Raw genomic sequence first — 181540 nt, forward strand, 5'->3', positions numbered from 1 at the left:
CAGAAGTACTGGTAGAGATTCCAGGTAAAGGAGTCGTAGTTATCAATTAGCAGCAGCATAATGCCCTCAGGCCAGTAAAACCGCCGCTATTCTACGCATTTTAACGCGCCGGACTCACCACTTTCGCAAACTGCGCATTGAGCGGCGCGAGATCGCCGCCAACGCCGGCGACGATGGCCTGGTGCCAGCTTTCAGGCTCCAGCGTATCCCAGTTCAGCAGATAGCCCGCGTGCAGCGCCAGCTGTTCGAAAAAGATGCGCTGTGCTCGCCCGTTACCGGCACGGAACGGATGCAGGACGTAGATTTCACAGTAGTAATGCGCGATGCGTGCCACGAAGGTCTGCGGGTCGAGGTCGCACAGGCCCTCTTCCTCTTCCAGTGCGCTCATCAGCGCATTGCCCTCGTTCTCGATATACTCGCAGTGGCAATAGGGCGTGTCGTCGCGCCAGATGTCGATGGTGCGCAGTTCGCCGGCCCAGCTGTAGATATCCTGAAACAGCGTGCGGTGAATATGGCGCAGGTGTGGCAGGCCCGGCGTGGCCGGTCCGAGCGCCAGCGTGGCCAGCCGCGCCGCGCTGAATGCCAGCTCGGCTTTACGCAGCTGCGCCACGTCGTGAATTTCCAGCAGGTTTTTCAGCACGTCATCGTTGTGCCACAAATAGGGATCGCGCACCGCCAGGCTGTTATCCGCCATATTGCCTCCTCAGCGATGCCAGACGATCGTCCGCCTGGGCGCTCTCGACGGCAGGTTCATTCAGCGTATAACCGGCCAGTTTGCAGCTGGCCTGATAATTGGCCGCACGGGTTTGCTGCCACAACGTGATTTTCTGTTTTTCGGTGAGTTTGCTGCTCATAGCGCCTCCGGCAAGCAGGATGTGCCCTAAGTATAAGAGCAAATTTCAGCTTTGCCGGAGCGCGGCAGACGGCGCCACCCAGGGGTGGCGCGCAGAGGGATTACGGCAGGACTTTCGCGGAAGTGATAACAATCGGTTTTGACGGCACATTCTGGTATGGCCCGACATCTTTGGTCGGCACCTGGGCGATCTTGTCGATCACATCCATGCCTTTCACTACTTTACCAAACACCGCATAGCCGAAGTCACGCTGGCCATGGTCAAGAAAAGCGTTGTCCGCCACGTTCAGGAAGAACTGGCTGGTGGCACTGTCTTTCTCAGCGGTACGCGCCATGGAAATGGTGCCACGCAGGTTGCGCAGGCCGTTATCCGCTTCGTTTTTGATCGGCGCGTTGGTCTGCTTCTGCTGCATATCCGCCGTGAAGCCGCCGCCCTGAATCATGAAACCCGGGATCACACGATGGAAAATGGTGTTGTTGTAGAAGCCGTTATTCACGTAATCCACAAAGTTTTTTACTGAAACCGGGGCTTTCTGATTATCCAGTTCAAGTTCGATATTGCCCGCAGAGGTGGTGAGCAGCACGTGCGTATCCCCTTTCGCCGCCAGAGCCGAAGCAGATACAGAAGAGAGCGCTAACAGGGCAACCGCCGCTGTCAAAGTACGTTTAAGCATGAAAGATTCCTTACCTTGGAGAGCAAGCTCAAAAACGAGATTGATTGTAAAGAGCATGTAATACAAGAGCCAGCGTTTTACCTATATTTACGCTGATGTTGCTATCGTCATACTTTTCCCGTCGCGCAATCATTTGCGTGACGAAAATCACACTATTAATGAAATATTTCTCGCACGTTTCACTGCTTGTTTATTACGATCACAGATCCATTTACAATTCATGACACTTTTTGCCACGTCGGCGCATCACAGGTTCAGAACATGACAAACCGTAATCGCATTGGCCTTACCTGGATCAGCTTTTTCTCCTATGCGCTCACCGGCGCACTGGTGATCGTTACCGGTATGGTGCTGGATAATATTGCCCAGTATTTCCAGCTGCCCATCTCCGAGATGAGCAACACCTTCACTTTCCTTAACGCCGGTATTCTGGCGGCGGTGTTCCTGAACGCCTGGCTGATGGTGATTGTGCCACTCAAGCGCCAGCTGATCTTTGGCTTTGTGCTGATGATCCTCGCCGTGGCCGGGCTGATGACCAGCCATAACCTCACGGTGTTCTCGCTGTGCATGTTCGTGCTCGGCGTGGTCAGCGGTATCACCATGTCGATCGGCACCTTCCTGATTACCCATCTGTACGATGGTCGCCAGCGCGGTTCCCGTCTGCTGTTTACCGACTCGTTCTTTAGCATGGCAGGCACCATCTTCCCGATTATCGCGGGCATTCTGCTGGCGCGCGCGCTGCCGTGGTACTGGGTTTACGCCTGCATTGGCGTGATCTACGTGGCGATCTTTATCCTGACGCTGATGGTCGAGTTCCCGGTGCTGAAGAGCGAAGCCGCGGTGCAGGGCGGTGAAAAAGAGAAGTGGGGCATCGGCGTGCTGTTCCTGTCTATCGCGGCACTGTGCTACATCCTCGGCCAGCTCGGCTTCATCTCCTGGGTACCGGAATACGCCACCAAATCAATGGGCATGGATATCGCCGCCGCCGGTCAGCTGGTCGGTAACTTCTGGACCGCCTATATGGTCGGCATGTGGGCGTTCAGCTTCCTGCTGCGCTTCTTCGACCTGCAACGCATTCTGGTGGTGCTGGCGCTGCTGGCCACCGGCCTGATGTTCTGGTTCGTGAAAACCACCGATGCCAGCATGCTGCACTGGATCATTATGTCGCTTGGCTTCTTCTCCAGCGCCATTTATACCACCATCATCACGCTGGGCTCGCTGCAGACCAAAGCGTCATCGCCGAAGCTGGTGAACTTTATCCTCACCTGCGGCACCGTCGGCACCATGCTGACCTTCGTGGTCACCGGCCCGATCGTGGCGAAAGGCGGTGCCCACGCGGCGCTGTCCACCGCGAACGCGCTGTACGCGGTGGTGTTCGTGATGTGTGTGCTGCTCGGCTTTGTCACTAAACATCGCCAGCACGCTCACCAGACTGCCTGATCCCCGAGCGGCGCGAAGCCTCGCGCCGCTATTCCCCTTCCCGCTTCCTTAACGCCGGAACGTCACTGCTTCGCTAGCACCGAGATAAATTTCACTGCTTGCCGGCTGTGTGGCCGCCACCAGCACGCCCTTACGCAGCGAATAGCGCACCGGCACCTGACGGCGCAGCGCATCGAACCCGTTATCGGCAGGCAGAATGATCAGGCTGGCCGCGTTGCCCACCTGCACGCCATAATCCGCCAGCTGCATGGTTTTGGCACTGTTGTGCGTGATGAGTTGCAGACCGCTGTCGATCTGCTCATAGCCCATCAGCTGACAGACGTGCAGCCCCATGTGCAGCACCTGCAGCATGCTGGCGGTGCCGAGCGGATACCAGGGATCAAACACATCATCATGGCCGAAGCAGACGTTGATACCCGCCTCCAGCAGCTCTTTCACCCGCGTCACGCCGCGCCGTTTCGGGTAGCTGTCAAAGCGTCCCTGCAGATGAATATTCACCAGCGGATTGGCGACAAAGTTAATCTGCGACAGCTTCAGCAGGCGGAACAGCCGCGAGGTATACGCGTTATTGTACGAATGCATCGCCGTGGTGTGGCTGGCGGTGACGCGCGCGCCCATGCCCTCGCGGTGCGCCAGCGCCGCCACGGTCTCGACAAAGCGCGACTGCTCATCATCAATCTCGTCACAGTGCACGTCCACCAGCCGGTCATAGCGCTGCGCCAGCGCAAACGCCTTGTGCAGTGATTCGACGCCATATTCGCGGGTAAATTCATAATGTGGGATCGCGCCCACCACGTCGGCACCGAGGCGCAGCGCCTCTTCCAGCAGCGCTTCGCCGTTGGGATAAGAGAGAATGCCCTCCTGCGGAAAGGCCACGATCTGGATATCGATCCACGGCGCCATCTCCGCTTTCACCTCCAGCATCGCGGTTAATGCGGTCAGCGTGGGATCGGACACATCCACGTGGGTGCGCACGTGCTGAATGCCGTTGGCAATTTGCCACTTCAGCGTCTGCCGCGCGCGCTGTTTCACATCCTCATGGCTGAGCAGCGCCTTGCGTTCAGCCCAGCGCTCAATGCCTTCAAACAGCGTGCCGGACTGATTCCACGCCGGTTCGCCAGCGGTTTGCGTGGTGTCGAGATGAATATGCGGCTCGATAAACGGCGCGCTCGCCAGCCCACCGGCGGCATCCAGCGCATCCGGCTGGGCGGCCGCGTGCGGCGGCTGCGGAATGATGGCGCTGATGTTGCCGTGGCGAATTTCGATCTGCCATAAACCCGGTTGGCCTGCCAGGCGCAGGTTGTTTATCCACTTAAACGCTTGCTGGGTCATATCCTTCTCCGCTGAAAACGCAACATCTTAAGCTAGCACGAAAAACGGCCGCGCCGCTGGCAACTTTTCTGCCGCCATTGGGTAATTTTCAACCAAATAAAAGACTTAGATAAAAACGCGTAAAATCAGCAACATACCTCTAAATGGGTATATAAAGCCGCAGTTGATGTACGTCAATAAGCGCCAGAAACAGCGCGCTAAGGTAGGCGCAGATCCCGCAAATTTTGAGGCAAGCATGAGCAAGCACAGTGTCGTTATTATTGGCAACGGCATGGTTGGCCACCGCTTTATCGAAGAACTGATCGACAAAGCCGCCCCTGAGCAGTTCGCGATAACCGTTTTCTGTGAAGAGCCCCGCGTCGCCTATGACCGCGTCCATCTCTCCGCCTATTTTTCCCACCACACCGCCGAAGAACTCTCACTGGTGCGCGAAGGCTACTACGAAAAGCATCAGGTCAATCTGCTGCTCGGCGAGCGCGCCATTACCCTCAACCGTGAGGAAAAGCTGATTCACTCCAACACCGGTCGTGCGGTGCATTACGACACGCTGATTCTGGCCACCGGTTCTTATCCGTGGATCCCGCCGATCGCCGGCGCGGAGGGCAGCGACTGCTTTGTCTATCGCACCATCGAAGATCTCAACGCCATTGAAGCCTGCGCGCGCCGCAGCAAACGCGGTGCGGTGATTGGCGGCGGTCTGCTCGGACTGGAAGCGGCGGGCGCGCTGAAAAATCTCGGCATTGAAACGCACGTGATTGAGTTTGCGCCGGTGCTGATGGCGGAACAACTGGATACGCAGGGCGGCGAACAGCTGCGGCGTAAGATCGAACAGATGGGCGTGCAGGTCCATACCGGCAAAAATACCCGGCAGATTGTGCATCACGCTAAGGGCGGTAAAACGCTGGAGTTCGCCGATGGCAGCGCGCTCGACGTCGACTTCATCGTGTTCTCCACCGGCATTCGTCCGCAGGATAAGCTGGCGCAACAATGCGGCCTGGCGCTCGGCCAGCGCGGTGGCGTTGCCATCAACGATCGCTGCCAGACCAGCGATGCGGCGATCTACGCGATTGGGGAATGCGCCGCCTGGCAGGATCGGATTTACGGTCTGGTGGCGCCGGGCTACAAAATGGCGCAGGTCGCCAGCGATGCGCTGGTCGGGCGTGACAGCGTCTTTGCCGGTGCCGATATGAGCGCCAAACTCAAGCTGCTGGGCGTGGACGTCGGCGGCATTGGCGATGCGCACGGCCGCACGCCGGGCGCGCGCAGTTACATCTGGCTCGATGAACAGCAGCACGTGTATAAGCGCCTGATCGTCAGCGAAGACAACAAAACTCTGCTCGGCGCGGTGCTGGTGGGCGACACCAGCGACTACGGCAATCTGCTGCAGCTGGCGCTCAATCACATCGCCTTACCGGAAAACCCGGCGCTGCTGATTCTGCCGGCGGGCAGCGGCGAAAAACCGGCGCTGGGCGTCGATTCGCTGCCGGACAGCGCGCAAATCTGCTCCTGCTTTGACGTCAGCAAAGGCGATATCGTTAACGCGGTGCAGGCGGGTTGCCACACCGTGGCGGCGCTGAAAGCCGAAACCCGCGCCGGTACCGGCTGCGGCGGCTGCATCCCGTTGATTACGCAAGTGCTGAACGCTGAGCTGAGCCGTCAGGGCATCGAAGTCAATCATCACCTGTGCGAGCATTTCGCCTATTCGCGCCAGGAGCTGTATCACCTGATCCGCGTGGAGGAGATCAAGTCGTTTGACGCGCTGCTGGCGAAGTATGGCCAGGGTTACGGCTGTGAAGTGTGTAAACCGACCGTCGGATCGCTGCTGGCCTCCTGCTGGAACGAATACATCCTCAAGCCACAGCACACGCCGCTGCAGGACAGCAACGATCTCTATCTCGGCAACATCCAGAAAGATGGCACCTACTCGGTGATTCCGCGCACCGCCGGCGGTGAAATCACGCCGCAGGGGCTGATGACGCTGGGCGAAGTGGCGCGGCAGTACAACCTTTACACCAAAATCACCGGCTCACAGCGCATCGGCCTGTTTGGGGCGCAGCGCGACGATCTGCCGGCCATCTGGTCACAGCTGATTGCCGCCGGCTTTGAAACCGGACAGGCTTATGCCAAAGCGCTGCGCATGGCGAAAACCTGCGTCGGCAGCAGCTGGTGCCGCTATGGCGTTGGCGACAGCCTCGGCTTCGGCATTGAGCTGGAAAACCGCTACAAAGGCATCCGCACGCCGCACAAGATGAAGTTTGGCGTCTCTGGCTGTACCCGTGAATGCGCCGAAGCGCAGGGCAAAGATGTCGGCGTCATCGCCACCGAAAAAGGCTGGAACCTTTACGTGTGCGGCAACGGCGGCATGAAACCGCGCCACGCCGATCTGCTGGCGGCTGACCTCGACCGCGACACGCTGCTGCAGTATCTCGACCGCTTCATGATGTTTTACATCCGCACCGGCGACCGCCTGCAGCGCACTTCGCTGTGGCTGGAGAGCATGGACGGCGGCATCGACTATCTGCGCAGCGTGATTATCGATGACCGGCTCGGCCTTAACGCGCAGCTGGAGCAGGAGCTGACGCGTCTGCGCGCTGACGTCCGCTGTGAATGGACCGCCACGGTTAACGACCCGCAGCAGCAGGCGCACTTTGCCACGTTTATTAACAGCCCGCAGCGCGACCCGCTGGTGCAGCACGTCAGTGAACGCGAGCAGCATCGCCCGGCGCGTCCGGCGGAGCGCATCGCGATTACCCTGCTCGAGGAGGCTGACGCATGAGCCAGTGGTACACCGTGTGTGAACTCACACAAATCCTGCCCGCTACCGGCGTGTGCGCGCTGGTTAACGGCCAGCAGATCGCCATCTTTCGCCCGCGCGACGATGCGCAGCTGTACGCTCTGAGCAACATCGATCCGTTTGCTGAAGCCAGCGTGTTATCGCGCGGCCTGATCGCCGAACACCAGCACACGCTGTGGGTCGCCAGCCCACTGAAAAAACAGCGTTTTCGCCTGAGCGATGGCGTTTGTCTGGAAGATGACAGCCGCTCGGTGGCGAGCTATGCGGTGCGCGTCAGTAACGGCCAGGTCGAAGTCTGCGCCTGACAGAATTCCTTCACTTTATGAGACGTCACTATGTTTTCTGACACCCTGAACACCTGCGCCGCCAATGCGGCGCGCATTGTACGCACCGCGCAGCACAGCCCGCTGGCCTTCTGGATTGGATCGGCGATGGCCGGCGCTTACGTTGGCCTGGCGATCATCCTGATCTTCACCCTCGGCAACCTGGCGGACCCGGCGTATCGTCCACTGCTGATGGGCGCCACCTTCGGTATCGCTCTGACGCTGGTGATCATCGCCGGTTCCGAGCTGTTTACCGGTCATACCATGTTCCTCACCGTGGGCGTCAAAGCCGGCACCATCAGCCACGGTCAGATGTGGTGTGTGCTGCCGCAAACCTGGCTGGGCAACCTGATCGGCTCAGTGTTTGTCGCCCTGCTCTACTACTACGCCGCTGGTGCGCTGCTGCCGAACGCCGGTTCGCTGATCCACAGCGTAGCGCTGGCAAAAACCACGCAGACGGCGATGGCGCTGTTCTTTAAAGGCGCGCTGTGCAACTGGCTGGTGTGTCTGGCGATCTGGATGGCGGTGCGCAGCGAAGGGGCCGCGAAGTTCATCGCTATCTGGTGGTGCCTGCTGGCGTTTATCGCCTCCGGCTACGAGCACTCCATCGCCAACATGACGGTATTTGCGCTGTCATGGTTTGGCCAGCACAGCGCCGACCTGACGCTGAGCGGCATCGGCCACAACCTGCTGTGGGTGACGCTCGGCAATATGTTCTCTGGCATGGTGCTGATGGGCCTCGGCTACTGGTATGCCACGCCGCAGGCGCAGCGCCCGCAGACGCAAGCCCAGGCTTCGCCGCTGAAATCGGTATAATCCCTTCCACAGCCCGCACCGTGCGGGCTTTTTTTCAGGATTCGCTATGGATTACTTTCCGCTGTTTTGTCGGCTGCAAGGCAAGCGTTGTTTACTGGTTGGTGCAGGCGATGTGGCTGAACGCAAAGCGCGTTTGCTGCTGGAGGCCGGCGCAGAGCTGTACGTCGGCGCGCGGGATTTTTCCCCGGCGTTTCAGCTGTGGGCTCAACAGGGAAAAGTGACGTTACTGCACGGCGCCTTTACCGATGACTGGCTGGATGAATGCTGGCTGGCGATTGCGGCTACCAACGATGATGCCGTCAATCAGCAGGTGGCTGACGCCGCCGAACAGCGCCGCCTCTTCTGTAACCTGGTGGATGCACCGCAGCAGGCCAGCGCCATTATGCCGTCGATCGTCGACCGCTCGCCGCTGATGATCGCCGTCTCTTCCGGTGGCCGCGCGCCGGTGCTGGCGCGTCTGCTGCGCGAGAAGCTGGAGGCGATGCTGCCCCAGCATCTCGGCGAACTGGCTGCGCTGGCGGGCTCACTGCGCGAGCGTGTGAAGCAGCATTTTAGCACCATGGCGCCACGCCGCGCCTTCTGGGAGCGCTTCTTTGCCAGCGATCGGCTGGCCCAAACGCTGGCCAACGGCGATCGGGCACGCGCTGCCGCGCAGGTCGATGCCTTGTTTGCGGCGCCGCTGACGCAGCAGGGCGAAGTGGTGCTGGTCGGCGCCGGGCCGGGTGATGCCGGTCTGCTGACGCTGAAAGGGTTGCAGGCTATCCAGCAGGCTGATGTGGTGGTGTATGACCGGCTGGTGTCGGAGCCGATTCTTAATCTGGTGCGGCGCGATGCCGAGCGCCTCTTCGTGGGTAAGCAGGCGGGCCATCACTGCGTGCCGCAGGAACAAATCAACCAGCTGCTGCTGGAGCAGGCGCAGCGCGGCAAGCGTGTGGTGCGCCTCAAAGGCGGCGATCCCTTTATTTTTGGCCGCGGCGGCGAAGAGCTGGAGGTGCTGGCGCAGCATAACATCCCGTTCAGCGTGGTGCCGGGCATCACCGCCGCCTCCGGCTGTGCCGCCTACAGCGGTATTCCCCTCACCCACCGCGACCATGCCCAGAGCGTGCGCTTCGTCACCGGCCATCTGCAGCAGCACGGTGAAATCGACTGGGGCAAACTGGCGGCGGAACAGCAGACGCTGGTGTTTTACATGGGCCTCAGCCAGGCGGCCGAGATCCAGCAGCAGCTGTTACAGCACGGGATGGACGCTGCGATGCCGGTGGCTATCGTGCAGCACGGCACCACGCCGCAGCAGCGCGTGGCCTGCGCCACGCTGCAGGAGCTGGCAACACTGGCGCGGCAGTTTGCCAGTCCGGCACTGATTATTGTTGGCCGCGTGGTCAGCCTGCGCACGCAGCTGCGCTGGTTCTGATGCGGTAAAATACTGTACAGCGCTGCGCTTTGCCGCCAGACTGAGCAGCCAAATCAATCACAAGGAGTTTCCATGCGCATTATTTCTCTGGCCGCGGCGCTGCTGATGCCGCTGAGCGCGGCGGTGAGTGCCGCCCCGGTGACCTGGTCAACGGTCGTGGGCGAATGGCAGGTGGTTGCCGTGACGCCGAAAAAGGAGAACGGCCAGATTTACATCAAAAACGATCCGCAGTTCATGGGCGCGCGCGTGGCGTTCAAACCCAATGCGATCAGCTGGACGCGCGGCACTGCCGAACGCGCCATCAATCCGGCGACCGATAATTGCCAGGGTAAACCGCGCCTCAGCGCCGCCAACGGCACCGGACAGGATCGTGATTTCAGCTTTCGCTATGGCTTCAACGTGCACTGTGGCAATCAGGCGTGGGGACCGGCACCGGGCGCGGTACTGAGCGTGCTGGCCGACGGCAATGCGCGGCTATTCTGGGATGGCGCAGAGCTGACGCTGCATCGGGTGAAGTAAAGCCTGCGGGGCGCGTTGTGCTGCGCCCCGGCAAACCGGCTTATGGCTGCGCCACGAAGCCTACGGCGTCATACACTTTCTTCAGCGTTTCCTGGGCATGCGCACGGGCTTTCGCTGCGCCATCGCGCATCACCTGGTTGAGGAACGCTTCGTCATTGCGGAAACGATGATAACGCTCCTGCAGCTCAGTCAGCATCTCAGACACAGCATCGGCCACCGCACCTTTCAGGTGACCATACATTTTACCTTCGAACTCCTGCTCCAGCTGCGCAATCGGCTTACCGGTCACGCCGGACAGAATGTCCAGCAGGTTTGACACGCCCGCTTTCTCTTTGATGTCGTAACGCACTACCGGCGGCTCTTCAGAGTCAGTCACTGCGCGCTTGATCTTCTTCACCACCGATTTGGTGTCTTCCAGCAGACCAATCACGTTGTTGCGGTTGTCATCAGACTTCGACATCTTCTTCGTCGGCTCCAGCAGCGACATCACGCGTGCGCCGGACTTCGGAATAAACGGCTCAGGGATTTTGAACACGTCGCCGTACAGCGCATTGAAGCGCGCGGCGATGTCACGGCTCAGCTCAAGATGCTGCTTCTGATCTTCGCCGACCGGCACCTGGTTGGTCTGATACAGCAGAATATCGGCCGCCATCAGCACCGGATAATCGAACAGGCCGGCGTTGATGTTCTCTTCGTAACGTGCCGATTTGTCCTTGAACTGCGTCATGCGGCTCAGTTCGCCGAAGTAGGCGTAGCAGTTCAGTACCCAGCTCAGCTGGGCGTGCTCCGGTACGTGCGACTGCACGAAGATAGTGCTTTTTTCCGGATCGATACCGCAGGCAAGATACAGCGCCAGCGTATCCAGCGTGGCTTTGCGCAGCGCGGCCGGGTCCTGACGAACGGTGATGGCGTGCAGATCGACGATGCAGTAAATGCAGTGGAAATCATCCTGCATCTGCACCCACTGACGCAGCGCACCCATGTAGTTGCCAATGGTCAGTTCACCGGAAGGCTGGGCGCCGCTGAAAACGATGGGTTTGCTCATGTTATGTCCTGATAATCACAGCCCGAGAACGGGCAAAAGTTCGCTAAAAGTATCGAGAGTTAAATCGGGCTGGCTGGTGGCAATCGGCTCACCGTAGTTGTAGCCGAAGGTCATCGCAACGTTTGGCACGCCCGCCGCCTGGGCAGCGAGAATATCATTGCGCGAATCACCGACAAACAGCAATTGTCCTGGAAGCACGCCGAAACGGCCGAGAACGAGGAAAATCGCCGCCGGATGTGGTTTTTTCACCACCACATCGTCGCCGCCGATGATCAAAGAAAAGTAGTCGGCAATGCCGAGCGATTGCAGCAGCGGAGCAACAAACGGTGTGGGTTTGTTGGTGACGATGGCCAGCGGCAGACCGCTGGCATGCAGCGCAGCCAGCGTCTCCTGCACCTGTGGAAACAGCGTACTGCCGGCTTCCACCGTTGCGGCGTAATGTTTGTCGAACAGCGCACGCGCGTCGCGCTGCTCGTCGGCGTGCGGCTCACGGCCCAGCGCCCAGCTGAGCGCCCGCGCCATCATGATGTCCGCACCGTTGCCAATCCAGGTTGAGACGCGCTCAACGCCTGCGGGCGGCAGCTGCAAATCGGCCAGCGCCAGATCGATCGCCTGTGCCAGGCCTGGCGCGCTGTGCACCAGCGTGCCATCGAGATCGAACGCCAGCGCGCGGATATCAGTGAAATGAGCCATTAACTTTCTCCAGTTCGCTGCGCATCTCATCGATCACCTTCTTGTAATCCGGATGACCGAAGATCGCCGAGCCCGCAACAAACATATCAGCCCCGGCCGCCGCGATCTGACCGATGTTATCGATCTTCACGCCGCCATCCACTTCCAGACGGATTTGGTAACCGCTCTGGTCAATGCGACGACGCGCTTCGCGCAGTTTATCCAGCGTGCCCGGAATAAAGGACTGGCCGCCGAAGCCTGGGTTGACCGACATCAGCAGAATGATGTCGAGCTTATCCATCACGTAATCGAGATAGCTGAGCGGCGTTGCCGGATTGAACACCAGACCGGCTTTACAGCCGTGCTCTTTGATCAGCTGCAGCGTACGGTCAACGTGCTCGCTGGCTTCGGGATGGAAAGTAATGAAGCTGGCACCCGCTTTGGCGAATTCCGGGATCAGCGCATCGACCGGTTTGACCATCAGATGCACATCGATGGGCGCGGTGATGCCGTAATCGCGCAGCGCTTTCAGCACCATTGGCCCCATGGTCAGATTGGGAACATAGTGGTTGTCCATCACATCGAAATGCACCACGTCGCCACCGGCTTCCAGCGCTTTAGCGGTATCTTCGCCCAGGCGGGCAAAATCAGCGGCAAGGATTGATGGGGCCAGTAAAAATTGTTTCATCCGAATCTCCCAATTTTGTGCGCCAGCCGGAGCTGGCGTGATGCGTTGGTCGCGGACGAAACAGGCTAGCGGAAAAGCGCCAGCAGTTCGTCAACCTGAGTGCGACCACTTATGCTTCGGCTGATGGAACGCCGGGCTTTAACTACGTGTAAATCCGCATGCTGATACCACTCGCGCGTCAGCAGGGTATCGTGGTTTGAAATCAGTACCGGGATGCGGCTCTCCTGCGCCAGCTTACTGGCCAGTTCCGCCAGATGCTGCTGCTCGCGCAGGCTAAAGCTGTTGGTGTGGTAAGCGGTAAAATTAGCCGTCGCCGACAGCGGCGCGTACGGCGGATCGCAATAAACCACTGAGCCTGCAGGGGCGTTGCCCAGAGTAACATCGTACGATTCACAGACAAAGGTGGCTTTTTGCGCGCGCTCGGCGAACCATAACAGTTCGGCTTCCGGGAAGTACGGCTTACGATAGCGACCAAAGGGCACATTAAATTCACCGCGCAGATTGTAACGGCACAGGCCGTTGTAACCGTGGCGGTTGAGATAAAGAAACAGCACGGCGCGCTGATAGGTATCCGTGCTGGCGTTGAACGCCGTACGCTGGGCGTAATAGGTTTCCGCCGTATTGCCGCTGGCGCTGAACAGCTGGCGCGCGTCTTCAATAAACGAGGCGGTGCGCGTTTTGACGATATTGTAGAGATTGATCAGATCACCGTTGATGTCCGCCAGGTGATAACGGTCATAATCGGTGTTGAGGAATACGGAACCGGCGCCGACAAAAGGTTCGATTAAACAATCACCTTGTGGCAGATGACGACGGATATCGTCAAGCAGCGGGTATTTCCCTCCGGCCCATTTCAGGAAAGCGCGATTTTTCTTCATGCTGTCGTGGCTATTACATCTTAATTATTGGCTGTGGCGAAACCGACAGCAGATCTGCGCTTAGAACGGGGCCGCAGCAACGCGGCCCCACATCACTTACTGGCTCTCTTTCTTCACCTGGCTGAGCGGTTTAACCCACGGGTTCGCCGCACGCACTTCCGCCGGCAGTGAAGCTACTGCACGTTTGGCTTCGGCCGGTGTGGCATAAGCGCCGCTCACCAGCACGTACCACGGCTGGCCGTTACGCGTGGTTTTATACACGTGATAACCGCTCAGATTCTGTTTCTTCGCCCAGGCGTTCAGGCTCGCTTCTTTCGACGCACCGCTCAGCTGCAGCGTGTAGTTGCCGCCCGATGGCAGCGACTTGCTGGCACCGCCACTGCTGGCCGGTGCGCTGTTGTGCGCGGTGGTGGTGTGCGTTTTGTTCTCTTTCACTGCAGCCGGTTTGCTGGCAGCCGGGGTTTTGTGGCTGCTGCTGGCACCGAGGCTGCGCGGTGGCGTCTCAGCGCGTACCGCCGGCGGCGTGACCGCTTTGCCGGCGCTGCCGCTGACCGTTGCCGGTGCGGTAGGCAGCGAACTGTTGCCCTGTGCGCCCTGCGCCGTGGCATCAACGGAACCCTGCTGATTGTTCAGCGCGGTATTGAGATCGCCCGGCAGCGTTACGCGCTGCTGGTTGGCCGGTGTGTCAACCGGTGCTGCCTGAGTCGGCGTGGAGGAGACAGACGGCATGGAGATGGACTGACCGTCACTGCCGGCGGGTGCGGCGTTACCGGCGGTATTCTGCGGCGCACTGCCCTCAGCCGACGGCGTGGCATTCTGCTGGCCGCTCATAGTGGTCGAACCTGACAGGTCGATATTCTTTTCACTGCCGCCGCCAGCCGGTGCCGCGCTACCGGTGCTGGCGCTGTTGCTGGCCGGTTTCTTCTCGTCCGGGCCGGTCAGCGCGGAGCCAATGCCCAGCACCAGAATCAGCAGCACCAGAATGCCGATGCCCATCATCATATGCTGACGGGAAACCGGTACTTTCGCTTTCGGCGCAGAAGACGATTTGCGAGGCCGCGTGGGACGGCGGTCACTGGCGTCAGGTTTTAACTCGTCTTCCGGTTTGAACTCATCCATTTAGCCTCCTCCGTAAAACGGCACGCTTCCCACGTGCCGCATCACTGCTCACTGTTCCCCCGCCGGACAGCAGCCCGACGTAGTCCGGGGATAATCAAGATACTTTGCAATCATTAATCGCAGCCAGCACCATATCATGCGCCACGCCGCCACGCACTTCGGAGCGGCCAATAGCGAGAGGCAGCACCAGACGCAGCTCGCCGCCGAGCACTTTTTTATCGCGCATCATGTGCGGCAGATAAGCTTCTGCCGTCATGCTGGCCGGGCCGTTAACCGGCAGGCCAGCACGCTGCAGCAGCGCAATAATGCGGTCAGTATCGGCAGCGCTGAACTGACCCAGACGCTCAGCAGTGCGCGCCGCCATTACCATGCCCGCCGCAACCGCTTCACCGTGCAACCAGTTGCCGTAACCCATATGCGCTTCAATCGCATGGCCAAAAGTATGACCGAGATTGAGCAGCGCACGCAGGCCGGTTTCACGCTCGTCGGCCGCCACCACGTCGGCTTTCAGCTCGCAGCAGCGGCGAATGCAGTAAGCCATGGCGGTGTTATCCAGCGCCAGCAGCGCATCAAGATTCTGCTCCAGCCACTGGAAAAATTCACCGTCGAGAATGATGCCGTATTTGATCACTTCCGCCAGACCGGAGGCCAGCTCGCGCGGCGGCAGCGTGGTGAGGCAGTCGGTATCGACCACCACCGAAGCCGGCTGGTAGAAAGCACCGATCATGTTTTTACCGAGGGGATGGTTCACCGCAGTTTTGCCCCCGACCGAGGAGTCAACCTGCGACAGCAAGGTGGTCGGCACCTGAATAAAGCGTACGCCGCGCTGGTAGCTGGCGGCAGCAAAACCGGTCAGATCGCCAATCACGCCACCGCCCAGCGCAATCAGCGTAGTGTCACGGCCGTGCGGCTTCTGCAGTAGCGCGGTGAAAACCTCGTCCATCACCGCCAGCGTTTTGTACTGCTCACCGTCGGGCAGAATCACCTGATCCACTTTCACCCCGGCGTTGCTCAGCAGCGTCGCGAGTTTGTCCAGATAGATCGGTGCCAGCGTCTGATTCGTCACCAGCATGGCATTGTCGCCGGCTTTCAGCGGCCAAAAAGAAGCCGGATCGTTAAACAGTCCGGCAGCGATGGTGATGGGGTAACTGCGATCCCCCAGTGAGACAGTGATCTTCTCCATGATGACCGATACCTATTGCTGAGCCCTCAGGGTGCTGGATTAATTTTTTTCCAGCATGTTGATGATCTGATTGGCGACAACTTTTGCACTTTGATCGTCAGTGCGAATGGTGACGTCAGCGATCTCTTCATAAAGCGGATTACGTTCGCCAGCCAGCGCTTCCAGTACTTCGCGCGGCGGTTCGGCAACCTGCAGCAGCGGACGCTTTTTATCACGCTGAGTGCGGGCAAGTTGCTTTTCGATGGTGGTTTCGAGGTAGACGACCACACCGCGGGCGGAGAGACGATTACGGGTTTCACGGGATTTGACGGAGCCGCCACCGGTCGCCAGGACAATGCCCTGTTTCTCGGTCAGCTCGTTGATGATTTTCTCTTCACGATCGCGAAAACCGGCTTCGCCTTCCACATCAAATACCCAGCCTACATCCGCTCCGGTACGTCGCTCAATTTCCTGATCGGAATCGAAAAATTCCATATTGAGTTGCTGAGCTAACTGACGACCAATAGTGCTTTTGCCGGCACCCATCGGCCCAACCAGAAAGATATTGCGTTTCTCTGCCATTTTGTCGGTATTACTAAGAATTCGTTGATGATACCCCGCGTTCAGCACATTGCTGGCGGGACAGGAACTGAGACCTCATGAGCGTTAGCAAGAGTCAGACGGAAAATTATCTCAACACTCATGGCCGTTTGGCAACCGAATAAATTGCCCCCGGCGACCTTCAAACAGGACCGGTCTGTGGTTCGCGAGACGGTAACGCTCTTCCTTTTTTGCCATCCTTGTGCGCGCTACAGGTGCGCTGGCTGGGCCTGTCGCTCCCGACAGCTTACCTGCGTAAACTGTGGAATAGGTGCCGTTGCTGACGTCCTGTACCACCCAAAATTCGGGCATATTTCTTTCGATGTCAGTATCGCTTGTCACTGACACCCGCCGGAAGGTTATCCTGCCGCGTTCCGTTACACCGTTTTAAAATCGCTAAACCTTGTATGCTAATTCCTGCCCTGCGTCAACGCAGTTGGTCATATGGAGCGAATTTTCCGCTTTATCCGGCGGTAAGCGCTGCTTCCCTGACCAGTCGCGGCGTGATGAAGATCACCAGCTCACGTTTTTTGCGCTCGTCGGTCTGCTGACGAAACAGACTGCCGAACAGCGGCACCTCGCCCAGCCACGGCACGCGCTTTTCGCCCTGGGTGCGCTGCTGCTGGAAAATACCGCCCAGCGCCAGCGTTTCACCGTCGCGCAGCGTCACCTGAGTGGCGATTTCCTGCTTATCGATGCTCAGCACCTGACTTTCCCCCATCGTCAGGCTGCGACCCGGCATGTTCTGGCTCAGCCGCAGCGTGAGCTGAATACGCCCGTTGCCCAATACTACTGGCGTCACCTCCATGCCCAGCACCGCCTCTTTGAACTCAATCGCCGTCGCACCGCTGTTACCGGATTTCACCTCATAGGGGATTTCGGTGCCCTGCTTGATGGTGGCGGTCTGCTGGTGTGAGGTAAACAGTCGCGGGCTGGCGATGATTTCGATCTGGTTCTCCTGCTCCAGCGCACTCAGCTCCAGATTAAGCAGTTCGCCGTTCATCGGTCCGAGCGTGACGCCGGCGCGTATCGCCGGATTGCTCACCGCCAGCGGCACCAGCAGCTGCGGATTGCGCAGCGCCCCGGTGACGACATCGCCGGGTGCGGTGCTCCAGCTGACGCCGAGCTCGCGCAGATGCTCTTCATTGATGGTGACAATGTGCGCTGACAGCTCCACCTGCTCCAGCGGCAGATCCAGCGCCTGCAGCCAGCGCTCGGTGTCGCGCAGCGCCTGCGCGCTGTCCCGCAGCAACAGGCTGTTGGTACGGCTATCCACCGTCACGCTGCCGCGCGGCGTCATCAGCGAGCGTTCCGCCTGCAGGCTGCGGTAGACATCGCTGGCGCTGGCGTAGTGCAGCGTGACGGTGCGCTGCTCAAGCGGCGCCTGCAGCTGCTTCTCTTCACGCTCCGCCTGTGCCTGCTGTGCCTGTCGCTGCTGCCAGCTCTCCGGATAGACCAGCAGCACGCCCTCCTCCTGGATCACCGTGAGTTTCGCCAGCCGCGTGACCAGCGCCAGCGCACGCTCCCAGCCGACGTTATCGAGTCGCAGCGACAGCCGCCCCTCCACGCCCGGCGCGATCAACAGGTTGGTTTGCTGATAGTCAGCCAGCGCCTGCAGAATGCGCTCGACCGGCGCATCATCAAATACCAGGCTCAGGGGCTGATCAGCGGCGTGCAGCGGACTGCTCAGCGCCAGCCACAGCAGCAGCGTCATCCTTTTCATAAAATCCTCCTTTTATTACCCATGTGATGTGCTGCGGCGGACAGCTTTGCGTGGCGCTCAGTACCAGCGTATGTGCACTGAGCTGGGTTACCTGCCACGGTGCCACCGGAAAAGCAGCCGGTGCACTCAGCCGCTGACGTTTGCCCTGCGGTGAAACCAGCCAGGCCACAAAGTGCGGCGCGCGACCAATGATGCCCTGTAATCGCCAGCCGTGCGGCACAGCAGCAGGCGCCTGACACTGGCTGGCAGCCAGCGGCTGGAACGGATCGCGCGCCAGCGCCCAGCTGCTGCACAGCAGTAACACCAGTGCGCTACTCCGCATCGTCACTCTCCAGCCAGAACTCGCTGTGTAACACGCCCTGCTCCGCTTGCAGCTGAAAACGCTGTGGCACCGCTAACGCCGTCGCAGCCAGCCCGCTGAACAGCGGCAGAAACTGCGGCCAGCTCAGGCGCAGCGCCAGCTGCTGTGGCTGGCTGTCCGGATGCCAGGCCTCGAGCAGATTGCCGCGCGCCGCCACCAGTTGCTCTAACGATACGGACGCCGCCGTTGCGGCTGGCTGCAGCGTTGCGATCTCCGCCTGAAGCTGTTCGATGGCCGGTCGCGCGTCCAGCTGCTGCTGACGTTGCTGGTGCTGCTGCGCCAGTTGTGACAGCTGCTGTTGCAGCGTGCTGAACTGCTGCTGTTGCGGACGCAGCAGCAGTAGCCAAGCCAGCCCGAGTAGCAGCAGCGCCAGCAGTTGCAGGCTGGCTATTCGCCACGTCAGTGCCAGCTGCAGCCAGCGCTGGATGAGTTCATTCATCGGTCGCCTCCTGCAGCCGGGCGCGCAGCGCGAAGCGGTAATCCCCCTGCGCCTGACGCTGTACGCTGCCCTGCTTCACCGCCGCAAACAGCGGCTGCGTCTGCAGCTGATGGCGGAACGCACTGACATCAGCCAGGCTCTGCGCCAGACCGTCCAGCACCAGTTGCCCCTGTCGCCGCTCCACGCGACTCAGCCACAGCGTCTCCGGCATCAGCGCGGGCAGTTGCTGCCAGAACTGCTGCCAGCGTTGATGCTGCTGCAGCCGCAGTTGCTGCGCCTGCTGCCTGCGTAACAGATCATCCCGCTGCGCCATCAGCGTTTGCTGTTGCGCCAGCCGCTGCTGTATCTGCTGGAGCTGAATGGTCATATCGGTGTGCTGCCGGACTGCATGCTGGAGCCGCTGTTCAGCGCGCCACCACAGCAGCAGCGTGAGTAACAGCGTTACCAGCAGCACGACAACCAGCAACGCCACACTGTGCTGGCGGCGTAGCAGCAACTGCTGTGCCCGCCACGGGAGCAAATTGACCGCCAGCATCAGTAATCCTCCGGACGCAGCGCCAGGCCTAGCGCAATCGCCAGCGCGCCCGCCTCTGCCGGTAGTGGCGGTTGCAGATAGTGCAGCAGCGCCAGTGGTTTGCAGCGCTGCACTTCCGCCTCCGGCAACGCCTGCGGTGAGGTGCAGAACACCGTTTGTGCCTGGGGAAAGGTGTCACGCAGATGGGCGAGCGTCAGGGGTTCGGTTGCCGCGCCGCAGGCGCTATTTTCGCCGGCCAGCGTCCACAGCCAGTGGTCGCAGAGCGGATGGATCAGCAGCTGATGCGGGCGCAGCGGAACGCGCATAGCGATCTGCGTCAGCGCGAGACTGCTCAGCTCAAACACGTCGGGGCGCAGTCCGGCCTGCTCCAGCGGCGCCAGCCACTGGGCGATGACGTCGCGGCGCGCGGCGGTGACGTGCAGCTGGCTGGCGCTGCCGCCCAGCCGGTAATCCAGCGACAGCGAGGCGGCTTCGACCGGGAACAGACGCGATGCGGACGCGTTAACGTAGCGGCTGAGCGCCGGCTCGCGCAGTGAGGTTTGCGGCAACGGCAGCGTGCGCTGCAGCACCAGCTGCGGCGGCAGGCCAACGCGCAGTGAGTAGCGCCTGGGTAAATGACGCTGCCAGCGCACCAACATCTCCTGTAACACTGGCGAGGTTTGCAACACGCCGTTGCGTAACGTATCGTGCGGCAGCGGCTGCTGCCACCAGTGTCGCAGCTGCCATCCGTGACGGCGTCGTTCAATGCCAAGGGCGCAGAGTTGCCCGTTCTGGATGTCCAGTCCAATTTGCCAGCGCTGAAAAGCCATGCGCGCGATCTCCTTATCGTTACAGGAAAAAGGATGATTACCCGCATTGCATGAAGAATGACGGGTATATCAAAGCGTCAGGCTTGCCTTTATACTACCGCGCGATTGTTTATAAACTGCCCAAACGCCAACAGATGGGAATTCTCAGGTGAAGTTCGTAAAGTATTTATTGATCCTTGCAGTGTGTTGCATTTTGCTGGGAGCCGGCACGGTTTATGGTTTGTACAAATACATAGAGCCGCAGCTGCCTGATGTGAACACATTGAAAGATGTGCGCCTGCAAACCCCGATGCAGGTTTACAGCGCGGATGGCGAGCTGATCGCCCAGTACGGTGAAAAGCGCCGTATCCCGCTCACCCTGCAACAGATGCCGCCTGAGCTAATCAAAGCGTTTATCGCCACCGAAGACAGCCGCTTTTATGAGCATCACGGCGTCGATCCGGTGGGGATTTTCCGCGCCGCCAGCATCGCGCTGGTCTCCGGCCACGCCTCGCAGGGCGCCAGTACCATTACGCAGCAGCTGGCGCGTAACTTCTTCCTCAGCCCTGAACGCACGCTGATGCGTAAAATCAAGGAAGCCTTCCTGGCGATTCGCATCGAGCAGTTGCTGAGTAAGGATGAAATCCTTGAGCTGTATCTGAATAAAATCTATCTCGGCTATCGCGCTTACGGCGTCGGTGCGGCGGCGCAGGTTTACTTCGGTAAACCGGTCGATCAGCTGTCGCTGAGTGAGATGGCGATGATCGCCGGCCTGCCGAAAGCGCCGTCGACCTTTAACCCGCTCTATTCACACGCCCGTGCGCTGGCGCGCCGTAATGTGGTGCTGGCTCGCATGCTGGATCAGAACTACATCACGCAGCAGCAGTATAACGACGCGCGCAACACGCCGCTGACCGCCAGCTATCACGGCCCGGAAATTGCCTTTTCTGCACCGTATCTCACCGAGTTAGTGCGTCAGGAGATGGTGAAACGCTACGGCGACAGCGCCTATGACGATGGCTACAAGGTGTATACCACCGTGACCCGCCATCTGCAGGAAGCCGCACAGCAGGCGGTGCGCAACAACGTGATGGCCTACGATATGCGTCACGGCTACCGCGGCCCGACCAACGTGCTGTGGAAAGTGGGTGAAGCCAGCTGGGATCACACCCGCATCGTCAATACGCTGAAAAATCTGCCGGTCTACGGTCCGCTGAATGCCGCCGTGGTCACCAGCGCCAGCGCCGACGAAGCCACCGCCATGCTGAAAGATGGCAGCAGCGTTTCGCTGACTTTAGCCGGCGTGCGCTGGGCGCGTCCGTATAAATCCGACACCCTGCAGGGCCCGACGCCGCGCAGCGTCACTCAGGTGCTGCAGGCTGGCCAGCAGATTTGGGTACGTAAAGTCGGGGATGCATGGTGGCTGGGACAGGTGCCGCTGGTGAACTCGGCGCTGGTGTCGCTTAATCCGGAAGACGGTGCGGTACGCGCGCTGGTCGGTGGTTTTGACTTCAACCAGAGTATGTTCAACCGTGCCACCCAGGCGCTGCGTCAGGTCGGCTCGAACATCAAGCCGTTCCTGTATACCGCCGCCATGGACCGCGGCCTGACGCTGGCCTCCATCCTCAACGACGTGCCGATTTCACGCTGGGATGCCGGCGCCGGCGCAGACTGGCGACCCAAGAACTCGCCGCCGACTTATGCGGGTCCGATTCGTTTACGCCAGGGGCTGGGTGAGTCGAAAAACGTGGTGATGGTGCGCGCGATGCGTGCTATGGGCGTTGATTACGCCGCTGAGTATCTGCAGCGCTTTGGCTTCCCGGCGCAGAACATTATCCATACCGAGTCGCTGGCACTGGGCGCCGCATCCTTCACGCCAATGCAGGTGGCGCGCGGCTATGCGGTGATGGCTAACGGTGGCTTCCTGGTCGATCCTTACTTCATCGCCAAGATCGAGAACGAACAGGGCGGCGTGATTTTCCAGGCGCAGCCGAAGATCGCCTGCCCGCAGTGCAATCTGCCGGTGATCTATGGCGACACCAAAAAGTCGGTGGCGCTGAATGAAGAGAGCGTGGAAAACGTCGCCACCTCGAATCAGCAGCAGAATCAGACCGTGCCGCAGCCCGAGCTCGAACAGGTACCGGCGCAGCCGCAGCCGGCCGGCGATCAGCAGTACGCGCCGCACGTGATCAACACGCCGCTGGCGTTCCTGATTAAGAGCGCGCTGAACTCCAACATCTTCGGTGAACCGGGCTGGATGGGAACCGGCTGGCGTGCCGGTCGCGATCTGAAGCGTAACGATATCGGCGGCAAAACCGGTACCACCAACAGTTCCAAAGACGCCTGGTTCTCCGGTTATGGTCCGGGCGTGGTGACGTCGGTGTGGATTGGCTTCGATGATTCGCGCGCGCTGGGGCGCACCACGGTATCGGGTGCGATTCCGGATCAGATCTCCGGCTACGAAGGCGGCGCGAAGAGTGCGCAGCCGGCATGGGATGATTACATGAAAGTGGCGCTGGATGGTGTGCCGGTGCAGCCGCTGACACCGCCGGACGGCGTGGTGACGGTGACCATTGACCGCAGCACCGGCAAGCTGGCCAACGGTGGCGGCAACACCCGTCAGGAGTACTTCATCAACGGCACCCAGCCGACCGAGTATTCGGTGCATGATGTGGGCACCACCATCATGGACAACGGTGAAAGCCACGAACTGTTTTGATCAAAAAAGCCGGGGGAAATCCCCGGCTTATTGTTTTTGCCCCGTGCGACTGTCCGCGCCTTTTATTGCGCCGCCAGGTGTCCTCAATAACTCAACCGCCCCTGCTTCACCAGCCACTCACGCACCATAAAAAGCGCGCTGACGTTACGCGCCTCGCGAAAATCCGGCTCTTCCAGCAGCGCCAGCAGATTGCTGAGCGGCCAGCGGCGTACAATCAGCGGCTCCGGCTCATCCCCTTCCAGCTTCTCTTCGTACAACCCTTCAGCTACCACGATATTCATCTTGCTGGAGAAATAGGATGGCGCCATGGTGAGTTTGCCCAGCGCGTCCAGCTGGTGCGCGCCAAAGCCCACTTCTTCTTTCAGCTCACGGTTGGCGGCTTCAAAAACGCTTTCACCCGGATCGATTAAACCTTTCGGGAAGCCCAGCTCATAGGTTTCCAGTCCGACGGCGTACTCCTGGATCAGGATCACGTCATCGCCAATGATCGGCACAATCATCACCGCTTCACGATCGGAGGGCTTCATGCGCTCATAGACGCGACGCGCACCGTTGCTGAAGGCGAGATCAACCGCTTCGATGGTAAACAGGCGGGAGCGGGCCACCGCTTCCACGTTGAGGATGTCAGGTTTTTTCAGGGGAGTGGTCATATCAGCCTCAAACTTAGCACAGCCTTGTGAAACGCGATGACGTCAGCATACCGAAGCCCGCGGCATTGTGCGACACGCAGCGCGGGTCAATCATGGTGACATACATTTGTCCGCTGCCGCTAACAACTTCTTGTTATCTGCACAGTAAGATTTTCACAATAAGTCAACGGGGTAGCAGCAAATTCGGATAATACCGATGTTTAATTGAGGGGCTTGTGAGTACCATCCCGTTAAGGAATAATCTAACAAATTTATAATACAATGATTTTGCGCGGTATTTTGTTTCATTTGCCTCTTGTCAGAATGACTTCTGCTCGCCAAAATTGACTCGTATTGCAGGTTTTACCGGGAGCACATCGTAAACGTGACGGCAGTTTTTTGGCTGGATTGAGCAAAGCATGAGCACTCTTATCGTCATTCTGGCTGTCATGCTGGCCTGTTCGTTAGTGGCCGGAATCGGCTACTGGTACGCTATGCGGCATCGTCCGCCGTTGGCGAAACCACTGCCGTTTATCAGTCCGCCCTGCCGTAAACTCACCGATGAAGAACGCGCTGCCGTTGAGAAGTATATTGCGTCGCTGGGTAAAGCGCGTCAGCACAGCAGCGGGCGATCGACCCGATCGTCACGGGAACCCGAAGCGCTGGCGCTGACCGCACAGAGCAATAATGTTTATCCCGTTACCCGCTCCATCACCCGTTACGGCCTCTCCACTGACGATCCCCACAAATGGCGCTACTACCTGGATGAAGTCGAGGTGCATCTGCCGCCGCTGTGGGAGCAGTACATCGCTGAAGAAAACTACGTCGAGCTGATCCGCACCCAGACCCTGCCGCTGGTGATCTCGCTCAACGGCCACTCGCTGGTGAACTATGCGGTGGAACAACCGGCGCTGCCGCCGCTGGTGCGGCCGATGTCGACCAACGCTTCGATTCGTAAAGAGGAGAGCGAAAACGTCGAGCTGCTGCAGGTGCGCAAAGAGTCGCCGGAAGAGTATCAGCTGTCGCGCGCCGACGGCACGCGTGAAGCAAGCGCCATTTGCTGCGCCTTCCTGCTGTTTTTCCTCAGCCTGGTGCTGCCCGGCAGCCTGATGCTGTGGATTGCGCTGCCCGCCGGCGCGATCGTCGCTGTCAGCCTGTGGTTTATGTACCGATTCCCCGGTGAAAAAGGGCTGCGCGATGTGCACTGTCTGCGCGGCGCACCGAAGCGCTGGGGCCTGTTTGGTGAATCCAATCAGGAGCAGAGCAACATTTCGCTCGGCATCATCGACTTAATCTATCCGGCACACTGGCAGCCTTATGTGGCGCACGACCTGGGCCAGGTGACGGATGTGGATATCTACCTGAATCGTCAGGTGGTACGCCAGGGGCGCTTCCTGTCGCTGCAGGATGAAGTCCGCAACTTCCCGGTACAGCGCTGGCGTAAAAACCTGGTGCTGGCGTGCGGTTCGCTGCTGGTGCTGGTGATGCTGGTGAGCTGGATTCCGCTCAGCATGCCGATCAAACTCAGCCTCGCCTGGCTGAAAGGCACCGAAAGTGTGGAAGTGAACAGCGTCGATAAACTCACTGCCCTGCCGCTGCACATTGGCGATAGCCTGAAAGTGAACGGCACCGGCATGTGCTCGGTTCCGGGCAATTACCAGAGCAACCGCAGCTACGGCTACATGCCGTTCGACTGCTCGGCGATTTACTGGAACAACGCTGCGCCGCTGCCGCTGCCGCAGTCCGACATCATCGACAAAGCCGCCGCGCTGCTGGAGACCACCACGCAGCAGCTGCATCCGGAAACCAACACCGACCCGAAACTTAACCCGCAGCTGGCGTCGGCGATCCAGAAATCAGGCATGATCCTGCTGGATGATTTCTCCGATCTGGTGTTGAAAACCCAGCAGCTGTGCAGCCAGCAGCAGGACTGCGTGCGCCTGAAAAATGCGCTGGTTAACCTCGGTAACGCCAAAGACTGGGATACGCTGATTCACCGTGCGGATTCCGGCAAGCTCAACGGCATGAACGTGCTGCTGCGTCCGGTTAGCGCCGAAGCGCTGGAGAATCTGGTGAACACCGCCACCTCGACCTTCTTCTCGCGGGAGACGCGTCGCGCGGCGGAAACCCTTAACAGCCCGCCGCCGGGCGGATTCCTGATCATTAGCGATGAAGGCCGGCAGATGGTGAACCAGCCGCAGCCGTCGGTGGCGCTGTTCGATCTCGACGCTCCTTCACAGTGGCACGAACTGCAGCGCCTGTCCGGCATGCTGCTGCACACACCGTTTGCCGCCAGCGGTATCATTACCAGCATTACCACCGATGCCAACGGCACGCGCCATATCGCCCTGCACAACGAGCCCGACGCCATGGCGCAGTGGCGCTATCTCGGCACCGCGCTGCTGATGCTGGTGCTGATTGTCAGCGCCGTCAGCAACGGCCTGCTGGCGCTGCGCCGCATCCACCGCAACCGCCTGCGTATGGCGCAGATTCAGCAGTATTACGACAAGTGCTTTAACCACAACCTCAGCACTATGCAGAGCGTGCGCTCGCTGTTCTGACCCTCCGCCTTCTGTGCTACCCTGTCGCCCTGTTTTTCAGGGCGGAAAACAAAATGCCGATTACGCTTAAGGGATTGGCGATGGATCGGCAGCCCGCAACGGCACCTCGCCCTTGATTTATCACGTTGTACCCATACCTTTGGGTATCCGGCACCGGCCCGATCCATCTTTCCGGCGTCATGCGACCGTGTGCGACCGATCGCCACACGGCGCGACGCAGCGTAACAGCAGGAGCCGCAATGAAAGAGAAAACCAGTGAAGGCGTCCGCCTTGATAAATGGCTGTGGGCCGCGCGCTTCTATAAAACCCGCGCGCTGGCTCGCGACATGATTGAAGGCGGCAAAGTGCATTACAACGGCCAGCGCAGCAAACCGGGCAAAGTGGTCGAACTGCAGGCCGAGCTGACGCTGCGTCAGGGCAACGATGAGCGCACGGTAATCATTACCGCCATCGGCGACCAGCGGCGTCCGGCCAGCGAAGCGCAGCAGATGTACGCGGAGACGGCCGCCAGCATCGAAAAGCGCGAAAAGAACGCGCTGGCGCGCAAAATGAATGCCCTGACCATGCCGCATCCCGATCGCCGCCCGGATAAAAAAGAGCGCCGCGATCTGCTGAAATTTAAATTGTCGGGCGATGAATAACTCGCGCCCCCACGAGAGAAACCTTATGTCTGTTCAAGATCAACTGCATCGTTACCTTTTTGAAAACGTCGCCGTGCGCGGCGAGCTGGTCAACGCATCTCAAACCTGGCGCGACATCGTGCAGAACCACGACTACGCCGAGCCGGTCAAAACCCTGCTGGGCGAACTGCTGGTCGCCACCAGCCTGCTCACCGCTACGCTGAAATTTGACGGCGACATCACCGTGCAGCTGCAGGGCGATGGCCCGCTGAGCATGGCGGTGATCAACGGGAATAACCGCCAGGAGCTGCGCGGCGTGGCGCGGCTGAAAGAGGATGCGGAGATTGCCGCCGGCAGCAGCCTGAAGCAGATGGTGGGTAACGGCTATCTGGTGATCACCATTTCGCCTGAGAAAGGCGAGCGCTATCAGGGCGTGGTCGGCCTGGAAGCCGATACGCTGGCGGGCTGTCTGGAAGATTACTTCATGCGTTCCGAGCAGCTGCCAACCCGCCTGTTCATTCGCACCAGCGAGAAAGGCGCAGCCGGTATTCTGCTGCAGGTGCTGCCCGCGCAGGAGCCCAACCTGGATGACTTTAACCATCTGGCCACGTTAACCGAAACCGTGAAGAGCGAAGAGCTGATTGAGCTGCCCGCTACTGACGTACTGTGGCGTCTCTATCATCAGGAAGAAGCCACGGTTTACGATCCAGCGCCGGTCAGCTTTAAATGCACCTGCTCGCGCGAACGCTGCGGTGAAGTGCTGAAAACGCTGCCGCCAGAGGAAGTGGATGAGATTCTGGTCGAAGACGGCAAAATCGATATGCACTGCGACTACTGCGGCACACACTACGTGTACGACGCAGTGGATATTGCTGCTATTCGTAACGCTCCCTCCGGCAATAGCGATCAACTGCATTAATCAGCAAACGGGCGGTGACGCCGCCCGTATTTTCCGCCGGCGTAGCGCTATGATTTTTCACGGAAATTAACTAATTTACGCTAACTTTAGTTTCATAAGTGGCAGATTTCTCTACTTGTCACGTTCCAGCTCGCATTTTTAACTCTCTTCACTTTTCCACCTCGCTCAGACGTGTACACTGCGCGCGATCTGCCCTGTGCGGCTATGCGCAGCAGGACGCAGAAACCCTCATAAAAAATGCCATGAAGTACCGATTTAAGGAGCAGTCACATGCGCGTTAACGGCCTGACATCGCAAGACCTCGAAACGCTCGGAATTAGCGGCACCACCGAGGTGGTGTACAACCCTGATTACGCCACGTTATTTCAGGAAGAAACCCGCCCGGAGCTGGAAGGTTACGCGCGCGGCACCCTGACGCAGAGCGGTGCCATTGCCGTGGATACCGGCATCTTCACCGGACGTTCGCCGAAAGATAAATACATCGTGCGGGATGACACCACGCGTGACACGCTGTGGTGGAATGATGTTGGCAACGGCAAGAACGACAACCAGCCGCTGTCACAGGAAACCTGGCAGGCGCTGAAAGATCGCTGCACGCAACAGCTTTCCGGCAAGCGTCTGTTTGTGATTGACGCCTTCTGCGGCGCCAACCCGGACACCCGCCTCAGCGTGCGTTTCGTGATGGAAGTGGCGTGGCAGGCGCATTTCGTCAAAAACATGTTTATCCGTCCGACTGAAGCCGAACTGGCTGAGTTTACGCCGGATTTCGTGGTGATGAACGCGGCGCAGTGCACCAATCCGGACTGGCAGGCGCAGGGGCTGCATTCCGAGAATTTTGTCGCCTTTAACCTGACCGAACGCATGCAGCTGATCGGCGGTACCTGGTACGGCGGCGAGATGAAAAAAGGCCTGTTCGCCATCATGAACTATCTGTTGCCGCTGAAGGGTATCGCCTCGATGCACTGCTCGGCCAACGTCGGCAAAGCGGGCGACGTGGCGGTGTTCTTTGGCCTGTCCGGTACCGGTAAAACCACCCTCTCTACCGATCCGGATCGTCAGCTGATCGGCGACGATGAGCACGGCTGGGACGACGACGGCGTCTTTAACTTCGAAGGCGGCTGCTACGCCAAAACCATCAATCTGTCAGAGCAGGCCGAGCCGGAGATTTACCGCGCGATTCGCCGTGATGCGCTGCTGGAGAACGTGGTGGTGCGCGCCGACGGCACGGTCGATTACGCCGACGCCAGCAAGACGGAAAACACCCGCGTGTCATACCCGATCGAGCACATCGAAAACATCGTGCAGCCGGTATCGAAAGCCGGCCACGCGAAGAAGGTCATCTTCCTGACCGCCGACGCGTTTGGCGTACTGCCACCGGTTTCGCGTCTGACGCCGGAGCAAACCCAGTACCACTTCCTGTCCGGCTTTACCGCCAAGCTGGCTGGCACCGAGCGCGGTGTGACGCAGCCCACCCCAACCTTCTCCGCCTGTTTTGGCGCGGCGTTCCTGACGCTGCATCCAACGCAGTACTCGGATGTGCTGGTGAAACGTATGCAGGCGTCCGGCGCGCAGGCCTATCTGGTGAATACCGGCTGGAACGGCAGCGGCAAGCGCATTTCGCTGAAAGACACGCGCGCTATCATCAACGCGATTCTGGCCGGTGAGCTGGATGAAGCGGAGACCGTGACGCTGCCGGTGTTTAATCTGCAGGTGCCCACCACGCTGGCACAGGTGGACGATGCCATTCTCGATCCGCGCCGCAGCTGGCCTGACGCCGCCGCCTGGCAGCAGGCTGCCGAAGCGCTGGCGCAGCGCTTTATCACCAATTTCGAGAAGTACACCGATAACGATGCCGGTAAGGCGCTGGTGCAGGCCGGCCCGCAGCTGTGAAGTAGCCTAGCCGCCACAACGGCGGCTTAGCGATGGCACATTTCGTCGCGGCGCGATTTATCGCGTATGCCTGCAGCGGTAATATCGCTGATGGATGCGCAATAGATTGCGCCGCTACGGTTGGTGCGGAAATTTAACTAACGTTACTGCTTACTGCCGTCGTGGCGCTGTTTTCCGGGATCGGTAACCACGCGCGGATACGTAATCCGCCGCGTTCGCTGTCGCCAATCTCCAGCGATCCGTCATGCGCATCGATAATACGCTGCACAATCGCCAGGCCCAGACCGGTGCCGCTGGTGCTGCGCGCGCTGTCGCCACGCACAAACGGCTGGAACAGATGCTGTAACTGATCCGGCTTAATGCCCGGACCATCATCCTCCACCTGGAACCACGCGCGATTCAATTCCTGACCGCTGCTGACCTTGATCCAGCCGTTACCGTAACGCGCCGCGTTAACCACCAGATTCGCCACCGCGCGTTTAATCGACAGCGGGTTAATATCCAGCATCAGCTCCGCGTCCATCACCGCATTCTCAATCTCGCGCTCGTAGCCGCTCTCCGCCGCCACCACTTCGCCCAGCACGCTATTCAGATCGGCACGCTCGGTTTGCATCTCCTGTCCGGTGCGCAGGTAATCGATGAACTGCTCAATGATGGCGTTGCACTCTTCGATATCTTTGTTGATCGACTCGGCCAGGTAGCCATCTTCCTCGCCCATCATCTCGGTGGCGAGACGGATGCGCGTCAGCGGCGTGCGTAAATCATGGCTGACGCCGGCCATCAGCAGCGTACGGTCATCGGCCAGCTGCTTCACGCCCGCCGCCATCTGGTTGAAAGCGCGCGTCACCGAACGCACTTCCGAGGCACCGTATTCGCGCAGCGGTGGCGGAATAATGCCTTTCCCCACCTGCAACGCAGCGTGTTCAAGATCGACTAAGGGTCGGTTTTGTATTCGGATAAACAGCCAGGCGCCGCCAATCGCCAGCAGCATAATCGCCAGGGTATAGCGGAACAGCGGCGAGAAGTCGCCCTGATGGATTTCGGTCAGCGGTACGCGCACCCAGATATCCGGCGACAGCCAGGTTTTCAGCCAGACCACCGGCGAGTTTTTGTTAACCTCAACCCGCACGTCGGTCGGCCCGCCCAGCTGCTGCGCCATCTGTTCACTGAGGAATTCATAATGCTGCGCCCAGCGCAGCCCGCTCTCTTCCGCCGCCGCGTTGGTGTACAACGAGATGCCCAGCTCACGATAAATTTCGCGCCGGAAGGCCGGCGGCACTTCCAGCTGCGTACCATCCTCCAGCTGCAGCCGATCGGTCATCAGCATACGCACTTCGTAGGCGAGGACTTTGTTGAACTGCTGCAGGCTGGGAAGAATGGCGAAATTGAGCACCACCAGGTAGGTCGTTACCAGGCTGACGAACAGCAAGGTAACGATCAACAACAGGGTGCGGGCAAACGAACTGCGGGGTGAGAAGCGCAATCGCCTCATGCTTTACTGCCGTCCGGAACGAATACGTAGCCAAGGCCCCAGACGGTCTGGATGTAGCGCGGATGCGCCGGATCTTCTTCGACCATGCGGCGCAGACGAGAGATCTGCACGTCGATAGAACGCTCCATCGCACTGTACTCACGCCCGCGCGCCAGGTTCATCAACTTATCGCGCGACAGCGGCTCACGCGGATGGCTCACCAGCGCTTTCAGCACGGCGAACTCTCCGCTGGTCAGCGGCATCGGCTCATCTTCACGGAACATTTCACGCGTGCCGAGGTTCAGTTTGAACTTACCGAAGGCGATGACGGCTTCTTCCTGCGACGGCGCGCCCGGCAGCTCATTGGCCTGACGACGCAGCACAGCACGAATTCGCGCCAGCAGCTCACGCGGGTTGAACGGTTTTGGAATGTAGTCATCGGCGCCGATTTCCAGCCCCACGATACGATCGACCTCTTCACCTTTCGCGGTGACCATAATGATCGGCATCGGGTTACTCTGGCTACGCAGACGACGGCAAATTGACAGGCCATCTTCGCCCGGCAGCATTAAATCCAGCACCATTAAATGGAATGATTCGCGGGTCAGCAGACGATCCATCTGCTCGGCGTTGGCGACGCTGCGCACCTGAAAGCCCTGTTCGGTGAGATAACGTTCGAGCAGTGCGCGCAGACGCATATCATCATCGACGACCAGAATTTTGTAGTTCTCTTGCATGTTCAACTCCCAAAGGCGCCATTGCCTGAGCCGATATTGTGTAAAAAAGATGCCCGTCTGTGACAGTCATTAATGGTTTATATTCTAGCCGAAATTGTTACAAAGCATATTAAACAGCAGCTTATCTTTAATTTTAACCGCGAACTGCGGCTTCGCTCGCGCTTTTCTGACTGATTTTGACGCCGTTTAGCGCTTGTCTGAAAATCAGCGCCGTTTTCTGCCGGCGAGTGGTCCAGCCGGGCCGTCCCGCTTCCGCCGTCAGGCGGGGCGCGCCATTTGGCTTAAGTTTCGCCTGCAGGATAAGCCAGCGGCCGCGCTCAGCAGCATAAAATATCGCGTTTTCGCCGCTGACTGCGTATCCGCGCTCGGAACAGTGCCAGTGCGCGCGCAAAATAAGGCCAGCGTTAAATAAAGTGATTTAAATCAGTCAGTAAACTCCCCTTTCCTCTGCGCAAATGATCTCCGACACTGCATCGGTACCTGCTTACTGAGTTCATGTGGAGAAGAAAGATGAAAAAAACCGTTGTTCTGCTGAGCGCTCTGGTACTCACCAGCCTCACACAGGTTCAGGCCGCTACGCCAGCGGGCGAAGCCGCCGGCGCACAGGCGTCGACCACGGCCAAAGGTAATTCAGATGCTATCGGCATCGGTGCGGTGGGTGCCCTGCTCGGCGTCGCGCTGGCCACCATGGGCGGCGGCGATCACGGCGGCAGCAGCACCTCAACGACCACGGCGACTACGCCGGGCAAATAACGCTTATCTGGCGCGGCAAGGCTGCGGCGCTTCCCCCTCTTATACTGCCAGCCCTTTCGCCAGCGGAGAATAAGTTGCGCCCCGGCTTGTTTCACCAGGCCATTACTCTCCGCCTCTTTTTTCCTCACTTTCCGTGACGTACTCAATGCGGTTCACAAACCACACCTTCTGTCCTTCCGGCGTGTTTACTGTCACCTCATCATCCACCTCTTTTTTGATCAGCGCGCGCGCCATCGGCGAGTCGATGGAGATGTACTCTTTCACCGTATCGCCATAGATCTCGTCCGGTCCGACGATGCGAAAACGCTTCACGTCGCCCTGCTCATTCTCCACTTCCACCCAGGCACCGAAGAACACTTTGCCCTCCTGCTGCGGCGCATAATCAACAATTTTCAGCTCGGCGAGGCATTTACGCAGATAGCGCACGCGGCGATCGATCTGGCGCAGCAGGCGCTTGTTATAGGTGTAATCGGCGTTTTCAGAGCGATCGCCCAGGCTGGCGGCCCAGGAGACAATGCGGGTGATTTCCGGCCGCTTCTCATTCCACAGATGGTCGTGCTCAGCACGCAGCTTGTTATAGCCTTCGCGGGTAATCAGTTGGGTTTTCATCGCTTCACTCGTGGTTACAGCCCTGTTCACTGCACAGAGGCTATCACAAAGCCTTACCTGCCCGGACAGGCACCCAGCGTCTTTTTCATCAGGCGCACATAATCGGCGACCAGGCCGGGCGTCCAGGTCATGATTTCTGCCCGTTCGCGCAGCACGCAGGCGCCCCAGAATGCCGGCTGCAGCAGCAGCGCAAACACCTGCTGCAGCCGCTGGCCGTAATAGCCTTCAAACGCCACGTCCAGCGCATCCAGCACGGTGGTCGAACAGTTTTTTGCCGTCAGATTATACAGGCTGTCACCACGGTTGGCCTGCCAGTAGCTGGCGAGCGCCTGCCCGTTGTAGTGCTGAAAACTGAAGGTTAAATCCGGGCTGCGCCAGTCGGCAATCTCTGCCGCCAGCGAGGGGAGAAAACGGCCGGGGCGATCGTTAATCTGTCCGGCCAGCAGCAGACGCGGCAGCTCGTGCGGTTGCGGATCGATCTCCTGCTGCGGATAAAGGCTGATGTAGCCGCACTCGCCAAAGCTCAGTGCCGCGTGGCCGGTACAAAAGTGCCCTTCACCGTTAATCACGCCGATGTAACGATCAATCACATAGCGCTTCGGCTGTTGACTGGCTTCAGACTGCGCCTGCCAGACGTGGACACAGAGAGGAAATGCCGCGGCGACCGGCGGAAAGCGGGCCTGCTGCCACGGACGGAGCCGCGCGATATGACGATGGCCGCGACAAAACCACGGCAGCAGCGTAACGGACTGACCCGCCGGCAGGCGCTGCCACTGGCGCCATACGCGCCACACCGTCAGGCTGAACGACAGCAGCAACAGCACCAGCCAGCTGCCCAGCAACAGGCAGGTATGCAGGTTGTCATTGAAAAACAGCACCACGCTGAGCACCATCTCGCCGCAGCCCAGCATAAAATGTCGCACCCAGCGCTGGCGCTGAATCAGCGCCGCGCTCAGGCAGCGAAACAGGCCGTTAAACAACAGGCAGATTTCCATCACCGTCAGCAGCAGTTTCTTCAGTTGCCTTTCATCACCGTGCCACAGCGCGCCGGCCAGCAGCGTGCCGAAAAAAATCAGGGAAAACAGCAGATTAAGCCAGCGCTGCAGCGACACCTCGCCGCTCAGCAGGTTAAACAGCAGCGACAGCGACAGTAAGAGCGCCAGCACCTGTAGCGACAGATTGATATGCCCATCGACCAGCACGTCCGCCACGATCATGCCGGCCAGCAGCACGCCGCACAGCGCCAGGCCATAAATCAGCAGACGATAACGCACCAGCAGCTCGCGTCCGGCCAGCAGCAGCAGTAATTTGATCATTGCTTCACCCTCCTTCCGTGGTTTGCCACGGATTATAGGGCAGAGGCGGGGCGAGCCTGGCAGCAACCGGCACGCCATTGCGCTGGGGTTTAACACATAGGTGGCTAAGTTTCTCTGAGTTGCGCGCTGCATTCAGAAAAAGACGGATTCACCGGTCAGCGGCTGGCAATTTGCGGCCTCAGTCCGTATAACTGTCCCCTATTTCTAACCCTGTGTAAGCAAGACAGTTACTGATGATGAAAGATTCGCTGAGCCAGATTATCGCAGGTGAGCTGAAGGCACGCGCCGACCAGGTTGACGCCGCCATTCGCTTGCTGGACGAAGGGAACACCGTGCCGTTTATCGCACGTTATCGTAAGGAAGTGACCGGCGGGCTGGATGATACCCAGCTGCGTACGCTGGAGAGCCGTCTCGGCTATCTGCGTGAGCTGGAGGAACGCCGCCAGTCGATTCTGAAATCCATTGATGACCAGGGCAAACTGACGCCGGAATTAGCCACTGCCATCAACGGCACGCTGAACAAAACCGAGCTGGAAGATCTCTATCTGCCTTATAAGCAGAAGCGCCGCACGCGCGGGCAGATCGCTATCGAAGCCGGGCTGGAACCGCTGGCAGAGACGCTGTGGAACGATGCGTCTCAGGATCCCGAGCAGCTGGCAGCGCGTTATGTCGACGCGGACAAAGGCGTCGCCGATGTGCGTGCCGCGCTGGATGGCGCACGCTATATCCTGATGGAGCGCTTCGCCGAAGACGCCACGCTGCTGGCGAAAGTACGTGAATACCTGTGGAAGAACGCCCATCTGGTTGCGCGCGTGGTGGAAGGCAAAGAGGAAGAAGGCGCTAAATTCCGCGACTACTTCGATCATCACGAAGCGCTGAGCAGCGTGCCGTCGCACCGCGCGCTGGCCATGTTCCGTGGCCGTAACGAAGGCGTTTTACAGCTGTCGCTCAACGCCGATCCGCAGTTTGATGAAGCGCCGCGCGAAAGCTACGGTGAAACGCTGATCGCCGACCACCTTGGCCTGCGCCTGAACAACGCACCGGCCGACAGCTGGCGCAAAGCCGTGGTCAGCTGGACCTGGCGCATCAAGGTCCTGCTGCACCTCGAAACCGAACTGATGGGCACCATCCGCGAACGGGCGGAAGACGAAGCGATCAACGTGTTTGCCCGTAATCTGCACGATCTGCTGATGGCGGCTCCCGCCGGCATGCGCGCCACCATGGGCCTCGATCCGGGCCTGCGCACCGGGGTCAAAGTGGCGGTGGTCGATGCCACCGGCAAGCTGGTCGCGACCGATACCATCTATCCGCATACCGGCCAGGCGGCCAAAGCCGCAACCTCGGTGGCGGCACTGTGCGCGAAACATCAGGTTGAACTGGTGGCGATCGGCAACGGCACCGCTTCACGTGAAACCGAGCGTTTCTTCCTCGACGTACAGAAGCAGTTCCCGCAAATCAAAGCGCAAAAAGTGATTGTCAGTGAGGCCGGAGCATCGGTCTATTCCGCTTCCGAACTGGCGGCGCAGGAGTTCCCCGATCTCGACGTTTCGCTGCGCGGTGCGGTGTCTATCGCCCGTCGTCTGCAGGATCCGCTGGCAGAGCTGGTCAAAATTGACCCGAAATCGATTGGCGTTGGCCAGTATCAGCACGATGTCAGCCAGAGCCAGCTGGCGAAAAAACTCGATGCGGTGGTGGAAGATTGTGTGAACGCCGTGGGCGTCGATCTGAATACCGCTTCGGTGGCGCTGCTGACGCGCGTCGCCGGCCTGACGCGCATGATGGCGCAGAACATTGTCAGCTGGCGTGACGAAAACGGCCGTTTCCAGAACCGTCAGCAGCTGCTGAAGGTGAGCCGCCTTGGGCCGAAAGCCTTTGAACAGTGCGCCGGCTTCCTGCGCATCAACCACGGCGATAATCCGCTGGATGCCTCAACGGTGCATCCGGAAGCCTATCCGCTGGTGGAGCGCATTCTCGCCGCCACGGAACAGGCGCTGAATGAGCTGATGGGCAATCCGGGTAGCCTGCGCGACCTGAATGCGCGCGACTTCACCGATGAGCGTTTCGGGCTGCCGACCGTCACCGATATCATCAAAGAGCTGGAAAAACCGGGCCGCGATCCGCGTCCGGAGTTCAAAACCGCGCAGTTTGCCGAAGGCGTGGAGACGCTCAACGACCTGCTGCCGGGCATGGTGCTGGAAGGTGCAGTGACCAACGTGACCAACTTCGGCGCGTTCGTCGATATCGGCGTGCATCAGGACGGCCTGGTGCACATCTCTTCGCTGTCGGACAAATTCGTAGACGACCCGCATCAGGTGGTGAAAGCCGGCGATATCGTCAAAGTGAAGGTGATGGAAGTCGATCTGCAGCGTAAGCGTATCGCGCTGACTATGCGTCTGGATGAGCAGCCGGGTGAAAGCAACGCGCGCAGCGGCGGCAACCGTGGCGCAGGCAAAGAGGCCGCGCGGCCGGCCGCCGGTGCCAAAGGCCGCGGCAAACCTGCCAGCGCCAGCGTCGGTAACAGTGCGATGGGCGATGCGCTGGCGGCCGCGTTTGGGAAGAAACGCTAAGCGGCGCGCGAGTACAGGAGGTTGATAAATTGTCCTGGCGGACTACGCTGAAAAAACCGTGTGAAAAAATGACCTTCCGCGTAACCCGGCGATCCGATGGACATTATCAACTTCCTGCTCGATGAGATTTATGAAGGTAGCTTCCCCGTCGCGGCGCGCGAGCGCCTGCTTTCGCACATCCGCGCGGCGCGCGACACGGTAAAGCTGCCGCGTAAAGCGCACTGGGATGAAAAAGACGTGGTGCTGATCAGTTACGCCGACCAGTTCCGCGAACCCGAGCAGCCCACGCTCGCCAGCTTTACGCGCTTTTATCAGCAGCATCTGCAGTCCACCTTCAGCCTGGTGCATCTGCTGCCGTTTTTCCCCTACTCGTCCGACGATGGCTTCTCGGTTATCGATTACCACAAAGTGAACCCGATATGCGGTGACTGGCAGCACATCACGGCGCTGCACAGCGAAACCCGGCTGATGTTCGATTTCGTCTGTAACCACATGTCGGCGCACAGCGCGTGGTTTCGCCACTTTCTGGCGCAGGATGCCGGCTGGGACGACTTCTTTATCAGCATGCCGCCTGCCACCGATCTCAGCGCCGTGACGCGCCCGCGCACCTCACCGCTGCTGACGCCGTTTACCCTCGCTAACGGCGACACGCGCTTTATCTGGACCACCTTCAGCGCCGACCAAATCGATCTCAACTTCGCCAATCCGCAGGTGCTGATCCGCATGGTGGGCGTGCTGCTGGATTATCTCAACAAAGGCGCGGATTACGTGCGGCTGGACGCGGTGGGCTACATGTGGAAAACGCCGGGCACACGCTGTATCCATCTGACCAAAACCCATCAGTTGGTGAAGCTGTTTCGCGCCATCGCCAACGAAGTCGCGCCGGGTACGGTGATCGTGACCGAAACCAACGTGCCGCATCAGGATAACATCAGCTATTTCGGCAACGGCCACGACGAAGCGCAGATGGTTTACCAGTTTTCGCTGCCACCGCTGGTGCTGCACGCCATTCACTCCGGCTCGGCGCGCGCGCTGCGCCAGTGGGCCAGCACGCTTGAGCCCGGGAATGGCGGCACCACCTTCTTTAATTTTCTCGCCTCGCACGACGGCATTGGCCTCAATCCGGCACGCGGCATTTTGTCGGAAGTGGAGATTGTGGCGCTGGTGCGTGAACTGGCGCTGGAGGGCGCACTGGTGTCCTATAAAAACAACCCGGACGGCAGCACCAGCCCGTATGAAATCAACGTAACGTATCTGGATGCGCTCAATCACCAGACCGACGATGACGAGACGCGCCTGCGCCGTTTCCTGCTGGCGCACGCGATTCTGCTGGCCTTTCCCGGCGTGCCTGCCATCTATATTCAAAGTATTCTCGGCTCGCGCAATGACAACGAGGGCGTGCGCGCTGCCGGGCACAACCGCGCCATCAACCGTGAGAAGTACAGCCTGCGCGATATCGAACAGCAAATCAGCGGCGGCAACCCGCTGCGTCAGCAGGTGTTTGAGCGGCTTAGCGCGCTGATTCAGCTGCGCACCCGGCAGCCGGCGTTCCATCCGGACAATCCAATGACGCTGCTGGAGAGCGACAACGCGGTGCTGCTGCTGCGCCGTCACGCGGCGGACAGCGACGAAGGGTTACTGTGCGTGTTCAATCTCAGCAGCCGCGAGATCAGCACTACGCTGCCGCAGGCGCGCCCTTTTCAGGATGTGATCAGCGGGCAGCGCGTGGATGGCAGCCAGCCGCTGGTGCTGGCCGCCTGGCAGTTTATGTGGCTGCGTGGATGAACTGCTGCACCTGCTGGCAGAACGCCTCCGGGTGCGAAATAAATGGCGCGTGCGCGGCCTTCGCGATGACAACCGACTGCGAATGCGGCCAGCGCGCATCCAGCTGCGGCGCAATGCGGCGCGGCACCAGGCCATCCAGTGCGCCATAGATACGCAGGAACGGCAGCGTCAGCCCATCCAGTGTGCTGCGTAAATCATCGTGGCGCAGAATGTTCAATCCCCCTTCCAGTACCGCCACCGACGGCATCGGCTGCGACAGCACCACTTCTTTCAGCTGGCGCGCATCCTGACGCGCATTTTCCGTCCCCATGGTTTGCAGCGCGAGAAAACGCTCCACCGTGCGCTGGAAATCGCTGCTCAATTGCTGCTGGAACGTCGCCAGCGTCTCAGGCTGGATGCCCGGCCATTCATCCCGGGCGGTAAAGCACGGCGACGACGCCACGCTAATCAATGCCGCCACGCGATCGGGCTGGCTCAGCGCCAGCTGGCTGGCCACTAAGCCGCCCAGCGACCAGCCGAGCAGCACGGCGCGCGCTGGCAACTGCGGTAATAGCTGTTGCGCCATCTGCGCCAGGCTCAGCGGCTCAAATCCCTGGCTGCGGCCAAATCCCGGCAGGTCCACCAGGTGCAGACGAAAATGCGGGCTGAGTCGCGGAACAATGTGTTGCCACACTTCGGCGTTCAGTCCCCAGCCGTGCAGCAGCACAAGATCGCGATCGCCTGTGCCTGTGGTGTGCCAGTAAAGCGAACTCATCGGTTACACTCCCGAAAAGTGAAAAGGAGGTCGCTATGCTAGCAATCCCGGCCCTGTGTTGGCTATGCCGTCTGCCGCTGCGTATCGCCCGGCACGGCCTGTGCAGCGTATGTCTGCGTCAGCTACCGGCGCTGCCGGCGCTCTGTCCCTGCTGCGGACTGCCGGCCAGCGGCGATCAGCCGTGCGGACGCTGTCTGCGCCGGCCGCCGCCGTGGCACGCTCTCACTTGCGTGAGTGATTATGTGCCGCCGCTGAGCGAATGGGTGCAGCAGCTCAAATTCTCGCGCGCAACCGCACTCAGGGTGATGCTGGCGCGGCTGCTTTTGTTAAAATTATTAACAAAGCGCCGCCAGCAGCCGTTGCCGCGTATCGATCTGGTGCTGAGCGTGCCGCTGCATCGCCGCCGCGCGTGGCAGCGTGGTTATAATCAGGCCGCGCTGCTGGCTAAACCGCTGGCGCGCTGGCTCGGCTGTGAATACCGCGAAGGGCTGCGCCGGGTGCGTCACGGTGCGGTGCAGCATACGCTCAGCGCCCGCGCCCGGAAAAGCAATCTGCGTGGAGCGTTTCGCCTTGAAATGACGGTGCGCGGACGCCACATCCTGCTTATCGATGATGTGGTGACCACCGGCAGCACGGTGGGGGAAATCAGCCGCTTATTACTGGCGCAGGGCGCGGCCAGCGTACACATAGGATGCCTGTGCCGTACCTTGTAGAGCGTCGGCGTTGGGCGTATTATAACCAGGTATTTTAGTCAACTATTGAGCAATCGCCATGATCCGTATTACTGATACTGCGCAAGAGCACTTCGCAAAACTGCTGTCAAAACAGGAAGATGGCACCCAGATTCGCGTATTCGTTATTAACCCGGGTACGCCAACCGCCGAGTGCGGCGTCTCCTACTGCCCGCCGGACGCGGTCGAAGCCACCGATACCGAACTGAAGTTCGACAAGCTGTCTGCGTATGTCGATGAGCTGAGCGCGCCGTACCTCGAAGATGCGGAAATCGACTTCGTGACCGATAACCTCGGCTCACAGCTGACGCTAAAGGCGCCAAACGCCAAGATGCGTAAAGTGTCGGACGATGCGCCGATGGTTGAGCGCGTGGAGTATCTGCTGCAGGCGCAGATCAACCCGCAGCTGGCCAGCCACGGCGGGCGCGTCTCGCTGATGGAGATCACCGACGAGGGCTATGCCATTCTGCAGTTCGGCGGCGGCTGTAACGGTTGCTCGATGATTGACGTGACGCTGAAAGACGGCATCGAGAAAGAGCTGCTGGCCGCCTTCCCGGAACTGAAAGGCGTGCGCGATCTCACCGAGCATCAGCGCGGCGAGCACTCCTACTACTGATAGAAGATGCGGCAGCCACCCCGGCTGCCGCGTGTTTTACTGCTTCTTACGCCCTTCATTGACGATCGCCAGCAGCTGCTGCACTTTCCGGTAACTAAACAACTTCTCCAATGGTACGCGCAGTTTGCGCCGCCAGTTGGGGTATTCGGCTACCGTGCCCGGCACGTTGACCGGCGTCTCCATTCCCAGCCAGTCCTCCGGCTGCAGCCCCAGCAGGGCGCTGTCGGTGTACGCCAGAAAGCGGTGCACGCCCTGATTCAGCGCAGGCGTCAGACGCTGGCCGGCGCGGTTTTTGCTGCGCGCATCAATGGCTTGCGCCTCGCTCATCGCCTTCAGCAGCGCTTTTCTCTGCCCATCGCGTTCGGCGATGGCCGCCTTCAGCATGCTGCGTTTAGTAAACAGCCCCAGCTGCTCGCGCAACTGCAGATCGGCGGCATGCCAGAATCCGCTCAGCGTCGGCAAATCATGGGTACTGGCGCTGGCAATCGACTGGCGCGGATAGGCTGCCGGTGGCCGGAACTGCCCGTCCTCCCCGCACTCGAACATCAGCACCTTCCACGAAAAAATGCCGCGGTCGCGCAGCAGGCTGACGATCTCCTGCGGCACGGTGCCGAGATCTTCACCGATCACCATGCAGCGCTGACGCTGACTCTCCAGCGCAAGGATCGCCAGCAGGTCGTGCACCGGATAGGCGACATACGCGCCTTTATCGGCACTTTCGCCATAGGGAATCCACCACAAACGCAGTAGCGCCATAACGTGATCGATGCGCAGCGCCCCGCAATCGCGCATATTGGCGCGCAGCAGATCGATAAACGGCTGATAGCCCCGCGCGCGCAGTACATGTGGATCGAGCGGCGGCAGCGCCCAGTTCTGCCCGAGCGGGCCAAGCGGATCCGGCGGTGCGCCCACCGACGCGCCCAGCTTATACAGCTGCGGATCCTGCCAGGTTTCCGCGCTGTGCTGTGCCACGCCAACCGCCAAGTCGCGATATAACCCGACCGCCATCCCCAGCTGCTGGCTACGCTGCCAGCAGGCGGCGAACTGCTGCTGCGCCAGCCACTGCAGCCAGCTCCAGAACAAAATGTCGTCCTCATGCTGCGCGCACCACTGCTGCACCTCCGGCTGCTGCGCCTGCTGCCAGCCTGACGGCCACTTTTCCCAGCCCCACTCATCGGGATGCTGCTGGCTGCGCGCCGCTACGATGGCGTCAAACGCCGCCTGGTAGCGCAGCGCATCGCCGCCTTCAGCCAGAAACTGCTGAAACGCCGGCTGCCGGGTCAGCTGCGGCTGTGCGTGCTGCCAGGCAAAACGCAGCGCAGTCAGCTTGAGCGTCGTCACCGCGCGGTAATCAACAAACGCCGCGCTGCGCGCCTGTTTTAGCGCTTTGCGTGTTGGCGCGCTGTGCCACCAGCGCTGGGCGGCGTCACTGTGGGTGAATTCGTCGATTTGATTGATGTCGATGTACAGCACGTTGAGCCAGCGGCGCGAGCTCGGGCTGTACGGGCTGACGTGATCCGGCTGCGCCGGATAGAGCGCATGCAGCGGGTTGAGACCGATGAAATCGCCGCCGTGAGCGGCGACCTGCTCCAGCATCTGCATCAGATCGCCAAAGTCGCCGATGCCCCAGTTACGCGCTGAGCGCAGCGTGTAGAGCTGCACCAGCGCGCCCCAGCGCTTCTCCCCCTGCGCCAGCGCTGGCGGCAGATAACAGCGCGCCGGTGCGATGATAATGCGAGTCTGCCACTGCTGGCGTGAAGTGCTCAGCGTGAGCTGATGGTAGCCCTCGGGCAGTTCTGCCGGCAGCGCCAGGCTTTCTCCCGCGCTCAGGGTGCCGTCGTAGTGCTGCCCCTGCTCGCTCACCAGCTGCCAGCGGTAGTCGTCGCTGCCCTGCGGCGTCAGTTCAGGCTGCCCGGGCGGCGTGAACACCAGCACCGGCGGCAGCGGTGGCGCGTTGCCCGTCGGGGCGTCCATCAGCGCCAGCAGCGCGCGTTTGGTGTCGTCGCTGATGGTCTGTGACTCACCTTTATTGTTGATAAAACTCAGTGCGATACCGGCATCCCGTGCAGCCTGATCCAGTTTCTTCATGGCCATGTTGTCTCCTTCGTTGCCGTGCGCACATTACGCATGCAGCGTCATTTTCCGGCGGCTCAGCGCGCCGCCTGCCAGATACGCTGTTGATAATCGCGAATCGAACGATCGGCACTGAAGCGGCCGGTATGCGCCGTATTGAGAATCGCCGCTTTGGTCCACGCTTCCGGATCGCGCCACAGCGCTTCGACGCGCTGCTGCGCCGCGATGTAAGCGGCGAAATCGGCCAGTACCAGCCACGGATCGCCCTGTTTGCTCAGGCTCTCCAGCAGCGGCGCAAACGCCTGCCGGTCGCCGTCGCTGAATTTGCCCTTTTCCAGCTCCTTCAGCAAACCGTCGAGATAGCGATCGTGCTTGCGCAGTTTCTTCGGACTGTAACCGTCGGCCTTCAGTGCTTTTACCTCATCCACCGTGTTGCCGAAGATAAAGATATTTTTCTCACCGACCGCCTCGGCAATCTCCACGTTAGCCCCGTCCAGCGTGCCAATGGTCAGCGCGCCGTTGAGCGCCAGCTTCATGTTGCCGGTTCCGGAGGCTTCGTAACCGGCCGTGGAGATCTGCTCCGAGAGATCGGCTGCCGGAATCATCAGCTCGGCGGCGGTAATCCGGTAATCCGGCACAAACACGACTTTCAGGCGATCGCCCACCAGCGGGTCGTTGTTGATCACCTCCGCGACTTTATTGATGGCACAGATGATGTTTTTTGCCAGCAAATAGCCGGGCGCCGCCTTGGCGCCAAACAGAAAGACGCGCGGCACGAAGTCGGGATTGTCCGGGTTATCGCGCAGCTGGCGATAGCAGTGCAGGATGTGCAGCAGACTGAGATGCTGGCGTTTGTATTCGTGCAGGCGCTTGATCTGCACATCAAACAGCGCGTCAGGATTAATATCGATGCCGGTCACGCGTTTGATGTACACCGTCAGCCGCAGTTTGTTTTGCTGCTTGATGGTGCGGAACTGCTGGCGAAAGCTTTTCTTCTTCGCCAGCGGCACCAGCCATTCCAGCGCGTCGAGATCGTTGGCCCACTCCACCTGCAGGCTGTCGTCAATCAGCGCGGACAGCAGGGGGTTGCACTGCTTCAGCCAGCGCCGCGGCGTGATGCCGTTGGTGACGTTATGAAACTTGTGCGGCCACAGCTGGTGATATTCCGGGAACAGATCGTTAACCACCAGCTGCGAGTGCAGCGCTGCCACACCGTTGACGGCGAAACAGCTCACCACGCACAAATTGGCCATGCGCACTTCGCCGTCGCTCACCACCGCCAGCTTGTGCCAGAGGGCGCTGTCATTCGGCCAGCGCTGTTTGACCTGCTGCTTCAGCTGGCGATTGATCTGTTTGATGATCTGCAGATGGCGCGGCAGCAGTTCGCGCAGCAGGCTCGCCGGCCAGCGCTCCAGCGCCTCCGGCATCAGCGTATGGTTGGTATAGGCAAAGGTGCGGCTGGTAATGTGCCAGGCGTCGTCCCAGCTCAGGCCATGCTCATCCAGCAGCAGGCGCAGCAGCTCCGGAATAGCGATAGTGGGATGGGTATCGTTGAGCTGAATCACTTCGAAATCCGGCAGCGTATGCAGCGCACGGCCCGCCAGCCAGTGACGACGCAGTATGTCGCTCACCGCGCAGGCGCACTGGAAATACTGCTGCATCAGCCGCAGACGTTTACCTGGCGCATGGTTGTCATTGGGATAGAGCACTTTGGTCAGCTTGTCGGCTTCAATGCCCGGCTGCTCCGCCTGCAGGAATTTCCCGGCGTTAAACAGCGTCAGGTCAAACGGCTGCGCGCTGGTGGCTTGCCACAGGCGCAGCGGCAGCATGATGCCGTTGCGATAGCCGATTACCGGCAGATCCCAGGCCTGGCCGATCAGCTGCTGTGCCGGACGCCATTCGACGCTGCCGTCGTCGCGCTTTTTGACCTTACCGCCCAGCCCCACCGGCACATCCAGCGCGGCGTTGTGGCGGAACCACGGATAGCGATCGCGCTGCCAGTCATCCGGCGCTTCGTGCTGCTGTCCGGCCACAAACGACTGACGAAACAGGCCGTACTGATAGTTGAGGCCGTGCCCCATCGCCGGCTGGCCGACCGTCGCCATCGCATCCATGTAGCAGGCCGCGAGCCGTCCCAGACCGCCGTTGCCCAGCGCCGGATCGACCTCCTCCTCCAGCAGTTCATTCAGCTCTACCTGGTGCTCTGCCAGCGCGGCGGCCACCTCGTTATACCAGCCGAGATTGAGCAGGTTATTGCCGGTCAGCCGGCCGGGCAGAAACTCCATTGAGAGATAATTAACGTGGCGCTGAGCGCTTTTCGGCGGCACGGGCGGCTGTGCGGCAAGCAGTTCCATCAGCGCCCGGCTGAGCGCCTGCCACCACTGATGCGGCGTCATCTGCCGGGCGGAAGTCAGTCCGAGCTGCTGCCACTGGCGGGTCAGCGCGGCGTCAAAGCGGGTTTTATTGAATTTTAGCGGCGACATAGTGCATCCCTTTGCATCCGAAACGGTAAACACGGGCAAGCGCAAATCTGAAAGAGTAAGTTAAGCCGGGGACGCTGAAAAAAGCGACAGGGAAATGAAGATGCAGTGAAAAAAGGCGTGCCGCTGCGGCCTGGTCGCCATCAATGGCGACCCTACAATACGGCACAATGCACTAAGGGTGCGGTTTGGTAAGCATGGCCTGCTGCATCACAGGGTGCGCATTGATGCGCACCTGGGAAATCAGCACAGCTCCAGATGCACTTCGTGCTGTTCAATCACCTTCAGTACGCTTAATGGCGGGGTTTGATCGGTATACAGGTAATCAATCAGGCTCATGTTGCCAAGGTTAACCATGGCGTTACGGCCAAACTTCGAGTGATCCACCACCAGCATCACGCAGCGCGAGTTCTCGATAATGGCGCGTTTGGTGCGCACTTCGTGATAGTCGAACTCCAGCAGCGAACCGTCCATATCAATACCGCTGATGCCGAGAATGCCGTAATCGAGCCGGAACTGAGAGATAAAATCGAGCGTGGCTTCCCCCATGATACCGCCGTCGCGCGTGCGCACTTCACCGCCGGCGATGATCACACGGAAATCCGGCTTGCCCATCAGCAAAATCGCCACGTTGAGGTTGTTGGTGACAATACGCAGATTGTTGTGGTTGAGCAGCGCATGCGCCACCGCTTCCGGCGTGGTGCCGATATCAATAAACAGCGTGGCGCCGTCCGGGATCTGGCTCGCCACGCGCTCGGCGATGCGTGCCTTTTCCGCCGACCACATCATTTTGCGATCCTGCCACGCGGTGTTTTCCGAGCTGGAAGGCAGCGCTGCGCCGCCGTGATGACGCTGAATTTTGTTTTGATCGGCCAGATCGTTCAGATCGCGCCGGATAGTCTGCGGGCTGACCTCAAAGTGATCCACCAGCTCTTCCGTACTGACATACCCCTGACGCCGGACCAGATCGATAATGGCGTCATGACGTTGCGTCTGCTTCACATCTCTCTCCTCGGCTCAAGGCCGTGTTCTTTTTATCCTGCTGCTAGCGACGTGCGCGTTTGCGCGTATCAACGAACGCCATTGCCAACCCCACCAGCAAACCGGTGACGTGCGCAGCGTTCGCGATCGACAGGCCAAAGGCGCCGTACCAGCCAATCACCAGCCATACAATAGCGAAGCCAATCAGGCCGCGCTCGAGATAAATGCCACTTTCGGGATCGCGCTCGCCGCGCAGCCAGCAGTAGCCCATCAGCGCATAGACCACGCCGGACAGCCCGCCAAACAGCACGCCGCTGAACTTCGCCTGCATCCAGCCGCTCAGCAGCGCTGAAATCAGCATGATAACGAACAGCTTGCCGCTGCCGAGGCGCTTCTCTACCGCACCACCGAGATACCACCACCACATCAGGTTGAACAGAATGTGCAGCAGCGAGAAGTGCAGCAGCGCGTGGCTGAACCAGCGCCACACCTGAAAATACTGGGAGGAATCCGCCGGCCAGGCCAGCCAGCCGAGTACCACATCGTCGCCGACAATCTGCATCAGGATAAACACCGCCACGCAGGCGATCATGATGGTCATTGTGAGCGGACCTGCGCGTTCGCGAATGTTTGCCCAGATATTGCCACGCTCATAACGCAGACCGCTGTCGGTGGTACCGCTGTGCCAGCTCGCCGCCTGATAGCGTGGATGGTTGGGATCGCGCACGAACTGCGCGAGTTCGTTTTCGACCATCTCCAGCTTGCTGTCGTCATCCAGCACAATGACACAGTGACTTTCGCGCTCAATGCGCAGCGTGACGCCACGCGTCGCCATGTAATCCACAAACGCCTGCGCCATGCGCGGCTGGTTAAACTGGGTGATGCGCATCATGCGGTGCTCTCCTTCCTTTAATCGGTCAATCAGAGGCTGCCGGTGGCGACCTGCGTCGGAAACGCCGCGCGCCAGGCATCAAAACCGCCGTCGATGCTGTAGACGTCGCTAAAGCCCTGGCTTAACAGGAACTGCGCCGCGCCTTTACTGCTGTTACCGTGATAGCACATCACCAGCACCGGCTGGTCGTGCCGGGCGCCGGCAATGAACGTCGCCAGATTGTCATTGGTCAGATGTTGCGCACCGGTGGCATGGCCCATGGCGAAGCTTTGCGGATCGCGGATGTCTACCAGTTGCGCTCCCTGTGCCAGATGCTCGTTAGCCTGCAGGACATTAATACACTCGAAGGTTTCCATGGGTCTCTCATTACCTCGTCATCAATTGGCGTTAGTTTACCCTGATAAGCCGCCACTATAACCTGACAAATCCTGTGGATATGTGATTTTTTTCCTGCCGAAATGTTAGCTATATCACGCAAGAATGTTTTTATTGAGTTAAGCGCTGGCGTCAATGTTGGTTTCCGATTATTATTACGCTCGAAAACGAACATTTTAGAACTATTCCGAACATCGGAGGAGATGACGTGGAAACCAAAGACCTGATCGTGATCGGCGGCGGCATCAACGGTGCCGGCATTGCAGTGGATGCTGCAGGACGCGGCCTGTCAGTGCTGATGCTGGAGGCGCGGGATTTGGCCTGTGCAACCTCCTCTGCCAGTTCCAAGCTGATTCACGGTGGCCTGCGCTATCTGGAACATTACGAATTCCGTCTGGTGGGCGAAGCGCTGGCCGAACGTGAAGTGCTGCTGAAAATGGCGCCGCACATCGCCTTCCCGATGCGTTTCCGTCTGCCACACCGCCCGCATCTGCGTCCGGCGTGGATGATCCGCATGGGCCTGTTTATGTACGATCGCCTCGGTAAGCGCACTACGCTGCCAGGCAGTAAAGGTCTGCGTTTTGGCGCGGAATCGGCCCTGAAGCCTGAAATTACGCGCGGTTTCGAATATTCCGACTGCTGGGTAGACGATGCGCGCATGGTGGTGCTTAACGCGCAGGAAGTGGTGAAACAGGGCGGCGAAGTGCGCACCCGCACCCGCGTAACCCGCGCCTGGCGTGAAGCCGGCCTGTGGATGGTGGAAGCGGAAGACGTCGATACCGGCAAAACCTACACCTGGCGCGCCAAAGGGCTGGTTAACGCCGCCGGTCCCTGGGTGAAACAGTTCTTTGACGATGGCCTGAAGCTGAAATCGCCGTACGGTATTCGCCTTATCAAAGGCAGCCATATCGTGGTGCCGCGCGTGCACACCGAGAAGCAGGCTTACATTCTGCAGAACGAAGATAACCGCATCGTGTTTGTAATTCCGTGGATGGATGAGTTTTCAATCATCGGTACCACCGACGTCGAATACAAAGGCGATCCGAAAAATGTCAAAATCGATGACAATGAAATCAGCTACCTGCTGAAGGTGTATAACGCGCACTTTAAAAAGCAACTGACCAGCGACGATATCGTCTGGACCTACTCCGGCGTGCGTCCGCTGTGCGATGATGAATCCGATTCACCGCAGGCGATCACCCGTGATTACACGCTGGACGTGCACGACGACAACGGCCAGGCACCGCTGCTGTCCGTGTTCGGCGGCAAGCTGACCACCTATCGCAAGCTGGCGGAGCATGCGCTGGAGAAACTGGCGAAATACTACCCCGATGCCGGTCCGGCGTGGACCAAAAACGCTGTGCTGCCAGGCGGTGATTTCTCCGGTACGCGTGAAGATTACGCTGCCAGCCTGCGCCGTCGCTATCCGTTCATCAGCGAAGGCATGGCGCGTCACTTCGCCCGCACCTACGGCAGCCGTACTGAAGTGCTGCTGGAAGGCGCGAAGAGCCGTGAAGATCTGGGTGAAAACTTTGGCCACGAATTCTATGAAGCCGAACTGCGTTACCTGGTGAAGCACGAGTGGGTGCGCGAGCTGGACGACGCCATCTGGCGCCGTACCAAGCAGGGTATGTGGCTGAGCGAAGCCGAACAGGCGCGCATCCGCGACTGGCTGGCAGAAAACGGCCAGAAACCGGCGCTGTCGCTGGCTTCGTAATTGCCTTCAGCATTATCCTCAACCCCGCCACCGCGCGGGGTTTTTGTTTTTTCTCTTTTTGTGTCGGCGAGAGGTTATTCACACAAGGCACTGCACCAGATCAATTCTCACCGCTCCACTTACTGACTAAATAATCCGCGACCGGATTAACGGACTCGTCAGTGACAGGGAGTATCACGCATGGCTTTAGCCACTTTTCCGCTCAATATCTTCACCACACAGCGCATGTTTAATGACTATGGCGCTGACGATATGCGCTACGGCGATATCTGTGAACGCCGGATGAAAAACGAATTCGGTCTCACCCACATTTCCAATGTGGTCGACCCATGGAGCATGACGCGGCTGCATCCCTTCCATAATCCCCAGTCGCGCTTTGCTGGTGCTTATGCGAAACCTGGCGAAAAGCTTTCACCGCTGGAGTGCGCCAGGCTGCTGTTTGCTGAGATGCAAACCACGTCATTACCTTTCGCGCTTGTTGGCCCGCAACGTTTCCTGATAAATAAGATGCTGGAGCATTTTATGCGCTCCAGCGGCCTGCCGTTTCGGGATTTGTCGCTGGATATGGCATATCGGGACAAAATTATGAACGACAGAAGCATAAACAGTACACACAAAGCCATAATTGATACGCTCAATTTTAATATTGATTATGGTATCAAAGGCCTGCCATTGAAAAATATAGGTGATATTAATTCTGCCATTAATAACTCGATCCTGCCAAAGTTCGATTCATTAATTATGGATAAAATAAATGGTTTAGGCATTACTGTTCATGATGTTTATGCTACCAAAATTGACATATTGAGTCTTGACGTTAATGGTGCGCGCTGGAGGGCAAAAATGCGCTTCAGCGGACAGGATCATTTCGGTCTGGATACGCATGATATTCACAAGCATAAATTCAGACAATTTCAGTTTTTTAAGATATGGTTCACCTTACAACGTTATGATAAATTTGGCTTTCGTCCTTTTCTGACGAACATGGATACTGTGATAGATATTGAAGGCGGCCGTTAATGAACAGGAAGACATGGGCAGGATTAATTCTGCTTGTTGCATTAGCCAGTGGCATATACTGCTACCTGAACTTCAGGGAAGTTAACGTTATTGACGTTCACCAGGATTACTATTCTGCATCAATTATCGTCGATCACCTGCCTTACTCTGACGATAAAAAAATAAGGTGGTGGTTGATTCACCAGCCGCAAATAACGTCAAAATACAATATTAAAGCCTTTAATGATAATGGCCCCATTACCTATTATTTTTATGCACTAGGTGAGGGATATCAGTCATTGGAAAAAAAGGACCGCATTTGCTTTAAGCAAATGCAACCCCCTGCTAATTGCCTGGATAAAAATTTACTGATGAAAATTCAGCGGAAGCAGGATGGTGGCGTGATATTCTCACTGGATTCAGGAGATTACACAGTGAATAAAGACAATGAAATGAGTCGATTGCAGAAGAGCAATTGATACATAGCGCGATAAATCGCGCCGCTACAGTGTGTGCGGTCGATAATGACGAAAGTCACTGCCGGATTTACCGTAGCGGCGCAATTCATTGCGCTAATTAACACGCAAATTTACAGCCCGGCATTGTCACGAATATATTTACGGGCTTTCACTGCATATTCGAATGGGTTAGCGATGGCCGGATCCTGTTCCGCTTCGACGACCATCCAGCCTTTGTAGCCGTAATCATCAAGGATTTTGAATACCGGTTTGAAATCGATCACGCCATCGCCTGGTACGGTGAAGGTGCCTTTTTTCACCCCGTCGAGGAACGACAGCGAGTTTGCGCGCACCTCTGCCACCACGCTGTCACGCACATCCTTCAGATGCACGTGGAAAATACGTGGCAGATGCTGGGTCAGCACATCCAGCATCACCTGCTGTGATCCTTCGGAGTAGTAAATGTGGCCGGTGTCGTACAGCAGACCGACGTTATCGTTGGTCATTGCCATAAAACGGTCGATCTCGGCTGGCGTCTGAATGCCGGTGCCCATGTGATGATGCAGCGTCACGCGCATCCCTTTCTGCGCCGCGATCGCCGCCAGTTCGTTGTAACCTTCTGCCGTCAGGCGCCACTCTTCGTCAGTGAAAACCGGCTTCTGCTCCAGCACCGGCAGCGACGTGCCCTGAATGCTTTTGCTCTGTTCCGAGCAGCCAATCACGCGCGCGCCCATGGCGTGCAGGAAATTCATGTGGTTGATGAACTGATCGATGGTTTTCGCTTTGTCACCGTTGGCAAAAAAGGTACTAAACCAGGCGTTACAAATCTGCATACCGCGGATATCCAGCATCGGCTTCAGCACCGCCGGATCGCGCGGATACTTGCTGCCCACTTCGCTACCGGTGAAACCCGCCAGCGCCATCTCGCTGACCGTTTGCTGGAAAGTATTTTCGCTGCCGAGTTCCGGCATATCGTCGTTGGTCCAGCCAATCGGCGCAATCGCCAGTTTGACGTTCTCTTGGTTCATTTTCAGCTCCCTGATACAGAGAGGCAGCGGTAATCCGCTGCCGTGGATAGGTTTAGCGCACGCGCCTGATTATTTCTGGTAAAACGCCGGACGCGGCGGCATGGCAACGGGCTCAATCGCGCCGCTGGTTTGCGCCTTCAGGCAGGCATCGGCAGCCACCGACGCGGCAAAGCCATCCCAGGCGGAAGGCCCGCTCAGCTGGCCCGCTTTCACATCATTGATAAACGCCTGCAGCTCAACGTCGTAGGCGTCGATAAAGCGATCTTTCCAGTCGGTCAGCAGCGCGTTGCCAAGGCGGGCATCTTTGCGCATCTGAATGGCCGACGGCTCCGGCAGTCTGGCGATGCCCTCTTCGCCCACCACTTCACACTGAATGTCATAGCCGTACGCGCAGTTCACAAAGATCTCCACATCGATGCGGATGCCCTTCTGCGTTTCAAACAGCACAATTTGCGGATCTTTCAGCTTCGCGTGTGACTTTGAGGTCGTGCGCGGGAACACCACCTGCACGCTTTTGTAATCGTCCTCGGTCAGCCAGCGCAGGACATCCAGCTCGTGAATCAGGGTGTTGGTGATGGCCATGTCGGTGGTGTAATTCTCGCCGACGCTCTGATTACGGTGCGCGCAGTGCAGCATCAGCGGCTCGCCGATGTCACCGTCGGTGATCACCTTTTTCAGCGCGCGATAGCCGGCATCATACGGGCGCATAAAGCCCACCTGCACCAGACGTTTGCCGTGCGCGATCTCGGCGTCGACAATGCGACGGCAGCCCTCCGCGCTCAGTGCCAGCGGCTTCTCGCAGAACACCGGTTTCCCGGCGGCAATCGCGGCCAGCGTGAACTCTTCATGCGTCGGGTCCCACGAGGTCACCAGCACGGCATCCACTTCCGGCGAGTTAATCACCTGATGACCATCCTGATACACCTCGGCCTGAATATTCAGCCGCTGCAGCGCCGCGCGCGCACCTTCCACATTGATGTCTGAAACCGCCACCACTTTTGCGCCCTGCAGCACGTTGTTGCAGCGACGAATATGTTCCTGACCAATTGCGCCGGTACCGATTACACCGAGTTTGAGCGTCATAATTACACCTGTAGAGTCGGATAAGTAGGGTAAAACGGGCCGGGCAGCGCCGGCCTGAAAAGGGTTAGTACTTACGCGCCTGTTGAATATGCTGATTGAGCTTGTCGGCCACCTGCTGCGTCCGCTCTGAGGTAGAAGCCTGCGCCACGCCGACGTGCCACCAGCTGAAGTATTTGTGCACCATGGTTTTTGGCAGCACTTTGATGTCAATCAGGGTCGAAACCGTCTGCTGCTGCGCATCTTCCAGCGCCGCTTTCAGCTGCTCCAGCGTGGTGACACGGTAGGTTTTACAGCCGTAGCCGGCGGCTATCGCCGCGAAATCAACCGGCACGAAGCCGCCATCCAGCTTGCCGCCCTGCGGATTACGGAAGCGGAACTCGGTGTTGAAACTGTCCATGCCGTGTTCCATCTGCAGGTTGTTGATGCAGCCATTGGTCATGTTATCCAGCAGGATGACGTTGATTTTCGCCCCTTCCTGAATCGAAGTGACCAGTTCGGAGTGCAGCATCATGAATGAGCCGTCACCCACCATGGCGTAGACTTCGCGCTGCGGCTGAGCCAGCTTCACGCCCAGCGCGGCATTCACTTCGTAACCCATGCACGAGTAGCCGTACTCAACGTGATACGCGTTGTAGTCTTTGGTGCGCCATACGCGCTGCAGGTCACCCGGCAGACTGCCGGCGGCGGCGACAATCACCGCATCCTTTGGCAGTTGTTCGTTTAAGGTGCCCAGCACGCTGCTCTGCGTCAGCACCGACTTTGTCAAACGCTCAAACTCGGCGAACAGCGCGGTGCGATCGATGTGGTCAGCGATTTCCGGAATAAAGTCGTCGGTGTTGAAAGTGGCGGCGTACACGCGCTGCGTCTCTTTCAGCAGCTTGCTCTGCGCCTGTTCAATCTGGCCACCCCAGTGATTCTCAAAGCCGTTCAGTCCGGCTTCCAGCGCGGTTAATCCTTCGCGTGCATCCGCCAGCAGCTGCACGCCATCCAGTTTGTAGCTGTCGAAGTTGTTGACGTTAATGTTGAGGTAGCTGATTTCCGGATGCTGGAAGATCCATTTCGAGGCCGTGGTGAAATCGGTATAGCGCGTACCAATACCGATCACCAGATCGGCCTCTTTGGCCAGCAGGTTCGCCGCCAGACAGCCGGTCTCACCCACGCCACCCACGTTCAGCGGATGGTCGGAAACGATGGTGCCTTTGCCGGCCTGCGTTTCGGCAAACGGAATATTGAAACGCTCGGCAAAGCTCAGCAGCGCCTGACCGGCATCGGAGTATTTCACGCCGCCACCCACGACAATCAGCGGCTTGTGCTTACGCGCAATCAATGCCAGCGCCGCGTCCAGCTGGGCCGCCGTCGGCAGACGCCGGTCGAGCAAATGCACGCGTTTCTGGAAGAAGTATTCCGGGAAATCCCAGGCTTCGCCCTGCACATCCTGCGGCAGTGCCAGCGTTACCGCCCCGGTTTCCGCCGGATCGGTCAGCACGCGCAGCGCATTGATACAGGCGGTCATCAGCTGTTCCGGACGGCTCACGCGGTCCCAGTATTTACTCACTGCGCGGAAGGCATCGTTGGTGCTGATGCTGAGATCGTGACTCTGCTCGATCTGCTGCAGCACCGGGTCCGGCTGGCGCGTGGCGAACACATCGCCCGGCAGCAACAGCAGTGGAATCCGGTTGGCTGTTGCCGTGGCTGCCGCGGTAATCATGTTGGCGGCACCCGGTCCGACGGAAGAGGTACAGGCAATGATTTGACGGCGCAGCGACTGCCGGGCAAAACCGATGGCAGCGTGCGCCATACCCTGCTCGTTACGGCCCTGATACACCTGTAAATCGCCGCTGTCCTGCTCCAGCGCCTGGCCGAGGCCGAGCACATTGCCGTGGCCGAAAATAGCAAAGATGCCGTGCACGAATTTGGTTTCAACGCCGTCAACGTTCAGGTACTGGTTATCCAGAAATTTCACCAGCGCCTGTGCGGTAGTCAGTCTGATAGTGCCCATATGCTTCTTCCTTTACATGTGGTACCCGCTCAGGGGGTACGACGCGGTTCGGGTCGGCGGTGAAAATGCGCCCGACGCTAAGTGAAACGTGTGGCGATTATAAACAAATGTTTTTTCCATTAAACCTGATTACAGAAGAAACATTTCATTTTGCGATGAAGATCAAATTCGGCGCTGAAACGCGGGTGATGACGGGACGGGATGACAGCAACGTGAAACAGCCTGCTGTGCCTCAGCCATCATAACGAAATTTCATTTCACGTCAGCAGCTTCCTCTCATCCGTCATCATTTCCTGCGAGCTGGCTCACAAGCCAGAGCACCCGCGAAACGGGCAAGCCGTAAAGGGCGGGAAAGGTAGCGGCACCAGAGTTTTACCTGGCTCACAAAATCGCGACGGATGTTTCATTTCATATTGTGTTTGGAATTTTTATTCCTCATACTGCCCACATAGCCAGTCAGGCACCCCGAGACCCCGGAAGCATTGCGCTTGATAGTGGGCGGCAGCGCCCGCCGTGTCTGCTTATCACAGAAGGAAACCATCAGTATGAGTACACAACAGAAGCGGCTTGATGTGATTTGTATTGGACGCATCGCCGTCGATCTTTACGGCCAGCAAATTGGCTCGCGCCTGGAAGATATGACCAGCTTTAACAAATACCTCGGCGGCTCTTCCGGCAACGTAGCCTATGGCACCGCGATTCAGGGGCTGAAGTCGGCGATGCTGGCGCGCGTCGGTGACGAACACAATGGCCGCTTCCTGCGTGAAGAACTGCAGCGCGTGGGCTGCAATACTGACGGGCTGATTACCGATAAGCAGCGCCTGACCGGGCTGGTGATTCTCGGCATCAAAGACGAAGAGACCTTTCCGCTGATTTTCTATCGCGACAACTGTGCTGATATGGGGCTGGTTCCCGAGGACATTCGCGAAGAGTTCATTACCTCGTCCCGCGCCGTGGCGGTAACCGGCACCCACCTGTCGCATCCGGACACGCGGGCGGCGGTGCTGAAAGCGCTGGATATTGCCCGGCGCAACGGTCTGCGCACCGCGCTGGATATCGATTATCGCCCGGTGCTATGGGGTCTGACCTCACTGGGTGACGGTGAAACACGTTTCATTGAATCCGGCCAGGTGACGCAGCAGCTGCAGGAAGTGGTGCACTATTTCGATCTGATCGTCGGAACGGAAGAAGAGTTCCATATCGCCGGTGGCAGTACCGATACGCTGACCGCACTGAAAAATGTGCGTAAGGCCAGCAGCGCCACGCTGGTCTGCAAACGCGGGCCGCTGGGTTGCGTGGTGTTTGAGGGCGAGATTCCCGATAGCTGGGAGCAGACGCGCCTGCACAGCGGCGTGCGCGTTGAGGTGCTCAACGTGCTGGGCGCCGGCGATGCGTTTATGTCGGGCCTGCTGCGCGGCTGGCTCAACGATGAGAGCTGGGAACAGGCGTGCCGCTACGCCAATGCCTGTGGCGCGCTGGTGGTATCCCGTCACGGCTGTGCACCGGCGATGCCAACCAAAGAGGAGCTGGACGATTTCCTCAGCCGCGATAACGCGGTGAAACGTCCGGATCTGGACGCGCGCCTCAATCATCTGCATCGCGTTACCACGCGTAAGCAGCAATGGCCGGAGCTGAATGTGTTCGCCTTTGACCACCGTAAACAGCTGGCCGATATGGCGCGCGAAGCGGGCGTCAGCGAGGAGCGCATTCCGCAGCTGAAACTGCTGCTGTTGCAGGCGGCACAGGAGGCGGCTAACGAAGCCGGTCTCAATGAGAAGAGTGGTATCCTGGCGGATACCACGTATGGCCAGAAAGCGCTCAACGCCATCACCGGCAAGCACTGGTGGATTGGGCGGCCCATCGAGCTGCCGAGCTCACGCCCGCTGCGTCTTGAGCACGGCAATATTGGCTCTCAGCTGGTGGACTGGCCGGCCGAACACGTCGTCAAGTGCCTGGTGTTTTATCATCCCCATGACAGTGCTGAACTGCGTAAAGAGCAGGACGAACTGGTTCTTGACGTGTGGCGCAGCTGTAACAAAAGCGGGCACGAGTTGCTGCTGGAAGTGATTCTGCCGGAGAGCAACCCGGACCGTAACGAGTCCTACTATTACGACATGCTGAGCCACTTCTATAGCCTGGGCGTGCAGCCGGACTGGTGGAAGCTACCACCGCTGACGGCGGAGAGCTGGCAGGCGATCGGCGAGCTGATTGAGCAGCAGGATCCGCACTGTCGCGGCATTCTGTTACTCGGCCTTGATGCACCGGAAGAGAAGCTGAAAGCCGGCTTCGCCGCCGCCGCGCAGGCCACGTGGGTGAAAGGTTTTGCCGTGGGTCGCACCATTTTTGGCCAGCCGTCACGCCAGTGGCTGAACGGTGAGTTGGATGATAAAGCGCTGATTGAGACCGTGAAAGGCAATTATCTGCGCCTGATTGGCTACTGGCGCGCCGCGCGCGGCTGACGGATTTGAAGAGGATGTACTGAGAAGCGGCCTGACGGGCCGCTTTTTAGTGTGTTGCGCGCGGATGCCCTCACCCCCGCCCTCTCCCACCGGGAGAGGGAGCCGTTCAGGCAGGTCGTTAAACATTGTACCAGTCCTGTCAGACCGCTCCGGACTGTCCCCTCTCTCACTGAATGAAGAAGCAAAACCTTGCGACCCGCCTGATAAACCGCTCCGGACTGTCCCCTCTCCCGCGTGCGGGAGAGGGTTAGGGTGAGGGAAAGCCTTCAACCCCCTGAGTTTTGTGAGGCAATTCATAAACCGATGAAATAGCCTTCACGATAGCGTCAAACAAATGAAATTTTCCATCCATCTGGTACTATAGCGCTCATTATCCAGCCATATTTCCTTTTCTGACGGGCCGAAGTAATGACCAATAACCCAACGCAATTAACCTTGTTACAGGACGATATCCGTCGTCGCTACGAGACGCTGAGTAAACGCCTGAAGCAGGTGGCTCGTTATATCCTTGATAACAGCAACAGCATCGCGTTTGATACCGTCGCTTCTATCGCCCAGCAGGCGGATGTTCCGCCCTCCACGCTGATCCGCTTTGCCAACGCGTTCGGCTTTAGCGGCTTCAACGAAATGAAACAGGTCTTTCGTCAGCACCTGATGGAAGAGACCGTGAACTATACCGAACGGGCGCGCCTGTTCCGCCAGACAGCCACCGACGACAGCGCCAGCTCACCGGAGAGCCCGGTGGAGATCCTCAACGTCTTTACCATGGTCAACAGCCAGGCGCTGCAGCAGCTGGCGATGCAGGTGAATCCCGACCAGCTGAACAAAGCGGTGAAAATGCTCAACGAGGCGGAGAACATCTACATCATCGGTCTGCGCCGCTCGTTCAGCGTGGCCTCGTATCTGGTGTATGCGCTGCGCCATCTGGAGCGTCGCGCTTTTCTGATTGATGGCCTGGGCGGCATGTTCACTGAACAGCTCAGCATGGTGAATCCGAAAGACGTGGTCATCGCCATCAGCTACTCGCCGTATGCGCGTGAAGCAGTGGAACTGGTGGAGCTGGGTGCTAAACGTGGCGCGCATCAGATCGCCATCACCGACAGCCAGGTCAGCCCGCTGGCGGCGTTCAGCGATGTCTGTTTTGTGGTGCGCGAAGCGCAGGTGGATGGCTTCCGCTCGCAGGTGGCCTCGCTGTGCCTGGCGCAAACCCTGGCGGTGTCGCTGGCGCTGAATAACAGCAGCAGCGAATAAACCTCAGGTACCGAATATAAAAAGGCAGCCATCTGGCTGCCTTTTTTATCTGTGCGCATCAGTGAATGCGTGCGCCGTTTAACCTGGTGCGCATTTCCGGCGACCGCGCGGAGACCCGATTAACGGCGCGGATACTGCTCGCTGTTCACCCAGGCGTGATCCTTCTCCCAGGTAAATTTCCACAGCCGTACCGGCCCGGCCATCACGTTCAGATAATAATTATCGTAACCGGCCAGCGTCGCCACCGGATGATACCCGCGCGGCACCGTCACCACATCGCGGTTATACGGGGCCATACACTCGTCGAGCGAACGGTCGTCGGTGTAGACGCGCTGCATGGCGAAACCGGGCTCGGGGTCGAAACGGTGATAATAGGTCTCTTCCAGATAGTTTTCGTCCGGGCTGTCCTTCTCATCATGCTTGTGGCTGGGATACGAACTGGTCGCGCCCTCGTCGGTATACACCTCGACCACCAGCAGGCTGTCGGCCGGTTGATTATCCGGCAGAATGTTATGCACCAGGCGCTGGTTGCGCCCTTTGCCACGGTGCTCCACGCCAACATCCTGCGGTGCAATCAGCCGCGCCGGCAGATTGCCACTGCCCGGCGCACTGCACACCGCCAGTTCCAGATCGCTGTCGGCAGTGACTTCAACCTCATCATGATGCGGCACGTAAACCGAGTAAGGCGGCGTGCGCTCAAACGGCGACAGGCGCTTACCGATGCCAGGGAATTCTGCGTCGCGGGTTTTCACCGACGCCAGACCGGCCACCAGCACCAGGCACAGCTCTCTCTCGCCGCTGCTTAACCGCAGCGTCTGGCCCTTTTTCAGCAGATAAGCGTCAAAGCCCACATATTCCCAGCCGGCGCTCTCGGGCGTCACGTGCTGGATACGCCCGTGGCTGTCCGGCTGCTGCACTTTTGAAATCAGTGACATCCTGTTTCTCCTGTTGCGCGACATTAACCCAGCGTTGGCATACTGAATTCAGAAACGGTCTGCTGACCGCTCGGCCAGCGCACGGTCGCCGTTTTCATGCGGGTGTAGAAACGCACCCCGTCCGGACCGTGCACGTTGAGCGCACCAAACACTGAACGCTTCCAGCCGCCAAAGCTGTGGAACGCCATCGGCACGGGCACCGGCACATTGACGCCCACCATGCCCGCTTCCACGTTGTGCACAAATTCACGGGCAGTATGGCCGTTGCTGGTGAAGATGGCGCTGCCGTTACCAAATTCGTGGCTATTCACCAGCTGCAGCGCGCTGTCGAAGTCGCTGGCGCGCATGATGCTCAGCACCGGTCCGAAAATCTCTTCGCGCCAAATCACCATCTCCGGCGTGACGTTATCGAACAGCGTACCGCCAACGTAGTAGCCCTCTTCATGGCCCGCGACTTTCACGCCGCGTCCGTCAACCACCAGCGTCGCGCCTTCCTGCTCACCTTTGTCGATGTAGCCCAGCACTTTCTTCTGGTGCGCAGCGGATACCACCGGCCCCATTTCATTCTCTTCTGCACCCTGCTGCATGCCCGGCCCCACGCGCAGCGCTTTGATCAGCGGCGTCAGGCGCGAAATCAGTTTGTCGGCTGTATCGTCGCCAACCGCCACCACCACCGGCAGCGCCATGCAGCGTTCCCCGGCAGAACCGAAAGCACCACCCATGATGGCGTTCACGGTGGCATCCAGATCGGCATCCGGCATCACAATGGCGTGGTTTTTCGCGGCGCCGAAGGCCTGCACACGTTTGCCATGCGCGCTGGCGGTTTTGTAGATGTGCTCGGCCACGCCGGACGAGCCGACGAAGCTGACCGCCGCGATGCGCGGATCTTTATACAGCTGCTCGGCGTCTTCGTTTGAGGAGTGCACCACGTTGAACACGCCATCCGGCAGCCCCGCTTCTTTCAGCAGTTCAGCCATGCGTACCGAGGCAGAAGGATCGAGCGCCGGCGGCTTCAGCACAAAGGTATTACCGCACGCCAGCGCGATGGGGAACATCCACAGCGGCACCATCGCCGGGAAGTTGAACGGCGTAATGCCCGCGACCACGCCCACCGGCTGCATCAGCGAATAGCTGTCAACGCCGGAACCGACGTTCGGTGAGTTTTCCCCTTTGATCAGGTGCGGAATGCCGCAGGCAAATTCGATCACTTCGATGCCGCGCGTCAGCTCACCCAGTGCGTCGGACCAGACTTTACCGTGCTCAGAAACAATCAGTGCCGCCAGTTCATCGCGATGTTTTTCCATCAGCGCTTTGAAGTTGAACATGACGCGGGCACGACGCAGCGGCGCCGTTTTCGACCATTCCGGAAACGCCGCATGCGCGACCTCAATGGCCTGCGCCACTTCTGCCGCCGTGCTTTGCGTCAGTTCGCGGATCACTTTGCCGGTCGCCGGATCGTAGACCGGAATGGTTTCGTTGCTGGCGCTGTGCGTGATTTTGCCGCCGATAAAGTTTCCTACGATAGTCATGTCGTTGCCTCTTTGATGTGTAAGGTCCCTGCAGGCCGCGGGTCAGTCTGGGTCGCGCCCGATCAGGCAATACGGAAAGCGTGCTATGAAGCTATTACAGTGAAATAAATTTTTCAAATAGTTCTTTTTGGAAAATTAACTTTTAGCGGCCTGGATCGCATTTTTCCGTCAGCGTTAGCGGACTGGCGCAAAGTGCGGGCCTGATGACAATGCCGATGCGGCCTGCACCCGTAATCAGCAGCAGGGAGATTATCAGGACGATCCGTCAGCGAGAGGGTCAGCGCCGGTGCGTGGCTGGATGAAACGAAATATGAAATTTTTGCGAGGCAGATCCAATATCCGTTATTTCATAATTCAATTAAAACGAAATAAATGTTTTCTTTGCAGCATCTGCAGACAATGCGATGTGAAACGAACCCTTATCTGTGTCTTAGCGACACGCTTTTGTTAGTGTTGGCCTCGGTCGGAGGCCTTTTTTTCACCTGTTCCCCCATCCGATGCGTGATTGCCGCAGCGGATTGCCTGGTGCGCATCAATGCGCACCCTACGGTGCTGGCGACGTCGATTGCCCGGTGCGCATCAATGCGCGCTCTGTCATGCTTTAGGGGCGCCATTTATGGCGACCTGGACGCAGCGTCCCCGGCTGGCATCCCAGCCTGACGCTTGATCATCCGCAGGGTACAAAGCAGCGCAAATCCCACCAGCAGCGCAGTCAGCAGGTAGACCAGCTGTACGCCGGCGAAGCTCATGATAAAGCCCGCGATCGGACCGGTGATGCCGAGCGACAAATCCATAAACGCGGTGTAGGTGGCCAGCGCGCTGCCCTGGTTCTGCTGCGGCACCACTTTGACTGCGACCACGCCAATCGCCGGGAATACCAGCGAGAAACCGGCGCCGGTGAGAAAAGCGCCGAACTTCGCCATCCACGGTTCGAACGCGCCCGCCACCAGCAGCAGGCCAATCGCCTCGACGGCAAAACACAGGCTGGCGACGCGCAGTCCGCCGAGCTTATTAATGGCATTGGGAAACAGCAGGCGCATGCCGACGAACGCAGCGCTGAACAGCGTCAGCGCGAAGGCGGCACCGTCCCAGCCCTGCTCCTGATAAAACAGGGTGATAAAGGTGGCGATCACGCCAAAGCCCGCCGAGCCCATCGCCAGCAGCAGGCCAAAACCGTACACCTTACCGAGCACCGCGCGGAACGGCAGCGGTTTGGCCTTGCTGCCTTTCACCGGCGCACGGGGCAGCGCCAGCACTATCGCCAGCACGCTGATGGCGATAATCACGCTGGAGAGCAGCAGCAGGCCGCCGCTGCGAAAGATCATCACCCCAAGCGGTGCGCCAATCGCCATTGCGCCATAGGTGACAATGCCGTTCCAGGAGATCACCCGGCCAATATGCAGCGAGCCGACTTTCGCCACGCCCCACAGCGAGGTGCCGGTGCCGCAGAAACTCTGACCGACGCCCAGCAGCACGCGCCCGAGGCACAGCAGCGCGAGGCTGAGCACTTCCTGCTCCTCTATCAGCGCCGACAGCAAAATACACAGTCCGCTCACCAGGCTGCCAAACAGCCCAAGCACCACCACTTTTTTGGGTCCCCAGCTGTCGGCATAGCGACCGGCATGCGGACGGCTTAGCAGCGTGGCGACATATTGCAGGCTGATCACCACACCGGCCCAGAAGGCGCTGTAGCCCAGGCCGTCATGGACAAAGCCCGGCAGCACCGCCAGCGGCAGGCCAATGGTGAGATAGGTGGCGAAGTTGAACTTCACGATGGAGAGAATCTGTAAATTCAGACGAAAGCGGCTGTATTCGGCCGCGGCGGGCTGGTCAGGCATGAGTGATTGCGCTCGTGTTTGACGGAATTTTTATAGCTGAAGCTTCACTATACGCCTTTTCTCGCCGTGCGCACCGTCGATTAGCGGCGGGCTGATGGCGGTATCTCCGGCGGTGCTTATCGGGTTCGCTTCGCTTACTCCTAAACAAACAATTACTTACTGGCGTTCAACTACACTTTCCACAGCGAACCACCATTCAGGAGAGGGAATGAACGAAAAGCCACAGGAGAAAATTGGCCAGAACATCCTGGTCAAGCTGGCAATGTTAGTGATTATTCTGGCGGGCATTCGTGCCGCGTCGGATATTCTGGTGCCCTTCTTACTCGCCAGCTTCCTGGCGATTGTGCTTAATCCGCTGGTGACCCTGCTGATGCGCCGGGGTCTGCGGCGCGGCGTGGCGATCTCGCTGGTGATCACGGTGATCTTCATTGTGATGCTGCTGCTGGTCGGGGTGCTGGCCAGTTCGGTAAGCGAGTTCAGCGATACCTATCCGCAAATCCGCGGCCTGCTGGAACAGAAGCTGACGGTGCTGCAGCATTTCGCCGCGCAGTTTCATATCAATATCTCCACCAGCGCACTGGCGGCACGGCTCGATCCCAATGTGATTATGAACATGGCCACCACGCTGCTGGCGCAGTTCTCCGGTGCCATGACCAATGTGGTGCTATTGATTCTAACCGTGGTGTTCATGCTGTTTGAGGTGCACCATCTGCCGTACAAATTGCGCAATGCGATGATGAATCCGCAGATCCGCATCGCCGGATTACACAAGGCGCTGAAGGGCGTCACGCACTATCTGGCACTGAAAACGCTGGTCAGCCTGATTACCGGGCTGGCGGTGTGGCTGGTGCTGATGCTGCTGGACGTCAAATTTGCGCTGTTCTGGGGCGTTGTCGCCTTTATCCTCAATTTTATCCCCAATATCGGCCCGATTATCGCCGGTGTGCCGCCGTTTATTCAGGCGCTGGTGTTGAATGATGTGTATGACGCCGTGCTGGTGGCGGCGCTGTTCAGTGCCATTCACATGGTGTTTGGCAATATGCTGGAACCGCGCCTGATGGGACGCGGGCTGGGGCTGTCAACGCTGGTGGTATTTCTGTCGCTGATTTTCTGGGGCTGGCTGCTCGGTCCGGTCGGGATGCTGCTGTCGGTGCCGCTGACCAGCGTCACCAAAATCCTGATGGAAACCACGCCGGGCGGCAGCCGGCTGGCGATAATGTTGGGTAATGGCCGCCCCAAACCGCGCCTGCGCGTCAAAAATAACCGGCCCGCGCCGCGCCCGTAACGTCTTACCACGCCACGATGCCAGACGATCCGTATCTGTCGATCGCCTGGCAGCTTCCCTGCGCAGTGACGCTGCCGTATGGCGTCAGCGCGCATCGCCATGCCTGATGATTCTGGCGCAACATTCTTACTCATCTCGTGCCACAGGCTTTTTCCTGCCGGGAAATGCCAGTAACGGCAAAACATTGTCAATAAACGCAAAGCGCGAACCATAATTGACTTGTATCAGATTGGTGGAAAATCAAAACGCTAACATGCACGGCCGCGGGAAAGTGTTATGCTGCTGACGCCGTGACGCGCTCCCTGAATGCTGCTTAAACCGACCGAGGAAAGTCTGGTGCCTCTGCAAAAACGACAACGCGATTTTGGCTGGCTGTTGATTGTCTGTGCCGGGTTATTACCGCTGGTGCTGGGCATATTTTGCACAGCCATTGAGGCGCGCCATACGGTCAGCCAGCAGCAAATTGCCACCGCTAATGCCCTGCTGACGCAGGCAGAAAAGATGAGCGACAGCGCCTGGGACATGGTGACCCGCCTGCGTCAGTACCAGAATCGTCGCTGCGCCGATATTGATGAAGATTTGCAGCGCGCCGGCACCCTTAACGCCTACTTCCGCTCGATTGGTACCCTGCAGGGCAGCGAAATCACCTGCTCGTCGGCTTACGGGCTGCAGCACGACACGCTGGCCGGGATGATGATGCAGCCGCCACCGGTGACCGGCAAAGCCTGGTGGAGCCTGTCGATCCGCGGCACCTCCGGCGTACCGGATCGCCCGGCGGTGATTTTCGTGCGTCACCTGCCGGACAGCAGCGGTTTCTGGGCGGTGATTGATGGCCAGTATCTGATGGACTTCATGCGCGCCATCGGCGAGTCGAACCGTTATCAGATGAGCCTGCGCTTCAACGGCGGCAGCCCCATCGCCAGCGGTCCGGACGACCAGCCAGAGCTGCTGTACCTCAGCAGCGCCAACTATCTGGCGGAGTCCAGCCGCTATCCAATCAGCGTCAGCGTGACGGTACCCGCCGCCGAGCTGATCAAAGCCTGGCGTCAGGCGCTGCTTATTTTCCTGCCGATGGCCGCCATCTTTTCGATTTTGCTGATGGTGCTGACCGCCAACTGGCTGCGCCGCCGCCTCTCATGGGCGGATGAAATTCGCCGGGCGATACGCAACCGTGAGTTCACGGTGCACTATCAGCCGGTGTACAGCACCGGGATTCAGCGCTGCACCGGTGCGGAAGCGCTGATGCGCTGGCAGCGGCCCAACGGCGAAATGATCCGCCCGGATATCTTCATCAGCCATGCCGAAGCGGAAGGCATGATCGTGCCGCTGACCCAGCATCTGCTGGCGATGATGGCGGAAGATATCCAGAGCTGGCAGGTTGAACCGGGCTTCCACATTGGCTTTAACCTCGCAGCTGAGCATCTGCAACACCCCGATTTTGTGCAGGACATGATGCGTTTTGCCCGCAACATCCGTGACAAACAGATGCTGATCACGCTGGAGCTAACCGAGCGCAGCCTGATCGAGGACGGCGACGCGGTGTCGCGCAAGCTGCGCTATCTGCAGTCGCACGGCATGAAGGTGGCGATTGACGACTTCGGTACCGGCCACTGCGCGCTCTCCTATCTGATGACCTTCCCGCTCGATTACCTGAAGATTGACCGCGGCTTTATTAACGCCATTGAAGGACTGGAGATCGAAACCCCGGTGCTGGATGCCATCATCAATCTGTGCCACAAGCTGCAGCTCGAGGTACTGGGTGAAGGGGTAGAAACCGCGTTGCAATTTCAGTATCTGCAGCAGCGTGGCGTGGTGTTTATTCAGGGCTATTATTACGCCCGTCCGATGGACAATAACCAGCTTCGCGCCTGGCTTAATCAGCAGGGGCGCCAACCGCTTCCCGTTGAGGACCACCATGAGCCTGAACTGCATCATTCTTGATGATTATCAAAATGTTGCCCTGTCGCTGGCCGACTGGGCATCGCTGCAACCGCAGGTAAAAACTACCGCGCTGCACCGCCACTACGCCGACGAAGATGAACTGATTGCTCACATCGCGCACGCCGACATTCTGGTGGTGATGCGCGAACGCACGCCGCTCAGCGCCCGGCTGATAGGCCGCCTGCCCAATCTGAAGCTGATTGTCACCTCCGGCATGCGCAATGCCTCAATCGATCTGCACGCCTGTGCCGAACGGCTGATTGCGGTGTGCGGCACCGCCAGTAGCAGCGCGGCGCCGCTGGAACTGAGCTGGGGGCTGCTGCTCGGTCTGGCACGCCATATCCCGGCGGAGAGCCAGGCGCTGCGCAGCAACGGCTCGTGGCAGCATACGCTGGGCATGGCGCTGCACGGCAAAACCCTCGGCCTGCTTGGGCTGGGCAAGATTGGCGGTGAGATGGCTAACGTGGCGCGCGCCTTTGGCATGCGCGTGTGCGCCTGGAGCCAGAACCTGAGCGAAGCACGCGCAGCGGCGTGCGGCGCAGAGAAGATGGCTTCGCTGCCGGCGCTGCTCAGGGCGAGCGATGTGGTATCGATTCATCTGGTGCTGAGTGAGCGCACCCGTCATCTGCTGGACGGCGCGGCGCTGGCGCACATGAAGCCGGGCGCGCTACTGATTAACACCTCGCGCGCCGGGATTGTCGATCAGCAGGCAATGATCAGCGCGCTGCAGTCTGGCCAGCTGGCGGGTGCCGGGCTGGATGTCTTTGAACAGGAGCCGCTCCCTGCCGATCATCCCCTGCGTCAGCTGCCGAACGTGCTGGCGACGCCGCATCTGGGCTATGTCGCCGATACCAATTACCGCACCTACTTCAGCGAGGCGGTGGAAGATATTGCTGGCTGGCTGCACGGCGCGCCGCTGCGCTCGCTGCTTTAAGCCCCCGGCGCGTCGACAGCACCGGGGTTAGCTGTGGCAGTACAGCCGCGGCAGCCCGGCATAATTAATCATCTGGTCGCCATTGGGCAGCTGGTACATCTGGTAATAATCGTTATTGCCCTCGCGCGCTGGCGAAAACACGATCTGCGCCGCCAGCGCGGGCGGTACGGTGTCGTCTGCCAGGATACGTACGTTGCGCGTGGTGCTGAGCATGAAATCGCCCTGGCGGCGCCAGGTGGTATCGGATACGCGATGCAGGCGATAGTGGCGATCGCGTACCGTGACGGTGCCGGTCAGCGTTGAGCTGCCGCTGCCGTCCGCCTTAAAGCGCGTGCGAATAGTGGCATCAATCGCACCAGCCGGCGCGCCTTCATGATCAATACGATACGGCACTTCACACCACTCCGGTACCGGTTCTGCCGGCCGCAGCAGCAGCGCCAGCGCCCACGGCAGCACAAAGGCCAGCACCACTGCCGTGGTGATTATCGCTTTACGCATCGGGTATCTCCTGCGCTGACACCATCCATGAAATACATTCGTTGTCCTTCTGCGCGATCGGTTTGGCGCACAGGAAGGTGCTGGAAAAGAGTCGGGTGCGCACCGGGTTGATGTACACCATCGGCGGCGCTGAGCCATCCGGCAGGCGCGGCTGCCACTGCCGATAGCGCCGCAGCGCGTCCTGCACTACCCACGAATCGGCTTTCAGGTGGCTGGGGATAAACACCTGACTGTTCTGGATGCGCAGCAGCGGCCGGAAATCCAGCGCATCGTGCTGCACCGGCGCGAACATCTGGCGTGCCAGCAGCGCCAGCGCGACATTCACCAGCAGCAGCGCAACGATTACCCAGCGCAGCACAGGCCGCTTCTTCTTTACGCTGGCCGGCGCGGGCGCAGGTTGCGGACTGACCACCGCTGCCGCTGGCGCAGCCACCGGCTCATCGCTCAGCGGCGCCACATCGACCTGATCGGCCAGCACGCAGCCAATCAGCGGCACCTGATGCACCAGCGGCCCCGGCGCGTGTGCCAGCAGCGCCTGCTGATTGATGGCGGCAATGGTGGCCGTCAGGCGTTCGGCGAACGGTGTGTCGCTGGGGACGCGCTGGAACAACGCATGCAGGGTCTGGTTGCGCACCAGTTTGCCATCCGCATCAATCACGCGCCGCAGAATAGCGGTTTGCAGCGGCGTCAGTGCCACGCGGTGCGCGGGCGACTGCACCGGGAAGAGGACCTGCTGGTCAACGTCAAAACAGAGACTTTTTGCAAATAAAACAAAGCGTGCCATGCGGCGCCCGATCTCCGGCAGAGAAACTGGCGCAAGTATAGATATTTTCGCTCGCCCGCGCATCTACGCTGCGGCCTGTGTCGCGATTCAGACAATTTTTTTGCCGCGATTGTGGACCAAAACGGCCATAGTTTTAGCCAAAAAATAGCCAGTTATTGGCGGAAACATGACAAATATCACATTTAAACGGTATACTCTGTCGCGGGATGCAATAATTACCTGAGTAATAATTGCTTTGGCAGGCCAGGGAAAAAACCACTTTCACGGCTATGCTTTAATTTTCTCAACGCCGCGGACTGAACGCTCCACCGAGTCCGCAGCGTTGAGGACTTTTTGAATTCCAATACAGGGTAACCTCATGAAATTACGTAGGAAGCGTGTAAAACCTATTGGGCTGGATGACGTCACGATTATCGATGACGCTCGTTTACGTAAGGCCATTACCGCCGCGTCACTCGGTAACGCGATGGAATGGTTCGATTTCGGTGTTTATGGCTTTGTGGCCTACGCGCTGGGTAAAGTGTTCTTTCCGGACGCCTCGCCTGGCGTGCAGATGATTGCCGCGCTCGGGACCTTCTCGGTACCGTTCCTGATCCGTCCGCTGGGCGGCCTGTTCTTCGGCATGCTGGGCGATAAATACGGTCGCCAGAAAATCCTGTCGATCACCATTGTCATCATGTCGATCAGTACCTTCTGTATCGGCCTGATCCCTTCTTACGCCTCGATTGGCATCTGGGCACCGATACTGCTGCTGCTGGCGAAAATGGCTCAGGGCTTCTCGGTGGGCGGGGAATATACCGGTGCGTCGATCTTCGTCGCCGAGTATTCGCCGGACCGTAAGCGCGGCTTCATGGGAAGCTGGCTGGACTTTGGTTCGATTGCTGGCTTCGTGCTGGGCGCGGGCGTGGTGGTGCTGATCTCAACGGTGATTGGCGAGCAGAAATTCCTCGACTGGGGCTGGCGTATTCCGTTCTTCCTGGCGCTGCCGCTGGGCATTATCGGCCTGTATCTGCGTCACGCACTGGAAGAGACGCCAGCGTTCCAGCAGCATGTTGAGAAGCTGGAGCAAGGCGACCGCGAAGGTCTGCGCGACGGCCCGAAAGTGTCGTTTAAAGAGATTGCCAGCAAACACTGGAAAAGCCTGCTGGCCTGTATCGGTCTGGTGCTTGCCACCAACGTGACCTATTACATGCTGCTGACCTACATGCCGAGCTATCTGTCGCATAACCTGCACTACTCGGAAGATCACGGCGTGCTGATTATCATCGCCATCATGATGGGGATGCTGTTTGTGCAGCCGGTGATGGGCATGCTGAGCGACCGCTTCGGCCGTCGTCCGTTCGTGATCGTCGGCAGTATCGCCCTGTTCTTCTGTGCGATTCCGGCCTTTATGCTGATCAACAGTAACGTACTGGGGCTGATTTTTGCTGGTCTGCTGCTGCTGGCGGTGATCCTCAACGCCTTCACTGGCGTGATGGCCTCGTCACTGCCGGCGATGTTCCCGACGCACATTCGCTACAGTGCGCTGGCCAGCGCCTTTAATATCTCGATTCTGATTGCCGGTCTGACGCCAACCGTGACCGCCTGGGCGGTGGAAGCCAGCAACAATCTGTATATGCCGGCTTACTATCTGATGGTGGTGGCGGTGGTCGGTCTGGTGACCGGTCTGTACATGAAAGAGACCGCCAACAAACCGCTGCGCGGCGCGACACCGGCGGCATCGGACCTCGAAGAAGCGCGTGAGATTCTGCAGGAGCATCACGACAATATCGAGCAGAAGATTGAAGATATTGATGAAGAGATCGCCCGCCTTGAGGCGAAGCGGAAAAACCTGGTGCAGCAGCACCCGGACATCAACGAGTAATCTGCCCTTTCACTCCCGCCACCCGGCGGGAGTTTTGTTTCTGCGGTGGCCGGGTGCGTGAGAATGTTTGTGCTGCGGTGAGGCTTCCAGGTGCGCATGAATGCGCACCCTACGGGTAACGGCGGGTTGGGATTCGGCGGTTGCCGGGTGCGCTGTAGGGGCGGCATTCATGCCGACGAGCAACGACGCCCGGCCCGCACCGCACACAATCCTTCATGCTACCCGGCGAAAAGGGGTAAACTGTCGCCACTTTTTTCACCAGCATAAGTTAACCGAGCATGTCTGATTTCAATCTCATTCAGCGCCCAAGAAGACTGCGCAAAAGCGCGTCGATGCGCGAACTGTTCCAGGAATCCCACCTCAGCCTGAACGATCTGGCCCTGCCGATCTTCGTTGAAGAAGGCGTGGATGATTACGTGCCAATCAACGCCATGCCGGGCGTGATGCGCATTCCGGAAAAACGTCTGGCGTACGAAATCGAACGCATCGCCAAAGCCGGTATCCGTTCGGTCATGACCTTCGGTATCTCGCACCACACCGATGCCACCGGCAGCGATGCGTGGAACGAAAACGGCCTCGTGGCGCGCATGTCGCGTATCTGCAAAGACACGGTGCCGGAAATGATTGTCATGTCCGATACCTGCTTCTGTGAATACACCAGTCACGGCCATTGCGGCGTGCTGTGCGATCACGGCGTCGACAACGACCAGACGCTGATTAACCTCGGCAAACAGGCGGTGGTTGCTGCGCAGGCCGGTGCCGACTTCATCGCGCCGTCAGCAGCAATGGATGGCCAGGTGAAAGCGATTCGCCAGGCGCTGGACGCGGCCGGTTTTACCGATACCGCTATCATGTCCTACTCCACCAAATTCGCCTCGTCGTTCTACGGCCCGTTCCGTGAAGCAGCGGGCACCGCGCTGAAAGGCGACCGCAAAACCTATCAGATGAACCCGATGAACCGCCGTGAAGCGATTCGCGAGTCGCTGATTGATGAAGCGGAAGGTGCAGATTCGCTGATGGTCAAACCGGCAGGCGCTTACCTCGATATTCTGCGTGATATCCGCGAGCGCACCACGCTGCCGCTGGCGGCTTACCAGGTGAGCGGTGAGTACGCGATGATCAAATTTGCCGCTCAGGCGGGTGCCATCGATGAACGCAACGTAGTGCTGGAGAGCTTAGGTGCCATAAAACGTGCCGGTGCCGATCTCATTTTCAGCTATTTCGCCCTTGATCTTGCCGAGCAAAAAGTGCTCTGATCCTCACGTTACGCTAAACAATCGCGCATTGCCGCGGTTGTTTAGTGCTCTCTGCCCCTGCGCGGGCACGACATCCGGTTTGCTGTAACACATCCATCATTAACAAGAGTTACGCGATGAAAGCACCTGCACTGCCCGCGGACGAATCACAGCGTCTGGCCCAGTTACGTGCGCTCAACATTCTGCACACACCCACAGAAGAGCGTTTTGACCGTTTAACCCGCCTTGCCCGACGTCTGTTTGACGTTCCGGTCGCGATGGTCAGTCTGCTGGAGAATGACTATCAATGGTTTAAATCCAGCGACGGTTTTGATCGGCCAACCACCGCGCGTAACATCTCTTTTTGCGGTCATACCATTCTGCAGGATGAGGTGATGGTGGTCGAGGACGCGCTGGCCGACACGCGCTTCAGCGATAATCCGCTGGTTACCGATGCAGACAATCCGGTGCGTTTCTACGCGGGCTATCCGCTGCGCACGCCGTCCGGCGCCAAAGTCGGTACGCTGTGCATCATCGATAACCATGCGCGCCAGTTTAACGCGGAGGATCTGCACGCGCTGCGCGATCTGGCGGCCATGGCCGAAGCCGAGCTGGTAGCGTTTCAGACCGCGACGTCCGATGAGCTGACGCAAATCACCAACCGGCGCGGCTTTATGACGCTGGGTCAGATGGCGCTGAATGAGTGCCTGCTGAGACAGCTGCCCGCCAGCCTGACGTTTCTCGATCTCGACGGTTTTAAGGCCATCAATGACCGGCATGGTCACCGCGAGGGCGACCGCGCGCTGATGGACTTTGCCGATGCCATGAAGGTGAGTTTTCGCCATGCCGATATCTTTGCCCGGCTCGGCGGCGATGAGTTTGTGGTGCTGCTGAACGGCATTCGTCAGGACGAGGCGGAAGCGACGCTGGCGCGCTTCGCCCACTATCTGCATAAACAGATGCAGGATCTGGAGCGGCGTTACACGCTGCAGTTTTCATCGGGCATCGTGGAATTTGATCCGCAGCAGCCGCAATCGCTGGAGCAGCTGCTGGAAAGCAGCGACGCACGCATGTACGCCGCCAAGTATCAGAAAAGGCAGCCGCGCAGATAGCCGCTCCTTAATGCGCCAGGTCGTCAATCAGCGTCTGATTAAACTTCGCTGGCGCTTCCATCTGTGGCGCGTGCCCCATGCCGGGGAACTCAATCAGCCGCGCGCCAGGAATCAGCTGTGCCACCTGTTTGCCCAGCACGTTGTAATGGCCGAGCTGCGCTTTCACCGCTGGTGAAGCGATATCGCTGCCAATCGCGGTGGTATCGGCCGTGCCGATCATCAGCGTGGTCGGCACCTTCAGGTCTTTAAACTCGTAATAGACCGGCTGGGTGAAAATCATGTCGTAGATCAGCGCCGAGTTCCACGCCACTTTCTCATGCCCCGGTCCTTTATTCAGCCCGGCCAGCATCTGCACCCATTTGTCATATTCCGGCTTCCACTGGCCGCTGTAATAGGTGTGCTGCTCATATTTCTTAATGCCCGCCGCGTCGAGCTTCAGCTCGCGCTGATACCATTGATCCACCAAGCGCCACGGCGCGCCCTTCGCCTTCCAGTCCTCAAGGCCAATCGGATTGACCAGCACCAGCTTCTGCGTCTGCTGCGGATACATCAGTGCGTAACGCGTCGCCAGCATACCGCCGGTCGAGTGGCCAACGATCACCGCTTTCTCAACGCCGAGCTGCGCTAACAGCTGATGAGTATTTTGCGCCAGCTGCTGGAAGCTGTACTGATAGCGGGCGGGTTTGGTGGAGGTGCAGAAACCAATCTGATCCGGTGCGATCACGCGATAGCCCTGCTGGCTCAGCGCGTTGATGGTGTCTTCCCAGGTGGCAGCGCAGAAGTTTTTACCGTGCATCAGCACCACTGTCTGACCATTGGCCTGCTGCGCGGGCTTCACGTCCATATAGCCCATGCTGAGCGACTGCTGCTGGGAGGAGAAGGTAAAATGCTGCAGCGGATAAGGATAGTGAAATCCCTCCAGCTGCTCGCCATACACGGCCTCTGCGGCCTGCGCGCTGAGCGAGCCGCACAGCATCGCTGACGTCAGCGCTACGCTGAGTAACGGTTTTAATCGAAAACGAAACGTCATGTGACCTCTTCTGTACAGGGGAAAAACCTTCAGTCTGGCACGAAAACCGCCGGTGGATATTGATGCGCCGTGCCGCCGCCCGTCACACCTTTGACTGTTAAGCCGCGCAAAGCGATAACCCATTTGCGTTAATAATAACGGCTGTAATTACGGCAACTATTCAACATCATCACAACATGTCGGCGATTAATTTCACGATAAACAAGACCAGTCTTGATGACAATTAATAAAAAAGCCATTTCCTGATAAAACTTTACGTTACGACAGTGCTTAAAAAGTTTAATTTAATTACACTGTGTCGAGTTATTGGAGGACCATAATGATGCAGCAAAAATACAACCAAGGGGTGATTGATTCGGTGACCGAATGGATTATGGCCAACCTGGATCAACGTTTGAGCATTGATGATATTGCACTGAAATCTGGCTATTCCAAATGGTATTTACAGAAACTGTTTGCCCGTTACCATAACGAAACGCTGGCGCGTTATATTCGCAAAAAGAAACTGATTTGTTGCGTGAATGAGCTGAAATTCAGCCGCACACCGATTATCAGTCTGGCGGTTAAATACCATTTCGAAAGTCAGCAATCCTTTACCCGCTCGTTTAAACAGGTGATGGGCTGCACGCCGCTATTCTGCCGCAAACGCCAGCTGAGCGATGCTGCCGAAGCCCTGCTGCGCAGCAGTGACGATCCCTGCGCGCTGTGTCGCAAGGTCGGGTTTAATCGCAGCGAGCAGGAAAAACCGGTTGTTAATCCGGTCAGCGAAAATAATGGGAAGTTTCCAGCGCGTATTAGCTGCGCGGTACGTTAATTACGTCTGATATTTCGGGAAAATATTTTAACCGCGTGAGTAGAAGCGGCGCGATTTATTGTGCTGATGTTCAGGTGCACCGTGCCCATCCGGGCATTGCGCAATAAATTGCGCCGCTACAGTACGTGCGAAATATCATCTCGATGCCTGTTGACCGCACAGATTGTAGCGGCGCGATTTATCGCGCTGATGTTCCGCCGCACCGTGCCCACTCAGGCATTGCGCAATAAATTGCGCCGCTACGGTACGTGCGAAATATCATCTCGGTGCCTGTCGGCCGCACAGATTGTAGCGGCGCGATTTATCGCGCTGATGCTGAGTTGCACCGTGTCCATCCGGGCATTGCGCATAAATGGCGCCGCTACGGTACGTGCGAAATATCATCTCGGTGCCTGTCGGCCGCTACGGTACGTGCGAAATATCATTTCGGTGCCTGTTGACCGCACAGATTGTAGCGGCGCGATTTATCGCGCTGATGTTGAGTTGCACCGTGCCCATTCATGCATTGCGCAATAAATTGCGCCGCTACGGTACGTGCGAAATATCATCTCGGTGCCTGTCGGCCGCTACGGTACGTGCGAAATGTCATTTCGGTGCCTGTTGACCGCACATATTGTAGCGGCGCGATTTATCGCGCTTATGTTCCGCCGCACCGTGCCTGTCCGGCCGGTGAAACCCTGTTATTTCTCAGCGCACCGGCTGGCCCGGCAGCAGCTTATCTGACATCAACTGGCGACAAACAAACGCGTCCTGCCGTGCCTGCTGCTGCTGTTGCGGCGACAAATCCTGCCACACCGTTTGCAGATGCTCTGCCAGCCCGGACTGGAAATGAATCTTCTGCAGCGCGTAATCCGAATTACCGCCTTCAATAATCTGCTGCATCGCCTGTGCGCTGTTATCGCGCCCGTCATGGGTCAGCGTACAAAAGGTCGCGATGTAGTAAGCCTTGTCCTCATCGCTGTAATGCGGCATCAGCCACCAGACCAGCGCACTGATAACCAGCAGCAGCGGCAGCAGGAATTTGATTTTTAACATGGATTTATTGACCAGCTGAAAAAGAAAACGCCGCGATCTTAACAGATTCGCCGCGCCATGCCGCACGCCATTTTCAGGCTTTTCTCCGGCAGATTGAGACGAGGCTTAACGGGGGATACACCGATGTGCTTATAAAGTAGCCCGCTCAATTTTCCTCGTCATTCAGGGAATGAACATCATGAAAAAAAGCCAGCTGGCGCTGCTGATTAGTACCTTGTGCCTTAGCGGTTCACCCTATGCCGGGATTATGCGCCATGACATTGACGTGCAGGAATACCGCGATTTTGCCGAAAACCGGGGCAAATATGCTATCGGTGCCACCGATATTCCCCTCTATCGCAAAGACGGCACCTTTGAAGGCTATGTACTGGACGTGCCGATGCCGGACTTTAGCATGGTCAGCGACGAGGGTTTCAGCTCATTTATCGCGCCATCTTTTGTCACAGGTGCCAAACATGTTCGATATGTTCTGTCGCTGAATTTAGGCAAAAAAGCCAAATTTTCGCCAACTTACCGTGGCATTAACTACAATAATGATCCTACGCGAGACTTTCATTTACCGCGGGTTAATAAGGTGGTCGTCGAAAGCGCGCCTTCGCCTTACATCGGCGGTGAAGAATTATTAGCGAATCGCAGTCGCTATACCTTATTTGCCCGCCTGGGTGCGGGTTATCAGCAAATCGACGATCCAGAAAGCGGTAAATTGATACCTATCGATGGCGCCTACGTCTATAACACCGGTGGAACCTTTAAACCCGGCGCCATTACGAATTTTTATAAGGACTACATTAAGTGGAGAATTTTTTCACCTGATCATCCCTCATTTTCCCTGCTAAGTATTGGTACCCGTGGAGGTGATAGCGGTAGCCCGGTGTTTGCCTGGGACAGTGTTGAAAAACGCTGGGTACAGTTCGCTGTCCATTCTGGCGGCTATGGGGGTACTACCTACAATTATTCCTTTGCCAGTGAATTAATTAATGGAAAGCATGTGCAGGAGGTACTGGATTCCGTCAGGGATGCTGATGTTGAAGACAGCGGCAGCAGTACCCTCGAATGGCGCGGTGACAGCATTACGCAGGATGGCAAAAGCTGGCAATGGCACGGGCTTGATCAGGCTCAGGCCGAAACCGCACCCGCCAGCGCCAGCAATGAACAGCTCGACGCCACCAAAGATCTGCGCTTCAACGGCGACGGCGGCATCATCGAGCTGGCGCAGTCGGTCAATCTCGGTGCCGGCCGCCTGCATTTTTCCAATGACTACACCCTGCGCGGCGCAGGCGACAGCAACTTCAGCTGGGCTGGCGGCGGCGTTGAGGTCGACAAAGACAAAACTGTGCTGTGGCAGGTTAACGGCCTGCAGGACGATGCGTTGCACAAAATCGGCGCCGGCACGCTGCACGTTAACGCCAGCGGCATCAATCCCGGCGCGCTTAACGTCGGCGACGGCACGGTCATCCTTGACCAGCAGGCCGACGCGCGGGGACGTAAACAGGCGTTCTCCACCGTCACCCTGTTCAGCGGCCGCCCGACCGTGGTGCTCAACAGCGCCGATCAGTTAAGCACTGACAACATCCGCTTCGGCTATCGCGGCGGTACGCTGGACGTTAACGGTCACGATTTGACCTTCGACGATATCCTGCACAATGACAGCGGCGCGCGCATCGTTAACAGCAGTCAGACGCTGGCGCATCTCGATCTCACCGGCGATAACCGCCTGTTCCTCGGCGAGCTGGGCGAAGCGGACTCACGCGATAACCTCAACGTGACCACCCATCAGCGCTGGCAGCTGGCCGGCGGCGCGCAGCTTAATCAGCTGGCGGTGGCCGACGGTGTGCTAACGCTGAGCGGCGAACAGGTTGAGCATGCCGGGAAGGTGTTCTTTGCCAATGACTGGCAGGACAAAACGTATCACATCAACCAGCTGCAGGTGGCGCATGACGCCGCGCTAACCGTCGCTGAGCACGCTCACGTTACCAGCGACATCACGCTGGCCGACAAGGCCACGCTTAACGTGCTGGGCCGATCCACGCTGGCCGGCGACATCAACCTGAGCGGCACCGCTTCCAGCCTGATTGCTGACATCGCGCAGTACGTCAGCACGCTGGGCGAGCTGGCTTCCACCATCAGCGCCAATATCAGTGGCCAGGGCCGCGTGATTAAAAGCGGTGACGGCCGGCTGACGCTGAGCGGTGACGTCAGCAACCAGCAGGGCGTTGAGGTGCAGCAGGGCGAGCTGGAAGTGAGCGGCAAGCTGCACACGCCGATGAACATGGCCGCCGGCACGCTGCTCTCCGGCGGCGGCGTCATCAATCACGCCAGCCTCGCCGATAACGTCACGCTGGCACCGGGCTGGAACAATGCGCCGGACAGCTGGTCGGCCATGCGCCTTGGCGATCTGCGTCACGGGCGCGACACGGCGCTGGTGCTGAACTCCGCGTTCCGCAATAACGCCAGCGATCGCCTGCTGATCGATGGCGATCTACAACAGCCGGACGATGCGCCGCTGTGGCTGACGGTAAAACCGCAGGCCAGCTGGATCGATAGCGATCGCAACCACAACGGCGCAGCGGATAACACTGAAGGCGTGTCGCTGGTGCAGGTCGGCGGCCAGGCGCACGCCGACAGCGTCCAGCTGGCCGGCAGCTATGTGGCGCGCGGCGCCTGGGCTTACGGTCTGTACGCCTTCGCACCGGGCCGCGCCAGTGGCGATGAGCGTCTGGTGGCGGGCGAAGGGGATCAGTTCTGGGATTACCGTCTGCAAAACATTCTGCTGGCGGAAGGGGATAACCGTGAACCTTACCTGCCGGAGCCGGAGCCGGAGCCGGAGCCTGAACCGCAACCCGAGCCAGAACCGCAGCCGGAACCGGAACCGAAAAATCCGCAGGTGCCGCAGCCAGAGCCAAAACCGGAGCCAGGCAAGGTACGCGCGGCGGTGATTCCGCAGGTGCCGGCCTACATCTCGCTGCCCGCCGCCTTCCACAGCGTGACACACAATCTGCAAGCGCTGTTCAGCAGCAGCGCGCAGCAGGCGGGCGCAGAGGGCCGTCCGGATCTGTTTGTGTCCGGCTACACCGGTGACGACCGCTATCACAGTGCGGGCGGCTTTATGGATTACGGCTACGATTTCCACAGCCGCTATCAGGGCTGGATGATTGGCAGCCGCTTCCCGTTGCAGTCCGCGCTGGCGCTGAGTGTCGGCGTCAATAAAGGCAACCTGAGCATCACACCGGAAGCGCGTGACGGCAACAGTCACGCCCGCATTGATACGCTAGGCGCCAGTGCGCTACTGAGCTGGCAGCCCGATCAGGGCCTGCAGCTGGCCGTGCCGGCTGGCGTGATGCAGTACCGCGGCAGCGTCAACACGGATCTGCGCGGTAACGTGACGCAGCTGAAAGCGCGCGGCGCGAACCTCGGGCTCGAGAGCGGCTGGCGCTGGCAGTCCGGCGCGCATGCGCTAACGCCGGTGGCCGGTGTGGATGCGCAGTGGCTCGATATCAATGATTTCACCGACAGCGACGGCGCACAGGTGAGCTACGATAATCCGCTGCAGTGGCAGCTCTCCGGCGGCGTAAAATACGACTTCCGCCTCAACGAGAAGCTGAAGCTGGGCGCGGAAACGCGCTACGTGCAGCGCATCAGCCAGCGCGATCGGGTGGCGATTGGTGACGGCCAGCAGGCGGCGCACTTCGCCACCGGACGCGGCGGCAACAGCCTGCAGTACAGCGGTTACGCCGGCTGGCAGGTGCTGGACAATCTGGAGCTTAACACCCAGCTTCAGGGCCAGCAGCGCCTGACGCAGGAAGGCATCAGCGACTGGAATCTGCAGGCCGGTGTGAAAATCAGTTTTTAATCGCGGCTCTCATCACGCATCAGCCCGGGACATGTCTTACCGGGCTTTTTTATGCTTTTCTGAAAAAAAACCAGACAAAACTTAATTGCCACGTTAGTCGGTCGCTTTAGGTTTGCGATTCTCGCTATTTTCATCCATGGAAGAGAATATGAAACTTACCCCGCTGACGCTGGTGATCAGTACGTTCTGTTATAGCCTTCCTGCATTCGCTGATGAGCGCTACCCTGCATTTTCCACATCACAAAATAATAACGTTAACGCTGCGAATATTCCGCATCCACCGGAAGCCTTTCATGGTCCATCAACCCAGGAAATCCCTGAGCTGCCGCTGATGGCGCAGGTCAGCCGCCAGACTGGCGAAGGGATTAAACAGCTTGGGAAAATGATCGCCCGCGGCTCATGGTTTGATGAGATCAATCCGGCAACCTCGGGCCTGGTGCGATCCAGCGTGCTGGCCGGCAATAACAGCCATCATTTGTGGTATTACCGGTTACAGACCATGGTCCTGACCGGGGAAAAAGATGAAGGATTGCCGAATATTAATAATCCCGGTGTCGTGGCTCCGATACCCGACCCCGGTAAAGGCGAAGCTGTCATATTGCCGCCGCCACCGCCGCCTGAGCCGGAACCGCCACAATTAGCACCCGCGCCACAAATCCCGACCTATCTCGCCCTGCCCAACATGCTGTATGCCCTCAACGACACCATGCAAACCCGCTTCCACTTCGCTGCCCGGCAGATGAGCCTGGATGATCATCACAACCTGTTTGTGTATGGCTATAGCGGCGGCGAGCGCTATCGCAGTGCGCAGGGCGATAGCGATGCCACCAGCCGCTATCAGGGCTGGATGCTGGGCGCGCGCTGGACGCCGGAAGCGGAACAGAGCCCGCTGGCCTTCAGTGCGGGCGTGCATAAAGGCGTGATGACTATGCTGTCGGATACGCCGGCGGGGCGCAGCCAGCTGCGTATGCAAACCCAGGGCATTAATGCGCTGATTGGCATTCAGCCGTCTGAGGGCTGGCAGCTGGAGATACCGCTGGGGCTGACGCATTATCGCGGCACTTTACGCCATGAAACCCAGGGGGAAGTAGCGCGGATCAGCGCCGTTAGCGGCAATATCGGTGCAGAAGCGGGCTGGCGCTGGCAGCAGGATGCGCATAGCCTGATGCCGCTGGCCGCAGCCGGTGTGCAGTGGTTGCATATTGCGGATTTTACCGAGCAACAGGATGCGCAGGTAGACTATCAGCTGGCGCCGCAGTTCAGCCTGGCTGGCGGTGTGAAGTATGACTATCAGCCGCTGTCGTCAGTGAAGCTGGGGCTGGAGGCGCGTTATGTCTGGCACAGCGGCAGGCAGAATACGCTGGATGCCGGCGATATGCGCGGATTACCGATTGAGCGCGCCCGCCACAGCGCCCAGCTGGGCGGTTACGTCAGCTGGCAGCTGCATGAAAACGTGGAGATCGGCACGCAGTTGCAGGTGCAGCAGCGGCTGGATCGCCCCGGCGTGAGCGACTGGAATGTACTGAGCGGCGTGAAAGTGGCGTTTTAAACCAGTAGAAGGACGCAGATTGTTGTAGCGGCACGATTTATCGCGCAATTTCAATTACCGCACCGCGGCGGAATGCGCAATAAATTACGCCGCTACCATCCGTGCGGTTATCTGCGGCATCACATGGAAGGGATATCTGCACGATACGTCGCGCCATCATGATTTATTGCGGATGAGATATCTGCATTATCCCGCCGCACAAACCGTAGCGGCGCGATTCATCGCGCATTTCAATTACCGCACCGCGGCGGAATGCGCAATAAATTGCGCCGCTACCATCCGTGCGGTTATCTGCGGCATCACATGGAAGGGATATCTGCACGATACGTCGCGCCATCTGCGGATGCGATTTCTGCATTATCCAGTCGCACAAACCGTAGCGGCGCGATTCATCGCGCATTTCAATTACCGCACCGCGCCATCACGACGCCTGCAAATAATGCACTACCGACTGGTTCAGCGTATCCAGTTTCTCTTCCAGCAGGAGAAGCCCTTCGCGGATGACCTCCTGATCTTCAGCGCTTTGGCAGGCGCGCTCGATCTGCCCGCACAGATCATCGATCTCGCCGGCATAAATGATCTGCGCCGATCCGCCCAGCCGGTGCAGCGATGAAGCCAGCGCCGGCCAGTCCTGCGCATCAAAATAACGCCAGCACTGCTGCATATCGTTGCGGCTCTCCTCGCCGACCTTCTCCAGCATCTTCGCCACCATCGCATCGTCGTGATACACCATGGCGCGCAGCGATTCGAGCGACAGCAGCGAATCCAGCGCCGGCACTTCGGCGGCCGGCTCGTTGCTGCTCAGCAGCTCGGCCAGCTTGTCAATTTTCAGCGGCTTAAACAGGCAGGCGTTCATGCCCGCTTCCAGACAGCGCACGCGCACGTCCGATTGCGCATTCGCCGTCAGGCCAAAAATTTTCACCGCATTGCCGCTGCGGCGCAGGGTCTGCGTCAGTTCGATGCCGCTCATGCCCGGCATATTGCAGTCGGTAATGATCAGATCAAACGACTGGTGCACCAGCAGCGCCAGCGCCTCTTCGCCGCTGCTGGCTTCGCTGATCTGCTGACCCAGCTCGCTGAGCTGGCTTCGCAGCAGCAGGCGGTTGGCCGGATGGTCGTCGACCACCAGAATATTCAGCTGCGGCAGCGCACGGTTGCGCGCCACGCGGGTTTTCTCCAGCAGCTTGCGCGCCCGGCGTGCCGGCATCATCACGTTAAGCTGAATCAGCGTGCCGCGTCCCGGCTGGCTGTTGAGGTTCATGGTGCCCTGCATCTTCTCCAGCAGCTGGGCGCTAATCATCAGGCCAAGACCGGTGCCGGTCTGCTTGCGGCCCTCTTCGGTCTGGGCAAACGGCTGAAACAGTTTGGCTTGGTCGGCAGCGCTGATGCCCACGCCGCTGTCTTCGATCTCAATTTCCAGCTCCAGCGAACCGTCTTCCCACTCATGGCCGATCACCCGCACTTCCACGCCGCCTTCGTGGGTAAACTTGATGGCGTTATTGATGTAATTGGCGATCACCTGGCGGAAGCGCGCGGCATCGATAAACACTTCCAGCCCCGGCGGCGTGTCGCTGTGATAGTGCAGCGTCAGATTTTTGCCGCTGGCCATGCCGTCAAATAACCGCACCACCGGCAGCACCAGCTGCTCGGTGCTGACCCACTCCGGCATCAGCTCCAGCTGACCGCTCTCAATCTTGGCCATGTCGAGGATATCGCCAATCAGCCCCAGCAGCGTATTGGCCGACTCGTAGGCGATTTGAATGGCTTCGTTGTCGCGCTGTTTACGCCCTTCCAGTTCCAGCAGGCCGATGATGGCGCTGATCGGCGTGCGGATCTCATGGCTCATGGTGGCGAGGAACGAGCTCTTGGCGCGGTTGGCTTCATCCGCCACCTTTTTCTCCGCCTGCAGCGCCAGCATCAGCAGTTCGTAGGCGGTGACATCCTGCCAGCCGCAGATCAATCCGGTGATATTGCCCTGCGCATCGCGCTGCTCCTGCGCCCAGTGGTGCACCATGCGCGCTTCGCTGCCGTTCTCGATCTCAATTTCCAGATCCTGGGCAGTATCGCCCCACAGACTGTTGTGCGCCAGCGCCACCAGCTCCGGATCGTTGACCGCTTCCGGGCTCATCAGCGGATAGAGTTTGCTGATGAGCGGCGACAGCGGATGGCGCTGATCGTAAAGCGAAAAGCTCAGGCGCTGCGCGTCGACGCCGGCAAAAAAGCGCTGAAACGCACCGTTAGCACTGACCACGTTCCAGTTGCGATCCAGCACATAGACCGGCGTTGGCAGGCCATTCAGCAGAGCATCGCGAAAGCGCAGTTCAGCCTGCAGGTCAGCTTCAGCGCGACGGCGATGCTTCACCTCTTTGCCGCGATAGTAAACCCACGCCAGACAGGCGATCAGCAGCAGCGCGGTCAGCAGAGAGATGGCGTAAAACTGCGCGCGGTACAGCTGCCAGGTGGTGCGCGTGGTCTGTGGTGTGCCCTGCCAGCGGCTGGCAATCAGCGAGATTTCGCTCGGCTGAATGTCGGCCAGCGCTTTATCAATAATGCTCAGCAGCTCCGGCTGATCGCGACTGACGGCAAAGCTCAGCTCCACCGGCGGCAGCGCCAGACGCGACACGATCTTCAGCGGCTGCTGCGCGTAGCGCGCCAGTAACGTGTTCACGCTCAGCTGGTTATCGATCAGCCCGGCGACCTTGCCCTCCTGTAACAGTTGCAGCGCCAGGCTGGCGTTATCCACTTCAGACAGCTGCAGCGTGGGGAAGCGATCCAGCAGCGCCTGACGCGCCGGATTGCCTTTGACGATACTGAGCTTCATGCCGGGATAGAGCGCCTGCGGCGCATCGGGCTGGTCCGGCACCAGCAGCACCAGCGGCACCTTCAGGTAAGGTCGGGTAAAGCGCACTGCCTCCTGATGGCCGCCATCCTGCGCCACCGCTGCCAGCATCGCTACCTGATGCTGCTCCAGCTGCTGTACACCGTCACGCCACGAATACGCCGGCACCGGGCTGAAAAACAGCCCGGTGCGCAGCTGGATCAGATGCAGCAGATCAGCGCTGATCCCCTGAAATTCGCCCTGCTCATCCAGCAGCGCCAGCGGTGCAGAGAACGGATTGAACGCCACTTTCACCTGCGCATGCTGCTGCAGCCACTGCTGCTCGCGCGGCGTCAGGCTGAGCGGATCCTGCAAACGCCAGACGTCCGGCCGCTGCGTCCACTGCCGCGAAATCAGCCGATGCTGTTCGCCGGGAATAGCCGCGATGGCGGCATTCAGCGCTTGCAACAACGGCTGATTATCGGCTTTCACCACCAGACGGCTGCCGTACAGTGCGTCTTCCGGCAAAATCGCTGCCAGCGCCAGCTGATTGACATAGCTGCGTTCAATCAGAAATGCTGCCGCCAGCAGGCTGCCGAGCGCATAGTCCGCTTCGCCACTGGCCACTGCCGCCAGCGCCGCCTGGCTGGAGGGATAACGCACTATACTGGCCTGCGGAAAACGCTGTTTAATTTGTGCATCGGTCAAAAAGCCTTCGCGCATGGCGAGGCGCAGCGGCGCATCGTAGGGCACCGGCTGTGAGGCCTGCTTCTCCGCGGCGATCACCACCGGACGATTGATGAGAAAACTGTCTGTCGCTCTGAAGGCCGCCGCATCGTGCAGTTCGTGCCCCGGCGAGCTAAACAAGGCGTCCGCCGCGCCGCTTTTCACCGCTGCCTGCGCCGCCGCCTGGCTGGGATAACGCACCATCACCGCCTGCACGCCAAGATTACGCGCCAGCAGTTGCAGATAATCGGCGTAGATCCCTTCCACGCTGTTGCCGCTGCCCGCTGCCTCCTGAAAGATCAGATAAGGCGGCAGCTCCGGTGTCCACACCGCGATGCGCAGCTCATGTTTAATGCGCAGCCAGCGCCACTCGTCACCGCTCAACTCAATATGCATCGGTGCCAGCTTTTCACGGCTGAACAACTGAAATATCTCGGGCTGCGGCTGGGCGGCCAGCAGCGGGCTCAACAGCAGCAGAAGCAGGGTGACCAGGCGCAGCATCGCTACTCCATATGATTACGATTGGCGAAGGCAAAGAGATCGCGCAGGCTTTTGCAGTGCAATTTCTCCAGCAAACGGCCTTTGTAAGTTGAAACGGTTTTATTGCTGAGATTCATGCGGTTAGCAATGCGCATGTTATCCAGCCCCTTCAACAGGTAGTTAAATACCTGAAACTCCTGCGGCGAAAGCGACTCCAGTAGCCGGATATCGGGATGAGTGCTGCTCTGTTCCGGGGGTGCATTAATACCGGCTAACGGAAAGTAGCCATAACCATTTTGTGCCGCCCGAATTGCGGTGATGATTTCCGGCAAATTGTCTTTTTTACTGATAAAACCATTTGCGCCACAGCGAATACTCTGTATTGCATAGAAACTCTGATTCTTACCTGAGACGATAATAATAATACCCGGAAAACTCCTGGCGCGCAGATTTTTTACTACTTCAATACCATTTATCGAGTGAATATCAATATCCATTACGACGATTTCCGGGTAATGCTGATCAACCAGCTCGAGTGCTTCGCGACCATCATCAGTTTCGGCAATTAAGGTATGCCCTTCTTTTTCAAGTAAAAAAGTTACAGCCATACGCGCCATGGGATGATCGTCGACGACGATAAAGTTCGCCATGATTCATTTCCTGTCAGTAGCCAAATATAAACTTCCTCTATCCAACTATTAGACTAATAAATTCAACAAATAATCAATAATAATCAAATAACAAAACGTAGGCCACGTCCTACACGGCACCGATGAACAATCCCATATCTTTGTAAGAACATTAATCGTATGATCTTCATGTCGCAATTAATCACCCTGTAAACAATTTCACAAACCGTCATAAAATAAGAGCACAAAAATGGGAATGGATATTCTGTTCAACACTGGTGACGATAATAAATCAAAAAAAATCATTATTGCGCTAAGCTGCAATTTTGCACTGACGGGTTTACACGAGCTTTGCCGTTCACTCCCGGGATGTGAAGTGCAAACGATACTGGGTGCGCCAGAAGCGATATCAGATGAGCTCATGTTTAGTTATGCCGATTTAGTGATTACCGACCTGCCTCGTGATGCGGCAGGTCTGGCAGAGTTACTTCTCATTCCTGAATGGTTCAAAGGCAGCACGTTGATTTTATTGGATGAAGAAGCTAAGGCGATGCGTCGCACACTCCTGGATGCAGACTTCAGTGATGTAGTAATGAAAAAAGAAAAATTAACGACGCTGCATCAGGTAATACATAATCTGTTGCAAGCTAAACCTGAATCGGTTGAAGAACAGTTAATCGGGAAAAACGCCCTCATACGTGAAAAACGCGTCATTTGCGCTTTATTACGCGGAGTGAAACCGTCTTTGATTGCCCGAGAGATGGGACTGCACCCACGTGAAATCAGTCGTAGCAAAATTAATTGCCTGGCAAGAAGCGGTTTTTCATCGCTTAATGCCATGCTGGCGTGCGCATCAAGGACATCACAATGATGTCACTTTCAGTTAATAAAATTTTCTTGCGTTAACAGCGCTCGATTTTTAACACGGAGAGAATAATCCGATAACAACAAAATGCTAACTTTAACAGCGCGACACAATTTTGTTGAAGCAGTATCCTTCAGGCTTTAATTTCCCCTGCCATGGCGGTGTCCAAAACAAATCAGATGTTAAATACAACCTATCCATACATCGCCTGTCTGGTCGAACAGGAAGAATTTACCGGCTGCAGGGCTGATCACCAGCCTTAGCTTACACCTTTGCGGCTGCAGCTCCCCCAGCGCCAGCGTGCGCGCGTCATTGAAATCCGTCACCAGCGCCGGAAAATGCGCCATGCCGTTAATCTGCGCCCGGTACTCGCGCATCATGCCGCGTCGCAGGTGCTGCACATCGTTATTGAGCCAGCGCGGCAGGCTGTTCGCCAGCTGATGCGCGGCCACCGGCCCGCCGGTATAAGCCAGCAAACGCACGCGCGCCTGGCGCGGCGGCTGAATAAAGTGGTGAATGAACCAATCCATGTATGCGTCTTTCATCCCTGCGCTTCCCCTGTGCTGACCGGCTGGCCTCAGGCTATTTTAAGGACTGGCAGGTTTAAGGTTAATGAGACCTGGCCTACGCGCCGGTCAGTGCAGTCTGACAAATGGGGGAGATTCTTAGTCGTTTGGGTTTGGGTTTGCCCTCACCCCGGCCCTCTCCCGCAAGCGGGAGAGGGAGCGGTCCGCTGCGGGCGGGGAATGCAGTACGTAACATTTGTTAACCGGGAAGGCGCAGCGAGTGGAAATGTGAAAGGCATGCACCGGCCAGTTCCCTCTCCCGCTTGCGGGAGAGGGTTAGGGTGAGGGAAAAACCACTCGACTATTAAAAAATTAAACCGCCTGCGCGCACGCCCACGCCGAGCTCCACGCCCACTGGAAATTGTAGCCACCGAGCCAGCCCGTCACGTCCACCACTTCGCCAATGAAATAGAGCCCCGGCACATCACGTGCTTCCATGGTCTTAGACGACAGCTGCGTGGTATCCACGCCGCCTAGCGTCACTTCGGCGGTGCGATAGCCTTCGGTGCCGTTTGGCTGCACGCGCCACTGGTGCAGCGTGGTCACCAGCTCGCTCTGCTGCTTGCTGTTAAGCTGCTTCAGCGTCACGTCCGGAATCTGCTGCAGCTCCTGCAGCACTTCCACCAGCCGCTTCGGCAGGATCTTCGCCAGGCTGTTTTTCAGGCTGAGGTTGGGATGCGCCGCGCGCTGCACGTCGATAAAATCGTCCAGCGGCGTCTCAGGCGACAGGTTGACGGTGACAAACTCGCCCGGCTGCCAGTAGCTGGAGATCTGCAGCACCGCCGGACCGGACAGGCCGCGGTGGGTAAACAGCATCGCCTCTTTAAACAGCGTGCCGTCCTGAGCGGTGATGGTGGTCGGCAGCGCCACGCCGGAAAGTGTGTTCAGCTGCTCCAGCAGCGGCTTATGCAGCGTAAATGGCACCAGCGCGGCGCGCGTCGGATGGACGCGCAGGCCAAACTGTTCCGCCACTTTATAACCTAAAGGCGTTGCCCCCAGTCCCGGCATCGACAGACCACCGCTGGCGATCACCAGCTTGTCCGCACGAACCGCCGAGCCATTCAGCTGCAGCGTATAACCGTCGTCGTCGCGCGCCACGCTCAGCACTTCGCTGCGCAGTCGCAGCGTCACCTGGCCGGCTTCACACTCCTTCAGCAGCAGATCAACAATCTGCTGCGCCGAATCATCGCAGAACAGCTGGCCAAGAGTTTTCTCGTGCCAGGCGATGCCGTGACGATTAACCAGATCGATGAAATCCCACTGGGTGTAGCGCGCCAGCGCCGATTTGCAGAAGTGCGGATTATGCGACAGATACGCCGCAGGTTCGGTGTACAGATTAGTAAAGTTGCAGCGGCCGCCGCCGGACATCAGGATTTTGCGCCCCGCCTTCTTGCCGTTATCCAGCAGCAGCACGCGACGGCCCAATTGCCCGGCCTGCGCCGCGCAGAACATGCCGGCCGCGCCTGCACCAATGATGATAACGTCAAACTTTTCCACTGCCTTAACCCACCTGATTGAAAGGCGCTGATTGTAGAGATCTGCGGCTTTTCGCGCCAGCGACAAAAAATTGCCGTAAATGTGTCATATTGTAACTTGCTCATTTTGCGGTCTTTTTGCCATTAATTACCTGCCGGATGACAAATTTAAGACAAAAAAGAGCTATATTTTTCTTTCCCATAGCGCACGTTGTCGCAGATAATGCGCCGCGTTCATGTCCTCCAAAATGGCGTAACGTTTATGCTACATCTGTTTGCTGGTCTTGACCTAAGCACCGGCCTGTTATTGGTTCTTGCTCTGCTGTTTGTGTTGTTTTACGAAGCAATCAACGGCTTTCACGACACTGCCAACGCGGTCGCTACAGTCATTTACACCCGTGCGATGCGGGCGCAACTGGCGGTTGTGATGGCCGGTGTGTTCAACTTCTTAGGTGTGCTGCTTGGCGGTTTGAGCGTGGCCTATGCCATCGTGCATATGCTGCCAACCGATTTGCTGTTGAATGTCGGTTCGGCGCATGGGCTCGCCATGGTGTTCTCCATGCTGCTGGCGGCGATTATCTGGAACCTCGGTACCTGGTATCTCGGCTTACCGGCGTCCAGTTCGCACACGCTGATCGGCGCCATCATCGGTATTGGTCTCACCAATGCGCTGATGACCGGCACGTCGGTGGTGGATGCGCTGAACCTGCCGAAAGTCATCAATATTTTCCTCTCCCTGATTCTGTCACCGATTGTTGGTCTGATCATTGCGGGTGGCCTGATTTTCCTGCTGCGTCGCTACTGGAGCAGCACCAAAAAACGGGCTCGCATCCACATGACGCCTGCTGACCGCGAGAAGATCGACGGCAAGAAAAAGCCGCCTTTCTGGACGCGTATCGCGCTGATTGTCTCCGCCATTGGCGTGAGCTATTCGCACGGTGCCAACGACGGTCAGAAAGGCATCGGCCTGATCATGCTGGTGCTGATCGGTGTCGCGCCGGCGGGCTTTGTGGTGAATATGAATGCCTCCGGTTATGACATCACCCGTACGCGCGACGCGGTGAATCATCTGGAGCAGTATTACCAGCAGCACGGCCAGTCGCTGACGCACATCGTGCAGATGGCGCCACCGGCAGTGCCGACGCCGGAAGAGTCGCTCGGCGGCCCGCAGGAGTTCCATTGTGATAGCTCCCGTGCGCTCGATGCGATTAACCGTGCGCAGGGTCTGCTGGGTAACCTGCAGAGCTACAGCGATCTCACGCCTGACCAGCGCGGTCAGATGCGTCGTCTGCTGCTGTGCATCTCCGACACCGCGGACAAAGCCGCTAAGCTGCCGGAGACCAGCGCCGACGATAAGCGCTTCCTCAATAAGCTGAAAGGCGATCTGCTTGGTACCATCGAGTATGCGCCGGTATGGATTATCGTGGCGGTCGCGCTGGCGCTCGGCATTGGTACCATGATTGGCTGGCGCCGCGTGGCGACCACCATCGGCGAGAAGATTGGTAAAAAAGGCATGACGTATGCGCAGGGCATGTCGGCCCAGGTAACGGCGGCGGTGTCGATTGGTATCGCCAGCTACACCGGGATGCCGGTTTCGACCACGCACATTCTGTCATCGTCGGTTGCCGGTACCATGCTGGTGGATGGCGGCGGGCTGCAAAGCCGCACCATCAAAAATATCGCAATGGCCTGGGTATTCACCCTGCCGGTGTGTATTTTGCTGTCTGGCTCGCTGTACTGGATTGCGCTGAAGCTGATTTAACGCTTCAGCGTTGCAGGGTTCTGTCGTGGTGCGTTGCGAATACAACACAGCGCGCCGCGACAGAACCCGCTCCCCTTCTCAATGCCAAATCGCTAAGGCGATCAGACTCACCACCACCAGAAAACACAGCCCGCTGGTCAGAACAAACTGACCGCGTACCCGCTCGCAGCGACGAATAAATTCATCGTCGTGATGATCGCGATAGCGTTTCTCCCAGATATAGCGCACCAGCCGCACCTGCTTGCTCGGCTGACCGTGGGACGTAAAGAAACCGGCACCATCAACATACTGATACAGCAACGGATCGCACCCGCGCAGCACCGCCAGCAGTGAGCGCAACGATGAGAAGTAACGCGCCATATTCACCAGACAAACCACACACAGAGCCCAAAAAAGCGCGATAGTGCTGATCATGTTCCCCTCCCGGCTGGAGCCGCAATGACGTTACCTGCAGCGGGGAAAAGCTGCAGACGCCCCACGGGAAATAAGCCAGCCACAGATGAATCGAATTGCATTGTTGTTATGCGGACCTGAGCGCGCTACCCGGACGGGAGTGGCCCTCATTTTCAGTGTAGGAGATCTGTTTAAATTTTTTCCAGCGATGATTTTCGTTCAGCGCGAGCGAAAAAAGCGATAACCCATGATCTGACTCACAGCCGGGCTTCGGTTTGCAGCATTTGCTACCCACTCTGGCTATACTCGGGATATAACAATTATTCGCCTGCGTGGCTGACATTGTGGTTGGTGGCGCTTCATCGCCGTTACGCGCAAAGGATTACGCCAGCCGAACGGCAGAAATTCGGGTTGCCCCAGAATCTTGAGAAAGGAGTTTTATCATGGCTTATAAACACATCCTGATTGCAGTAGACCTTTCCCCGGAAAGCCAGTTACTGGTTGATAAAGCGGTATCACTGGCCCGTCCTTATGATGCAAAAATCTCGCTGATTCACGTTGATGTGAACTATTCAGATCTCTACACCGGGCTGATTGACGTCAACCTCGGCGACATGCAGAAGCGTATTTCGGAAGAGACGCACACCGCGCTGCGCGAGCTTTCCACCAATGCCGGTTATCCGATTAGCGAAACCCTGAGCGGCAGCGGCGATCTCGGCCAGGTGCTGGTGGACGCGATTAAAAAATACGATGTCGATTTGGTGGTGTGCGGCCATCATCAGGATTTCTGGAGCAAGCTGATGTCGTCGGCGCGCCAGCTGATCAATACCGTGCATATCGATATGCTGATTGTGCCGCTGCGCGATGAGGAAGATGAATAACCAGTAAAAAAGCCCCTCGGACCGAGGGGCAAAAGACTGCAATAACAGAACAACTACAACATGGCTTAGGGAAATTCCTGACGCTTACGGCTGTTGGTTCAGCGCCACCCGCACCACGACCCGGCGATTCGGCGCGTTACAGGCAATCTGTGCGGCGCGCGATCCTTCACAATACTCCACCACCGGTTCACTGCTGCCCGCACTGCTGGCACGGATCACCGTGGCCGGCAGGCCGCCGTCAATCAGCATCTGGCGTACCGTAGCAGCGCGCTGCTGGCCGAGCTGGCGGTTGGCGCTGGCGTTACCAATCGGGTCGGTGTGACCAATCACTTCCAGGCTCTTCAGCTCGGCGCGATCGCGCTGCAGCTCGGCAATCAGCGCACCGACCGCGCGGCGGCCGGCGGCGGAGATATCGCCAATGGACGATTTGCCAAAGTTAAACAGCACGTCACCGGCCAGCACGTAGTCTTTGTAGCTGCGCGGCGCCAGGTTGTCACACTTCACTACCGATGACGCACGCGACAGCGCGTGGATCTGCTGCTGCGCCCCGTTGAGTTCCCGCTCCGCCTGCTGGCGGCTGACTACCTGCGGCTGGCCGGTAGTGACGTTGCCGAGGCGCACAAAGTAGGTGGTGCCGCCGGCAAAGTTGTCGCGCCACGCCTGGGCGCGCTTACCGCTGTAGCGCGGCGCGTCTTTCATGTAGTTATCCAGCGAGTGGCTGCCCGGTTTGAGGCAGAAGACGCTGAAACCGCCCGGCAGCAGCGCGGTCTGGAATTCGCCGTCGACATAGACGTGCGCCGCATCGTTGCCCGACTGCGCCAGTGTGCGGTAATAAACCACCTGAGTCTGCGATGCCGGTACGCCGCTTACCGGCTGATACAGTTCGCCGAACGGTTTTGCCGCCAGCGCGCTGTGGCTGAGGGTGACTGAACCGGCCAGCAGTGCGGCCAGCAGGGTAAGGCTGAAAGTTTTCATAACTCCTCCACGGGTGCCCAAAAGGGCACCCGATTAGTATTGATGGTTAACAGATTAAAAAAGCCACGGCTGATTAATGATTATCCAGTTCGACTTTTACCCCCTGCTGCACCAGCAATTCACCTTCCACTCCACTGTGACGATAAACGTCGTACACCTGACCGCCCTGGGTAATCGTGCCCGCCACCTGCAACCAGTCGCCGAGATCGGTGCCGTCTTTGAGAAGATCAGATAGGACAATTTCCTTATTTTCGGCATCATTAATGATTAAGCGGGAATCCGTGTTTAAAGTTATGTCATCTTCAATAATTTTTATAAAATCAGAGAGATCGATGTTACCTAAGTTTTGTTGGATAATAAGTTCATTCTCATCGTTAGCGATTGGATGATCTTCTGACTCTTCCACTGCATAAGCGTCATCAACAACAGGGGCAATTTCATTATTTGAAATAGATGACGTATGAGTAGTTATATTTTTCCCCCAACTAAGGTCATCCAATCCTAAACTAGACGGATCTTTGCTTGTTAACGTAACTTCTCCAATGAACGTTCCTGCAGGAGCAACGTAATCAAAGTATACTTTCCCTCTGTAATCATACGATTGTATTCTTGTGTCTTTTATTAAATTTCCTTGAGTGTCATAAATTTTTATGATGGCGGGTGCAGAATCATAACCTGCAAAAGTTCCCCACCCCGACACAACAAAATGGACATCCGTTGTTGCGCCAAATTTTAAAGTCAATAAATCATCATTTACCTGTAAAGAATTGCTCGAAAAAGCGTTCCCCCCCCCACCTGCAGCAATGACTACTACGTCCCATTTCCTGGTAACAATCAGCCCATTGCCGAAGTCATGAGATTTTCCGTGCCTTCCAGCGGAAATGCTATTAAAGTTTTCAAAGCCTTGCGTAAGAATTACATCAGGTCCAATCTCAATCTCCCTGCTTACCGATTTTGCGGCATTACCCGCCTTATCTGCTGCCTGTACATAGAAACTGTGCGCACCATTACTTAACGCCGGTGACGGCGTAAAGGTCCACTTACCATCCGCCCCCGCCGTCACCGAGCCCAGTTTGGTACTACCATCATAAATGGTCACCACACTGTTGGCTTCCGCTTTGCCTGACAGGGTTGGCGTGGTGTCATCGGTTTTACCGCCGTTAGCCACGTTACCGGTTTTGCTGCCGGCGTTGTCATACACCGTATCGATGGTCGGGGTGCTGATGACCGTATCAACGGTAATATCCCACGCCACAGCCTCGCCGCTGCTGTTGCCGGCGCTATCGCTGGCTTTGGCGCTGATGTGGTGCAGTCCGTCCGACAAGTCACTGAGCGGGACGAAACTCCAGTTGCCGCTGCCATTGGCGCGGGTGCTGCCCACCGCTATACCATCAATATAAATCGTCACCAGGCTGTTAGCCTCGGCGGTGCCGTTGAGGGTCGGCCGCTTGTCGTCAGTGAAGCCATTTTTATCGATGTTGCCCTTAATGCTGCCGACATCATCTTCAATGGTGACAATGACCGGTGCGTTCGGTGCCACGGTGTCTACGGTAATGTTCCACGCCGCGGTCTGGCCGCTGGTGTTGCCCGCGGTATCGGTGGCGGTGGCGGTAATGCGGTGCAGGCCATCGGTCAGATCGCTGCCCGGGGTAAAGCTCCAGTTACCGCTGCCATCGGTGCGTACGGTACCGGCAGGCGTACCGTCGATGTATACGGTAACGGTGCTGTTGGCCTCGGCGGTGCCGCTGATGGTCGGCCGCTTATCATCGGTAATGCCGTTGTTCAGCACATCACCGGTGATGCTGCCGGCGTCATCGTAGACGCGTACAATCGCTGGCAGGTTCGGCGCCACGGTATCAACGGTTATCGCCCACGGCTGGGTTGGGTAGCTGGTGTTACCGGCCGCGTCGGTGGCAGTGACGGTGAACTCATAGCGTCCGTCAGCCAGATCGCTGCCCGGCGTAAAGCTCCAGTTGCCGCTGGCATCCGCTTTCACCGAGCCTACTGCAACTTCACCAATGTAAATGGTCACCAGGCTATTGGCCTCGGCGGTGCCATTCAGCGTTGGTCGCTTATCATCGGTCGTGCCGTCGCGCTGAATCGGGCCGGTCACGCTGCCAACGTTATCCATAATGCTGGTGAGCACTACCGGATTCGGTGCCTGGGTATCGACAATCACCGGCCAGACGTCAGACGGTGCCGAGCTGTTGCCCACCGGATCGGTCATCACCACGGTGAAGTTGTGCGTACCATCGTTAAGCGGCGTAGTCGGGGTAAAGCTCCAGCGCCCGTCGTTACCAACGGTGACCTCACCAATCGGCGTACCGTTATCGATGATGGTGACCTTATCATTTGGCGTACCGCGGCCAGACAGGGTTGGCGTGGTGTCATCGGTGTAGCCGCCTTTGCCAATTGGTCCCTGAACCGTGCCGACGTCGTCGCTGACGGAGTCAATCACGCCCTTGTTCGGCGCGGTGATGTCAATCAGCAGATCGAACTGGCTGGTTGGCTCACTTTCGCCGTGTGCTTCAGTGGTCGCCGTCACGGTCAGGGCGTGCGAACCTTCGCTGAGCGCTGTACCCGGCGTGAAGTTCCACTGGCCCTGCGCGTTAGCGCTTACCTGACCAATCAGCTTGCCGTTGTCATAAATTTTCACCAGCGCGTTCGGCGTCGCGGTGCCATACAGCGTTGGCGTGGTGTCATCGGTGGCCTGGCCGGAACTCAGATCGCCTTTGACACTGCCGGCGTTGTCTTCCACGCGAGTCAGCGCTACCACCACCGCAGAAGTATCGACGGTAAAGTCAATCGCCCCGCCAATTGGGCCCTGATTACCGGCGAGATCGACCGGCTGCGCGGTGAAGCTGTGCTTGCCATCTGTCAGCGGCGTGCCCGGGGTAAACGTCCAGTTACCGCTGTCATCGGCGACCGCTCTGCCCAACTCTTTGCCGTTGTCGCGCACAATTACTGTAGCGCCCGGCTCAGTTTTACCGCTAAAGGTCGGCGTGGCATCGTCGGTGGTCTCGCCGCTGCGAATCGGCCCCTGTACCTGGCCGACATCATCCGTCAGTACCGGATTGATGATGTTGCCTGGCGCCGTGGTATCCACTTCAATCGGATAGACGCCGGTTTCCGGGCTGACGTTGCCGGCAGCATTGGTGGAAGTCGCGCTGATGTTATGCACGCCGTCACGCAGATCGCTGGCTGGCGTATAGCTCCAGTTACCGTTGGCGTCTGCCGTTACCGTGCCCAGCTTAATGCCGTCTGCATAAAGCGTAACGAGGCTGTTCGGCTGTGCGGTACCGTTAATGGTTGGTCGTGCATCGTCGGTGACGCTTCCCTTCTGCACCAGGCCCTGAATGTCTCCTACGTTATCCATTACGCTGGTAATCGCCGGCGCATTCGGCACACCGCCGCTGATCAGGCCAAACTCAAACTTGTCTGACGACTCGCTGACGTTACCAGCGGCATCTACCGCTTCCGCTGTCAGCGCATGGGCACCGTTGGCCAGCGGTAACGGTGGCTCGAAGCTCCAGTTGCCTTTGCCGTCAGTGCGGGTTGAGCCTATCAGCACGCCATTGTCATAAATATTCACCAGACAGTCGGCTTCAGCGGTACCGCGTACCGTCGGTGTCGCATCATCAGTGGTGTCGCCTGCAGCGATTGGTCCACGGCGATCGCCCTGATCGTCATACACTTCAGTGATCGCTGGCTTATTCGGTGCCTGCGTATCCACATTCACTACATAAGGATCCGACGGCTTACTGCTGTTGCCCGCCGGGTCGGTGATCACGGTTTCAAATTTGTGCTCACCGTCGTTGAGCGGAGTTTCCGGCGTGAAGGTCCACTTGCCATTCTCGCCAATTACCGCGCTGCCGATGGTTTCACCGTTATCGATAATGGTTACCACGTCGCCCGGTTTACCGCCGCCAGTCAGCGTTGGCGTGGTATCGTCAGTCGCGCCGCCGTTGTCCACGGTGCCCTGCTCTGTACCCACGTCATCACGGACATCCTCAATACCCGCGTTGTTTGGCGCCGTGATATCAATAGTGATATCGAAGGCGGCTGTGGCCTCACTCTCGCCGTGTGCCGGCGTGGTGGCGGTCGCCGTCAGGCTGTGCGGCCCTTCGCTCAGCGCAACGCCAGGCGTAAAGCTCCAGCTGCCGTCTTTGGCTGCCACCGTGCTGCCAATCAGCTGGCCATTGTCGTAAATTTTCACCAGCGCGTTGCCGGTTGCGGTGCCTTTCAGGGTCGGCGTGGTGTCATCTGTCACCTGACCGGACGTGAGATTACCGGTAATGCTGCCCGCATCGTCATACACCTGAGTGATAGCAATCACCACTTTGGAGGTGTCTACGGTGAAGTCAATGGTGTCAGTTTCCGGCCCTTTGTTACCGGCCTTATCCACCGGCTGAACGGTAAAGCTGTGGTCGCCATCCGCCAGCGGCTGATCCGGCGTGAAGCTCCAGTTACCGTCTTTATCAGCTACCGCGCGACCCAGTTCATTACCGTTATCGCGCACGATTACCGTGGCGCCCGGCTCGGTTTTACCTTTAAAGGTGGGCGTCGCGTCATCGGTGATGTCGCCGCTGTTAATCGGACCCTGCACCAGGCCAACGTCGTCAATCAGCTGATTACCTTTGCTGGCTTCTGGCGCGGAGGTATCGATATCAATTGGATACGCCCCGGTTTCCGGACTGATATTACCGGCCGCGTTAGTGGCGGTAGCGGTGATGTTGCGCACACCATCCGCCAAATCGCTGTCCGGCGTGAATGACCAGTTCCCGGCGCCATCGGCCTGGGTGCTGCCCACAGCTTTGCCATCAACCAGCAGCGTAACGATGCTGCCCGGCTGGGCGGTACCGTTGATGGTCGGACGCGCGTCGTCGGTCAGACCGCCTTTCTGGATTGCACCCTGAATGTCACCTACGTTGTCCATCACGCCAGTGATAGCCGGTGCCGTTGGCTTACCGCCGGCTGCCAGCGAGAAGTCAAACTTCTCTGATGGCTCGCTAGCGTTGCCCGCCGCGTCGATCGCTTCCACGGTCAGCGAGTGTGCGCCGTTAACCAGCGGTTTGCCCGGTTCGAAGCGCCAGTTGCCCTGCCCGTCAGCGCGCACGCTACCGATCAGTTCACCGTTGTCATAAATCTTCACCAGGCTGTTGGCTTCCGCAGTGCCCTTCACGGTAGGAATGCTGTCATCGGTGGTATCACCGGATTTCAGCGCACCGGTGCGATCGCCCTGGTCATCAAACACTTCGGTAATCGCTGGCTTGTTCGGCGCCAGCGTATCAACAGTCACAATGTACGGATCGGACGGCTGGCTGCTGTTGCCGGCCGGATCGGTGATCACGGTTTCAAATTTGTGCTCGCCGTCGTTGAGCGGCGTTTCCGGCGTGAAGGTCCACTTGCCGTTCTCGCCAATTACCGCGCTGCCGATGGTTTCACCGTTGTCGATAATGGTCACCACATCGCCCGGTACGCCTTCGCCTACCAGCGTAGGCGTGGTGTCGTCAGTAATGCCACCGTTGTCGACCGGGCCCTGCACCGTGCCCACGTCATCCAGTACGCTATCAATACCGCCCACGACTGGCGGGGTCAGATCGATGGTGAGGTCAAAAGGTGACGACTCGGCGCTGGTTCCGGCGGCGTTTGTCGCCGTCGCCGTAAAGTGATGTTCACCTTCCGCCAGCGCAACATCCGGGGTAAAGCTCCACTCGCCTTTGTAGTTGGCTTTTGCGGAACCGATGAGCGTGCCGTTGTTATAGATGTGAATCAGCGCGTCTGGCGTCGCCGAACCGTTGAGGGTTGGCGTAGTGTCATCGCTGACCGCACCGCTGGTCAGGTTGCCTGTGACAGAACCTGCATCGTCATAAACGCTATTGATGGTCACCAGCACCGCAGAGGTATCGACAATGAAGTCAACTGGCTGGCTTTCCGTACCTTTATTACCGGCTTTATCAACTGGCTGCGCAGTGAAGCTGTGATCGCCATCCGCCAGCGGCTGGTCCGGCGTAAAGCGCCAGTTGCCGTCTTTACCGGCGACCGCGCTGCCAATCGGCTGGCCGTTGTCGCGGATAATAATGGTCGCACCCGGCTCGGTCACACCGCTGAAGGTAGGTTGCGCGTCATCCGTAGTGTCGCCGCTATTAATCGGCCCCTGAATGTCGCCAACGTCATCCGTCAGCTGATTGTCGCTGCTGGCATCTGGCGCGGTGGTGTCAATCACAATCGGATAGAGGCCAGTTGACGGACTGATATTACCGGCCGCGTTGGTCGCGGTGGCACTCAGATTGCGCAGGCCTTCGGCCAGGTCACTATCCGGCGTGAATGACCATTTGCCTGCGGCATCGGTCAGGACGGTCCCCAGCACTTTACCATCGGCATACACGGTGACTACGCTGTCCGGCTGCGCGGTACCGTTAATGGTAGGACGAACGTCATCGGTCACGCCGCCTTTTTCGATGGTGCCCTGCACATCTCCGACGTTGTCCACTACGCCAGTGATCGCCGGTGCGGTCGGCGCGCCGCCGGCCTCCAGCATGAAGTCAAAGCTGTCGGACGGTTCGCTAATGTTACCGGCCGCATCAACTGCTTCCACAGTGAGTGAATGCGCGCCGTTCAGCAGCGGTCGGGTTGGCGTGAATTCCCATTGGCCTTCAGCATTCGTGACAGCTGAACCCACCAGTTGGCCATTGTCATACAGGTTGACCAGGCTACCCGGCTCCGCTTCGCCGCGCACGGTCGGCTGGGCGTCATCCGTCACCTCACCCGGATTGAGTGCACCCTGCTTATCACCTTGATTATCATATACTTCTTTAATTACAGGTTTTTCTGGCGCCTGCGTATCCACGATAATGGTGTAATCGTCAGACGGTGAGGATTCATTACCTGCCGGATCGGTCACGATGATGCCGATATTGTGTTCGCCGTCTTCCAGCGGCTCTTCCGGGGTAAATTCCCACTTGCCATCGTCACCGATCACGGTGCTGCCGATTGGATTACCGTTATCGATGATAGTCACTACGTCACCCGGTGTGCCGCCACCGCCGATGGTCGGCTGCGTGTCGTCGGTTGATTCGCCGTTTTCGATCGGCCCGGTTTCGTTACCGACATCGTCAATGATATCGCCGATTTCCGGTTTCACTGGTGGGGTGGTATCCACGATGACAGTGTAAGGATCGGATGGTTCGCTGGTGTTACCCGCCGGATCGGTGATTACGGTTTCAAACTTGTGTTCACCGTCGTTGAGTGGTGTTTCTGGCGTGAATTCCCACTTGCCGTCATCACCGATGACGGTACTACCGATGGTTTCGCCGTTATCAATAATGGTCACCACGTCACCCGGCGTGCCGCCACCAACCAGCGTTGGCGTGCTGTCATCAGTCACCTCGCCGCTTTCGACGGGTCCCTGAACGCTACCTACGTCATCCTGCACCTCGTCAATGCCGTCGTTGCCCGGGGCAGTGATATCAATGATCAGATCAAACGGTGCGGTCGGTGCGCTGACGCCATTGGCTTCGGTCGTCGCCGTGGCGGTAAAGCTGTGTTCGCCTTCATTCAGCGGCTCCGCTGGTGTAAATGACCACTCGCCCTTGTAATTTGCCAGCGCGGAGCCAATCAGCTCACCGTTGTCATAAATATGGATCAGCCCACCTGGCGTCGCTGAACCATTGATGGTCGGCGTAGCATCATTAGTCACGCCACCTTTTTGCACGTAGCCAGCTTCGCCTGCGTCGTCATAGACGTTGATAATCGTCACTTCAACACCAGAGGTATCGACGATGAAGTCGACTGGCGCGCTTTCTTCACCTTTGTTACCGGCGTTATCTACCGGTTGTACGGTAAAGCTGTGATCGCCTTCGGCCAGCGGTTGTTCCGGGGTGAATGTCCAGTTACCGTCTTTGTCCGCGACAACGCGGCCAATTTCTTCACCGTTATCACGGATGATCACTACAGCGCCTGGCTCAGTTTTACCGTCAAAGGTTGGCGTGGCGTCATCAGTGGTATCGCCACTGTTAATTGGGCCCTGGATCGCGCCGACATCATCAGTCAGGGTGTTGTCGCCGCTATTTTCTGGCGGGGTAGTGTCAATGATGATCGGATACACGCCGGTCTGCGGACTGATGTTGCCCGCCGCATCGGTAGCAGTAGCGGACAGCTGATGTTCACCTTCCGCCAGGTCCACTTCCGGTGTAAAGCGCCAGCGGCCGTTTTCATCAGCTGTGGTGGTGCCCAGCAGCACATCACCGTCATAAACGGAAACGATATAGCCTGGCTGCGCCGTGCCATGCACGGTTGGGCGAGTGTCATCGGTGACACCATTTTTCGCGACGTTGCCCTGAATATCACCCACATCGTCCAGCACACCAATAATCGCCGGCGCGCTTGGCACACCACCGGTAATCAGCGTGAAATCAAAGCTGTCAGACGTTTCGCTGACGTTACCTGCCGCGTCCGTTGCTTCTGCCGTGAGAGAGTGTCCGCCATTGCTGAGCGGTTTGTTTGGAGTCAATTCCCAGTTGCCTGCGTCGTCTGCACGCGCGGAGCCAATCAGCACGCCATTGTCATAAAGATTAACAATGCTGCCAGCTTCAGCCTCGCCTTTTATGGTCGGGAGCGCGTCATCGGTCATATCGCCCGGCTGCAGTTCACCCTGCTGTTCACCCTGATTGTCGATAACCGCAACAATGCGCGGCTTATCCGGTGCCTGGGTATCGACAATAATGGTGTAATCATCTGAAGGTGCAGACTCGTTGCCGACCGGATCGGTGATGATGATACCGATGTTGTGCTCACCGTCTTCCAGGGGTTGTTCCGGCGTAAACTCCCACTTGCCGTCATCACCCACGACAGTGCTGCCAATCGGCTTGCCGTCATCAATAATGGTTACCACGTCGCCAGGCGTGCCGCCGCCGCCGATGGTAGGAGTCCTGTCGTCGGTGCTGCCGCCGTTCTCTACCGGTCCGACAATGCTACCCACGTTGTCAGTGACTTCACCAATGCCCGGATTTACCGGTGCCTGCGTATCAATAGTGATGATGTGAGGAGCAGAGGGCAGGCCGATATTACCAGCACGGTCGGCAGCTACCACGGTGAATGCGTGCTCACCATCAGCCAGTGCCGTTGCAGGGGTGAAGGTCCAGTTGCCGTTGGCATCAGTCAGTGCTTCACCGATTTTTTCACCGTTGTCGTAGATCGATACGGTACTGTACGGTTCCGCTTTGCCGGAGAGGGTCGGCGTATTGTCATCGGTGGCCTCGCCGTTGCCAATCAACCCGGTGAGCGAACCGTGATCGTCGAATACGCTGTCCAGCGTCGCCTGTGCTGGCGCTTTGAGATCGATAATTAGCTCAAACGGTTCGGAAGGCTGGCTGGTGTTACCCTTACCGTCGCGTTCAATCACCGTAAAGCTATGGTCGCCTTCAGCCAGCGCCGTGCCTGGCGTAAATGTCCAGTTACCGTCCTGATCGACAATGGCTTCACCAATTTTTGTGCCGTTATCCCAGATCTCAACAGTATTACCAGGATTGGTGCCGGTGCCGCTCAGAGTTGGCGTCGCGTCATCGGTATAGTCGCCGCTGGCCAGCGGTCCCTGAATGGCGCCCACGTTATCCGTCACCGCATCAATGGTTGCGCCTCGCGTGAATACCGGATCAGGCAGATTCCCGCCTTCACCCTCACCTGACTTACCGTGATCTTTTTTGTGATTGTGATAAATGATGCCTGCCGCTGCACCAATCGCGCTGAGTAAACCCAGGCCTAACAACATCGGATTAATCAGACCATTTTCGGCAATCAGCAGATTATCCAGCCCCGGGACGGAATCTGACCCGAGTACCAGCGCTGAATAATCGCCATCAGCAAGCGCTGCAGCTTCGTGATCATCACGCGCATCGGAAGCAATGTATTCATGGAAAGCGTTGTCTTCTGCTTTACCAACCAGCTGGCCGGGGTAGACAAAAAAATCCTCAATGATGAGGTCGGGTTTATCCAGATCGCCATCCTCCAGGATAACCCAGAGACTTTTGCCTACGCGCTTGACGGTGATGTTTTCAGGTGCAACACCCTTCTCACCTTCAGCAAGGATATATTTCCCATTGGCAATGGCTTTGATTTTTACCGGTTTTCCATTTTTACCGTTGCGAAGCACCTGCGCTTCGACAACCGTTTTTTTGTCTACTACGGCGACATTAACGGGGATGGCGTTCATAATTTATTTAGTCCATGTATTTTAATAATTACGCTAAACAACCAGGTTAGCGTTAAGAAATTTCCCGGATGAGAGAGCACAATGAAAGCCCCATCCTTAACGCGGAAATAATATCAACAAGGACCGCACTTTCTTATTGAGACATGTCGCAAAACAAATCCAGATAAAAAATACAGATAATTAATTTTATCAATGACTTAAATAAATATTAAGATTAATCTCTTAGGGGAAAAATCTTATATAGTCGGATGTTTATCAGTAATTTCACCCTTAAAAACAAAAAACATAAAAATAGCAACACTGATATCAAAAAAAAATAACGGAAATATACTTGATGGGTTAGCATAAGTCTGGAAGGAGTGAATTTCCGGGCGGAAGACAGTAAAGATATGAGTTTTAACCAGTTAACTTATGGCTATGCACAATCCACGTTATGCATCGTCATGATATGAAATTATATGGCTTGCAGCGACGCGATGATTCACGCCGCTAAGCCCATAGTGACTGCTTACGACAACGGCGGATAAATATCGAAACGGTGGCTTTTGGTCACCACCGCCGATTGGGTGGCGACGCCGGCCAGCGGCGGTGCGTAATCCGGGCGCTTCACCACGATGCGCTTCTTCGCCAGACGGCGCGCCGGTTCGAGCAGCGCATCGGCATCCTCATCCGGCCCCACCAGCGACTGAAACACCCGCATCTCCTTCTTCACCAGCGCGCTTTTCTGCCGGTGCGGATACATCGGATCGAGATACACCACGTCCGGTGCCGGCGTGATATCACTCAGCGCCTGCTGACTGACCACATGCAACAGCGTCAGGCGCTCGCGCAGCCAGCCGCCGATCTCCGCATCTTCATAACCACGCCGCAAACCATCTTCCAGCAGCGCCGCGACCACCGGATGACGCTCCAGCATACGCACGCGACAGCCCAGCGCGGCCAGCACAAAGGCATCACGTCCCAGCCCCGCCGTCGCATCCACCACGTCGGGCAGATAATCCCCTTTGATGCCCACCGCTTTCGCCACCGCTTCGCCGCGTCCGCCGCCAAATTTGCGCCGGTGCGCCATCGCGCCGGAAACGAAATCGACAAAGATGCCGCCGAGCTTCGGCTCGTCCACTTTACGCAGCTCCAGATGCTGCGCTGTCAGCACCAGCGCCAGCGTGGCGCTGTCGTCCTGCTCCAGCCCCCAGCGCTGCGCCAAATGTAATAAGGCGCCGTCTCCGGCGCCTGTTTCATCCACTAAACCGATCTTCACAAGCAGGCTTATCCCTGAATTCCGTAGTGTTCCAGCATCGCATCCAACTGCGGTTCACGGCCGCGGAAGCGTTTGAACAGCTCCATCGGCTCTTCGGAACCGCCGCGTGTCAGGATGTTGTCGAGGAACGACTGACCGGTCTGACGGTTGAAGATGCCCTCTTCTTCGAAGCGCGAATACGCATCGGCAGCCAGCACGTCGGCCCACAGATAGCTGTAGTAACCCGCCGCGTAGCCACCGGCAAACACGTGGCTGAAGGCGTGCGGGAAGCGGCCCCACTCCGGGCTCGGCACCACGGCAACCTGCTTTTTCACTTCACGCAGGGTTTCGAGGATTTGCGCGCCCTGCGCCGGATCGAACTCGGTGTGCAGACGGAAATCGAACAGGCCGAACTCCAGCTGACGCAAAATGAACAGCGCCGCCTGATAGTTCTTCGCCGCCAGCATTTTATCCAGCAGCGCTTTCGGCAGCGGCTCACCGGTTTCGTAATGGCCGGAGATGAACGCCAGCGCTTCCGGCTCCCAGCACCAGTTTTCCATAAACTGGCTCGGCAGCTCGACCGCATCCCACGGCACGCCGTTAATGCCGGATACGCCCGGCGCTTCGATGCGCGTCAGCATGTGGTGCAGGCCGTGGCCGAACTCGTGGAACAGCGTGGTCACTTCATCGTGAGTGAACAGCGCCGGTTTGCCCTGGACCGGGCGATTGAAGTTACAGGTCAGGTACGCCACCGGCTTCTGCAGACTGCCATCGGCTTTGCGCATCTGCCCGACGCAGTCATCCATCCACGCGCCGCCGCGCTTGTGCTCGCGCGCGTAAAGGTCGAGGTAGAAGCTGCCACGCAGCTCGCCGCTCTCGTCGAACAGGTCGAAGAAACGCACGTCCGGATGGTAAACATCCACATCGGTACGCTCTTTGGCGGTGATGCCATAAATACGCTTCACCACTTCAAACAGGCCGTTCACCGCGCGTGATTCCGGGAAGTACGGACGCAGCTGTTCGTCGCTGATGGTGTACAGATGCTGTTTCTGCTTCTCGCCGTAATAGGTGAGATCCCACGGATTCATGTCATCCACGCCAAACTCTTTTTTGGCGAAGGCACGCAGCTGCGCCAGCTCTTTTTCACCCTGCGGGCGCGCGCGTTTGGCGAGGTCGTTCAGGAAGTCGATCACCTGAGACGGGCTTTCCGCCATTTTGGTCGCCAGCGATTTGTCGGCGAATGAGTCAAAGCCCAGTAGCTCGGCCAGCTCGTGGCGCAGCGCCAGCTCTTCCGCCATGATTGGGCCGTTGTCCCATTTACCGGCGTTCGGGCCCTGATCGGAGGCACGGGTGGAATAGGCGCGATACATCTCTTCACGCAGCGCGGCGTTGTCGCAGTAGGTCATCACCGGCAGATAGCTCGGGATATCCAGCGTCAGCAGCCAGCCTTCCTGCTGTTTGGCTTCCGCCTGCGCTTTGGCCGCAGCCAGTGCGCTCTCCGGCATGCCCGCCAGCTCGGCTTCGTCGGTGATCAGTTTGCTCCAGCCCATGGTGGCGTCCAGCACGTTGTTGCTGTAAGCCGATCCCAGTTCGGAGAGGCGCGCGGCGATCTCGCCATAGCGTTTCTGTTTCTGTTTATCGAGGCCGATACCGGACAGCTCAAAGTCGCGCAGGCTGTTATCCACCGCTTTCTTCTGCGCGGTATCCAGCTGCGCGTAGCTCTCGCCCTCACGCAGGTTGCGATACGCCTGATACAGGCCTTCGTGCTGGCCCACCCAGGTGCTGTATTCGGACAGCAGCGGCAGCGTCTGCTCGTAGGCTTCGCGCAGTTCCGGGCTGTTTTTTACCGAGTTGAGATGGCTGACCGGCGAGAAGATGCGGCCCAGGCGATCGTCCACTTCCGCCAGCGGCTGGACTAAATTTTCCCAGGTGTAAGGCGCGCCCTGCGCCACTACGCGCTCCACCGCCGCGCGACAGTCGTTCAGCGCTTCAGTTACAGCGGGAACCACGTGCTCAGGTTTGATGGCGGAAAAAGGCGGTAGCGTAAAAGGCGTGAGTAACGGATTGGTCATAAGCGCAGTCCTTTCATCATGGAGTGGGGCCGCGCGCAGGGGCGCGGCGCAATTTTACTAACATGCGGCCAGACGAGGGGAAAATCAATGCCACCCGCAAGGGCAGAGAGAAAAACGCGCGATGAATCGCGCCGCTACAATAAGTGCACGTATCGGTAGCGGCGCGATTTATCGCGCAATGTTGAAAAAAAAAGCCCGCCAGACGGCGGGCCAGAGGTTATTTGATGGTCAGCTGATAATGGATCACATCATACGGCGCGACCCACGGTGGCAGCGGCTCGCGCTCGTAAATATCTTTCGCCAGCGCCCAGCCTTCCACTGCCCCGCCTTTACCGGTCAGCGACATGCCTTCCTGCAACAGCGGCGGCAGGCTGTCGTTGAACGGCACCTGATCGTGCGAAAAATCGTTGATTACCTTGCCGCTCAGAGTGGTGACGCGGACGCTGACCGCCGCCTGCTGGTCCGGCAGCAGTTTGCCTTTCACGCTTTTCACCGCAAACCACTGCATGCCGAGATCTTTCTTCAGCGCTTTACGCTTCGCCACTTTCTTGTCCAGCTGCGCGTAACCTTTTTCAATCAGTGCGTTCAGTCCTTTGCCAATGGAGGCCTGCATAGTGGCGTAACGGCGCGCCATCTCTTCGCCATCAAGCAGCGAATCACCGCTTTGCAGCTGGGTGTTTAAGCCGGCAATCAGCTGATCCATACTGATGCTGAGGCCGATGTCTTTGACCATCTGCAGCTGCACCACCGCATTACTGGCGATGAACTGACCCAGCGTGTAACCATCGCGTTCGGCATCGCTTTTCGGGGCAGAAAGTTTTGGCGCGGCGGCCGGTTGCTGCTTCGCCGCCTCCAGTTCCCGCGTCAGCTGCGCCAGGTTGTGCGCCTGCTGCTGTTTTTCGCTATCCAGCGCGGCGAGTTGTTTTTCACGCTCGGCCTGCTGCGTCTGCAGCGCGGTGAGCTTCTTCTCGCTTTCCGTCTGCTGTGACTGTAACGCTTGCAGCTGTTTGTCGCTTTCCGTCTGCTGCGCGGCCAGTTTTTGGGCGCTCTCAGCCTGCTGCGCGCTGAGCTGCTGCTTGCTTTCAGCCTGTAATGCCGCCAGCTTTTTGTCGCTTTCCGCCTGCTGGGCGCTGAGCTGCTTTTTGCTCTCTGCCTGCAGCGCTGCCAGCGCCTTGTCGTTTTCTGCCTGTAGGGCCGCCAGCTTTTTGTCGCTTGCCGCCTGCTGGGCACTGAGCTGCTTTTTGCTCTCTGCCTGCAGCGCCGCCAGCGTTTTCTCGTTTTCGGCTTTCAGCGCTTTCAGCGCGTCGGCGCTCTGGGTGGCCGCCGCGCGCGCGTCGCTGAGCTGTTTCGTCAGCTGGGCGCTGCCGGCGCTTTGCTGCTGCTGTGCCTCTTTCAGCGCCTGCTGCAGCGTGGCGATGTTTTTCTCCTGCTGCTGCTTCTCCGCGCTGAGCGCCGCCAGTTTTTTATCGTTCCCGGCCTGCTGGGCGCTGAGCTGCTTTTTGCTCTCTGCCTGCAGCGCCGCCAGTGCCTTATCGTTTTCCGCTTTCAGCGCTTTAAGCGCGTCGGCGCTCTGGGTGGCCGCCGCGCGCGCGTCGTTGAGCTGCTTCATCAGTTGGGCGCTGCCGGCGCTTTGCTGCTGCTGTGCCTCTTTCAGCGCCTGCTGCAGCGTGGCGATGTTTTTCTCCTGCTGCTGCTTCTCCGCGCTGAGCGCTGCCAGTTTTTTATCGTTCCCGGCCTGCTGGGCGCTGAGCTGCTGTTTGCTTTCAGCCTGCAGCGCCGCTAGCGCCTTGTCGTTTTCCGCTTTCAGCGCTTTGAGCGCGTCAGCGCTCTGGGTGGCCGCCGCGCGCGCGTCGCTGAGCTGTTTCGTCAGCTGGGCGCTGCCGGCGCTTTGCTGCTGCTGAGCCTCTTTCAGCGCCAGCTGCAGCGTGGCGATGTTTTTCTCCTGCTGCTGCTTCTCCGCGCTGAGCGCTGCCAGCTTTTTGTCGCTGGCAGCCAGCTGCGCCTTTAACGCATCATCCGCTTTCACCGCAGGTGCCGCAGAAAGCTTTTCGAGTTCCGCCACGCGGAGGCGCAGACGCGTCAGTTCCGCACTGTGATCGGGCGCTGTGGCTGCTTTTTTCTCTGCCTTGCTGACGGTTTTCGCCGCCGGTTTTGCGGCCGGTTTTGCAGGTGGCTGTGGTTTTGCTGCCGGTGCCGGCGGCAGGGTGCGCGCTGCTTCGCTGAACGCGCGCAGCATGTCATCATCAGCCGCTGACGCGGCCTGTCCGGGTAGCAGTAAGGCCGCGCTAATCAGCACCGCCAGCAGATGACGCTGTGTCATCAAAACCTCCAGTCGCGGCTCCTTGCCGCTAAGAAAACAAAAGGCCTCATCTCAATATGTTAATTGAGATGAAGCCATCCACCGCGCGAGGTTGTCGCGCTGTTAAAAAAGGGGTCGGCTTACGCCGTTATTGTTAACCGGCCTGGCGAATAATCAGCTGTGACAGACGGGTTTTAATGCGGAAGCACAGTTCACGGATCTGGAACTGATAGCGCGGCATGACTAAATCGTTAATATCCGCGCCGATCGAATCTTTAATCTGCAGATATTTGTTGGTCTGCGCACCAATTTTCTGGAATTCCGCCTGGTAGCTGTCATAAGACGCCTGGCTGTAGAGGCGCATCGCATCCAGCTCTTTACGGCACTGCTGAATGTTGCTGGCGCGATCGTCAGCGAACGAGGCAGCGGCCGGCTGGGCTGGCGCTTCGGTTACAAACGGCTGGCCGTCAGGCCGTGCAGCGGATTCAGCCATCGGCTGAGCGTCGGCGGCGGGCGGCGTTACCAGGCTATGAACAGGCTGTTGTTTCGCGCAGCCGGCCAGTGCCAGCAGGCTTGCCACCGCGATACCAGTCATTTTTTTCATTATTGTCACCAGGAGTTATTAAGGATGCTTGAAGCAAAAAATTATACGGCCATGGCCGAAAAGTTTCCTTGCCAGAGACGCATTCCTGGCATTTCGCTCGCGACCGCTTCGTTTTCGGCTACTAACTTACTTAATCTGCGGTAAAATTTCGAGAGTCGAATTATCCCTAAGTGAAATTAGTTCTCTACCAGACCGGTCGCATTCCGCTAAAGCGACCCGGGCGCTGAAAACTTAAGCGGATGGTAAAACGTCAGCAATTTTTATGCGGCGCGGCTATAATCGCGCCACACACGATCTATTCGACTTCATTGATCCAACCGCGGACCCCTCTTTTTTATGCTGAGTTATCGCCACAGTTTTCATGCCGGCAACCACGCCGACGTGCTGAAACACACCGTTGAAAGCCTGATCCTCACCGCCCTGATGGAGAAGGAGAAACCTTTCCTCTATCTGGACACCCACGCCGGTGCCGGACGTTACCAGCTGAGCGGTGAGCACGCCGAACGTACCGGCGAATATCTGGAAGGCATTGCGCGTATCTGGCAACAGCCGGACGCACCGGCGCTGCTGAAGCCCTATCTGGCGGCGATTCGCAACCTCAACCCAACCGGCACGCTGCGCTATTACCCTGGCTCGCCGCTGATCGCCCGCCATCTGCTGCGCGACGAGGATAAGCTGCAGCTCACCGAACTGCATCCGACCGATTACCCGCTGCTGCGCAGTGAGTTCAGTAAAGATGCGCGCGCCCGCGTTGAACGCGCGGATGGCTATCAGCAGCTGAAGGCCAAACTGCCGCCACCGACCCGTCGCGGCCTGATCCTTATCGACCCGCCGTACGAAATGAAAAGCGATTATCAGGATGTGGTGAAAGGCATTCAGGAAGGTCACAAACGTTTCGCCACCGGCGTCTATGCACTGTGGTATCCGGTGGTGTTGCGCCAGCAGATCAAGCACATGCTGAAGGATCTGGAAGCCACCGGCATCCGCAATATTCTGCAGATCGAGCTGGCAGTGCGTCCGGACAGCGATCAGCGCGGTATGACTGCGTCCGGGATGATTGTCATCAACCCGCCGTGGAAGCTGAAAGCGCAGATGGAAGAGCTGCTGCCGTGGCTGCACCAGAAACTGGTGCCCGCCGGCACCGGTCACTACAGCGTGACGCAAATCGTGCCGGAATAAGCGCTACACCTCAAATATCGCAAAATCATGCGCCAGTTCGGTGGCCGGAAAAACCGACTGGCACTCTGCCAGCAGCCTTTCCCGATCCTGCGACAAATAGCGCGAGCTAAAGTGCGTAGCGATCATGCGTTTTGCGCCAGCGCGCTGTGCCACGCTGGCCGCCTGCACCGTAGTGGAGTGGCCGCGCCCGTTGGCTTTTTCCGCCATCGCCGCTTCCAGCGTGGTTTCATGCACCATCACATCGGCGTTCGCCGCCAGCTGCAACGCCACCTCGGTGGGGCCGGTATCGCCGAAGATCGCCAGCACTTTGCCTTTGGTGGACGGGCCAAGATAGTCGGCGCCGTTGATCTCGCGGCCATCTTCCAGCGTGATGCGTTTGCCCTGTTTCAGATCCTGATACCACGGGCCGCGCGGCACACCTTCCGCCTTCAGGCGCGGTGCGTCAAGGAAGCCCGGCTTATCATGCTGTTCGATGCGGTAGCCATAGCACTCAACCACGTGGTTTAGCGCATAAGCAGTGACGCGAAACTCACCGTTATCCAGCACCGGACCGGCTTCGATCTCGACAATCTCCAGCGGATAGCCGGTATAAGAGCCGCTCAGGCTGAGCGCAGTGTCGACAAACTGGCGCAATCCTTTCGGACCGTACAGCGTCATCGGCTCGGTCAGGCCCGCCATCGAACGGCTGGTCAGCAGACCCGGCAGGCCAAAGATGTGATCGCCATGCAAATGGGTAATAAAGATTTTTTCCAGCTTGCCGGGCTTAAGCGCCGATCGCATAAACTGATGCTGCGTCGCTTCGCCACAGTCGAACAGCCAGGTCTCGCCGCGCTTCGACAGCGTCAGCGCAATGGCGGTGACGTTGCGCTGCAGGCTGGGCGCGCCCGCGCCGGTACCAAGAAATGTCAGGTGCATGATAAGTTCCTTTGAGCCAACCCCTTGCCGGCATTCAACCCTATTACATACATAGGTGCAAACTTTGCGCCGGTAACTGAAGCGGCGTTACACTCTATGCCAGTTTTCCTCCAACAGATGGACACAACGGATGACCAGACATTTTGATTACCTCGCCATTGGCGGCGGCAGCGGCGGTATCGCCTCCATTAACCGTGCGGCGATGTATGGCCAGAAGTGCGCCCTGATCGAAGCGAAAGAGCTGGGCGGCACCTGCGTCAACGTCGGCTGTGTACCGAAGAAAGTGATGTGGCATGCGGCGCAAATCGCTGAAGCAATTCACCTGTTCGGTCCGGATTACGGCTTTGATACCACCGTTAATCGCTTTGACTGGTCAACGCTGGTGAAAAATCGCAGCGCCTACATCGACCGTATCCACACCTCCTACGACAACGTGCTGGGTAAAAACCAGGTGGAAGTGATCAAAGGGTTCGCGCGCTTTGTCGATGCCCACACGGTGGAAGTGAACGGCGAGACCATTACCGCCGACCATATCCTGATCGCCACCGGCGGGCGTCCCAGCCATCCACAGGTGCCGGGCGCAGAGTACGGCATCGATTCCGACGGCTTCTTTGAGCTGGAGGCGCTGCCAAAACGCGTTGCGGTGGTAGGCGCAGGCTATATTGCGGTAGAGCTGGCCGGCGTGGTGAATGCGCTGGGCGCAGAAACTCACCTGTTTGTGCGTCAGCATGCGCCGCTGCGCAGCTTCGATCCGCTGATTGTTGAGACGCTGGTAGAACTGATGCAGGCGGAAGGTCCGACGCTGCACACCGAATCGATCCCGAAAGCGGTGATCAGGAACGCTGACGGCAGCCTGACGCTGCAGCTGGAAAACGGCCAGCAGCAGACGGTGGATTGCCTGGTGTGGGCGATTGGCCGCGAGCCGGCGACCGATAACCTCAACCTGGCGGTAACCGGCGTAGCGCTAAATGACAAAGGCTACATTCAGGTCGACAAGTTCCAGAACACTAACGTCAAAGGCATCTATGCGGTAGGTGATAATACCGGTGCGGTCGAGCTGACGCCGGTGGCCGTGGCGGCAGGCCGTCGCCTGTCTGAGCGCCTTTTCAACAACAAGCCGGACGAGCATCTCGACTACAGCAACGTTCCCACCGTGGTGTTCAGCCATCCACCGATTGGCACCGTCGGTCTGACCGAGCCGCAGGCGCGTGAGCAGTATGGCGACGATCAGGTAAAAGTGTACAAATCGTCGTTCACCGCCATGTATACCGCCGTGACCCAGCACCGCCAGCCGTGCCGCATGAAGCTGGTATGCGTGGGTCCGGAGGAGAAGATTGTGGGTATTCACGGTATCGGCAACGGCATGGATGAGATGCTGCAGGGCTTTGCGGTGGCGCTGAAAATGGGTGCCACCAAAAAAGACTTCGACAACACCGTGGCGATTCACCCGACGGCGGCGGAAGAGTTCGTCACCATGCGCTAACACCGCCTCCGCGCCATCATCGCAGCCCCCGCCTGGGGGCTTTTTTGTTTGCTGACTACTCAACAGCGCGCATACCCGCTATGATTTTTGCTTTGCTGGCCCGGCGGCCAGCGTTTTGCGGTAACGGGACGACGTCAGCACGTGAATATCATCAGCATAATTATGGAGTCGGGCAAAGCTGCGGTCGACGTCGCGCTTTACACTCTGATTCCCATCATGGTGGTGATGCTATTCATCATGAAATACCTCGAAGTGAAAGGCGTGCTGGATTTTGTCGTGCGCCACGCCACGCCGTTACTGAAGCCGCTGGGGATTACCGGCCTGGCGCTGTTCGCACTCATCCAGTTAAATTTTGTCAGTTTTGCCGCACCGCTCGCCGCGCTGGCGATCATGGAGAAGCGCGGCACCTCAGACCGCCACATGGCGGCCACGCTGGCGATGCTGTTTGCGATGGGCCAGGCCAATGCCTTTTATCCGCTGATTCCGGACGGGCTCAACTGGAGTGCCGCGCTGCTGTTCTCTATCAGCGGCGGCGTGCTGGCGGCCGCCTCAACCTATCACTTTTTTGCCCGCAAACTTTCCGACGTCGCGCTGCGTGATGAAGATCAGGGCGTGGAGAACAGCGACGCGAAGCCGGGGCTGATCGCCATCATCAACACCTCGGGTGCCGACGCCATTCGCCTCGCGCTCGGTTCGCTGCCGATGCTGATCCTTTCCTTGTCGGTGGTGGGCATCCTGAAGAGTGCCGGCGCCATTGAGCTGCTGACGCAGCTGCTGGCACCGCTGTTACACAAACTGCATATCGCCGAGGTGTATGTGCTGCCTGCGCTGACCAAATGCCTGGCCGGCGGTACCGCCTATTACGGCGTGGTTGCCGGACTGGTCGAACAGGGGCAGTACAGTGCGCACAACATCAACGCCTCGGCAGGCCTGCTGATTCAGACCTTCGACCTGCCCGGCATCGGCATTTTCCTCGGGCTCTCCAGCCGTTTTCCGCGCCTGTTCCGCTTCGCCGTTCCCGGCATTTTGCTCGGCATTGCGCTGCGCGCCACGGCGCACAGCCTGCTGTTCTGATGCCGGTTTACCGGTCAGGATTTTGCCGCAGCAACGGACTTACGCATCCGCGCCAAACGCCAGCGCTCTCTGCGCGCGCAGCTCTGCCAGCCGGGCTTCCAGCGCGGCTTCGATGTGCTGATAGGCCGTGCTGCCCAGCGCCAGCCGCAGCGGCATCGTTTCCTGATCCAGCGTCGCCAGCGTGGCCGCCACGCATTTTCCGGCATCACCCAATATAGCAAAGTCACCCGCTTCAATCGCCCGACGGAACTGACCGGATGCGTTGTCACGATAGGCGTCGAGCGGCGCGGCGATATCCAGCCCGCTGGCGAAGTTGGTGACGGTCGGGCCCGGCTCCACCAGCAGTAGCTCAATACCAAAGCTGGCCACTTCCTGACGCACCGCTTCGACAAAACCTTCAATGCCCCATTTGCTGGCGTGATACAGGCTGAAATTGGGATACGCCACCTGGCCGCCCTCGGACGAAATCTGCGCAATGCGGCCCCCGCCCTGCTGGCGCAAATGCGGGATGACGGCGCGAATCAGCTGGATCGATCCGGTGAGATTGGTGGCGATCTGGCGTGCAATCTGCGCGTCGCTCAGCTCTTCCGCCGCGCCAAACAGACCGTAAGCAGCGTTGCTTACCACCACATCAATACGCCCGACGCGGGCAAAGGCGCTGGCGATGGCCGGTGCGATACTGGCCGTTTCGGCCAGATCCAGCCGCATCACCAGCAGCCGATCGCCATATTGCTGCTGCAAATCGGCCAGCGCCTGCTCGCGGCGCACCGTTGCCACCACGCGATCGCCGCGCTCAAGTAAACGTTCACTCATCAGTCGGCCCAGTCCGCTGCTGGCACCGGTAATTAACCAGGTTTTCATTTTGCGCTCCTCATGTTGAAAACCTGATGATAGATCGCTTTACTGGTGGTCATAATCTCCCCAATTGCACATGACCTGGTGAGGAAATACCACCAATGAAACGCCCTTCCTGGCACGAACTGCAGGCGATCAAAACGCTGGGCGAGCAGCGCAGCTTCCGGCGCGCCGCCGAGCTGCTTGGCCTGAAGCGCTCTTCGCTCAGCCACCTGGTGAAAACGCTGGAGCACAACCTCGGCGTGCAGCTGTTTCAGCGCACCACACGCAGCGTGTCGCTGACCGACGCCGGTGAGCAGCTATTACAGCGCCTCGCGCCGCTGCTCAATCAGATGGATGAGGTGCTGCACGAGGTCAGCCTGAGCCGCCAGCAGCAGTACGGTACGCTGCGCATCAGCGCCAGCGATGTGGTGATTGGCCTGCTGCTGGATCAGGTGGTGCCCGAGTTCAGCGCGCGCTATCCCGGTATTCAGCTTGATTTCTCCGCCCAGGGCGCGCTGGTGGATATCACCGCCGCCGGGTTTGATGCCGGCATCCGGCTGATTGAAGATGTGCCGCAGGATATGGTGGCGATTGCGCTCGGCGGCCCGCTGACCTTCGTTACCGTGGCCTCGCCCGACTATCTGGCGGCGCACGCGCCGGTGCGTCAGCCGCAGGATTTACTGCAGCAGCAGTGTATTCGTCATCGCCTGCCCGGGGGCAAACGCTATCGCTGGGAGTATCAGCGAGCGGAAGAAAGCCTGGAGATTGACGTGCCGGGTACGCTGACGTTAGACAATAACGCGCTGATGGCGCGCGCGGCCATCAACGGTTCAGGGATTGCGTTCGTGCCTTCGCTGTATGTTAGCGAGGCACTGCAGCAGGGGAAATTAGTGGAGCTGCTGGCCGACTGGCGCATTCAGTCGGCGGGAATCGCGCTGTGGTTCCCGCCGAACCGGCATCAGTCGATGGCGCTGCGGCTGTTTATCGACGCATTGAAAGCCCGCCTGCCGCACCACCGCTGAATCAGCCCTGACGCTGCGGCGCTTTGTGCACCATGGTGTAGGCGTAGTCGACGCCCATGCCGTAGGCACCGCTGTGCTCACGCACCAGATCCATCACCGCATCGTAGGTCTCTTTGCGTGACCAGTCGCGCTGGTACTCCAGCAGCACCTGCTGCCAGGTCACCGGCACCGCACCCGCCTGCACCATGCGCTGCACGGAACGTTCGTGCGCATCAACACTGGTGCCGCCGGAGGTATCGGTCACCACATACACTTCGTAACCGGCTTTCAGCGCCATCAGGGCCGGGAAAGTCAGGCACACTTCGGTCCACAGCGCCGAGATGATCAGTTTTTTGCGGCCGGTCTTCTCTACCGCCTCGACAAATTTCGCGTCTTCCCAGGAATTCATGGAGGTGCGCTCAATCGGCTTCGATTCCGGGTGCACCGCCAGCAGTTCTGGCCAGATGTAGCCGCTGAAGCTTTCCGTTTCTACCGAGGTGTAAATCACCGGCACGTCGAAAATTTTCCCCGCTTTCGCCAGGGCGACGGTGTTATTTTTGAGCTGCTGGCGGTCAATATTGGCGACACCAAACGCCATCTGTGGCTGGTGGTCGATGAAGATCAGGGTTGAGTTCTGTGGGTCAAGCAGGTCGAGTTTAGACATGATAGTTTCCTCTAAAGTGGTTTTAAATTTGTGTGTTGTGCTGCTGGAATAAACTTTAGAGAAAGCGCGGACAAAGAGATAACGCAAAGAATTTTACAACTTGTTAAAAGCGTTTTTAGAAGCTTGATTTAAATACATTAATTAGCCAAAGCGCAGCGTTTTTGCTGGTAAAACAGCGGATCACCGGCGTTGATTCTGCGCCTGCGACGGGCGTAATCTGTGGCGACAAAATCATAAAAAACACCATCGCAAAATGATCGTACGTCCTCATCAACACTGGTTTCTCCGGTTGTTTGACTGGCACGGCTCAGTGCTGTCTCGCATTGCGTTCCGCCTGTCGCTTAACCTGCTGATGTCAGTGATCGCCATTCTGGGTTATCCCTGGTATTCCACGCTCGGCATTCACCTGACCACCGCACCGTTCAGCCTGATTGGCGTGTCGATCGCCATCTTTCTTGGCTTTCGCAATAACGCCAGCTACGCACGCTTTATCGAGGCGCGCACGCTGTGGGGCAATATGCACATCACTCAGCGCTCGCTGCTGCGCCAGGTGAAAACGCTGCGCGGACTGCGTGCGGAACAGGTGCAGGAGTTTATCGGGCTGCAGCTGGCGTTTAGCTGGAGCCTGAAACACCGGCTGCGTAAAACCGATGCCCAGGCCGATCTGCAGCGGCTGCTGCCGCCCGTGTGGCACGCCGCGGTGCTCGGCCATCCGATGCCGACCTCGCAAATCATGTTATGCATGGGCGAATGGCTGGCGCAGCGGCGTGATGAGGGATTAGTGACGGATATCGTCTGGCAGAGTATTGATGACAACCTCAACCATCTGTCGGCGTATCTGGGTGGCTGCGACCGGCTGGCCAGCACACCGATTCCCTTCGCCTACAGCCTGATTCTGCACCGCACGGTGTATCTGTTCTGCACCCTGTTGCCGTTCGCGCTGGTGGCGGATTTGCACCTGATGACGCCGCTGGTGTCGGTGTTTGTTTCGTACACCTTTTTGTCGCTGGAGTCACTGGCGGAAGAACTGGAAGATCCGTTCGGCACCGCGCCCAATCACCTGCCGCTGGACGCACTGTGCGTGAATATCGAACGCAACCTGAAAGCGATGAACAACGATTTCCCGCTGCCGGCAGCGAGCCAGCCGGACCGGTATTTTAATCTGACGTGACGGCACGGGCTGATTCAATCGCCATGCTCGCTGAGCGCACCGCATCGTAGCGGCGCGATTTATCGCGCTAATCCGACCGCTGCGCCGCTGTTTTTTTGCGCAATAAATTGCGCCGCTACGGTTTGTGCGGAAGGTTATTGCAGCGCCGTTGCAAGCGCTCCTCGATTGATGCGCCAGTAAAGAAATTAACCCAGCTTATCCAGCCAGCGGACATACGCCTGGTCCCACAGCGCGGCGGGGGTGCCGGCTTTACCGAGGCCAAAGCCGTGGCCGCCGCTGCTCAGTTCAATCAGCTCAACCGGCACGCGCATACGGCGGCAGGCGTCGCGCATCAGCTCGGTGTTATGAGGGTTGGAGGTATGATCGTCCTCCGCCTGCGCCAGAAAGGTTGGCGGATAGGCGCGGGTAACGTAATTTTGCACTGACCAGTTGGCTTCCTGGGTCGGCGTGGCGTCATTGCCCACGATCATCTGGTGAGTACGGGTGTGCTGATAAGGCGCTTCAAGGGTGATAACCGGGTAAATCAGCCCGACGCTGTCTGCGGTTGGCCGGATGTCATCCAGCGAATCCTGCGGTGAATAGGTGACGAAGTCAGGCCGCGCTGCCGCCATGCCGAGCAGATGGCCGCCGGCCGAAAAGCCCAGCAGGTGCACCTTGTTTTCCATGGCGCGCACCATGCGAATCGCGCGCTGCGCATCCTGCAGCGGCGCCAGTCTGCCGGCCTGCCACTTTTCACCCGGCAGACGGTAGCTCAGTACATAGGCGGTATACCCGTTGGCATTAAGCCAGCGCGCGACCGGCCAGGCTTCGCGCCCCATGCCGATAAAACGGTAGCCGCCACCAGCCGCAACGATCACCGCTTCGCCGTTGGGATTCTCCGGACGAAAGCGCTGAATAGCGGGAGAAACGATATTGGTCCATGAACCGTTAGCGCTGACTTTCAGTAAGCCAGACGGACCGCCGCCGCCCGGTGGGTCGTCCGGCCAGAGCGGAATAATATCATCCCGGGCAAACAGTTTGCCCGCCGTCATGGAGAGTACGGTTGCTCCGCTAGCCAACAGAAAACGACGCCGTGTAATCATCTTGCCCAGTAGCCGGTATGGAAAATGCGCCAGCCCGGAGGCGGCGTCTCATTATGTGATGCAGGTCCTGTTTCAATCTGGCGATAATGTACGCATTTCGTACAAAAAAGCCATAAAAAAACGCGCCAGAAAAGGCGCGTATTCACGAAGAGATGGGGAAAAGTTAATCCTGCTGCTGGAATTGAGTCATCACCGTCTGCTCACACTGCTGCTGATCGTGACGCAGCTTCGCCCGCTCTTCTTCACCCAGCTCCAGCCATCCGTTGACCACTTCCTGCGCGGTTTCCTCGTTGAAGGAAGGCTTGTTCATGGCCGACGGTGACTGGCTGGCCGCCAGCTGTGACTTCATTTTCTCGGTGTAGCTCTGCATGTCACCGGTTTTCTGCTCCCCGCTAACAATGTGGCACAGCTGGCTGGCGTAAATGTTCTCCTGCGCGTCGGCATCCGTATCATCCGCCAGCGCGCTGGCAGACAGCGACAGCCCTACCAGGGCGATAAGCAATGCTTTCATAATAAGCTCCCGTTATTTCCAGAAAATCACGTTTCATCTTGCTGCGTGCGTGCCGCCTGCCGGGCAGCACGCCAGTTCAGTAGCGGCGTCACCGTGATGCCGTGCAGCACAATGCTGCACACCACCAGCGTCAGCGCCATGTCCATCATCTGTTCCGCCTGCGGGCCCTGCAGGCCATGCACCCAGGCATAAGCAATATAATTGATACTGCCGATGCCGCGAATCCCCAGCCAGCCAATCAGCATCCGCCGCATAAACGGCATTTCGCAGCGCCAGGTGGTCAGCCATACCGCCAGCGGCCGCACCACCACAAACAGCAGCAGCGCCAGGCCGATGCCGGTGAGATTCCAGTGATGCGCCAGCGTGATGCCCAGCACCACCATCATCGCTGCCGCCAGCAGGCGTTCGATAGTATCACCAAACGACAGCGCATCGCCGACCACCAGGCCGACCGATTTTACCGGGCTGCCGCCCTGCTGCTTCAGACGCTGGTTAGGATTGACCAGCACCTCTGCCGGCAGGTAGCGCTTCTCTTCCGGTAAATCTTCCAGTGGAAAGCGTTTAGTCACGCGCAGCTCGGCGCGACGTAAGCCGACGCCTGCTGCAAAAGTAGCGAGGAAGCCAGACGCATCCACCGACTGCGCCGCCGCGTAGCTCAGGGCGATCAGCGCCAGCGCGAGGAAATCATTGGGCGCCACGTCGTGATGCGCGCTACGCAGATGGGTCGCCAGCTGGCCGATCAGCCGTCCGAGCAGATAACCAATCGCCAGCCCGCCGCCAATCGCCCACACCACATCGCGCGCTGCCCAGCCGCCCAGCAGCTCCAGACTGAAGGCGCCCGGATGCATCAGCAGCAGCGCCAGCATCAGCAGCGGCAGCGCCGAACCATCGTTCATGCCGGCCTCGCTGGAGAGCGCCACGCGTAGCGCATCGTCATCGCGCGCATCGTTAACGGAGATCAGGCTGGCAAGCACCGGGTCGGTCGGGGCAACAATGGCACCAAACGCCAGCGACAGCGGCCAGCCAAAGCCGGTAATCCAGTGAATCAGGCAGGCCATGCCGCCGACGGTCAGCAGCATCGCCGGGAATGCCAGCCGCAGCCCGACGCGCCACGCGTGCGCGCTCATCGGCAGACGCAGCTTGAGCCCGGTGATAAACAGCGAGGCGGCCATGGTGATTTCGGTAATATGGGCGGCGAGCTCGGCGTGGCCGATAATGTCGACTTGCAGCAGATTAAGCATCCACGGGCCGCACAGAATGCCCGCAAACAGGTAGAGACCAAACGACGTCACCGGCCCCCGGTGAATCCAGCCGGAAGCCAGTGACATCAAAAGTAGCAGACCGCCAGTAAGGGCGGTCCAGGCCAGGAAGTTCATAACGCTCCGTTTTTAAATAACATTCTCCTTTAAGCCTGGCACAGGATCGTAAATTAGTTTTGCAGATGGCGACTGGCGAGACGAATCAGCAGCGCAAGCACAGCGGCAGCCGTCGCAAGGCTGACCACGCCGTTCCAGCCAAAATGGGCCAGCGCCAGGCTGCCGAGCGCCGCGCCGGTCGCCATACCGATAAACACCACGGTGAACATCAGCGCATTGAGGCGGCTGCGCGCTTCCGGCGCCAGGCTGTAAACCAGCGTCTGATGCGCCACCAGCGTGGCCTGCACGCCAAGGTCAAAGCCGATGGTGCTGAGGATAATCAGGCCAAGCTGCGCCGGCACCGGCAGTACCGGCAGCAGGAACATCAGGGCAAATGACACCATCACCAGCGTGGCGCCATACTGGGTGACACGCGCCGGGCCGATGCGGTCGGCAAAACTGCCCGCCAGCGGCGCGGCCAGCGCACCGGCGGCACCGGCCAGACCGAAGGCCCCTGCCACGGCGCTGTCGAGATGGAAGCGATCGCTCAGCATCAGCGCCAGGGTAGACCAGAAGGCGCTAAAACTTACCGACAGCAGGCCCTGCGCCAGCGCCGCACGGCGCAGCGTCTGGTGATGCTGCCACAGATGCGCCAGCGACAGCAGCAGACGCGGATAGCTCACCGTGGTGCCCGGCGTAAAGCGCGGCAGCGCGCGCCACAGCGCCAGACTGCTCAGCAGCACCGCGGCCGCCGCCATCATGTACATGGTGCGCCAGCCCAGATACTCCGCCACCACGCCGCTCACCACGCGCGACAGCAGAATGCCGACCAGCAACCCGGTCATCACCGTGCCGACGGTTTTGCCACGGCTGCGCTCCGGTGCCAGCGCCGCCGACGCCGGCACAATGTCCTGCGCCACGGTAGCGGTTAATCCGGTAACAAAGCTGGCGATCAGCAACGCATTGATGCCGCCGGAAAAGCCACACAGCAGCAGCGCGGCGACCAGCAGCAAGCCTTTAACCAGAATGATGGTGCGGCGATCGTGGCGGTCACCGAGTGGGGCCAGCAGCAGAATCCCCAGCGCGTAACCGGCCTGGGTCAGCATCGGCACCATACCAACGCTGCCGATGCCGACATTGAACTGCTTACTGATGATATCCAGCATCGGCTGGCTGTAGTAAATCGATGCCACGCTGAGACCGGCACCGGCCGCCAGCGTAAACACCAGCGGCGCCGGCAGCTTTTCAGCAGGCATGGCAGAAGATTGAGACATGGCAGACATAGTGGTTTTCCCCCGTGATAATGCGCTTATTAAAGCGCGTTGCGGCCATACGCGGTAGACTGCTATGACACAGAACTGTTATGCATGGTACGTATGAGCACACTCACCAGCGTTGACCGCATCGAACTGATGCAGACGTTTATCCGCATTGTTGAAAGCGGCTCGCTGTCGGCGGCCGCGGCGCAGCTCGGCACCACCCAACCCACCGTGAGTCGCCGTCTGCAGGCGCTGGAACAGCGGCTCGGCCTGAAACTAATTTTACGCACCACCCATGCGCTGAAACTCACCGACGACGGGGAACGCTGCTATGCCCAGGCACGGCAGCTGGTGGCGACCTGGCACGCGCTGGAAGATGAGTTAACCGGCGCGAATGACGACCCGATCGGCACGCTGCGCGTGCGTGCGCCGCATGCGTTTGGTCAGGATCAGTTGATTGCACCGCTGATGGATTATCTGCAGCGCTATCCGCGCCTGTCAGTGGAGTGGATGCTCAACGACCGCACGCCGGACTTTGTCAGTGAAAACGTTGACTGCGCCATTCAGGTCGGCGCGCCCACCGATCCGTCGGTGGTGGCGGTGCTGCTGGCGGAAGTGCCGCGCTTTGTCGTTGCGGCACCGGCGCTGCTGGCGGCTCATGCGCCGGTGAAAGAGGTTACCCAGCTGACACAGCTGCCGTGGCTGGCGCTGACCAGTTTTTATCGTAACGAAATTGCGCTACAGCGTCTCAGCGACGGCCAGCCGATCAACCTGGCGATTGCCCCGCGCCTCGCCAGCGATAGCCTGTACGCGGTGCGCAAAGCCGCGCTGGCGGGCATGGGCGCCGCGATTGTGTCGTCATGGGTGGTGCAGGAGGATTTAGCCAGCGGCGCGCTGGTGCAGCTGGTGCCCGACTGGCAGGCGCCGCCGCTGCCGGTGTGGCTGACCTACCCGTGGGCCAGTTATTATCCGGCCCGCCTGCAGCATTTTTTCGCGATGATCAGGGACGTGATGCCGCAGCTGACCGGCACGCAGCCGGTGCGGTAAGGGGCCAGGTCGCCATGAATGGCGACCCTACGGGGCACTGCGGTTTTTTACAGGGTGCGCATTAATGCGCACCTGGTGCAATGGGTCAGCTCATGCGTGAAGGTCACGATTTCTTTTCAACCTTCGACATATTATCCAGCCAGCCCATCACAAAGGCCGACAGCACGAAGGTCAGGTGGATGATTACGTACCACATCAACTTTTCGTTGGCGACGTTACGCGCGTCCATAAAAATACGCAGCAGGTGAATCGATGAGATCGCCACAATCGAAGCTGCCACTTTGTTTTTCAGCGAGCCGGAATCCATCTTGCCGAGCCAGCTCAGCTTCTCTTTGCTTTCATCGATATCCAGCTTGGAGACAAAGTTCTCATAGCCGGACAGCATCACCATGACCAGCAGGCCACCAACCAGCGTCATGTCCACCAGCGACAGCAGCAGCAGAATCAGATCGTTTTCCGCGATGCTGAGAATGTTGGGCAGCAGGTGAAAAATTTCCTGAAAAAATTTAACCGTCAGCGCCAGCAGCCCCAGCGAAAGTCCAATGTAAACCGGTGCCAGCAGCCAGCGCGATGCATACATCAGGTTTTCGGTAAAACGTTCCATAAGTTCCCATTTATCAACAGACAAGCCATCGAGTATAACCGAACTTATGTGAAGTTATTTCAGTGCTTCTTCAGAAATTTCAGGCGCGGCCGGCAGCGGCAGCGACAGGCGAAACACCGCCCCGCCCTGCGGCCGGTTTTCCGCCCAGATGCGACCGCGATGCGACTCAATGATGGTTTTGCTGATGGCCAGCCCCAGCCCGACGCCCGGCACGGCCGACTCCTTGTCGCCGCGGGCAAACTTGTCAAAAATGCGCGTCAGATTCTCCGGCGCAATGCCCGGTCCGTTATCCCATACGGCGATCTCCAGCCGCGCTTTATCGCGCCAGGCACGAATGCCGTGCTGCGCGGCATTGCCGGCATACTTCAGGCTGTTTTCGATCAGGTTAGTAAACACCCGCTCCAGCATCGCGCTGTCGCCTTTGATCAGCACCAGCTCCGGCGGTAAATCCAGCGTAAAGTCGTGCCCTTTCAGCGACGGTCCCATGCTGCTTAGCGCGCCGCCAATCACCTCGTCCAGCGCCACCCACTCTTCGCGCAGATTCAGCCCGCCGGACTGAATGCGCGCCATATCCAGCATGTTACTCACCAGCCGGATGGTGCTCAGCGTCTGTTCGCGGATCTGATTGGCCTGGCCAACGTATTTCGACTGCTCGCTGGCGAGGTCCAGCATCAGCATCTCAGCCTGGCCAAACAGCACCGTCAGCGGCGTGCGCAGATCGTGGGACAGCGCCGATAGCAGCGCATTACGCAGCTGCTCGCGCTCGGCGGCCAGCCGTGACGCGGCTTCGCTGTGCGACAGCGCCATGCGTTCCAGCGCGTTGGCAATCAGCACCGTAAAGGTCTCCACCAGCCGCTGCTGTTCGGGAATCATCAGCTGGCGCAGGTTGTCCGGCTCAACCACCAGCAGGCCGCGGCAGTGTGCCCCGCTTTTCAGCGGCAGAATCTGGTACGGCACCGCCGGTAACGTATCGGTGCCGGCACCGGCCGGTTGCCCTTTGCTGTAGCTCCATTTGGCGATGCCGAGGTCGGGCGGCGTCCCGATGGTGCTTTCACCCGCCGACTGCAGCTCGCCCTGTTCGTCGGGCAGCAGCAGCTGGCTGCGCGCCTGCAGCGTCACCTCAATGACGCGCTGGCTGGTGGCAGCGATATCCTGCGGCGTCAGCGCGCTGCCAAGCGATTTCGCCATCTCATACAGATGGCGCGCGCGCTGTTCACGGTAGCGCGCCACCCGCGCCTGATAGCGCACGCCGGCGGTGAGATTGCCGACAATCACCCCGACCGCCAGCATCACCGCAAAGGTCACCAGGTATTGCAGATCCGATACCGCCACCGTGCCGGTGGGGGCCACAAACACCAGGTCGAAGGCCAGAATATTGATTACCGTGGCGAATACCGACGGCCAGCGGCCAAAGCGCAGCGCCACCAGCACCACCGCCAGCAGATAGATCATTACCGCGTTGGCGGTATCAAACTCCACCAGCCACCAGCGGCCGATCAGCGTCACCAGCACGCACAGCGCGATCGCCATCAGACACCCGCGCAGGTGCAGCCGCCATTTCTCGCCGCTGGCACGCTGGCCGCTCAGGGCCGCTGGCACATCGCGCACCGGCTCATCCAGCGCCACTACCAGCAAGTCAAGCTCCGGCCCCAGCTCGCCGAGACGCTGGGCAAAGCTGTCGCGTCGCCAGCGCCGCTGCGGCTGCCGGCCGGTAACAATTTTGCCGAGATTGTGCTCGCGCGCATAGCGCAGCACCGCGCGCGCCTCGTCCGGATCGGACAGCGTGGCGGTTTCCGCGCCCAGCTCCTGCGCCAGCTGCAGCGTGCGCAGAATGGCGCGCCTCTGCGCTTCCGGCAGTCGGTTGAGGCGCGGCGTTTCCACATACACCGCATGCCACTCGCTGCCGAGACGGGCAGCGAGACGGGCAGCGGTGCGCACCAGCTTTTCACTGCCGGTGTCGTCACCGATGCACAGCAGAATCGCGTCGCGCGTGTGCCACACTTTGTCGCGCCCCTGCTGATCGCGCCAGGCGCGCATCTGATCGTCTACCCGGTCGGCCGTGCGACGCAGCGCCAGTTCACGCAGCGCGAACAGGTTGCCTTTGCGGAAGAAATTTTCGATGGCGCGCTCGGCGCGGTCGCCGACGTACACTTTGCCCTCTTTCAGCCGCTGACGCAGATCGTCCGGCGGCAGATCCACCAGCACCACTTCGTCGGCGCTGTCGAAAAAGGGATCGGGTACGGTTTCGCGCACCTGAATGCCGGTGACGCCGCCCACCACGTCATTCAGGCTCTCCAGATGCTGCACGTTGACGGTGGTAATCACGTCGATACCGGCATCCAGCAGCTCTTCAATGTCCTGCCAGCGCTTGGGATGGCGCGAGCCCTGTACGTTGGTGTGCGCCAGTTCATCCATCAGGATCACCGCCGGATGGCGCGCCAGCGCGGCGTCGAGGTCGAACTCCGCATGGCGCGACCGACCGGTGGCGCGCCGCGCCAGCACCGCCAGCCCCTGCAGCAGCGCGGCGGTCTCTTCACGGCCGTGGGTTTCGACCACGCCAGCCAGCACGTCCAGCCCCTGCGCACGCAGGCGCTGCGCCTCCTGCAGCATGGCGTAGGTTTTCCCTACGCCCGCACAGGCGCCGAAGTAGATTTTCAGTTTACCGCGATGGCTGTCGCTGTGATTGAGCAGCAGGGCATCGGGATCGGGGCGCGGTAATTCGTCGTTCATGCGAGGTCCATTTTTATCGCGTGCACCAATGGGGCATTGCGCAATAAATTGCGCCGCTACGGTATGTGCACATTTTTGTAGCGGCGCGATTCTTCGCGCGGTTTGAAACTATCCCTGCAAATCATCCAGCGCCATATTCAGCCGCAGCACGTTCACCGTTTCTTCGCCGATAAACGGCAGCAGCGGGCGCTCGGTGTTGCGCGCAATCAGCGCCTCGACGTCTTTCAGCGTCATGTTGCGCGCTGCCGCAACGCGCGGTGCCTGCCACAGCGCCGCTTCAGGGGAGATATCCGGATCCAGGCCGCTGCCTGAAGCGGTTACCAGCTCCACCGGCACCGCTGCCGGCGCCTGCGGATTGGCAGCGCGCAGCGCAGCCACCCGCTCCGCCACCGCTTTATCCAGCGCCGGATTACTGGCGGCAAGGTTGCTGCCGCCTGACGCCTGCGCGTTGTACGGCGCGTCACTGGTGGCCGATGGACGGCCCCAGAAGTGCCCCGGCTGGCTAAACGCCTGACCGATCTGCTCTGAGCCACGCACCGCGCCGTCGCGCTTAATCAGCGAACCGTTGGCCTGTGACGGAAACCACCACTGCGCCAGGCCGGTGGTCAGCAGCGGATAGACCGCGCCGGTCAGCAGGGTAAGCAGCACTAACAATACTACAGCCGGACGTAACTGACTCATTTCTCTTCTCCTTACACCAGGCCCGACAGCGTCAGCAGCAGGTCGATCGCTTTAATGCCAATAAACGGCACCACTAAACCGCCTACGCCATAAATCCACAGATTGCGCCGCAGCAGCGCCGCCGCGCTCATCGGCCGATAGCTCACGCCTTTCAGCGCCAGCGGAATCAAAAACACAATTACCAGCGCGTTAAAGATCACCGCCGACAGAATCGCCGAGGCCGGTGAATGCAGCGCCATCACGTTCAGCATATTGAGCTGCGGATAGGTCACGGCAAACGCCGCCGGGATGATGGCGAAGTATTTCGCCACATCGTTGGCGATACTGAAGGTGGTAAGCGAACCGCGCGTCATCAGCATCTGTTTGCCGATGTGCACCACTTCCAGCAGTTTGGTCGGGTTTGAGTCAAGATCGACCATGTTGCCCGCCTCTTTCGCCGCCTGGGTACCGGAGTTCATCGCCACCGCCACGTCGGCCTGCGCCAGCGCGGGCGCATCGTTGGTGCCGTCGCCGGTCATCGCCACCAGGCGCCCTTCCGCCTGATACTGGCGAATCAGTGCCAGCTTGGCTTCCGGCGTCGCTTCCGACAGGAAGTCATCGACACCGGCTTCCGCCGCAATCGCCGCGGCGGTTAACGGGTTATCACCGGTGATCATCACCGTTTTGATGCCCATCTTGCGCAGCTCGGCGAAACGTTCCTTAATGCCGCCTTTAACGATGTCCTTTAACGCCACAACGCCCAGCACCTGCGCGCCTTCAGCCACTACCAGCGGCGTACCGCCGGCGCGCGCCACCTCTTCCACCCGGGCATTAACCTCAGCCGGGAAGCTGCCGTGGCTGGCTTCGATATGACGGCGTACCGCGTCGACCGCGCCTTTACGGATCAGGCGATCCTGTACGTTGACGCCGCTCATGCGCGTCTGCGCGGAGAATGGGATAAAGCTGGCGCCCATGCTGCTGAGATCGCGTTCGCGCAGGTTAAATTTCTGCTTCGCCAGCACCACGATGCTGCGCCCTTCCGGCGTCTCATCGGCCAGCGATGCCAGCTGCGCCGCGTCGGCCAGCTGCTGCTCGCTGACGCCCGGCGCGGGCAGGAACTGCGTCGCCTGGCGGTTACCGAGCGTGATGGTGCCGGTTTTGTCCAGCATCAGCACATCCACGTCACCGGCGGCCTCCACGGCGCGCCCGCTGGTGGCGATCACGTTGGCCCCCAGCATACGGCTCATGCCCGCCACGCCAATCGCCGACAGCAGTCCGCCGATAGTGGTGGGAATCAGGCACACCAGCAGCGCCACCAGCACCGTCACGCTAACCGGCGTGCCGCCCCAGGCGGAAAACGGCCACAGCGTGGCGGTCGCCAGCAGGAACACAATGGTCAGCGACACCAGCAGGATGGTCAGGGCGATTTCGTTGGGCGTTTTGCGGCGTTTCGCGCCTTCCACCATGGCGATCATGCGGTCGAGAAAAGTTTCGCCCGGATTGACGCTACACTGAATCACCAGCCAGTCCGACAGGATGCGCGTCCCGCCGGTTACCGAGGCAAAATCCCCGCCGGATTCACGAATCACCGGTGCCGATTCGCCGGTAATGGCGCTCTCATCGACCGATGCGCCGCCCTCCAGCACTTCACCGTCGCACGGGATGATGTCACCGGCTTCCACCAGCACCACATCGCCTTTGCGCAGCATATCGGCCGCCACCGGCCGCCACTGCGCACCATGAAACGGTTCCGCCAGTTTCTTCGCATCGCTGTGCTTGTTCACCCCTTTCAGGCTGTTGGCCTGCGCCTTGCTGCGCCCCTCCGCCAGTGCTTCGGCGAAGTTAGCGAACAGCACGGTAAACCACAGCCAGATGGCGACCGCCGCGGTAAAGCCGGCGCTGCCGTTCAGTTGCCCCGCCGCCATACCGATGGCCAGCAGCGAGGTGAGCACGCTGCCGATCCACACCAGAAACATCACCGGGTTGCGAAACTGTACGCGCGGATCGAGTTTTTTCACCGCATCCAGCATCGCGGTGCGCGTCAGCGCCGCATCAAACAGCGCCAGTTGTTGACGACTCATGATTCCGTTATCCCTGAATAAGTTGCAGATGTTCCGCCACCGGGCCAAGCGCCAGCGCGGGAACGAAGGTCAGCGCACCCACCAGCAGCACGGTGCCCACCAGCAGTGCGATAAACAGCGGGCCGTGAGTCGGCAGCGTGCCGTTGCCGACCGGCTGAATTTTCTTCGCCGCCAGCGAACCGGCAATGGCCAGCACCGGAATGATGATGCCGAAGCGGCCGACCAGCATGCAGAAGCCCAGCAGCAGGTTCCAGAACGGGGTGTTGGCGCTGAGACCGGCGAAGGCGCTGCCGTTGTTGTTGGCCGCCGACGACACCGCATACAGCACCTCGCTGAAGCCGTGAATGCCAGGGTTGGCCATACCGGCGCGTCCGGCTTCGGTCATCATCGCCAGCGCAGTACCCAGCAGCACCAGCGTCGGCGTCACCAGAATCGCCAGCGCGGTCATTTTCATCTCCCACACATCGATCTTTTTGCCCATGTACTCCGGCGTACGGCCAATCATCAGACCGGCGATAAACACCCCGAGCAGCACGAACAGCAGCATGCCGTATAAGCCGGCACCGACGCCGCCGAACACCACTTCGCCCAGCTGCATCAGCCACATCGGCACCATGCCGCCCAGCGCAGTGAAGGAGTCATGCATGGCGTTTACCGCACCGCACGACGCCGCGGTGGTGATCACCGCAAACAGACTGGAGTTGAGAATGCCGAAGCGTGTCTCCTTGCCTTCCATGTTGATCGCGCTATCGGCGCCCAGGGTCAGAAAGTGCGGATTGCCGCGCAGCTCAGCCCACATCACCGCGACCACCGCCAGCACAAACATGATGCTCATCGCCCACAGCAGCATATGGCCCTGACGGCGATCGCCCAGCTGCTGACCAAAGGCAAAACACAGCGCGGCCGGGATCAGGAAGATGCTCAGCATCTGCACAAAGTTGGTCAGTGCCGTCGGGTTTTCGAACGGATGCGCCGAGTTGGCGTTGAAGAAACCGCCGCCGTTGGTGCCGAGCATTTTGATCGCTTCCTGCGAAGCCACCGGCCCGAGCGGCAGCGTTTGCTGCGCGCCTTCCAGCGTGGTGAAGGCATGATAGGGTTCAAAGTTCTGAATGCTGCCCTGGCTGACAAAAAACAGCGCCATCAGCAGGCTAATCGGCAGCAGCACGTAGACGGTGATGCGCGTCAGGTCGCGCCAGGCGTTGCCGAGCGTTTCCAGCGAACGGTTGGCAAAACCGCGCATCAGCGCAAACGCCACCGCAATACCGGTTGCCGCCGAAAGGAAGTTTTGCACCGTTAAGCCCGCCATCTGGCTAAAGTAACTCAGCGTGCTCTCGCCCGCGTACGCCTGCCAGTTGGTGTTGGTGACAAAACTGATCGCCGTATTGAGCGCCAGATCCCAGCTCAGGCCAGGCAGATGCTGAGGATTGAGCGGCAGCGCGCCCTGCCCCATCAGCATCGCCAGCAGCAGCACAAAGCCGAGCGCGTTAAACAGCAGGATGGCCAGCAGATAGTGCGGCCAGCGCATCGCCGCGCCATCAACGCCGGCCAGACGCCACAGCACGCGTTCGCTGCGCGCCAGCAGGGGTTTATCCGCCACCATCAGCGCCAGCAAGCGGCCCAGCGGCTGCGCCAGCGCCATCAGCACCAGCAGATAGCACGCAATCAGTAAAAACGCATTCGCCGCCATCAGAATGCCTCCGCATTAAGCAGGGCATAAATCAGGTAGCCCAGTAATAAAAATACCAGCACGATGCCGGCTATCACGCCCACACTCACAGCAACCTCCAGAGGATTTGGTAGTGCAGCAAGCATGCGCGGCGCGGCATAAAGAAGGGGTAAAAAGGCGCAGAGCGGGCGTAAAGAAAGTATAAAAACGCGGGCAGATCAGGCGCTTTCCAGCGCCCAGATGCGATTCAGGTCAACGTTGTGCCACAAGCCGCTGTCCTCAGCGCCGGTGATGGTATCGGTGCAGAAGCTGTCGCCGAGGTCCAGCGCTTCCGGTTTGACCTCGCGCTGCGAATGCAGCGACCAGAACACATGCACTTTGGGCTTCAGCAGCGATTTTTCCCCGGCCTGCACCACCAGCGCCACGCGCCCGGAGGCCAGCCGTACCAGCGAGCCCACCGGATAAATACCGATGGTGCGCACAAACGCGTGCAGCAGCGCACTGTCAAAGTGGCCGCGCCAGCTCAGCATATTGTGCATCGCCTCCGCCGGCGTCCAGCCTTTGCGATACGGGCGATCGGAGGTCACCGCGTCGTAGACGTCACACACCGCCGCCATGCGTGCGTAGAGCGAGATCTCTTCGCCCTGCAGCCGATGCGGATAGCCGCTGCCATCGAATTTTTCATGGTGATGCAGCGCAATATCCAGCAAATCTTCATCCGCATGGGCTTCCATCAGCATTTGCGCACCGACGATTGGATGCTGGCGCATAATCGTAAACTCTTCGTCGGTGAGCTTATCCGGCTTGTTGAGGATGGTCAGCGGCACCGCGGCTTTACCGACGTCATGCAGCAATCCGCCCATGCCCACGCGACGCAACTGCTGCTCATCCAGCCCCATTTTCTTGCCCAGCGAAATCATCAGACCGCACACCGCCATAGAGTGCAGGTAAGTGTAATCGTCATGATTTTTCAGCCGCGCCACGCTGAGCAGTGCGGTCGGCTCGCGGGTAATCGATCCGGCAATTTCATCGACCAGCTCAAGGGTAAAGGCAAGATCGAGGCCCTGCCCCATGCGCGCTTCGTTGAACATCGCCAGCACCTGCGGCTTGCCCTGATTGAAGATGCACTGCGCCTGATCCATCTCGCGGAAAAACGGCGTCTGCGGAATGTCTTTTTTCGGCTGCGGCGTGGCAGGCGCGCGCACCGACCGCTCGGGATCGATCCATACCTGCTGGATCCCCTCGTTACGGATCAGGGCGATCTGACGCTTATCGGTGATCAGCATCTGGTTGCGAATGCGTTTGTCCTTGATCCACCAGACCTCAAGCTTGTGGATAAACATGCCTGGCCGCAGCTCGTCAACGGTAATCAGCTTTATCACGATATCGCTCCTTAATATCAGTGGATGGTAAGGAGTGATATCGGCAGCTGAGCAAAAAATCTTCAGGGCGGCGTGACTGGTCGGGTCAGGCAGGAACGTTTAAGCATTGCGCAATAAATTGCGCCGCTACCGCGCAGTGCATTAAGCCACTTTAATGCCAGCCTTTTGCGCCGTTTTCTCTTCTGTGGCAACGGCAGCGTTGTGCCGATCGCCTACGCGTTCAATCGGGCCCATCACCAGCAGGAACAGCAGTGCCGCGACGACACAGTGCGCACCGACGAACACCAGGCCGATGCTGTAGCTGCCAGTCAGGCCAACGATCACGCCAAACAACAGCGGCGTGATAAAGCCCGCCATGTTACCGATGCCGTTGAAGATCGCGCCGGCGAGGCCAACCGCTTCTTTGGGTGCCGTATCGCTGACCACGGTCCAGGTGCCCGCGCCCGCCGCCACGCCTTTGCCGAAGAAAGCAAACGACATGATGGCGATAATGCCGGCGTTGGAAGGGATCACCGCCGCCAGAATCAGCGAGGCGGCCATCAGCATGCCAACGATGTACGGCGTTTTGCGCGCCCACGACAGGCTCCAGCCGCGCGCCAGCAGCTTATCTGAGATGTAGCCACCGCTGATGCCGCCCAGAAAGCCAAACAGCGCCGGTGCAATGGTGGCGAAACCGGCATCCAGAATGTTCATGCCGCGCGCCTGCACCAGATAGATCGGGAACCAGGTAATGAAGAAGTAGCTAAGCGCGATGGTGCAATACTGGCCGAGGTAGGCGCACCACAGCATGCGGTTGGTGAGCAATGTTTTGAACATCGCTTTGCTGACCGGCGGCCGTGCGCGCAGCGTTTGCGCGGCGTCGATATCCACCAGCGCGCCGCCCTGTTCAATGTAATGTAACTCGCTGGCGGAAACGTGCGGATGCTGACGCGGGCTGCGCATATAGCCCGCCCAGACAAACACTGCCAGCACGCCGATGCCGCCGAGCACAAAGAATGGCCATTCCCAGCCATAACGCGACACCAGCCAGCCGGAGAGCGGTGAGAATATCGCCACGGCAAAGTATTGTGCCGAGGCAAACAGCGACGATGCGCGTCCGCGCTCTGCGCCCGGGAACCACATGATGACTGCGCGGGCGTTGGCGGGAAAGCTCGGCGCCTCAATCAGGCCCAGCGCGAAGCGCAGCGCAAACATCAGCGTCAGCGCCATGGTCATGCCACTGGAAAACTCACCGACAAATCCCATCAGCAGGGTCGAAACCGACCACAGCGCCAGCGTCACGCCGTAAACCTTTTTGGTGCCGAAGCGATCGAGAATCAATCCGCCGGGGATCTGGCCGATGACATACGCCCAGCTGAAGGCCGAAAGGATCAGGCCGAGCTGGATCGCCGACAGGCCAAACTCCTGTTTGATCGCTGAGCCGGAGATCGACAGGATCGAGCGATCGGCATAAGCGACCACTGACAGGAACAGAATCAGGCAAAGGATCCAGATACGCACATGGCTGTTCTGGCTGCGGTTTTTGCGTTGCAACATAGGCTGAATTCCTTGATGGAGGAGCATCCTGCCCCGAAGCGATGATGGTCAGGAATACCGCGCAGATTTCCCTGTTCAGCAACTATAGGAAGCCAGTGTTGCTCTGGTCATTGTGCGAATGAAGGAATTCGCGCGGCGAAACGGCGCGGGTTTTGGTCGCTGACACAAAGCCGGGTGCGGTAGCGCACAAAATCTTCAATCCGTGCTGGCTTTCGCCGCGGAATGTGCGCCAGCGCTGAGAAAAGAGTTTGCGCGATCACTATGAGCAGGCAAAGCATCCATGCGCGTCGGGCAAATTGTGCGCTACACAGCAAATTACCACGCAGCAGATTGCCAGCTCTGCTGCCGGCTCGTAGGCTGAAAATGATTTCATTGAGCCATTTTTAACACCAATGAAAAATTTATTCTAATAAACAGCTTACTCTGGAGTCTGCGATGAAAACCCTCAAGGCGATACTGTTACTTGGCCTGCTGACCAGTTCTGCTTCCGCGCTGGCGGAGAAGATCGGCGTGTCGATGGCCTATTTTGACCAGAACTTCCTTACCATTATTCGTCATGCCATCGATAAAGAAGCCAAAGCGCGCGGACTGGATGCCCAGTTTGAAGATGCGCGCGGCGACGTCGGCCGCCAGACCGACCAGGTGCAAAGTTTTATCAGCGCCGGCGTGGATGCCATCATCGTCGATCCGGTGGATTCTGCCAGCACACCACAGCTGACCAGACTGGCGCAGCAGGCGAAAATTCCGCTGGTGTACGTCAACCGCACGCCAGGCGATAAAACCCTGCCGCCCGGCGTAGTGTTTGTCGGTTCGGACGAACGCGAATCCGGCACGCTGCAAATGGAGGCGCTGGCTAAGCTGGCAAATTATAAAGGTAACGTGGCGATCATGATCGGCAACCTGACCGATGCCGGCGCGCTGCAGCGCACCAAAGATGTCGAGCAGGTGGTGGCGAAATACCCAGGCATGAAAGTGGTACAGAAGCAGCCAGCAAACTATGCGCGCAACGAAGGCATGGACCTGATGCTCAACTGGATTGGCAACGGTGAAGCGATCGATATCGTCGCGGCCAATAACGATGAGATGGCGATTGGTGCGGCAATGGCGCTGGCAAAGAGCAATAAAAAGATTCTGGTGGGCGGCATCGACGCCACGCCGGACGGCCTGAAGGCTCTGGCGCAGGACAAGATGCAGGTGACGGTGTTTCAGGACGCCATCGGTCAGGGCAAAACCTCGGTAGACGTGGCGCAGAAGCTGATTAAAGGCGAGAAAGTGGCTTCACACGTGTGGATCCCGTTCGAGCTGGTGACCAAAGAGAATATGCAAAAGTACGTCGAGCGCAGCCAGTAGCAGGCGGACACTGCCGGGGCGCCATTTATGGCGACCTGGTTATCGGGCGACCTGGTTACAGAGCGACGCAACCATCACTCGCGCAGTATCGCCATGACGATGATGTCGTGGTACTCGCCCTCGCGCAGGCAGGCTTTGCGCTTCACGCCTTCCTGCTCAAAGCCCAGGCGCTGATACAGACGCAGCGCGCGCTGGTTGTCGTGAAACACCTCCAGCTCAACGCGGATCACGCCCAGCCAGTTAAAGGCATAGTTGATACCGGTGCGGATCAGCCGCTCACCGATGCCGCGACCGCTAAACGCCGGATCGACGCCAATACCAAAACTGATGCTGTGACGCGTACGCGGCCGCTGTTCGGTAAACAGCGTCAGCTCGCCCACCATCTGCCCGTCGATTTCCGCCACAAAGCCGATATAGCCTTCGCTGTCCATACGCTCGAATTTTTTCTGCCAGGTGGCGACGCTGGGAAACGGCAGCTGCGTGGTCCAGCGATACACCTCGGGATGACTGTATAAACGTTGATAGGCGGCGGCATCGCCCGGTTCGCGTCCGCGAATCTGCAAATCCATGTCGATAATCCCTGTTCAGTTGCACTAAGCTGTTAACTCTCACCGATCGGAAAGAGTGGCCTTATGTTGTATCGTCGTTTTGAACGTTTTATCAATATTTTTCAGGATGCCCCCACCGATTCCCCACCCGCCAGCGTGTGGCCGTTTTACCTCTATTATCTGCGTCAGGTGTGGCCAGGTTTTGTCGCGCTGCTGATTGTCGGGCTGGCGCAGGCGCTGATCGAAGTGGCGCTGTTTAGCTATCTCAGCCGTATTATCGATCTGGTCAATCACACCACGCCCGCCACGCTGTTCAGCGATAACTGGCCGATTCTGCTGTGGATGGCGGCGGTGGCGCTGATTCTGCGGCCGGTAGTAATCGCGCTGCACGATATGCTGGTGCATCAAAGCATTAACCCCAGCATGACCAGCATGATTCGCTGGCAGCATCATAACTATGTGCTGCGGCAGAGCCTCAATTTCTTCCAGAACGATTTTGCCGGCCGTATCGCCCAGCGCATCATGCAAACCGGTAACTCGCTGCGTGACTCGGCGGTCCAGCTGGTGGATGCGATCTGGCACGTGGTGATTTACGCCGTGACCTCACTGGTGCTGTTCGCGGAAGCTGACTGGCGCCTGATGATTCCGCTGATCGTCTGGATTGGGGCGTACAGCCTGTCGCTGCGCTTCTTTGTGCCGCGCGTTAAGCAGCGCTCGGTGGTGTCATCCGAGGCGCGCTCGAAGCTGATGGGCACCATCGTTGACGGTTACACCAATATCGCCACCCTGAAACTGTTTGCCCATAACGATCTGGAAAAACGCTACGCGCGCGACGCCATTCAGGAGCAGACCGACAAAACCCAGCACGCCAGCCGCATGGTGACCAGCATGGATATCACGCTGTCGACGCTCAATGGCCTGCTGATTGTCAGCACCTCCGGCCTCGCGCTGTGGCTGTGGAGCCAGTCGCTGATCAGCGTAGGCGCCATCGCGCTGGCCACCGGGCTGGTGATTCGCCTGGTGAACATGTCCGGCTGGATCATGTGGGTGGTGAACGGCATCTTTGAAAACATCGGCATGGTGCAGGATGGCCTGAACACCATTGCGCAACCGCTCAGCGTGCAGGATGCGCCGCAGGCGAAAAAGCTGCAGGTGACGCGTGGCCAGATCCGCTTTGAGGATGTGCGTTTTGACTATGGCGGCGGCCGCCAGGTGATTAACCGCCTGAATCTCAATATCAAGCCTGGCGAGAAAATCGGTCTGATTGGCCCCTCCGGCGCCGGTAAATCGACCCTCGTGAACCTGCTGCTGCGGCTGTATGACATCAACGGCGGGCGCATCCTGATTGACGATCAGGACATCGCGCAGGTCACGCAGGCGAGCCTGCGCAGTCAGATTGGCATGATCACCCAGGATACATCGCTGCTGCACCGCTCAATTCGCGAAAACCTGCTGTACGGTCGTCCGGATGCCAGCGAAGCCGAGCTGCAGGCGGCGATTGTGCGCGCCCGCGCCGACGAGTTTATCCCACTGCTTTCCGATCCGCAGGGCCGTACCGGGCTGGATGCGCACGTCGGCGAGCGCGGCGTCAAACTCTCTGGCGGCCAGCGCCAGCGTATTGCCATCGCCCGCGTGCTGCTGAAAGATGCGCCGGTTCTGATCATGGATGAAGCCACGTCGGCGCTCGACTCGGAAGTGGAAGCGGCGATTCAGGAGAGCCTGGAGACGCTGATGCAGGGCAAAACGGTGATCGCCATCGCCCATCGCCTGTCGACCATCGCGAAAATGGACCGGCTGGTGGTGCTGGAGAACGGCGGCATTGTTGAGATGGGTAACCATCGCGAACTGCTGGCGCACGGCGGTCTGTACGCGCGCCTGTGGCAGCATCAGACCGGCGGATTTGTCGGCGTCGATTAATCGCCGCGCCGGTAAGGCAGGGCGTCGCGCGCTTCCTGTGCCCAGGCGCGTACCCCTGCCCGCTCCTGCTGCAGAAAATCCCCGACCGCGTCACGCAGCCCCGGATGGCACAGATAGTGCCAGGAGTGGGTGAGTTGCGGTTCAAAGCCGCGCACCAGCTTGTGCTCGCCCTGCGCACCGGCATCAAAGCGCTGCAGCCCTTCGGCGATGGCGAAATCCATGCCCTGGTAGAAACAGGTCTCGAAGTGCAGCCGGTCAAACTCTGCCAGACAGCCCCAGTAGCGGCCATACAGCGTGTCGTCATCCACCAGACAGAAGGCCATGGCCGCGGGCTGCTGCTGTAGCGTGGCGATCACCACGCGAATCGCCTGCGGCATCCGCTCCGCCAGCAGGCTGAAGAAGGAGCGCGTCAGATAGGGATGCTGGCCGCGCACCGCGTAGGTGTTGGCGTAGCAGGTATACACAAAATCCCACTGATCTTCACGCAGCTCATCGCCGCGATACCAGTTAAACGCAAAGCCGCTGCTGGCCACCTGTTCGCGCTCTTTGCGCAGCTGCTTGCGTTTGCGCGACATCAGCGTGTCGAGAAAGTCGTGAAAATCGCGGTAGCCGCGATTGTGCCAGTGATACTGCACGCCGAGGCGCGCCAGCCAGTCCGGCTGGGTTGCCAGCAGCGCGTTGGCGTGCGGCGTGGTGAAGTTGATATGCGCCCCGCTTAAGCCGTGCCGCTGCAACGCATCGGGCAGCGCTTCCAGCATCGGGATGATGGCCGTCTCGTCGCCCAGCAGACGCGCACCGGTCACCGGGCTGAACGGAATGGCGCCGAGCCATTTGGGGTAATAGGCGATGCCGGCACGCTGGCAGGCATCGGCCCATGCGTGATCGAACACATATTCGCCCCACGAGTTGCGTTTACGGTAGCCCGGCAGCGCCGCCCGCAGCCTGCCGTCTTCGCGCCACAGCAGATGATCCGGCTGCCAGCCGTTTTCCGCGCGCACGCTGCCACTCTCTTCCAGCGCGAGCAGGAAGGCGTGACGCAAAAAAGGTTGATTGTCAGGTAACAGCGCATCCCATTCGGCAGCGGTGATCTCCGCCAGCGATGACAGGTGAAGCAAAGGCATTGGTGGCTCCCGGCCAGCTTAAGGCGAATGCCTAGTTCAGCAGGTTTTGCCGCCGTGCGAAAGGTGCGGCGCACTGAATGTAAAGCGGATCGTTGCGCCATGCTGCGCACATTGCTGTCGCGGCCCGTGCCACGATTTTTCACTTCGCCTGTGTATACTCACCCTTTTCCCTTGCAGGAAATACCATGGATCGTCTTGATTGTGATCGCATGTTTGTCGCCGTACTCGAAGTCGGCAGTTTTGCGGGTGCCGCCGCCCGGCTCGGCACCAGCAGCGGCCAGGCGTCAAAGCTGGTGTCGCGTCTGGAGCAGCAGCTTGGCGTGCAGCTGTTCAAGCGCAGCACACGGGCGCTGTCGCCCACCGAGATCGGCCGCGCCTATTACGAGCGGGTGAAAACCCTGCTGGAGGCGTTCGACGCGCTGGATGCCACGGTGCAGGAGAATGCCCGCTCGCCCACCGGCCGCCTGAAGATTAGCGCACCCGGCACCTTCGGCACCGCGGTGCTGGCCAGCGTGCTGGTGGCGTTCGCGCGTCACTATCCGCTGATTGAGCTGGACGTCAACTTCTCCGACCGCGCCGTGAATATCGTCGATGAAGGCTTCGATATGGCGATCCGCATCGGCAAGCTGGACGACAGCAGCCTGATTGCGCGCCGTCTGGGCGAGGTGCCGATTCGCCTCGCCGCCGCGCCCGGCTATCTGCTGCAGCACGGCACGCCGCAGCACTGGCGCGATCTGGCGACGCATCAGTGCATCAGCGACACCAACTTTCGCGATCCCTGGCACTGGCCGTTCGTTACGCCGTGTGGCGACAGCGTCAGCATGCCGATTCGCGGCCGCCTGTGCTTCTCCAACACCGAAGCCTGCCTGCAGGCGGCGCTGGCCGGCCTCGGCATTGCGCGTCTGCCCGGTTTTATCGCTGCACCGGCGCTGCAGCGGGGCGAAATCGTCACGCTGCTGGAGGACTTTGCGCCGCCAGCCATGGGCCTGTTTGCTCTGTATCCGCCCGCGCGCCATCTGGCGCAGAAAACCCGCCTGCTGATCGACTTTCTGGCCGAGCACTTCCGCCTGCATCCGCCCGGCTGATTCCTTCCATTATGGAAACAATAAAAGCCGTTTTGCCCGGATTATCAGCATAACGGCAGCACGGTAAGCTGCTGACATCACTTCAGAGGAGCAGAGCGATGTTGGTAAACGGTAAGTGGAGCGCAGAATGGCATCCGGTTCAGGCCACCGATAAACAGGGTGGCTTTGTACGCCAGACTTCCAGCTTTCGTCACTGGATTAGCGCCGATGGCAGCAGCGAATTTGCCGCCGAGCCGGATCGCTATCATCTGTATGTCGCGCTGATCTGCCCATGGGCCTCGCGCACGCTCATTGCGCGCAGCCTGAAAGGGCTGGAGCAGATTGTCAGCGTGTCGGTGGTTGAGCCGCAGCTTGGCGCGCAGGGCTGGCGCTTCGGCGATTATCCCGGTGCCGATCGCGACCCGCTGAACAACGCTGAGTATCTCCACCAGCTGTATACCCGCGCCGACGCCGACTTTACCGGGCGCGCGACCGTGCCGGTGCTGTGGGATAAAAAAACCCAGACCATCGTTAACAATGAGTCGTCGGATATTCTGCGCATGTTCAACAGCGGCTTTGGCGATCTGGCAGACAACCGGCTCGATCTCTACCCTGAGGATCTGCGCCCGGAGATCGACGCGCTGAACGCAACGATCTACCCGCGTCTCAATAACGGCGTTTATCGCACCGGTTTCGCTACCACCCAGGTAAGCTATCAGCAGGCGTTTAATGAGGTATTCGAGCAGCTGGATGAGCTGGAGCAACGGCTGAAAGATGGCCGCACTTTTTTGCTGGGTGAACGACTGACCGAAGCCGATATCCGCCTGTTCGTGACCCTGATACGCTTTGACGTCGCCTATCACGGCCTGTTCAAATGCAACCTGCGCCGCCTGCGCGATTACCCGCTGCTCGATCGTTATCTGAAGAGTGTGCTGGCGGTCTCCGGCGTGCGGCAAACGGTGAACATCGACCACATCAAACAGGGCTATTATTCGATTAAAGCGCTGAATCCCAACGGCATCGTGCCAGCGGGACCGGATATGGCGGACTACAGTTTTTAAGGAGCAGGGCAATGGCAAAAGCGTTAGTGGTGTTTTTACATGGCGTCGGCAGTAATGGCGCGGATTTGGCGGTGCTGGGGCAACACTGGTCAGCGCTGCTGCCCGACGTGGCATTTGCCACGCCCGATGCGCCCTTTCCCTTTGAGCACGCCATGGGCTATCAGTGGTTCAGCCTGACCGGCATCACGCCGGAAAACCGTCCGGCACGCGTACGGGCTGCGCGCGACGCCTTTGACGCCACGCTGCAGCAGCTGATGGCGCAGCACGCGATGGCCGGCGCGTGGCAGAAGGTGATTCTGGTGGGATTCTCGCAGGGCTCGATCATGGCGCTGGATGCGCTGGCCTCCGGACGCTATCCGCTGGCTGGTGTGGTGGCCTTCTCCGGTCGCCTGGCCTTTGACGAGGCGCTCACGCCGCCGCCGCATGCCTCCGCGCTGCTGATTCACGGCAAAGCCGATGAGGTCATCCCGTTCAGCGAAACCGTCTCCGCCGCGCAGCGCCTGCAGAGCGCGGGCGTCGCGGTCACCGCACAGTATGAACCCACCACCGGTCACACCATTTCCAGCCACGGCGCGATGCAGGCAGCGGCCTACATCGCCCAGTGCCTGCAGGATTAAGGCCAGTAGCGCTGCAGCGCCTGCCACGCCTGACGCGCGACCGCTTCCGGCGGCTGTGCTTTGAGGCGATCGTTAAACACTTCGATGCCCACCGGACCGCGATAGCCTGCGCTTTTCAGCTTATCGACAAAGCGTTCCACTTCAATGATGCCGTCGCCGGGCAGTAAGCGCTGATGGCGCGCATAGTCGCTCAGCGCCTGCTTTTCCTGCGGTGGCATCTGCGCCATATCGCACAGCTGCACTTCATAAATGCGGTCGGCCGGAATGCCGTCGAGCTGAGAGGCATCGCCACCGCGTGCGCAGATGTGGAACAGATCGACCACCAGCCCGATATTGGGCTGATCCAGCCGCTGCAAACGCTGCCACGCCAGCGGCAGCGTATTGTCGACGCTGCACCACGCCATCGGTTCATACATGATGCGCATGTTATAGCGCGCGGCTTCCGAGGCCAGCCAGCGCAGATCTTCATCAATGCGCTCCGCAACGCAGTCTTCGCGCGTGGTTGCCGGCGCCTGAATGGTATCGCAGCCCAGCGATTGCGCGACGCGAATGAAATCACGCAGTTCGGCGCGCTTTTGCAGCCGTTCGCTGTCCGGCGCGCCGGTAAAGTCACGCAGCACCTGCAGATTGGTAAAGCCCAGGTTTAGCTGCGCGGCCAGCGCCGCCGTATGCTCAGTAACCTCTTCCCGCCACATTTCAACCTGATCGAACCCGGCGGCACGCGCCGCCTGCAGCTTATGCGCCGATTCACCGTTTAACAGCACCAGGTTAAGGAATTTCGGGTTTGCAGACATCAACAGCTCCTTAATCGTCCGGATAAAGCGGTGACAGAGGCTGTGCGCCACCCGCACAGCATCCTGATCAGTATCCCCCTCTCAAGGGTGATTTCAAGCGTGTCGTTTAGCCCAGCAGGTTCACCACGGCGAAACCGGCAAAGGTCATCAGCAATGAACCGATGACATGCACCATCACGCTCGACATTGCCCACAGGTATTTTCCTGATTGTAGCAACACCACGATCTCGGCCGAGAAGGTCGAAAACGTCGTCAGCCCGCCGCACAGGCCGGTGACGATCAGCAGTTTCCATACGGGATCGATGTGCGGATTGCGCACAAACCACGCCATTGCCGCACCAATAATAAAGCCACCGACCAGATTAACGATCAGCGTACCTGGCGGCAGGTTGGGGAATAACGTATTGAAACGCAAAGAGATAAGCCAGCGCAGCGTGCAACCGATGGCACCACCGATCATGACCGCGAACAGCGACTTCAGCATAGTCTGGAGCTCCTGAATTGAGATACGCGCAGGGCCGCGGCAGGACAGAAACTACACCTGACACACCGCCGTCTCCCGCGCAGGGATAAGCAAGTTGTCAGGCGTCATCAGCCGTCTGTAACCAGAGGGCGGTTGGGTAAGGTGGCACGCCATCACCTCAGAGGCACGATAATACGCTGGCGCGGCGGAGGTGACAATATTCACCTGCCGTCAGCGTATCGTCGGGAACGATTATGTTTTACCGTGGCAGACATCATCAGCAAGGAGATTCCGATGCGTACCCTGATTTTTGATACTGATATCGGCGTGGATGACGCCTTTGCGCTGGCGTATGCGGCGCGCACGCAGCAGCTGCTGGGCATCACCACGGTGTTTGGCAATGTCGCGGTTGGCCAGGCGGTAAAAAACGCCCGGCTGTTCTGTGCAAAGATGAACATCAGCGCGCCGGTGTATCGCGGCTGTGCGCGTCCGCTGGCGCTGGCCCCTTCCGCACCGGCTACCCTGCACGGCGCAGACGGTCTCGGCGATGCCTTCGATAACCCGTACAGCGAGGCCGCCGACAGCGCGGTGCAGTTCATCATCGACAGCGTACGCGCGCAGCCGCATGCGATTACCCTGGTGGCAATCGGGCCGCTGACCAACATCGCCTGCGCCATCAACCAGGCGCCAGACATTATTCCGCTGGTGAAAGAGCTGGTGATCATGGGCGGCGCGTTTGGCACCGACGGCCACGCTGGCAACGTGACGCCGTTCGCCGAGTTCAATATCTGGAAAGATCCGCATGCCGCCGATCAGGTGCTGGCCTCGGCGCTGCCGGTGGTGATGCTGCCGCTGGATGTGACGCACAAGGTGCTGATCAGCGGAGAGGAAGTGCGCCAGCTGAATCAGCCGGTGTTAAGTGCCATCTGCCGGCCTTATCTGGCTTACAGCCTGCAAAAAGAAGGATTTGATGGCATGGCGCTGCACGATACCCTGACGCTGTCATGGCTGGCGCTGCCGCAGGCGTTCAGCGTGACGACAGCGCCGGTGCGCGTGGTGACCGAAGGCATCAGCCGCGGCCAGACGCTGCAGCGCGTGAGTACTTTCGCCTCGCGCGACGATCCGTTCGCCGGCCTGCGCGCCCAGCGGTTGTGTCTGGGCGTCGACGCCGAGGCGGTACGGCAACATTTTTTTGCCACGCTGCGCGCCTGACACGCTCTCTAGCGGGCGAAATGGATGACGCCTTTGATCAGCTCAGGATTGTTGATCACCCCGGGCTCAAAAGTCTCGGCCAGCGTCGAGAAGTCGTAATGGCGGTTGAGCATCATATCGGCCCGCAGCTGACCGCTGGCCATCAGGGCGCGCACCTTGTCGAAGTCTTCCCGCGTGGCGTTGCGGCTGCCCAGCAGCGTGGTCTCCTTTTTGTGAAACTCGGTGTCGGGGATCACTAGATCGCCTTTGTGCAGGCCAACAAACACGATGGTGCCGCCGTGACGAATCAGCTGCACGGCGCTGTTCATCGCCGCCGGACTGCCGGTGGCGTCAATCACTTTAGCGGCCAGCCGCCCGCCAAACTCTGCACGCAGCGCGGCCGTAAAATCCTCCGCCAGCGGATCGATCGTCGCCAGCTGCAACTGCTGCGCAACGTGCGCGCGCCGCTGAGCGCTGGTATCGGCCACCACCACCTTTGCACCGGCTGCGGCGGCAATCGCCGCGACGCCCAGGCCAATCGGTCCGGCTCCGACCACCAGCACCTGCTCATCGGCGACCAGCGCCGCGCGTCGCACCGCATGGGCGCTGATGGCAAAAGGCTCGATCAGTGCCGCTGCTTCAGGCGCCACATCGTCAACCGCCAGCAAATTAGTGTCCGGCACGCTGAGAAACTCGCAAAAGCCCCCGTCCTGATGCACGCCAATCACTGAAATCTGTTCACAGCAGTTGGTTTTGCCGCTTAAGCAGGCATCGCAACGCTGACAGGCCACGTAAGGAATCAGCGCCACGCGCTGCCCTGGATGAAACCCCTGCGCCGCCGCGCCCAGCGCCACTACTTCACCGCACAGCTCATGACCGAGCACGCGCGGATAGGAGAAAAACGGCTGATTGCCGGCCCAGGCGTGAATATCGGTGCCGCAAATGCCGGCGGCAATTGGTTTAATCAGGACTTCGTGCGCGGCAGGCGTCGGTACGCTGCGCTGCTGCCACACCATGCTGCGCGGTTCGGCGACCACCAGCGTTTTCATGTTCTTCATCGTTTCCTCCTGGGCTGTTCACGCAGTTATGGCGAAAATCGACCGCGGCGGGAGGTTGCGCTGTACGAAGTGTGAGTCAGCGCGATTTTTTTGGGCTTTGTGTGGTTTTTAATGCATAAAAAACCGGAGGGCCGTATGAGCCGAAGCCAGAATCTGCGCCAGAACGTCATCAATCAAATGCTGGAAGCTATTGCCCGCCGCCATGTGCGCTCGCCGCTGCCCCCGCAGGCAGCGCTGGCCGAGATGTTTAATATCAGCCGCACCACGGTGCGGCACACGCTGCAGCATCTGCATCAGCGCGGCGTGCTGGAAAAAGTGGCTGAAACCTACGTGATCGTGCGTGATCCCTGCGAGGAGGATGGGTTTAGCGTACTCAGCCCACCGATTGACCAACAGGCGGTGCAGTTTGAGCAGGCGTTTTTTAACCTGATTAACCAGCGCTTGCTGATGCCAGGCGACAGTTTCACCGAGCTGCAGCTGGCGCAGCAGGTGCGGGTCAGCCCGGTGGTGGTGCGCGAGTTCCTGCTGCGCTTTATGCGCTATAACCTGCTGGAACCGGTTAAGCGCGGCCACTGGCGAATGAAGAAATTCGATCAGGAGTACGCCGAAAAGCTGTTTGAACTGCGCGAAATGCTGGAAACGCACGCGCTGACCCGCTTTCTTAACCTCGCCGCCGGTGATGAGCGCTGGGTGCAGGCGCGCGATCTGCTGGATCGCCATCGCGCGCTGCGCGACACCATCGCCAGCAACTATCGCCAGTTTGCCGCGCTGGATAAAGAGATGCATACGCTGATTCTCTCCGCCGCCAACAACCCGTTTTTCAATCAGTCACTGGAAATTATCTCTGTGATTTTTCACTCGCATTATCAGTGGGATGAAAGCGACCTGAAACAACGCAACATTGTCGCGCTGGAGGAGCATATGGCGATTCTTACCGCGCTCATCAGCCGCCAGGATGTGGACGCGCTGTGCGCGCTGCATGCGCATCTCAGAACCGCCAAACACTCGATGATCCGCTCTATCCGGCAGTACAATTAAAAACCGATTAAAAACCACAAAGCATAAGCGCCCGCACGAATCAGAAACATGTTTGCAACATCTCCCGCGGTTTACTTCTAGTCTCGAAGGCAGCCCCTTAGGGCAGGCCGTTTCGCTGCCGCAGGAACCCCAAGACTGATAACGATAAGTACCCGAACCTGGGAGGTTGCAATGGAAAATACATCAACGCGCGGCGGCACCACCGCGCCAGCACCCGAGCACGCCGGGCAGGATTATGTGCCGGCGCGCGCCGATGTGGTGCGCTCTCCGCGCATCCGTAAGATTCAAATCACCGCCATGCTGCTGCTGCTGTTCGCCGCCATCATCAACTACCTTGACCGCAGCTCGCTGTCGGTAGCCAACATGACCATCCGCGAGGAGCTGGGCTTATCGGCCACCGAGATTGGCGTGCTGCTGTCAGCGTTTTCGCTGGCCTACGGTTTAGCCCAGCTGCCGTGCGGCGCGCTGCTCGATCGCAAAGGTCCGCGCATTATGCTGGCCATCGGCATGTTCTTCTGGTCACTGTTCCAGGCGGCGGCCGGGCTGGTGCATAACTTCACGCAGTTTGTGCTGGTGCGCATCGGGCTGGGCATTGGCGAAGCACCGATGAACCCGTGCGGCGTGAAGGTAATCAACGACTGGTTCAACATCAAAGATCGCGGTATGCCGATGGGGATGTTTAACGCGGCGTCGATGATTGGTCTCTCGGTGGCACCGCCAATTCTGGCGGCGATGATGCTGGTGATGGGCTGGCGCGGCATGTTTGTCACCATCGGCGTGCTGGGCATGTTTCTCGCCATTGGCTGGTATCTCACCTATCGCGACCGGGATAACAACAAGCTGAGCGGTGAAGAGATTCACTATCTGCAGGCGGGCAGCGTGGCATCACGCAAAGAGCCGCTGAGTTTCGCCGAATGGCGGGGGCTGTTTAAGCAGCGCACCATGTGGGGCATGATGATTGGCTTCAGCGGCATCAACTATACCGCGTGGCTGTACATCGCCTGGCTGCCGGGCTATCTGCAGTCGACCTATCATCTGGACCTGAAAAGCACCGGCCTGCTGGCCGCCATTCCTTTCCTGTTCGGCGCGGCAGGCATGCTGCTCAACGGTTACGTGGTGGATGCGCTGGTGCGTCGCGGTTTTGACGCGGTGAAAGTGCGCAAGGTGTCGATTGTCAGCGGCATGCTGCTCTCCGCGGCCTTTACCACCTTCGTGACGCGCGCCACCGACACCACCAGCGCGGTGACATTGATTGGTATGGCGCTATTCTGCATTCACTTTGCCGGTACCTCATGCTGGGGCCTGATCCACGCTAACGTCACGGCGCGCATGACGGCGTCAGTGGGCAGTATCCAGAACTTTGCCAGCTTTGTTTTCGCCTCTTTTGCGCCAGTAATTACCGGCTGGGTGCTGGATACCACCAAATCGTTCAGCCTCGCGCTGATGATATGTGCTGGCGTCACGGTGGTCGGCGCGCTGGCTTACCTGCTGCTGGTCAGAAAACCGATCACCGATGGGGTGTAACACCAGGGTTTCTGCTTAATGCTCTTCGCCGGGTGCGCAGATTATGCGCACCCTTTCTTCATCCGCCCGCCACATGTATTCCAGCCGCGTTATCGCCTGATTCTGGGTGTGATCAGATAAATTAAACTGCATGATGGCAATTACTATCCAGCACTATTAAGCCCGAAATAAGGAAAATATACCGCTAAACACGCCGGTAATAGTTATTATTTTAAGACAAAACTCAAAGACGAATATTATAAGCCACCATCCTCAGTGCATTATTATCCATTAATGCATTAACGAAGGTGAATTAATTAGCCACAGTAAACTTTTGTGGATTAGATCAAAGTTTAACCGGATAATTTAACTTACCGTTCAGTCACTATTAATGTTCAGGTATGAGCGTGGTGACCAAATGGATTTACAACGCAAGGCCCTTTTTATCTCTTTTGATGCCGTGGCATTATCGGGTATTACGGTAGAAGCCACTAAAATTGCCGTTCGTTTACGCGAGCAGGGAATCACTTCCTTTCTTGATATCGGCTACGACATAAAAATTGATAAGGGAAACTTCGGACGCCCCTATTCCGAAAATGAAATCAATTCGCTGAAGCATCATTTTACCTTAGTCCGGCACGATGAGATTCGTCAGGTGGAAGGTTATAACCCGGCCTTTCTGCAATATATTCATGACGTGCTGATTAACCATAGCCAGACGCTGGATGCCGCCGCAGAAAAAACTCTGTTGCAGCAGACGGAAAAGATGGCACAGGCGGTGGCAAACGCGCTGTGCGCAAAATGGCAGGCGCTGGATATCAATTATTTAATTATTGAGAACGGGACGCTGCCGGATAATATTATTTTTACCCGCGCGCTCTATCTGGCGATTGCGCAATACGGCGCCGCAAAACAGCTCGGCAGGTTTGTGTTGTGGCGCGACCACGACCTGATGTGGAACAGCGAATCCACTTCATCGCGTTACGGCAGCGCGCCCTGGCCACATGCCGTCAGGCCGCAGCCCTCGCCGCATATCACCTACGTCACGCTGAACCAGGCACTGGCCTCACAGCTGGCGGCCTGGTGCGAACATCAGGTCGAAATCGAGGTGATGCGTAATACCTATCCTTTTGACCCAAGCCATCCGCGCAAAGATTTACGCCGCCAGTTTGGGTTGCTGGCGCAGGATAAGGTGATTGCCCGCACCACGCGAATTATTCCGGCTAAGCGACTCGATCGGGATATTCACCTGTTGCATGCGCTGAACAGTGAACTTATCGCGCAGCATCAGCCACAGCGCGTTTATTTAATGGTCGCCGGCGATCCGCTGGAAGACAGCGTGCATTATCACGCATTAAAGCAATTAATTAGCCGGTTCCAGCTGGAGCGTTACGTCATCTTTTTTGGCGCGTTAAATCACGACTTTATGGAGCGTAATCCACAGGCCACCACCATTCAGGATCTTTATCACGCCTGCGATGTGGTGTCGTTTTTAACCGCATGGGATTACGACAGCTACGGTAATCCGATTGGCGAGGCGATCAGCCATCAGCGCTGTTATATCGCCACCCGCTATGAATATTATCACGAGGTGTATGGCCAGTACGGTTTTGAAGGCGAACTGATGGAAATTTCCGCCAGCCATGATGGCCTGCCGGATGCCGATTTTATTCAGCGCGTCAGTGCCTTGTTACAGGATGACGCGCGCCGCGACGCCATCGCCACGCGCAATTATCAGAAAGGAAAATCCCTGCTGTCGGATCACATCTTCCGGCAGATATTTAATGTGTAGTTAAGGAGTGACTATGGATAACCGTTGTTTTATTTCTGTCGTGCTGCCGGTTTATAACGAGGCAGCACGTATTAACGCGGTGCTGGAATCAATATTGCAGCAGCGTTCACCCGGCGGATTGTTTAATTTTGATAATCTGGAAGTGATCATGGTGGATAATAATTCCACCGATAATTCGGTCGCGCTGATTGAAGCCTTTGCCGCGCAGCATCCGCAGCTGACAATTCATCAGCTGCAGGAGACGGTGCAGGGCGTCTCTTCGGCGCGGAAAAAAGGCATGGATTTCGCCTCACAGCGCGCCGGTCTGCGCGACGAGGCCAGCGGCTTTCAGCGCAAGCACTACATTCTTTCGGCCGATGCGGACTGTACCGTTGATGCACTGTGGATCGACGAACTGGTCGGCACCATGATTGCGCAAAACGGCGATCTGGGCACCTGTAACTACTACTACGAAACCGCGGATTTCCACGAGCGCCCGCGGCTGTATGCGGAGATTGATAAAACGCTGCGCTGCCGCCACGCTTCCTTCTCCCTGTTTGGCGGCTTTCCGGACGGCAAAGGCTTTGGCGTCGAAAAGCAGCTGTACGACGAAGTGGGCGGCATCGAGATTTTTTACCAGCTGAAAAACGGTGAGTTTGTTGAACATCTGTCAGACGACTGGGATTTTGGCATCAAGGTGATCGCCGCCGGCGGCAAACCGGTGTATGCGCCCAACTCCCGCGTGCAGATCAACAGCCGCCGGGTGGATAACCTGCTGCACGAAGTGATTGAAGGTGTGGCCTACGGCCATAACGGCACCATCATCATGAAAGATGTGCGACCCACGCTCACCGCACTGACGCCGTTCACCGATGTCAGCGCAGAGCAGGCGCAGCAGGCGTGGCACTACTCGATTAAAGATTACGTGCCAAAAAATCTGGTGCTGCCGGTGCTGCTGAATCCGTCGCTGCTGCGCGACAACGCCGCGGTGATTAATTTCTTCACGCCAGAGGTGGCTGAACGCCTGTTCGCCCGCATTCACAGCATGATGCAGGAGATGAGCGTGACCGATTTCCTGCCGATTCACAGCTACAAAACCCCGGCGTTTCGCCTCTATTTTGAATTCCGCCATGAGCTGTTTGCCGCGCTGCGTCGTGCCGTCGGCGCAGAGATTGGCGAGCCACCGCCGCTGCCGGCCTGCTTTGCCCAGGTGACGGAAAATGATTTCGCCCGCTTTGTCTGGTATTACTGCGAAGATCGCGAATCCGGTGAGGCGCATAACTACTTTGCAAACGGCGGGGTATTCTGATGCGTGCTGCCTGGCTGCAATCCCTGCAGGATATCGATCGTCACTATCCTCGCCCGGCCATATGCGAGGTGCTTAGCCGGCCGGAAAACGCCGATTTGCTGGAATACGTGGTGCATGATCCTTTTGGCTGCCATGTGTTTCCCGGTGATATCGACGATTTTCCGCTGCCGAATTTTTTCCGCGCCATGCAGCACAGCCTGAGCCATGCGCCGCAAATTCATCTGTGGGCGTATATCCCCACCTGCCGCTACAAGTGCCACTTTTGCCAGTTTCCTACGGTGATTGTAAATCCGCAGTCGCCGCGCGCGCCTGAGCTGTTCCGCGATATCGTCGATCGCAACATTCAGGAGGCGAAACTGTGGCTGGCGCAGTTGCCGGCGCTGGGTGAAGTGCCGGTGGGTGAGTTCAACCTGTTCGGCGGCACGCCCTCGCTGCTGCCACCGGATGAGCTGCGGCGCTTAATGGATTTTTACCGCAACCATTTCAACTTCCGCGAGGCCACGCTGCGCTTCGAAGGCGAGCCCGGCACGCTGACGCGCGAATTCCTCGCGCAGCTGCGTGAACTGGGCTTCAGCAAACTGTCGTTTGGCGCGCAGTCATTCTCAGACCGCCTGATCAAAGGCTGTGGTCGCCTGCACAGCGCGGATGCCTGCTACAAGGTGATTCGTGATGCGCGCGAGCTGGGCTTCGCCCTGGTCAGCGTCGACCTGATGTATGGCCTGCTGGGACAAACGGTGGATGACGTGCGTGACGATCTGCAGCAGGCGCGCGCGCTTGACCTGTCGCATCTGGTGTTCACCAAGCTGCACATGAAGCCGTTCGCCGAAAGCCGCACCGGCGTGTCGGCGGAGGGAGAAAATGCCTGGCAGCGTAAGAACGCGGCGATGCCGAGTCTGGGTCAGCAGTATCAGATGCGCGCGCTGGCCGAGCAGTGGCTGGATGGTGATTATCTTGAACATCCCACCATGTATTTCCACCATCGCAGCGCACCGCCGGAGAAGTGGAAAGCGATCATTACCGATCTCGACCAGCAGGCACCGGAAGTGGCGATTGGCCTTGGCGGCAGCTCCAAATGTGCCGGCGCGGAGCTGATTAACCTGACCGACTACGCCGATTATCAGCGCGCACTGGATAACGGTGAGCTGCCGATCGCTTCGGTGCGCGGCATGTCGCCGGATCAGCAGGCCATCAACGGCTGCAAGATGGCGCTGTCAACGCTGATTCCGATCGACGATGTGCTGTTTCAGCAGAAGTTTGGCGTCAGCCTGTTTGCCCAGCCGACCATCGCCCGTGCGCTGCGTGAGTTGCAGCAGCGCGAGTTAGTGCACAGCGATGGCCGCTACGTCACGCTCACCCCCGCCGGCCGCGTGCTGGTAGAAGCCATCATCAACACCCAGTTCGACTAAACCGCCCTTACCTCTCAACGGCACGCGACGGCGTGCCTGGAGCCTGTTATGTCCCAGTCTGTTTATAGCTTTTTTTATATCGCCATCGACACCGAAGCGGGCGTCACCGCTGAACAGTTTGAAACCTTCGTGCGCGAAAAAGGCGTGCATCTGCCCTGCTATCCCGGCTGGCGCTGGACGCTGTTTCGCGGTCTGCGCGGCGAGCGCGTCGATCAATACCTGATGCTGTTTGAAATGAAAGATGCGGCACAGCGCGCGCGCTTTATGCAGGATGACGGTGAACTTACCGCCGAGGCAGAGCACTTCTGGCATCTGCATCCCGACGCGGACGCGCTGCTCAGCGAGTGGCGCCAGCTGGCGACCTTCGCGCGGCGCCCGACAATTTTCACCCATTTCGATCTGCTGGCAGAGAATCCTCACAGTACGCTGCCGGGTGGCCCGCGATTTGATGCCCGCAGCGGCACCGCGCGCATTCTCGGTACCCACTATCTGGCGCTGCGACCGGGCGTGCAGCCGCAGGAATTTGAGCAATTCATCGCGCAGAATGCCGCGCGTATCGTTGATTATCCCGGCTGGAAGTTTCATCTGCTGAAAGGTCACAGCGGCAACCGGCTGGACGGCTATGTGGTGATGATGGAGATTGAGAGTGAAGCGGCGCTGAATGTGTTTTATCCGCAGCCTGATATCGCCACCGCCAGCGCGGCTGACTTTGCGCGCGCGCACCGGGATACCAAACAGATGTATGAAGAGTGGAAGCAACTGGCGTCCTTTTCCGGTTCGCCGCAGCTGTATACCGATTATCTCGCCGTGGCGGAATGCGGCACGCTGAAGTGAGTGCAGGCGGCGCGTTCTGCTCATTGCTGAAACGCGCCGCCGGTTTTCTCCGTTACGACTGGTAGTAATACACCGCTTCAAAATGCCGCAGGTGCGTCAATGCCCCAGGCGGCGATGCCTCACTGTAATTACTCATGAGCACCTGCCAGTTGCCTTCAACTTCCGGCAGCAGCAGCGGCTGTGCGCTGTGACTCAGGTTCGCCACCACCAGCAGGCTTTCACGCGGCGAATTGCGACGATAACACCAGATGTGTGACGCTTGCGGTGCCAGATCCTGATAATCACCCTCGGTGAAGATAGCGTAACGCTTACGCAGCCGAATCAGCGTTTGGTAGCCATAGAACACCGAGTTGCTGTCGAGCAGCGCGTTAGCCGCGTTGATCAGCGTATAGTTATCCGCCACGCCTATCCACGGCTCACCCCGCGTGAAGCCGGCATTGGCGCTGCTGTCCCACAGCATCGGCGAACGGCTGTTATCGCGCGATTTGCTGGCCAGTATCGCCAGGATTGCCGCCTCCGGCTTGCCCTGCGCCAGCCACGCAGCGTGGATGTTGTGGCTCTCAATGTCCTGATACTGCTCAATGCGGGTAAAATGAGGGTTGGTCATTCCCAGCTCTTCGCCCTGATAGATATAGGGCGTGCCCTGCATGCCGTGCAGCAACATCGCAAAGCATTTTGCCGAGGCGATGCGCAGCGCACCTTCATCACCAAAGCGCGTGACGATACGCGGCTGATCGTGGTTACACCAGAACAGCGCATTCCACGCCACGTCGTGCATCCCGCGCTGCCACTCCGCAAAAATTGCCTTGAGCTGAACAAAGTCCGGTGCCGCCAGCGTCCATTTGTCGCCCTGGGGATAATCCACCTTAAGATGGTGGAAGTTAAAGGTCATCGACAGCTCGTTTTGCGCCAGCGAAGCATAGCGCTGGCAGTTGGCCAGCGTGGTCGAGGACATTTCCCCCACCGTCATCAGCCCGCGCGGCGTGAACACATCGCGGTTGAACTCCTGCAGGTAGTCATGGATGCGCGGGCCATCGGTGTAGAAGCGCCGCCCGTCATGGCCGGGCAGATCGTCGCTAAAATCCTGGTGCTTCGACACCAGGTTGATCACATCAAGCCGCAATCCATCGACGCCTCGATCCGCCCAGAAGTGGCACACCTGCTTCAACGCCTCGCGCACCGCCGGGTTTTCCCAGTTGAGATCGGCCTGCTCCGGCGCGTACAGGTGCAGATAGTATTGCTGACGCCGTTCGTTCCACGCCCAGGCGCTGCCGCCAAACTTAGACTGCCAGTTGTTGGGTGGCGTACCGGGCACCCCGTCGCGCCAGATATAGAAATCGACATACGGCTGCTCACCGGCTTCGGCACGCTTAAACCAGGCGTGCTCGGTCGAGGTGTGGTTGAACACCATATCCAGCACCATGCGCATACCGCGCCGGTGCGTCTCCGCCAGCAGGTGGTCAAAGTCGGCCATGGTGCCATAGGCGGGATCGATGGCGGTGTAATCCGCCACGTCGTAACCGTTATCGATCTGCGGCGACACATAGATCGGTGTCAGCCATAGCGCATCGACGCCCAGCTGCTGCAGATAATCCAGCCGCTGAATCACGCCGTTGAGATCGCCGGTGCCGCGCGCCCCGCTGTCCTGAAAACTTTTAGGATAGATTTGGTAGATCACCGCCTGGCGCCACCAGGGATATTCAGCGTGCCTGTTCATGTTGCACCTCTGCCTGGCTGATGATGGCGGTTGCCGCTTTTCGTTTGGTGATGATGATGGTCAGCAGCAGCGGAACCAGAATCGCCACCAGAATCGCCAGCGAGTAAACCGTCCAGTACTGTGGCTGAATCGAGAGAATACCCGGCAAGCCGCCTACGCCGATGCCGTTGGCCATCACGCCGTTGAGGCCGCACAGCAGCGCCGCCAGTGCAGAGCCAATCATGGCGCACAGCATGGGGTAGCGGTACTTGAGGTTGACGCCGTACATCGCCGGCTCCGTTACGCCGAGCCACGCTGAAATGGCGGCCGGCACGGTGAGGTCGCGTTCAGCACGATCTTTGTTAGCGATAATGATGCCGACCACCGCTGCGCCCTGTGCAATATTGGACAGCGCAATCAGCGGCCACACCGGCGTGCCGCCCATGCTCTGAATCATCTGCAGATCAACCGCCAGCGTGGTCTGATGCACGCCGGTGATCACCATCGGCGCATACAGGAAGCCAAACAGCGCGGCCCCAATCGGCGCGAAGCTGCCGGTCATCAGGTGACGCACCGCAAAGGCGATGCCGTCGCCGATCAGACGGCCAAACGGGCCAATCAGGCTGTGGGCGAGGAAAACCGACAGCAGCAGCGCACAAACCGGCACCACCACCAGCGTCAGATAGGCGGGCACGATACGTTTTAGCGCCAGTTCGATTTTCGCCAGCGCCAGCCCGGCCAGCAGCGCCGGAATCACCTGCGCCTGGTAGCCGACCCGATCAATGCTGAACCAGCCGAAGTTCCACACTTCCGGCACCTGGCTGCCAATCAGATACGCATTCATCAGCTGCGGTGAAACCAGCGTAATGCCCAGCACAATCCCCAGGATTGGCGTACCGCCCAGCTTGCGCACCACCGACCAGCAAATCCCCACCGGCAAATAGAAGAAGATCGCTTCGCCAATCAGCCAGAGGAAATCGTACAGCCCTTTCACACCGGGATAGAGCTGCACCAGGGTTTTATCATCCGCCACGGCAATATCGCCGAGCACGTTACGGAAACCGAGAATCAAACCGCCGCTAATTAACGCCGGTAATAATGGGAAAAATATCTCAGCAAAATGGGATAATAATGCCTCGTGCCATTTCATCTGGCTGCGCGCCGCGGATTTAATCTGCTCCTTAGAGGTTTCACTAATATTTAGTGCTTCAACTAACGCTTTATAATAAGTGTCAACTTCGGTTCCAATAATTACCTGAAACTGTCCGGCAGAATTAAAGCATCCTTTAACGCCGGGCGTGGCACGGATGGCCTCTGGATCGGCCTTGTCGACATCCTGCAGCACAAAGCGCAGGCGGGTAATACAGTGCGAAAGTGACAGAATATTTTCCCGACCGCCCACGCGGTCAATGAGATCGTTAATGATCTCGCGACTGATGGTTTTCATTATCATCCCTTATTTCCATGCCGGAATCGGCAGTGGACGATAATACGCCGCTGCTTTTAATTTTAACTATAGCAAAGCGAGGGAATTAGTTGGCGATCACAAAAATATTTACGCAATACATTGCAGGAAAATTAACTTAACAATAATTATTTAACCTGATAACTAAATCTGCGCCATTTAAATATAAATTCGGGACATTTCGTATTGTTGAATATTTATTTAAACGGTAGCGCGGTGGCTGTGCAACGTTTGCCACCGCGCAGCAATGCGTCAGACGATGCGGTGGCGCAGACGACCAATCTTCTCAATTTCCACTTCGATCTCATCGCCAGGGAACATAAACAGCGGTGGCGTACGCTTTTTCCCCACGCCGCCCGGTGAGCCGGTGATGATGACATCGCCCGGTGACAGCGGACTAAACGCCGAGATGTATTCAATGATCTTCGCCACCGGATGCACCATGCTGGCCGTGGTATCGTTCTGCACTTCACGCTGATTCAGCCAGGTTTTGATCGCCAGCTGCTGCGGGTCCGGGATGTCGTCGGCGGTGGTCATCCACGGGCCAAAGCCGCCGGTTTGCTGCCAGTTTTTGCCTGCGGTAAACCAGGTGAACTGCATGTCGCGCACCGTGGCATCCATAAAGCAGCTGTAGCCCGCCACATGCTGCAGCGCATCGGCGGCTTTTACCTGATAAGCCGCTTTGCCGATGATCACCGCCAGCTCGCCTTCGTAATCAAATTCAGCCGTGGTCGCCGGTTTCAGCAGGGGCTGCTCGTGCGCAGCCAGCGAATCGGCAAAGCGCACGAACAGCGTCGGCGCGTCGAGCGTGGCGGCAAACTCCTGGCGCTTGTCGGCATAGTTCATACCAACGCAGAAGACTTTGCCTGGGTTTTCCACCACCGGCAGGAAGCGAATCGCGCTGAAGGCATAGTCCACCGGCTCGCTCAGGTACACCTGCAGGTCACTCAGGCCACCGCGCTGCAGCAGAGTTTTCAAATCCGGACAGCTGTCGCCCAGCCGCGCACCGAGATCGATCACGCCGTCGGGTTGCACGATGCCATAACTTTTTCTTGCCTGGTCAATAAGAGAAAAACTGCACAGCTGCATGATGGCCTCAATGTTATAGAGAATTTGCGCGCAGGTTATCAAAAGCCAGACGGAAAAGCGGTATGACCTGAGGGTAAAGTAATTAATGTTTGTGAGTTTTGGTGACAGAGATGCGCAGAGGGGAACGGCGCCGGGTGATAATCACAGGTCGATCCCTGACCGCGATTATCGAGGGTTTCTGGCGGAGCGCTTAGTTTAAGGCGCCCGGCGGTACGTGTTTGAAGGTCTCAACATAAGAGCGAAACACGGAGCGGAAAAAACGTTTCATGGTGCACCTGATACAAAAATTGTTGAAGAATTACGCGAAAATTATAACGCCCGCGCATTTTTCACGCAATTATTTTTGAACCAGATCACAAAAATGCGCCACCCATGCTGCCAGACGTTAACGGAACAGCCCTAAGTGCTCAATCAGGATGGTGCAGCCAATACTGATCAGTACCACGCCGCCCAGCACTTCCGCCCATTTGCCCATTACCGGACCGATAAAGCGGCCGACCAGCACACCGGTGGTCGCCATGATAGTGGTGGCCGCACCGATGGTGAGCGCGGTGAGCACAATGTTAACCTGCAGGAACGCGAGGCCAACCCCCACCGCCAGCGCATCAAGGCTGGTCGCTACCGCCGTCAGCGCCAGTACCATGAAGCCGTGGCGCTGCGGCGCTTCGCACGGCTCATCGGCCGTCTGACGGAAACCTTCCATGATCATTCGTCCGCCAAGAATGCCCAGCAGACCAAATGCCACCCAGTGATCCCACGCCATAATGTAGTGGCTGGCAGCCAGCCCGATAGCCCAGCCCACCAGCGGCGTCAGCATTTCAATGACGCCAAAAATCAGCCCTGTGCGTAATGCTTCTTTGAAACCCGGACGATACAGCGACGCGCCTTTGCCCAGTGCTGCAGCGAAAGCGTCCATCGACATACCAAAGGCCAGAATCAGGGTTGCGATAAATGTCATGGTTTTCAGTCAATGCGGTGAAATAAGACGATTAAGCCTGCACTTTGTCCGCATATGGGGTTCAGTAATGAAAAAGTGCGCGCAGTCTAGCACGCCAATCCGCCAAAAAAAAGACAACAAAATCATGGGTTTAAGTATAGCAAAGGCTATAACTCTTAACTGCCGCTATTTCTGCAGCTAAGTGGATGGAATAGAAGAAATTTCTTAGCGCGCGCTGCTGCGGGGATTGCACCGCGCCGCGGTTTTATGCGCTAATGCCCGCGCTAACTGATTTGGAATGATGCGATGAAAAACCCATTTGAAACGCTGATCATCCCGGGCGGCATTCTGCTGCTGGGCTTTCTTTCGGCGCTACTGCTGCCCGCCCCTTCGTTTGGCGTGGCGCTGGCAAAACAGCTGCAGCAGGCTCTGCATCTGCAGGATGTGAATCAGCTGTACACCATGGTGTTCTGCGTCTGGTTTTTGCTGCTGGGTACCGTTGAGTTTTTCATTATCCGCTTCGTCTGGCGCCGCTGGTTCCAGCTGCGCTGAACGGTGTACGTGATGCATTTTTCTTCTGACGGGCGCCTGACACGGTGCCCAAATTAAAAGTCACACAAATGTAACATTATTTTTACACGATCTGGCGAAACATCAGGCAACATAAAATCCGCATAAAAAATCAATTTCGCTAAAACCTATCGTTTTCAATGCGTTAATTTGTGATCCAGCTCACCGTGTGAAATCAACCCTCTCCATTTCCCTCACACTGCCGCAACAACTAAGTTACTATAACTGCCTGATTAGGGGATAAAAATCCCTTATGACAGCGCCGTCGGGCTGATTAATTCTTATGCTGAATCATTTCTGCATTTAAAAAATAAACAAACGTTTAATTCCGATACGAGAATGTTATATTCGAATGCATATGCATAACGTGCAGTTAACCGTTATCACACCTATGGCTTAAACCTGAGTCTTAACCTTTGAGAAATAGCGCAACGCGCTTGCAAAAAGCGTGGCTGTTTCGCCTGCGAACCTGTTGAGCTTCAGGGCAACAGAGAGGAGATGTCGCCTCATGAGCAACACTGCGGTAAATCTGGCGCTAGCCGCCGCTGGCATGGAAAGCACACACCTTCAGGAACGAAAAGACGTAGATGTCCTGCTGATCGGCGCAGGCGTGATGAGTGCTACCTTAGGCACCTGGCTGCAGGATCTCGAGCCAGACTGGTCGATTGAGATGGTCGAGCGGCTGGATGATGTCGCGGTCGAATCCTCTAACGGCTGGAACAATGCCGGCACCGGCCACGCGGCGCTGGCCGAGCTGAACTATACGCCCGAAAGAGCGGATGGCAGCATCGACATTGCCAAAGCGGTGGCGATTAACGAATCCTTCCAGATTTCCCGCCAGTTCTGGGCGTATCACGTACAGAAAGGCAACCTGAGTAATCCACAAAGCTTTATTCACAGCACGCCGCACATGAGTTTTGTCTGGGGCGAGGCCAACGTGGCTTTCCTGCGTAAGCGCTTCCAGGCGCTGCAGAAAAGCACCCTGTTCCGCGGCATGAACTATTCCGAAGATCGTGACCAGATCGCTGAGTGGATTCCGCTGGTGATGAACGGGCGTGACCGCAAGCAGAAAGTGGCGGCCACTTGGACCGACATGGGCACCGACGTTAACTTCGGTGAAGTGACGCGCCAGCTGATTGCCGCGCTGGAGAAGAAAGAGAATTTCCGCCTGCGTCTGCGTCAGGAAGTACGCGATATCAAGCGCCTGAGCGATGGGCGCTGGCAGGTAAGCCTGCACAACCTCGCCAGCGGTGAGTCGCGGGTGCTGACCGCGCGCCAGCTGTTTATCGGTGCCGGCGGTGCGGCGCTGCCGCTGCTGCAAAAAACCGGCATCCCGGAAGTAAAAGGCTATGCCGGTTTCCCGGTGGGCGGCTCGTTCCTCGTCACGGAAAACCCGGACGTAGTGGCGCAGCACATGGCGAAGGTGTACGGCAAAGCCAGCGTGGGCGCACCACCGATGTCGGTACCGCATGTTGATACCCGCGTACTGGATGGCAAGCAGGTGCTGCTGTTTGGCCCGTTTGCGACCTTCTCCACCAAATTCCTCAAGCAGGGCTCGCTGCTGGATATGTTCGGCGCGATGAACAGCAGTAACCTGCTGCCGATGATGCAGGTTGGGCTGAAAAGCTTCGATCTGGTGAAATATCTGGTCGATCAGGTGCTGCAGAGCGATGACGATCGTATGGAAGCGCTGCGCGCTTATGTGCCGCAGGCAAAACAGGAAGACTGGAAGCTGGTCACGGCCGGTCAGCGCGTGCAAATCATCAAAAATGATGAGAAAGAGGGCGGCGTGCTGCGTCTCGGTACCGAAGTGGTCACCTCGGCCGATGGCTCGATCTCTGCGCTGCTGGGCGCGTCACCGGGCGCCTCCACCGCAGCACCGATTATGCTGGAGCTGATGGCGAAAGTGTTCCCGGAACAGATGCGCTCGCCCGAGTGGCAAACCAAAATCCGCGCGGTAATCCCGTCGTGGGGCCGCAAGCTGAATGGCGACGTGGCGCTGACCGAGAAGGTGCTGGCCGAAACCAGTCGCGTGCTGCAGCTGGATTACGCACCGGTCATCACGCCGGAAGCTGCCAACGACGAAGGCCGTGAAACCGCCCATGTGGTAGGCAAGTAAGCGGCGACGCCTGTTCCTTCACCGGTAAATACAGACCTGCCTGAGGCCGCAATCGCGGCCTCTTTTTTTTGATTACGGTGTCGCCTTTTGGATGACGCAATCCCTGACGGTTCAGCCAGGGATTTATTCACCAGGAAGCGCACGTTTGTTAGCGGCACAATACATTGCACATTGCGCGATAAATCGCGCCGCTACATCAGGGTGCGTCGTACGGCTTCGTTAACTGAACAGCCCCCCCATATGGTGCCCCTGCTTACCGCGCCATCCAACGCCGTAGCATCAGCTCAATAGCAGCGCGTCATACAGCATCCAGCCGGTGGTCGCCACCAGCGACAGCGCCATCAGCGTATTGAACGCCTGACGTTTCCACGCAATCTGCAGGTGATGGCGCAGCCGGTCGCCCAGCGCTGCCCAGATTAAAATGCACGGCAGGTTGAGGGCGGCGAAGCCGAGCAGCACCGCCAGCACACCGTTGCTGTTGGCGTACATCAGCGCCACGTTGGTGACCATCAGCCAGGCTTTGGGATTCACCGCCTGGAAACACACGCCGCCCAGCAAGGTCATCGGACGCGGACGTTCGCGCAGCTGCGGCGCACCGGCGCGGAAGATTTTCCACGACAGCCACAGCAGATAGCTGCATCCCACCACCGTCAGCGGCAACCGCACCGACGCCATCCAGTGCAACAGCAGCTCCAGCGCCACGCTCGCCAGCAGCATCTGTAACGCACAGCCGAGCAGGATGCCAAACAGCATCGGCAGCGTGCGCCGGAAGCCAAAATTGACGCCGGACGTGGCCAGTAACAGATTGTTCGGACCCGGTGTAATCGACATCACCGTAACGTAGCTAAAGAAGGATGGATCGAGCATGGTGCGTTTCCCTGAGAACCAACGAAACACCATGCTAATGCGCAAATTACAATGGCAACAGAGACACAAAATGACTATTGTGATGGATACAGTTAAGGCAATTTTAAATTGTACCTATCGCGCGCGGAGGCTTTTGTGTCCCTTCCTCTCTCATCCGGCCAGACGCTGTACCAGCAGCTGGCGGACAGTTTTGCCGAATCTATCCATCAGGGCACGTTGAAGCCGGGTAAGCGCCTGCCGGCCATCCGGCGCGTGGCACAGTCGCACCAGGTCAGCATCAATACCGTGTTAAGTGCCTGGCATATTCTTGAAGATCGCGGCCTGATAGAAGCCCGTCCGCAGTCGGGCTACTACGTGCGCGGCGTGCTGCCCGCGGTGACGCGACCGCTCAGGCCGATGAGCGCCAGCGTTAATGACCCCAGCACGCAAAAACTGGAACTGATCGAGCAGGTGTTCGCCGCGCAGAATCACCCCGACTACACCAATATTTCGCTGGCCTGCCCGCAGGATAGTGAGCTGTTTCCGGCGGCAAAACTGGGACGTATTACCGCCTCCCTTATTCGCCGCGATAACGACATCATTGGTCGCTACGCGCTTCCGCCGGGTAGTGAGCGCTTACGGGAGGAGATTGCGCGCCGTAGCCTGCACACCGGCCTGAATCTGACTGTCGCGGACATCACCCTGACCCACGGCTGCATGGAAGCGCTGCAGCTGGCGCTGCGTGCGGTGACGAAGCCGGGCGACTGCGTCGGGCTTGAATCGCCGACCTACTTCTTTTTGTTCCCGCTGCTGGCCTCACTCGGGCTGAAGGCGCTGGAAATCCCCACCGATCCGCAAAACGGCCTGTCGCTGGACGCGCTTGAGATGCTGCTGCAGGAGCAGCGCATTCAGGCGCTGATCGCCATGCCGGGCGCGCAGAATCCGCTGGGCTACGTGATGCCGCTGGAAAATAAAAAGCGTCTCGCGAAGTTAGTGAACACTTACCACGTTCCGCTGCTGGAAGATGGGCTGTATGACGAATTGCAGTTTGACTGGCCGCTGTCGCCGCCGGTCAAAGCCTTTGACCGCGACGGCTGGGTGATTTACTGCACCAGCTTCACCAAAACTGTCGCGCCCGATTTTCGCGTGGGCTGGACGGCTGCCGGCCGCTTCCACCCGGCGATTGCGCGGCTGAAGGCGGTATCGTCGATGACCGAATCAAAACTGCTGAGCGAAACGCTGGCCGAATTTCTCGCCAGCGGCGGTTACGATCACCATCTGCGTTCGCTGCGCCGTCGCTACGCTGCCAATCTGGATGCGGCGCGCGGCATCATTGCCCGTCACTTCCCGCAGGGCACGCGCGCTACCCTGCCGCGCGGCGGCTTTGTGTTTTGGGTCGAGCTGCCGGGCAAAGTTGACACGGTGGAAATGTTCCATCGCTTGCTGCAGGAGCAGATTTGCGTCACGCCGGGCGCGCTCTATTCACTGAGCGATCGCTATCGCCATGCGCTGCGTCTCTCCTGCTGCTATCCGTTTGATGAGCGTTACACCTGGGCACTGAAACGCACCGGCGCGCTGGCCTGTGAAATCACCGGTATCGCGCCGGGTCAGGATCAGGGCTTACCGTTGCGGCCCCAGGTGGTGTAACCCTCGCGTTCGGTCAGGCGCTCGTAATAGGTTTGCACGGCAGGAAAGTCCGGATGGTCGAGCGGGGTTTCAAACCAGCGGTTCACCGCCAGGCCAACCGGAATATCGGCCAGGGTAAAGTTTCGGCCCGCGACGTAGCGCCCGGTTTTTTCCAGCTGCTGATTAAGAATACCCATGGTGTGGCTCCAGCCTTTGATGGCGGCAGCCAGCAGGCGCGGATCCTGATGGGCTGGCGAATTGCGCACCAGCGACATAAAAGCATAGCGCCATGAGGTGTTGAGCTCGGTGGCCTGCCAGTCCATCCACTGATCGACCGGCGCACGCGCGCGCGGATTATCCGGGTAGAGCCATTCACCGCCGTTGCTGTTGGCGAGGTAGCGCAGAATCGCGTTGGACTCCCACATCACGAAGTCATCTTCGATGATCACCGGCACCATAGCGTTGGGATTGAGCGCCATAAACTGCGGTGAGTGCAACGACTGCGGGTCTTCGCCCCACGGCTCGTGCTCCCAGGCAATATCCAGCTCTGAACAGAGCCACAGCACTTTACGAACGTTGATTGACGAGTTACGGCCCAGAATTTTTAACATAGCGGACTCCGCTGGCAGAATTGTTAATCTATTCATAGTCCTGTTAGACGCCTTAAGCAATCAGCAGGATGTAAATCCGGATTTCAGACAACCTCAATGAGGAAAGGAGCGAACATGCAGGTGGCGTTTAAACAAGTGGATGTGTTCTCCACAGGCGCGTTCAGCGGCAATCCGCTGGCGGTGATTATGGATGCCCAGGGTCTGAGCGACGCACAGCTGGCGGCCATCGCACGCTGGACCAATCTGTCGGAAACCACCTTCGTGCTGCCCCCACAGGATGCCACAGCCGACTATCGTGTGCGCATCTTTACGCCTGGCGGCGAACTGCCGTTTGCCGGACACCCCACGCTTGGCACCGCGCATGCCTTGCTGGAAGCCGGCTGGCCCCTGAAAACAGCGGGTAAGATTGTGCAGGAGTGCGGCGTGGGCCTGGTTGAGGTGCAGATTGGCGCTGACGGTACGCTGGCCTTTGCCGCGCCGGACGCCAGCCTGACGCCGTTCAGTGATGCGCTGATGAGCAGCGCACTGCACAGTGACGCGTTCGATCTCAGCCAGACGCCAGCCGTGGCGGATATGGGGATTCGCTGGCTGTTAATTCCGATGAGCAGCGCGCAGGCGGTACTGGAGGTGGTCACGCAGGCGGACGATTTACTGCGGCTGCAGCAGCATGCGGGTGTGAACGGCATCGCTCTGTTTGGCCCGCTGCCGCAGGATGCAGAGGCGCAGTACGAGGTGCGCGCGCTGCTGGTCGAGAACGGTAGCCTGGTCGAAGATCCGGTCACCGGCAGCGCCAACGCCTGTCTGGCACGCTATCTGGCGGCGCAGGGCCAGCGGCAGGATTACTGCGCGCGTCAGGGCAGCGCCATCCAGCGTGCCGGTCGCATTGTGGTGCGTTTTGCCGGTGAGACAATCTGGATCGGCGGGCAAACCCTCACCCTGATTGATGGCACGATTGAGGTGTAAAACGGGCGCTGCTCCGTTAATTCGGTCGCAGCGCGATGTTTTTACAGTGCCTGACCGCCGGAGGCCTCGATACGCTGGGCGGTAATCCAGCCGGTTTCGTCGCTCAGGATCGCGCTGATGGCATCACCGATATCATCCGGCAGACCAACGCGGCCCAGCGCGGTCACTGAAGCGATATGCGCGTTCAGATCTTTGGTGTCGCGCACGCGACCCCCGCCAAAGTCGGTTTCAATTGCCCCCGGTGCCAGAATGTTGACGCGAATGCGGCGCTCGCCCAGCTCTTTCGCCTGATAGCGCGTCAGCACTTCCATCGCCCCTTTCATGGCGGCGTAAGTACCTGAACCCGGCAGCGTCATGCGCGTCAGACCACTGGATATGTTCAGGATGCGTCCACCATCGGCGATCAGCGGCAGTAGTTTCTGCGTCAGGAAATACGGCCCTTTAAAATGCACATTCACCAGCGCATCAAACTCCTCTTCACTGGTTTCGGCCAGCAGCTTGTAATGACCGTGGCCAGCGTTGTTTACTAAATAATCAAAGCTATCGCGCTGCCAGGTTTCGTTCAGCGTTGCTTTAACCCGTGCCGCAAAGTCATCGAACTGCTTACTGTCGCCCACATCCAGCTGCAGCGCCACCGCACGCGCGCCCAGCGCCTCAATCTCCTTCACGACCGCCTGCGCTTCTTCAGCATGACCGCGCCAGGTAAACAGAATATCGACGCCCTTAGCGGCCAGTTTTAGCGCGCCATTCTTGCCCAGGCCGCGGTTACCGCCGGTAATCAATGCAATTTTATGAGACATGTTTCGCTCCGGTTGGAAAATTGAACACGGATTAAGGATATTCGCGAATAATTGATCTATAAACGCAGGGGAATACACAGCACTGTTTCACTAACAACAACAATCGGTGAACAACATGGATAAAATTCACGCTATGCAGGTGTTTGTGCGGGTGGCAGAAATGGGCAGTTTTACCCGCGCGGCTGAGAGTCTGGGTTTACCCAAGGGCAGCGTGTCCCGCCAGTTGCAGGCGCTGGAAAATCAGATGGGCACACGCCTGCTGCACCGTACCACGCGCCGTGTGCATCTTACCCAGGATGGCCTGGTGTATTACGATCGCTGCCTGGATTTGCTGTCGATGCTGGATGATATGGACAGCCTGTTCCAGCACGATCCTGCCACGCTGAGCGGCAAGCTGCGCGTCGATATGTCGGTGGCGATGGCAACCGGTTTTATCCTGCCGCGCCTGCCGGAGTTTTTGCAGCACTATCCGGGCGTGGAGATTGAGCTGAGCAGCAGCGATCGCCAGGTTGATGTGATTCGCGAAGGCTTTGATTGCGTGTTGCGCGTCGGCGAACTTAAAGATTCCGGCCTGATTGCGCGGAAAATTGGCTCATACGCCTTGATCAACTGCGCCAGCCCTGGCTACCTTTCCCGCTTCGGCATGCCGGTGCGGCTCGACGATCTCGGCCAGCACGCCATGGTGCACTATACCCAGCAGCTGGGGCAGCCCTCGCCGGGCTTTGAGTACTTTGATGGCAAACAGTGCCACTACGTGCAGACCGGCGGCGTGGTGACGGTAAACAGCACTGAGACCTATCGCGCCGCCTGTATTGCCGGGCTGGGCATTATTCAGGTACCGGCGATTGGCGTGCAGCCGCTGCTGGAATCCGGCCAGCTGGTCGAAGTGCTGCACCATTTCCCGGCCAAACCGATGCCGATTTCCCTGCTCTATCCTCACCGTCGCAACGTGGCGCGCCGCGTGCGGGTGTTTATGGAGTGGCTAAGCCAGGTGCTGCAGGAATACGTGACCTGAACGGGCAGGCTATAATTTTATTTTCGCTGTGAACAGGATGCAGAAGGTCTATGACGGACAAAACCACAAAAGCCTCAGCGGCTGAAGCTAAGCCGCTGATTGATATCAAAACCGGGAACAAAACGGTGGATGGCTCGATCAGGCGCGTCTCACGCTTTGCCGCCTGGTTTCAGGCGATCCCGGCAGTAGCTCACTTTTTGCGCGCGCTGGAGCGCTTTAACGATCGCCTCGGCAGCCAGTTTGGTGCGGCGATCACCTATTTTTCATTTCTTTCGCTGATACCGATTTTGATGGTCTCCTTTGCGGCGGTCGGCTTTGTGCTGGCGTCCAATCAGGACCTGCTTTCTGAGTTGATCAACAAAATCGTTAACAGCATCAGCGACCCGACGCTGGCCACCACGCTGAAAAATACCGTCAATACCGCGATTCAGCAGCGCGCGACCGTCGGCCTGACCGGTTTGCTGCTGGCGCTCTACTCCGGCATTAACTGGATGGGTAACCTGCGCGAAGCGGTGCGCGCCCAGTCGCGTGACGTATGGGAACGCAAGCCGGATGACCAGGAAAAGTGGTGGAAGAAATATCTGCGCGACCTGGTTTCGCTGTTGGGTCTGATGCTGGCGCTGGTGATTACGCTGTCGCTGACCTCGATTGCCGGCGCAGCGCAGGCGGCGATCGTGAATGCGCTGGGGCTGGGCGATATCGAGTGGCTGCGGCCGGCGATGACCATCATCGCGCTGTCGATCTCCATCTTCGCCAACTATCTGCTGTTCCTGTGGATTTTCTGGATCCTGCCGCGCCACAAGCCACGCAAAAAAGCGCTGCTGCGCGGTACGCTGCTGGCGGCGATTGGGTTTGAGGTGATCAAGTTTGTTATGACGCTGACGCTGCCAAAGCTGGCGACGTCGCCCTCCGGTGCCGCCTTTGGATCGGTGCTGGGGCTGATGGCCTTCTTCTACTTTTTCGCGCGTCTGACGCTGTTCTGCGCCGCGTGGATCGCCACCGCAAAATACAAGGATGATCCCGAGATGTCGCAGCCGCATCACTCTGCGTAACGCGACAATTCAGTTACATTTGCCGCAACAGCAAAAAATGTTTCCTGCTGGCTACTAAAGCAGCAAAAACCAGCAGGAAACGCTATAGGGTCACTTTTATTTGGCCCTTTTGCAGAGAATCACGCCAGAAAAGCCGTACTTCCCCTTCCCATCCGCCGCCGATTGCCGTAACTCAGAAATTATCCTCTTTTTCGCCGCTAAAGCCCGGTGTGACGCGGTTTTTCGTCATTGAATGCGGCAAAACAGGTGCGTAAGATTCTTTGTTTACATTTACAATTAAGAAACAGTTATGCAAGCCTCCATCTCCGAAACACCCGACCAACCACACGACGGCACACCGGTTAACTCACGCAGTAAAGTGGTAGTTGCCTCGCTGGTTGGCACTGCGATCGAATTCTTCGATTTCTATATCTATGCCACCGCCGCGGTAATCGTTTTTCCGCATATCTTCTTCCCGCAGGGTGACGCTACGGTTGCCACGCTGCAATCGCTGGCGACCTTCGCTATCGCCTTTGTTGCGCGCCCTATTGGCTCCGCGCTGTTTGGTCACTTTGGCGACCGCGTGGGCCGTAAAGCGACGCTGGTTGCCTCGCTGCTGACCATGGGCGTTTCTACCGTACTGATCGGCCTGCTGCCGGGTTATCAGACCATTGGCGTGGCGGCACCGCTGCTGCTGGCGCTGGCGCGTTTTGGTCAGGGCCTGGGACTGGGCGGCGAATGGGGCGGCGCGGCGCTGCTGGCCACCGAGAACGCCCCGGCGAAGAAACGCGCGCTGTACGGCTCGTTCCCGCAGCTGGGCGCACCGATTGGCTTCTTCTTTGCCAACGGCACGTTCCTGCTGCTCTCGTGGCTGCTGACCGATGAGCAGTTCATGAACTGGGGCTGGCGCGTGCCGTTTGTGCTCTCTGCGGTGCTGGTGATTATCGGCCTGTATGTGCGCGTATCGCTGCATGAGAGCCCGGTGTTTGCCAAAGTGCAGAAAGAGAAGAAACAGGTGCGGATCCCTATCGGTACGCTGCTGAGCAAGCATATGACCGCGACCATTCTTGGCACGTTTATCATGCTGGCGACCTACACGCTGTTCTACATTATGACGGTGTATTCGATGAGCTACGGCACCGCGCCGGCGCCTGTTGGTCTCGGCTATTCGCGTAACAGCTTCCTGTGGATGCTGATGGTGGCGGTCATCGGTTTTGGCGTGATGGTGCCGATTGCCGGCCTGCTGGCGGACCGTTTTGGCCGTCGCAAAACGATGATCACCATTACGCTGATGATCATCGCCTTTGCGCTGATGTTCCCGCTGCTGCTCGGCTCCGGCTCGCAGATTCTGGTGATGGGCTTCCTGCTGCTCGGCCTGAGTATTATGGGTCTGACATTCGGCCCGATGGGCGCGCTGCTGCCAGAACTGTTCCCGACCGAAGTACGCTATACCGGCGCGTCGTTCTCTTACAACCTGTCGTCGATTCTTGGTGCCTCGGTAGCGCCTTATATTGCGACCTGGCTGAATGCGAACTACGGCTTGCAGGCGGTGGGCTTCTATCTGGCCTCCATGGCGGTGCTGACGCTGATCGCGCTGATCGCCTGTAAAGAGACGCGCCATCAGACGCTGTATGAAGCGGTGTGATTGATTGCGTGTAGACAGAACCCGGCTCCGGCCGGGTTTTTTATTGGTGGTGTGGGGATGGTGCGGTGTGTCCCTCACCCTGGCCATCACCCCGGCCCTCTCCCGTAAACGGGAGAGGGAGCGTCCGCGCGATGTTGATAGATAAGTGTAGAAACATCAGCCCGCACCGAACGGTTCCCTCTCCCGCCAGCGGGAGAGGGCCAGGGTGAGGGTGAAAAAACCCTTCTGCCCCCAGACATAAGACATAAAAAAACCCCGGCAGGCCGGGGTTTGATTGGGCTGAAAACTGTGTCTCGCGTGCCTTAACCCGCGACGGCGATGCGTTTCATGTCGGTCATATAGCCACGCAGTTTGCGGCCAACGGCTTCGATTGGATGCTGGCGGATCGCTTCGTTCACGTCGCGCAGCTGCGCGTTATCCACCTGCGTGCCTTCCACCGCTTTGCCCAGATCGCCAGGCTGCAGCGTGGTCATGAACTCTTTCAGCAGCGGAACGGCCGCGAAGGAGAACAGGTAGTTACCGTATTCTGCGGTATCGGAAATTACCACGTTCATTTCATACAGACGCTTACGGGCGATGGTGTTGGCAATCAGCGGCAGCTCGTGCAGCGATTCATAGTAAGCCGACTCTTCGATGATGCCCGCGTCAACCATGGTTTCGAATGCCAGCTCAACGCCCGCTTTCACCATCGCGACCATGACCACGCCTTTGTCGTAATACTCCTGCTCGTCGATTTTGCCTTCGAACTGCGGGGCATTTTCGAACGCGGTTTTGCCGGTCTCTTCACGCCAGGTCAGCAGGTTTTTGTCGTCGTTCGCCCAGTCAGCCATCATACCGGAAGAGAATTCACCCGAGATGATGTCATCCATGTGCTTCTGGAACAGCGGTGCCATGATGGTTTTCAGCTGCTCAGACAGCGCGTAAGCACGGATTTTTGCCGGATTAGACAGACGATCCATCATCAGCGTGATGCCGCCAAACTTCAGCGATTCGGTGATGGTTTCCCAGCCGAACTGAATCAGTTTCTCGGTGTACGCCGCGTCGTGACCTTCAGCCACCAGCTTGTCGAAGCACAGCAGTGAACCGGCCTGCAGCATACCGCACAGAATGGTCTGCTCGCCCATCAGGTCTGATTTGACTTCTGCCACGAAGGACGATTCCAGCACGCCTGCACGGTCGCCGCCGGTAGCTGCAGCCCAGGCTTTGGCAATCGCCATGCCTTCGCCTTTTGGATCGTTTTCCGGGTGAACAGCGATCAGCGTTGGAACGCCGAAGCCACGTTTGTACTCTTCACGCACTTCGGTACCCGGGCACTTCGGTGCCACCATCACCACGGTGATGTCTTTACGGATGGTCTCGCCCACTTCGACGATGTTGAAACCGTGAGAGTAACCCAGCGCGGCACCGTCTTTCATCAGCGGCTGAACGGCCTGCACAACGGCAGAGTGCTGCTTGTCCGGGGTCAGGTTAACCACCAGATCCGCCTGCGGGATCAGCTCTTCGTAAGTACCCACTTTAAAACCGTTTTCGGTGGCTTTACGGAACGACGCACGCTTCTCAGCGATGGCTTCAGCGCGCAGTGCGTAAGACACATCAAGGCCAGAGTCACGCATGTTCAGACCCTGGTTCAGGCCCTGCGCGCCGCAGCCGACGATGACCACTTTCTTACCTTTCAGGAAGTTAGCGCCATCCGCGAATTCATCGCGCGACATGAAGCGACATTTGCCTAACTGCGCTAACTGATTGCGCAGATTCAATGTGTTGAAGTAGTTAGCCATGGGTACTCCGCTCAGATGTTGTGTTTGCTTTTGTTCAGTAACGGCGCCGGATTTAGCGCCGCGAATGACCCCATCATATGACAGGAAATCTGTTGCTTAAATTGATATATTAACAACGTCACATTGCAGAATTTGCAACATCACGCTGAGGGCAAAACGCGCATGGATTTACGAGACCTGAAACTGTTTCTTCACCTGGCGGAAAGCTGCCACTTTGGCCGCACCGCGCGCGCCATGCACGTCAGCCCGTCGACATTATCACGCCAGATTCAGCGGCTGGAAGAGGATGTCGGACACGCGCTGTTCCTGCGCGACAACCGCACCGTGACGCTGACCGAAGCCGGCGAGCGGCTGCGTCAGTTCGCCCAGCAGACCCTGCTGCAGTATCAGCAGCTGCGCCATGTCATGGACCTGAACGGTCCGTCGCTGAGCGGCGAGCTGCGCCTGTTCTGCTCGGTAACCGCCGCCTACAGCCATCTGCCGCCGATTCTCGACCGCTTTCGCGCGGAGCATCCGCAGGTGGAGATCAAACTCACCACCGGCGACGCCGCCGATGCCATTGAAATGGTGCAGTCCGGCGAAGCGGATCTGGCCATCGCCGGCCGGCCGGAGTCGCTGCCCGCCAGTATCGATTTTACACCGCTGGGTTTGATCCCGCTGGTGCTAATCGCCCCGGCGCTGCCCTGCCCGGTGCGCAGCCAGGCGACGCAGGAACAGCCGGACTGGTCGCAGATTCCCTTTATCCTGCCGGATCAGGGGCCGGCGCGGCGCGGTATTGATTTATGGTTTCGCCGCCACCGCATTGCCAACCCGCAGATTTACGCCACGGTGTCTGGCCATGAGGCGATTGTGTCGATGGTGGCGCTCGGCTGCGGCATCGCGCTGCTGCCGGATGTGGTGCTGGAAAACAGTCCGGAACCGGTGCGCAATCGCGTGCTGACGCTGGAGAATGTCGAGTCGGTGGCGCCGCTGGAGCTCGGCGTATGCGTACAAAAAAAGCGGCTCGGGGAGCCGCTGATCAATGCTTTCTGGCACCTGCTGTAGTTTAGCCGGCGAGGAAGAAGCGAAACGCCGGATTGCTGGCCTCGTCGTGCCACTCATAGCCGAGCGCGTTGAGGTGGGTGTCGAAATCCGGCTCTTTGTCGTTGATCTCGAACGCCGCCAGCACGCGACCAAAATCGGTGCCGTGGCTGCGATAGTGGAACAGTGAAATATTCCAGTGCGCGCCCAGCGTCTGCAGAAACTTCAGCAGCGCGCCCGGCGCTTCCGGGAATTCGAAGCTGAACAGCCGTTCGCGCAGCGGTTTTGACGGGCGTCCGCCCACCATGTAGCGCACGTGCAGCTTCGCCATCTCATCGTCTGACAAATCCACCACCTGATAGCCGCCTTCAGCCAGCTGGCTGATGATTTCGCTGCGCTCCTCAAGGCCGCGCGTTAAACGCACGCCAACAAAGATGCAGGCGTTGTCGGCATCGGCATAACGGTAGTTGAACTCGGTTACCGCGCGGCCGCCCAGCGTCTGGCAGAAACGCAGGAAGCTGCCCTGCTGCTCAGGGATGGTGACCGCCAGCAGTGCTTCACGCTGTTCACCCAGTTCACAGCGCTCGGAGACGTAGCGCAGACCGTGGAAGTTGACGTTGGCGCCCGACAGCACGTGCGCCAGCCGCTCGCCTTTGATGTCGTGCTGCTGGATGTACTTCTTCATGCCCGCCAGCGCCAGCGCGCCGGAAGGCTCCGCCACCGCTCGCACATCCTCGAACAGATCCTTCATCGCTGCGCAGATGGCATCGCTGTCCACGGTGATGATGTCGTCGAGGTATTCCTTGCACAGGCGGAAGGTCTCGCTGCCGATACGCTTGACCGCCACGCCTTCGGCAAACAGCCCGACGCGCGGCAAATCCACCGGCTCGCCGGCATCAAGCGCCGCCTTCAGGCAGGCAGAGTCCTGCGACTCGACCGCGATAACCTTGATTTGCGGCATCAGCTGTTTAATCAGTACCGCCACACCCGCCGCTAAGCCGCCGCCGCCTACCGGCACAAACACGCGATCGAGATGCGCATCCTGCTGCAACAGCTCCATCGCCAGCGTGCCCTGACCGGCAATCACCGCCGGATGATCAAACGGCGGCACGAAGGTGTAACCCTGCTGCTCCGCCAGCTCAATCGCTTTGGCTTTTGCCTCGTCAAAATTGGCGCCAAACAGGTAAGCCTCACCGCCAAACGCGCGCACTGCATCAACCTTGATGTCCGCCGTCGCCACTGGCATCACAATCAGTGACTTGATGCCGAGCGTGCTGGCCGAGAGCGCCACGCCCTGCGCGTGGTTACCCGCCGAAGCAGTAACCACGCCGCGCGCTTTCTGCTCTTCCGTCAGCCCGGCGATCATGGCGTAGGCACCGCGCAGCTTGAAGCTGTGCACCGGCTGGCGATCTTCGCGCTTCACCAGAATGGTGTTGCCAAGACGCGACGAAATTTTTTCCATTTTTTGCAGCGGCGTTACCTGGGCAATTTCGTACACAGGCGCACGCAGCACCGCGCGCAGATACTCCGCGCCATTGGGCGACGCGGAAAGCGGTTGAGACTCAGCCATCAGAGATTAGCCTCCCAGCTTAGACTTATCGCGCACCGCGCCCTTGTCAGCGCTGGTGGCGAGCGATGCATAAGCACGCAGTGCGAAGGAGACCTGACGCACGCGACCGTGCGGCGTATAAGCCGCTTCGCCACGCGCTTCCTCTTCTTCACGGCGGGCATGCAGTTCGTTATCCGGTACCGCCAGCTTAATGCCGCGATTCGGGATATCGATTTCAATGATGTCGCCATCTTTAACCAGCGCGATGGTGCCGCCGTTCGCCGCTTCCGGCGATGCGTGGCCAATGGAGAGGCCCGAGGTGCCGCCCGAGAAGCGTCCGTCAGTGATCAGCGCACAGCTTTTGCCAAGGCCCATCGATTTCAGATAAGTGGTCGGATAGAGCATTTCCTGCATGCCCGGACCGCCTTTCGGCCCTTCGTAGCGGATGACCACCACGTCACCGGCGACCACTTTGCCGCCGAGAATCGCTTCCACCGCATCGTCCTGGCTTTCATACACTTTTGCCGGACCTTTAAAGGTGAGGATCTCTTTGTCGACGCCGGCGGTTTTCACGATGCAGCCATCTTCCGCCATGTTGCCGTACAGCACTGCCAGACCGCCATCCTGAGAGAATGCGTGTTCGCGCGTGCGGATACAGCCTTCCTGACGATCGTCATCCAGCGTATCCCAGCGGCAATCCTGTGAAAACGCCTGGGTAGTACGGATGCCCGCCGGGCCGGCGCGGAACATCTTCTTCACCGCTTCGTCTTTGGTCAGCATGATGTCGTACTGATCGAGCGTTTCGCGCAGGTTGAGGCCCAGCACGTTGCGTACGTCGGTGTGCAGCAGGCCAGCACGATCCAGCTCGCCAAGAATACCGATTACCCCGCCCGCACGGTGCACATCTTCCATATGATATTTCTGTGTGCTCGGCGCTACTTTGCACAGGTGCGGCACTTTACGTGACAGGCGATCGATGTCGGAAATGTTGAAATCGATCTCGCCTTCCTGCGCGGCGGCCAGCAGGTGCAGCACGGTATTGGTGGAACCGCCCATGGCGATATCCAGCGTCATGGCGTTTTCGAACGCGGCTTTGCTGGCGATGTTACGCGGCAGCACGCGCGCATCATCCTGCTCGTAGTACTGTTTGGTCAGGTTAACGATGCGCTTGCCGGCGTTGATGAACAGGTCTTTACGATCGGCGTGGGTTGCCAGCAGCGAGCCGTTGCCTGGCTGCGACAGGCCCAGCGCTTCGGTCAGGCAGTTCATGGAGTTGGCGGTGAACATGCCAGAGCACGAGCCGCAGGTCGGGCAGGCGGAACGCTCAATCTGCTCGCTGTCGGCATCGCTGACGTTCGGGTTCGCCCCCTGAATCATCGCGTCCACCAGATCCAGCTTGATGATTTTGTCTGACAGCTTGGTTTTACCGGCTTCCATCGGACCGCCGGAGACAAAGATCACCGGAATGTTGAGGCGCAGCGAGGCCATCAGCATGCCGGGGGTGATTTTGTCGCAGTTGGAGATACACACCATGGCGTCGGCGCAGTGGGCGTTCACCATATATTCCACGGAGTCAGCAATCAGCTCGCGTGAAGGCAGTGAATACAGCATGCCGCCATGACCCATGGCGATACCGTCATCCACCGCGATGGTGTTGAACTCTTTGGCTACACCACCCGCAGCTTCGATTTGCTCAGCAACCAGTTTGCCAAGATCGCGCAGGTGCACGTGGCCCGGTACGAATTGGGTGAAGGAGTTGACCACGGCGATAATCGGCTTACCGAAATCGTCGTCGGTCATTCCGGTGGCGCGCCATAGGGCACGGGCACCCGCCATGTTACGACCATGGGTGGTGGTGGCGGAACGGTACTTAGGCATGCTCTATTTACTCCAGTCTGAAAAATGACGCGGGCGCTGCTGCACCCGCGTTACTGTCTTGTTATGGATTCACCTGATCCAGCCAGCCGTACTTGTCTTCGGTTTCGCCGGTGAACAGGCCAAAGAACGCCTGCTGGATTTTGGTGGTCACCGGGCCACGTTTGCCCTCACCCACCTGGATGCCGTCCACGCTGCGTACCGGCGTGATTTCTGCGGCAGTACCGGACATGAACACTTCATCCGCCAGGTACAGTGATTCGCGAGACAGCACCTGCTCGCGCACTTCGATACCAAGATCCTTCGCCAGCTTGATGATGGCGTCACGGGTGATGCCCGGCAGCGCTGAAGAGGTGAACGGCGGGGTGAACAGGATGCCGTCTTTCACTTCAAACAGGTTTTCGCCAGCACCTTCGGAGATATAACCCTGGGTATCCAGCGCAATACCTTCCTGATAGCCGTGGCGGCGCGCTTCGCTGCCAACCAGCAGGGAAGAGAGATAGTTACCGCCCGCTTTCGCCGCGGTCGGCAGGGTGTTTGGCGCCACGCGATTCCAGGAAGAAACCATGGCGTTGATGCCCTGCTCCAGCGCTTCGGCACCCAGGTAAGCTCCCCACGGGAACGCAGCGATGATCACATCGGTGGTGAAGCCGTCTGGCGGGTTAACGCCGAGACCCACGTCGCCGACAAAGGCCAGCGGACGAATGTAGGCACTCTTCAGTTTATTGACGCGGATAACTTCGCGGCACGCTTCCATCAACTCATCCACGCTGGCTTTGATCGGGAAACGGTAAATTTTGGCGGAGTCGTGCAGACGCTGCATGTGTTCACGGTGACGGAACACCACCGGACCTTTGTGTGAGTCGTAGCAGCGAACGCCTTCGAACACAGAGGTGCCGTAATGCAGTGCGTGAGACATAACGCTAACCTTAGCGTCTTCCCACTTAACCATCTCTCCATTGAACCAGATAAAGTCTGCTTTCTTCGTACTCATTGTTATTTCCTTTGGCGACTAGGCGCGGATTTGTTGTGTTGTCTGTTGCTGGATCTCGACACAGGCGACATCCATAAGTTTGCTTAACTGCGAAGACAGTAAATCGACAGAGCGCTGGCTGGCAACGGTCATTTCGATATTAATGTTCTCCGCATTGACGGCGGACGCCATATTCATTGCGCAGACCTGGAAGCCACGGTGACGCACGACGCGCAAAATGCGCTCCAATATTTCAGGGCGAAAGCGGGCTTCGATAGACAATTGATGCTGGTTCATACGGTTTTCTCCATCATGTTTGCGTTGCTGGCACCCGGCGGTACCAGTGGCCAGACGTTTTCATGCTCATCAATCGCAACATGCAGGAAGTAAGGACCTTCACTGTTCAGCAGAGCATCAATCGCGGCGTCGACCTGATCTTTACGGCTAATGCGCTGGCCCGGAATATCAAAGGCGCTGGCCAGCGTGAGGAAATCGGGGTTATCGGTGAGGATGGTTTCGCTGTAGCGACCATCAAAGAACAGCTGCTGCCACTGGCGAACCATGCCAAGACGCTGGTTATCCAGCAGCAGGATTTTTACCGGCAGCTGCTTACGCTTGATGGTGCCCAGCTCCTGAATATTCATCATGATTGAGCCGTCGCCGGACACGCAGACAACGGTGTCATCCGGACGGGCAACCTGCGCGCCTACCGCAGCCGGCAGCCCAAAGCCCATAGTGCCCAGACCGCTGGAGGTGATGAAGTTTTCCGGCGCGCTGAAGCGCATGTGCTGCGCCGCCCACATCTGGTGCTGGCCAACGTCGGTGGTTACCACCGCGCTGTCAGGTTTACGATCTGACAACTGCTTCAGCAGCAGCGGCGCGTAGATCGCCTCGCCGGGATGGTCGTAACGCCACGCGAACTCCGCGTTCATCGCTTTAACTTCAGTACGCCAGCCGTCGATCTGCAGCGGCATGCTCAGCGCCGGCAACACCTGGTTGAGATCGCCCTGCAGCGAAACGTGAGCGCGACGCAGTTTGTTCAATTCCGCCGGATCGATATCAATATGGATGACGCTGGCGTGCGGCGCGAAGGTATCCAGCTTACCGGTGACGCGGTCGTCGAAGCGTGCGCCGACGGCAATCAGCAAATCACAGGATTGCACCGCCAGGTTGGCCGCTTTGGTGCCGTGCATGCCGAGCATACCGAGATAGAGATCGCTGCTGGCTTCGGCGCTGCCCAGCCCTTTCAGGGTAGAAACCATCGGGATGCCGGTCTCCTGCGCCATAGCCCGCAGCGCCGGGACGGCCTGCGCCATGCCGACACCGCCGCCGATATACAGTATCGGTTTTTGCGCCTGCGCCATCAGCGCGCGCGCTTCGGCAATGTGCTGAGGTGAATGGCTCAGTGCCTCTTCAACCGGCAACAGGTGCGGCGTCAGGTCACCGCTGGCAATTTGAATATCTTTGGGAATGTCGACCAGCACCGGTCCCGGACGGCCGGACTGCGCGATGGCGAAAGCTTCCGCCATCACCGAGGGTAAATCATCCAGCGATTCAACGAGGAAGCTGTGTTTAGTACAGGCTAATGACAGGCCAAGAACGTCGATCTCCTGAAAGGCGTCGGTACCAATAAACGCTGAAGAGACCTGCCCGGTGATGGCGACAACCGGAACGGAATCCATCATCGCATCGGCCAGCCCGGTGATCAGGTTGGTGGCGCCCGGTCCGGAAGTCGCGATGCAAACCCCGGTTTTGCCGGTCGCACGCGCATAACCGATCGCTGCCATCACCGCACCTTGTTCATGACGACACAGTAGATGTTCCACGCCGCCATCGTAGAGCGCATCGTACACTGGCATGATTGCTCCGCCAGGATAACCAAACACTGTGTCGACACCCTGCGCGCGTAAAGCCTGAACTACCCACTGTGCACCTGTCATGGTTATTCTCCTGTATTCCTGCTGGAACAACAGAATTTTATGCTACTGCTCATAATCTGTTCCTCGCTGATTCGCTGATATTTCGTCTGGTCGAAAAAAAACCCCCGGACCTTACGGTGCGGGGGTTTTTCGAATTCCAGGCTTGATTTTTAAGCCTTTCTTTCTCCAAGCGTAGCCCCGCACGGTGGGTTAATAATCACCACCACGCTAATCACGACTAGGCTAATCACTTGTAGAAAGGCTTTCATGTGTCGTCTGTTTTTTCGTTAGTTCGAAGTAATACCTACAGAGTTACCATAGTTAGCAGGGGATTTACAATAATTTTCATCGGAAAATTTTATGACGCGCGCAGTTGACGTGCGTTATCGCTTTGTAAGTAAAAGGTTATTCGCATTTGTGATAATTATTCATTACGCCCGCGACGCAACCGTTATTTTGCTTTTGCGATCTGGCTGCGAAAATTAATGAACAGGATGAAAAGCACAGCGATTTTCCTGAATACCGCTTCAGGATGATAGTTTCAGCGGTCGCCGTGTGGATTTTTTTCAGCAAGGATAAAGGCAACAAGGAGCGGTTATGTCTTTATCGAAAGTATTAACACGCGCGGCGCTCGGAGTGCAGGCTCCACTGGTGACGATTGAAGTGCATATCAGCAACGGTCTGCCAGCATTGACACTGGTAGGTCTGCCGGAAACCACCGTCAAAGAAGCCCGCGAACGCGTGCGCAGCGCCATTATCAATAGCGGTTTCACCTTTCCGGCGAAGCGCGTCACCATTAATCTCGCACCAGCTGATTTACCTAAAGAGGGTGGGCGCTACGACCTGCCGATCGCTATCGCCATTCTCGCGGCCTCAGAGCAGCTGCCAGGCGATAAGCTGGCCCATTATGAGTTCCTGGGTGAGCTGGCGCTAAACGGCGCGCTGTGTGGCGTTCAGGCCGCGATTCCTGCTGCCATGGCGGCGCTGCAGGCCGGACGTCAGATGGTCTTAGCGGAGCAGAATCAACAGGATGTCGGCCTGATACAACAGGGTGAAACGCTGGTGGGCAAGCATCTGGTGGAGATCTGCGCTTTCCTGCATAACCAGACGGCGCTGACGGTCGCCCATTACCAGCCTGAAACGGTGCCGCACGAGCAGCAGGACCTGAGCGATATTATTGGCCAGCAGCAGGGACGGCGCGCGCTGGAAATTACCGCCGCCGGTGGCCATAACCTGTTGCTGCTGGGCCCGCCCGGCACCGGTAAGACCATGCTGGCAACCCGATTGCCCGGCATTATGCCGCCGCTGGATGACCAGGAAGCGCTGGAGTGCGCCGCAATTGCCAGCCTGGTCAGCAGCGGTACGCTACATCATCAGTGGCGTAGACGGCCGTTCAGAGCGCCTCATCACAGCGCATCGCTGTATGCGCTGGTCGGCGGAGGATCCCTGCCGCGGCCGGGCGAAATTTCGCTGGCGCACAATGGGGTGCTGTTTCTTGATGAACTGCCCGAGTTTGAGCGCAAAGCGCTGGATGCGTTACGCGAACCGATTGAGTCCGGTGAAATCGCCATTTCCCGTTCCCGCGCCAAAGTCACTTTCCCTGCGCGCTTTCAGCTGATTGGTGCAATGAATCCCAGCCCGACGGGCCATTATCAGGGGAATCATAATCGCTGCACGCCGCAGCAGGTGCTGCGCTATCTCAGCCGGCTGTCTGGCCCGTTTCTGGATCGCTTCGACCTGTCGCTGGAGATTCCGCTGCTACCGGGCGGCTCGCTCAGCCAGAAGCAGCAGCACAGCGAAACCAGCGCGCAGGTGCGCGCCCGCGTACTGGCCGCCCGGGCGATACAGATGGCACGCGCGGGCAAGGTGAATGCGCAGCTGTCGAATCCGGAGATCGCCCGTGATTGTGTGTTACAGCAGCAGGACGCGGAATGGCTGGAGGAGATCCTGAATGCACTGGGATTATCGGTGCGTGCATGGCAGCGCATCTTAAAGGTGGCGAGAACCATCGCAGATTTAGCGGGTGAACGGCAGATTACGCGTCAGCATCTGCAGGAGGCGGTGGGATATCGCAGTATCGATCGTTTACTGATTTACCTGCATAAAAGCCTGGAATGACAACGGGGCTGAAATCAGCCCCGTCATGTTAATCGTCGCTATCGCTGAAGTCTTCCACCGTGTCCATCTGCGGTTTACCGCCGGACAAGGTATGAAAACGTTTCGGACGCTTGATACGTGCAGTGTATTTTGACCAGACACGTTCAGCCTCAGTCTGCGGCTCACGCAGACCACGACAGACTTCAATAAACAGACGCTCTTCTTCGGTCTCCGGATCGCGCTTAGCGAGATCCAGTTCGTTGAAAGCGTATCCGTGGCGTTCCAGAAGCTGAGCTTCTTTAATGGTGAAGTCACCATGACGCGAAAAACCACGAGGGTAATGTTTGTTATCAAAGAAACGATTAGTTGTTGCGAAGCTGTCCGCCATCTTACACGCTCCTGATTCTCATATGGCCGTGCTATTTATGGCGCGGAGTATTAGATAGGCTTGACAGAGTGTAAAACAAAACATTTAAATCAGTACGACAAACATTTTTTGGGAGAATGCTGTGGATACGGAATTACTGAAAACTTTCCTCGAAGTGAGCAGAACGCGTCATTTCGGGCGTGCTGCTGAAGCGCTTTACCTCACGCAATCTGCCGTTAGTTTTCGCATCCGTCAGCTGGAAAATCAGCTGGGCGTTAATCTTTTTACCCGTCACCGCAATAATATCCGGCTGACTTCAGCAGGCGAGCGCTTATTGCCCTACGCTGAAAGCCTGATGAGTACCTGGCTGATGGCAAAGAAGGAGGTTTCGCATACCCAGCAGCACCATGAGCTATCAATCGGTGCCAGTGCATCGCTCTGGGAAGCGTATCTTACGCCCTGGCTGCAGACGCTATACGAGAACCGGGAGAGCCTGCATCTGGAAGCACGTATTGCTCAGCGCCATTTGCTGGTCAAGCAGTTACATGAGCGCCAGCTTGATTTGCTGATCACCACCGAAGCGCCAAAAATGGATGAACTCACCAGTCAGCAGATCGGTCATATTTCACTCGCGCTCTTTCGCGCACGCAAAACTGAAAAGCGTGAAAAATATGATTACATCAAACTCGAGTGGGGCGCGGATTTCCATCAGCATGAAAGTTATCTTTCCAGTGATGACGTACCGGTATTAACTACCACTTCAGCACATGTGACCCGCGAATTGCTACATACCACGGGAGCCTGCGCTTTTTTACCTGATTTCTGGCACGGCATTTACAGTGATTTGATGGTTATTCCAGACACACCTGTCGCAGTGCGACCGTTATATGCGGTATGGCTGCAGAATAGCGATCAACAGGCACACATTCGTCAGCTGCTTAAATATCCGGTCCTGACTCACTGAAGCAATAAATGAGGGAGTTTGAGTGGAAGAAATGAAACTCAGGCTCTTGCGTGTACCGAATTTCAGGCAAAAAAAATCCTTTGCCGAAGCAAAGGATTATTTTCTGGCAGGGGCGGAGGGACTCGAACCCCCAACACCCGGTTTTGGAGACCGGTGCTCTACCAATTGAACTACGCCCCTAATTAGGGTGGCGGAACGGACGGGGCTCGAACCCGCGACCCCCTGCGTGACAGGCAGGTATTCTAACCAACTGAACTACCGCTCCACCGATTCTGTACTGATATCAGACCGTCGCTGATTTCAGGTGTTTCGCCCTTTCCGCGTCACCGGGAAGGTCACGACCCGATTAGGGGTCTTAAATTGATGCCTGGCAGTTCCCTACTCTCGCATGGGGAGGCCCCACACTACCATCGGCGCTACGGCGTTTCACTTCT

General features: G+C 58.6%; 147 protein-coding genes, 2 tRNA genes and 1 riboswitch (1 of these 150 cut by a window edge). Of the genes, 61 read left to right on the forward strand and 88 right to left on the reverse strand.

From position 1 onward, the window contains the following. The 4 genes from C1Y42_RS19230 to ppiA all read right to left on the reverse strand — a co-directional run. Positions 1–59, reverse strand: partial view of an aminodeoxychorismate synthase component II gene (locus C1Y42_RS19230; RefSeq protein ID WP_021507437.1) — the beginning only. It extends 517 nt beyond the left edge of the window; the window shows 59 of its 576 coding nt (coding positions 1–59); it begins with the start codon at positions 57–59; its stop codon lies off the left edge, out of view. 41 nt (positions 60–100) lie between these two features. Then, positions 101–694, reverse strand: a complete 594-nt coding sequence (locus tag C1Y42_RS19235; RefSeq protein WP_021313655.1) for a putative adenosine monophosphate-protein transferase Fic — start codon at positions 692–694, stop codon at positions 101–103. After that, on the reverse strand, positions 684–854 hold the full coding sequence (locus tag C1Y42_RS19240; protein ID WP_021507436.1) for a YhfG family protein: 171 nt from the start codon (positions 852–854) through the stop codon (positions 684–686). Before C1Y42_RS19240 ends, C1Y42_RS19235 begins: the two co-directional genes overlap by 11 nt. A 100-nt stretch (positions 855–954) precedes the next feature. Further along, a complete protein-coding gene (gene ppiA / locus C1Y42_RS19245) occupies positions 955–1527 on the reverse strand; it encodes a peptidylprolyl isomerase A (RefSeq protein WP_021507435.1) in 573 nt (190 codons plus the stop codon). 261 nt (positions 1528–1788) lie between these two features. Here ppiA and tsgA point away from each other — a divergent pair, with 261 nt between their 5' ends. Next, positions 1789–2967, forward strand: a complete 1179-nt coding sequence (gene tsgA, locus C1Y42_RS19250) for an MFS transporter TsgA (protein WP_021507434.1) — start codon at positions 1789–1791, stop codon at positions 2965–2967. Between the two features lie 48 nt (positions 2968–3015). Here the strand turns inward: tsgA and C1Y42_RS19255 are convergent, their stop codons facing one another. Continuing rightward, positions 3016–4299, reverse strand: coding sequence for a cytosine deaminase (locus C1Y42_RS19255; RefSeq protein ID WP_021507433.1), 1284 nt, complete (start codon positions 4297–4299; stop codon positions 3016–3018). A gap of 235 nt (positions 4300–4534) precedes the next feature. Here C1Y42_RS19255 and nirB point away from each other — a divergent pair, with 235 nt between their 5' ends. The 5 genes from nirB (at position 4535) to C1Y42_RS19280 (ending at position 10162) form a co-directional block, all read left to right on the forward strand. After that, positions 4535–7075, forward strand: coding sequence for a nitrite reductase large subunit NirB (nirB, locus tag C1Y42_RS19260; RefSeq protein ID WP_104094204.1), 2541 nt, complete (start codon positions 4535–4537; stop codon positions 7073–7075). Further along, a complete protein-coding gene (gene nirD, locus C1Y42_RS19265) occupies positions 7072–7398 on the forward strand; it encodes a nitrite reductase small subunit NirD (RefSeq protein WP_058759297.1) in 327 nt (108 codons plus the stop codon). Before nirB ends, nirD begins: the two co-directional genes overlap by 4 nt. A gap of 30 nt (positions 7399–7428) precedes the next feature. Then, positions 7429–8232: a nitrite transporter NirC gene (nirC, locus tag C1Y42_RS19270; RefSeq protein WP_058780172.1), complete on the forward strand. Its 804-nt coding sequence runs from the start codon at positions 7429–7431 to the stop codon at positions 8230–8232. Between the two features lie 46 nt (positions 8233–8278). Next, the gene (gene cysG / locus C1Y42_RS19275; protein WP_104094145.1) at positions 8279–9643 is read left to right on the forward strand and encodes a siroheme synthase CysG; all 1365 of its coding nucleotides are present in this window, start codon (positions 8279–8281) and stop codon (positions 9641–9643) included. Between the two features lie 72 nt (positions 9644–9715). Beyond that, positions 9716–10162, forward strand: a complete 447-nt coding sequence (locus C1Y42_RS19280; RefSeq protein ID WP_104094146.1) for a hypothetical protein — start codon at positions 9716–9718, stop codon at positions 10160–10162. A gap of 40 nt (positions 10163–10202) precedes the next feature. Here C1Y42_RS19280 and trpS read toward each other — a convergent pair whose 3' ends face one another. The 12 genes from trpS to pilM form a co-directional block, all read right to left on the reverse strand. Further along, positions 10203–11207 carry a tryptophan--tRNA ligase gene (trpS, locus tag C1Y42_RS19285; protein WP_021507427.1) on the reverse strand — a complete coding sequence of 335 codons (1005 nt, stop codon included), beginning with the start codon at positions 11205–11207 and terminating at the stop codon, positions 10203–10205. A gap of 15 nt (positions 11208–11222) precedes the next feature. Beyond that, positions 11223–11900, reverse strand: a complete 678-nt coding sequence (locus C1Y42_RS19290) for a phosphoglycolate phosphatase (RefSeq protein ID WP_104094147.1) — start codon at positions 11898–11900, stop codon at positions 11223–11225. Continuing rightward, positions 11884–12567, reverse strand: coding sequence for a ribulose-phosphate 3-epimerase (gene rpe, locus C1Y42_RS19295; protein WP_021507425.1), 684 nt, complete (start codon positions 12565–12567; stop codon positions 11884–11886). The genes C1Y42_RS19290 and rpe overlap by 17 nt, the downstream gene beginning before the upstream one ends. Before the next feature lie 65 nt (positions 12568–12632). Then, a complete protein-coding gene (gene dam / locus C1Y42_RS19300) occupies positions 12633–13445 on the reverse strand; it encodes an adenine-specific DNA-methyltransferase (RefSeq protein WP_021507424.1) in 813 nt (270 codons plus the stop codon). A 96-nt stretch (positions 13446–13541) separates the two neighbouring features. Further along, positions 13542–14564 (reverse strand): SPOR domain-containing protein, encoded by a 1023-nt coding sequence (locus C1Y42_RS19305; RefSeq protein ID WP_104094148.1) that lies wholly within the window; start codon positions 14562–14564, stop codon positions 13542–13544. A 94-nt stretch (positions 14565–14658) separates the two neighbouring features. After that, on the reverse strand, positions 14659–15747 hold the full coding sequence (gene aroB / locus C1Y42_RS19310) for a 3-dehydroquinate synthase (RefSeq protein WP_058780177.1): 1089 nt from the start codon (positions 15745–15747) through the stop codon (positions 14659–14661). Positions 15748–15786: 39 nt separating this feature from the next. Further along, positions 15787–16308: a shikimate kinase AroK gene (gene aroK / locus C1Y42_RS19315; RefSeq protein WP_104094149.1), complete on the reverse strand. Its 522-nt coding sequence runs from the start codon at positions 16306–16308 to the stop codon at positions 15787–15789. 481 nt (positions 16309–16789) lie between these two features. Next, complete coding sequence (gene hofQ, locus C1Y42_RS19320; protein WP_104094150.1) at positions 16790–18049, reverse strand: DNA uptake porin HofQ; 1260 nt, start codon at positions 18047–18049, stop codon at positions 16790–16792. Then, positions 17991–18371 (reverse strand): HofP DNA utilization family protein, encoded by a 381-nt coding sequence (locus C1Y42_RS19325; protein WP_104094151.1) that lies wholly within the window; start codon positions 18369–18371, stop codon positions 17991–17993. Before C1Y42_RS19325 ends, hofQ begins: the two co-directional genes overlap by 59 nt. Beyond that, positions 18361–18849: a hypothetical protein gene (locus C1Y42_RS19330; RefSeq protein ID WP_199189003.1), complete on the reverse strand. Its 489-nt coding sequence runs from the start codon at positions 18847–18849 to the stop codon at positions 18361–18363. Before C1Y42_RS19330 ends, C1Y42_RS19325 begins: the two co-directional genes overlap by 11 nt. After that, positions 18842–19384 (reverse strand): PilN domain-containing protein, encoded by a 543-nt coding sequence (locus tag C1Y42_RS19335; RefSeq protein WP_104094152.1) that lies wholly within the window; start codon positions 19382–19384, stop codon positions 18842–18844. Before C1Y42_RS19335 ends, C1Y42_RS19330 begins: the two co-directional genes overlap by 8 nt. Next, positions 19384–20193: a type IV pilus biogenesis protein PilM gene (pilM, locus tag C1Y42_RS19340; RefSeq protein ID WP_104094153.1), complete on the reverse strand. Its 810-nt coding sequence runs from the start codon at positions 20191–20193 to the stop codon at positions 19384–19386. Before pilM ends, C1Y42_RS19335 begins: the two co-directional genes overlap by 1 nt. A gap of 148 nt (positions 20194–20341) precedes the next feature. Here pilM and mrcA point away from each other — a divergent pair, with 148 nt between their 5' ends. Continuing rightward, a complete protein-coding gene (gene mrcA / locus C1Y42_RS19345; RefSeq protein WP_031279687.1) occupies positions 20342–22891 on the forward strand; it encodes a peptidoglycan glycosyltransferase/peptidoglycan DD-transpeptidase MrcA in 2550 nt (849 codons plus the stop codon). Between the two features lie 83 nt (positions 22892–22974). On the opposite strand, the gene nudE is transcribed toward mrcA, so the two are convergent. Then, entirely contained in the window at positions 22975–23541 is a 567-nt protein-coding gene (gene nudE, locus C1Y42_RS19350; protein WP_058774993.1) for an ADP compounds hydrolase NudE, read from the reverse strand. Between the two features lie 398 nt (positions 23542–23939). Between nudE and C1Y42_RS19355 the strand changes: the two genes are divergently transcribed. The 4 genes from C1Y42_RS19355 (at position 23940) to pckA (ending at position 29510) form a co-directional block, all read left to right on the forward strand. Continuing rightward, positions 23940–26081, forward strand: coding sequence for an intracellular growth attenuator family protein (locus C1Y42_RS19355; RefSeq protein ID WP_104094154.1), 2142 nt, complete (start codon positions 23940–23942; stop codon positions 26079–26081). Between the two features lie 239 nt (positions 26082–26320). Beyond that, positions 26321–26722 (forward strand): ribosome-associated heat shock protein Hsp15, encoded by a 402-nt coding sequence (gene hslR / locus C1Y42_RS19360; protein ID WP_021507413.1) that lies wholly within the window; start codon positions 26321–26323, stop codon positions 26720–26722. A gap of 25 nt (positions 26723–26747) precedes the next feature. After that, a complete protein-coding gene (gene hslO, locus C1Y42_RS19365) occupies positions 26748–27620 on the forward strand; it encodes an Hsp33 family molecular chaperone HslO (protein WP_021507412.1) in 873 nt (290 codons plus the stop codon). A 270-nt stretch (positions 27621–27890) separates the two neighbouring features. After that, a complete protein-coding gene (pckA, locus tag C1Y42_RS19370) occupies positions 27891–29510 on the forward strand; it encodes a phosphoenolpyruvate carboxykinase (ATP) (protein ID WP_021507411.1) in 1620 nt (539 codons plus the stop codon). A 133-nt stretch (positions 29511–29643) separates the two neighbouring features. Here pckA and envZ read toward each other — a convergent pair whose 3' ends face one another. Together envZ and ompR are read right to left on the reverse strand one after the other, a co-directional pair. Then, the gene (gene envZ / locus C1Y42_RS19375; RefSeq protein ID WP_031279686.1) at positions 29644–31002 is read right to left on the reverse strand and encodes a two-component system sensor histidine kinase EnvZ; all 1359 of its coding nucleotides are present in this window, start codon (positions 31000–31002) and stop codon (positions 29644–29646) included. After that, on the reverse strand, positions 30999–31718 hold the full coding sequence (gene ompR / locus C1Y42_RS19380; protein WP_001157751.1) for a two-component system response regulator OmpR: 720 nt from the start codon (positions 31716–31718) through the stop codon (positions 30999–31001). The genes envZ and ompR overlap by 4 nt, the downstream gene beginning before the upstream one ends. Positions 31719–32228: 510 nt before the next feature. On the opposite strand from ompR, the gene yjbE reads away from it, so the two are divergent. Further along, positions 32229–32471, forward strand: coding sequence for an exopolysaccharide production protein YjbE (gene yjbE, locus C1Y42_RS19390; protein WP_021507409.1), 243 nt, complete (start codon positions 32229–32231; stop codon positions 32469–32471). Positions 32472–32573: 102 nt separating this feature from the next. Here yjbE and greB read toward each other — a convergent pair whose 3' ends face one another. Together greB and C1Y42_RS19400 are read right to left on the reverse strand one after the other, a co-directional pair. Next, complete coding sequence (greB, locus tag C1Y42_RS19395; RefSeq protein ID WP_021507408.1) at positions 32574–33080, reverse strand: transcription elongation factor GreB; 507 nt, start codon at positions 33078–33080, stop codon at positions 32574–32576. Between the two features lie 53 nt (positions 33081–33133). Continuing rightward, positions 33134–34396 carry a hypothetical protein gene (locus C1Y42_RS19400; protein ID WP_104094155.1) on the reverse strand — a complete coding sequence of 421 codons (1263 nt, stop codon included), beginning with the start codon at positions 34394–34396 and terminating at the stop codon, positions 33134–33136. Between the two features lie 236 nt (positions 34397–34632). Between C1Y42_RS19400 and C1Y42_RS19405 the strand changes: the two genes are divergently transcribed. Both C1Y42_RS19405 and C1Y42_RS19410 read left to right on the forward strand, forming a co-directional pair. Further along, positions 34633–36963 carry a Tex family protein gene (locus C1Y42_RS19405; RefSeq protein ID WP_104094206.1) on the forward strand — a complete coding sequence of 777 codons (2331 nt, stop codon included), beginning with the start codon at positions 34633–34635 and terminating at the stop codon, positions 36961–36963. Between the two features lie 96 nt (positions 36964–37059). Next, positions 37060–38748, forward strand: coding sequence for an alpha-amylase family glycosyl hydrolase (locus C1Y42_RS19410; RefSeq protein WP_104094156.1), 1689 nt, complete (start codon positions 37060–37062; stop codon positions 38746–38748). On the opposite strand, the gene bioH is transcribed toward C1Y42_RS19410, so the two are convergent. Continuing rightward, on the reverse strand, positions 38729–39502 hold the full coding sequence (bioH, locus tag C1Y42_RS19415; protein WP_104094157.1) for a pimeloyl-ACP methyl ester esterase BioH: 774 nt from the start codon (positions 39500–39502) through the stop codon (positions 38729–38731). The genes C1Y42_RS19410 and bioH overlap by 20 nt on opposite strands. A 35-nt stretch (positions 39503–39537) precedes the next feature. Between bioH and gntX the strand changes: the two genes are divergently transcribed. Beyond that, entirely contained in the window at positions 39538–40215 is a 678-nt protein-coding gene (gene gntX, locus C1Y42_RS19420; RefSeq protein ID WP_104094158.1) for a DNA utilization protein GntX, read from the forward strand. Positions 40216–40273: 58 nt separating this feature from the next. Beyond that, positions 40274–40849 (forward strand): Fe-S biogenesis protein NfuA, encoded by a 576-nt coding sequence (gene nfuA / locus C1Y42_RS19425; RefSeq protein WP_021507402.1) that lies wholly within the window; start codon positions 40274–40276, stop codon positions 40847–40849. A gap of 36 nt (positions 40850–40885) precedes the next feature. Here nfuA and malQ read toward each other — a convergent pair whose 3' ends face one another. The 5 genes from malQ to glpE all read right to left on the reverse strand — a co-directional run bounded on the left by malQ (position 40886) and on the right by glpE (position 47631). After that, a complete protein-coding gene (gene malQ / locus C1Y42_RS19430) occupies positions 40886–42943 on the reverse strand; it encodes a 4-alpha-glucanotransferase (protein WP_104094159.1) in 2058 nt (685 codons plus the stop codon). A 56-nt stretch (positions 42944–42999) separates the two neighbouring features. Then, positions 43000–45405 carry a maltodextrin phosphorylase gene (gene malP / locus C1Y42_RS19435; RefSeq protein WP_104094160.1) on the reverse strand — a complete coding sequence of 802 codons (2406 nt, stop codon included), beginning with the start codon at positions 45403–45405 and terminating at the stop codon, positions 43000–43002. Between the two features lie 240 nt (positions 45406–45645). Next, positions 45646–46404 carry a DeoR/GlpR family transcriptional regulator gene (locus C1Y42_RS19440; protein WP_058759319.1) on the reverse strand — a complete coding sequence of 253 codons (759 nt, stop codon included), beginning with the start codon at positions 46402–46404 and terminating at the stop codon, positions 45646–45648. 43 nt (positions 46405–46447) lie between these two features. After that, entirely contained in the window at positions 46448–47272 is an 825-nt protein-coding gene (glpG, locus tag C1Y42_RS19445; RefSeq protein ID WP_104094207.1) for a rhomboid family intramembrane serine protease GlpG, read from the reverse strand. 32 nt (positions 47273–47304) lie between these two features. Further along, entirely contained in the window at positions 47305–47631 is a 327-nt protein-coding gene (gene glpE / locus C1Y42_RS19450; protein WP_021313438.1) for a thiosulfate sulfurtransferase GlpE, read from the reverse strand. Positions 47632–47858: 227 nt separating this feature from the next. Here glpE and glpD point away from each other — a divergent pair, with 227 nt between their 5' ends. The 3 genes from glpD (at position 47859) to C1Y42_RS19470 (ending at position 50845) form a co-directional block, all read left to right on the forward strand. After that, complete coding sequence (glpD, locus tag C1Y42_RS19460) at positions 47859–49367, forward strand: glycerol-3-phosphate dehydrogenase (RefSeq protein WP_058759321.1); 1509 nt, start codon at positions 47859–47861, stop codon at positions 49365–49367. 180 nt (positions 49368–49547) lie between these two features. Beyond that, positions 49548–50387, forward strand: coding sequence for a DUF3289 family protein (locus tag C1Y42_RS19465; protein WP_104094162.1), 840 nt, complete (start codon positions 49548–49550; stop codon positions 50385–50387). Then, the gene (locus C1Y42_RS19470; RefSeq protein ID WP_058770956.1) at positions 50387–50845 is read left to right on the forward strand and encodes a DUF943 family protein; all 459 of its coding nucleotides are present in this window, start codon (positions 50387–50389) and stop codon (positions 50843–50845) included. Before C1Y42_RS19465 ends, C1Y42_RS19470 begins: the two co-directional genes overlap by 1 nt. Before the next feature lie 110 nt (positions 50846–50955). Here the strand turns inward: C1Y42_RS19470 and iolE are convergent, their stop codons facing one another. The 3 genes from iolE to iolD all read right to left on the reverse strand — a co-directional run bounded on the left by iolE (position 50956) and on the right by iolD (position 54934). Then, positions 50956–51852: a myo-inosose-2 dehydratase gene (iolE, locus tag C1Y42_RS19475; RefSeq protein WP_058770955.1), complete on the reverse strand. Its 897-nt coding sequence runs from the start codon at positions 51850–51852 to the stop codon at positions 50956–50958. A 69-nt stretch (positions 51853–51921) separates the two neighbouring features. Further along, positions 51922–52935: a Gfo/Idh/MocA family protein gene (locus C1Y42_RS19480; protein ID WP_021507394.1), complete on the reverse strand. Its 1014-nt coding sequence runs from the start codon at positions 52933–52935 to the stop codon at positions 51922–51924. A gap of 64 nt (positions 52936–52999) precedes the next feature. Further along, entirely contained in the window at positions 53000–54934 is a 1935-nt protein-coding gene (gene iolD, locus C1Y42_RS19485) for a 3D-(3,5/4)-trihydroxycyclohexane-1,2-dione acylhydrolase (decyclizing) (protein WP_021507393.1), read from the reverse strand. Between the two features lie 545 nt (positions 54935–55479). Between iolD and iolC the strand changes: the two genes are divergently transcribed. Further along, a complete protein-coding gene (gene iolC / locus C1Y42_RS19490; protein ID WP_021507392.1) occupies positions 55480–57393 on the forward strand; it encodes a 5-dehydro-2-deoxygluconokinase in 1914 nt (637 codons plus the stop codon). 408 nt (positions 57394–57801) lie between these two features. After that, a complete protein-coding gene (locus tag C1Y42_RS19495; RefSeq protein WP_031279682.1) occupies positions 57802–58644 on the forward strand; it encodes a MurR/RpiR family transcriptional regulator in 843 nt (280 codons plus the stop codon). 119 nt (positions 58645–58763) lie between these two features. Here the strand turns inward: C1Y42_RS19495 and iolB are convergent, their stop codons facing one another. The 3 genes from iolB to C1Y42_RS19515 all read right to left on the reverse strand — a co-directional run bounded on the left by iolB (position 58764) and on the right by C1Y42_RS19515 (position 62946). Next, positions 58764–59579: a 5-deoxy-glucuronate isomerase gene (iolB, locus tag C1Y42_RS19500; protein WP_104094163.1), complete on the reverse strand. Its 816-nt coding sequence runs from the start codon at positions 59577–59579 to the stop codon at positions 58764–58766. 23 nt (positions 59580–59602) lie between these two features. Then, positions 59603–61108 carry a CoA-acylating methylmalonate-semialdehyde dehydrogenase gene (locus tag C1Y42_RS19505; protein ID WP_021507389.1) on the reverse strand — a complete coding sequence of 502 codons (1506 nt, stop codon included), beginning with the start codon at positions 61106–61108 and terminating at the stop codon, positions 59603–59605. 614 nt (positions 61109–61722) lie between these two features. Continuing rightward, on the reverse strand, positions 61723–62946 hold the full coding sequence (locus C1Y42_RS19515) for an MFS transporter (RefSeq protein WP_058774977.1): 1224 nt from the start codon (positions 62944–62946) through the stop codon (positions 61723–61725). Between the two features lie 208 nt (positions 62947–63154). Between C1Y42_RS19515 and C1Y42_RS19520 the strand changes: the two genes are divergently transcribed. The 3 genes from C1Y42_RS19520 to C1Y42_RS19530 all read left to right on the forward strand — a co-directional run bounded on the left by C1Y42_RS19520 (position 63155) and on the right by C1Y42_RS19530 (position 67106). Next, positions 63155–64231, forward strand: a complete 1077-nt coding sequence (locus tag C1Y42_RS19520; protein WP_021508125.1) for an AI-2E family transporter — start codon at positions 63155–63157, stop codon at positions 64229–64231. A 336-nt stretch (positions 64232–64567) separates the two neighbouring features. Beyond that, a complete protein-coding gene (locus C1Y42_RS19525) occupies positions 64568–66172 on the forward strand; it encodes an EAL domain-containing protein (protein WP_104094208.1) in 1605 nt (534 codons plus the stop codon). Further along, a complete protein-coding gene (locus C1Y42_RS19530; protein ID WP_104094164.1) occupies positions 66147–67106 on the forward strand; it encodes a D-2-hydroxyacid dehydrogenase family protein in 960 nt (319 codons plus the stop codon). Before C1Y42_RS19525 ends, C1Y42_RS19530 begins: the two co-directional genes overlap by 26 nt. Positions 67107–67133: 27 nt before the next feature. Here the strand turns inward: C1Y42_RS19530 and C1Y42_RS19535 are convergent, their stop codons facing one another. Both C1Y42_RS19535 and C1Y42_RS19540 read right to left on the reverse strand, forming a co-directional pair. Then, on the reverse strand, positions 67134–67604 hold the full coding sequence (locus C1Y42_RS19535; RefSeq protein WP_021508122.1) for a hypothetical protein: 471 nt from the start codon (positions 67602–67604) through the stop codon (positions 67134–67136). Then, a complete protein-coding gene (locus C1Y42_RS19540; protein WP_021508121.1) occupies positions 67597–68388 on the reverse strand; it encodes a hypothetical protein in 792 nt (263 codons plus the stop codon). The genes C1Y42_RS19535 and C1Y42_RS19540 overlap by 8 nt, the downstream gene beginning before the upstream one ends. A gap of 358 nt (positions 68389–68746) precedes the next feature. On the opposite strand from C1Y42_RS19540, the gene proP reads away from it, so the two are divergent. The 3 genes from proP to C1Y42_RS19555 all read left to right on the forward strand — a co-directional run bounded on the left by proP (position 68747) and on the right by C1Y42_RS19555 (position 72599). Continuing rightward, positions 68747–70252, forward strand: a complete 1506-nt coding sequence (gene proP, locus C1Y42_RS19545) for a glycine betaine/L-proline transporter ProP (RefSeq protein ID WP_021508120.1) — start codon at positions 68747–68749, stop codon at positions 70250–70252. A 278-nt stretch (positions 70253–70530) separates the two neighbouring features. Next, positions 70531–71508, forward strand: coding sequence for a porphobilinogen synthase (gene hemB / locus C1Y42_RS19550; protein WP_031279816.1), 978 nt, complete (start codon positions 70531–70533; stop codon positions 71506–71508). 116 nt (positions 71509–71624) lie between these two features. After that, positions 71625–72599: a diguanylate cyclase gene (locus C1Y42_RS19555; RefSeq protein ID WP_104094165.1), complete on the forward strand. Its 975-nt coding sequence runs from the start codon at positions 71625–71627 to the stop codon at positions 72597–72599. A 7-nt stretch (positions 72600–72606) separates the two neighbouring features. Here the strand turns inward: C1Y42_RS19555 and C1Y42_RS19560 are convergent, their stop codons facing one another. Continuing rightward, entirely contained in the window at positions 72607–73629 is a 1023-nt protein-coding gene (locus C1Y42_RS19560) for an alpha/beta fold hydrolase (RefSeq protein ID WP_104094166.1), read from the reverse strand. 319 nt (positions 73630–73948) lie between these two features. Here C1Y42_RS19560 and C1Y42_RS19565 point away from each other — a divergent pair, with 319 nt between their 5' ends. Then, positions 73949–74443 (forward strand): helix-turn-helix domain-containing protein, encoded by a 495-nt coding sequence (locus C1Y42_RS19565; protein WP_031279815.1) that lies wholly within the window; start codon positions 73949–73951, stop codon positions 74441–74443. Positions 74444–75130: 687 nt separating this feature from the next. Here C1Y42_RS19565 and C1Y42_RS19570 read toward each other — a convergent pair. Next, entirely contained in the window at positions 75131–75478 is a 348-nt protein-coding gene (locus C1Y42_RS19570) for a hypothetical protein (protein WP_088516543.1), read from the reverse strand. Positions 75479–75656: 178 nt separating this feature from the next. On the opposite strand from C1Y42_RS19570, the gene C1Y42_RS19575 reads away from it, so the two are divergent. Then, the gene (locus C1Y42_RS19575) at positions 75657–79328 is read left to right on the forward strand and encodes a S6 family peptidase (RefSeq protein ID WP_158251410.1); all 3672 of its coding nucleotides are present in this window, start codon (positions 75657–75659) and stop codon (positions 79326–79328) included. 148 nt (positions 79329–79476) lie between these two features. Next, positions 79477–80877, forward strand: coding sequence for an autotransporter domain-containing protein (locus C1Y42_RS19580; RefSeq protein WP_104094168.1), 1401 nt, complete (start codon positions 79477–79479; stop codon positions 80875–80877). A gap of 163 nt (positions 80878–81040) precedes the next feature. Here the strand turns inward: C1Y42_RS19580 and C1Y42_RS19585 are convergent, their stop codons facing one another. Genes C1Y42_RS19585 through C1Y42_RS19595 form a run of 3 tightly spaced genes read right to left on the reverse strand, consistent with a single transcriptional unit; the run spans position 81041 to position 85551 of the window. After that, entirely contained in the window at positions 81041–81277 is a 237-nt protein-coding gene (locus tag C1Y42_RS19585) for a hypothetical protein (RefSeq protein ID WP_058780205.1), read from the reverse strand. Positions 81278–81298: 21 nt separating this feature from the next. Next, positions 81299–84922: a transporter substrate-binding domain-containing protein gene (locus C1Y42_RS19590; protein WP_104094169.1), complete on the reverse strand. Its 3624-nt coding sequence runs from the start codon at positions 84920–84922 to the stop codon at positions 81299–81301. A gap of 2 nt (positions 84923–84924) precedes the next feature. Beyond that, entirely contained in the window at positions 84925–85551 is a 627-nt protein-coding gene (locus tag C1Y42_RS19595) for a response regulator (protein WP_104094170.1), read from the reverse strand. A 229-nt stretch (positions 85552–85780) separates the two neighbouring features. Here C1Y42_RS19595 and C1Y42_RS19600 point away from each other — a divergent pair, with 229 nt between their 5' ends. Continuing rightward, complete coding sequence (locus tag C1Y42_RS19600) at positions 85781–86401, forward strand: hypothetical protein (protein ID WP_104094171.1); 621 nt, start codon at positions 85781–85783, stop codon at positions 86399–86401. 176 nt (positions 86402–86577) lie between these two features. Here the strand turns inward: C1Y42_RS19600 and C1Y42_RS19605 are convergent, their stop codons facing one another. Next, positions 86578–86925, reverse strand: coding sequence for a hypothetical protein (locus C1Y42_RS19605; protein WP_146068811.1), 348 nt, complete (start codon positions 86923–86925; stop codon positions 86578–86580). 348 nt (positions 86926–87273) lie between these two features. Then, a complete protein-coding gene (locus C1Y42_RS19610) occupies positions 87274–88458 on the reverse strand; it encodes an NAD(P)/FAD-dependent oxidoreductase (RefSeq protein ID WP_104094173.1) in 1185 nt (394 codons plus the stop codon). A 240-nt stretch (positions 88459–88698) separates the two neighbouring features. Between C1Y42_RS19610 and pitA the strand changes: the two genes are divergently transcribed. Beyond that, positions 88699–90198, forward strand: a complete 1500-nt coding sequence (pitA, locus tag C1Y42_RS19615) for an inorganic phosphate transporter PitA (protein WP_021508108.1) — start codon at positions 88699–88701, stop codon at positions 90196–90198. 78 nt (positions 90199–90276) lie between these two features. Here the strand turns inward: pitA and uspB are convergent, their stop codons facing one another. Beyond that, positions 90277–90612, reverse strand: coding sequence for a universal stress protein UspB (uspB, locus tag C1Y42_RS19620; protein WP_010618665.1), 336 nt, complete (start codon positions 90610–90612; stop codon positions 90277–90279). A 422-nt stretch (positions 90613–91034) separates the two neighbouring features. On the opposite strand from uspB, the gene uspA reads away from it, so the two are divergent. Then, positions 91035–91472 (forward strand): universal stress protein UspA, encoded by a 438-nt coding sequence (gene uspA, locus C1Y42_RS19625; RefSeq protein ID WP_104094174.1) that lies wholly within the window; start codon positions 91035–91037, stop codon positions 91470–91472. An 84-nt stretch (positions 91473–91556) separates the two neighbouring features. On the opposite strand, the gene C1Y42_RS19630 is transcribed toward uspA, so the two are convergent. The 6 genes from C1Y42_RS19630 to C1Y42_RS23760 all read right to left on the reverse strand — a co-directional run bounded on the left by C1Y42_RS19630 (position 91557) and on the right by C1Y42_RS23760 (position 108869). Continuing rightward, entirely contained in the window at positions 91557–92447 is an 891-nt protein-coding gene (locus tag C1Y42_RS19630; protein WP_104094175.1) for an OmpA family protein, read from the reverse strand. A 73-nt stretch (positions 92448–92520) separates the two neighbouring features. Further along, positions 92521–102657 carry an Ig-like domain-containing protein gene (locus C1Y42_RS19635; RefSeq protein WP_104094176.1) on the reverse strand — a complete coding sequence of 3379 codons (10137 nt, stop codon included), beginning with the start codon at positions 102655–102657 and terminating at the stop codon, positions 92521–92523. A gap of 508 nt (positions 102658–103165) precedes the next feature. Then, positions 103166–103915: a 16S rRNA (guanine(1516)-N(2))-methyltransferase RsmJ gene (gene rsmJ, locus C1Y42_RS19640; protein ID WP_021508104.1), complete on the reverse strand. Its 750-nt coding sequence runs from the start codon at positions 103913–103915 to the stop codon at positions 103166–103168. An 8-nt stretch (positions 103916–103923) separates the two neighbouring features. Next, positions 103924–105966, reverse strand: coding sequence for an oligopeptidase A (gene prlC, locus C1Y42_RS19645; protein WP_058759342.1), 2043 nt, complete (start codon positions 105964–105966; stop codon positions 103924–103926). A gap of 217 nt (positions 105967–106183) precedes the next feature. After that, entirely contained in the window at positions 106184–108286 is a 2103-nt protein-coding gene (locus tag C1Y42_RS19650; RefSeq protein WP_104094177.1) for a hypothetical protein, read from the reverse strand. A gap of 133 nt (positions 108287–108419) precedes the next feature. Then, positions 108420–108869, reverse strand: coding sequence for a hypothetical protein (locus C1Y42_RS23760; RefSeq protein ID WP_021508101.1), 450 nt, complete (start codon positions 108867–108869; stop codon positions 108420–108422). Positions 108870–109205: 336 nt separating this feature from the next. Between C1Y42_RS23760 and C1Y42_RS19660 the strand changes: the two genes are divergently transcribed. Then, entirely contained in the window at positions 109206–110048 is an 843-nt protein-coding gene (locus C1Y42_RS19660; RefSeq protein ID WP_021508100.1) for a 23S rRNA (adenine(2030)-N(6))-methyltransferase RlmJ, read from the forward strand. Between the two features lie 3 nt (positions 110049–110051). Here C1Y42_RS19660 and rnz read toward each other — a convergent pair whose 3' ends face one another. Next, the gene (rnz, locus tag C1Y42_RS19665; protein ID WP_104094178.1) at positions 110052–110963 is read right to left on the reverse strand and encodes a ribonuclease Z; all 912 of its coding nucleotides are present in this window, start codon (positions 110961–110963) and stop codon (positions 110052–110054) included. Between the two features lie 130 nt (positions 110964–111093). Here rnz and gorA point away from each other — a divergent pair, with 130 nt between their 5' ends. Together gorA and C1Y42_RS19675 are read left to right on the forward strand one after the other, a co-directional pair. After that, positions 111094–112446: a glutathione-disulfide reductase gene (gorA, locus tag C1Y42_RS19670; protein WP_104094179.1), complete on the forward strand. Its 1353-nt coding sequence runs from the start codon at positions 111094–111096 to the stop codon at positions 112444–112446. Between the two features lie 141 nt (positions 112447–112587). After that, positions 112588–113520 carry a nucleoside recognition family protein gene (locus tag C1Y42_RS19675; protein WP_104094180.1) on the forward strand — a complete coding sequence of 311 codons (933 nt, stop codon included), beginning with the start codon at positions 112588–112590 and terminating at the stop codon, positions 113518–113520. Positions 113521–113559: 39 nt separating this feature from the next. Here the strand turns inward: C1Y42_RS19675 and C1Y42_RS19680 are convergent, their stop codons facing one another. Further along, entirely contained in the window at positions 113560–114381 is an 822-nt protein-coding gene (locus C1Y42_RS19680) for an SDR family oxidoreductase (RefSeq protein WP_104094181.1), read from the reverse strand. A gap of 95 nt (positions 114382–114476) precedes the next feature. Between C1Y42_RS19680 and C1Y42_RS19685 the strand changes: the two genes are divergently transcribed. Beyond that, positions 114477–115379, forward strand: coding sequence for a LysR family transcriptional regulator (locus C1Y42_RS19685; protein WP_104094182.1), 903 nt, complete (start codon positions 114477–114479; stop codon positions 115377–115379). Between the two features lies 1 nt (position 115380). On the opposite strand, the gene C1Y42_RS19690 is transcribed toward C1Y42_RS19685, so the two are convergent. Continuing rightward, a complete protein-coding gene (locus C1Y42_RS19690; RefSeq protein WP_021508093.1) occupies positions 115381–116022 on the reverse strand; it encodes a hydrolase in 642 nt (213 codons plus the stop codon). A 253-nt stretch (positions 116023–116275) separates the two neighbouring features. Between C1Y42_RS19690 and C1Y42_RS19695 the strand changes: the two genes are divergently transcribed. Next, the gene (locus C1Y42_RS19695; RefSeq protein ID WP_104094183.1) at positions 116276–117193 is read left to right on the forward strand and encodes a bestrophin family protein; all 918 of its coding nucleotides are present in this window, start codon (positions 116276–116278) and stop codon (positions 117191–117193) included. A gap of 185 nt (positions 117194–117378) precedes the next feature. Here the strand turns inward: C1Y42_RS19695 and C1Y42_RS19700 are convergent, their stop codons facing one another. From C1Y42_RS19700 to C1Y42_RS19715, 4 genes are all read right to left on the reverse strand, one after another. Then, the gene (locus tag C1Y42_RS19700) at positions 117379–118275 is read right to left on the reverse strand and encodes an alpha/beta hydrolase (RefSeq protein ID WP_058759350.1); all 897 of its coding nucleotides are present in this window, start codon (positions 118273–118275) and stop codon (positions 117379–117381) included. A gap of 163 nt (positions 118276–118438) precedes the next feature. After that, complete coding sequence (locus C1Y42_RS19705) at positions 118439–118786, reverse strand: hypothetical protein (protein ID WP_021507870.1); 348 nt, start codon at positions 118784–118786, stop codon at positions 118439–118441. A 26-nt stretch (positions 118787–118812) separates the two neighbouring features. Continuing rightward, a complete protein-coding gene (locus tag C1Y42_RS19710; RefSeq protein ID WP_104094184.1) occupies positions 118813–120162 on the reverse strand; it encodes a sodium:proton antiporter in 1350 nt (449 codons plus the stop codon). Positions 120163–120215: 53 nt separating this feature from the next. Then, positions 120216–121424, reverse strand: a complete 1209-nt coding sequence (locus tag C1Y42_RS19715) for an MFS transporter (protein ID WP_031279767.1) — start codon at positions 121422–121424, stop codon at positions 120216–120218. A gap of 93 nt (positions 121425–121517) precedes the next feature. Here C1Y42_RS19715 and C1Y42_RS19720 point away from each other — a divergent pair, with 93 nt between their 5' ends. Continuing rightward, on the forward strand, positions 121518–122447 hold the full coding sequence (locus tag C1Y42_RS19720; protein WP_104094185.1) for a LysR family transcriptional regulator: 930 nt from the start codon (positions 121518–121520) through the stop codon (positions 122445–122447). A 103-nt stretch (positions 122448–122550) separates the two neighbouring features. Here the strand turns inward: C1Y42_RS19720 and C1Y42_RS19725 are convergent, their stop codons facing one another. The 8 genes from C1Y42_RS19725 to C1Y42_RS19760 form a co-directional block, all read right to left on the reverse strand. Then, a complete protein-coding gene (locus C1Y42_RS19725) occupies positions 122551–123051 on the reverse strand; it encodes a TIGR00645 family protein (protein WP_021507874.1) in 501 nt (166 codons plus the stop codon). Positions 123052–123105: 54 nt separating this feature from the next. Continuing rightward, positions 123106–125781 carry a two-component system sensor histidine kinase KdpD gene (kdpD, locus tag C1Y42_RS19730; RefSeq protein ID WP_058759352.1) on the reverse strand — a complete coding sequence of 892 codons (2676 nt, stop codon included), beginning with the start codon at positions 125779–125781 and terminating at the stop codon, positions 123106–123108. Positions 125782–125889: 108 nt separating this feature from the next. Then, positions 125890–126462 carry a potassium-transporting ATPase subunit KdpC gene (gene kdpC, locus C1Y42_RS19735; protein WP_104094186.1) on the reverse strand — a complete coding sequence of 191 codons (573 nt, stop codon included), beginning with the start codon at positions 126460–126462 and terminating at the stop codon, positions 125890–125892. 11 nt (positions 126463–126473) lie between these two features. Beyond that, on the reverse strand, positions 126474–128522 hold the full coding sequence (gene kdpB, locus C1Y42_RS19740) for a potassium-transporting ATPase subunit KdpB (protein WP_104094187.1): 2049 nt from the start codon (positions 128520–128522) through the stop codon (positions 126474–126476). A gap of 7 nt (positions 128523–128529) precedes the next feature. Next, complete coding sequence (gene kdpA, locus C1Y42_RS19745) at positions 128530–130209, reverse strand: potassium-transporting ATPase subunit KdpA (RefSeq protein ID WP_104094188.1); 1680 nt, start codon at positions 130207–130209, stop codon at positions 128530–128532. Beyond that, entirely contained in the window at positions 130209–130298 is a 90-nt protein-coding gene (gene kdpF, locus C1Y42_RS19750; protein ID WP_021507879.1) for a K(+)-transporting ATPase subunit F, read from the reverse strand. Before kdpF ends, kdpA begins: the two co-directional genes overlap by 1 nt. Positions 130299–130406: 108 nt before the next feature. Beyond that, on the reverse strand, positions 130407–131570 hold the full coding sequence (locus C1Y42_RS19755; protein ID WP_021507880.1) for an HD-GYP domain-containing protein: 1164 nt from the start codon (positions 131568–131570) through the stop codon (positions 130407–130409). A gap of 141 nt (positions 131571–131711) precedes the next feature. Further along, positions 131712–133106, reverse strand: a complete 1395-nt coding sequence (locus C1Y42_RS19760) for an MFS transporter (protein ID WP_104094189.1) — start codon at positions 133104–133106, stop codon at positions 131712–131714. A gap of 435 nt (positions 133107–133541) precedes the next feature. Between C1Y42_RS19760 and C1Y42_RS19765 the strand changes: the two genes are divergently transcribed. Further along, complete coding sequence (locus C1Y42_RS19765) at positions 133542–134456, forward strand: sugar ABC transporter substrate-binding protein (RefSeq protein WP_021507882.1); 915 nt, start codon at positions 133542–133544, stop codon at positions 134454–134456. A 74-nt stretch (positions 134457–134530) separates the two neighbouring features. Here C1Y42_RS19765 and C1Y42_RS19770 read toward each other — a convergent pair whose 3' ends face one another. After that, entirely contained in the window at positions 134531–135025 is a 495-nt protein-coding gene (locus tag C1Y42_RS19770; protein WP_104094190.1) for a GNAT family N-acetyltransferase, read from the reverse strand. Positions 135026–135088: 63 nt separating this feature from the next. On the opposite strand from C1Y42_RS19770, the gene C1Y42_RS19775 reads away from it, so the two are divergent. Beyond that, positions 135089–136921 carry an ABC transporter ATP-binding protein gene (locus C1Y42_RS19775; protein ID WP_104094191.1) on the forward strand — a complete coding sequence of 611 codons (1833 nt, stop codon included), beginning with the start codon at positions 135089–135091 and terminating at the stop codon, positions 136919–136921. Here the strand turns inward: C1Y42_RS19775 and C1Y42_RS19780 are convergent. Continuing rightward, the gene (locus tag C1Y42_RS19780; protein WP_104094192.1) at positions 136918–138042 is read right to left on the reverse strand and encodes a GNAT family N-acetyltransferase; all 1125 of its coding nucleotides are present in this window, start codon (positions 138040–138042) and stop codon (positions 136918–136920) included. The two genes, C1Y42_RS19775 and C1Y42_RS19780, sit on opposite strands and share 4 nt — an antisense overlap. A gap of 185 nt (positions 138043–138227) precedes the next feature. Between C1Y42_RS19780 and C1Y42_RS19785 the strand changes: the two genes are divergently transcribed. The 3 genes from C1Y42_RS19785 to C1Y42_RS19795 all read left to right on the forward strand — a co-directional run bounded on the left by C1Y42_RS19785 (position 138228) and on the right by C1Y42_RS19795 (position 140784). Beyond that, positions 138228–139127 (forward strand): LysR family transcriptional regulator, encoded by a 900-nt coding sequence (locus C1Y42_RS19785; RefSeq protein WP_058759361.1) that lies wholly within the window; start codon positions 138228–138230, stop codon positions 139125–139127. Between the two features lie 98 nt (positions 139128–139225). After that, positions 139226–140167, forward strand: coding sequence for a glutathione S-transferase family protein (locus tag C1Y42_RS19790; protein ID WP_104094193.1), 942 nt, complete (start codon positions 139226–139228; stop codon positions 140165–140167). 11 nt (positions 140168–140178) lie between these two features. Then, positions 140179–140784, forward strand: a complete 606-nt coding sequence (locus C1Y42_RS19795) for an alpha/beta hydrolase (protein ID WP_104094194.1) — start codon at positions 140179–140181, stop codon at positions 140782–140784. Here C1Y42_RS19795 and C1Y42_RS19800 read toward each other — a convergent pair. Together C1Y42_RS19800 and crcB are read right to left on the reverse strand one after the other, a co-directional pair. Then, complete coding sequence (locus C1Y42_RS19800) at positions 140781–141578, reverse strand: sugar phosphate isomerase/epimerase (protein ID WP_058759364.1); 798 nt, start codon at positions 141576–141578, stop codon at positions 140781–140783. The genes C1Y42_RS19795 and C1Y42_RS19800 overlap by 4 nt on opposite strands. Positions 141579–141684: 106 nt before the next feature. Beyond that, on the reverse strand, positions 141685–142062 hold the full coding sequence (gene crcB / locus C1Y42_RS19805; protein WP_021507890.1) for a fluoride efflux transporter CrcB: 378 nt from the start codon (positions 142060–142062) through the stop codon (positions 141685–141687). 91 nt (positions 142063–142153) lie between these two features. Beyond that, positions 142154–142228, reverse strand: a riboswitch (Fluoride riboswitch). 107 nt (positions 142229–142335) lie between these two features. Here crcB and C1Y42_RS19810 point away from each other — a divergent pair. Continuing rightward, complete coding sequence (locus C1Y42_RS19810) at positions 142336–143253, forward strand: nucleoside hydrolase (protein ID WP_104094195.1); 918 nt, start codon at positions 142336–142338, stop codon at positions 143251–143253. 8 nt (positions 143254–143261) lie between these two features. Here C1Y42_RS19810 and C1Y42_RS19815 read toward each other — a convergent pair whose 3' ends face one another. Next, positions 143262–144290: a zinc-binding alcohol dehydrogenase family protein gene (locus tag C1Y42_RS19815; protein WP_104094196.1), complete on the reverse strand. Its 1029-nt coding sequence runs from the start codon at positions 144288–144290 to the stop codon at positions 143262–143264. Between the two features lie 135 nt (positions 144291–144425). Between C1Y42_RS19815 and C1Y42_RS19820 the strand changes: the two genes are divergently transcribed. From C1Y42_RS19820 to C1Y42_RS19845, 6 genes are all read left to right on the forward strand, one after another. Then, entirely contained in the window at positions 144426–145328 is a 903-nt protein-coding gene (locus C1Y42_RS19820) for a GntR family transcriptional regulator (RefSeq protein WP_021507893.1), read from the forward strand. A 171-nt stretch (positions 145329–145499) separates the two neighbouring features. Then, on the forward strand, positions 145500–146852 hold the full coding sequence (locus tag C1Y42_RS19825; protein ID WP_021507894.1) for an MFS transporter: 1353 nt from the start codon (positions 145500–145502) through the stop codon (positions 146850–146852). Positions 146853–147249: 397 nt separating this feature from the next. After that, positions 147250–148623 (forward strand): glycosyl transferase family 2, encoded by a 1374-nt coding sequence (locus tag C1Y42_RS19830; RefSeq protein WP_104094197.1) that lies wholly within the window; start codon positions 147250–147252, stop codon positions 148621–148623. Positions 148624–148636: 13 nt separating this feature from the next. Beyond that, the gene (locus tag C1Y42_RS19835; protein ID WP_104094198.1) at positions 148637–149911 is read left to right on the forward strand and encodes a glycosyltransferase; all 1275 of its coding nucleotides are present in this window, start codon (positions 148637–148639) and stop codon (positions 149909–149911) included. Then, on the forward strand, positions 149911–151317 hold the full coding sequence (locus C1Y42_RS19840; protein ID WP_059011354.1) for a radical SAM protein: 1407 nt from the start codon (positions 149911–149913) through the stop codon (positions 151315–151317). Before C1Y42_RS19835 ends, C1Y42_RS19840 begins: the two co-directional genes overlap by 1 nt. Before the next feature lie 48 nt (positions 151318–151365). Beyond that, positions 151366–152151, forward strand: a complete 786-nt coding sequence (locus C1Y42_RS19845; protein ID WP_058759370.1) for a hypothetical protein — start codon at positions 151366–151368, stop codon at positions 152149–152151. A 52-nt stretch (positions 152152–152203) separates the two neighbouring features. On the opposite strand, the gene treC is transcribed toward C1Y42_RS19845, so the two are convergent. The 5 genes from treC to mntP all read right to left on the reverse strand — a co-directional run bounded on the left by treC (position 152204) and on the right by mntP (position 157359). After that, positions 152204–153868, reverse strand: a complete 1665-nt coding sequence (gene treC / locus C1Y42_RS19850; RefSeq protein ID WP_104094199.1) for an alpha,alpha-phosphotrehalase — start codon at positions 153866–153868, stop codon at positions 152204–152206. After that, positions 153852–155294, reverse strand: coding sequence for a PTS trehalose transporter subunit IIBC (gene treB, locus C1Y42_RS19855; RefSeq protein ID WP_058770908.1), 1443 nt, complete (start codon positions 155292–155294; stop codon positions 153852–153854). The genes treC and treB overlap by 17 nt, the downstream gene beginning before the upstream one ends. A 270-nt stretch (positions 155295–155564) precedes the next feature. Further along, positions 155565–156401: a fumarylacetoacetate hydrolase family protein gene (locus C1Y42_RS19860; protein ID WP_104094200.1), complete on the reverse strand. Its 837-nt coding sequence runs from the start codon at positions 156399–156401 to the stop codon at positions 155565–155567. Between the two features lie 190 nt (positions 156402–156591). Continuing rightward, complete coding sequence (azuC, locus tag C1Y42_RS24100) at positions 156592–156669, reverse strand: stress response protein AzuC (RefSeq protein ID WP_125310475.1); 78 nt, start codon at positions 156667–156669, stop codon at positions 156592–156594. Between the two features lie 117 nt (positions 156670–156786). Further along, positions 156787–157359 carry a manganese efflux pump MntP gene (mntP, locus tag C1Y42_RS19865; RefSeq protein ID WP_021507902.1) on the reverse strand — a complete coding sequence of 191 codons (573 nt, stop codon included), beginning with the start codon at positions 157357–157359 and terminating at the stop codon, positions 156787–156789. Between the two features lie 285 nt (positions 157360–157644). Between mntP and C1Y42_RS19870 the strand changes: the two genes are divergently transcribed. Next, a complete protein-coding gene (locus tag C1Y42_RS19870) occupies positions 157645–157890 on the forward strand; it encodes a DUF1158 domain-containing protein (protein WP_010615729.1) in 246 nt (81 codons plus the stop codon). A gap of 526 nt (positions 157891–158416) precedes the next feature. After that, entirely contained in the window at positions 158417–160027 is a 1611-nt protein-coding gene (mqo, locus tag C1Y42_RS19875) for a malate dehydrogenase (quinone) (protein WP_021507903.1), read from the forward strand. A 279-nt stretch (positions 160028–160306) separates the two neighbouring features. Here mqo and C1Y42_RS19880 read toward each other — a convergent pair whose 3' ends face one another. After that, a complete protein-coding gene (locus tag C1Y42_RS19880; RefSeq protein WP_058759374.1) occupies positions 160307–160894 on the reverse strand; it encodes a LysE family translocator in 588 nt (195 codons plus the stop codon). A 135-nt stretch (positions 160895–161029) separates the two neighbouring features. Here C1Y42_RS19880 and C1Y42_RS19885 point away from each other — a divergent pair, with 135 nt between their 5' ends. Beyond that, on the forward strand, positions 161030–162520 hold the full coding sequence (locus C1Y42_RS19885; RefSeq protein ID WP_058775178.1) for a PLP-dependent aminotransferase family protein: 1491 nt from the start codon (positions 161030–161032) through the stop codon (positions 162518–162520). On the opposite strand, the gene C1Y42_RS19890 is transcribed toward C1Y42_RS19885, so the two are convergent. Then, positions 162487–163110: a glutathione S-transferase family protein gene (locus C1Y42_RS19890; protein WP_021507906.1), complete on the reverse strand. Its 624-nt coding sequence runs from the start codon at positions 163108–163110 to the stop codon at positions 162487–162489. The genes C1Y42_RS19885 and C1Y42_RS19890 overlap by 34 nt on opposite strands. Positions 163111–163224: 114 nt before the next feature. Between C1Y42_RS19890 and C1Y42_RS19895 the strand changes: the two genes are divergently transcribed. Continuing rightward, the gene (locus C1Y42_RS19895; RefSeq protein ID WP_059011335.1) at positions 163225–164073 is read left to right on the forward strand and encodes a PhzF family phenazine biosynthesis protein; all 849 of its coding nucleotides are present in this window, start codon (positions 163225–163227) and stop codon (positions 164071–164073) included. Positions 164074–164114: 41 nt separating this feature from the next. On the opposite strand, the gene C1Y42_RS19900 is transcribed toward C1Y42_RS19895, so the two are convergent. Continuing rightward, complete coding sequence (locus C1Y42_RS19900) at positions 164115–164873, reverse strand: SDR family NAD(P)-dependent oxidoreductase (protein ID WP_021507908.1); 759 nt, start codon at positions 164871–164873, stop codon at positions 164115–164117. 115 nt (positions 164874–164988) lie between these two features. Between C1Y42_RS19900 and C1Y42_RS19905 the strand changes: the two genes are divergently transcribed. The 3 genes from C1Y42_RS19905 to C1Y42_RS19915 all read left to right on the forward strand — a co-directional run bounded on the left by C1Y42_RS19905 (position 164989) and on the right by C1Y42_RS19915 (position 168564). Continuing rightward, positions 164989–165888 carry a LysR family transcriptional regulator gene (locus tag C1Y42_RS19905; RefSeq protein WP_058775177.1) on the forward strand — a complete coding sequence of 300 codons (900 nt, stop codon included), beginning with the start codon at positions 164989–164991 and terminating at the stop codon, positions 165886–165888. A gap of 50 nt (positions 165889–165938) precedes the next feature. Next, positions 165939–166940 carry an inner membrane protein YhjD gene (gene yhjD / locus C1Y42_RS19910; RefSeq protein WP_058770904.1) on the forward strand — a complete coding sequence of 334 codons (1002 nt, stop codon included), beginning with the start codon at positions 165939–165941 and terminating at the stop codon, positions 166938–166940. A gap of 289 nt (positions 166941–167229) precedes the next feature. Beyond that, positions 167230–168564 (forward strand): MFS transporter, encoded by a 1335-nt coding sequence (locus tag C1Y42_RS19915; RefSeq protein ID WP_021507911.1) that lies wholly within the window; start codon positions 167230–167232, stop codon positions 168562–168564. A gap of 302 nt (positions 168565–168866) precedes the next feature. On the opposite strand, the gene ilvC is transcribed toward C1Y42_RS19915, so the two are convergent. After that, positions 168867–170342, reverse strand: a complete 1476-nt coding sequence (gene ilvC, locus C1Y42_RS19920; protein ID WP_104094201.1) for a ketol-acid reductoisomerase — start codon at positions 170340–170342, stop codon at positions 168867–168869. A gap of 162 nt (positions 170343–170504) precedes the next feature. Between ilvC and ilvY the strand changes: the two genes are divergently transcribed. Then, a complete protein-coding gene (ilvY, locus tag C1Y42_RS19925) occupies positions 170505–171386 on the forward strand; it encodes an HTH-type transcriptional activator IlvY (protein WP_021507913.1) in 882 nt (293 codons plus the stop codon). 1 nt (position 171387) lies between these two features. Here the strand turns inward: ilvY and ilvA are convergent, their stop codons facing one another. The 6 genes from ilvA to ilvL form a co-directional block, all read right to left on the reverse strand. Continuing rightward, positions 171388–172932, reverse strand: a complete 1545-nt coding sequence (gene ilvA, locus C1Y42_RS19930; RefSeq protein ID WP_058759907.1) for a threonine ammonia-lyase, biosynthetic — start codon at positions 172930–172932, stop codon at positions 171388–171390. A 6-nt stretch (positions 172933–172938) separates the two neighbouring features. Beyond that, the gene (ilvD, locus tag C1Y42_RS19935; protein WP_021507915.1) at positions 172939–174789 is read right to left on the reverse strand and encodes a dihydroxy-acid dehydratase; all 1851 of its coding nucleotides are present in this window, start codon (positions 174787–174789) and stop codon (positions 172939–172941) included. 61 nt (positions 174790–174850) lie between these two features. Continuing rightward, entirely contained in the window at positions 174851–175780 is a 930-nt protein-coding gene (locus C1Y42_RS19940) for a branched-chain amino acid transaminase (RefSeq protein ID WP_021507916.1), read from the reverse strand. Between the two features lie 18 nt (positions 175781–175798). Then, the gene (ilvM, locus tag C1Y42_RS19945) at positions 175799–176056 is read right to left on the reverse strand and encodes an acetolactate synthase 2 small subunit (RefSeq protein ID WP_008106624.1); all 258 of its coding nucleotides are present in this window, start codon (positions 176054–176056) and stop codon (positions 175799–175801) included. Next, a complete protein-coding gene (ilvG, locus tag C1Y42_RS19950) occupies positions 176053–177699 on the reverse strand; it encodes an acetolactate synthase 2 catalytic subunit (RefSeq protein ID WP_104094202.1) in 1647 nt (548 codons plus the stop codon). Before ilvG ends, ilvM begins: the two co-directional genes overlap by 4 nt. 149 nt (positions 177700–177848) lie before the next feature. Then, positions 177849–177947 (reverse strand): ilv operon leader peptide, encoded by a 99-nt coding sequence (gene ilvL / locus C1Y42_RS19955; protein ID WP_104094203.1) that lies wholly within the window; start codon positions 177945–177947, stop codon positions 177849–177851. Between the two features lie 328 nt (positions 177948–178275). On the opposite strand from ilvL, the gene C1Y42_RS19960 reads away from it, so the two are divergent. Beyond that, positions 178276–179796 (forward strand): YifB family Mg chelatase-like AAA ATPase, encoded by a 1521-nt coding sequence (locus tag C1Y42_RS19960; RefSeq protein ID WP_021507918.1) that lies wholly within the window; start codon positions 178276–178278, stop codon positions 179794–179796. A 28-nt stretch (positions 179797–179824) separates the two neighbouring features. Here C1Y42_RS19960 and C1Y42_RS19965 read toward each other — a convergent pair whose 3' ends face one another. Beyond that, complete coding sequence (locus C1Y42_RS19965) at positions 179825–180163, reverse strand: DUF413 domain-containing protein (protein ID WP_021507919.1); 339 nt, start codon at positions 180161–180163, stop codon at positions 179825–179827. 121 nt (positions 180164–180284) lie between these two features. On the opposite strand from C1Y42_RS19965, the gene hdfR reads away from it, so the two are divergent. Next, a complete protein-coding gene (gene hdfR / locus C1Y42_RS19970) occupies positions 180285–181106 on the forward strand; it encodes an HTH-type transcriptional regulator HdfR (protein ID WP_031279770.1) in 822 nt (273 codons plus the stop codon). 104 nt (positions 181107–181210) lie between these two features. Here hdfR and C1Y42_RS19975 read toward each other — a convergent pair. Beyond that, positions 181211–181286: transfer RNA gene (locus tag C1Y42_RS19975), tRNA-Trp, on the reverse strand. 8 nt (positions 181287–181294) lie between these two features. Next, a tRNA-Asp gene (locus C1Y42_RS19980) sits at positions 181295–181371 on the reverse strand. Positions 181372–181540: the final 169 nt, after the last annotated feature.

The organism is Pantoea sp. ICBG 985 (genome assembly GCF_002928365.1).
GTDB classification, from domain to species: Bacteria; Pseudomonadota; Gammaproteobacteria; order Enterobacterales; family Enterobacteriaceae; genus Pantoea; species Pantoea dispersa.

What these genes read in the sequence shown, in the direction of transcription:
- bioH (WP_104094157.1), bottom strand. Translation starts at nt 39,502, where the DNA reads ATGAGTTCGCTTTACTGGCACACCACAGGCACAGGCGATCGCGATCTT.
- C1Y42_RS19815 (WP_104094196.1), bottom strand. Translation starts at nt 144,290, where the DNA reads ATGAAGAACATGAAAACGCTGGTGGTCGCCGAACCGCGCAGCATGGTG.
- C1Y42_RS19790 (WP_104094193.1), top strand. Translation starts at nt 139,226, where the DNA reads ATGTTGGTAAACGGTAAGTGGAGCGCAGAATGGCATCCGGTTCAGGCC.
- ilvM (WP_008106624.1), bottom strand. Translation starts at nt 176,056, where the DNA reads ATGAACCAGCATCAATTGTCTATCGAAGCCCGCTTTCGCCCTGAAATA.
- crcB (WP_021507890.1), bottom strand. Translation starts at nt 142,062, where the DNA reads ATGCTGAAGTCGCTGTTCGCGGTCATGATCGGTGGTGCCATCGGTTGC.
- C1Y42_RS19575 (WP_158251410.1), top strand. Translation starts at nt 75,657, where the DNA reads ATGAAAAAAAGCCAGCTGGCGCTGCTGATTAGTACCTTGTGCCTTAGC.
- C1Y42_RS19605 (WP_146068811.1), bottom strand. Translation starts at nt 86,925, where the DNA reads ATGGATTGGTTCATTCACCACTTTATTCAGCCGCCGCGCCAGGCGCGC.
- iolB (WP_104094163.1), bottom strand. Translation starts at nt 59,579, where the DNA reads ATGTCACTGATTTCAAAAGTGCAGCAGCCGGACAGCCACGGGCGTATC.
- C1Y42_RS19965 (WP_021507919.1), bottom strand. Translation starts at nt 180,163, where the DNA reads ATGGCGGACAGCTTCGCAACAACTAATCGTTTCTTTGATAACAAACAT.
- C1Y42_RS23760 (WP_021508101.1), bottom strand. Translation starts at nt 108,869, where the DNA reads ATGAAAAAAATGACTGGTATCGCGGTGGCAAGCCTGCTGGCACTGGCC.
- C1Y42_RS19905 (WP_058775177.1), top strand. Translation starts at nt 164,989, where the DNA reads ATGGATAAAATTCACGCTATGCAGGTGTTTGTGCGGGTGGCAGAAATG.
- pitA (WP_021508108.1), top strand. Translation starts at nt 88,699, where the DNA reads ATGCTACATCTGTTTGCTGGTCTTGACCTAAGCACCGGCCTGTTATTG.
- C1Y42_RS19530 (WP_104094164.1), top strand. Translation starts at nt 66,147, where the DNA reads ATGAGCCTGAACTGCATCATTCTTGATGATTATCAAAATGTTGCCCTG.
- C1Y42_RS19465 (WP_104094162.1), top strand. Translation starts at nt 49,548, where the DNA reads ATGGCTTTAGCCACTTTTCCGCTCAATATCTTCACCACACAGCGCATG.
- rpe (WP_021507425.1), bottom strand. Translation starts at nt 12,567, where the DNA reads ATGAAACAATTTTTACTGGCCCCATCAATCCTTGCCGCTGATTTTGCC.
- hemB (WP_031279816.1), top strand. Translation starts at nt 70,531, where the DNA reads ATGTCTGATTTCAATCTCATTCAGCGCCCAAGAAGACTGCGCAAAAGC.
- C1Y42_RS19775 (WP_104094191.1), top strand. Translation starts at nt 135,089, where the DNA reads ATGTTGTATCGTCGTTTTGAACGTTTTATCAATATTTTTCAGGATGCC.
- C1Y42_RS19940 (WP_021507916.1), bottom strand. Translation starts at nt 175,780, where the DNA reads ATGAGTACGAAGAAAGCAGACTTTATCTGGTTCAATGGAGAGATGGTT.
- C1Y42_RS19795 (WP_104094194.1), top strand. Translation starts at nt 140,179, where the DNA reads ATGGCAAAAGCGTTAGTGGTGTTTTTACATGGCGTCGGCAGTAATGGC.
- C1Y42_RS19555 (WP_104094165.1), top strand. Translation starts at nt 71,625, where the DNA reads ATGAAAGCACCTGCACTGCCCGCGGACGAATCACAGCGTCTGGCCCAG.
- dam (WP_021507424.1), bottom strand. Translation starts at nt 13,445, where the DNA reads ATGAAGAAAAATCGCGCTTTCCTGAAATGGGCCGGAGGGAAATACCCG.
- C1Y42_RS19880 (WP_058759374.1), bottom strand. Translation starts at nt 160,894, where the DNA reads ATGCTCGATCCATCCTTCTTTAGCTACGTTACGGTGATGTCGATTACA.
- pckA (WP_021507411.1), top strand. Translation starts at nt 27,891, where the DNA reads ATGCGCGTTAACGGCCTGACATCGCAAGACCTCGAAACGCTCGGAATT.
- ilvA (WP_058759907.1), bottom strand. Translation starts at nt 172,932, where the DNA reads ATGGCTGAGTCTCAACCGCTTTCCGCGTCGCCCAATGGCGCGGAGTAT.
- C1Y42_RS19290 (WP_104094147.1), bottom strand. Translation starts at nt 11,900, where the DNA reads ATGGCTCATTTCACTGATATCCGCGCGCTGGCGTTCGATCTCGATGGC.
- C1Y42_RS19355 (WP_104094154.1), top strand. Translation starts at nt 23,940, where the DNA reads ATGAGCACTCTTATCGTCATTCTGGCTGTCATGCTGGCCTGTTCGTTA.
- C1Y42_RS19780 (WP_104094192.1), bottom strand. Translation starts at nt 138,042, where the DNA reads ATGCCTTTGCTTCACCTGTCATCGCTGGCGGAGATCACCGCTGCCGAA.
- hslO (WP_021507412.1), top strand. Translation starts at nt 26,748, where the DNA reads ATGTCTGTTCAAGATCAACTGCATCGTTACCTTTTTGAAAACGTCGCC.
- C1Y42_RS19695 (WP_104094183.1), top strand. Translation starts at nt 116,276, where the DNA reads ATGATCGTACGTCCTCATCAACACTGGTTTCTCCGGTTGTTTGACTGG.
- C1Y42_RS19760 (WP_104094189.1), bottom strand. Translation starts at nt 133,106, where the DNA reads ATGTTGCAACGCAAAAACCGCAGCCAGAACAGCCATGTGCGTATCTGG.
- C1Y42_RS19725 (WP_021507874.1), bottom strand. Translation starts at nt 123,051, where the DNA reads ATGGAACGTTTTACCGAAAACCTGATGTATGCATCGCGCTGGCTGCTG.
- yhjD (WP_058770904.1), top strand. Translation starts at nt 165,939, where the DNA reads ATGACGGACAAAACCACAAAAGCCTCAGCGGCTGAAGCTAAGCCGCTG.
- C1Y42_RS19810 (WP_104094195.1), top strand. Translation starts at nt 142,336, where the DNA reads ATGCGTACCCTGATTTTTGATACTGATATCGGCGTGGATGACGCCTTT.
- ilvG (WP_104094202.1), bottom strand. Translation starts at nt 177,699, where the DNA reads ATGACAGGTGCACAGTGGGTAGTTCAGGCTTTACGCGCGCAGGGTGTC.
- aroB (WP_058780177.1), bottom strand. Translation starts at nt 15,747, where the DNA reads ATGGAGAAGATCACTGTCTCACTGGGGGATCGCAGTTACCCCATCACC.
- uspA (WP_104094174.1), top strand. Translation starts at nt 91,035, where the DNA reads ATGGCTTATAAACACATCCTGATTGCAGTAGACCTTTCCCCGGAAAGC.
- C1Y42_RS19540 (WP_021508121.1), bottom strand. Translation starts at nt 68,388, where the DNA reads ATGGCACGCTTTGTTTTATTTGCAAAAAGTCTCTGTTTTGACGTTGAC.
- treB (WP_058770908.1), bottom strand. Translation starts at nt 155,294, where the DNA reads ATGAAAACCATCAGTCGCGAGATCATTAACGATCTCATTGACCGCGTG.
- C1Y42_RS19405 (WP_104094206.1), top strand. Translation starts at nt 34,633, where the DNA reads ATGAAAGATTCGCTGAGCCAGATTATCGCAGGTGAGCTGAAGGCACGC.
- C1Y42_RS19520 (WP_021508125.1), top strand. Translation starts at nt 63,155, where the DNA reads ATGAACGAAAAGCCACAGGAGAAAATTGGCCAGAACATCCTGGTCAAG.
- C1Y42_RS19650 (WP_104094177.1), bottom strand. Translation starts at nt 108,286, where the DNA reads ATGACACAGCGTCATCTGCTGGCGGTGCTGATTAGCGCGGCCTTACTG.
- nfuA (WP_021507402.1), top strand. Translation starts at nt 40,274, where the DNA reads ATGATCCGTATTACTGATACTGCGCAAGAGCACTTCGCAAAACTGCTG.
- ompR (WP_001157751.1), bottom strand. Translation starts at nt 31,718, where the DNA reads ATGCAAGAGAACTACAAAATTCTGGTCGTCGATGATGATATGCGTCTG.
- C1Y42_RS19820 (WP_021507893.1), top strand. Translation starts at nt 144,426, where the DNA reads ATGAGCCGAAGCCAGAATCTGCGCCAGAACGTCATCAATCAAATGCTG.
- nirC (WP_058780172.1), top strand. Translation starts at nt 7,429, where the DNA reads ATGTTTTCTGACACCCTGAACACCTGCGCCGCCAATGCGGCGCGCATT.
- greB (WP_021507408.1), bottom strand. Translation starts at nt 33,080, where the DNA reads ATGAAAACCCAACTGATTACCCGCGAAGGCTATAACAAGCTGCGTGCT.
- C1Y42_RS19705 (WP_021507870.1), bottom strand. Translation starts at nt 118,786, where the DNA reads ATGAAAGCATTGCTTATCGCCCTGGTAGGGCTGTCGCTGTCTGCCAGC.
- gntX (WP_104094158.1), top strand. Translation starts at nt 39,538, where the DNA reads ATGCTAGCAATCCCGGCCCTGTGTTGGCTATGCCGTCTGCCGCTGCGT.
- C1Y42_RS19505 (WP_021507389.1), bottom strand. Translation starts at nt 61,108, where the DNA reads ATGACTATCGTAGGAAACTTTATCGGCGGCAAAATCACGCACAGCGCC.
- C1Y42_RS19600 (WP_104094171.1), top strand. Translation starts at nt 85,781, where the DNA reads ATGGGAATGGATATTCTGTTCAACACTGGTGACGATAATAAATCAAAA.
- C1Y42_RS19710 (WP_104094184.1), bottom strand. Translation starts at nt 120,162, where the DNA reads ATGAACTTCCTGGCCTGGACCGCCCTTACTGGCGGTCTGCTACTTTTG.
- C1Y42_RS19845 (WP_058759370.1), top strand. Translation starts at nt 151,366, where the DNA reads ATGTCCCAGTCTGTTTATAGCTTTTTTTATATCGCCATCGACACCGAA.
- C1Y42_RS19800 (WP_058759364.1), bottom strand. Translation starts at nt 141,578, where the DNA reads ATGTCTGCAAACCCGAAATTCCTTAACCTGGTGCTGTTAAACGGTGAA.
- treC (WP_104094199.1), bottom strand. Translation starts at nt 153,868, where the DNA reads ATGAACAGGCACGCTGAATATCCCTGGTGGCGCCAGGCGGTGATCTAC.
- C1Y42_RS19785 (WP_058759361.1), top strand. Translation starts at nt 138,228, where the DNA reads ATGGATCGTCTTGATTGTGATCGCATGTTTGTCGCCGTACTCGAAGTC.
- C1Y42_RS19560 (WP_104094166.1), bottom strand. Translation starts at nt 73,629, where the DNA reads ATGACGTTTCGTTTTCGATTAAAACCGTTACTCAGCGTAGCGCTGACG.
- C1Y42_RS19700 (WP_058759350.1), bottom strand. Translation starts at nt 118,275, where the DNA reads ATGATTACACGGCGTCGTTTTCTGTTGGCTAGCGGAGCAACCGTACTC.
- C1Y42_RS19770 (WP_104094190.1), bottom strand. Translation starts at nt 135,025, where the DNA reads ATGGATTTGCAGATTCGCGGACGCGAACCGGGCGATGCCGCCGCCTAT.
- C1Y42_RS19660 (WP_021508100.1), top strand. Translation starts at nt 109,206, where the DNA reads ATGCTGAGTTATCGCCACAGTTTTCATGCCGGCAACCACGCCGACGTG.
- nirD (WP_058759297.1), top strand. Translation starts at nt 7,072, where the DNA reads ATGAGCCAGTGGTACACCGTGTGTGAACTCACACAAATCCTGCCCGCT.
- C1Y42_RS19900 (WP_021507908.1), bottom strand. Translation starts at nt 164,873, where the DNA reads ATGTCTCATAAAATTGCATTGATTACCGGCGGTAACCGCGGCCTGGGC.
- C1Y42_RS19825 (WP_021507894.1), top strand. Translation starts at nt 145,500, where the DNA reads ATGGAAAATACATCAACGCGCGGCGGCACCACCGCGCCAGCACCCGAG.
- C1Y42_RS19890 (WP_021507906.1), bottom strand. Translation starts at nt 163,110, where the DNA reads ATGTTAAAAATTCTGGGCCGTAACTCGTCAATCAACGTTCGTAAAGTG.
- nudE (WP_058774993.1), bottom strand. Translation starts at nt 23,541, where the DNA reads ATGACCACTCCCCTGAAAAAACCTGACATCCTCAACGTGGAAGCGGTG.
- C1Y42_RS19835 (WP_104094198.1), top strand. Translation starts at nt 148,637, where the DNA reads ATGGATAACCGTTGTTTTATTTCTGTCGTGCTGCCGGTTTATAACGAG.
- tsgA (WP_021507434.1), top strand. Translation starts at nt 1,789, where the DNA reads ATGACAAACCGTAATCGCATTGGCCTTACCTGGATCAGCTTTTTCTCC.
- C1Y42_RS19470 (WP_058770956.1), top strand. Translation starts at nt 50,387, where the DNA reads ATGAACAGGAAGACATGGGCAGGATTAATTCTGCTTGTTGCATTAGCC.
- nirB (WP_104094204.1), top strand. Translation starts at nt 4,535, where the DNA reads ATGAGCAAGCACAGTGTCGTTATTATTGGCAACGGCATGGTTGGCCAC.
- C1Y42_RS19765 (WP_021507882.1), top strand. Translation starts at nt 133,542, where the DNA reads ATGAAAACCCTCAAGGCGATACTGTTACTTGGCCTGCTGACCAGTTCT.
- C1Y42_RS19685 (WP_104094182.1), top strand. Translation starts at nt 114,477, where the DNA reads ATGAAACGCCCTTCCTGGCACGAACTGCAGGCGATCAAAACGCTGGGC.
- ilvY (WP_021507913.1), top strand. Translation starts at nt 170,505, where the DNA reads ATGGATTTACGAGACCTGAAACTGTTTCTTCACCTGGCGGAAAGCTGC.
- C1Y42_RS19680 (WP_104094181.1), bottom strand. Translation starts at nt 114,381, where the DNA reads ATGAAAACCTGGTTAATTACCGGTGCCAGCAGCGGACTGGGCCGACTG.
- kdpB (WP_104094187.1), bottom strand. Translation starts at nt 128,522, where the DNA reads ATGAGTCGTCAACAACTGGCGCTGTTTGATGCGGCGCTGACGCGCACC.
- C1Y42_RS19335 (WP_104094152.1), bottom strand. Translation starts at nt 19,384, where the DNA reads ATGCTGGCGGTCAATTTGCTCCCGTGGCGGGCACAGCAGTTGCTGCTA.
- mqo (WP_021507903.1), top strand. Translation starts at nt 158,417, where the DNA reads ATGAGCAACACTGCGGTAAATCTGGCGCTAGCCGCCGCTGGCATGGAA.
- C1Y42_RS19585 (WP_058780205.1), bottom strand. Translation starts at nt 81,277, where the DNA reads ATGCGCGATGAATCGCGCCGCTACGGTTTGTGCGACTGGATAATGCAG.
- yjbE (WP_021507409.1), top strand. Translation starts at nt 32,229, where the DNA reads ATGAAAAAAACCGTTGTTCTGCTGAGCGCTCTGGTACTCACCAGCCTC.
- C1Y42_RS19690 (WP_021508093.1), bottom strand. Translation starts at nt 116,022, where the DNA reads ATGTCTAAACTCGACCTGCTTGACCCACAGAACTCAACCCTGATCTTC.
- C1Y42_RS19895 (WP_059011335.1), top strand. Translation starts at nt 163,225, where the DNA reads ATGCAGGTGGCGTTTAAACAAGTGGATGTGTTCTCCACAGGCGCGTTC.
- iolE (WP_058770955.1), bottom strand. Translation starts at nt 51,852, where the DNA reads ATGAACCAAGAGAACGTCAAACTGGCGATTGCGCCGATTGGCTGGACC.
- C1Y42_RS19480 (WP_021507394.1), bottom strand. Translation starts at nt 52,935, where the DNA reads ATGACGCTCAAACTCGGTGTAATCGGTACCGGCGCAATTGGTCAGGAA.
- C1Y42_RS19330 (WP_199189003.1), bottom strand. Translation starts at nt 18,849, where the DNA reads ATGAATGAACTCATCCAGCGCTGGCTGCAGCTGGCACTGACGTGGCGA.
- azuC (WP_125310475.1), bottom strand. Translation starts at nt 156,669, where the DNA reads ATGAAACGTTTTTTCCGCTCCGTGTTTCGCTCTTATGTTGAGACCTTC.
- C1Y42_RS19960 (WP_021507918.1), top strand. Translation starts at nt 178,276, where the DNA reads ATGTCTTTATCGAAAGTATTAACACGCGCGGCGCTCGGAGTGCAGGCT.
- C1Y42_RS19630 (WP_104094175.1), bottom strand. Translation starts at nt 92,447, where the DNA reads ATGAAAACTTTCAGCCTTACCCTGCTGGCCGCACTGCTGGCCGGTTCA.
- C1Y42_RS19240 (WP_021507436.1), bottom strand. Translation starts at nt 854, where the DNA reads ATGAGCAGCAAACTCACCGAAAAACAGAAAATCACGTTGTGGCAGCAA.
- C1Y42_RS19325 (WP_104094151.1), bottom strand. Translation starts at nt 18,371, where the DNA reads ATGCGGAGTAGCGCACTGGTGTTACTGCTGTGCAGCAGCTGGGCGCTG.
- malP (WP_104094160.1), bottom strand. Translation starts at nt 45,405, where the DNA reads ATGTCGCCGCTAAAATTCAATAAAACCCGCTTTGACGCCGCGCTGACC.
- hofQ (WP_104094150.1), bottom strand. Translation starts at nt 18,049, where the DNA reads ATGAAAAGGATGACGCTGCTGCTGTGGCTGGCGCTGAGCAGTCCGCTG.
- prlC (WP_058759342.1), bottom strand. Translation starts at nt 105,966, where the DNA reads ATGACCAATCCGTTACTCACGCCTTTTACGCTACCGCCTTTTTCCGCC.
- mntP (WP_021507902.1), bottom strand. Translation starts at nt 157,359, where the DNA reads ATGACATTTATCGCAACCCTGATTCTGGCCTTTGGTATGTCGATGGAC.
- glpE (WP_021313438.1), bottom strand. Translation starts at nt 47,631, where the DNA reads ATGGAAACCTTCGAGTGTATTAATGTCCTGCAGGCTAACGAGCATCTG.
- C1Y42_RS19840 (WP_059011354.1), top strand. Translation starts at nt 149,911, where the DNA reads ATGCGTGCTGCCTGGCTGCAATCCCTGCAGGATATCGATCGTCACTAT.
- C1Y42_RS19535 (WP_021508122.1), bottom strand. Translation starts at nt 67,604, where the DNA reads ATGCGTAAAGCGATAATCACCACGGCAGTGGTGCTGGCCTTTGTGCTG.
- C1Y42_RS19495 (WP_031279682.1), top strand. Translation starts at nt 57,802, where the DNA reads ATGACCAATAACCCAACGCAATTAACCTTGTTACAGGACGATATCCGT.
- ilvL (WP_104094203.1), bottom strand. Translation starts at nt 177,947, where the DNA reads ATGAAAGCCTTTCTACAAGTGATTAGCCTAGTCGTGATTAGCGTGGTG.
- cysG (WP_104094145.1), top strand. Translation starts at nt 8,279, where the DNA reads ATGGATTACTTTCCGCTGTTTTGTCGGCTGCAAGGCAAGCGTTGTTTA.
- gorA (WP_104094179.1), top strand. Translation starts at nt 111,094, where the DNA reads ATGACCAGACATTTTGATTACCTCGCCATTGGCGGCGGCAGCGGCGGT.
- C1Y42_RS19565 (WP_031279815.1), top strand. Translation starts at nt 73,949, where the DNA reads ATGATGCAGCAAAAATACAACCAAGGGGTGATTGATTCGGTGACCGAA.
- ilvD (WP_021507915.1), bottom strand. Translation starts at nt 174,789, where the DNA reads ATGCCTAAGTACCGTTCCGCCACCACCACCCATGGTCGTAACATGGCG.
- C1Y42_RS19715 (WP_031279767.1), bottom strand. Translation starts at nt 121,424, where the DNA reads ATGTCTGCCATGTCTCAATCTTCTGCCATGCCTGCTGAAAAGCTGCCG.
- C1Y42_RS19410 (WP_104094156.1), top strand. Translation starts at nt 37,060, where the DNA reads ATGGACATTATCAACTTCCTGCTCGATGAGATTTATGAAGGTAGCTTC.
- C1Y42_RS19720 (WP_104094185.1), top strand. Translation starts at nt 121,518, where the DNA reads ATGAGCACACTCACCAGCGTTGACCGCATCGAACTGATGCAGACGTTT.
- trpS (WP_021507427.1), bottom strand. Translation starts at nt 11,207, where the DNA reads ATGAGCAAACCCATCGTTTTCAGCGGCGCCCAGCCTTCCGGTGAACTG.
- C1Y42_RS19255 (WP_021507433.1), bottom strand. Translation starts at nt 4,299, where the DNA reads ATGACCCAGCAAGCGTTTAAGTGGATAAACAACCTGCGCCTGGCAGGC.
- C1Y42_RS19860 (WP_104094200.1), bottom strand. Translation starts at nt 156,401, where the DNA reads ATGCAGCTGTGCAGTTTTTCTCTTATTGACCAGGCAAGAAAAAGTTAT.
- glpG (WP_104094207.1), bottom strand. Translation starts at nt 47,272, where the DNA reads ATGCGCATCACCCAGTTTAACCAGCCGCGCATGGCGCAGGCGTTTGTG.
- C1Y42_RS19305 (WP_104094148.1), bottom strand. Translation starts at nt 14,564, where the DNA reads ATGGATGAGTTCAAACCGGAAGACGAGTTAAAACCTGACGCCAGTGAC.
- C1Y42_RS19830 (WP_104094197.1), top strand. Translation starts at nt 147,250, where the DNA reads ATGGATTTACAACGCAAGGCCCTTTTTATCTCTTTTGATGCCGTGGCA.
- proP (WP_021508120.1), top strand. Translation starts at nt 68,747, where the DNA reads ATGAAATTACGTAGGAAGCGTGTAAAACCTATTGGGCTGGATGACGTC.
- C1Y42_RS19515 (WP_058774977.1), bottom strand. Translation starts at nt 62,946, where the DNA reads ATGCCTGACCAGCCCGCCGCGGCCGAATACAGCCGCTTTCGTCTGAAT.
- kdpC (WP_104094186.1), bottom strand. Translation starts at nt 126,462, where the DNA reads ATGAGTCAGTTACGTCCGGCTGTAGTATTGTTAGTGCTGCTTACCCTG.
- ppiA (WP_021507435.1), bottom strand. Translation starts at nt 1,527, where the DNA reads ATGCTTAAACGTACTTTGACAGCGGCGGTTGCCCTGTTAGCGCTCTCT.
- C1Y42_RS19400 (WP_104094155.1), bottom strand. Translation starts at nt 34,396, where the DNA reads ATGATCAAATTACTGCTGCTGCTGGCCGGACGCGAGCTGCTGGTGCGT.
- C1Y42_RS19590 (WP_104094169.1), bottom strand. Translation starts at nt 84,922, where the DNA reads ATGCTGCGCCTGGTCACCCTGCTTCTGCTGCTGTTGAGCCCGCTGCTG.
- aroK (WP_104094149.1), bottom strand. Translation starts at nt 16,308, where the DNA reads ATGGCAGAGAAACGCAATATCTTTCTGGTTGGGCCGATGGGTGCCGGC.
- ilvC (WP_104094201.1), bottom strand. Translation starts at nt 170,342, where the DNA reads ATGGCTAACTACTTCAACACATTGAATCTGCGCAATCAGTTAGCGCAG.
- C1Y42_RS19580 (WP_104094168.1), top strand. Translation starts at nt 79,477, where the DNA reads ATGAAACTTACCCCGCTGACGCTGGTGATCAGTACGTTCTGTTATAGC.
- pilM (WP_104094153.1), bottom strand. Translation starts at nt 20,193, where the DNA reads ATGGCTTTTCAGCGCTGGCAAATTGGACTGGACATCCAGAACGGGCAA.
- envZ (WP_031279686.1), bottom strand. Translation starts at nt 31,002, where the DNA reads ATGAGGCGATTGCGCTTCTCACCCCGCAGTTCGTTTGCCCGCACCCTG.
- C1Y42_RS19635 (WP_104094176.1), bottom strand. Translation starts at nt 102,657, where the DNA reads ATGAACGCCATCCCCGTTAATGTCGCCGTAGTAGACAAAAAAACGGTT.
- hslR (WP_021507413.1), top strand. Translation starts at nt 26,321, where the DNA reads ATGAAAGAGAAAACCAGTGAAGGCGTCCGCCTTGATAAATGGCTGTGG.
- iolC (WP_021507392.1), top strand. Translation starts at nt 55,480, where the DNA reads ATGAGTACACAACAGAAGCGGCTTGATGTGATTTGTATTGGACGCATC.
- rnz (WP_104094178.1), bottom strand. Translation starts at nt 110,963, where the DNA reads ATGCACCTGACATTTCTTGGTACCGGCGCGGGCGCGCCCAGCCTGCAG.
- iolD (WP_021507393.1), bottom strand. Translation starts at nt 54,934, where the DNA reads ATGGGCACTATCAGACTGACTACCGCACAGGCGCTGGTGAAATTTCTG.
- C1Y42_RS19280 (WP_104094146.1), top strand. Translation starts at nt 9,716, where the DNA reads ATGCGCATTATTTCTCTGGCCGCGGCGCTGCTGATGCCGCTGAGCGCG.
- C1Y42_RS19235 (WP_021313655.1), bottom strand. Translation starts at nt 694, where the DNA reads ATGGCGGATAACAGCCTGGCGGTGCGCGATCCCTATTTGTGGCACAAC.
- uspB (WP_010618665.1), bottom strand. Translation starts at nt 90,612, where the DNA reads ATGATCAGCACTATCGCGCTTTTTTGGGCTCTGTGTGTGGTTTGTCTG.
- kdpA (WP_104094188.1), bottom strand. Translation starts at nt 130,209, where the DNA reads ATGGCGGCGAATGCGTTTTTACTGATTGCGTGCTATCTGCTGGTGCTG.
- C1Y42_RS19870 (WP_010615729.1), top strand. Translation starts at nt 157,645, where the DNA reads ATGAAAAACCCATTTGAAACGCTGATCATCCCGGGCGGCATTCTGCTG.
- malQ (WP_104094159.1), bottom strand. Translation starts at nt 42,943, where the DNA reads ATGGCCATGAAGAAACTGGATCAGGCTGCACGGGATGCCGGTATCGCA.
- C1Y42_RS19915 (WP_021507911.1), top strand. Translation starts at nt 167,230, where the DNA reads ATGCAAGCCTCCATCTCCGAAACACCCGACCAACCACACGACGGCACA.
- C1Y42_RS19595 (WP_104094170.1), bottom strand. Translation starts at nt 85,551, where the DNA reads ATGGCGAACTTTATCGTCGTCGACGATCATCCCATGGCGCGTATGGCT.
- kdpD (WP_058759352.1), bottom strand. Translation starts at nt 125,781, where the DNA reads ATGAACGACGAATTACCGCGCCCCGATCCCGATGCCCTGCTGCTCAAT.
- C1Y42_RS19570 (WP_088516543.1), bottom strand. Translation starts at nt 75,478, where the DNA reads ATGTTAAAAATCAAATTCCTGCTGCCGCTGCTGCTGGTTATCAGTGCG.